General features: G+C 51.9%; 192 protein-coding genes, 1 tRNA gene and 1 pseudogene (1 of these 194 cut by a window edge). 93 read left to right on the top strand and 101 right to left on the bottom strand.

Annotated elements, in window-relative coordinates; all coding sequences use genetic code 11:
• On the bottom strand, nucleotides 1-1,190 hold the 5' portion of the coding sequence (locus tag ACQ0MK_RS00970; protein ID WP_430476061.1) for an ATP-dependent helicase. 1,165 nt of this gene lie to the left of the window's left edge; only the first 1,190 of its 2,355 coding nucleotides appear in the window; it begins with the start codon at nucleotides 1,188-1,190; the stop codon falls past the left edge of the window.
• Between the two features lie 193 nt (nucleotides 1,191-1,383).
• Here ACQ0MK_RS00970 and ACQ0MK_RS00965 point away from each other — a divergent pair, with 193 nt between their 5' ends.
• Nucleotides 1,384-2,181 (top strand): hypothetical protein, encoded by a 798-nt coding sequence (locus ACQ0MK_RS00965; protein ID WP_430474435.1) that lies wholly within the window; start codon nucleotides 1,384-1,386, stop codon nucleotides 2,179-2,181.
• On the opposite strand, the gene wecB is transcribed toward ACQ0MK_RS00965, so the two are convergent.
• Nucleotides 2,171-3,289 (bottom strand): non-hydrolyzing UDP-N-acetylglucosamine 2-epimerase, encoded by a 1,119-nt coding sequence (gene wecB / locus ACQ0MK_RS00960; protein WP_430474434.1) that lies wholly within the window; start codon nucleotides 3,287-3,289, stop codon nucleotides 2,171-2,173. The two genes, ACQ0MK_RS00965 and wecB, sit on opposite strands and share 11 nt — an antisense overlap.
• A 23-nt stretch (nucleotides 3,290-3,312) precedes the next feature.
• Nucleotides 3,313-5,106 carry a chloride channel protein gene (locus tag ACQ0MK_RS00955; RefSeq protein WP_350047269.1) on the bottom strand — a complete coding sequence of 598 codons (1,794 nt, stop codon included), beginning with the start codon at nucleotides 5,104-5,106 and terminating at the stop codon, nucleotides 3,313-3,315.
• Between the two features lie 270 nt (nucleotides 5,107-5,376).
• Here ACQ0MK_RS00955 and ACQ0MK_RS00950 point away from each other — a divergent pair, with 270 nt between their 5' ends.
• A complete protein-coding gene (locus tag ACQ0MK_RS00950) occupies nucleotides 5,377-6,621 on the top strand; it encodes a multidrug effflux MFS transporter (RefSeq protein ID WP_430474433.1) in 1,245 nt (414 codons plus the stop codon).
• An 89-nt stretch (nucleotides 6,622-6,710) separates the two neighbouring features.
• On the opposite strand, the gene metH is transcribed toward ACQ0MK_RS00950, so the two are convergent.
• From metH to ACQ0MK_RS00930, 4 genes are read right to left on the bottom strand one after another with little or no spacing between them, the layout of a single operon-like run.
• On the bottom strand, nucleotides 6,711-9,359 hold the full coding sequence (metH, locus tag ACQ0MK_RS00945; RefSeq protein WP_430474432.1) for a methionine synthase: 2,649 nt from the start codon (nucleotides 9,357-9,359) through the stop codon (nucleotides 6,711-6,713).
• Between the two features lie 37 nt (nucleotides 9,360-9,396).
• A complete protein-coding gene (locus ACQ0MK_RS00940) occupies nucleotides 9,397-10,461 on the bottom strand; it encodes a homocysteine S-methyltransferase family protein (protein ID WP_350047266.1) in 1,065 nt (354 codons plus the stop codon).
• 53 nt (nucleotides 10,462-10,514) lie between these two features.
• Entirely contained in the window at nucleotides 10,515-11,405 is an 891-nt protein-coding gene (gene metF / locus ACQ0MK_RS00935) for a methylenetetrahydrofolate reductase (RefSeq protein WP_430474431.1), read from the bottom strand.
• A gap of 60 nt (nucleotides 11,406-11,465) precedes the next feature.
• Nucleotides 11,466-12,443, bottom strand: coding sequence for an ArsR/SmtB family transcription factor (locus ACQ0MK_RS00930; RefSeq protein ID WP_430474430.1), 978 nt, complete (start codon nucleotides 12,441-12,443; stop codon nucleotides 11,466-11,468).
• 307 nt (nucleotides 12,444-12,750) lie between these two features.
• On the opposite strand from ACQ0MK_RS00930, the gene ACQ0MK_RS00925 reads away from it, so the two are divergent.
• Complete coding sequence (locus ACQ0MK_RS00925) at nucleotides 12,751-13,536, top strand: MlaA family lipoprotein (protein ID WP_350042965.1); 786 nt, start codon at nucleotides 12,751-12,753, stop codon at nucleotides 13,534-13,536.
• 9 nt (nucleotides 13,537-13,545) lie between these two features.
• Nucleotides 13,546-14,187, top strand: a complete 642-nt coding sequence (locus ACQ0MK_RS00920; RefSeq protein ID WP_350047263.1) for an MlaC/ttg2D family ABC transporter substrate-binding protein — start codon at nucleotides 13,546-13,548, stop codon at nucleotides 14,185-14,187.
• A 142-nt stretch (nucleotides 14,188-14,329) separates the two neighbouring features.
• Here ACQ0MK_RS00920 and ettA read toward each other — a convergent pair whose 3' ends face one another.
• Complete coding sequence (ettA, locus tag ACQ0MK_RS00915; RefSeq protein WP_350042967.1) at nucleotides 14,330-16,009, bottom strand: energy-dependent translational throttle protein EttA; 1,680 nt, start codon at nucleotides 16,007-16,009, stop codon at nucleotides 14,330-14,332.
• Nucleotides 16,010-16,628: 619 nt separating this feature from the next.
• Here ettA and ACQ0MK_RS00910 point away from each other — a divergent pair.
• From ACQ0MK_RS00910 to modC, 8 genes are all read left to right on the top strand, one after another.
• Nucleotides 16,629-16,889, top strand: coding sequence for a DUF4212 domain-containing protein (locus ACQ0MK_RS00910; RefSeq protein ID WP_350047262.1), 261 nt, complete (start codon nucleotides 16,629-16,631; stop codon nucleotides 16,887-16,889).
• Between the two features lie 25 nt (nucleotides 16,890-16,914).
• A complete protein-coding gene (locus ACQ0MK_RS00905) occupies nucleotides 16,915-18,681 on the top strand; it encodes a sodium:solute symporter family protein (protein WP_350047261.1) in 1,767 nt (588 codons plus the stop codon).
• A gap of 147 nt (nucleotides 18,682-18,828) precedes the next feature.
• Nucleotides 18,829-20,697 carry a DUF294 nucleotidyltransferase-like domain-containing protein gene (locus ACQ0MK_RS00900; protein ID WP_430474429.1) on the top strand — a complete coding sequence of 623 codons (1,869 nt, stop codon included), beginning with the start codon at nucleotides 18,829-18,831 and terminating at the stop codon, nucleotides 20,695-20,697.
• A 5-nt stretch (nucleotides 20,698-20,702) separates the two neighbouring features.
• Nucleotides 20,703-21,392 (top strand): exonuclease domain-containing protein, encoded by a 690-nt coding sequence (locus ACQ0MK_RS00895; protein WP_430474428.1) that lies wholly within the window; start codon nucleotides 20,703-20,705, stop codon nucleotides 21,390-21,392.
• A 61-nt stretch (nucleotides 21,393-21,453) separates the two neighbouring features.
• Nucleotides 21,454-21,972, top strand: a complete 519-nt coding sequence (locus tag ACQ0MK_RS00890) for a hypothetical protein (RefSeq protein ID WP_430474427.1) — start codon at nucleotides 21,454-21,456, stop codon at nucleotides 21,970-21,972.
• Nucleotides 21,973-22,123: 151 nt separating this feature from the next.
• Nucleotides 22,124-22,936: a molybdate ABC transporter substrate-binding protein gene (gene modA / locus ACQ0MK_RS00885; RefSeq protein WP_430474426.1), complete on the top strand. Its 813-nt coding sequence runs from the start codon at nucleotides 22,124-22,126 to the stop codon at nucleotides 22,934-22,936.
• A complete protein-coding gene (modB, locus tag ACQ0MK_RS00880) occupies nucleotides 22,933-23,625 on the top strand; it encodes a molybdate ABC transporter permease subunit (protein ID WP_430474425.1) in 693 nt (230 codons plus the stop codon). Before modA ends, modB begins: the two co-directional genes overlap by 4 nt.
• Entirely contained in the window at nucleotides 23,622-24,752 is a 1,131-nt protein-coding gene (gene modC / locus ACQ0MK_RS00875) for a molybdenum ABC transporter ATP-binding protein (protein WP_430474424.1), read from the top strand. Before modB ends, modC begins: the two co-directional genes overlap by 4 nt.
• Nucleotides 24,753-24,772: 20 nt before the next feature.
• Here modC and ACQ0MK_RS00870 read toward each other — a convergent pair whose 3' ends face one another.
• The 3 genes from ACQ0MK_RS00870 to ACQ0MK_RS00860 form a co-directional block, all read right to left on the bottom strand.
• A complete protein-coding gene (locus ACQ0MK_RS00870) occupies nucleotides 24,773-25,711 on the bottom strand; it encodes a 2-hydroxyacid dehydrogenase (RefSeq protein ID WP_430474423.1) in 939 nt (312 codons plus the stop codon).
• Nucleotides 25,712-25,886: 175 nt separating this feature from the next.
• Entirely contained in the window at nucleotides 25,887-27,035 is a 1,149-nt protein-coding gene (locus ACQ0MK_RS00865; RefSeq protein ID WP_430474422.1) for a methyl-accepting chemotaxis protein, read from the bottom strand.
• Between the two features lie 4 nt (nucleotides 27,036-27,039).
• Nucleotides 27,040-27,576 carry a PAS domain-containing protein gene (locus ACQ0MK_RS00860; RefSeq protein ID WP_430474421.1) on the bottom strand — a complete coding sequence of 179 codons (537 nt, stop codon included), beginning with the start codon at nucleotides 27,574-27,576 and terminating at the stop codon, nucleotides 27,040-27,042.
• A gap of 423 nt (nucleotides 27,577-27,999) precedes the next feature.
• Here ACQ0MK_RS00860 and ACQ0MK_RS00855 point away from each other — a divergent pair, with 423 nt between their 5' ends.
• A complete protein-coding gene (locus ACQ0MK_RS00855; RefSeq protein ID WP_430474420.1) occupies nucleotides 28,000-31,062 on the top strand; it encodes an ATP-binding protein in 3,063 nt (1,020 codons plus the stop codon).
• Between the two features lie 123 nt (nucleotides 31,063-31,185).
• Here ACQ0MK_RS00855 and ACQ0MK_RS00850 read toward each other — a convergent pair whose 3' ends face one another.
• Nucleotides 31,186-32,349 (bottom strand): mandelate racemase/muconate lactonizing enzyme family protein, encoded by a 1,164-nt coding sequence (locus tag ACQ0MK_RS00850; RefSeq protein WP_430474419.1) that lies wholly within the window; start codon nucleotides 32,347-32,349, stop codon nucleotides 31,186-31,188.
• Nucleotides 32,350-32,468: 119 nt separating this feature from the next.
• On the opposite strand from ACQ0MK_RS00850, the gene ACQ0MK_RS00845 reads away from it, so the two are divergent.
• Together ACQ0MK_RS00845 and ACQ0MK_RS00840 are read left to right on the top strand one after the other, a co-directional pair.
• Nucleotides 32,469-33,347 carry a LysR family transcriptional regulator gene (locus ACQ0MK_RS00845; RefSeq protein ID WP_430474418.1) on the top strand — a complete coding sequence of 293 codons (879 nt, stop codon included), beginning with the start codon at nucleotides 32,469-32,471 and terminating at the stop codon, nucleotides 33,345-33,347.
• 464 nt (nucleotides 33,348-33,811) lie between these two features.
• The gene (locus ACQ0MK_RS00840; protein ID WP_430474417.1) at nucleotides 33,812-34,546 is read left to right on the top strand and encodes a FadR/GntR family transcriptional regulator; all 735 of its coding nucleotides are present in this window, start codon (nucleotides 33,812-33,814) and stop codon (nucleotides 34,544-34,546) included.
• Between the two features lie 52 nt (nucleotides 34,547-34,598).
• Here the strand turns inward: ACQ0MK_RS00840 and ACQ0MK_RS00835 are convergent, their stop codons facing one another.
• From ACQ0MK_RS00835 to ACQ0MK_RS00805, 7 genes are all read right to left on the bottom strand, one after another.
• The gene (locus ACQ0MK_RS00835; protein ID WP_430474416.1) at nucleotides 34,599-35,006 is read right to left on the bottom strand and encodes a cupin domain-containing protein; all 408 of its coding nucleotides are present in this window, start codon (nucleotides 35,004-35,006) and stop codon (nucleotides 34,599-34,601) included.
• 120 nt (nucleotides 35,007-35,126) lie between these two features.
• The gene (locus ACQ0MK_RS00830) at nucleotides 35,127-36,032 is read right to left on the bottom strand and encodes a sugar kinase (protein WP_430474415.1); all 906 of its coding nucleotides are present in this window, start codon (nucleotides 36,030-36,032) and stop codon (nucleotides 35,127-35,129) included.
• A gap of 99 nt (nucleotides 36,033-36,131) precedes the next feature.
• Nucleotides 36,132-36,893 (bottom strand): SDR family NAD(P)-dependent oxidoreductase, encoded by a 762-nt coding sequence (locus tag ACQ0MK_RS00825; RefSeq protein ID WP_430474414.1) that lies wholly within the window; start codon nucleotides 36,891-36,893, stop codon nucleotides 36,132-36,134.
• A gap of 44 nt (nucleotides 36,894-36,937) precedes the next feature.
• Nucleotides 36,938-37,648: a ribonuclease activity regulator RraA gene (locus tag ACQ0MK_RS00820; protein WP_430474413.1), complete on the bottom strand. Its 711-nt coding sequence runs from the start codon at nucleotides 37,646-37,648 to the stop codon at nucleotides 36,938-36,940.
• An 83-nt stretch (nucleotides 37,649-37,731) separates the two neighbouring features.
• Entirely contained in the window at nucleotides 37,732-39,012 is a 1,281-nt protein-coding gene (locus ACQ0MK_RS00815) for a TRAP transporter large permease (RefSeq protein WP_430474412.1), read from the bottom strand.
• 1 nt (nucleotide 39,013) lies between these two features.
• Entirely contained in the window at nucleotides 39,014-39,451 is a 438-nt protein-coding gene (locus ACQ0MK_RS00810) for a TRAP transporter small permease (protein WP_430474411.1), read from the bottom strand.
• Between the two features lie 170 nt (nucleotides 39,452-39,621).
• Complete coding sequence (locus ACQ0MK_RS00805; protein WP_430474410.1) at nucleotides 39,622-40,581, bottom strand: TRAP transporter substrate-binding protein; 960 nt, start codon at nucleotides 40,579-40,581, stop codon at nucleotides 39,622-39,624.
• A gap of 360 nt (nucleotides 40,582-40,941) precedes the next feature.
• On the opposite strand from ACQ0MK_RS00805, the gene ACQ0MK_RS00800 reads away from it, so the two are divergent.
• The gene (locus ACQ0MK_RS00800) at nucleotides 40,942-41,688 is read left to right on the top strand and encodes a FadR/GntR family transcriptional regulator (RefSeq protein ID WP_430474409.1); all 747 of its coding nucleotides are present in this window, start codon (nucleotides 40,942-40,944) and stop codon (nucleotides 41,686-41,688) included.
• A gap of 498 nt (nucleotides 41,689-42,186) precedes the next feature.
• Nucleotides 42,187-42,879 carry a GntR family transcriptional regulator gene (locus ACQ0MK_RS00795; protein ID WP_430474408.1) on the top strand — a complete coding sequence of 231 codons (693 nt, stop codon included), beginning with the start codon at nucleotides 42,187-42,189 and terminating at the stop codon, nucleotides 42,877-42,879.
• A 12-nt stretch (nucleotides 42,880-42,891) separates the two neighbouring features.
• Here the strand turns inward: ACQ0MK_RS00795 and ACQ0MK_RS00790 are convergent, their stop codons facing one another.
• The 6 genes from ACQ0MK_RS00790 to ACQ0MK_RS00765 form a co-directional block, all read right to left on the bottom strand.
• On the bottom strand, nucleotides 42,892-43,758 hold the full coding sequence (locus ACQ0MK_RS00790; protein WP_430474407.1) for a dioxygenase: 867 nt from the start codon (nucleotides 43,756-43,758) through the stop codon (nucleotides 42,892-42,894).
• Between the two features lie 8 nt (nucleotides 43,759-43,766).
• Entirely contained in the window at nucleotides 43,767-45,074 is a 1,308-nt protein-coding gene (locus tag ACQ0MK_RS00785; RefSeq protein ID WP_430474406.1) for a TRAP transporter large permease, read from the bottom strand.
• Nucleotides 45,071-45,631: a TRAP transporter small permease gene (locus tag ACQ0MK_RS00780; RefSeq protein ID WP_430474405.1), complete on the bottom strand. Its 561-nt coding sequence runs from the start codon at nucleotides 45,629-45,631 to the stop codon at nucleotides 45,071-45,073. The genes ACQ0MK_RS00785 and ACQ0MK_RS00780 overlap by 4 nt, the downstream gene beginning before the upstream one ends.
• A 14-nt stretch (nucleotides 45,632-45,645) precedes the next feature.
• Nucleotides 45,646-46,728 (bottom strand): C4-dicarboxylate TRAP transporter substrate-binding protein, encoded by a 1,083-nt coding sequence (locus ACQ0MK_RS00775; protein ID WP_430474404.1) that lies wholly within the window; start codon nucleotides 46,726-46,728, stop codon nucleotides 45,646-45,648.
• Between the two features lie 114 nt (nucleotides 46,729-46,842).
• On the bottom strand, nucleotides 46,843-47,493 hold the full coding sequence (locus ACQ0MK_RS00770; protein ID WP_430474403.1) for a malonic semialdehyde reductase: 651 nt from the start codon (nucleotides 47,491-47,493) through the stop codon (nucleotides 46,843-46,845).
• Nucleotides 47,493-48,371, bottom strand: coding sequence for a fumarylacetoacetate hydrolase family protein (locus tag ACQ0MK_RS00765; protein ID WP_430474402.1), 879 nt, complete (start codon nucleotides 48,369-48,371; stop codon nucleotides 47,493-47,495). Before ACQ0MK_RS00765 ends, ACQ0MK_RS00770 begins: the two co-directional genes overlap by 1 nt.
• Nucleotides 48,372-48,457: 86 nt before the next feature.
• Between ACQ0MK_RS00765 and ACQ0MK_RS00760 the strand changes: the two genes are divergently transcribed.
• The 5 genes from ACQ0MK_RS00760 to ACQ0MK_RS00740 all read left to right on the top strand — a co-directional run bounded on the left by ACQ0MK_RS00760 (nucleotide 48,458) and on the right by ACQ0MK_RS00740 (nucleotide 52,661).
• On the top strand, nucleotides 48,458-48,844 hold the full coding sequence (locus ACQ0MK_RS00760) for a YciI family protein (protein ID WP_430474401.1): 387 nt from the start codon (nucleotides 48,458-48,460) through the stop codon (nucleotides 48,842-48,844).
• 230 nt (nucleotides 48,845-49,074) lie between these two features.
• Nucleotides 49,075-50,106: a TRAP transporter substrate-binding protein DctP gene (gene dctP / locus ACQ0MK_RS00755; protein ID WP_430474400.1), complete on the top strand. Its 1,032-nt coding sequence runs from the start codon at nucleotides 49,075-49,077 to the stop codon at nucleotides 50,104-50,106.
• Between the two features lie 90 nt (nucleotides 50,107-50,196).
• Nucleotides 50,197-50,829 carry a TRAP transporter small permease gene (locus ACQ0MK_RS00750; protein ID WP_430474399.1) on the top strand — a complete coding sequence of 211 codons (633 nt, stop codon included), beginning with the start codon at nucleotides 50,197-50,199 and terminating at the stop codon, nucleotides 50,827-50,829.
• Between the two features lie 4 nt (nucleotides 50,830-50,833).
• The gene (locus tag ACQ0MK_RS00745) at nucleotides 50,834-52,156 is read left to right on the top strand and encodes a TRAP transporter large permease (RefSeq protein WP_430474398.1); all 1,323 of its coding nucleotides are present in this window, start codon (nucleotides 50,834-50,836) and stop codon (nucleotides 52,154-52,156) included.
• Nucleotides 52,157-52,175: 19 nt separating this feature from the next.
• Nucleotides 52,176-52,661, top strand: coding sequence for a GlcG/HbpS family heme-binding protein (locus tag ACQ0MK_RS00740; protein WP_430474397.1), 486 nt, complete (start codon nucleotides 52,176-52,178; stop codon nucleotides 52,659-52,661).
• Between the two features lie 236 nt (nucleotides 52,662-52,897).
• On the opposite strand, the gene ACQ0MK_RS00735 is transcribed toward ACQ0MK_RS00740, so the two are convergent.
• The 3 genes from ACQ0MK_RS00735 to ACQ0MK_RS00725 all read right to left on the bottom strand — a co-directional run bounded on the left by ACQ0MK_RS00735 (nucleotide 52,898) and on the right by ACQ0MK_RS00725 (nucleotide 56,944).
• The gene (locus ACQ0MK_RS00735) at nucleotides 52,898-54,412 is read right to left on the bottom strand and encodes an aldehyde dehydrogenase (NADP(+)) (protein WP_430474396.1); all 1,515 of its coding nucleotides are present in this window, start codon (nucleotides 54,410-54,412) and stop codon (nucleotides 52,898-52,900) included.
• A 69-nt stretch (nucleotides 54,413-54,481) separates the two neighbouring features.
• Complete coding sequence (locus ACQ0MK_RS00730; protein WP_430474395.1) at nucleotides 54,482-56,146, bottom strand: thiamine pyrophosphate-binding protein; 1,665 nt, start codon at nucleotides 56,144-56,146, stop codon at nucleotides 54,482-54,484.
• 63 nt (nucleotides 56,147-56,209) lie between these two features.
• Entirely contained in the window at nucleotides 56,210-56,944 is a 735-nt protein-coding gene (locus ACQ0MK_RS00725; RefSeq protein WP_430474394.1) for a FadR/GntR family transcriptional regulator, read from the bottom strand.
• A 140-nt stretch (nucleotides 56,945-57,084) separates the two neighbouring features.
• On the opposite strand from ACQ0MK_RS00725, the gene ACQ0MK_RS00720 reads away from it, so the two are divergent.
• The 5 genes from ACQ0MK_RS00720 to ACQ0MK_RS00700 all read left to right on the top strand — a co-directional run bounded on the left by ACQ0MK_RS00720 (nucleotide 57,085) and on the right by ACQ0MK_RS00700 (nucleotide 61,378).
• Complete coding sequence (locus ACQ0MK_RS00720) at nucleotides 57,085-58,053, top strand: NAD(P)-dependent oxidoreductase (RefSeq protein WP_430474393.1); 969 nt, start codon at nucleotides 57,085-57,087, stop codon at nucleotides 58,051-58,053.
• Nucleotides 58,050-59,132: a TRAP transporter substrate-binding protein gene (locus ACQ0MK_RS00715; RefSeq protein WP_430474392.1), complete on the top strand. Its 1,083-nt coding sequence runs from the start codon at nucleotides 58,050-58,052 to the stop codon at nucleotides 59,130-59,132. Before ACQ0MK_RS00720 ends, ACQ0MK_RS00715 begins: the two co-directional genes overlap by 4 nt.
• 97 nt (nucleotides 59,133-59,229) lie before the next feature.
• Nucleotides 59,230-60,522, top strand: coding sequence for a TRAP transporter large permease (locus ACQ0MK_RS00710; protein WP_430474391.1), 1,293 nt, complete (start codon nucleotides 59,230-59,232; stop codon nucleotides 60,520-60,522).
• Nucleotides 60,519-61,022 carry a TRAP transporter small permease gene (locus ACQ0MK_RS00705; RefSeq protein WP_430474390.1) on the top strand — a complete coding sequence of 168 codons (504 nt, stop codon included), beginning with the start codon at nucleotides 60,519-60,521 and terminating at the stop codon, nucleotides 61,020-61,022. The genes ACQ0MK_RS00710 and ACQ0MK_RS00705 overlap by 4 nt, the downstream gene beginning before the upstream one ends.
• A 26-nt stretch (nucleotides 61,023-61,048) precedes the next feature.
• A complete protein-coding gene (locus ACQ0MK_RS00700; protein WP_430474389.1) occupies nucleotides 61,049-61,378 on the top strand; it encodes an NIPSNAP family protein in 330 nt (109 codons plus the stop codon).
• Between the two features lie 521 nt (nucleotides 61,379-61,899).
• Here the strand turns inward: ACQ0MK_RS00700 and ACQ0MK_RS00695 are convergent.
• From ACQ0MK_RS00695 to ACQ0MK_RS00665, 7 genes are all read right to left on the bottom strand, one after another.
• Nucleotides 61,900-62,289: a response regulator gene (locus ACQ0MK_RS00695; protein ID WP_430474388.1), complete on the bottom strand. Its 390-nt coding sequence runs from the start codon at nucleotides 62,287-62,289 to the stop codon at nucleotides 61,900-61,902.
• Nucleotides 62,282-64,645: an ATP-binding protein gene (locus ACQ0MK_RS00690; RefSeq protein ID WP_430474387.1), complete on the bottom strand. Its 2,364-nt coding sequence runs from the start codon at nucleotides 64,643-64,645 to the stop codon at nucleotides 62,282-62,284. The genes ACQ0MK_RS00695 and ACQ0MK_RS00690 overlap by 8 nt, the downstream gene beginning before the upstream one ends.
• A gap of 85 nt (nucleotides 64,646-64,730) precedes the next feature.
• Nucleotides 64,731-65,951 (bottom strand): ABC transporter substrate-binding protein, encoded by a 1,221-nt coding sequence (locus ACQ0MK_RS00685; RefSeq protein ID WP_430474386.1) that lies wholly within the window; start codon nucleotides 65,949-65,951, stop codon nucleotides 64,731-64,733.
• 7 nt (nucleotides 65,952-65,958) lie between these two features.
• Nucleotides 65,959-67,311: an HlyD family type I secretion periplasmic adaptor subunit gene (locus ACQ0MK_RS00680; RefSeq protein ID WP_430474385.1), complete on the bottom strand. Its 1,353-nt coding sequence runs from the start codon at nucleotides 67,309-67,311 to the stop codon at nucleotides 65,959-65,961.
• 2 nt (nucleotides 67,312-67,313) lie between these two features.
• Nucleotides 67,314-69,473 (bottom strand): ATP-binding cassette domain-containing protein, encoded by a 2,160-nt coding sequence (locus ACQ0MK_RS00675; RefSeq protein ID WP_430474384.1) that lies wholly within the window; start codon nucleotides 69,471-69,473, stop codon nucleotides 67,314-67,316.
• A complete protein-coding gene (locus ACQ0MK_RS00670; protein WP_430474383.1) occupies nucleotides 69,442-71,130 on the bottom strand; it encodes an ATP-binding cassette domain-containing protein in 1,689 nt (562 codons plus the stop codon). Before ACQ0MK_RS00670 ends, ACQ0MK_RS00675 begins: the two co-directional genes overlap by 32 nt.
• Nucleotides 71,131-71,256: 126 nt before the next feature.
• A complete protein-coding gene (locus tag ACQ0MK_RS00665) occupies nucleotides 71,257-72,048 on the bottom strand; it encodes a response regulator (protein ID WP_430474382.1) in 792 nt (263 codons plus the stop codon).
• A gap of 154 nt (nucleotides 72,049-72,202) precedes the next feature.
• On the opposite strand from ACQ0MK_RS00665, the gene ACQ0MK_RS00660 reads away from it, so the two are divergent.
• The 3 genes from ACQ0MK_RS00660 to ACQ0MK_RS00650 are packed head-to-tail and all read left to right on the top strand — an operon-like array spanning nucleotide 72,203 to nucleotide 90,368.
• Entirely contained in the window at nucleotides 72,203-88,930 is a 16,728-nt protein-coding gene (locus ACQ0MK_RS00660; protein ID WP_430474381.1) for a hypothetical protein, read from the top strand.
• A 53-nt stretch (nucleotides 88,931-88,983) separates the two neighbouring features.
• Complete coding sequence (locus tag ACQ0MK_RS00655) at nucleotides 88,984-90,039, top strand: response regulator (protein WP_430474380.1); 1,056 nt, start codon at nucleotides 88,984-88,986, stop codon at nucleotides 90,037-90,039.
• Nucleotides 90,036-90,368: an Hpt domain-containing protein gene (locus ACQ0MK_RS00650; protein WP_430474379.1), complete on the top strand. Its 333-nt coding sequence runs from the start codon at nucleotides 90,036-90,038 to the stop codon at nucleotides 90,366-90,368. The genes ACQ0MK_RS00655 and ACQ0MK_RS00650 overlap by 4 nt, the downstream gene beginning before the upstream one ends.
• Nucleotides 90,369-90,789: 421 nt before the next feature.
• Here ACQ0MK_RS00650 and ACQ0MK_RS00645 read toward each other — a convergent pair whose 3' ends face one another.
• From ACQ0MK_RS00645 to ACQ0MK_RS00615, 7 genes are all read right to left on the bottom strand, one after another.
• Entirely contained in the window at nucleotides 90,790-93,138 is a 2,349-nt protein-coding gene (locus ACQ0MK_RS00645; RefSeq protein ID WP_430474378.1) for a methyl-accepting chemotaxis protein, read from the bottom strand.
• A gap of 39 nt (nucleotides 93,139-93,177) precedes the next feature.
• A complete protein-coding gene (locus tag ACQ0MK_RS00640; protein WP_430474377.1) occupies nucleotides 93,178-93,465 on the bottom strand; it encodes a putative quinol monooxygenase in 288 nt (95 codons plus the stop codon).
• Entirely contained in the window at nucleotides 93,465-94,103 is a 639-nt protein-coding gene (otnC, locus tag ACQ0MK_RS00635) for a 3-oxo-tetronate 4-phosphate decarboxylase (RefSeq protein ID WP_430474376.1), read from the bottom strand. Before otnC ends, ACQ0MK_RS00640 begins: the two co-directional genes overlap by 1 nt.
• Nucleotides 94,100-95,377 (bottom strand): 3-oxo-tetronate kinase, encoded by a 1,278-nt coding sequence (gene otnK / locus ACQ0MK_RS00630; RefSeq protein ID WP_430474375.1) that lies wholly within the window; start codon nucleotides 95,375-95,377, stop codon nucleotides 94,100-94,102. The genes otnC and otnK overlap by 4 nt, the downstream gene beginning before the upstream one ends.
• Nucleotides 95,374-96,927: a tripartite tricarboxylate transporter permease gene (locus tag ACQ0MK_RS00625; RefSeq protein WP_430474374.1), complete on the bottom strand. Its 1,554-nt coding sequence runs from the start codon at nucleotides 96,925-96,927 to the stop codon at nucleotides 95,374-95,376. Before ACQ0MK_RS00625 ends, otnK begins: the two co-directional genes overlap by 4 nt.
• Before the next feature lie 9 nt (nucleotides 96,928-96,936).
• The gene (locus ACQ0MK_RS00620; protein WP_430474373.1) at nucleotides 96,937-97,683 is read right to left on the bottom strand and encodes a tripartite tricarboxylate transporter TctB family protein; all 747 of its coding nucleotides are present in this window, start codon (nucleotides 97,681-97,683) and stop codon (nucleotides 96,937-96,939) included.
• Nucleotides 97,684-97,821: 138 nt separating this feature from the next.
• Complete coding sequence (locus ACQ0MK_RS00615; RefSeq protein WP_430474372.1) at nucleotides 97,822-98,826, bottom strand: Bug family tripartite tricarboxylate transporter substrate binding protein; 1,005 nt, start codon at nucleotides 98,824-98,826, stop codon at nucleotides 97,822-97,824.
• A 171-nt stretch (nucleotides 98,827-98,997) separates the two neighbouring features.
• Here ACQ0MK_RS00615 and ACQ0MK_RS00610 point away from each other — a divergent pair, with 171 nt between their 5' ends.
• Genes ACQ0MK_RS00610 through ACQ0MK_RS00595 form a run of 4 tightly spaced genes read left to right on the top strand, consistent with a single transcriptional unit; the run spans nucleotide 98,998 to nucleotide 102,926 of the window.
• Nucleotides 98,998-100,005 carry an SMP-30/gluconolactonase/LRE family protein gene (locus ACQ0MK_RS00610; RefSeq protein WP_430474371.1) on the top strand — a complete coding sequence of 336 codons (1,008 nt, stop codon included), beginning with the start codon at nucleotides 98,998-99,000 and terminating at the stop codon, nucleotides 100,003-100,005.
• Nucleotides 100,006-100,029: 24 nt separating this feature from the next.
• The gene (locus ACQ0MK_RS00605) at nucleotides 100,030-101,151 is read left to right on the top strand and encodes an isocitrate/isopropylmalate dehydrogenase family protein (RefSeq protein ID WP_430474370.1); all 1,122 of its coding nucleotides are present in this window, start codon (nucleotides 100,030-100,032) and stop codon (nucleotides 101,149-101,151) included.
• Nucleotides 101,152-101,167: 16 nt separating this feature from the next.
• Nucleotides 101,168-102,211 (top strand): Gfo/Idh/MocA family protein, encoded by a 1,044-nt coding sequence (locus ACQ0MK_RS00600; protein ID WP_430474369.1) that lies wholly within the window; start codon nucleotides 101,168-101,170, stop codon nucleotides 102,209-102,211.
• 10 nt (nucleotides 102,212-102,221) lie between these two features.
• Entirely contained in the window at nucleotides 102,222-102,926 is a 705-nt protein-coding gene (locus tag ACQ0MK_RS00595) for a GntR family transcriptional regulator (protein WP_430474368.1), read from the top strand.
• Nucleotides 102,927-103,104: 178 nt separating this feature from the next.
• Here the strand turns inward: ACQ0MK_RS00595 and ACQ0MK_RS00590 are convergent, their stop codons facing one another.
• The 3 genes from ACQ0MK_RS00590 to ACQ0MK_RS00580 form a co-directional block, all read right to left on the bottom strand.
• Nucleotides 103,105-104,382: a TRAP transporter large permease gene (locus tag ACQ0MK_RS00590; RefSeq protein WP_430474367.1), complete on the bottom strand. Its 1,278-nt coding sequence runs from the start codon at nucleotides 104,380-104,382 to the stop codon at nucleotides 103,105-103,107.
• A gap of 1 nt (nucleotide 104,383) precedes the next feature.
• Complete coding sequence (locus ACQ0MK_RS00585; protein ID WP_430474366.1) at nucleotides 104,384-104,968, bottom strand: TRAP transporter small permease; 585 nt, start codon at nucleotides 104,966-104,968, stop codon at nucleotides 104,384-104,386.
• A gap of 78 nt (nucleotides 104,969-105,046) precedes the next feature.
• A complete protein-coding gene (locus ACQ0MK_RS00580; protein ID WP_430474365.1) occupies nucleotides 105,047-106,036 on the bottom strand; it encodes a sialic acid TRAP transporter substrate-binding protein SiaP in 990 nt (329 codons plus the stop codon).
• Nucleotides 106,037-106,394: 358 nt separating this feature from the next.
• Here ACQ0MK_RS00580 and ACQ0MK_RS00575 point away from each other — a divergent pair, with 358 nt between their 5' ends.
• Nucleotides 106,395-107,168 (top strand): FCD domain-containing protein, encoded by a 774-nt coding sequence (locus tag ACQ0MK_RS00575; RefSeq protein WP_430474364.1) that lies wholly within the window; start codon nucleotides 106,395-106,397, stop codon nucleotides 107,166-107,168.
• A gap of 49 nt (nucleotides 107,169-107,217) precedes the next feature.
• Here ACQ0MK_RS00575 and ACQ0MK_RS00570 read toward each other — a convergent pair whose 3' ends face one another.
• Nucleotides 107,218-108,840 (bottom strand): GMC family oxidoreductase, encoded by a 1,623-nt coding sequence (locus ACQ0MK_RS00570; protein WP_430474363.1) that lies wholly within the window; start codon nucleotides 108,838-108,840, stop codon nucleotides 107,218-107,220.
• Nucleotides 108,841-109,164: 324 nt separating this feature from the next.
• Here ACQ0MK_RS00570 and ACQ0MK_RS00565 point away from each other — a divergent pair, with 324 nt between their 5' ends.
• The 13 genes from ACQ0MK_RS00565 (at nucleotide 109,165) to larB (ending at nucleotide 123,495) form a co-directional block, all read left to right on the top strand.
• Entirely contained in the window at nucleotides 109,165-110,634 is a 1,470-nt protein-coding gene (locus ACQ0MK_RS00565; protein WP_430474362.1) for an aldehyde dehydrogenase family protein, read from the top strand.
• 58 nt (nucleotides 110,635-110,692) lie between these two features.
• Nucleotides 110,693-111,679 (top strand): ABC transporter substrate-binding protein, encoded by a 987-nt coding sequence (locus ACQ0MK_RS00560; protein WP_430474361.1) that lies wholly within the window; start codon nucleotides 110,693-110,695, stop codon nucleotides 111,677-111,679.
• 107 nt (nucleotides 111,680-111,786) lie between these two features.
• The gene (locus ACQ0MK_RS00555) at nucleotides 111,787-113,343 is read left to right on the top strand and encodes a sugar ABC transporter ATP-binding protein (protein ID WP_430474360.1); all 1,557 of its coding nucleotides are present in this window, start codon (nucleotides 111,787-111,789) and stop codon (nucleotides 113,341-113,343) included.
• Nucleotides 113,336-114,337: an ABC transporter permease gene (locus tag ACQ0MK_RS00550; protein WP_430474359.1), complete on the top strand. Its 1,002-nt coding sequence runs from the start codon at nucleotides 113,336-113,338 to the stop codon at nucleotides 114,335-114,337. Before ACQ0MK_RS00555 ends, ACQ0MK_RS00550 begins: the two co-directional genes overlap by 8 nt.
• Before the next feature lie 4 nt (nucleotides 114,338-114,341).
• Nucleotides 114,342-115,352, top strand: a complete 1,011-nt coding sequence (locus ACQ0MK_RS00545; protein WP_430474358.1) for an ABC transporter permease — start codon at nucleotides 114,342-114,344, stop codon at nucleotides 115,350-115,352.
• A 93-nt stretch (nucleotides 115,353-115,445) separates the two neighbouring features.
• Complete coding sequence (locus ACQ0MK_RS00540; RefSeq protein ID WP_430474357.1) at nucleotides 115,446-116,519, top strand: mandelate racemase/muconate lactonizing enzyme family protein; 1,074 nt, start codon at nucleotides 115,446-115,448, stop codon at nucleotides 116,517-116,519.
• Nucleotides 116,520-116,608: 89 nt separating this feature from the next.
• Entirely contained in the window at nucleotides 116,609-117,361 is a 753-nt protein-coding gene (locus tag ACQ0MK_RS00535) for an SDR family oxidoreductase (RefSeq protein ID WP_430474356.1), read from the top strand.
• Between the two features lie 35 nt (nucleotides 117,362-117,396).
• On the top strand, nucleotides 117,397-118,239 hold the full coding sequence (locus ACQ0MK_RS00530; protein WP_430474355.1) for a fumarylacetoacetate hydrolase family protein: 843 nt from the start codon (nucleotides 117,397-117,399) through the stop codon (nucleotides 118,237-118,239).
• A 16-nt stretch (nucleotides 118,240-118,255) separates the two neighbouring features.
• A complete protein-coding gene (locus tag ACQ0MK_RS00525) occupies nucleotides 118,256-119,494 on the top strand; it encodes a glycerate kinase type-2 family protein (protein ID WP_430474354.1) in 1,239 nt (412 codons plus the stop codon).
• 17 nt (nucleotides 119,495-119,511) lie between these two features.
• The gene (gene larA, locus ACQ0MK_RS00520) at nucleotides 119,512-120,804 is read left to right on the top strand and encodes a nickel-dependent lactate racemase (protein WP_430476036.1); all 1,293 of its coding nucleotides are present in this window, start codon (nucleotides 119,512-119,514) and stop codon (nucleotides 120,802-120,804) included.
• Nucleotides 120,801-122,054, top strand: coding sequence for a LarC family nickel insertion protein (locus tag ACQ0MK_RS00515; RefSeq protein ID WP_430473306.1), 1,254 nt, complete (start codon nucleotides 120,801-120,803; stop codon nucleotides 122,052-122,054). Before larA ends, ACQ0MK_RS00515 begins: the two co-directional genes overlap by 4 nt.
• Before the next feature lie 2 nt (nucleotides 122,055-122,056).
• A complete protein-coding gene (locus ACQ0MK_RS00510; RefSeq protein ID WP_430473305.1) occupies nucleotides 122,057-122,842 on the top strand; it encodes a hypothetical protein in 786 nt (261 codons plus the stop codon).
• Complete coding sequence (gene larB, locus ACQ0MK_RS00505) at nucleotides 122,839-123,495, top strand: nickel pincer cofactor biosynthesis protein LarB (RefSeq protein ID WP_430474353.1); 657 nt, start codon at nucleotides 122,839-122,841, stop codon at nucleotides 123,493-123,495. The genes ACQ0MK_RS00510 and larB overlap by 4 nt, the downstream gene beginning before the upstream one ends.
• A gap of 304 nt (nucleotides 123,496-123,799) precedes the next feature.
• Here larB and ACQ0MK_RS00500 read toward each other — a convergent pair whose 3' ends face one another.
• The 7 genes from ACQ0MK_RS00500 to ACQ0MK_RS00470 form a co-directional block, all read right to left on the bottom strand.
• Nucleotides 123,800-125,314, bottom strand: a complete 1,515-nt coding sequence (locus ACQ0MK_RS00500; RefSeq protein ID WP_430474352.1) for an aldehyde dehydrogenase (NADP(+)) — start codon at nucleotides 125,312-125,314, stop codon at nucleotides 123,800-123,802.
• Between the two features lie 20 nt (nucleotides 125,315-125,334).
• A complete protein-coding gene (araD1, locus tag ACQ0MK_RS00495) occupies nucleotides 125,335-126,321 on the bottom strand; it encodes an AraD1 family protein (RefSeq protein WP_430474351.1) in 987 nt (328 codons plus the stop codon).
• Nucleotides 126,322-126,332: 11 nt separating this feature from the next.
• Entirely contained in the window at nucleotides 126,333-127,505 is a 1,173-nt protein-coding gene (locus ACQ0MK_RS00490; protein ID WP_350047251.1) for an L-rhamnonate dehydratase, read from the bottom strand.
• 170 nt (nucleotides 127,506-127,675) lie between these two features.
• Nucleotides 127,676-128,698, bottom strand: a complete 1,023-nt coding sequence (locus tag ACQ0MK_RS00485; RefSeq protein WP_430474350.1) for a 4-hydroxythreonine-4-phosphate dehydrogenase PdxA — start codon at nucleotides 128,696-128,698, stop codon at nucleotides 127,676-127,678.
• Nucleotides 128,695-129,981 carry a TRAP transporter large permease gene (locus ACQ0MK_RS00480; protein ID WP_430474349.1) on the bottom strand — a complete coding sequence of 429 codons (1,287 nt, stop codon included), beginning with the start codon at nucleotides 129,979-129,981 and terminating at the stop codon, nucleotides 128,695-128,697. Before ACQ0MK_RS00480 ends, ACQ0MK_RS00485 begins: the two co-directional genes overlap by 4 nt.
• Complete coding sequence (locus ACQ0MK_RS00475; RefSeq protein ID WP_430474348.1) at nucleotides 129,978-130,532, bottom strand: TRAP transporter small permease; 555 nt, start codon at nucleotides 130,530-130,532, stop codon at nucleotides 129,978-129,980. Before ACQ0MK_RS00475 ends, ACQ0MK_RS00480 begins: the two co-directional genes overlap by 4 nt.
• Before the next feature lie 71 nt (nucleotides 130,533-130,603).
• Complete coding sequence (locus ACQ0MK_RS00470; RefSeq protein WP_430474347.1) at nucleotides 130,604-131,602, bottom strand: TRAP transporter substrate-binding protein; 999 nt, start codon at nucleotides 131,600-131,602, stop codon at nucleotides 130,604-130,606.
• A gap of 311 nt (nucleotides 131,603-131,913) precedes the next feature.
• Between ACQ0MK_RS00470 and ACQ0MK_RS00465 the strand changes: the two genes are divergently transcribed.
• Nucleotides 131,914-132,675 carry a GntR family transcriptional regulator gene (locus tag ACQ0MK_RS00465; protein ID WP_430474346.1) on the top strand — a complete coding sequence of 254 codons (762 nt, stop codon included), beginning with the start codon at nucleotides 131,914-131,916 and terminating at the stop codon, nucleotides 132,673-132,675.
• Between the two features lie 490 nt (nucleotides 132,676-133,165).
• Here the strand turns inward: ACQ0MK_RS00465 and ACQ0MK_RS00460 are convergent, their stop codons facing one another.
• The 8 genes from ACQ0MK_RS00460 to ACQ0MK_RS00425 all read right to left on the bottom strand — a co-directional run bounded on the left by ACQ0MK_RS00460 (nucleotide 133,166) and on the right by ACQ0MK_RS00425 (nucleotide 142,147).
• Nucleotides 133,166-133,894: a transcriptional regulator NanR gene (locus ACQ0MK_RS00460; RefSeq protein ID WP_430474345.1), complete on the bottom strand. Its 729-nt coding sequence runs from the start codon at nucleotides 133,892-133,894 to the stop codon at nucleotides 133,166-133,168.
• A gap of 65 nt (nucleotides 133,895-133,959) precedes the next feature.
• The gene (gene apnL / locus ACQ0MK_RS00455; protein WP_430474344.1) at nucleotides 133,960-135,801 is read right to left on the bottom strand and encodes a D-apionate lactonase; all 1,842 of its coding nucleotides are present in this window, start codon (nucleotides 135,799-135,801) and stop codon (nucleotides 133,960-133,962) included.
• 36 nt (nucleotides 135,802-135,837) lie between these two features.
• Nucleotides 135,838-136,863 (bottom strand): Gfo/Idh/MocA family protein, encoded by a 1,026-nt coding sequence (locus ACQ0MK_RS00450; protein ID WP_430474343.1) that lies wholly within the window; start codon nucleotides 136,861-136,863, stop codon nucleotides 135,838-135,840.
• 6 nt (nucleotides 136,864-136,869) lie between these two features.
• Complete coding sequence (locus tag ACQ0MK_RS00445) at nucleotides 136,870-137,946, bottom strand: ABC transporter permease (RefSeq protein ID WP_430474342.1); 1,077 nt, start codon at nucleotides 137,944-137,946, stop codon at nucleotides 136,870-136,872.
• On the bottom strand, nucleotides 137,943-139,517 hold the full coding sequence (locus tag ACQ0MK_RS00440) for a sugar ABC transporter ATP-binding protein (protein WP_430474341.1): 1,575 nt from the start codon (nucleotides 139,515-139,517) through the stop codon (nucleotides 137,943-137,945). The genes ACQ0MK_RS00445 and ACQ0MK_RS00440 overlap by 4 nt, the downstream gene beginning before the upstream one ends.
• Entirely contained in the window at nucleotides 139,510-140,154 is a 645-nt protein-coding gene (locus ACQ0MK_RS00435; RefSeq protein WP_430474340.1) for a DUF2291 family protein, read from the bottom strand. Before ACQ0MK_RS00435 ends, ACQ0MK_RS00440 begins: the two co-directional genes overlap by 8 nt.
• Nucleotides 140,155-140,299: 145 nt before the next feature.
• Nucleotides 140,300-141,244 carry a D-ribose ABC transporter substrate-binding protein gene (locus ACQ0MK_RS00430; RefSeq protein WP_430474339.1) on the bottom strand — a complete coding sequence of 315 codons (945 nt, stop codon included), beginning with the start codon at nucleotides 141,242-141,244 and terminating at the stop codon, nucleotides 140,300-140,302.
• Between the two features lie 78 nt (nucleotides 141,245-141,322).
• Nucleotides 141,323-142,147 carry a phosphogluconate dehydrogenase C-terminal domain-containing protein gene (locus tag ACQ0MK_RS00425; protein WP_430474338.1) on the bottom strand — a complete coding sequence of 275 codons (825 nt, stop codon included), beginning with the start codon at nucleotides 142,145-142,147 and terminating at the stop codon, nucleotides 141,323-141,325.
• Between the two features lie 131 nt (nucleotides 142,148-142,278).
• Here ACQ0MK_RS00425 and ACQ0MK_RS00420 point away from each other — a divergent pair, with 131 nt between their 5' ends.
• Together ACQ0MK_RS00420 and ACQ0MK_RS00415 are read left to right on the top strand one after the other, a co-directional pair.
• A complete protein-coding gene (locus ACQ0MK_RS00420; RefSeq protein WP_430474337.1) occupies nucleotides 142,279-143,526 on the top strand; it encodes a RuBisCO large subunit C-terminal-like domain-containing protein in 1,248 nt (415 codons plus the stop codon).
• 2 nt (nucleotides 143,527-143,528) lie between these two features.
• Nucleotides 143,529-144,878: a four-carbon acid sugar kinase family protein gene (locus tag ACQ0MK_RS00415; protein ID WP_430474336.1), complete on the top strand. Its 1,350-nt coding sequence runs from the start codon at nucleotides 143,529-143,531 to the stop codon at nucleotides 144,876-144,878.
• 425 nt (nucleotides 144,879-145,303) lie between these two features.
• Here the strand turns inward: ACQ0MK_RS00415 and ACQ0MK_RS00410 are convergent, their stop codons facing one another.
• The 4 genes and pseudogenes from ACQ0MK_RS00410 to ACQ0MK_RS00395 all read right to left on the bottom strand — a co-directional run bounded on the left by ACQ0MK_RS00410 (nucleotide 145,304) and on the right by ACQ0MK_RS00395 (nucleotide 148,438).
• Nucleotides 145,304-145,972, bottom strand: coding sequence for a substrate binding domain-containing protein (locus ACQ0MK_RS00410; protein ID WP_430476060.1), 669 nt, complete (start codon nucleotides 145,970-145,972; stop codon nucleotides 145,304-145,306).
• Nucleotides 145,973-146,047: 75 nt separating this feature from the next.
• A pseudogene (locus ACQ0MK_RS00405) lies at nucleotides 146,048-146,296 on the bottom strand (helix-turn-helix domain-containing protein); the annotation flags it as partial.
• 114 nt (nucleotides 146,297-146,410) lie between these two features.
• Nucleotides 146,411-147,346 carry a pirin family protein gene (locus tag ACQ0MK_RS00400; protein WP_430474335.1) on the bottom strand — a complete coding sequence of 312 codons (936 nt, stop codon included), beginning with the start codon at nucleotides 147,344-147,346 and terminating at the stop codon, nucleotides 146,411-146,413.
• A gap of 198 nt (nucleotides 147,347-147,544) precedes the next feature.
• Nucleotides 147,545-148,438, bottom strand: a complete 894-nt coding sequence (locus tag ACQ0MK_RS00395; RefSeq protein ID WP_430474334.1) for a LysR family transcriptional regulator — start codon at nucleotides 148,436-148,438, stop codon at nucleotides 147,545-147,547.
• Between the two features lie 173 nt (nucleotides 148,439-148,611).
• Here ACQ0MK_RS00395 and ACQ0MK_RS00390 point away from each other — a divergent pair, with 173 nt between their 5' ends.
• From ACQ0MK_RS00390 to ACQ0MK_RS00360, 7 genes are all read left to right on the top strand, one after another.
• On the top strand, nucleotides 148,612-149,247 hold the full coding sequence (locus ACQ0MK_RS00390) for a LysE family translocator (protein WP_430474333.1): 636 nt from the start codon (nucleotides 148,612-148,614) through the stop codon (nucleotides 149,245-149,247).
• Between the two features lie 67 nt (nucleotides 149,248-149,314).
• Nucleotides 149,315-149,992, top strand: a complete 678-nt coding sequence (locus ACQ0MK_RS00385; RefSeq protein WP_350042551.1) for a hydrolase — start codon at nucleotides 149,315-149,317, stop codon at nucleotides 149,990-149,992.
• A gap of 229 nt (nucleotides 149,993-150,221) precedes the next feature.
• Nucleotides 150,222-152,084: an amidohydrolase gene (locus tag ACQ0MK_RS00380; protein ID WP_430474332.1), complete on the top strand. Its 1,863-nt coding sequence runs from the start codon at nucleotides 150,222-150,224 to the stop codon at nucleotides 152,082-152,084.
• Nucleotides 152,085-152,098: 14 nt separating this feature from the next.
• Nucleotides 152,099-152,377, top strand: coding sequence for a DUF1427 family protein (locus ACQ0MK_RS00375; protein WP_430474331.1), 279 nt, complete (start codon nucleotides 152,099-152,101; stop codon nucleotides 152,375-152,377).
• A 104-nt stretch (nucleotides 152,378-152,481) separates the two neighbouring features.
• Nucleotides 152,482-152,895, top strand: coding sequence for a DoxX family protein (locus ACQ0MK_RS00370; RefSeq protein ID WP_430474330.1), 414 nt, complete (start codon nucleotides 152,482-152,484; stop codon nucleotides 152,893-152,895).
• Between the two features lie 61 nt (nucleotides 152,896-152,956).
• Nucleotides 152,957-154,546: an MFS transporter gene (locus ACQ0MK_RS00365; RefSeq protein ID WP_430474329.1), complete on the top strand. Its 1,590-nt coding sequence runs from the start codon at nucleotides 152,957-152,959 to the stop codon at nucleotides 154,544-154,546.
• A 94-nt stretch (nucleotides 154,547-154,640) separates the two neighbouring features.
• Nucleotides 154,641-155,408, top strand: a complete 768-nt coding sequence (locus ACQ0MK_RS00360) for a substrate-binding periplasmic protein (RefSeq protein WP_430474328.1) — start codon at nucleotides 154,641-154,643, stop codon at nucleotides 155,406-155,408.
• Between the two features lie 217 nt (nucleotides 155,409-155,625).
• On the opposite strand, the gene ACQ0MK_RS00355 is transcribed toward ACQ0MK_RS00360, so the two are convergent.
• Together ACQ0MK_RS00355 and ACQ0MK_RS00350 are read right to left on the bottom strand one after the other, a co-directional pair.
• On the bottom strand, nucleotides 155,626-157,137 hold the full coding sequence (locus ACQ0MK_RS00355; RefSeq protein WP_430474327.1) for an aldehyde dehydrogenase family protein: 1,512 nt from the start codon (nucleotides 157,135-157,137) through the stop codon (nucleotides 155,626-155,628).
• Nucleotides 157,138-157,151: 14 nt separating this feature from the next.
• Entirely contained in the window at nucleotides 157,152-157,466 is a 315-nt protein-coding gene (locus ACQ0MK_RS00350; RefSeq protein ID WP_430474326.1) for a hypothetical protein, read from the bottom strand.
• Between the two features lie 201 nt (nucleotides 157,467-157,667).
• Here ACQ0MK_RS00350 and ACQ0MK_RS00345 point away from each other — a divergent pair, with 201 nt between their 5' ends.
• From ACQ0MK_RS00345 to ACQ0MK_RS00335, 3 genes are all read left to right on the top strand, one after another.
• Nucleotides 157,668-158,549, top strand: a complete 882-nt coding sequence (locus tag ACQ0MK_RS00345; protein WP_430474325.1) for a LysR family transcriptional regulator — start codon at nucleotides 157,668-157,670, stop codon at nucleotides 158,547-158,549.
• Between the two features lie 105 nt (nucleotides 158,550-158,654).
• Nucleotides 158,655-160,487 carry a GMC family oxidoreductase gene (locus ACQ0MK_RS00340; RefSeq protein WP_430474324.1) on the top strand — a complete coding sequence of 611 codons (1,833 nt, stop codon included), beginning with the start codon at nucleotides 158,655-158,657 and terminating at the stop codon, nucleotides 160,485-160,487.
• 589 nt (nucleotides 160,488-161,076) lie between these two features.
• Nucleotides 161,077-161,913: an alpha/beta fold hydrolase gene (locus tag ACQ0MK_RS00335; protein ID WP_430474323.1), complete on the top strand. Its 837-nt coding sequence runs from the start codon at nucleotides 161,077-161,079 to the stop codon at nucleotides 161,911-161,913.
• 67 nt (nucleotides 161,914-161,980) lie between these two features.
• Here the strand turns inward: ACQ0MK_RS00335 and ACQ0MK_RS00330 are convergent, their stop codons facing one another.
• From ACQ0MK_RS00330 to ACQ0MK_RS00300, 7 genes are all read right to left on the bottom strand, one after another.
• The gene (locus ACQ0MK_RS00330; protein ID WP_430474322.1) at nucleotides 161,981-162,337 is read right to left on the bottom strand and encodes an antibiotic biosynthesis monooxygenase family protein; all 357 of its coding nucleotides are present in this window, start codon (nucleotides 162,335-162,337) and stop codon (nucleotides 161,981-161,983) included.
• Between the two features lie 28 nt (nucleotides 162,338-162,365).
• Nucleotides 162,366-163,355 (bottom strand): zinc-dependent alcohol dehydrogenase family protein, encoded by a 990-nt coding sequence (locus tag ACQ0MK_RS00325; RefSeq protein WP_430474321.1) that lies wholly within the window; start codon nucleotides 163,353-163,355, stop codon nucleotides 162,366-162,368.
• 61 nt (nucleotides 163,356-163,416) lie between these two features.
• On the bottom strand, nucleotides 163,417-163,719 hold the full coding sequence (locus ACQ0MK_RS00320) for an ArsR/SmtB family transcription factor (protein ID WP_350043786.1): 303 nt from the start codon (nucleotides 163,717-163,719) through the stop codon (nucleotides 163,417-163,419).
• Between the two features lie 228 nt (nucleotides 163,720-163,947).
• Nucleotides 163,948-164,021 (bottom strand) — tRNA-Ile (locus ACQ0MK_RS00315).
• A gap of 97 nt (nucleotides 164,022-164,118) precedes the next feature.
• Nucleotides 164,119-166,209 carry an RNA polymerase sigma factor RpoD gene (rpoD, locus tag ACQ0MK_RS00310; protein ID WP_430474320.1) on the bottom strand — a complete coding sequence of 697 codons (2,091 nt, stop codon included), beginning with the start codon at nucleotides 166,207-166,209 and terminating at the stop codon, nucleotides 164,119-164,121.
• Between the two features lie 117 nt (nucleotides 166,210-166,326).
• Nucleotides 166,327-168,216, bottom strand: a complete 1,890-nt coding sequence (dnaG, locus tag ACQ0MK_RS00305; protein WP_430474319.1) for a DNA primase — start codon at nucleotides 168,214-168,216, stop codon at nucleotides 166,327-166,329.
• A gap of 174 nt (nucleotides 168,217-168,390) precedes the next feature.
• Complete coding sequence (locus tag ACQ0MK_RS00300) at nucleotides 168,391-168,846, bottom strand: GatB/YqeY domain-containing protein (protein WP_430474318.1); 456 nt, start codon at nucleotides 168,844-168,846, stop codon at nucleotides 168,391-168,393.
• 368 nt (nucleotides 168,847-169,214) lie between these two features.
• Here ACQ0MK_RS00300 and carA point away from each other — a divergent pair, with 368 nt between their 5' ends.
• The 3 genes from carA to greA all read left to right on the top strand — a co-directional run bounded on the left by carA (nucleotide 169,215) and on the right by greA (nucleotide 174,300).
• Nucleotides 169,215-170,381, top strand: a complete 1,167-nt coding sequence (gene carA, locus ACQ0MK_RS00295; protein WP_430474317.1) for a glutamine-hydrolyzing carbamoyl-phosphate synthase small subunit — start codon at nucleotides 169,215-169,217, stop codon at nucleotides 170,379-170,381.
• A gap of 98 nt (nucleotides 170,382-170,479) precedes the next feature.
• Nucleotides 170,480-173,722, top strand: a complete 3,243-nt coding sequence (carB, locus tag ACQ0MK_RS00290; RefSeq protein ID WP_350047025.1) for a carbamoyl-phosphate synthase large subunit — start codon at nucleotides 170,480-170,482, stop codon at nucleotides 173,720-173,722.
• A gap of 104 nt (nucleotides 173,723-173,826) precedes the next feature.
• Nucleotides 173,827-174,300 carry a transcription elongation factor GreA gene (gene greA, locus ACQ0MK_RS00285; RefSeq protein ID WP_350047024.1) on the top strand — a complete coding sequence of 158 codons (474 nt, stop codon included), beginning with the start codon at nucleotides 173,827-173,829 and terminating at the stop codon, nucleotides 174,298-174,300.
• Between the two features lie 138 nt (nucleotides 174,301-174,438).
• Here greA and ACQ0MK_RS00280 read toward each other — a convergent pair whose 3' ends face one another.
• From ACQ0MK_RS00280 to ACQ0MK_RS00270, 3 genes are all read right to left on the bottom strand, one after another.
• Nucleotides 174,439-175,902, bottom strand: coding sequence for a methyl-accepting chemotaxis protein (locus ACQ0MK_RS00280; RefSeq protein ID WP_430474316.1), 1,464 nt, complete (start codon nucleotides 175,900-175,902; stop codon nucleotides 174,439-174,441).
• Nucleotides 175,903-175,919: 17 nt separating this feature from the next.
• The gene (locus ACQ0MK_RS00275; protein ID WP_430474315.1) at nucleotides 175,920-176,288 is read right to left on the bottom strand and encodes a hypothetical protein; all 369 of its coding nucleotides are present in this window, start codon (nucleotides 176,286-176,288) and stop codon (nucleotides 175,920-175,922) included.
• A gap of 312 nt (nucleotides 176,289-176,600) precedes the next feature.
• Nucleotides 176,601-177,086 (bottom strand): Lrp/AsnC family transcriptional regulator, encoded by a 486-nt coding sequence (locus ACQ0MK_RS00270; RefSeq protein WP_350042532.1) that lies wholly within the window; start codon nucleotides 177,084-177,086, stop codon nucleotides 176,601-176,603.
• A gap of 346 nt (nucleotides 177,087-177,432) precedes the next feature.
• On the opposite strand from ACQ0MK_RS00270, the gene trxB reads away from it, so the two are divergent.
• From trxB to ACQ0MK_RS00240, 6 genes are all read left to right on the top strand, one after another.
• The gene (trxB, locus tag ACQ0MK_RS00265) at nucleotides 177,433-178,383 is read left to right on the top strand and encodes a thioredoxin-disulfide reductase (RefSeq protein ID WP_350042531.1); all 951 of its coding nucleotides are present in this window, start codon (nucleotides 177,433-177,435) and stop codon (nucleotides 178,381-178,383) included.
• An 80-nt stretch (nucleotides 178,384-178,463) separates the two neighbouring features.
• Nucleotides 178,464-178,718 (top strand): hypothetical protein, encoded by a 255-nt coding sequence (locus ACQ0MK_RS00260; protein ID WP_430474314.1) that lies wholly within the window; start codon nucleotides 178,464-178,466, stop codon nucleotides 178,716-178,718.
• Between the two features lie 17 nt (nucleotides 178,719-178,735).
• Nucleotides 178,736-179,659: a LysR family transcriptional regulator gene (locus ACQ0MK_RS00255; RefSeq protein ID WP_350047017.1), complete on the top strand. Its 924-nt coding sequence runs from the start codon at nucleotides 178,736-178,738 to the stop codon at nucleotides 179,657-179,659.
• A 1,141-nt stretch (nucleotides 179,660-180,800) separates the two neighbouring features.
• Nucleotides 180,801-182,192 (top strand): adenylate/guanylate cyclase domain-containing protein, encoded by a 1,392-nt coding sequence (locus tag ACQ0MK_RS00250; protein WP_430474313.1) that lies wholly within the window; start codon nucleotides 180,801-180,803, stop codon nucleotides 182,190-182,192.
• A gap of 903 nt (nucleotides 182,193-183,095) precedes the next feature.
• The gene (locus ACQ0MK_RS00245) at nucleotides 183,096-185,171 is read left to right on the top strand and encodes an elongation factor G (RefSeq protein WP_430474312.1); all 2,076 of its coding nucleotides are present in this window, start codon (nucleotides 183,096-183,098) and stop codon (nucleotides 185,169-185,171) included.
• Nucleotides 185,172-185,342: 171 nt separating this feature from the next.
• Nucleotides 185,343-185,813 carry a Dps family protein gene (locus ACQ0MK_RS00240; protein ID WP_430474311.1) on the top strand — a complete coding sequence of 157 codons (471 nt, stop codon included), beginning with the start codon at nucleotides 185,343-185,345 and terminating at the stop codon, nucleotides 185,811-185,813.
• An 82-nt stretch (nucleotides 185,814-185,895) separates the two neighbouring features.
• Here the strand turns inward: ACQ0MK_RS00240 and ACQ0MK_RS00235 are convergent, their stop codons facing one another.
• From ACQ0MK_RS00235 to ACQ0MK_RS00205, 7 genes are all read right to left on the bottom strand, one after another.
• The gene (locus ACQ0MK_RS00235) at nucleotides 185,896-187,170 is read right to left on the bottom strand and encodes an amidase (protein WP_430474310.1); all 1,275 of its coding nucleotides are present in this window, start codon (nucleotides 187,168-187,170) and stop codon (nucleotides 185,896-185,898) included.
• Between the two features lie 56 nt (nucleotides 187,171-187,226).
• On the bottom strand, nucleotides 187,227-187,910 hold the full coding sequence (locus ACQ0MK_RS00230; RefSeq protein WP_430474309.1) for a DUF2848 domain-containing protein: 684 nt from the start codon (nucleotides 187,908-187,910) through the stop codon (nucleotides 187,227-187,229).
• A gap of 129 nt (nucleotides 187,911-188,039) precedes the next feature.
• Nucleotides 188,040-189,320 carry a TRAP transporter large permease gene (locus ACQ0MK_RS00225; RefSeq protein ID WP_430474308.1) on the bottom strand — a complete coding sequence of 427 codons (1,281 nt, stop codon included), beginning with the start codon at nucleotides 189,318-189,320 and terminating at the stop codon, nucleotides 188,040-188,042.
• Nucleotides 189,317-189,865 (bottom strand): TRAP transporter small permease subunit, encoded by a 549-nt coding sequence (locus ACQ0MK_RS00220; protein WP_430474307.1) that lies wholly within the window; start codon nucleotides 189,863-189,865, stop codon nucleotides 189,317-189,319. Before ACQ0MK_RS00220 ends, ACQ0MK_RS00225 begins: the two co-directional genes overlap by 4 nt.
• Before the next feature lie 30 nt (nucleotides 189,866-189,895).
• Nucleotides 189,896-190,948, bottom strand: coding sequence for a TRAP transporter substrate-binding protein (locus tag ACQ0MK_RS00215; protein WP_430474306.1), 1,053 nt, complete (start codon nucleotides 190,946-190,948; stop codon nucleotides 189,896-189,898).
• A 26-nt stretch (nucleotides 190,949-190,974) separates the two neighbouring features.
• Nucleotides 190,975-191,838: a putative hydro-lyase gene (locus tag ACQ0MK_RS00210; RefSeq protein WP_430474305.1), complete on the bottom strand. Its 864-nt coding sequence runs from the start codon at nucleotides 191,836-191,838 to the stop codon at nucleotides 190,975-190,977.
• A gap of 88 nt (nucleotides 191,839-191,926) precedes the next feature.
• Complete coding sequence (locus tag ACQ0MK_RS00205; protein ID WP_430474304.1) at nucleotides 191,927-192,820, bottom strand: LysR family transcriptional regulator; 894 nt, start codon at nucleotides 192,818-192,820, stop codon at nucleotides 191,927-191,929.
• A 233-nt stretch (nucleotides 192,821-193,053) separates the two neighbouring features.
• On the opposite strand from ACQ0MK_RS00205, the gene msrP reads away from it, so the two are divergent.
• Nucleotides 193,054-194,022 (top strand): protein-methionine-sulfoxide reductase catalytic subunit MsrP, encoded by a 969-nt coding sequence (gene msrP, locus ACQ0MK_RS00200; protein WP_430474303.1) that lies wholly within the window; start codon nucleotides 193,054-193,056, stop codon nucleotides 194,020-194,022.
• A gap of 74 nt (nucleotides 194,023-194,096) precedes the next feature.
• On the opposite strand, the gene uvrB is transcribed toward msrP, so the two are convergent.
• Nucleotides 194,097-196,232 carry an excinuclease ABC subunit UvrB gene (uvrB, locus tag ACQ0MK_RS00195; protein WP_430476059.1) on the bottom strand — a complete coding sequence of 712 codons (2,136 nt, stop codon included), beginning with the start codon at nucleotides 196,230-196,232 and terminating at the stop codon, nucleotides 194,097-194,099.
• A gap of 331 nt (nucleotides 196,233-196,563) precedes the next feature.
• Here uvrB and ACQ0MK_RS00190 point away from each other — a divergent pair, with 331 nt between their 5' ends.
• Together ACQ0MK_RS00190 and ACQ0MK_RS00185 are read left to right on the top strand one after the other, a co-directional pair.
• Nucleotides 196,564-197,766 (top strand): aspartate transaminase, encoded by a 1,203-nt coding sequence (locus ACQ0MK_RS00190; RefSeq protein ID WP_430474302.1) that lies wholly within the window; start codon nucleotides 196,564-196,566, stop codon nucleotides 197,764-197,766.
• 128 nt (nucleotides 197,767-197,894) lie between these two features.
• Nucleotides 197,895-198,701 (top strand): alpha/beta fold hydrolase, encoded by an 807-nt coding sequence (locus tag ACQ0MK_RS00185; protein ID WP_430474301.1) that lies wholly within the window; start codon nucleotides 197,895-197,897, stop codon nucleotides 198,699-198,701.
• Between the two features lie 88 nt (nucleotides 198,702-198,789).
• On the opposite strand, the gene ACQ0MK_RS00180 is transcribed toward ACQ0MK_RS00185, so the two are convergent.
• Both ACQ0MK_RS00180 and ACQ0MK_RS00175 read right to left on the bottom strand, forming a co-directional pair.
• A complete protein-coding gene (locus tag ACQ0MK_RS00180; RefSeq protein ID WP_350042518.1) occupies nucleotides 198,790-199,326 on the bottom strand; it encodes a carboxymuconolactone decarboxylase family protein in 537 nt (178 codons plus the stop codon).
• A gap of 92 nt (nucleotides 199,327-199,418) precedes the next feature.
• Nucleotides 199,419-199,946, bottom strand: a complete 528-nt coding sequence (locus ACQ0MK_RS00175) for a peroxiredoxin (protein ID WP_350042517.1) — start codon at nucleotides 199,944-199,946, stop codon at nucleotides 199,419-199,421.
• 168 nt (nucleotides 199,947-200,114) lie between these two features.
• On the opposite strand from ACQ0MK_RS00175, the gene ACQ0MK_RS00170 reads away from it, so the two are divergent.
• The 11 genes from ACQ0MK_RS00170 to ACQ0MK_RS00120 all read left to right on the top strand — a co-directional run bounded on the left by ACQ0MK_RS00170 (nucleotide 200,115) and on the right by ACQ0MK_RS00120 (nucleotide 209,628).
• On the top strand, nucleotides 200,115-201,038 hold the full coding sequence (locus tag ACQ0MK_RS00170; RefSeq protein WP_350042516.1) for a LysR substrate-binding domain-containing protein: 924 nt from the start codon (nucleotides 200,115-200,117) through the stop codon (nucleotides 201,036-201,038).
• Between the two features lie 65 nt (nucleotides 201,039-201,103).
• Complete coding sequence (locus ACQ0MK_RS00165; protein WP_430474300.1) at nucleotides 201,104-202,078, top strand: rhomboid family intramembrane serine protease; 975 nt, start codon at nucleotides 201,104-201,106, stop codon at nucleotides 202,076-202,078.
• 36 nt (nucleotides 202,079-202,114) lie between these two features.
• Nucleotides 202,115-203,155 carry a zinc-dependent alcohol dehydrogenase family protein gene (locus ACQ0MK_RS00160; RefSeq protein WP_430474299.1) on the top strand — a complete coding sequence of 347 codons (1,041 nt, stop codon included), beginning with the start codon at nucleotides 202,115-202,117 and terminating at the stop codon, nucleotides 203,153-203,155.
• A gap of 238 nt (nucleotides 203,156-203,393) precedes the next feature.
• Nucleotides 203,394-203,567, top strand: coding sequence for a periplasmic nitrate reductase, NapE protein (gene napE, locus ACQ0MK_RS00155; RefSeq protein ID WP_430474298.1), 174 nt, complete (start codon nucleotides 203,394-203,396; stop codon nucleotides 203,565-203,567).
• Nucleotides 203,568-203,585: 18 nt separating this feature from the next.
• Nucleotides 203,586-204,110, top strand: a complete 525-nt coding sequence (gene napF, locus ACQ0MK_RS00150; RefSeq protein ID WP_430474297.1) for a ferredoxin-type protein NapF — start codon at nucleotides 203,586-203,588, stop codon at nucleotides 204,108-204,110.
• Complete coding sequence (locus ACQ0MK_RS00145; RefSeq protein WP_430474296.1) at nucleotides 204,103-204,354, top strand: chaperone NapD; 252 nt, start codon at nucleotides 204,103-204,105, stop codon at nucleotides 204,352-204,354. Before napF ends, ACQ0MK_RS00145 begins: the two co-directional genes overlap by 8 nt.
• 38 nt (nucleotides 204,355-204,392) lie before the next feature.
• A complete protein-coding gene (gene napA, locus ACQ0MK_RS00140) occupies nucleotides 204,393-206,897 on the top strand; it encodes a nitrate reductase catalytic subunit NapA (RefSeq protein WP_430474295.1) in 2,505 nt (834 codons plus the stop codon).
• 11 nt (nucleotides 206,898-206,908) lie between these two features.
• Complete coding sequence (locus tag ACQ0MK_RS00135) at nucleotides 206,909-207,373, top strand: nitrate reductase cytochrome c-type subunit (RefSeq protein ID WP_430474294.1); 465 nt, start codon at nucleotides 206,909-206,911, stop codon at nucleotides 207,371-207,373.
• An 11-nt stretch (nucleotides 207,374-207,384) separates the two neighbouring features.
• The gene (locus ACQ0MK_RS00130) at nucleotides 207,385-207,975 is read left to right on the top strand and encodes a cytochrome c3 family protein (protein WP_417625395.1); all 591 of its coding nucleotides are present in this window, start codon (nucleotides 207,385-207,387) and stop codon (nucleotides 207,973-207,975) included.
• Between the two features lie 21 nt (nucleotides 207,976-207,996).
• Nucleotides 207,997-208,530, top strand: coding sequence for a DUF2478 domain-containing protein (locus ACQ0MK_RS00125; protein ID WP_430474293.1), 534 nt, complete (start codon nucleotides 207,997-207,999; stop codon nucleotides 208,528-208,530).
• A 90-nt stretch (nucleotides 208,531-208,620) separates the two neighbouring features.
• Entirely contained in the window at nucleotides 208,621-209,628 is a 1,008-nt protein-coding gene (locus tag ACQ0MK_RS00120; RefSeq protein WP_430474292.1) for a virginiamycin B lyase family protein, read from the top strand.
• A 15-nt stretch (nucleotides 209,629-209,643) separates the two neighbouring features.
• Here ACQ0MK_RS00120 and ACQ0MK_RS00115 read toward each other — a convergent pair whose 3' ends face one another.
• Nucleotides 209,644-210,375 carry a glutamine amidotransferase-related protein gene (locus ACQ0MK_RS00115; RefSeq protein ID WP_430474291.1) on the bottom strand — a complete coding sequence of 244 codons (732 nt, stop codon included), beginning with the start codon at nucleotides 210,373-210,375 and terminating at the stop codon, nucleotides 209,644-209,646.
• Between the two features lie 302 nt (nucleotides 210,376-210,677).
• On the opposite strand from ACQ0MK_RS00115, the gene ACQ0MK_RS00110 reads away from it, so the two are divergent.
• Entirely contained in the window at nucleotides 210,678-211,529 is an 852-nt protein-coding gene (locus ACQ0MK_RS00110) for a hypothetical protein (protein WP_430474290.1), read from the top strand.
• Between the two features lie 61 nt (nucleotides 211,530-211,590).
• Here ACQ0MK_RS00110 and ychF read toward each other — a convergent pair whose 3' ends face one another.
• The 9 genes from ychF to rfaD all read right to left on the bottom strand — a co-directional run bounded on the left by ychF (nucleotide 211,591) and on the right by rfaD (nucleotide 220,685).
• Nucleotides 211,591-212,694: a redox-regulated ATPase YchF gene (ychF, locus tag ACQ0MK_RS00105; RefSeq protein WP_350046998.1), complete on the bottom strand. Its 1,104-nt coding sequence runs from the start codon at nucleotides 212,692-212,694 to the stop codon at nucleotides 211,591-211,593.
• A 66-nt stretch (nucleotides 212,695-212,760) separates the two neighbouring features.
• The gene (gene pth, locus ACQ0MK_RS00100) at nucleotides 212,761-213,546 is read right to left on the bottom strand and encodes an aminoacyl-tRNA hydrolase (RefSeq protein WP_430474289.1); all 786 of its coding nucleotides are present in this window, start codon (nucleotides 213,544-213,546) and stop codon (nucleotides 212,761-212,763) included.
• A 15-nt stretch (nucleotides 213,547-213,561) separates the two neighbouring features.
• A complete protein-coding gene (locus ACQ0MK_RS00095) occupies nucleotides 213,562-214,185 on the bottom strand; it encodes a 50S ribosomal protein L25/general stress protein Ctc (RefSeq protein WP_430474288.1) in 624 nt (207 codons plus the stop codon).
• A gap of 122 nt (nucleotides 214,186-214,307) precedes the next feature.
• On the bottom strand, nucleotides 214,308-215,240 hold the full coding sequence (locus tag ACQ0MK_RS00090; RefSeq protein ID WP_430474287.1) for a ribose-phosphate pyrophosphokinase: 933 nt from the start codon (nucleotides 215,238-215,240) through the stop codon (nucleotides 214,308-214,310).
• 306 nt (nucleotides 215,241-215,546) lie between these two features.
• Nucleotides 215,547-216,557, bottom strand: a complete 1,011-nt coding sequence (locus ACQ0MK_RS00085) for a hypothetical protein (protein WP_430474286.1) — start codon at nucleotides 216,555-216,557, stop codon at nucleotides 215,547-215,549.
• Nucleotides 216,558-216,690: 133 nt separating this feature from the next.
• Nucleotides 216,691-217,512 (bottom strand): peptidoglycan editing factor PgeF, encoded by an 822-nt coding sequence (gene pgeF / locus ACQ0MK_RS00080; protein ID WP_430474285.1) that lies wholly within the window; start codon nucleotides 217,510-217,512, stop codon nucleotides 216,691-216,693.
• Nucleotides 217,513-217,582: 70 nt separating this feature from the next.
• The gene (locus tag ACQ0MK_RS00075) at nucleotides 217,583-218,716 is read right to left on the bottom strand and encodes a class I SAM-dependent methyltransferase (protein ID WP_430474284.1); all 1,134 of its coding nucleotides are present in this window, start codon (nucleotides 218,714-218,716) and stop codon (nucleotides 217,583-217,585) included.
• Nucleotides 218,713-219,549 (bottom strand): prolipoprotein diacylglyceryl transferase, encoded by an 837-nt coding sequence (gene lgt / locus ACQ0MK_RS00070; RefSeq protein WP_430476058.1) that lies wholly within the window; start codon nucleotides 219,547-219,549, stop codon nucleotides 218,713-218,715. The genes ACQ0MK_RS00075 and lgt overlap by 4 nt, the downstream gene beginning before the upstream one ends.
• 149 nt (nucleotides 219,550-219,698) lie before the next feature.
• Nucleotides 219,699-220,685, bottom strand: coding sequence for an ADP-glyceromanno-heptose 6-epimerase (gene rfaD, locus ACQ0MK_RS00065; protein ID WP_430474283.1), 987 nt, complete (start codon nucleotides 220,683-220,685; stop codon nucleotides 219,699-219,701).
• Between the two features lie 213 nt (nucleotides 220,686-220,898).
• On the opposite strand from rfaD, the gene ACQ0MK_RS00060 reads away from it, so the two are divergent.
• The 6 genes from ACQ0MK_RS00060 (at nucleotide 220,899) to ACQ0MK_RS00035 (ending at nucleotide 225,023) form a co-directional block, all read left to right on the top strand.
• The gene (locus ACQ0MK_RS00060; RefSeq protein ID WP_430474282.1) at nucleotides 220,899-221,213 is read left to right on the top strand and encodes an accessory factor UbiK family protein; all 315 of its coding nucleotides are present in this window, start codon (nucleotides 220,899-220,901) and stop codon (nucleotides 221,211-221,213) included.
• 205 nt (nucleotides 221,214-221,418) lie between these two features.
• Complete coding sequence (locus ACQ0MK_RS00055; RefSeq protein WP_430474281.1) at nucleotides 221,419-221,925, top strand: YbjN domain-containing protein; 507 nt, start codon at nucleotides 221,419-221,421, stop codon at nucleotides 221,923-221,925.
• 370 nt (nucleotides 221,926-222,295) lie between these two features.
• Nucleotides 222,296-223,111 (top strand): pyrroline-5-carboxylate reductase, encoded by an 816-nt coding sequence (gene proC / locus ACQ0MK_RS00050; protein ID WP_430474280.1) that lies wholly within the window; start codon nucleotides 222,296-222,298, stop codon nucleotides 223,109-223,111.
• 34 nt (nucleotides 223,112-223,145) lie between these two features.
• Nucleotides 223,146-223,862: a TetR family transcriptional regulator gene (locus ACQ0MK_RS00045; RefSeq protein ID WP_430474279.1), complete on the top strand. Its 717-nt coding sequence runs from the start codon at nucleotides 223,146-223,148 to the stop codon at nucleotides 223,860-223,862.
• Nucleotides 223,863-224,062: 200 nt separating this feature from the next.
• Nucleotides 224,063-224,515: a phasin family protein gene (locus ACQ0MK_RS00040; protein ID WP_430474278.1), complete on the top strand. Its 453-nt coding sequence runs from the start codon at nucleotides 224,063-224,065 to the stop codon at nucleotides 224,513-224,515.
• A gap of 163 nt (nucleotides 224,516-224,678) precedes the next feature.
• A complete protein-coding gene (locus tag ACQ0MK_RS00035) occupies nucleotides 224,679-225,023 on the top strand; it encodes a tRNA-binding protein (protein WP_430474277.1) in 345 nt (114 codons plus the stop codon).
• Between the two features lie 78 nt (nucleotides 225,024-225,101).
• On the opposite strand, the gene ACQ0MK_RS00030 is transcribed toward ACQ0MK_RS00035, so the two are convergent.
• On the bottom strand, nucleotides 225,102-225,878 hold the full coding sequence (locus tag ACQ0MK_RS00030; RefSeq protein WP_350040831.1) for a ferredoxin--NADP reductase: 777 nt from the start codon (nucleotides 225,876-225,878) through the stop codon (nucleotides 225,102-225,104).
• Between the two features lie 307 nt (nucleotides 225,879-226,185).
• On the opposite strand from ACQ0MK_RS00030, the gene ACQ0MK_RS00025 reads away from it, so the two are divergent.
• Together ACQ0MK_RS00025 and ACQ0MK_RS00020 are read left to right on the top strand one after the other, a co-directional pair.
• Nucleotides 226,186-226,869, top strand: coding sequence for a GntR family transcriptional regulator (locus tag ACQ0MK_RS00025; RefSeq protein ID WP_430474276.1), 684 nt, complete (start codon nucleotides 226,186-226,188; stop codon nucleotides 226,867-226,869).
• A 196-nt stretch (nucleotides 226,870-227,065) separates the two neighbouring features.
• Nucleotides 227,066-227,761, top strand: a complete 696-nt coding sequence (locus tag ACQ0MK_RS00020; protein ID WP_430474275.1) for a nitroreductase family protein — start codon at nucleotides 227,066-227,068, stop codon at nucleotides 227,759-227,761.
• 73 nt (nucleotides 227,762-227,834) lie between these two features.
• On the opposite strand, the gene ACQ0MK_RS00015 is transcribed toward ACQ0MK_RS00020, so the two are convergent.
• From ACQ0MK_RS00015 to ACQ0MK_RS00005, 3 genes are all read right to left on the bottom strand, one after another.
• Nucleotides 227,835-229,169, bottom strand: a complete 1,335-nt coding sequence (locus ACQ0MK_RS00015; RefSeq protein WP_350046983.1) for an ATP-binding protein — start codon at nucleotides 229,167-229,169, stop codon at nucleotides 227,835-227,837.
• A gap of 52 nt (nucleotides 229,170-229,221) precedes the next feature.
• Nucleotides 229,222-229,950 (bottom strand): response regulator, encoded by a 729-nt coding sequence (locus tag ACQ0MK_RS00010; RefSeq protein WP_430474274.1) that lies wholly within the window; start codon nucleotides 229,948-229,950, stop codon nucleotides 229,222-229,224.
• A gap of 194 nt (nucleotides 229,951-230,144) precedes the next feature.
• Nucleotides 230,145-230,660: a MarR family winged helix-turn-helix transcriptional regulator gene (locus ACQ0MK_RS00005; protein ID WP_350040837.1), complete on the bottom strand. Its 516-nt coding sequence runs from the start codon at nucleotides 230,658-230,660 to the stop codon at nucleotides 230,145-230,147.
• Nucleotides 230,661-230,686 lie beyond the last annotated feature (26 nt).

Below are 230,686 nucleotides of genomic sequence, written 5' to 3'. Positions count from 1 at the left end.
GGAATACCAAGTGTGATCAACCGTTCTTCAAATTCACGGGTCTGGAAACCGGCACGGACCAGAATGGCCATTTGTGACGAACCGATACCCTTAGATTGAAGGGCTTCGATATCTTCGCCGACCAATCGGGCCTCCGCCGGGCCATCCCAAACACCTTTAACCAATACCTTTTCACCGGTATCGATTTCTGTCCAAAGCTGTTTGCCCAGACGGCCATCATTGAAGGTAATCAGCTTGGATGCAGCAGCCAGAATATGCGGTGTGGAACGATAATTCTGTTCGAGCTTTACGACCTTGGCACCGGGGAAATCGGACTCAAACCGCAAGATGTTGCCGACTTCGGCCCCACGCCAGCTATAGATCGCCTGATCATCATCGCCAACACAGCAAATGTTACGGTGCGCCATCGCCATGGCACGCAGCCAAAGATACTGCGCAACGTTGGTATCCTGATATTCGTCCACCAGAATATAGCGGAAGGTATTCTGATACTGTTTCAGGATCTCAGGATGCTTTTGGAACAGGGTCAGGCAATGCAGCAACAGATCCCCAAAATCACACGCATTTAGAACCTTGAGCCGTTCCTGATAAATCTTATAAAGGTGCTTGGCCCCGCCATTGGCGAATTCAACGCTTTCATTGACCCGATCGGGCGTAAGCCCCTTGTCTTTCCAGCGTTGGATGATCCCCATCAACTGCTTGGCAGGCCATTTCTTGGGATCGATCTGTTCGGCATCCATGATTTGCTTCAGCAACCGGACCTGATCATCGCTATCAAGAATGGTGAAGTTTGACTGCAGCCCGATCAAATCGGCATGACGGCGCAGCAATCGGGCAGAGAGTGAGTGGAATGTTCCCAGCCACCATCCTTCAACCGGCCGGCCAAGGGCGTGTGCGACACGTTCCTGCATTTCCTTTGCCGCACGGTTGGTAAAGGTCACTGCAAGGATTTGCTGCGGGTGCAGACGTTCTGTTTGCGCTTTGGTTTCAAGCAAATGGGCCAGACGCGTGGTCAAAACGCGGGTTTTCCCGGTTCCGGCACCTGCCAGAACCAGTAATGGCCCATCCAGCGTATCCACAGCGTCGCGCTGCTCGGCATTCAGGTTGTCGAGATATGCCGGGGCCGGTGCATCTGTAAGGCGCATTTCCGGGCTGGCAGCGAATTCATCAATTTCGAAGGGATCATCCATCATGAGGGCATATATATCACGCTGTGTTTCAAGGGCCAGCCTTGCATCAAATCCTGCCGGGTAATTTTTACATTCTGCAACAAAACAGGAACACCAACCATGCCTTTTACAAGAAATAAAAATTTATGCGCCAGTTTCCACCTCCTCGCCCGTGTACCCTGATAACAACGCAATTCTCAACGAAGGCAGGAAAATGAGCGGCATAAACGGTATGAGCGGCAGCATCGCGCAAATACTTGGTCAGAACGGCCAAAGTGCCAATGCATCCCAAGGAAGCGATAGCACTTCCGGGGTTGAAGCATTTGGCGGGTTTCCGCCGTTTAACCTGCAAAACAGTGATGTCAGCAGCACCGGCGCCATGTCTGAGCTTACTTCGCAAAGCGAAGCAGTCACAGGTCAGCTATCAAATTCGATTATGTCCATGTTGCTGGAGCTCCAGGAAACCAGCACTACAACAGATGGCAATAGCAGCTTTGACGCCCAGCTCCTATTTTCAGACATGGATACCGATGATGACGGCACCCTGACCAAAGATGAATTCATGGCCGCAGCACCCGAAGATGTTACAGAAGAAATGCCAGAAAATCTTTGGGACGTGATGGCTGGATCAGATGCCGAAAGCATATCCGAGGATGACTTCGTGGCCTCAATGAAACCACCAACAGGTGCCATGCCCGCAACGCAGTCCGGTGAAACTGATAGCGTGATGGCCGGGGTTGCTACCGCAGTTGGCGAAGACGGCACCTATGACCCACTTGATACCAACGAAGACGGTGTTGTCAGCCTGTCAGAAATCATGGCCGCAGCACCACAGGAAGCATCCCCGTCTGACAGCACCAGCCAGACCGGACAGAACGCAGATACAGCAGATCAGACAACAACTTCTGCAACACTGGCAGAAAACTTTTCGGACAATAAACCAATCGCAAGCGGGCTGGACCCACACACCGAAACGTTTGGTAATAAACTGATGGCACAGGTTATCGGCTGATCATCCCGCCGACCATAAACTGGTCAAGTTCGGCAATGACCCGTGAGGCCGTTGAACCATCCCAAAACGGGATGGTTGGCATGCCACCATGGTCATCCCTGTCCCACTGATCATGTGCGAATGTCAGGGCGGTTTTGCCCACCATATCAATGCCGACCAAACTATTGGTACCATGCGTTATCGTGATTGGTCGTTCGGTTGCCTTGCGAAGCGTCAGGCACCTAACTCCAAGATAAGATGTTTCTTCCTGAACCCCACCGGAATCGGTAATGACCAATGCTGCGTCCCGCATCAATCTGGCAAATCCAGCGTAACCAAGTGGCGGCAACAAACGAACATTACCAGCCCGCAGGATTTCAAGGCACCCGGTCTTTTCCATCCGTTTCTTGGTCCGTGGATGAACCGGGAAACAAACCGGCCATCTGTTGGAAATATTGACCAGTTCGCGACAAATCCGGCGCAAAGGTTCAAGAACATCAACATTGTCCGGGCGATGCAGCGTGACCAGGCAATAGTTCTCCTTTGTCAGTCCATACTTCTCGTGAACCTGCGCCTGTTCTATCCGATCAGCCATCCTAACCAACGTGTCGATCATGATATTCCCGACCTGCTTAATGCGGCTGGGTAAAATGCCTTCCTTTAACAGGTTGCCATCGGCATCCGAGGACGGTGTTAATAACAGATCCGCCATATGATCAATCGCAACCCGGTTGGATTCTTCACGCATCGTTTGATCAAAACACCGTAATCCGGCCTCAAGATGGATAAGGGGAATATGCATCTCGTGGGCGATGGTTGCCGCTGCCAATGATGAATTAACATCGCCAACTACACATACGGCATCTGGACGGTTGTAATTACAAAGCCCTTCATAAGCAGCCATCATTGCCGTTACTGGATTTTGACCCGATGGATTTTTCCACGACAAAACATGGTCAGGGTCAGGTAAACCCAATTCACGCCAAATCGCGGACGACATTTCGTCATCACGATGCTGGGCCGTATGCACAAACGATGACTTGATTTTGTGATGCCCGCGCAGGCCATGCCAAAGCGGTGCGATCTTCATGAAATTGGGTCGGGCACCGGCAATGAGATGAAGTTTCATTGTTTTGCACCCAGACCAGAAAATCAAAACAGCTTGGGTGGGGCGTCGCCGCGTTCTTCGCTATGCAGCTCAAGAAGCGCGTTATTATAGGCCATCATCGCGTCTTTTTCATGCACGAAGCCGATCATCTGGCGTTCTTCTTCACTGTTCAGCACAGGTAGATGTTCTTCGCCGGTTTGTTCCATCAGGCGAATGGCCTGCTCGATACTATCGGTGCGATACAGAACGGGTGGTTTGGACCGCGCGACTTCACCCGCTGTGACTTCTTCACCCAAGGTCGGGTCAAATGCAGCATGGCGCAAATCGGTCAGGGTAATTGTGCCATGAAGTTTGCCATTTTCATCTATCACGAACAGTTCCGAATACGGGGCATTGATCAGTTTTTCACGGACTGTAGGAAGGCCTTCGGTCAGCGGGACCGTTTCATATTCGCGCTTCATGATGTCGGCGACCTTCATCATGCGCAGCAAATTCATCTCCCTTCCCCAACGGGTTGAAAGGCCACGGCATTTCAACTGCCATTGGAAGAACGACCCGCCATTGAACTGATCCATCACCACAGATGCCAAAACTGATGCCACCATCACCCCCGCCGTCAGCGCATAGTCACCGGTCAGTTCGAATATAATCAGGGTGGTTGAGATCGGCGCACCTAAAACCGCTGCGGCCACCGCCCCCATGCCAACCAGCGTATAGGCCGCATAACCCGACGACAGATCAGGAAACACATTGGTTGCCAATATGCCAAATGCGCCACCCAACATGGCGCCAAGGAACAAGGCCGGGCTGAACATCCCGCCAGCAAAACCAAGCCCCATACAGATCGAAACAACGAATGCCTTGGCAAACAACAAACCGATCAGGAAGGTCAGGCTATAGGCTTCGTAAAGCGCGTCATTCATGGCCCCATAGCCAACGCCAACGATCTGGGGAAAACCAAGACCGATCACGCCAACAATTAATCCGGCAATCGCCGGGCGTATCCACAACGGGGCCTTAACCCTGTCGGCACTTTTTTGAACAATCGGAATGGCCCGCACGACAAGCATCGCGGTCACACCGGCAAGAATCCCCAAAAGCGCAAAGGCCGGGAATTCCCAGAATGACTGAATTTCATGCCCCGGGATCAAAAAGGCGACTTCATCCCCATAATAAAGCCGCGTGATCACGGTCCCGGTGACCGATGCCAGCACAATCGGGGCAAATGCGGTCAGGGCATAATGGCCAAGGGCAACTTCATGGGCGAATAAGGCCCCTGCCAGCGGCGCATTAAAAGAGGCAGCAACAGCCGATGCCACACCACAACCCAAAAGCGTTCTCGCAGCGGAGCGACGAAGATGGAGTATCCGCGCAAGCCAGGCGCCAAAGGATGCGCCCATATGCACAACCGGTCCTTCGCGACCAAGTGACGCACCACTGCCCAGTGACACCATACTGGCCAAGGCACTTTTGATCCCGCAACGCGTCGACATCCGTGCATCGTGAAACGATGCCGCATCAATCACATCGGCAACACCATGGGGGCGTTTTTCCGGCAGAAACTTATAGATGAAAACACCAACAATCAGTCCGCCGACCGTCGGCCCCAGAACAAGATGCCAAGCCGGTAATGCCGCCAGATAATGATGAAGGGCTTCGTCGACGGTGCCGTAGGTCAGGCCTTGCACCAATAACAACCCGTCGCGAAACAGGATTGTCCCACCCCCGGCCAACGCACCGACAACCAAGGCCAAAATCGACAGAACCAGTTGCTCGCTTTTTACCATGCGGCGCATTCGGTTCAGGACAATATTCGATTTGAGGAGCTTCTCGGCCATATTTGAAATACCGGGGTTTAATCAATGAATGTGCATAAAACACAGGATCGCGGTTTCCTGCGAATAAAGGGTAAAGAATGGAAAGACCATGGACAATTTATCAATCCTGCCCCTCGCGAACTATTATTTCTGATACGCGGGTCTGAATGACTGGTCGATTACCGGCTATGAAAAAACGATCATTGCCATTTAAAGGTGAAATACAGCATTCTGCGCCTGTCGCATCAGATGACGACGCCACCCAAACCGTTTTGCTACGGAACCCAAAAAATGAATGACCCCCGACCAACGGGTACCAAAGCGGTGCGACCGCTTCCCGGATTTGTTGAATTTGTCTGTCTTATGGCCATCACCATCGGACTTGTCGCCCTGTCTATTGACAACCTTCTGCCGGCCTTTGGCCCGATTGCCGATGATTTCGGCATCGAAGACGGCAACCGTATGCAGTTGCTGATTTATGTCTTCATGATTGCCTTTGGCCTGATGCAGATCGTTTATGGCCCGCTTGCGGACAGCTATGGCCGTCGCCCGACCCTTATTGCCGGACTGGGCCTGTATGCGATTGGCACGATCATGGCGATCTTTGCCGATAGTTATGACCAGCTCCTTGTAGCCCGTTTCGTACAGGGACTTGGTGCAGCCGCCCCGCGCGTCCTGACCATGGCAATCACACGTGATTGTTTTGAAGGTCGCGAAATGGCGCGCGTCATGTCGTTTGTCATGATGGTCTTCATCATCCTTCCGGTATTCGCCCCGGCATCGGGAAGTTTGATCTTGGCCCTTGCCAACTGGCACATGATTTTTGTCAGCACGCTGGTTCTCGCGATTGCGATTGCCTGCTGGTACATGCTGCGCATGCCTGAAACCCTGCATCCGGAACACCGGCATAAACTGTCACTTCGTCGGATCGGGCGGGACATCAAGACCACGGTGACCAATCGCCAGACCCTTGGCTATTCAACAGCTATGGGCGTGATGTTTGCCTGCTTGATGGCCTATATCGGATCTGCCCAGCAAATCTTTGAAACCGAGGTTTACGGTCTTGGCGTCTGGTTCCCGCTTGCCTTTGGTATGATTGCGGCCTGCATGAGTTTCTCATCCTTTGTCAATGCACGGCTGGTGCGCAAACTGGGGATGCGCAAAATCTCCCACGTTGCGCTGTTTTTCATGACAATCAGTAGCCTAATCAACGTTTTGATTGCGCTGGCCTTTGATGGTCACCCACCGCTTCCGGTGTTTGGCATTGGCCTGACAGCTACACTTTTCTGTTTTTCTTTGACCATGCCGAATTTCAATTCACTTGCCATGGAACCGGTCGGTGCGATTGCTGGCACGGCATCATCGATGATTGGTGTCTACAGCACCCTTATCGGCGTGGTTGCCGGTGGCATTATCGGCCAGTTGTTCAATGGAACGGTGGTGCCGCTTTTGGGTGGGTATTTCGCCCTTGGTTTGATCGGCATTCTGATTGTCGGCATGACCGAGCGCGGTCGTTTCATGGAAGCAACCAGATAAGCCGACCGGCAAAGGTTTTCCAAACGACCCAAAACGTAAAAAACCCCGCAGAGTGCAGTCTGCGGGGTTTTTCATTGCGACCGGTCAGATCATTTGAACTGACGCGGATCGTAATTAAGGTTTGGCGCCAACCACCGTTCGGCTTCTGTCATGGTCATGCTTTTACGTTCGGCATAGCTTTCGACCTGATCGCGTTCGATCTTGCCAAGGCCGAAATATTTGGCCTCAGGATGAGCGAAATAGAACCCGCTGACCGACGATGCCGGGGTCATGGCACAGCTTTCGGTTAGCTCTACACCAACAGTGTTGTCCGCATCAAGCAACTGCCACAACGTGCGCTTTTCGGTATGTTCCGGGCAGGCTGGATATCCCGGTGCCGGACGAATACCGCGATAGTTTTCGGCAATCAGTTCTGCGTTCGGCAGGCTTTCATCATGGGCATATCCCCAAAGTTCTTTACGAACTTTTTCGTGCATGCGCTCAGCAAAAGCTTCAGCAAAACGATCACCCAATGCCTTAACCAGAATGGCATTGTAATCATCGTGTTCAGCTTCAAGCTTCGATGCGATGATTTCAACCTGCGGACCAGCTGTTACAACAAAGCCACCGATATAGTCGGTTTTGCCACTGTCTTTCGGGGCAATGTAATCGGCCAAAGCACGGTTCGGGCGTTTGTTATTTTCGCGGAACATCTGTTGGCGCAAGGTGCGCAACATGACCGGTTCGTTCTGATCCGGGGCCGGGGTGACTTCAATGTCATCCCCGACTGAATTGGCGGGCCAAAGGCCAACAACCGCACGCGGCTTGAACCATTTTTCATCAACAATGCGTTTAAGCATCGTCTGCGCATCGTCATAAAGTCCCCGTGCGGTCTCACCGACCTTTTCATCTTTGAGGATATCAGGGAAACGACCGTGCAATTCCCAGGTTTCAAAGAACGGTTTCCAGTCAAAACGTTCCACCAGTTCGGCCAGATCGAAATCTTCGAAAACGGTGATGCCCGGTTTGGCCGGTGCCGGAATGTCATATGCATTCCAATCAAGTTGAACCTTGTTGGCACGGGCATCCGCAATGGCAAACCGCTTTTTCTGGAGCTGCTGGGCGGCGTGTTTTTCCGCCATGGCGACATATTCAGCATGGATTTCCGCCGCAAAGGTTTCGCGGTGGGTTTCAGAAACCAGCTTGCTGGCAACACCGACCGCACGCGACGCATCAATGACGTAAACAACCGACTTGTTATAGTTCGGGGCAATCTTGACAGCCGTGTGAACCTTGGACGTCGTCGCACCGCCAATCAGAAGCGGGATATTAAGACCTTCGCGTTCCATTTCGGCAGCAACATAGGTCATTTCTTCAAGCGACGGCGTAATCAGGCCCGACAGACCGATCATATCAACGTTTTCGGCCTTGGCCGTTTCGATGATTTTCTGGGTGGGGACCATCACGCCAAGGTCAATAACCTCGAAATTGTTACATTGCAGAACCACCCCGACGATGTTTTTGCCAATGTCATGCACATCGCCCTTAACGGTGGCGAGAAGGATTTTACCGTTGGTTTCACGCACACCGTCTTTTTCTTCTTCGATAAACGGGATCAGATAGGCAACGGCCTTTTTCATCACACGGGCAGATTTAACAACCTGCGGCAGGAACATCTTGCCGGCACCAAACAGATCACCGACGATATTCATACCGTCCATCAACGGCCCTTCAATCACATGAAGCGGGCGTTCGGCCTGTTGGCGGGCTTCTTCGGCATCTTCTTCGGCAAACTCGGCAATACCATTGATTAGCGCATGCGCCAGACGTTCATTGACCGGCTTTTTGCGCCATTCAAGATCGGCTTTTTTCTCTGGTCCGCCGGTACCTCTGTATTTCTCCGCCACTTCAAGCAAACGGTCGGTCGCATCCGAACGGCGGTTCAGGATCACGTCTTCAACACGTTCACGCAGTTCTTCCGGGATTTGTTCATAGACGACCAACTGACCGGCATTAACAATGCCCATATCCATACCTGCCTGAGTGGCATAATACAGAAACACCGAATGCATGGCTTCGCGAACCGGGTTATTCCCCCTGAACGAGAAGGATACGTTCGAAACACCGCCGGAAATCTTGGCGTAGGGCAGTCTTTGCTTGATCAGCTTACAGGCTTCGATGAAGTCGACAGCATAGTTGTCATGTTCTTCGATCCCGGTCGCGACCGCAAAGATGTTCGGATCAAAGATGATGTCTTCAGGCGGGAAGCCGACCTTGTCGACCAGAACCCGATAACTGCGTTCGCAAATCTCGATCTTGCGATCCACGGTATCGGCCTGACCTTTTTCATCAAACGCCATCACAACCACAGCCGCACCGTAACGGCGTAGTATTTTGGCCTGTGCGATGAAGGGTTCTTCGCCTTCTTTCAGGCTGATCGAGTTAACGATGCCTTTGCCCTGCAGGCATTTCAGGCCCGCTTCGATCACGTTCCATTTCGAACTGTCGACCATGATCGGAACGCGCGCTATATCAGGTTCGGCTGCGATCAGATTGATGAATTTAACCATCGCCGTTTCGGCGTCCAACATCGCATCATCCATGTTGATGTCGATGATCTGGGCACCGTTTTCGACCTGCTGACGGGCAACTTCCAGTGCCGCGTCATAATCTTCGTCAACAATCAGCTTCTTGAACTTGATCGAGCCTGCAACGTTTGTCCGCTCGCCAATATTGATGAATCTTGAAATGTCGCTCATGGGTCTGTTCGATCTCTTTTTTCAATCAATATCAGGTTCAGGCAGCGTCAAACGGCTCAAGGCCGGACAACCGCATTCTTGGTTCAATTTTTGGCACTGTGCGCGGTTTGGACGCGGCCACGGCATCGGCAATTGCCTTGATATGCGGCGGGGTCGTGCCACAGCACCCACCCAACAGGTTGATCATGCCGCTATTCGCCCATTCCTTGACCAACTCGGCCATTTCCGCATCCGTCTGGTCGTACTCGCCAAATTCGTTCGGAAGACCGGCATTTGGATAAACCGAAACCCGACATTCCGCAATCCGCGAGAGTTCCAGTACATAAGGACGCAGTTGTGCTGCACCAAGGGCACAGTTCAATCCGATTGAGAACGGCTTGGCATGGCGGACCGAATTATAGAACGCCTCGGTCGTCTGCCCCGACAGGGTTCGACCCGATGCATCCGTAATTGTTCCGGAAATCATGACCGGAACGTCTTCGCCACGTTCTTCAAGAACTTCATCAATCGCAAACAGGGCGGCCTTGGCATTGAGCGTATCGAAAATGGTTTCCACCAGAAGCGTATCCGCCCCGCCATCCAGCAGGCCGTTTACTGCTTCCTTATAAGCTTCGCGCAACTGATCGAAACTGATCGCCCGGAAGCCGGGATTATTGACATCCGGCGACATCGACGCGGTCCGGTTGGTCGGGCCGATTGCACCATTCACAAAGCGCACATCCCCGGGATGGGATGCTTCCCACTCATCACAGGCTGCGCGCGCAATCTTGGCACTTTCGAAATTAATCTCGTAGGCCAGATGTTCCATCGCATAGTCGGCCTGCGCGATTGTGGTTGCACTGAATGTGTTGGTCCCGTTCAGATCCGCACCCGCGGCAATATACTGCAGATGGATGTCCTTGATGATGTCCGGGCGGGTCAGCGACAAAAGATCGTTATTGCCTTTGATGTCCTGTTTCCAATCCGCAAACCGTTCACCGCGATAGTCTTCTTCGGTCAGGGTATGCTTCTGGATCATGGTGCCCATGGCGCCATCAAGGATCAATATCTTGTCTTCGGCCCGTTTGCGCAAAAGGGCAATGCGTTCCTTGCGGTCATTCATCATTTTCATCCAGTCATTTACTCATGCGTCACAGTTACGGGGCAATTCGGAAATCAGGCCGCAGCCTGATCCGCTCCACGAATGCCCAGTGCATGACAGATGGCATAGGTCAGTTCAGCACGGTTCAAGGTATAGAAATGGAAGTCGCTCACGCCTTCCCTCATCAAACCTTCAACTTGTGAAATTGCTTCGTGGAATGCAACCATTCGGCGCGTTTCCGGGTCTTCGTCAAGATCTTCAAAACGCCAATGCAGACGCTTGGGCACAGAAGCACCACACATATCTGCAAATTTCAACAGCGAACCAAAGTTGGTTACCGGCAAAATACCCGGAACGATCGGGGCCGTAATCCCCGCCGCATCACATTTGTCGCGGAAACGAAGATAGGTTTCATTGTCAAAGAAGAACTGGGTAATCGCACGGTTTGCACCCGCATCGATCTTGCGTTTGAGGTAGTCGATCTCAAATTCGGCATTTGGCGAATCCGGATGCATTTCAGGATAGGCCGAAACCGAAATATCAAAATCGGCAATTTCCCTAAGCCCGGCGACAAGATCAACCGCATAAGGATACCCACCCGGTGTCGGGACATAGGTATCACCGGCATCAGGTAAATCACCGCGCAGTGCAACAATGGAACGAATGCCTTCGTTCCAGTATTTGCGCGCAATCTGTTCGATTTCTTCTTTGGTGTGGCCAACACATGTCAGATGGGCGGCCGCTGCAATTCCGGTTTCGCCCTGAATGCGGGTCACACTGCTATGTGTCCGGTCGCGTGTCGTACCACCTGCCCCATAGGTAACAGAGACAAATGACGGGTTCAGCGGCGCAAGCCGATGGATTGAGCGCCACATGGTTTCTTCCATCTTCTCCGTTTTCGGGGGGAAGAATTCGAATGAAACCCGTAGATCGTTGCGTGCTGCCGTATTTTCTTGAACCATCATTTCAATCCTGTCTTATCGTTCCCTTGGATCGGGCCTTTATTATTTCGGGTGAGCCCCAGATTACTCTGCGGCCTTTTCGGAATTTTTCAGTGGTGTGTTTTTTGCCGTTTCTGCGATGGCGCGTGCGCCCCAAATTCTGACTGTCAGCGGCTTGCCGGGCAGGTTTATGACATTGTCAGGGGTAAGTTCACATGCGCGAAACCACGTAGAAATCGCCGAATCATCAAATCCCAAACGCCGGTGCGCATGTTCTTCGCGCAGCTCATCACGGTCATGCGGGGCGAAATCAACAATGACCAACCTGCCACCCGGTGCCAAAACACGGGCGGCCTCGGCAATGGCGGCATCCGGCTTTTCAGCAAAATGCAGCACCTGATGCAAGGTAACGACATCGAACATGCCGCCGGGATAAGGCAATTGATACATATCGGCCTGCCGCACCAGACAGTTTGACAGATCAGCGCGTTGTAATCTTGCACGTGCAACCGCCAACATCTCGCGCGACATATCGACGCCAACACCTTCTTCAGCCGTACGGCCAAGCATTTCAAGAATGCGGCCAGTGCCCGTGCCGACATCAAGGATGCGACCACCGCTCAGATTCCCGACAGCTTCAAGAAGGGCTTGTTCAACCACCGTCTCGTCAACATGCAGGGATCTGATCTGATCCCAGTCTTCGGCATTGGCGCGGAAATATTCGGTCGCAATGCGTTCTCGCTGTGCTTTGACCTGCTCCAACCGTGCATGATCAAGTGACAGGGTTTCATCGTCTTTGGGCAGTAGATCAAGAACCGGCTGCACAAGATCCGCCCCCGGACCAGAATGCGGCGTGCGATAGAACACCCACGTTCCTTCGCGAAAACGCACAAGCAATCCAGCTTCACACAGAAGTTTTAAATGTCGGGATACGCGCGGTTGGCTTTGACCAATGATCTGGGTGATCTCGCTGACTGTTAGCTCACATTCAGCACAAATTGCCAGCAAGCGAAGCCTTGTTGCTTCGGCCGCAGCGCGCAATCTTGCCAGAACCTGTTCCATATCAAAGCCCCCCGCTTACGAAAACAAGATATAAAGATATGTTTATATTTAATCAAGAATTATATTCCTACCCAAAAGGGGTGTAGCAGAAAAGTCACATGGAAAAACTGCTTGATCCCTTTCAACTTTTTGTATGCTGGTGTTTAAATTCCCCCTATGCTACCCACATGGATATTCGAGACGTATACGATACGTGGTCGCGCTTCTTGAGCAGGAAGCTGATCGGTAACGTTTTTTTGGTGTTCCGCACGAAAGAACGTCTTGGGTCTGGGAAGTTTATGTATCGAACATCGGTTGGCTAAAAATAATGAAGTTTCGAGCTCTTCTTTCGCTTTGTGCTGTTGGTTCGCTGTCTTTGTTGACGGCTTGCGCCTCGACTGAACCCGCACAGGACATGAGCGATTACGACCCGATCGAACCAGTGAACCGCGTTGTTCACGGTGTAAATGGCGCAGTTGACTTTATGCTGCTGTATCCAGCAGCAATGTGGTATCGCGACATTGCTCCGGAACCTGTGAAAACCTCGGTTTCCAGCTTCGTGCGCAACCTGAATGAACCGTTGAATTCACTCAACGCGTTCCTGCAAGGTGACCCGGATCAGGGTGCGGCGTCGCTTCAGCGTTTCATTATGAACTCGACGCTTGGCCTCCTTGGACTTAACGATGTGGCTGCTGATTTTGGCATCCCGTATCGTCGCGAAGATTTCGGTCAGACCCTTGCCCATTACGGCATTGGTGCTGGTCCTTATATCGTGCTGCCGCTGCTTGGCCCGTCCAACCTGCGTGACACCACCGGCATTGCCGTGGATTACGTTGCCAACCCGTTGACCTGGGGCTCTGAAAACAGCGACACGGTCAATGCCCTTTACTGGGGCGGACTGGGTGCAACCGCGCTGCATTCCCGTTACAGCACGATTAATCAGCTAAACGAACTGCAGCAATCATCCCTTGATTACTATGCAGCTCTGCGCAGCCTGTATCGTCAGCAGCGCAATACCATGATCCGCAATGGTGCACCGGCACCGTTGGCCAATGTTGAAGATGAAAGCGCCTCATTTGACTTCGACGATGCCGTTGAAGCCGCCAGCGAATAAGAGCGAAACATGATCAAAAGCAAGATCACCCTTTCCGCTGCTGCAGCCATTGTTGCTGTTTCCACAGCGTGGGCAGGTGCGTCAAACGCTTCGACGGTTTCGCCTATTGCGGTGACTGAAGTTGCCGCAAGTCAGACTGCGACCAGTGTGATTGAATCCATGGCCAATCAGGCAATGGCCGAACTCACCGATCAGACACTTGCCGATGACGTGCGTCGCAAAAACTTTGTCGCACTGATGGATCGCTACTTTGCGATGGATGTTGTCTCGCGCTTTGTTCTGGGTCGTTACTGGCGCTCAATCTCCAACGAAGAAATTGAAGAGTTCTCCAAACTTCTGCAGAACTATCTGGCATTGAACTATGCCAATCAGTTCAAGGAATTTAATGGCGAGCAATTCGTCGTTGGCAACGAAACACAGAACAACAAAGACACCTTCGTCAATTCTCAATTCGTGCGCCCTGATGGCCCACCGGTCAATATTGTCTGGCGCATGCGTATGTTTGACGACAGCTTCAAGATCATTGATGTTTCCATCGAAGGTCTGAGCATGGGCATTACCCAGCGCGACGAATTCACATCTGTCATTCAGCAAAATAATGATGATGTCGGCGCACTTACTGCTGCGCTGAAAGCAAAAACCGGCCTTTGATCTTTCTGATTGACCGCCAAAGAAACAAAGCCACCGCCTTCGGGTTGGTGGCTTTTTCTTTGGCCTGATTTCGCCAAGAAGCGCTCAAACAAAAAGGCCACCCGAAGGTGGCCTTTCGTAGATCAATCCAACTCTGCCCCGATTAACGGGTGAGCGGCTTGTATTTAATGCGGTGTGGGCGGCTGGCCTCGTCACCATAGCGGCGTTTATAATCCGCTTCATATTCCTGATAGTTGCCTTCGAACCATTCGACATGCGAATTGCCTTCATAGGCCAGAATATGGGTGGCGATTCGGTCAAGGAAGAAGCGATCGTGCGAGATAACCACAGCACAACCTGCAAATTCCAGAAGACCTTCTTCAAGCGCACGAAGCGTATCAACGTCAAGATCGTTGGTCGGCTCATCGAGCAGCAGGACGTTCGAGCCGGACTTCAACATCTTGGCAAGATGAACACGGTTCCGTTCACCACCTGAAAGCTGGCCGACTTTTTTCTGCTGATCGCTGCCTTTGAACGCAAACTGCGATACATAGGCACGTGAACTCATCGGGCGTTTCGCCAAAAGGATCTCGTCAAGACCATCGGAGACTTCCTGCCAGACCGTCTTGTTCGGATCAAGCGAGTCACGCGACTGATCGACATAGCCCATTTTGACCGTCTCACCGATTTTCAGGGTACCGGCATCGGGCTTGTCATTCCCGGTCAGCATCTGGAACAGGGTGGTTTTACCCGCACCGTTCGGACCAATGACACCAACGATGCCGCCCGGCGGCAAACGGAAATGCAGATCATCAAACAGAAGTTTGTCACCGAATGCCTTGGTCAGGCCTTCTGCGGTGATAACTTCGGTGCCAAGGCGTTCGGCAATCGGAATAACGATCTTGGTCGAATCCGGGACAGCCTTGGCTGCTTCGGCGACGAGATCATCATAGGCACGAACACGGGCCTTGGATTTTGCCTGACGGCCTTTCGGGTTTTGACGAATCCAGTCAAGTTCGGTCGCCAGCTGTTTCTGACGGCTGCCTTCCTGACGGGCTTCCTGAGCAAGACGTTTCTGTTTCTGCTCCAGCCAGGACGAATAGTTGCCTTCGTACGGGATGCCCTGACCACGGTCGAGTTCAAGAATCCAGCCGGTGACATTATCAAGGAAGTAACGATCGTGCGTAACCAAAACGACAGTTCCCTGATAGTCTTCAAGGTGACGTTCAAGCCACGCAACAGATTCCGCATCAAGGTGGTTGGTAGGTTCGTCAAGCAGCAGAATGTCAGGTTTATCCAACAGCAAACGGCAAAGTGCAACACGACGGCGCTCACCACCTGAAAGCTTGGTAACGTCTGCGTCTTTTGGCGGGCAGCGCAATGCGTCCATGGCGATATCAAGCGTACGCTCAAGATCCCAGCCATTGGCCGCATCGATGCGTTCCTGAAGTTCACCCTGCTCGGCAAGGAGATCATTCATCTCGTCATCTGTCATCGGCTCGCCGAATGACATGCTGATTTCGTTGAAGCGTGCCAGATCATCAACAATCTGACCGCACCCTTCCATCACGTTGCCAAGAACATCCTTGTCCTTGTTCAGCTGTGGTTCCTGTTCAAGGTAACCAACACGCACACCTTCGGCCGGCCATGCTTCACCGGCATAATCTTTTTCGATGCCCGCCATGATCTTGAGCAGGGTCGATTTACCTGCACCGTTGTTCCCCAGAACACCGATCTTGACGCCCGGCAGGAAAGACAACGTGATGCCTTTGAACAGTTCGCGACCGCCCGGAAGGATCTTGGTCAGGTCCTTCATGACGTAAATATACTGGTAGGATGCCATTAAATTCCCCATCCAAAATGTCGTTGGGTCCGACCCTGTTGGTTCGGAACACTACGGCATGCTATGCGCACATGCCTGAAATACTGTGCCCGTTTGTAACCGACCGGCTTCTTCTTAACAACTTCAAACCGCACATGGCGCCATGCAAGTCGATCAGATGTCCTCGCCACGTCAAAACAAGCTCTCCCCGCTCTCAAATCAGGGGCACAAACCGATCCAGAATCGCGATCAAGTCGCTGTCATCGCTTTGCCTCAAGGCATCTGTTGGCCGAATGAATTCGCCTTCAAAGAGGTAAAAATGTCGAAATCGCCTTTGAAAATGAACTTTTAGCGTTTTAATGACATTATTAATTCAACTAAAAATACCGCACTGCACACCATCAAAAACTGGCTGAAACCTTCACCTATTTGAAGCCTGTGATCGCCTGCAATGCAGCGTAACGCACTGTTCTATACGACTAATGATTAGCTTCTGAGAAATCGCGAAAACTGGTATCGACCTTAGGAGGCAAGAGGTGCGTCAAGACACCTTTGTTGCCTTCTCGTATATGCGCCGACGGATAACATCACAACAAAACGTCGGCAGGGGAAGTTGTCATTTCTAGGAAGGAGACGCGTAATGGATGAACAAAGCGCAGCCTACTGGAAGAGAAACGTGAAACTGGTCGCAACCCTTATGGTGATCTGGTTCGTCGTTTCCTACGGTTTCGGCATCTTGTTTGTCGACGCCCTTAACAGTATCGAAATCGCGGGCTTCCAGCTTGGTTTCTGGTTTGCTCAACAGGGGTCCATCTACGTCTTTGTCGCATTGATTTTTGTCTATGTGTCGAAGATGAACAAACTGGACCGCGAGTTCAACGTTCACGAAGAAGACGATTGACGCTGGATCTGGGGAGACAGACAAGATGGATCTTACTACCCTTACTTACATTGCTGTCGGCTTGAGTTTTGCGCTGTATATCGGCATCGCGATCTGGGCCAAGGCAAGCACCACCGGCGAATTCTATGTCGCAGGCAAAGGTGTTAACCCGGTCGTCAACGGCATGGCGACTGCTGCAGACTGGATGTCTGCTGCTTCATTCATTTCCATGGCTGGCTTGATTGCTTTCCTTGGCTATGGCGGCTCGGTCTACCTGATGGGGTGGACTGGCGGCTACTGCCTGTTGGCCATGCTTCTTGCACCATATCTTCGTAAGTACGGCAAGTTCACCGTGCCCGAATTTATCGGCGATCGCTATTATTCCAGAACAGCCCGTATCGTTGCTGTTGTCTGCCTAATCTTTATCTCGTTCACCTATGTGGCAGGTCAGATGCGCGGCGTTGGTATCGTGTTCTCGCGCTTCCTTGAAGTCGAAATTCTTACCGGCCTGATCGTCGGTATGGGCATCGTCTTCATCTATGCCGTTCTTGGCGGCATGAAGGGCATTACCTATACCCAGGTTGCACAATATTGCGTGCTTATCGTTGCCTATACCATTCCGGCAATCTTCATTGCCTTCCAGCTTACCGGCAATCCTTTGCCGCAGCTGGCATTCGGCTCTACCGTGAATGGCACTGGCGAGTTTATGCTGGAACGCCTCAACAACGTGGTCACGGAACTCGGCTTCCTTGAATACACCACCACCAACAAGTCAACGATTGACATCTTTGCAATCACACTTGCCCTGATGGTTGGTACAGCCGGTCTTCCGCACGTTATCGTTCGCTTCTTCACCGTGCCAAGAGTGCGTGACGCACGTTCTTCGGCTGGTTGGGCACTGGTCTTCATCGCGCTGCTTTACACCACTGCTCCTGCAGTTGGTGCAATGGCTCGCCTGAACCTGACCGAAACCATCCAGACCGGTGAAGTCGGTGCCGAAGATGGCAACTTGCTCTTTGAAGAACGTCCAGACTGGATGAAGCGCTGGGAAGCAACCGGCCTTCTGAAATTCGAAGACAAAAACGGCGATGGCCGTATCCAGTACTATAACGATGCAAACGCAGAATTCGCGACCAAAGCAGCAGAATATGGCTGGGCTGGTAACGAACTCTCGGTTGACCGTGACATCATGGTTCTGGCCAACCCGGAAATCGCACAGCTTCCGAACTGGGTCATCGCACTGGTTGCAGCAGGTGGTATTGCTGCAGCTCTGTCGACGGCAGCAGGCCTGTTGCTTGTGATTTCATCAAGTGTGTCCCATGACCTTCTCAAAGGGACATTCACACCAGACATGACAGAAGGCCAGGAACTGATGGCCGGCCGTGTCGCAGCTGCTGTTGCGATCCTGATTGCCGGTTATCTGGGATACAACCCGCCAGGATTTGTGGCGCAAGTTGTGGCCTTTGCCTTTGGCCTTGCGGCATCCTCGCTGTTCCCGGTTATCATCATGGGGATCTTCTCCAAGAAGATTAACCGCGAAGGCGCGGTTGCGGGCATGCTTGTCGGCCTGATCTTTACCATGGGCTACATCATGGCATTCAAAGGGATCTTTATCCCGGTTCTGATCGAAAACGTCGAAGCCAACTGGCTGTTCGGCATTTCGCCAGAAGGCATTGGTGTTGTTGGTATGGCTCTGAACTTCATCGTAGCTTTCGCAGTGTCGAGAGTAACCGCTGAACCGCCAGAGCATATCCAGCATATGGTCGAAGAAATCCGCGTACCGAAAGGTGCCAGCGGTGCGATTGACCACTAATCGGTCAATCGGTTTGCCTAAATCTGTTGCAAGCCCCCGGATCATTGATCCGGGGGCTTTTCTTTTTGCCCGTCATCAGGCAACAATGGCGTAAGGGTCAGAACATAGCGCATTAATCGGTCCTGACCTTAAGGAAGGAAAATGGGTATGAGCATAGAACTCGAAGAAATTGCCGAATTTCTAAAACAACACCATCCATTTGCCCTGCTCCCCGATGACGTGATTGATGCCCTGCCCAAACGCTTGACCGCGCGGTATTTCCGGGCCGGCACCAAGGTTCTGTCACCCGAAGAACAATGCCTGCATCTTTACATCATCCGAACAGGCGGCACCGAAACCCGTGACCCGAATGGTCAGTTGCTTGCGCGGTTGTCCGAGGGGGAATGTTTTGGTGTGCGTGCGATGTATCGCAACGGCAAGGCCGCCAACAATATCACCACCCTTGAAGACAGCTTATGTTACCTGCTGCCGGAAAAGGATTTTCATGACTTGGCGGGGAAATACCCGCAATTCAATTACTTCTTCGCGCAAATCGGCGGTGATCGCCTGCGCAGCGGGATGCAATTGATTGAAAGCCGCGATGACGACCAGTTAAAACTGATGAGCATCAAGGTCGTTGATCTGATTGCACGTGATCTGGTCAGCATTGATAAATCCGCAACCATCCTTGAAGCTGGCCAATTAATGAGCAAGGAACGGGTTTCCTGCCTGCTCATTACCGAAGGCAGCGATAATATTGCCGGTATCATGACCGACCGTGATTTACGTAACCGCGTTGTCGCCCAGGCACGCAGCTATGACGAACCGGTCACTGCAATCATGACCGCCAAACCGATTTCCATTCATCCCGATGATTATGCCTTTGATGCACTTTTGACCATGACGCGTCACAATGTGCGCCACCTTCCTGTGATGAAGGACGGCAAGGCTGTTGGTATGATCACGACCAATAATTTACTCACCCGCCAGTCCCTGTCAGCGGTCTATATGGCCGGCCGGATCGGCAAATTGACCGACCCCGACGACATGGCAAAGGTCATTGATCAGGTCCCCGAACTTCTCAGCCATTTGATTGAAGCCGGGGCCACGTCGCAAAATGCCGGGCATATCGTAACGACCCTTTCCGATGCCGCAACGGTCAGGTTGCTTCAGCTTGCCGAAGAAAAACTTGGTCCCCCGCCCGTGCCCTATGTCTGGATGGCCGGTGGGTCGCAAGGACGACAGGAACAAACAGCATTGTCGGATCAGGATAACTGTTTGATCCTTGATGATGGTTATGATCCCGAAACACACGGTGCCTATTTCAAGGAACTGGCAGACTATGTTTGTGATGGGTTGCATCGGGTTGGATATGTCTATTGCCCCGGCGACATGATGGCAAAAACCGATCAATGGCGCCAACCGGCAAAAGTCTGGCAAAACTATTTCAACAAATGGATTGAACAGCCTGAACCCAAATCCCTCATGCTGTGTTCGGTCTGGTTCGATCTGCGCCCGATCCACGGCACCAAAACCCTGTTTGAAGACCTGCACCGCATGATCGTTTCAAAGGCCAAGGATAACCGGATTTTTCAGGCCTATATGGTGGGCAATGCGCTTACCCATCATGTGCCGCTGGGCTTCTTTAAAAACTTTGTCATGATCCGGGGCGGCGAACATGACAGCACCCTTGATCTGAAACATAACGGGGTGGTGCCGATTGTTGATTTGGCCCGTATTCATGCGCTTGCCAATGGGGTTGATGCCGTCAACACGTTTGAACGCCTAAATGCAGTCAAATCTTTCCCATCAATTAGCACTCAGGGTGCGTCTGATCTTTTGGATGCCTTTGAATTTGTCAGCATCACCCGTCTGAAACATCAGGTCCGCCAAATCAGGCGTGGCGATGCGCCTGATAACTTCCTGCATCCCGAAAGCTTGTCCGCGTTTGAACGCAGCCACCTGAAAGATGCATTTTCTGTGATCAAGAACCTGCAAAACGCTCTTGAAAACGCCTTTGGCAAAAGCGGGACCTAAGCACAATGGGACTGCGTCAGAAAATCATCGATAGTTCGCTATATCGTGACTTCATCCAACGTAAAGCCACCGGTGCTTTGCGAACCTATTATGATGTCCCGCCTGCAGATCCATCACGCTCGGTCATGGAAACCGAGTTTATTGCGCTTGATCTCGAAACCACCGGCCTTGACCCAAAACGCGACGAGATTGTCAGTCTGGGCTGGGTCATCATCCGCCAGCTTGGCGTCGATTTTTCCAGTTGCGAGCATATTCTGGTTCGCCCGACACAGGAACTCAGTGAAAGCTCGGTGGTTGTTCACCGCATTTTTGACAGTGACGTTGTCAATGCACCAGATATCGCGACCGCTCTTGAACATTTACTGCCCCAGATGGCCGGTCGGGTTTTGATATCCCATCATGCCCCGATCGAGCTTGGCTTTCTCGGACAGGCTTGCAAGCAGTGCTTTGGCGCACCTTTGCAAATTCCAACAGTCGATACCCTTATTCTTGCTCTGCGCGATATCCGTCGCACGGGACATCCGATGAAGCCCGGAGCCCTTAAACTCGACAATTTGCGGCGCAATCACAATCTTCCGCCGTTTCGCGCCCATAACGCATTGTCTGATGCTATTGCGGCCTCCGGGCTGTTTCTGGCCCAAATCGCCAAACGTGATCCGAAAGGCGCACTTGAGCTTAACCGGATACTGCGCTAATCCGTTTATAGGGTGGAAAAAGCCCAACCAAATATAACAAACAACCGGGGGCCGCGGCCGAATGTATGTCTTTATCTTCACGACAGTTGTTGTCGGGTTTGCATCGGCTGGTGTGGTCTTGTTGTTGTTCCGCCTTTGGGGCCGAAAAGCACCGAAATATGTTGTTCCGTTTGTCGCTGCGATTGCGATGTTTTTCTATATGATCTGGGATGAATATAGCTGGTTTGAACGCTATCAAACCCGCCTTCCCGCAACCATTGATGTCGTCCAGACATTTGCCGACGAAAACCCGTTTGCGCCTTGGACATTGATTTCAGCACCGATAAACCGCTTTACCGCAATTGACCGGGATAAATTGATCATCAACCCGGAAAATGTAGATCAAAAGCGTGTCACCACCCTGCTTTTGAAAAAGGGTGGTGAAACATTGGCCCTGACCCATTTGGTTGATTGTGCGCAAGCTAAGCGCGGCTATATCACCCCAGATACCGAACTGGATGGCAACGGCTTTCCAACCAAGATGGATGAATGGTTTGACATCGGCGCCGATGACCCTTTTCGGGCGGCTGTTTGTTCGTAACGAACATATTTAAAAAGTAATCCCGTAAAGCCTGCCACTGGCAGGCTTTCTTTTTGCCATCAAACTATGAGCATCCTCTTTGACCGGGCATGTTTTCGGGTATAGTACATTCGCCTCATCTAATTGGTTTCACAAAGACTAAGAGAACCGAATGCCCCATCTGCTGCGCAAAATCGCCTTGAACATTGTCGTAGCATTCACAGCATTTGGCTGCCTTACCAACATGGCCAATGCCCGAGACATCACCGTTTTTGCCGCCGCCAGCCTGACCGACGCGATCCAAACCGCAGCAACAGCGTATGAACATGAGACAGGTGACCATGTCCTTTTGTCACTTGCCAGTTCTTCGACACTTGCGCGACAGATCGCTGCTGGCGCCCCCGCTGACATCTATATTTCCGCCAATCAAAAATGGATGAGCTGGCTTGAAGACCAAAATCTGATCGTGTCGGGAAGCCGTAACAACCTGCTTTCGAACAGTCTGGTTCTTATTGCCCCGGCAGACAGCCCGATTACGCCAATCGATATTACGACATCCACAGAACTAACCAGCATAATCCAGCCAAAGGATCGCATTGCCATCGGCGACCCCGATCATGTTCCAGCGGGAATTTACGCCAAACAAGCACTGACATCTTTGGGGCAGTGGGACGTCGTTAATCCGCGTCTGGCCCGTGCCGACAATGTTCGCGCCGCCTTGGCACTTGTTGAACGGGGCGAAGCCCCACTTGGTATCGTCTACCGAACGGACGCCGAAATTTCCAAAGCGGTTAAGATAATCGGGACATTCCCCAAAAACAGCCACCCGGCCATTACCTATCCCATCGCACTCATCGGCAATCAGAAATCGCATGCTGCTGGCAAAATGCTGTTGTGGCTTTTGGGGGAAGAGGCCGGAAAGATTTTTTCCGATTATGGCTTTGATCCGATTGCATATACTCAGGCAGGTACATTCACAAAATGATCAATTTGACGCCCGCAGAAATCGACGCACTTCTTCTTAGCTTGCGCATATCGGGCGTTGCTGTTGGTTGTGCCCTGCCCTTTGCCATCATTGTTGCAACGGCCCTTGCCCTTGGTCGGTTTCCCGGTCGGTTCATCCTTGATGCCATTGTCCATCTGCCTCTTATCCTGCCGCCGGTCGTGATGGGCTATTTGCTTTTAATCGGTTTTGGCACCCGTGCGCCCCTTGGCGCATGGCTTTATGAAACCTTTGATATCCGCTTGGTGTTTAGCTGGACCGGGGCTGCCGTCGCATCGGCAATTGTCAGTTTCCCGTTTCAGGTCCGCGCCATTCGGCTCAGCTTGGAAACCATCAATCCCGGACTGTATCAAGCAGCCGAAACATTGGGTGCAGGCAAGATAGACCGGTTCTTTTCGCTGACCCTTCCATTTGCATTGCCCGGCATTATTGCTGGCGTGATCACGGCCTTTGCCGCAAGCCTTGGGGAATTTGGCGCAATCATAACGTTTGTTTCAAACGTGCCGGGCGAAACGCGGACCCTGCCACTTGCCATTTATACTGCCATTCAAACACCGGGTGGTGAATTGGCGGCAGCACGTCTGGCGGCATTATCCATCGGGCTTGCCTTTGCCGGATTGCTTCTGTCTGAAATAGCCATGCGCCACATCCGCAAGAGGGCCACGTCATGAGTATCGGCGTCAATATCCACCACAAGATCAAGAAATTCACCCTTGATGCGGAATTTCATATTCAAGAGCCGGGTATAACTGCCTTGTTTGGCCCGTCAGGCAGTGGAAAGACCACCCTGATCAACATCATCGCCGGACTGGAAAATCCAACACGTGGACATATACAAATCCGCGATCATGTTATTTTCGAACATAATCGCCAGATCAACCTGCCAATCCGCCAGCGTAGAGTTGGTTACGTGTTTCAGGACGCCCGCCTATTCCCGCACAAAACCGTGCGTGACAACCTGTATTTCGGCGCACGGCGCAATGCCAACAAACTGCCGCACGACGAACAGGAAGCCATCATTGAAATGCTGGGTCTGGACCCATTGATGGCCCGCCGCCCCAACAAACTGTCGGGCGGTGAAAAACAGCGTGTTGCCCTTGGTCGTGCACTTCTGGCCAACCCGGATATCCTGTTACTTGATGAACCGCTGTCTGCGCTTGATTACACCCGCAAGGAAGAAATCCTGCCATACTTTGAATGGCTGCGAGACCACCGAAAATTACCCATCCTTTATGTCACCCATTCGATTGACGAAGTTGCCCGGCTTGCCGATCATATTGTGGTGATGGACAAAGGTAAGACACTTGCCAGCGGGACCGTGTTTGAAATGCTTAGTCGAAGCGACTTGCCACCACTTGCTGGCCAGTTTGATGCCGGGACGGTTTTGGCTGCCCGCATCGTCAGCCGCGATCCCAAAGGTGAAGTCAGTTTTCTTGACTGTGGCGGGCAACGTATCGTTGTGCCCTATCTTGGCCGCCCGGCGAACAATGATGTTCGCCTACATATCCGTGCCCGCGATGTCATGATCGCCCGCACGCCGCCAAATGGCATCAGTGCAAATAACATCATCCCGGTAACCATCACAAAAATAACCGATGGAAAGGGCGATACACTTGATGTCGACATGTGTTTCGGACACGACGCAGACGCAGCATTCCTTGCCAAAACAAACGGACGCCCAACACTCCATGCCCGCATCACCCGTTGGTCGGGATCACGCTTGAAACTTGGTCTTCATCAAAAGGTTTATGCCGTGATTAAATCCGTCACCGTCAGCGGCCCACGGCGAGAACTGTAAAACAAAGGGTCCTGAATTCCCTAGACAATCGGCGTGATCAACTCACCCCGATCATCCCAGGCATTAAGGTTGTCAACAACAAGCTGGCCCATGGCATCACGGGTTTCAACTGTGCCACTGGCCGCATGTGGATACAAAATGACATTGTCCAACCCTGCAAAAGCAGGATCGATTTTGGGTTCATTGTAAAAAACGTCAAGCCCGGCCCCTGCAATCACCTTGCGCTGAAGGGCGGCGATCAATGCCGGTTCATCAACAACAGACCCGCGTGCAACATTGATCAAGAACCCGTTTGATCCCAGCGCGGATAGAACCTGTGCATCAATGATGCCCTTGGTCGCATCTCCGCCCGGACAGGACAGCATCAGGATATCTGCCCAATCGGCAAGTTCTATGAGGCTTTCAAAAAACGCATAATCCACCGCTTTGCGGCTGCGCCCGAAATAACCAATCTCGACCCCGCTTGGCGCGGCACGCAATGCAATCTCCTTACCGATCCGGCCCAATCCGACAATGCCAAGCTTCTTGCCCCGCACAGATCGGGTCATGGCCATCGGACCATTTTCAGCCCATTTACCACTGCGTGCCCAGTCATCCCCGTGGACCAATTGACGCAATGTTGCATGCATCAACATAATCGCCGTATCGGCAACATCATCGGTCAGAACGTCCGGTGTGATGGAAACACGAATACCGCGCGCCTGACAGGCATCAAGATCAATCAGATCATAGCCAACGCCGAAACTTGTAATGACTTCAAGGTTTGGCAAACGATCCATCACCTCAGCAGGCAGACCAAACCGTGCGGATGTCACCACAGCTGTAATCTTGCTGCCCATTTCATCGAAAAACGCCGATTTATCTGCGACCTGATCAAGTCGGTGTAAATCATAACGTTCCGCCATCATTGCTGTATACGCCGGACGAACATCAAGCATCGCAAGAACGGATCGGGTCATGGGGCGTCTCTCTTTGGGGCAAAGGGAGTTCAGATTAACCAAGCCAGACTTGTAAAACAAGTTGATAAAATTAATTACAAGATATCAAAAAGAAACACCCCGGCACTGCTTTCACAGATGTCGGGGTGTTTCATGGAAAGAGCACACTGAGTTACAAAACAGCGAAGATCTGAACCTAAACCACGCGGCGCACTTCGGTCAGGAAGTTTCCGATTTCGTTTTTCAGGGTTTCGGATTGCGCCGATAGTTCGTGGGCGGCTTCTGTCAGATCTGCTGCCGCAGCACCGGTTTCCTGTGCGCCATTGGTCACGGTGACAATGTTGCGCGAAACCTCATCCGTTCCAGTCGATGCTTCTTGTACATTGCGCGAAATTTCACTGGTTGCGGCCGATTGTTCCTCGACCGCGGCGGAGACGGAGGTGTTGGCATCATTCACCTGGGAAATGATTGCCGAAATACGATCAATCCCCTCGACGGTCGACGAGGTCGCACCTTGGATATTATCCACATACTCGCTGATTTCGCTGGTGGCCTTGGCCGTCTGACTGGCAAGGTTTTTGACCTCGCCTGCGACAACGGCAAAACCCTTGCCTGCCTCACCCGCACGAGCGGCCTCAATCGTTGCATTCAATGCCAGCAAATTGGTCTGGGATGCGATATCATTGATCAATGCGACAACGGTTGCGATCTGGTTGGCAGCATCAGTCAAATCGCGAACTTGTGACGTCACACGCGCTGATGTTTCGCCAGCTTCATTGGCCACAATGGCCGCATTTGAAACCTGTTGGCTGATTTCCCGAATTGACGCAGACAACTCTTCAGACGCCGATGAAACCGCCTGCACATTGGCAGATGCCTGTTCGGCAGCAGACGCCACCAACATTGATTTTTCCGACGCATCCGATGCGATGGAAGACAAGTTTTCCGATGAACCTGTTAGCTTCGTGGCAGAAGATGAAACAGAATCCACAATGCTGACAACGGATTCTTCGAACAAATCTGCAATCCGGCGGAATTCATTGGCACGGTTTTGCATCATACCCAGCGCGCCATTCACTGTTTTGCTGGCGGTCAGGAAAGTACCCTGCATGCTGGTTTCAATAATCCGACGGTAATAACGATTGTCGCGAACTTTTTCCATACAGGCGACGGATTCCCGCACATAGGCATCGTTACGGTCAATCAGATCATTGATTGCATGAAGCAATTCACCCATATCACCTTTGCATTGAATATTCGTGATCCGTGCTTCAAAGTCGCCGGATGCGGCCCGTTTCACAACCTTGATCGCATTTTTGATCTCGGCATTGTTTGACCCGAACATGACGTTAACCTCCCAAAGACAAGGTGAATTCGTTGAAAGTCTGCTTTTTGGTGGCAAGCGTCTTTTGCAAATCGGCATAGGCATTCGCCAACCCGTCTTTGGGCGAAGAAGATGCCTTCTCTATTTTTTGCAAATGATCGTAAAGCGGGATGATTGTTTGCTTGATGATCTGTTGATTCGGCGCACGGCGGTTACTGTGATAGCCAACAATTTGGCCCCCACTATCGCGACTGGGCGTCATATGTGCTAGCACCCAGTATGCGTCACCATTCTTTGACCTGTTATTCACATAGGCAAAGATTTCGCGGCCATCCTTGATCGAATCCCACGCAGCTTTGAAAACAGTTCGGGGCATTTCAGGATGACGAACGATGTTGTGCTGTACGCCGACACAATCTTTTTCAGCGTATCGAGCGAACTTAAAGAAGGTTCGGTTTCCATATGTGATTTTTCCACTGAGATCGGTTTTGGTCACGATGATCTCATCTGGCTGCATAAACAGCTCAGTGCCTGATAAGACTGTTCCACGACTTTCTGTCATGATGTGTCCCCTTTCTGCCCTAAACTAACCTTGGCAAATTCGAATTTTTATAATTCGAAACTGGGAATATATAGGAGCATCCGATTGTATAGTTGATGCAGGTCAATAGACAAAAATATACCTAAAGCTAGAAATTCCAGATACCATCTCAATCTATGGTCAATATTTTATATCGATGAAAGCCCACACGATTTTGTTGGAATTTTGCGTATCAATCCATGTCTGGCACAGACTGCTTTGCGCAATATCTTATAAAAAAACACCTTTCCTGATATGTTGGCAGTTAAAGTTCTCGTTGCAATCCCAATTTATAGAACTGTGGCCACAACAGCTGACAATGGATCCTGTTACGGACGGCCGAGAGGGAAATTGCGATTGATGCCAACTTTTTTCGTATCTGGCACAGATAACAGACAGCGTTCCGTGCTTTTCGTAAGCTTGCTTTTGATCGGATTGGCCTGCATTGGGCTGACGACATTTTATGAAAGCACGCTGAATCGTGAGGTCCGCGAAGAGACTGACCGCGCCTTATCCCGCTTGGCCGGTCATGGTCGAACCATCCTTCTGAACGATATTGGTCAATATCGCGATAACCTGTACTTCCTTCACGCGACCCCACCGATTTCCGGCATCACGCGCGCAGCCGCCAATGATGGAATAGACCCATTTGATGGCACCCGTTTCGTGCAGTGGAAGAATCGGTTAGAAACAATTTTTGTTTCGATGCTGCAAAACAATCAGGAGATTGATCAGCTCCGTGTCATCCAAACCAATGACACGGGCACAGAATTGATCCGTGTCGACCGGCTCAGTGGCAAGATCGATGTCATCGAAGATCAGTGGTTACAGGAGAAATCCGCCAGCGACTATTATCAAGCATCCGCCGACTTACACCCCGGCGAGCTTTATCTATCGCGCATCAATCTTAATCGGGAATTTGGGCGTATCGAGTACCCGATCCGCCCGACCATCCGTCTGGCAACGCCTATCTTTTATGATGATGGTAGCCGATTTGGATTTTTGATCATGAATGTTAACGCCTCCGTCCTTCTGGACCGCTTCCGTTCAGAAACCGAAGGACAGTTTGACATGTTTCTGACTGATAATGACGGGTATTATATTGATCACCCTAAGGCAAGCTACCGCTTTAGCCGGGACTTGACGCCTGAACATAACTGGCTTTCGGATTATTCAGTGCCGGAAAGCGAAGATGCAATAGCAACAAATACAGCAACCAAACAGACATTTGTCTTTCATCATGTCACCGCACAATATGCCGCAGACCCATCATCAACGATGCACATATATGCTGCGGCCCCCAGTGACTGGGTTGCCAACCACTTATGGAACCGACGGCTTGCCACATACGGTTTCACAAGCTTTGTTCTGCTGATTTTGTTGAGTACTCTGGCCGTGTTTATGCGCAGCTATCGCAACAGTGTTCGTCTTTCTGCTGCGCGGGCTGAATATGAAGCCATCATCAATGGATCTTCTGACGCAGTCATTGGCCTTGAACTTCAGGGACGAATTACGACGTGCAATGATGCCGCAGTTTCTTTGCTGCATCGGTCACGTAATGACGCAATTGGGCAAAACATCTCTGATATCGGTCAGTTTTCATCCCTTGATTTCATGCAAAAAATTGACAAGGTCCGTGAAACCAAATCTTCCTTGTCCATGGAAACCACGTTGTCAGAATCTGATAACAAAGAAGTCGATCTGGCGGTTACCTTCTCTCCAATCATTCTCGAAAACAAAGAACTGGCTGGCATTGCCGTCATTGTCAGAGACATCACACAGGAAAAATCCGCTGAACGGCAAATTCTTCAGGCAAATGCCAAGCTGGAAGCTGAAGTCGCCAAACGTACAGAAGAACTTGCCAAGGCTCACAAAAAGGCAATGCATGCCAGCGACATGAAAAGCACTTTCATTTCCCATGTCAGCCATGAAATGCGTACACCATTAAATGGCATAAGTGGCAGCCTTAATCTGATCAGACATGACCCTCTAAGCGACAATCAGCAAAAATACCTTGCGATGGCCGAAACGAGCAGCTCAACACTTGCCACTTTGATCAATGACATCCTTGATCTGTCAAAAATAGAGGCTGGCAAACTTGACTTTGAACACCGCGCGTTCAATCCAATTGTGCTTTTTGAAACCGTGGCACAATCATCTTCTATTCGTGCTCAAGAAAAGAAAATTGACCTGATCCTTGATACGACCAAACTGCGACATGACAGACTTTATGGTGATGCAAATCGTCTAAAACAGGTTTTGAATAATCTGATCAGCAATGCGATGAAATTCACATCAAACGGGTATGTCGCCATTTCGGCGGAAAGCCAGATTGAAGGAGATCAGATTCGCCTTGATGTGCGCATCGAAGATAGCGGCATAGGCATTGCCAAGAAAAACAAACACAAGTTGTTCTCGGCATTCTCACAAGAAGACAGTTCGGTTTCAGCGAACTTTGGCGGGACGGGACTTGGATTATCCATCAGCAAACAGCTTTGCAACCTGATGAATGGCGATATCAGCTTTGAGTCCGAAAAAGGTGTCGGTAGCACATTCTTCTTTCATCTCTGTTTTGACATGAAAGATGCCTCTCTTCGCGAACAGTCCCATGCCCTTTCTGACATGAAAGTCTTGATTCTAATGGATCAGGCAAAGGCCCGCGATTTTGCAGCCAACATTGTCCACTCACTGGGCGGAGAGGTTACCGATCAAAGCGTGGATGACATCGGCAAAAACAGCGATATCCCGGCACCGGATATGATCATCACAGATCGCATAAACGGTCGCCTGACAAAGCTTTGCGCCCAAATTGAAAAGAACAATCCGACAGACCAGACCCTCCCGGCACTGTGCGTGATCAAAGCACTTGATCAGACAAAACCCGCCTATAAGGGAAAAGTCTGTGTGGTGACATCGCCCCTGACCCAGACCAGTTTGGCCACACGAACATCAAATTTAACTCAAATGACAGAGACTCAATCCCCGACTCACCCTATCGATATCGCCACCACATCCAAACCATCTGACAAATCCGGCTCATCTCCGAAGCTTGATCAGATCAATATTTTGATTGTCGATGACAACGATATCAATCTTGCGGTCGCACAAGGATTATTGACCGTCACCAAAGCCAACACCCAGACCGCCCATAACGGCATTGAGGCAATCGAAACGCTGCGGCAAACCTCAGATGCTGGAAACCATTATCATTGCATCCTCATGGATTGCCAAATGCCCGGAATGGATGGATATGAAACCACCAACGCCATCCGAAGTGGTAAAGTAGCCCTGGAAATTTCCGACATTCCAATCATTGCCATGACTGCCAGTGCGATGTCTGGTGAACGTGAAAAATGCCTTGCTGCGGGGATGTCGGACTACATCACCAAACCGATACAGGCTGACATTCTGATTGAACGCGTCACGCACTGGGTCCAAATACGTCAGGACCAATTGGCCGACGGGTAACACAGCTATCCTATGATCAAATCAAGCTCAGCCCTAGTAAAACGGTCCATTCCTGATCCTTGGAATGGACCGTTCTTCATTATATTGCACATCTGCCAAAACCCAGGTTGCTGACCACCAACTTTATTCCGCCAATTCGCGCATCACCGAAATCAAATCGGATTTTCCTTCAAAGCCAATGCCGGGCAATTCAGGCATGGTGATATAGCCATCCTCGACCTTTACACTGTCAGGGAAGCCGCCATAGGGTTGGAACAGGTCGGGATAGCTTTCGTTGCCACCCAAACCCAATCCAGCGGCAATATTTAGTGACATTTGATGCCCACCATGTGGAATGCAGCGTTTGGGTGACCAGCCATGGGTTTTCAGCACATCTAACGTGCGCAGATATTCAACGAGCCCATAGGAAAGCGCGCAATCAAACTGCAGCCAATCGCGATCCGGACGCATCCCGCCATATCGTAAAAGGTTCTTGGCATCCTGATGGGAAAACAGGTTTTCGCCTGTCGCCATTGCACCGGGGTAAAAATCCGCAAGAGCTGCCTGCAACTGATAATCTAACGGATCACCCGCCTCTTCATACCAGAACAACGGATACTCGCGCAGCATCTTGGCATAGGCAATTGCGGCTTCAAGATCAAAGCGCCCATTGGCATCAACAGCAAGCTGTGCCTCGCTTCCAATCTCATCAAGCACCGCTTCTATGCGCGCCCGATCATCATCAATCGAGGCCCCGCCGATTTTCATCTTTACCACGGTATAGCCGCGATTAAGGTATCCGCGCATTTCTGCACGCAAGGCCAATAAATCCTTGTCTGGATAGTAATATCCGCCCGCTGCATAAACAAAAACCTTTGGGTTGGCTTGCCCGCCATAGGTACCGGCCAGCAGATGGAACAATGGCTTTTCGGCAATCTTGGCAACCGCATCCCAGACCGCCATATCCACGGTCCCCACCGCAACGGATCGTTCCCCGTGACCACCGGGCTTTTCATTCTGCATCAAGGTGGCCCAAATCCGATGTGGATCAAGGTTATCCCCGGCATCGTTCAAAAGTGATGCTGGGTCTGCTGCAAGAACGCGATCGCGAAACCGCTCGCGGATCAGTCCGCCCTGCCCATACCGCCCGTTGGAATTAAACCCATAACCCACCACCCGACGCCCATCACGAACCACATCGGTTACGACGGCAACCAGACTGGCTGTCATTTTCGAAAAATCGATATAGGCGTTCCGAATGGGCGAGGCAATCGGCTTGGTCACCTCGACGATATCGACAATTTGCATAACCGTATCCTTAGAACAAAATCACATGAATTGCTTATCTTGCCTAAGAATAAAGCTTGCCAACGTTACATATCCAATGTGAACTCCGACTATGTTCATACTGAATTGGCATAACCATTATGGAACTGCGTTGGATTGAAGATTTTGTCGCACTAAGCGAGACGCTTAATTTTTCACGCGCGGCAGAACAGCGAAACATCACACAACCGGCCTTTAGCCGCCGTATCCGCGCGCTTGAAAGCTGGATTGGGGCCAAATTGGTCGAACGCACCACCCATTCGGTTGCCTTGACACCATCCGGGCAGCATTTCCTTGCCCATGCCCGTGCGGTTTGCTTTTCACTGAACCAGGCCAAACGCGAAGCCTGCGAACTTGCAAAATCTACACATGGATCATTGAATATCGCAGCCACCCACGCGCTTTCTTTTACCTTCATCCCCGAATGGCTTAGGCAGCAGAATGAAGTCATGTCTCTGGGCCCGTTAAATCTGGTGTCTGACAGCATGCAGGCCTGTGAAAACCTGATGCAAAAGGGCGAGATCGATTTTTTGATTGCCCATGCCCATCCCGACGCACCGTCGGAACTGCAACCACCACTGTTCCAAAGCCGGGTCATTGGCCATGATCAGCTTATTGCCATGATCAGCCCATTCTTGGCGTCACAGATCAAAACCGCAAAACAGCCCGCACCCTACCTTGCCTACAGCCAAGAATCCGGCCTTGGCAGGATCATTGATGCAACCTGCAAACACGTCAGCACAAATCGCTTGGCCAAGGCGGGCTTCACATCCCATCTTGCCGCGACGTTGCTTTCAATGACAAAAAGTGGTGCAGGTGTCGCATGGCTCCCCGAAAGCCTTGCCGGGCGCGACCGCGATACCGGGCAGTTGGAAATCTTTGATCCAAAATACCCGGCGATCACGCTTGAAATCCGCATCAGTCGACCCCGACGAAGACTAAGCAAAATCGCCGAAGAACTTTGGTCTTCCTTGTTCTGATCTTGTTTGAAACGATGAAAATGTCTCCATGCTACTACTGGCATCAGAGATGACATTGACCAAGAAGACGCGGCACGTTACTCAAGCTTCAAAGAGCTTGGAACCGAAGGCACTAAAAAATGCCCGTACGATCAGACCGCACTTGGATAAGCAAGTTTCCAATAAAGCTACAACACGCAACATTTTAACGATTCTGCTCTGAAAGAGATTGAGCAGCAGCCTGAACCAATCCTACCTGACGAGACAAATGCCTTTCCAGCAAAGGCCCTGCACATAGGCAAAGGAAAAGACCAAGTTGTTTTCTCAATCAATCCAAAATTTTACACGAGAAACACTATTAGATCACAGTAAGTATCTGCTATATTTGGTCGATATTCTGACAGGCAATTTTTACTATAGCCCACACCTGTCTGACATTCGTGCATTGCGCATAGTGAATCACTGCCCGTTAGGATTTTCGCCCCGTGACCCCCTTGCATTCCGATCAACATGTTCAAACCGGCACCCTCTCAAACATTGTTTATGAACGCATCTTGACGATGATCATTAACAAAGAACTATTGGTTGGTTCGAAACTGCCCACCGAACATGTTTTAAGTGAAAAAATGGAAGTGTCACGCCCGGTTCTGCGACAAGCACTTAAACAATTGCGTGAAGATGGCGTTATCGTCTCACGACGTGGATCTGGATCGTACGTCACGCGCAAACCCGAAAGTGCGGCAATGGACTTTGCCCCGGCTGGTTCACTTGCGGATATCCAGAAATCATTTGAATTCCGAGCCGCGATTGAAAGCGAAGCAGCCTTTCTTGCGGCTGAACGCAGAAGCGAGCGCGATATTCAACACATCACGTCCCTGATCAAGGCGCTCGACATTTGCGCCCAAAATGGTGAATTGGGAACTGATCTTGACGAAGAGCTTCACGAGGCCATTTGCCTTGCATCTGGCAACACCTATTTCGTCAAGGCCCGTTCATCCATCAAGACCAATATCCTTACCGGGATGAATTTGACCCGTAGCCTTTCGCTAACCAAACCCAAAGCTCGCCTTGAAACCGTTCAAGCAGAGCATTACGCAATCGTTGATGCCCTGAAACGTCGTGATAAGGAAGGTGCCCGGATCGCCATGAGAACGCATCTGGAAAAAGCCCGTATTCGCGTCTTTGAAAGCGAAAGAAAGAACGACGACCTACTTAGCTAAGGTTAGCTGCCACATAATGCCAACGTTGCAAGTCGCGTTCACATCTTTGGGATTATTCTGCTTCTTTGGGCTTTTTATTCCAGCCATGTGCATCCATAAAATCTTCGCGCCGTGGAGTGAATGCATCAAGCAAGATTCCTGCTTCCAGACAAAGGCATTTATGGAACGCATGTGGCGGGATCAACATGGCATCGCCGGGATTGAGTATTTTGGTTTCATCCCCAACGGTGAACTGAAAAGATCCTGAAGATACATAGGTTGTCTGGGTATGGGGATGGTTATGCCAAAGACCCTGACCGTCTTTTTCAAACCGAAATTCGACCATCATCAGTTCTTCATTCTCACACAGAATGCGCCGCTGAGCACCCGGACCTGAAGTCATCCATTCTGACGGACTATCTGAATTAACAATCATGCCTTCTCTCTTAGCTGTTTGTAAAATAATGGCAGAAGCAAACAATTACATGCTGTTCAAAAAATGGCCCGGCGAACCCGCCGGGCCAGTTAGGGTCTCGGGAGACCCATTTACCGGCCACCAGGTGGGGCCGGTAAATGCAAAAGGCGGCAAACTGGAAACCAATCAGTCAACCAGCGCCCCCAATTTAGAGATGACTTTCGCAGCAAGTGCCCCACCACACGCTACGGCATCCGGGATATTCTCATCTTCAAGGTAGGACGCCAGGAAACCTGCGTTAAACGCATCACCTGCAGCCGTCGTATCAACCGGATTTTCGACTTTGGCTGGTGCCCAGAAAGACAAATCCCCTTGGGAGCTCTGCGTGACGACTTCGTGACCGCCATTTTTTACAACAATCACCTTGCCCGGTTCCGTTGCATAGCGCCGGATGGTTTCCTCAGAGGACTTATCCCCAAAATGGGTGTGCTCATCCTCAAAAGACGGCAGAACAATATCGGCAACCTCACCGGCTTTGCTGATCGTCGAGCGCATCACATCAGAACTTTCCCAAAGATGAGGTCGCACATTCGGATCAAACGCGATCAAACTACCTTTAAGCCGTGCCTGCGCCAGTGCTGCGATGAAACGATCTCGGTTCTCTGGACTAAGGATCGCAAGCGTTATACCTGAAAAGAAGATGACACCTTTGCCTTCAAGAGAGCGCTCGAACTGCTCTTTGTCGTCCATCATCGCACGCGCCGCAGAGTTACTCCGCCAATAGGAAAAACTGCGCTCGCCTTTTTCCAGCCTTACAATGTAAAGGCCCGGTGATCGGCCTGCGACGGTCACAACATCACGGGTATCAACTCCTGCTCCGGCAAAAAACCGGAGCATTTCAGCCGACCAGTGATCATCACCAACCGCTGTAAAGTAACCCACATTCCATGCATCACGCATTTTCCGGCGGAGATACCATGCGGTATTGAATGTATCGCCTGCAAAGCCTGACTTGAATTCGCCACCTTGCAAAGGTGACAGTTCAATCATGCATTCCCCAATCAGGAGAATTGATCTGTCAATCAAAGCCACACGCTGTTCCTGACATGCCGTCCATCGAAACCGAGATGCTGACCGGGATTGGAATGCGCCAAATCCCGGTCAGCAAAAACAACAAAGAAAAACGCCGTATTACGGCATCAACTGTCCGCCATTGACCTCAACAGCCTGACCGGTGATGTATCCGGCAAGATCATCAGATGCGAGGAACAGATATGCGCCCACGCAATCTTCCGGTGTTCCGAGACGCTTCATCGGAATACTTGCCGCAATATTTTTAAGGACTTCCGGGCTGGTATGTTTTTCATGGAACAGAGTGTAAATCGTGCCTGGAGAAACAGAGTTAAAGCGAATGCCCTCCGCCGCATATTCTTTGGCATAAGTCTTGATCAAGTTTTGAGCAGCTGCCTTGGATGCGGCATAAAGGCTTGCACCAGCCCCCCCACCAACTTTTGTCGCAACAGACCCAGTGATGATCACATTGCCTTTGGATTTGGACAGGTGAGGAAGTGCAGCTGAACATGTGGAAACAACAGACCGGACATTCAGGTCCATCACACTGTCATAGAACTCGTCAGACATGGCTTCCAGCCCAACACGGTCAACAAGGCCACCTGCGTTACAAACCAGAACGTCAATTTTGCCAAATTTGGCAATAACATCTTCTACCATTTTTTTAACAGCAGCCGTGTCACGCAGATCGGCAGGGAACAGTTCAGCTTCCCCGGACTGGCCAACGATTTCAGCCAGAACTTCTTTTGCTTCAGCGTGGCTCGACCCGTAGTTAATTGCAACCTTTGCGCCGTTTTTCGCAAAACCCTTGGCAACAGCCGCACCAATACCTGTGCTTGCACCTGTCACGAGAACTACTTTGTCGTCATAACGTATCGTCATTGTCTGGTCCTTAGTCTTTTGATTCTAGTACGTTTGGGTTTCAATCAACCCACTGATTCTTGGTATTTTTTCAAGGTTTCTGCATTTGGCGGATAAAGACCGATGATGCTTTCGCCATTGCTGACACGCTCATAGACATAGGCCTCGAACGCTTCCATTTTTGGAAGCTCTTCGGCAAGTTCCTCGACCAGGTCGAGCGGTACAATGACCACGCCATCACCATCGCCAACCACTAAATCACCCGGGAATACTGGGGCCCCGCCACAACCAATTGGAACATTGATGTCCATTGCTTGATGGAGAGTAAGGTTGGTCGGCGCAGAAGGGTTCGCGCAGAAAGCTGGCATATCAAGGGATGCGATATTGTCCGCATCCCGCAAACCGCCATCCGTCACAATCCCGGCACAGCCACGCACTTCAAGACGCTTGGCCAAAATACTGCCGGCAGATGCAGCATTGGAATCCCGACGGCAATCCATAACAAGAACCTGCCCGGCAGGAATTGTTTCAACCGCATAACGTTGTGGATGCTTCGGATCTTTGAACACTTCAAGTGTGTTCAGATCTTCACGAGCCGGAATGTATCGCAGCGTGAAAGCTTGACCAACCATACGTTCATGATCTTTCCCAAGCGGTGCAACCCCTTGGACAAAATTATTGCGTATACCGCGCTTGTAGAGTTGTGTACACAGGCTTGCAGTTGAAGCCGTGCGAAAGACATTCATGATGTCTTCACTGAGAATTTTGGTTTCCATTAGGAACTCTCCTGAAGGTCAGGTGGCATAGCACCGGCAATCGCGAACAGCACTGGTTCAAGCGCGCTCGCGAACCCGGCCAGCTATCCCAGTAATGACGGTAAGAACAGTGAAACTGAGGGCACGAACGTCACAAGCAGAAGGGCTGCCAGCATCGCCAAATAAAACGGCCAGATGGTGCGCAATGCTTGTTCAATCGGGACCTTTCCAACAGCACAGCCAACGAACAAACACGTCCCTACTGGCGGTGTGCAAAGCCCCAAGCCGAGATTGACCAACAGCATGATCCCGAACTGGATCGGGTCCATCCCAATCGATGTCGCAATCGGTAAGAAAATTGGCGTGCAGATCAAAATCAACGCTGCCATATCCATGATCATACCAAGCGCCAAAAGAATGACGTTCAGCATAAGCAGAATAACAATCGGGTTTTCAGAGATGTCCAGCAGCGTATTGGTCAGCAATTCCGGCACCTGATAAAATGCCAGAAGATAGGCAAACGCGCTTGCACAACCGATCAAGATCATAACAACCGATGTCGTCCGCACAGCACTGACCAAACATTCAATAAACGCGTCCCAACTAAGAGATCGGTAGACAAGCGCGGTCAGGACGAAGGCATAAATTGCACCAAAGGCGCCTGATTCTGTGACCGTGAATACACCAGACAAAACGCCGCCAACAATGATCACAGCGGTGAATAGACCCGGCAATGCCGACGCTGCAGCGGTCAGAACAACCGCCCATCCGGGAAAAGGTTCTGCAGGGTAGTTTGCCTTCACAGCAAGAATATATGCCGCGATCGCAAGGAAAACACACATCAATATGCCCGGAATGACCCCGGCAAGAAACAGCTTGGAAATAGATATCCCGCCGCCTGCAGCAACTGCAAAAATGATCATGTTGTGACTTGGTGGGATAACAACGCCCGCGATTGACGATGTCACGGTAACGTTGACAGCATAGTCGCCTTTGTAACCTTTCTCTTTCATTGCCGGAATAATCAGCGATCCGAGTGCCGAAATATCAGCAACTGCCGAGCCTGAAATACCACCAAACAACATGCTTGAGAAAATATTGACCGTCGCCAACCCACCGCGCACACGTCCAACAAGGGCCGAAGCAAAGCGCACCAGTTTAAGTGCCAGACCGCCATGCAGCATCAGTTCACCGGCAAAGATGAAGAACGGAATTGCAAGCAATGAAAAGACAGAGACGCCCGAGACAACACGCTGGAATGTCAGAAGTGCCGGGAAACCTTCAAATGCGAAAGCCGCCGCTGCAGCCAGCCCCATTGCGAACGCAACCGGGACCCCAACAATAATACTGACCCCAAATACGCTCAGAAGAATAGCCAACCCCATTTTATTCTCCCGTATTTTTTCTTATGAGTTTGTGGGTCGTATTCAACAACTCGCAAAGCGCCTGTGCGCTGGCGAACATGAACATCATGCCCCCACAGATAATAACCGGCAGCGTACGAAAGCTTTCGGGGATGTTCAGCATTGGTAATTTGGTTGACCAACCGAACTCAAACAGCTCGACACTGTTGGTCATCATGATGAAACCAAACGTGGCAACCGCGACATGTGTGACAAAGACTAACGGCCTGCGAATGAAAGAAGGCGTTGCGTCCCTAAGAAATGCCATACCGAGATGCCGGTTCTCATACACGCCAGACGCTGTCGCAAGAAAGGTAATATAGACCACTAAAAGCAACGCAAGTTGCTCAACCCAGGTCGGGGTCGAATTCAAAATGTATCGACCAATCACAAGCCAGCCAAAGGTCAAAATCAAAACCACAAGTGCACCGCAACACAGGAATAGATTGATCCGGTTAATCCAATTAAACAGCACCTCAACCCGTGCCAAAACTTTTTCCAGGAAATGCAAGGTTGTTTACTCCGGCATGTCGGAAACGGTTCGCGCAGATAATTTTGCGCGAACCGTTCCTACGAAGATTACGCGACAGATTAGTCGGAGCTACGCATCAGCTGAACAAGATCGGACAGCTCAGGATTTGCTTCAAGGAACTGGGCATAGACCGGCTCCATTGCAGCTTGGAACTTCGATTTGTCATCGATCGTGTTGATCTGGACGCCTGCATCACGAAGCTTGCTCATGCTGGCTTCTTCACGTTCCGCCCAAAGCTTACGCTGAAGGGTTACGCTATTGGTTGCAGCTTCTTGAACAATCGCCTGATCTTCAGCAGAAAGCTCATCCCAGGTACGTTTGCTCATGCACAGGCATTCTGGAATGATCAGGTGCTCAGACATCGAATAGAAACCAGCAACCTCGAAATGGTTGGTTGATTCATAAGATGGTGGGTTGTTTTCTGCACCATCAACAATGCCCGTCTGCAGCGCGGTGTAAACTTCGCCAAATGCCATTGGCGTTGCGTTACCGCCCATTGAGTCGACCATGCCAACGAAAAGATCGTTGTTCATGACGCGAACTTTAAGGCCTGCAACATCATCTGGCGAGTTGATCGGCTTTTTGGAGTTGTAGAAAGAACGTGCACCGGCATCATAGTAACCAAGCGCAACGATACCCTTTTCCGCAAGCCCTTCACCAATCGCAGCACCTGCTTCGCCGTCCATCAAACGGTGCATCTGATCAACACCTTTGAAAATGAATGGCAGGGAAACAACGTTTGCTTCCGGAACAGCCTGCCCCATCGGTCCGAGGCTGAAAACACCAAAATTGATGATACCAAGACGGGTTTGCTCAATCGCATCAGGCTGCGACCCCAGAACACCACCGTGGAAAACTTTACTGGTCAGACGACCATCCGTCTTCTCACTAACTTCGGCGGCAAATGCTTCCATGCCGTGCGAAACTGGATAATCCACAACGTGGATGTTCCAACCGCTCCAATCTTTTGCGTCTGCGGATGCGCTTACAACAAGAGCCGGCGCAATCAACAACGCCATCAGAGACGCCTGGATTTTCGAAGACCACTTCTTCCCTAAAGACATATTATGTTTCTCCCTGATTTTTTTACATTACCCGGTTTGGCAATGACATAGGTATTATATCAACCGCTGATGCGTCGCAACTCATAATTTACAAATATTTACAACATTTGAGACCCCTTTCACACACAATGAAACTATCTCTTTGATTTAATTGTCTATTCCAAATACCTCAAAACATCTAAATCCGTGAGCACGCCGATTATTAGTCAACTTTTGTTTGCATTATATAGGTCATGAGATAATATCTCTTATTAGATCTCATCACGATTCTGCGCCTGAACTCTGGCGTTGCCCCAACTTTAACAAGAGTCAAAAATGACCAAATCTCCGTTCCACCCCACCAGAAAAGCCTCGCTCACCGAGACCGCAACGGAGCGATTACGGGCTCAAATCAAAACCGAAAACCTGTCCCCTGGCGACCCTCTGCCCAAAGAGAAAGATTTGTGCATCCAACATGATGTTAGCCGCACAGTGATCCGGGAAGCGCTTGCCACACTCAAAGCCGATGGGCTGGTAATAGCAAAACATGGCGTTGGATTTTTCGTCGCCGATCCTTCACGTAAGCCGTTGAGTGACTCTTCAGGCTTCGACTTGGGCAACCTCAAAAATGTCTCATCCGTCCTTAACGTTCTGGAACTACGCATCGGCGTAGAAACCGAGGCCGCCGCACTCGCCGCACAACGTCGCTCCCCTGCACAAGAAGCCCACATACAGGAATGCTATGAACGCCTGAAATTGGCTTTGGAAAGCGAAGAACTCGATTCAGCACAGCCAGACCATGCATTCCACCACGCCGTCGCTGAGGCCACGAACAATCCGATCTATGTCGATTTTTTGGATTACATAATCGATGCAGCTTTAAAGCAGGTCTTTGACACTGGTTACGGCGCAAACGAAGCACGGCGACTTGATAAAATCGACATCCTGCTCAGTGAACATCGGGAAATTGTCGATGCCATTTCAGACAAGGACGCGGACCGCGCCTATGGCGCCATGCGTGAGCATCTGGAAAAAAGCGCAACACGCTTTCGGCAATTATCCTATCACCGCAGCGCCACCTAACCTCTAAGAAATCATATCATCTTCTGATAAGAACCAGTTTATCAAGCCAACCAATCCCACCGGATCAGTTTGCTTTTCCAAGATCTATTCGGTCGCTGGGAAGTTAAATAACTCGCGCATCGTTCTGATTTACGCCGGCCAATTGTCCATTCCACATCAAAAAGAAGATCATGGCCTAATCTTTATTTGATGAGATAGACGGACATTAAATATCGATATAACTTGTAAAAAATACAAAATATCGACTAAAGTAAGATTGAGAATTGGGTGTATGCCGAGGGGCATGAATCTCGTCATATTAACTATGACCAGCCTGCTTGCAAAGATTTGAAAACCTGCCCTGCCAGCCGTCTGGCCAATCTTTGCAGACATCGGACAAACGCCCAAACATCATCAAAGAACACATAATTCTTTCACGCAGTATACAGATAGCTCTGGTTCGGCAAATGGATATAGTATGATCATTGATTTCTTTGCATTACACGCCACAGAAACACTATGAATTCACCCTCGCAAACAGCATCACCGTCACAACAAAGTTCGCAAATTGTTTCCGCGACACAAACCGCCTATGACGCAATTCGAAACATGATTGTGACCGGCGAGTTGCGCCCAGGTACAAAGCTCAAAATCGAAAACCTCAAAGAGATTCTGCAAACAGGAGCTTCTCCTATTCGCGAAGCCCTGAGTCTGTTGACTTCGGAGCAACTTGTCGAGCGCCTTGATCAACGTGGATTTAGAACAGCACCTGTCAGCCAGCAGAACTTCAACGAAATTCTTAATCTCCGCTGTGCGCTGGAAGATATGGCTCTTCGCGAAAGCATCTCGAATGCGGACGATGCCTGGGAAGAAGAATTGGTTCTCTCCCATCACCGCATGTCACGCACAGACGCAAAAGACATCCCGTTATTTGAAGAACGACACAAAAGCTTTCACATGGCGTTGCTGGCAAATTGCCACTCCCCGATCCTACTCCACTATTGCCATCAGCTTTATGATCTTAACGTTCGCTACCGCTATCTTGCTGGTCGGTCGCAGAATTATGGCAAGCGGGATGTAAAACGCGAACATCGGGAAATCATGGAAGCAGCCGTCGCACGCGATATCGAACGCGCCTCCGAACATCTTTTGGACCACTATCAGCAGACCGGCGAATTTCTACGCCAGTCTGCACTTGTGCCTTCAAAATAGAGCTACCCGCTTTTATTTCGCGACAAGTTTGAAGTCAAAATTGACCGCCAAGTAAGCCTCGTTCACTTTTCCCGATATGGCAAAGCCTTCCGGGAAAGTGCCCGAAGGTTTTTGTTCGTAGCACATCACCAGATCTTCGCGGACCCCAAATACCGTGTCCTGATCAAGGTATGGATCATCGTCAGGGAAGACTTCCGTCACAAGGTCACGGTATCCATCTGCCTTGATGATGAAATGTAGATGAGACGGGCGCCATGGATGACGCCCCGCAGCATTCAGGATACTTCCCACCGGCCCGTCTGTTGGCACTGTATAGACAACAGGTCGAACGGTCGTGAAACCGTAATAGCCGTTTTCATCCGCTGTCATCAGACCATGGAAAGACATGATATCCTGTTCAGGGTCCTGACTTGAATACAGGCCATTTGGGGCGGTTTGCCAGATATCAAGTTTGGAAAATGGCACTGGATTCCCGTCCAGATCCTGCACACGCCCCTGAACCAATAATACCTCGCCGGGATAATGGCGCTTCATGTCATCGCCGATCTGCATTGGCGGTGCATCCGACACATGAAACGGGCCAAGCACACTAGAACTTGTCGCACCATCCGGTGAATTGATCATATCAACCAACGAGGACAGACCAAGCACATCGGATAAAAGAACAAATTCATTGCGTTCAGGTGTGGTGATGTTTCCGGCCCATTCCATTGCCTTAAGAGCAGCACGCCATTCATCATGTGTGAGAGATACTTCACGCGTAAACTCATGAAGATGACGGGCTAGTGCAGACATTATCTCCTTAAACCGTGGGTCGGTATCGTCTCCAAAATATCCGGCAAAAACTTCGCTGATATTGTCAGGTGTAACGTTTCTCATAGTCGATCCTAGTTCAGAAGGGATAGGGAGAGCGACGGGAAGGCGATCAGCAAGATCAAAACAATCAACATCACACCCGCAAAAGGCAGTGCCCCAAGGAAGACGTCCTTAAGAGTGACCCGGTCATCATCAAGCGTCGCTTTGATCACGAAACACGATATGCCCAGAGGTGGTGTCAGAAGCCCGATCTCCGCACCAATCACGGTAATAATACCGAACCACACAAGGGATAATCCCATCGGCTCGATCAATGGCAAAAACAGGGGAACAACAATCAGGATAATCGAAGATGTATCGAGAATAGTGCCTAGAAACAGCATCAAGACCACATAGAAGAACATGATCTGAATGAAACCAAAGTCACTCTGACCCAGAAGCCGATCCAGCTCATTGGGCAAGCCAGCCAAACCAAGCATACGGCTATAGATTGACGCCGCTGTAATCAGAAACAGGATAGCTGCCGTAATATGACCGGTTTCAATCAACGTTTCCCAAAGTCCTTTCCAGGAGATAGAGCGTCGTAAAACAGCGATAACGAGCCCCAACAGCGCCCCGGCGGCACCGGCTTCAACCGGGGTCATCCAGCCCAGATAAATTCCACCGATCACCGTTGCGATCAGAAACACCATCGGAAACGTTTTTGAAGCAATTTCCGACCATGGCATGGGTTGATAGTCTTCTGCCGCGCGACCACCGACAAAAGCCGGGGTAAAACGCCCCATTAAAAAAATCGCAACAAGATAAGCCCCCGCCAGCATCAAACCGGGGACAACACCTGCGATGAACATCGCCCCAACTGATTGCTCGGCAACAAAGGAATAGATGATCAACATCGCGGAAGGTGGAATGATCATCCCCAACACGGACGATCCGGCAACAACACCAACGGCAAAACGTGGGTTGTAGTCGTATTTCAGCATCTCCGGGACAGCGACCTTGGAAAACACCGAAGCTGATGCAATGGAACTTCCGGTGACAGCAGCAAACCCGGCATTTGCACCGACGGTTGCCATGCCAATCCCGCCTCGCACCCGGCGGAACGAGGTACTCATCACCGCATAGAGGTCAGACCCAAGGCCGGCCCTTGAGACAACAAGTCCCATGAAACTAAACAAGGGAACTGTCGCGAAGGTGTATTCCATTGCACTTTCGCTGACCGCAATCTTCAACAGATTAAGCGCCAACTCAAAGTTGTCGCGCATCAGCCAGATTGCAACAAAGGACACAGCACTCAGCGCTATTGGAATATAAACACCAAAATATATAAGCAATACGATGGCAACAACCGAAAGGCCGCCAATTTCAATGGGGGTCATTCGCTTTCCACTTCTTCTGCATTGGCCCGTCTAATTGGCGCAATCACCCGCAGAACAAAGATTGCTCCACATAAGCAAGAACTGACCAGAATGGTTAGCTTGATTGGCCACCACGGCGCGGTGAAGACACCCGGTATTCCGAAGTAATCCTGGCTTTCCCACATCTCGATAAAAAGTGGAAAAGAGGCTACCGCGATCAAGGCCATAATCACGAAAGACAAAGTATCGATCAATCGTCGCATCGCCCTCGCCAAGACAGGACTAAACAGCTCAAGAAGGACAAGAAATCCTTCGGAACGCGTTAGTCGGCCTGCGCGAATGACATCAGGCAACTGAAGAAACACAATCAACACCATCGCAAACTGTACAAGCTCGATGGCACCGTGAAGTGGCCGGTGAAAAAGGGTTCTCGCCAGCATGTCGTAATTCACAACAACAACCAGCGCCAGAACCATCAGCGTCCCGGTCACATTGGCTAACACTGAAGTCCGCTCGATGAGCTTTGTCAAACCGGCATGAAGGCACCGGTACCAACGTAGTACCGGTGCTTCAATCAAATCTGCCCTGCCTGTCAATTCGACAGCCCCGCAGACCAGTCGCGCAATGCTTCACTGCCACCTGCTTCAAGCTTAGCAAGATAGGCCTTCAGCATTTCAGAGCCGGGTTGACCATCATCATCAAGATCTTTTGCCCATTCAGCAGCAATATCCGGCATGGAATCCGCCCAAGCCTTACGTTCTGTATCGCTCATGCTAATGATCGTTCCGCCAGCCGTCATAAAGGCGATATGACTTTCTGCTGCTTTTGACATCGCAAGTTCGGCAAGATGATCGCGATAGGAAATCGCGACTTCCTGAATAACCGTTTTGACCTCATCCGGCAGGCCATTCCAGTAATCCTTGTTCGCGGTCACGGTTTTCGTATTCACCGCACCGAGATTGGCATTCAACATATAAGGTGCAACTTCGGCGATCTTGAATGTCGCTGCGGCTTCTGGCCAAAGCATGGCATGTTCGACCAAATCAGTCTGCAACATATTATAGAAGTCCGTTAGTCCACCGCGCACGCCAACGGCACCCTCGATACCTTCGACATAGCGCAGATTCATGCCCGCCCCGGCGATTTTTGCACCGTTAAGGCCCGCAAGTGTCCCGACCTCAGACTTCGAGAAAAGCTGATAGGTATCAAGAACAACACCTGTGGTCAGGTAGACTTGGTTTTGCTTCTCGAATTCCGCCTGCATTGTTGGGAATTCTCGTGCAATTTCGTCAACTGCTCGTGCAACCACACGGGCATCGGCCGAAACAAATGGTGTTACCGCTGAAATGGCCTGACTTGGTAGTTTCGACGAATGGAAAATCGTCGTAACAATACCGATGTCCCCCAGGCCAAGCTGGATACCTTCAAGCACACCACGCGGTTTAACGACGGTACCGCCGTAACTCTCACGCCAATCCATCTTGTAATTGCCCGTCTCGGCCAGGCGTTTATCAACTTCCGGAATAAAGAAATTACTGAATTCCTTCACCCACATTGCACGTGCGGGGTATCCGTCAATCACATTGGCGACAATCACTTCTTGTGCCGTGGCGGGTGCAGCAGCAAGAACGGTTAAAATCGCACCTGCTGCCATTCTCATAAGTTTAGTCTTCATCTGATCCTCCCTGATTTGCGCTTTGCGCGTTTTTCGAAGCCAACCCAACAAGAGGATCAACAACGATGTTTTTTAGCTTGATCTGATCCGGACTGCGGTTTCTTCTCCGCATGGTTAGGAAATGCTGCACACCTCATCAAACGCGAAACGTGGCAACTTCTGGAACAGCGCCTTTTCATCTGCATAACCAATGTTGCAGAGGAAATTCGACTTCCATCCGTTCTGTGAAAAGAACTCTTTATCGACAATCTCGTTCGAAAATCCTGACATTGCCCCAACATCAAGGCCAAGGGCGCGTGCCGCAATCATGAAATAGGCCCCCTGAAGCGTTGAGTTTCGAAGTGCCGTAATCTCGCAATGTTCCGGTTTTCCTTCAAAATGCGGGCGTCGGTCTTCGTGTGGAAACAGAAAAGGCAATTGCGTCCAGAATTCAGGATCATGTGCGATAATAGCCGTTACCGGTGCGGCCATCATCTTGTCGATATTTTTCGCTTTTAACGCCTTTGCCAACCGTTCCTTGTTTTCGGCATCACGCACAAACACAAAGCGGGCAGGACAGGTATTCATGCTCGTCGGGCCGGCAATCGTGATGTCATACAACTCTCGCAGAACTGCATCAGTTACGGGCTTGTCCGTCCAAGCGTAATGTGAACGTGCTTTTCTCAGGATAACGTCAATAGACGCCTCATCAAGATGGCGCTTGGCAGCACGCACGGCCATCACTTCTTCCTGAGCTGCCTGCGGTGATGATGTTGCGTCACTCATCAAGCAGCCCCAGCAACAAGATCAGCTTCGTCGACAATTGGATTTGAACAAATACCAATTTGTTCAATTTCAATCTCCACGACCTCGCCGGGGCACAGCCAACGCGGATGCGGTTTTTTGGCATGACCCACGCCAGGAGGCGTGCCCATCGCAATCAAATCTCCCGCTTCAAGTGTCGTGAACTCTGACATGATCGCAATCGCCTGTGCAACGGACCAAATCATATTGCCTGTATTGGAACTTTGCAGAACTTCGTCCCCGACACGGCTTTCAATCTTAAGACCTTTTGCCCCCTCAGGAAGATCATCTGCCGTAACAACGAATGGCCCAATCGCACCGGTCTTGTCGAAATTCTTACCCGGCGTCCATTGATGTGTTTTGCGTTGATAGTCCCGGACAGAACCATCATTGAACACCGTATAACCAAAGACGTGATCAAGTGCATTTTCTTCAGAGATATGCCGACCACCCTTACCGATCACAACCATAAGTTCTGCCTCATAGTCGAGTTTCTCAGAACAACTCGGCCGAACAAGAGGCTCCCCCGCAGCCATAATTGACTGACGCGTACGCATGAAAATGGCGGGGTAATCAGGAATGTCGTAACCACCTTCCTTGATATGCTCGATATAGTTCAACCCAAGACACAGGATCTTACCCGGGTTGTTTATCGACAAGGCCGGTGTGATATCCGAAACGTCAACAGCACTTTGACCAACCGTTAGTTCCTGCGCCTGTTTCAACAGGTCGGGATTGCCGATCAGTCCCGCCAAGTCACAGCCAACACCTGAAAGCGCTTGCGTCAGATTGACCGCTTTTCCTTGGTCCACCTTGTATACGGACGTTGCACCGTCATAAGTGCCCACCAGAAGTTTCATATCAATTCCTCTATTTGGTTTTTTCTTCTTTTGCCGATAAAAATGTCGTATGTCAATTAATATCGATATTTTTAGAAAGGTGTCACATGCCCGAATGGAACGATTACAAAGCAGAGGCATCCGCACGCGGTGCGCTGGCGCTTGAGCTGTATGTCGTGTTCTCAACACCAACAGGTGACGTGGAAAAACTGGCTGCAACGCTGCCAGACCATCTTGCCTATCAACGCAAGCTTGAACAAAACGGCCACCTTGTAATGGCCGGACCAATGTCCAACGAAGCCGGCACACATATCGAAGGTGCAGGATTGATGGTTTACAGGGCTTCATCCCTTGATGCGGCACGCGCCTTGGCAGAAGACGATCCAATGCATCGACAAAGTGCCCGGCGGTTTGAATTGCGCCGATGGCTGGTCAATGAAGGGGCGTTGTCCCTGTCAGTCGGTCTATCGACAAAATCGGTGGAACTCAGGTGATGCCGTTCGAACGTCTCTCAACAAAGCAAGCGGCTCCAAAGCACCGGTCCAAACATCAAGACCATCCTGATCACAGAACAATAGATACATGTTGTTGAAGCACAACTGACCGAGTCGGTTCACCCAACAGCATCCCGAGACCAAGAAACCGCAAGATGCCATCAACGGCACAAACATACTGGCACAGCCAGTCCTCAAATTTTGAGTAAGACACCACAGGGAGAAGACCAATGAGAAAAGCACTGATAACGACATCGGCAATGGCAGCACTGCTTCTAGGGCAGTCCGCGATCGCAGCCAATATTGATGGCCCGTCCGTATTCTGGAAAATTTCCATGTATGGCAACCCACGTGCCCTGACATCGGGCATGGAAGCACTTGCTGAGAAGGTCAAAGAAGAAACCGGCGGCAAATTCCAGATCAAAATCTTTTATGCAGAGCAACTTGGCCCAGCACGCGAAGCGCTAGACGGTCTGAAATTGAATGCGTTTGAAGGGGCCGGGATTTGTAATTTCTATCACCCGGGCAAAAACCCCGCATGGATGGTCTTCTCTCTCCCCTTCTTGCCGATCGGCGAACCAGAAGTTGACATCTATGTGCGCAAAAAGATGTTCGAACATCCGGCAATTGTCGCAGACATGGAAAAATGGAATGCGATCCCCTATGCCTCTGGCCTGCTCCCGCAGTTCGAATTCATGGGCAAGGGAACTCCCCCAGAAAAACTTGAAGACTGGAAAGGCCTTCAGATCCGTGCCGGTGGTGGATTGGGCGATGCGATGGAACAGCTTGGCGCAACCAAGCAGACCCTGTCGGCGACTGAAACTCTCACCGCATTCCAGAACGGCACAATTGATGCGGCTGCATTTCCATTCACCTATGCCCATGCGGCATTCAAGATCGATGAAGAGGCCGACTGGTATACCGCCAATATGGCACCTGGAACGTCGGAATGCGGCTGGGTCCTGAACAAAACATCATTTGAGGCGCTGCCAGATTCTTATCAATCACTCTTGATGGACAATCGCGATCTGGTTCTGGAGACGGTCCAACGCGCCTATGCCAAACAAGATGCCGTCAATCTGGTGAAGTTCGAAAGCACGCTGCACAAAATCGAATATAGCGAAGAAAAACTCGATCAATTCCGTGAGGTGGCCGGTCAACCAATTTGGAATGAATGGGTCAAGGAAAACCAATCATCGTTCGATGCACAAGGTGTTCTTGATGCGTTGCTGAGTTACGCAGCAGAAGCCCGAAAACAATAAGAACCACTAACAACGCAACGAAAAGTGCAGGACGGATTAGCAACCCGCCCTGCACCCAACCTAATCCAAACTATTTTACGGAACCACATGATGACCGATAGCCCCAAACCTCCAAACAGAGACCCCCAAGGCATTGTCGGCAGATTGGATCGCTGGCTGTCACCGATTGAAAACGCCACAAACTTTGTTGCCGCGACCTTTATCTTTCTTCTCATGCTTTTGGGGATCGCGCAGATCACTCTGCGCAGCGTCTTCGGGATACCGATTTCGGGATACATCGATTTAGTTGAGCTTTCGATGGCGGGCATGGCGTTTCTGGGCGCTGCCTATACCCAACGCCTTGGCGGACATGTCCGCATGGAACTGGTTGTTGGCAATCTCAAAGGACGCGCCTTTTGGCTGGCCGAGATCATTGGCCTGATTGTTGGCATGGCAATCATCGCCATTCTGACCAGGTACAGTGCCGAGCATTTCCTGCGGTCCTATCAACTCGGTGATACGACCATTGATGCAGAGTTTCCGGTTTGGCCCTCAAAGTTGCTGGTGCCGATTGCTTTCACGTTCTGGTTTCTCCGCCTGACAATCCAGCTTGCCGGCTCCTTAAGACTTGTCCTTGATCCGACGAAATCACCAGAAGGTGTTGTTCTGATCAAGGATGCCGCTGAAACCGCCAGGGAAGAAGCGCACGATGCGCTCAGCGACCCTTTAACGAAGAAAGCCTGAGCCAATGCTGATAGGACTAGGATTTGAACACCCGCTGTTGGTTGGTGCGATTGGCATTGGCCTGCTGGTTTTACTGGTATTTCTTGGGGTACGTGTTGTTTTTGCAGCAGCCATCGTTGGCCTCCTTGGTCTGGTTGAACTAATCGGATGGGGCCCTGCTGCAGGCGTCATCGGCATTGTTCCGCACGCAAAATCAACCATCTACGCCCTAAGCGTCCTTCCGATGTTTATCTTTATCGGGTTCGTCGCTTTTCATGCCGGCATGACCGCACAGCTGTTTAACGCGGCTCAGAAATGGCTTGGCTGGCTTCCGGGTGGCATGGCCGTCGCGACAGTTCTTGCCACTGCCGGGTTCGCGGCTGTTTCGGGCGCCTCAACAGCAACATCGGCTGTTTTTTCGCGGGTCGCTATCCCCGAAATGCTAAAATATGGCTATGACCGCCGTCTGGCAGCAGGCGTCGTGGCCGCTGGTGGCACCTTGGCAACTTTGATCCCCCCATCAGCAATTCTGGTCATATATGCGATTATCGTCGAAGAATCTGTCGGGCGATTACTGCTAGCAGGGTTCCTGCCAGGACTGGTCTCAGCCCTGATATATGCATTGATCATTGTCTTATGGGCCATGATCCGCCCAGAGGCCGCACCTTCTGTCCCCGGCGCGACATGGGGCGAGCGGGCAACCTCATTACCACCTCTTATACCGATCATGCTGGTGGTAACTGTCATTATCTCGGCAATCTATCAGGGATGGGCAACCCCGACAGAAGCTGGCGCCCTTGGTGCCGGTATTGTTTTTGCCGTCGCAATATTCCGCGGTGTCGGCGTAAAGTCGATCACGGCATCATTGATGGAATCTGCAAAACTGACCGTAATGATCTTTTCGCTCATATGGGGTGTAACGATCTTTGTTCGTTTTCTCGGGTTTTCTGGCGTCGCCGAGGCCTTTACAGCCTGGATCGTCTCAATTGATGCGCCTCCGATGGTGATCATGATCTGCATTTTGTTGGCCTATGCCATTCTCGGCATGTTTATGGATGCCATTGGAATGCTTCTTTTGACGCTGCCAGTTGTCTATCCGGCAGTGATGGCATTGGGGTTTGATTCCATCTGGTTTGGTATCATTGTTGTCAAAATGGCAGAGATTTGCCTTGTCACCCCCCCAATCGGACTGAACTGCTTTGTCGTTAACGCAGTCAGACCAGACATTCCCTTGCCCGATGTTTTCCGGGGCATCATGCTATTTTTCATTGCAGACGTCGTCACAATCATCGTCCTGCTGGCATTTCCGGAAATCGTTACCTGGCTCCCAGACCTGATGCGCAATTAATCCCAAGGAAGAATAGACTATGAAACTCGTATCAAGCCTTTCACTTGCCACAGCCGAAAAGCTCATGGACGCAGTGATCAAGACCGGTCGCAAGGAACAAATGAAACCTCTTACCGTTGCCATACTTGATTCCGGCGGGCGACTTGTTGCGATGAAATCAGAGGATGGCAGCGGTCTTTTGCGCTTTGACATTGCCTATGGCAAAGCATGGGGGGCACTTGGCATGGGCCTTTCAAGCAGAACCATCCGCGACTATCTGGCAGCCCGACCGTCGTTCCAGACCTCGTTGGCTGTTGCCTCAGACGGGCGTTTTATTCCTGTTCCCGGTGGAGTTCTCATTGAGAATTCCGACGGCATGGTCATCGGGGCCGTCGGGGTCAGCGGCGATACGTCTGAAAAAGACGAATACTGCGCTGTTCTCGCCATTCAGGTAACTGGCTACACATCAAAACCAGCGGATATTGATCCGAACTGGCAGGCATCCTCCCTATCAGATCAACATTGATCAATGCAAAGTCGCATTGATTTCCCCCTCTCTATCTTAGGGGGGGATCTGTAGGTGAAGCCTCGGGGTTTCAGGTCATACTGGAACCCCGTTTTTTTTTGCACCGAAGCACAAACATCAAACAAAAAACAGGCTGCCCAAACATTCGAGGCAGCCTGTTTTGGATCGGTCATATTGCGCACCAAAGATCAAGCTTAATGATCATTCGAACATCATCCTGATATGCGTACCGCGTATCAGGCAATATCAGCCGGCAGGACATCCGCCGGAATGTTCTGATAGCAAACCGGACGCAAGAAACGCCGGATCGACATCGTCCCAACCGATGTTGCGCCAAAGTTGGTCGATGCCGGATACGGCCCGCCATGAACCATGGTGTCGGAAACTTCCACCCCGGTCGGGAAACCGTTGGCCAGAACACGCCCTGCTTTGCGTTCCAAAATCGGAAGCAATGAACGGGCATCGGCCGCATCATCGGCGTCCAGATGCAGCGTGCAGGTCAACTGACCTTCAAGCGATTTGGCAATAGTGCGCATTTCCACGACATCTTTAACCCGCACGACCAGACCAAGCGGTCCAAAGACCTCTTCACCCAGTTCATGGTTTGAAAGCCAGTTCTCACCGGTGGTTTCAAACAGATAAGGCGTTGCATTGCGAAGATCACATGACGTGGTCAGAACGTCTTTCACACCAGACGTTCCGGCAATCCGTTTGGCACCGGCGCGATAGGTTTCTGCCATGCCATCGGTCAGCATGGTCTGGGCGGCAACGCCCGACAAACCTTCTTTGGCCGATGCGATAAAGGCATCTGCATCCGGCCCGTCAATCACAACCGCAATCCCCGGATTGGTGCAGAACTGCCCCGCACCCATGGTCAGTGACCCGGCCCACCCCGTACCAAGCGCAGCACCGCGTGCCTTAACGGCAGCAGGCATCATAAACATCGGATTGACCGAACCCAGTTCGCCAAAGAACGGGATCGGTTCCGGGCGTGCCGCACACAGATCAAACAGCGCACGACCACCGCCAAGCGATCCGGTAAAGCCGACCGCCTTGATCAATGGATGCTGCACCAGGCTTTGGCCAACATCGCGCTTGCCACCTTGAATAAGGCTGAAGACGCCGGGATGAACACCGCATTTCTTAATTGCCACATCAATTGCCTGTGCAACGATTTCACCGGTTCCCGGATGGGCGGAATGGCCCTTTACCACAACCGGGCAGCCTGCGGCCAGGGCCGCTGCGGTATCGCCACCGGCAACCGAAAAGGCCAGCGGGAAGTTCGAGGCACCGAATACGGCAACCGGGCCAATCGGGCGCTGCATCAAACGCAGATCCGGACGCGGCAATGGCGCACGATCAGGCAATGCTTCGTCATAGCGACGATCAAGATAGGCCCCATCAAGGATGTGGCTTGCGAACAAACGCAACTGGCCAACTGTGCGGCCACGCTCGCCCTGAAGACGGGCTTCGGGCAGACCGGTTTCCTGCGTGCCGATTTCGGTGATTTCGTCACCGCGTGCATCGATTTCATCGGCAATGGTGTTTAGAAGCTTTGCGCGTTCTTCGCGGGTGGCATAGCCAAACGTCCAGAATGCGTCTTCGGCAGCTTTGGCTGCCTGATCCACAAGGGCCGGGGTTCCGACCGGGAATGTATTGGCCGGGCCATGTGCCGGTTCGGACTGAAACGTCGTCTCACCTGCGACCCAGTCGCCTGCGATCAGATGTTTGCCGGTTAGTGTATAGGACATTGAGTTTCCCTGTTTGTGTGAAGCGGTCAGATCAATTTCACTTTGTGACGGGCAGGCGAAAAAATCTTGTTATTTCGCACTCGCACGAAGCTCGGACAAGGAGAAGCGCGGCGTTAAGTCTTCAGGGTCCGTGATCACTTCGATGATACCTGATTTACCAGATGCGACAACCGCGTCAAACGCTGCTGAGAATTGATCGGTTTTTTCCACTTTTGATGTGAAAATCCCATAAGCCTCAGCCAGCTTTCCGAAATCGGGATTAACGATATCCGTTCCACTGACACGCCCCGGGTAAGTTTTCTCCTGATGCATACGGATCGTGCCATACATCCCATTATTCACCAAGATCACAATAACCCGCGCACCGAACTGCTGTGCCGTTGCAAGTTCTTGCAATGTCATTTGGAAACAGCCGTCGCCCGCAAAACATATGCTTAAGCGATCAGGATGGCGCAGGCTTGCTGCAATCGCAGCAGGCAACCCATATCCCATCGTACCTGAGGTCGGTGCAACCTGTGTTCTATAACGACGGTGTTTATAAAAACGATGTACCCAGACGGTATAGTTCCCCGCCCCATTCGTCAGAATGGCGTCATCTGGCAGATTTTCATTCAGATATTCCATCACCGCAGCCAGATTAACGGGCCCGTGTGATGTCTTATTAGGGGTCGACCATTTCAGGTAATCATCACGTGCAACTTGCGCCCACTCAACCCAAGTTTCGGTTACCTGAGGAGCATCAAGTTCGACTAAGGCCTGCAAGGCCTGCTTCATGCCGCTACAAATACCAAGCTCCGGCGCATAGACGCGGCCGATTTCATTGGCATCAGGATGGACATGCAGCACTTTCTGTTGCGCAACCGGCACATCAAGCAGTGTATAGCCAGATGTCGTACAATCACCCAACCGCGCCCCAAGAACCAACAAGACATCCGCGTCACGAATGCGCTTTGCCAAAGCAGGGTTAATTCCAAGACCCGCATCGCCAACATAGGATGCGTGCAAAGCAGAAAGCCGATCCTGACTGCGGAAACTGCACGCAACCGGAAGATGCCACATAGACGCAAATTTGGCCAGATCATCACAGGATTGCTCATCCCATGTTTCCCCACCGACAATCACCAATGGCGTTTTGGCCTTCGACAGGACGGTTGCGATTTCTGAAACTTGTGATGCAGCAGGCGATGCCTGAACCGGGCGAACACGCGCCGGCAGTGTTTTTGCTTCTACCACGTCACGCAGCATATCTTCTGGCAACCCGATAACGACCGGCCCCGGTCGTCCGGATACGGCTACCTGAAACGCGCGGGTCAAAAGTTCTGGAATACGAGACGCATCATTGATCACGGCCGTCCATTTGGTTTGTGTGCCAAAAATCGCCTTGAGATCAAATTCCTGAAAGGCTTCGCGTTCTTCGTCTGCGCGCCCGATTAGCCCGACCATCATAATCAGCGGTGTCGAATCCTGATAGGCAACATGCACACCAGCATAGGCATTTGATGCCCCCGGACCACGCGTAACCAAAACAATACCGGGCCGTCCGGTCAACTTACCGTCGGCATCCGCCATGAATGATGCGGCACCTTCATGTTTGGTCGCGATGAATTCAATCTGCGCGGTATCGACTAGCGCATCAAGAACAGCCAGAAAACTTTCTCCTGGTACTCCGAAAATTCTATCTACACCTTGCTGAACCAAGACATCAGTGATCAGTTGACCGCCCGTGCGATGCATCGGTGCCTCCAAATAATTTGTTATGATTTGAGATTTCGCGCAGGAGCAAAAGCTCCTTACGCCCTATGTATCGGCCAAGTCTGCACGGTCCGCCAACCGTTTAGCCGCAAGCGAATAGTGATATCGTACGGCCTGTGACGCAGCATTTTCATCCTGTGCACGAATGGCATCAAGAACCGCTTTGTGCTCAGCCAGAACTTCTGCGCTCCATTCCGTTACACGCGCATTTTTGACCGCAACTGAACGCAACTCCATATCGATGCGTGTATCGAGCATCGATAGAAACTCTGAGATATACTGATTGCCGGATGCTTCCGCGATGCGCTGATAAAAGCTGCGTTCCGCAAGAACATGTGTTTCAGCACCTTCATCGGCCACGAACAAGGAGCTTTCCATCTCACGATATGCACCATCCATGAATTGCAAATCCATATCCGTGCGATGATTGGCGGCCAAGCCTGCTGCTTCGGACGATATACCGGTCCGCAACTGCAGGATTTCCAGCAGTTTTTGGCGTTTTTCAAAACAAGCCGGACTGATCCGAAACGCACTCCGAGCACTTGCCTCGGCAACAAAGGCACCAACACCCTGCCGGGAATCAACCAGACCATCGTGCTTCAGACGGGAAACGGCCTCTCGAACGACGGTACGCGCCACCCCGAAACTTTCCGCAAGACTTTGTTCCGTCGGAAGCTGTTCGCCAGCGGCAAGCTGTCCTTCCAGAATCATCCGGGAAAGTTTCTGCGAGACATCGTCAGTCAAACTAGGACGTCGGCTTAGTCGCGTGAAAGAGTCCACCTAAAAATGCCCTTTATTCGTGAAGTTTCAATCAGCATACCCTGATCGTTATCATGCGGTCCTTATGCATGGGCAACTATTATTTTGTCAACATAAAAACAGGTTGTCAGACAACAAGAAGACATGCTATGCCGATTTCAATGAAAGCTATCTATGCACTGTCGAACGGTGGTGCAGATCGCAAAATGGAGGAAAACGTGGCGTTTAATAAAGTAGTCGGCTTTGTCGGATTGGGTGGAATGGGCAGCGGGCTTGTCAAGAACATGCTCCTAAAAGGGATCACGGTACACGTGCTTGATCTGGACCCGGAAAAAGTAAAACTCGCCGAAAGCCGTGGGGCTATTGTCGCCTCATCTGTACGTGACATGGCACGCAGCTGTGATGTTCTCGCCTTCTGTATCGGCAAGGCCGAAGATGTTCAGAAACTGACAATCGACAGTGAAACCGGTTGCCTGCAAGACATGAAACCCGGTCAGATTCTGCTTGATCACACCACAACCAGTCCTGATCACGTCGACCTGATGAGCAAAGCCTGTGAAAAGGCCGGTATCCGCTATTGCGAAGCCCCGATGACACGCACCCCCATCCATGCTGAACAGGGCTGTGTAAATGTGCTGTATGGGGGGGACACCGTTCTTCTCGAAGACTTGCGTCCGTTATTTGATACCTATGCAGAGAACATTTTCCATGTCGGGCCAAGCGGTCATGCAATCCGCTTGAAACTCATCCATAACTTCATTGCCTTCGCCAATGTCGCCACCTTCTGCGAGGGGTTTGCTCTGGCCGCCAAAGAAGGTCTGGACATGACCAAAGTCATCGACATCATCTCGGCGGCAGGCGGCAAAAGCGGCATGATGGACCTTTATGGTCGCAAAACGCTCGAACGTGACTTTACCCCGCATATGGCACTTGAGTGGGCTGAAAAGGATGTCGGTTATTACGTTCGCTGGCTTGAAAAAGCGGGCCTTCCCGGCTTCCTCGCCTCATCGGTTCATCAAACCTATTCACTCGCATCGATCATGGGCTTTGGTCAGGAAGGCTGCACCGCAGTCATTAAGGCCTATGAACAACTTTCAGGGGTCGAGGCTTCTTTCCCGAAAGAGAAATGACGCAACGGTTTCTCATGGGGGCTAACCATCCCCCCCAAAAACAAAAAGCGCAGAAAACGCATTCATATCCCAACGGAGGAAACATCTTGAAAAACTTGAAACTCAAAACAGCCGCCTTGTCGGTTGCCGCAACGCTTCTTTCTGTCTCTGCCATGTCGTCTGCACAGGCAGAAATCGTATTACGTTTATCCCATTTCGCCGCTGAAACACATCCTGGTCATATTGCTGCAAAGCAATTCAAGGAGAATGTTGAAACACGCAGCAACGGTGAAATCATCGTTGAACTTTATCCAGCGAACGAATTGGGCGCACCGCCTGAGCAGCTTGAACAAACTGTTCTTGGGATCATTGATATGAACCTGCCGACCCAAGGCGGCCTGGACAAATACGAAAAAGCCTTCGGTACGGTAATGACACCGTTCGCGTTCCGTAGCTACGACCACGCCCATGAAGTCCTTGACGGTCCCTTCATGGAATGGGCAGCCCCCAAGCTTGAAGAAAAAGGCTTGGTCATGCTGTCAAACTGGGAATATGGCTTCCGGAACGTGACCAACTCGGTACGCCCGATCAACACGCCGGAAGATCTGGCAGGCTTGAAATTGCGTACGCCGCCAGAACTGCAAATCGTGGCTGCTCTTGAAGCTGCTGGTGCCCAGACGACCCAGATTGCCTTCCCAGAACTCCCGGGTGCGCTGACTGCCGGTGTTGTTGACGGTCAGGAAAATCCGATCGGTGTTATCTATCATTATAAAATGTACGAATTGCAGGAGAACCTCGCCCTGACACGTCACGTTTATAATTCGATGGTTCACGTGATCAACAAGGCGAAGTGGGACTCTTTCTCTGCAGACCAGCAAGCCATTCTCCGCGAGGAAAGTGTCTCTGCCGGCAATTTGATGCGTGAGCTTGTTCAAAAACAAGAAGCCGAAGAACTTGCTAAAATCAAGGAAAGCGGCGTTCAGATCACCGAGCCTGACCTTGAAAAGTTCAAAGAAAAAATGGGTCCGGCATATGATCGCGTCAGCGAATATTCCGGCGAAGAAAACATGAAAACATTTCTCGGCTTTATTAGGAAATAACTGGTCGTCCTGATCCATCAGGTACGGACCAGATACTGTCGGAGAGGGTGCTTTGCATCCTCTCCATCATCGCCGAATTTTCTGAAAGTCTGAGACCATGCTTGCACTTATTGTGCTACTCGCACTCGTGGGGCTGATTATACTTGGTGTGCCTATTGCTATCGCACTGGGTGTTACTGCCGTCGGCACCTATCTGGCGCTGGGCGAGCCCGCAATTCTGACCATGTTGCCGCAACGCATGTATTCGGCAACCACATCTTTTACCCTTCTGGCCATACCATTCTTCATTTTGGCCGGAAATCTGATGAATACCGGCGGTGTCACCGAACGTATCTTCCGGTTTGCTGCGGCACTTGTCGGACATATTCGTGGTGGACTGGGTCAGGTAAACGTTCTGGCCAGCTTGATTTTCTCAGGGATGTCCGGTGCTGCTGTTGCTGACGCGGCCGGCCTTGGCCAAGTTGAATTCAAGGCCATGAAAGACCGTGGGTATGACGAACGGTTTGCTGCTGCCATTACCGCAGCATCCTCGACCATTGGACCTGTTTTCCCACCCAGCATTCCATTTGTTATCTTTGCCAGCCTGACCGGCGTGTCAGTTGTTAAACTGTTTCTTGCCGGGGTTGTTCCGGGGCTTCTGATGGCTGCCGCCCTCATGGTTGCTGTTTATGTTGTTGCGGTCATCCGTAAATTTCCACGCGAAATGCGCGCAAGTTATCGCGAAGTGTGGGACTCCTTCAAAGGTGCCCTTCTGCCACTTGGAACACCGTTTATTATCATTGCCGGGATTCTGAGCGGCGTTTTCACTCCGACAGAAGCCGGCGTTACGGCCAGTTTCTATGCCGCATTCCTTGGATTGGTTGTCTACCGGGAAATCGATCTGAAAGCATTGCCTGCGATCCTGTGGGATACGCTGCTTCACACCATTCGTGTCCTGTTTGTCATCGCCGCGGCGGGCTTCTTTGGTTGGCTTCTAATCCACCAGCGCGTCCCAAACAGTGTCATTAACGCACTTCTCTCGATCTCGGAGAACCCGATCGTCATCATGTCACTGATTGTTACCATTCTGCTGGTGCTTGGCATGTTCCTTGAAGGCATTGCCGTCATTGTGATTACGGTTCCGATCTTTATGCCGATCATGTCGACATTGGGCGTCGACCCGATTCAGTTTGGCGTCATCATGATCATGTGTTCCATGATTGGATTGCTCACCCCGCCTGTCGGTATGGTTCTGTTTGCGATTTCCAGCGTGACGAAAGTTCCCGTCGCAGCGCTTGTCCGTGAACTTTGGCCCTACCTTCTGGGGATCATTGCCGTTCTTCTACTGGTCATCTTCATCCCGCAGATTTCGACCTGGTTGCCTGAATTGGTGATGGGAGGATCCAGATGATCAAAACGTTCTCCCGCATTGATATGACAATTGGCTTGGTCTTACGTACTGTTTCGATCGCATGCCTGCTCGTCCTTATGTTCATTTTGGGCGGCAATGTGGTTGCTCGCGTCACTGGCTGGTTTTCATTGGGCTGGTACGATGAAATCATCGAACTGTGTTTTGCCTGGATGGTTTTCTTTGGCGCGGCCGAACTATGGCGTGAAAATCAGCATTTCCGGATCGACTGGCTCTATTACACGTTGCCTTGGGCCAAACGCCGGCTGCATACGATCGTCATCTCATTGATCGACATTTTCTTTCTGGGTTTTTTGCTGTTCGAAGGCATCAACCTTACGCAGAAAAGCTCCGCCCTCACACCAATCATCGGCATGCCGGTTGCCATTCTGTATGTCTCCATACCGATCAGTGCCGCCATCATGCTGATCTACGCCATCTCCGATCTTTTCAGACATTCACCCCGGCATGCTGCCGAGGTTGACGTCATCGACGATATTTGATCTCCACGAAAACAAGGAATTCCGTCATGATTTACGACCATCGCACCTATACCTGCCGCCCGGGCACAATTGGCAAACACCTCAAGCTTTACGAAGCAGAAGGTTGGCAAATTCAGAAAAAGCACCTTGGCGATCCTGCCGTTTATGGCGCGACCGAAACCGGTGATGTGAATTCATATGTTCATATCTGGCAGTATGAAAGTGCCGCAGACCGCGCAGCTAAACGCGCCAATCTGAAAGATGATCCAGCCTGGCAGGAATACCTGAAGAAATCGGCAGAAGCTGGCTATCTGGTCAGCCAGGTCAATAAAATCCTAGTCCCAACTCCGTTCTTCTCAGCCTTGAACAAAGACTAATCAGCTTCCGGGCATTGATAAGCCCCCTGCTTTTTCCAGCAGGGGGCTTTCGCGTGTTCAATGCACAATTTTTTTCTACTTTATTCCAGTTTTAAATCTGAAACATCTCGTAAACCTTAGGCGGCTTATAAAGCCCTAACTGTGTTAAAAGTCTGGATACCAATGTTTTCAAATGATCGCGGTCTCTGTCCTGGGGTGCTGATCTTCCAGACAATCCGCCCCCAGATTATGACAGTCAGGGTTTTGGAAAATCAAAAAGTAATGATGTCGGAATAGATATCCTAGGAAGAATAGTCATATAATATGATTATATACTGTCGGCCGCCACAAAAGGTGACAAAACCTGCGCGATTGTCATAAAGGATGACATTTCTATTTTTTCGCATTCTGATACCCAACAAAATCGCTAATTCGTATTCAGGTACTGACGCATTTTTCCGTCTGCCAATGACTGGACCGAGAGAATAAGAAATTGTCTTTCTCATCTGCTGGCATAAATTCCGATATCACGCAGTTACCAATCACGACTGATGGAACATATCCCGAATTTGGTCGCACAATTCTTCGATCTCATATGGTTTTGATAGTACGCCAATCGCTCCCAAATCCATGTAAGATTGCACATCCTTACCACGGACTCTCGCGGTTGCAAAAATAACCGGTATGTCCGCGTAGGCAGGATCCTTCTTTAATTTCGTAATAATTGTCGGCCCATCATCATCGGGAAGCATCACATCCAGAAGAATTAAATCAGGCTGGCTGTTTTCCAATTTATTGAACAAGGTATTGCCATCCGGGCAGATAACGACTTCAAAGCCGCCAAATTCCACCAACGCCATTTCAATAATGAACTGAATATCAACGTCATCTTCAACGACGAAAATCCGATTAAGTTCTTTTTCTTCAGTCATTTTTCGTACTCAACCAATGAAGATCATATTTCAATGATCCGTTATTTTTCTCTGTTAACAGATCCTGTATCCGATCAGTGGGGCTGTCTTGTTCTCCGTCCGACGGCAGAACATGTACTTTTTTGGAAAATGCGCCACTTTCAAGATAAAGGACAGCCTGTGCCGGACGCGATATCGCAAACAGTTCCGTATTTTCAAGGGTATTGGTTTTTTGCTTCATTTCCAGCAATGTCTGTCCATCACATGGCCCTACGGCAATCACACTTTTTTCTGGTACATGTTGCAGGTCCCCAACCTGTTTTATTGGTAAATCAATATAGAATATTGACCCCACATCGGCACGTGAACGATAGCCAATAGTACCACCATTGCCTTCCATCAAGGATTTGGTAATGGCCAAGCCCAATCCTGTGCCGCTTGCTTTTTTGGTGTTTGATCCGTCCGCCTGCCAAAACCGGCTAAACATATGTTCACGTAGGGACGATGGAATACCTGGTCCCTGATCAATGACCGAGACTCTTACAGTGCTGCCAATGGCGGCCACGACAACATCAATTCTTGAGTTTTCACCACTATATTTCGCCGCATTCGAGAGCAGGTTATTCATCACCTGCATCAAACGCCCGGCGTCCCCGAGGACTTCGAAGGATTGCGTCGGCGGGACGGCCCTGACTTCCTTACCGTGCTTTCGCACATAAGGCGCAAAGGCATCAATTGATTTTTGAACCAACACGCCAAGATCAAGGTCTTCAAGAGTGAAACTGATTTTCCCGTTCTCAAGCTTCTCAAGGTCGAGAATATCATTCACCAGATCGCCTAACCGTCGTGAGTTATCCAACGCCACATCAAGAAGTTTTTGCAAACGTTCGGACTGCGGCACAACCGCATCGCGTTTAGCAAGAGACAAAGCCCCGGTGATTGAAGTCAACGGAGTTCTCAATTCATGACTAACCGATGAAATGAACTCTTCTTTGAGTTTTTCAACCTCTTTGCGTTTGGTGATATCGCGAATGAGCAAAGTCATAAGGCGCTTGCCTTCGATTTCCATCCGTTCACCAACCGCATATTCAATCGGTACTGCATCACCGTGAACCGGATAAAGAACCGCTTCTTTCATAATGCGTTGTTGATCACGATTGAACTGGTCGGATGTCGGAACCAGAAACACCTCAAGATCGCGAACATCAATGAAATCGATGATATTCTTGCCAAGGACCTGGTCTACAGAGCATTTAAAAAGCTCCTGACCCGTATTATTGCATGATTGAATGCGCCCATAGGTATCGACGGTCACAATCGTATCAACAACGTTATCAAGAATGGATTGGAGCTGATTGGCGCTGTCTCGCAAACGCAATTGTGCTTCATCAAGTTCTCTTGTCCGCGACGTTACACGGGCTTCAAGGACGCTATAAGAAACGTTGATATGGCCCAGCATTTCACGGAAACTACTTGCAAGGCGTCCGACTTCGTCATTGCCCAGATGGGGCAATTCGACATCGAAGTATCCATCTTTCGCGATCCGCGATGCCGTTCTTTCCAACAACCGCAATGGATTGCTAAGCTGTCGACCAACGAAAACGGCCACCAACGTCGTAATCACAACAAACAGAACCGCAAATACGACAATATTCGACACAAGTCGTCGAACAGGTGACAGCGCCTCATTCGTAACCCGCGCAACATGGAACTTTAGTCCCAACTGGTTCAACGGCGCCTTCAAGTCGACATCATAACTGTGCTCAAGCACCTTCTGGTGGTCCGGCCACACCCAATTTCCAACTTTCTCACCATCAATATCAGTCAATTTGAAGAAGAAGGGTGCGCCATCTCTTCTAGAAAGCTCACCCGGCAACTCAACAAGATGAATGCGTCCAAGCAAAACACCTTCGACACTTTGCGATGCCGGATAGAAGACAGGATAACTGATTGTGATATATGATTTTCTGCTGTTCGCAGGATGAACATACTCAACACGAATGTCGCCTGAAAGAGCGGCAGAGAAACCTTCCGTCTGGGAAATATCGGCAGGTACGTCCTGACTGGATCGCCCAATAACCTTACCGTTATAATCAAACAAACCAACGTCAGTGGGCAAACTATCGGAAATGCGAAACCCTTGAAGGAAGGGAACCAAATAATTATCGCGCCCATATGTATCCACAATGCCATTCACGATCAAACTCGACGTCGCGAGGCTATCAAGATTGTGATGAATACTATCAAGATATAGTGCGATACGGTGTGCACCTGTATCGGCTTCGCGATTTAGTTCCTGTTCAACTTCGCGTAAAATCTGATTTTGAACAAAGAACGTCACACTGACACCAGCAATCACTGTGACACATATTGTCATCACAACGCTCCCCAGTGCGAACTTCCGGGAAAGAGCCAGATCTGACCAATATTTCTGGAACAATTTTAGTCCCCTGCTCAAAGACTTATGGATCAATTGCCACAATCATACCATTTTCCAAAAAGCGTCCCATAAAGACATCCGACGATCGGAGTGCTTCATGCAAGGATGCCGAAAATGGACGATCAAAATACCGGACCAGGCCGCTATAATTTTCAACATGTTCTAACGCTGTACGGATTGCACTGCGGCTGGTACTGCCTGAGGTCTCAATAGACAAAGCCAAGATATGGGTCAAATCATAGGCATGCGCAAAACCAACCTGAGACGGAATGTCAGCCGGTCCGGTTAATTCAAACAACTGCCCCGCACGATTAAGTACATCAACCGCACGATCATCTGATCGGTTCGCAAATGTGAATGTTTGCACAACACTCAGATCGACCTGATGTAAACTTTCACCGGTTAATGCCGCAAAATCACCGCCGGAAATCCCCCAATGACTTATCAGAGGCACGCGAACATCTTCAGGATGTGATGCCGCAGCTTGTACAAACTGAGCACCCTCTCCTTCATTGGCAACCATCAAAACAGCGTCCACACCACTTGCAATCATGGCACCATAAAGGTTGAATAAGCTGGCATCTCCCCAGTTATACCAGCTTTCAGAAACGATAGAGATGGTTGCCTGCCCGTCAACTGCGCGCGCGGCTGCTGCCTTGCTGCTGCGTCCCCAGGCATTATTTGGTACAAGAAGCCCAAGCTGGGACCACCCCTGCTGACTGGCATATTCCACCATAGAATCCAGAGCCCAACTGTCTTTCAGCGACAGGCGAAAGACATAGCTACCATTTGCCGGTACAGAGATAATGTTATCGGCTGCCGCCCACGGATCAAGAAGCGGAATATCAAGCTTTTCCGCTTCGTTCTTCATCTCCAGCATCACCGGACTGAACTTCCCGCCAAAAACAGCCACAACATTTTCGTTATCAGCCAGCATACGCAAACCGGAAACCGCACGGGCCGGAACAGATCGGTTATCATGTATAATCAGACCGATTTTGCGTCCGCCAAGTACACCGCCACGCGCATTTATCTCGTCAATGGCTGTCAATATGCCCATTTCAATAGCTTGTGCGGACGTACTTGTCGTATGACCAAATTCTGCAGTTAACCCGATCAGAATATCATCGTTCCCTTGCGCCATGCCTTTACACGGTAAGAACACCAGAAAACACAAAATGATCAATCCAACGGCACGCTTGCTATTCTCCAAACGCTCGGACGCAATCTGTGCCAATGTCATAGGGCGATCACCTTTCACGGAAAGCACTATCAAAGCTTTTAATCACCGGCGCCATAATGGCTTCAAGCAGCATTTTCTCACCGGTCATGATATCTGCAATAACGGTCATCCCTGGTGCCACGGTAAGATCAACATTCTCGCCGACATAGGAATTTTCAAGATCAATATCAGCCCGATAAAAAGGAACACCTTCTTCGTCCATAAAAGTCGTCGGCGAAATTTGCGAAATTTCACCCGCGATTGTCCCAAACCGCGAATAATCATAGGTCAAAACCTTGACAATCGCAGTCTGTCCGACGTGAACATGGCCGATATTCTGCGTTGAAATTCGCGCTTCAACTTTCAGCTTGGTATCATCTGGAACAATTTCCATCATGGTTGCGCCAGGATCTATCACACCGCCAACTGTCTTGATCTCCAGCCCTTTGACTCGCCCGGAAACCGGTGCACGAACCAACAACCGGTCCACCCGGTCCTGCGCACGAACAATGGCCACTCTTGCCTCGGCTGCTTCGGACGCCAGTTGACTTAACTCAGTTGCGATTTCAGATTGATAACGCGCACGGGTTTCAATGATCCTTTGGCGGACTTCACCAATACCTTCCCCGACCCTTGAAGCTTCGAGTACAAGAGCAGAGCGGCTATCGACCAGACCAGCCAGTTCTCTTTCATCTTCGATCAATTCCATACGGGGGAATAAACCCTTGTCCACCAGTTCCCTACGGCCCTTTACCTGTTGGTTTTTCAATCTGATCTGTTCGCCAACACCGGCTGCCTGGCTTTTTAACGTCGCAAGTTCTGCTTCACGTTCTTTTTCCTGCTGGCGTAGAACTTCAATTTGCGATGCAATTGTCTCACGTTTGGTCGAAAGTTCGTACTGGGCTGCGCGCGCAATATCAGCATATTCTTCAGCGAAATCTTCAATCTCTGGCACTTTGTCACCGCGCGCTGCCGTCAAATAGCGAATGCGGAACTGTAACCCGACCAAACGGGTTTGCAGCTGGTCAAGTTCGGATTGTGCGATATGTGGTGAAAGTTCAACCAAAATATCGTCTTGATTAACATACTGTCCTTCGCGCACCTCGATCGCGGAAACAATACCACCTTCAAGATGTTGAATATTTTGCAAGGACCCTGATGGAACCACTTCACCCGAACTTGCCGAGATCTCTGTTACTGGCATGAACGCAGACCACGCGATCATGCCAGCCATCACCGCAAAAAGAGAAAACGTCGTCAGCACCGATAACTTACTTGATGTTTTACGATCAAACAATTGGCTGGCTGTGATGGCATTATTGCTCCAAGCGCCTTTGTCCTTAACACTTACAGTTTTTTTATATCCGACCTGATCTGCCATGCTCAAACAGCCTCTCTCTGACGAACGATATCCTTTGGCGTACAATCACGCACAATCGTTCCTTGGTTCATCACCAATATTCGATCAGCAACCGAGATATAGTCTGGTTCATGCGTCACAATAATAATGGTTGTATCGTCCCGTATCTGGCGAATTGATGACAGAAACGCGGTTCGGGCTTCGGCGGAAGACGCATCAGGTTCATCAATCAAAATCAAACTGGATTGCGTTGTCAAAACCCGAGCAAGCCCAATACGACGCAGCAGTGAACTATCCTGCGCGATGTCACACATACGGGTTCCATACCCTGCCGGCAGTCGGAGAATGTCATCATCAATCGCCTGCTTTTTACAGGCTGTAACAACTTGGGCATCCGAGAGTTCTTCTCGCCCCATTGCCAAAAACTCCCGAATAGACACAGGCATAAGATTGATGTCGCGCGACAAATAAGCAACCGATTGAAGCAACACAGACTGTGGCACCTGTGCGGGAAAGACACCATCAATGGATACCGTACCCAGCTGAGGTGAATGCAATCCCGCAATCAAGTCAAGGACCGTTGACTTGCCCGATCCATTTGCACCCGTAATTGCAACCAACTCACGCGGTTTGACTTCGAAGCTAATGTTCCGCAAGGCTGGCGCCTGCCCACTTCGATAATTAAACAGAACCGATGAGAAACTGACACGACCATCAATACCGGCCCCCTGCCCACCCAACGCGTGGCTTCGCGCCTCTTCCGGGCTGTCGGTTGCACTATATGTCGCATTCTCGATCAAATTCGTGATTTCTTCGCGACGCAAAACGGCCTCAAGCACCGATGGAACGGGTGACATCATACGCCAGACAATTGCAATGACCGCGATAAGCTCGCCCGGTCCAATCACACCGTTCATTGCCATAACGGCACCAAATGCCAACGAGATCGTCACTGTCAACGACGTCAGCGCATTGGTTGCAATTCTGGCATAAGAAAATGTTTTCTGACGTTGCATTTCGGCTTCGGCCAAGCGCGCTGATGCGTTGGTAAAGCGTCGATGCCAACCGGCACCACTTCCTTCGCGTTTCATCGAAAACAGTCGGCGGGACATCTCGTCACAAATTACGCCATATTCCTCGGCCCGACGAAGAGCTGACTTTGTCCGCTCATTGGCATAAGATAGAAGTCGCAAAATCAGAATGCTGCCAAAACCAAGAAGCAGCACCGGGATCAACGCAAGCCACCCACCCAGAAGTCCCAACACGGTCAGGTATGCCGCGAAAATCGGTAATTCAAGAATTGCCGTTCCAATCGGCCCCGTCACCATATTGCTTAGACGTTCGTGATCTTTGATAATGGCCGAAGCATCCCGACTGTTAAATCGCCGAGCCAATGCAACGGACATCCGCATCAATCTGGAATTTCTGGCCACACTGACTTTCAAGTCAAGAAGCGCCGCCGCATTCGCCAGAATACGACTACGCAATAAGCGCAATCCGAACTCCGCGAAGGTCGCCACCACAAGACCAGTGCTCAGATACAACAATGCATCAACGCTTTGGGTGGGCAAAACCTGAGAATAGACCGCCAGTGTAAACAATGGCATGGCAAGTGCGAGTGCACTGGCGACAAATGTAATGACCGCAAGCTGAAAAACAGAGTTTTTCGAACCTGATAGCGCCGTTTTCAGCCAATTGAATTTGGTTTGAGAAACCTGTCGATCGGCCCGTCCAGGATCATTACTTTCCTGTAGAATAATCGCATTCCCACGCGATGCCAGATTTGGCATTGCTTGCTCAAGCCCAGTTTCCGGTGAAAGACATTGAATTTCACCATCTGGACCGGGAATAAAAATATATAGATCACCATTCGATGCTTCAAAGGCAAACAGGTTCTCATGTAAAAGCAGGTTTTCAAGTCGGTCTTTTTGAACCTTGGGTGTGATCGATAAAGTCAGTGCAATTTCCGAAATTTCATCAAATCTGAACTCTCCGCCCGTTTCACGAAGGTTGACCATATCAACAGGTGTAATGCTTGCCCCGGCAAGATAGAACAATTTGCGCACACCGTCATAACGGACATTGTTCAACAGGTTGCCCAAACTGTCGACACTTGGCGTCAGGCCTGGCGGCATCATCTGCGTTGACATATCAGGCCTCCTTCTGCACGTGCGCGGCGACAAGTTGGTAATCTTTTAGAACTTCGTGACGATCACAAATGGATGTCAGGGACGGTCGATCGCTCAGAACAATGATTGTCGCTGTTTTTCTCAACATCTTGAGAATTTGGGCAAATTTCAGCTCTGTGCCCGCATCAAGTGACAGAGTTGCATCATCCACAATGATCACTTTGTTATTTGCAGCCAATCCGCGAACAATCGCCACTTGCTGCAACAATCCACTTGGCAATTTGGTCGGATCATCGCCAAGGACAGTATTGTAACCGTCGGGCAAACGTTTTACCGGCACATCAAGCCCAATAAGATGGCAAAGATACCTTACATCCGCATAACGTTCTTCTTGTCCCCAACTCAGAACATCCATCATTGTCCCACGCGGCAATTGCGGGACACGTCCCAAAACAGTGATTTCGTTGCGGATGGCTTCTGCATTATTTGCATCAAGTATTGTGTTGTTGAACTTTACCGATCCTTTATAGTCAACAAGTCCCAGCAAACTATAGGCTAGCACAGACTTCCCAGCACTTTCCGTACTGGTGATAGCAACAGCCTCCCCCGACTGAACAACGAGATCAAGCTTAAGGATCACGCTAGCTGTTTCGCTTTGAACAGTACATTTGGCCGTGATTTCTGGTGGTTTTTTGAAGAGGCGTTTGTCAGCCGCCCCTGAAAGAACATCAAATTGGTTTTCCCGTAAAAGCGGATTGTATTTTGTTTTGTCACCAGTTGGTCTAGCGCCCACCACAAGCTCATAGACGCTACGCATCGGTTCCAATGCGCGCCCAGCCAAAAGTGTAAAGGCTGCCAAGCCACCATGGGATAAATTGCCTTCCAAAACGGCAAAGCTGCCCGCAACAACAACGCCACCAATCATCAATTGTGAAAATAGGCTGTAAACATTACCGATTGTCATCGAGTACTGTTTTTGTTTGCGAAAACGGAATGCCTGCCGTTCATATAACCGGGACAACCGATGCAAGATCGGTACTTCCGCGCCCAAGGTTTTGATCTGCGCCAGGCTATCAAAAGTTCTGTCGACAAAATCCGGTTTATCGACACTTTCCGATCGCAATCGGTCTGACGAACGACGGTGCATAACAGCAAGAATATAAGCCCAGACACCAAAGACCAGACAAACACTGATCGGCAACAACACCAAGTCACCGGTAATCAAGCCAATGACGCACAGGAAGGCAAAGGCAAACGGGATGTCGGCAATGCATTTGATCCGCAGAAGCTTTCGCTCACGGCCGGGCAGACTTTGCGCAAGCTTTCCCAGCAAATCATTCAGGGACATGTTGGTTCGCATCGGGTGGCGCTGCGCCAAAAGCGCTTCTACATGTCTTGTTCGGGCCAAATGATCCAGTCGCGCTGTAACGCGTGCCTCAAGTGACAACCGAACCAACCGCAAGATCAGATCGATGCCGACAATCACTGAAATGCCAAATATCAATACCGCCAATGTTGGAAAAGATTGATTCGGGATAATCCGATCATAAATCATCAACACGCCCAACGGCACAGCAAGCGATAACAGATTGATCATCACCGTTGACGTGATAATCGCACTGGCTTCGGCAAACCGTACTCTTATCTTTGATCCATTAATGCGTTGCGCACGAGCAGGCGCTGCAGCAACGTCGGACAAAGAGTTGGGCATGTTAAGCTCCCGTTTGGCGTACCGATCGGCACAAAACTATATGAATGGATATGTATACTGCTCTAAACAGCGAAGACACGCAGTAAGCCCTGTGTTGAAATATTGTTATTTCTTTGTAAGAGCGTCTTATTTTTCAAAACCTTCGCCATCTTTTTCTGCACCGGACGTTCCATTTGTGTAAGTGTTTTTCGGTGCCTGAAAAACGTAACCCACTCCCCGAACAGTCTGGATCAGGCTTGGGCTTGACGGATCAGTCTCTACAATCTTACGTAGTCTGACGATCATGATATCAATGGTTCGATCCATATATTCCCATTCACGACCCGATATTGCCAGCATGAGATCATTCCGCGTCAGAACCCGCCCTTCATTGCGCACAAGATGACCAAGCAACGCTGCTTCATTGGCAGACAAGACGTGCTGCTTGCCATCTGTATGTAAGAGCCGGTACGTGGTTGTATCAAGTTCCCACTCTGCTATTTTTACAATTTCTTGTTCAAAAGAAGCTGATTGCACTGCATTTTCAGCCGCGACACTGGTATCGACCATTTTATAGCGCCGCAGGACACTTTTAATTCGCGCCAGAAGTGCCCGCGGCTCCAACGGCTTGGTCACATAGTCATCGGCACCAAGCTCAAGCCCGACAATCTGGTCAATATCGGTATTTTTCCGCGAAATCAGTATGATAGCAGTGTCAGATGTTTCCCGAAGTTGGCGTGTAATATCAAATCCATCTCCATCGGGGAGCATGATATCAAGCAAAATCAGGTCAAAACTACTGCTTGCCAGACTCATTCTCATTTCTTGCTCGGTAAAGGCGACCTCAACATCGTACCCCTCATTGGCAAGATAAACTTCCAAGAGTTTGGTGATATCTGGGTCGTCATCTACAATTAGAATTCGACGGGCCTGCTGCAACCATGCCTCCGACAAAAAATATGTTCCAACAAAACGATAACATTTCACAACCATCCGGGCATATGTTTTATCGACCCACTACGCAATGATCACTGTGCTTCCTATATCTAGGAACGGAACGGCAGATTTTCGATCATGACAAGGACACGTAAAAATGGCTTATGCTCCAGAACAGGTTCAGTTTTTGGTTCCCAAACTCTCAACCGGAAATAGCCCTTTTTCGCTTGCCCTGATAAGACAGCAATCGGCATTGGCTAGTGTCCATACTGGTGACCGCGATCCATATGACCCATTTTCTCCAAGTGTCGAGCAAACCGGTTCAAACCGGCCTTTCACTGATATTGAGCTGGGGTCAAATGATTTCCAGATCCCGTCGTCTCCTGGAAGTGCCCAGTTTGGTAACTATTCTGGCGACAATGCCTCCAGTTCCTTCCTCTCTCCCTCAGAAGCCGAAGGCGGCTCGACTTATGAGCCAACGGTAGCACCCGAAAGCAGCGCCGGTCCAACGACCGAGCAGCGCTTTGCACCCGAAGCACCTTCCTCACCAGAAAACAACAGTTTCAATCCTTCGGGTTCTTCAGCTTCCAATCGCTCGGCTGGCGGCGGAGGATCGTCAGCCGGTGCTGAAGCATCTTCTATCTCAGCAAGCGAAGCCGACACCCCCACATTGTCATTGGAAACGACTGCCTCTGGCACCGAAGATGGCCCGATTTCTATTGATATCGATGCAGCCCTCACCGATCCGAGTGAAGTGCTAACGGTTACCATTTCCAACATCCCGGAAGGCTCGACCCTGTCGGCCGGCACGGTCAATCCAGATGGCACGGTGACCCTGACCGCAGACGAGCTCGATGGCCTGACCATCACACCTCCGGAAAATTATAGCGGTTCCTTTGATCTTGAGGTTACCGCGACCTCCACCGATGGTCCGACTTCCGCATCTGTTACCGACACCATTTCTGTCACGGTTGAAGCAGAGGCAGATGCGCCAACACTTGACGTTGCCGATGCCGCAGGTACTGAAGATACTGCCATCGCACTTGATATCGATGCTGGCCTGACGGACGCAGGTGAAGTCCTCTCCGTCACTGTCTCCAACATTCCAGAGGGCGCAAGCCTCTCGGCAGGCACCGTCAATCCAGATGGCACGGTTACCCTGACCGCAGACGAGCTTGATGGTCTAACCATCACACCGCCGGCGGATTACAGCGGATCGTTTGATCTTGGTATTACCGCAACTTCGACCGATGGCACGGATACGGCTTCTGTCTCTGACACGATCTCGGTATCCGTTGAAGGCGAAGCTGACGCGCCGACCTTGAACACCTCCGATGCCACCGGCACCGAAGACAATCCGATTGCACTCGACATTGATGCTGGTTTGACCGATAGCGGCGAAGTCCTCTCCGTCACCGTCTCCAACATTCCGGAAGGCGCCACCCTCTCGGCCGGCACGGTAAACCCGGATGGCACGGTCACCCTGACCGCAGACGAACTTGATGGTCTGACCATCACACCGCCGGCGGATTACAGTGGATCGTTTGATCTTGGCGTCACCGCAACTTCGACCGATGGCACCGATACGGCTTCTGTCTCGGATACCCTCACCGTAGATGTCACCGGCGAAGCTGACGCCCCGACCCTCGATGTTGCGGACGCAATCGGCACCGAAGACAGCCCGATTGCACTCGACATTGATGCTGGTTTGACCGATAGCGGCGAAGTCCTGTCCGTCACCGTTTCCAACATCCCGGAAGGCGCAACCCTGTCGGCCGGCACCGTCAATCCGGATGGCACGGTGACCCTGACCGCAGACGAGCTTGATGGTCTAACCATCACCCCGCCGGCGGATTACAGTGGATCGTTTGATCTTGGCGTCACTGCAACTTCGACTGACGGCACCGATACGGCTTCTGTTTCTGACAGCATCTCGGTATCCGTCGAAGGCGAAGCCGACGCGCCGGCCCTCGATGTTACCGATGCCTCCGGTACAGAAGACACTGCCATTGCGCTTGACATTGATGCGGGCCTCACCGATAGCGGTGAAGTTCTGTCCGTCACCGTCTCCAACATCCCGGAAGGCGCGACCCTCTCGGCCGGCACCGTCAATCCGGATGGCACGGTGACCCTGACCGCAGACGAGCTTGATGGTCTAACCATCACCCCGCCGGCGGATTACAGTGGATCGTTTGATCTTGGCGTCACTGCAACTTCGACTGACGGCACCGATACGGCTTCTGTTTCTGACAGCATCTCGGTATCCGTCGAAGGCGAAGCCGACGCGCCGGCCCTCGATGTTACCGATGCCTCCGGTACAGAAGACACTGCCATTGCGCTTGACATAGATGCGGGCCTCACCGATAGCGGTGAAGTTCTCTCGATCACCGTCTCCAACATCCCGGAAGGCGCGACCCTCTCGGCCGGCACCGTCAATCCGGATGGCACGGTGACCCTGACCGCAGACGAGCTTGATGGTCTAACCATCACCCCGCCGGCGGATTACAGTGGATCGTTTGATCTTGGCGTCACTGCAACTTCGACTGACGGCACCGATACGGCTTCTGTTTCTGACAGCATCTCGGTATCCGTCGAAGGCGAAGCTGACGCGCCGACCCTGGGTGTCACCGATGCCACCGGCACCGAAGATACCGCCATCGCACTCGAAATCGATGCGGGCCTCACCGATAGCGGTGAAGTTCTGTCCGTCACCGTCTCCAACATCCCGGAAGGCGCGACCCTCTCGGCCGGCACCGTCAATCCGGACGGCACGGTTACCCTGACCGCAGACGAGCTTGATGGTCTGACCATCACCCCGCCAACTGATTACAGCGGATCGTTTGATCTCGGTGTCACCGCAACTTCGGCCGATGGCACCGATACAGCTTCTGTCTCGGATACCCTCACCGTAGATGTCACCGGCGAAGCTGACGCCCCGACCCTCGACGTTGCGGACGCAACCGGCACCGAAGACACCCCGATTGCACTCGACATTGATGCTGGCCTCACCGATAGCGGTGAAGTTCTGTCCGTCACCGTCTCCAACATCCCGGAAGGCGCGACCCTCTCGGCCGGCACCGTCAATCCGGACGGCACCGTTACCCTGACCGCAGACGAGCTTGATGGTCTGACCATCACCCCGCCAACTGATTACAGCGGATCGTTTGATCTCGGTGTCACCGCAACTTCGGCCGATGGCACCGATACAGCTTCTGTCTCGGATACCCTCACCGTAGATGTCACCGGCGAAGCTGACACCCCGACCCTCGATGTTGCGGACGCAATCGGCACCGAAGACAGCCCGATTGCACTCGACATTGATGCTGGTTTGACCGATAGCGGCGAAGTCCTGTCCGTCACCGTCTCCAACATCCCGGAAGGCGCAACCCTCTCGGCGGGTACCGTCAATCCGGATGGCACCGTTACCCTGACCGCTGACGAGCTTAATGGTCTGACCATCACACCGCCGGCGGATTACAGTGGATCGTTTGATCTTGGCGTCACCGCAACTTCGGCCGATGGCACCGATACAGCTTCTGTCTCGGATACCCTCACCGTAGATGTCACCGGCGAAGCTGACGCCCCGACCCTCGATGTTGCGGACGCAATCGGCACCGAAGACAGCCCGATTGCACTCGACATTGATGCTGGTTTGACCGATAGCGGCGAAGTCCTGTCCGTCACCGTTTCCAACATCCCGGAAGGCGCAACCCTGTCGGCCGGCACCGTCAATCCGGATGGCACGGTGACCCTGACCGCAGACGAGCTTGATGGTCTGACCATCACCCCGCCGGCGGATTACAGTGGATCGTTTGATCTTGGCGTCACTGCAACTTCGACTGACGGCACCGATACGGCTTCTGTTTCTGACAGCATCTCGGTATCCGTCGAAGGCGAAGCCGACGCGCCGGCCCTCGATGTTACCGATGCCTCCGGTACAGAAGACACTGCCATTGCGCTTGACATAGATGCGGGCCTCACCGATAGCGGTGAAGTTCTCTCGATCACCGTCTCCAACATCCCGGAAGGCGCGACCCTCTCGGCCGGCACCGTCAATCCGGATGGCACGGTGACCCTGACCGCAGACGAGCTTGATGGTCTAACCATCACCCCGCCGGCGGATTACAGTGGATCGTTTGATCTTGGCGTCACTGCAACTTCGACTGACGGCACCGATACGGCTTCTGTTTCTGACAGCATCTCGGTATCCGTCGAAGGCGAAGCCGACGCGCCGGCCCTCGATGTTACCGATGCCTCCGGTACAGAAGACACTGCCATTGCGCTTGACATAGATGCGGGCCTCACCGATAGCGGTGAAGTTCTCTCGATCACCGTCTCCAACATCCCGGAAGGCGCGACCCTCTCGGCCGGCACCGTCAATCCGGATGGCACGGTGACCCTGACCGCAGACGAGCTTGATGGTCTAACCATCACCCCGCCGGCGGATTACAGTGGATCGTTTGATCTTGGCGTCACTGCAACTTCGACTGACGGCACCGATACGGCTTCTGTTTCTGACAGCATCTCGGTATCCGTCGAAGGCGAAGCTGACGCGCCGACCCTGGGTGTCACCGATGCCACCGGCACCGAAGATACCGCCATCGCACTCGAAATCGATGCGGGCCTCACCGATAGCGGTGAAGTTCTGTCCGTCACCGTCTCCAACATCCCGGAAGGCGCGACCCTCTCGGCCGGCACCGTCAATCCGGACGGCACGGTTACCCTGACCGCAGACGAGCTTGATGGTCTGACCATCACCCCGCCAACTGATTACAGCGGATCGTTCGATCTCGGTATCACCGCAACTTCGGCCGATGGCACCGATACAGCTTCTGTCTCTGACACGATTTCTGTCTCTGTTGAAGGGGAAGCTGACGCCCCGACACTCGACGTTGTGGACGCAACCGGCACCGAAGACAGCCCGATTGCACTCGACATCGATGCAGGCCTCACCGATAGCGGTGAAGTTCTGTCCGTCACCGTCTCCAACATCCCGGAAGGCGCAACCCTCTCGGCTGGCACGGTAAACCCGGACGGCACGGTTACCCTGACCGCAGACGAGCTTGATGGTCTGACCATCACCCCGCCAACTGATTACAGCGGATCGTTCGATCTCGGTATCACCGCAACTTCGGCCGATGGCACCGATACAGCTTCTGTCTCGGATACCCTCACCGTAGATGTCACCGGCGAAGCTGACGCCCCGACCCTCGATGTTGCGGACGCAATCGGCACCGAAGACAGCCCGATTGCACTCGACATTGATGCTGGTTTGACCGATAGCGGCGAAGTCCTGTCCGTCACCGTCTCCAACATCCCGGAAGGCGCAACCCTCTCGGCGGGTACCGTCAATCCGGATGGCACGGTGACCCTGACCGCAGACGAGCTTAATGGTCTGACCATCACACCGCCGGCGGATTACAGTGGATCGTTTGATCTTGGCGTCACCGCAACTTCGGCCGATGGCACCGATACAGCTTCTGTCTCGGATACCCTCACCGTAGATGTCACCGGCGAAGCTGACGCCCCGACCCTCGATGTTGCGGACGCAATCGGCACCGAAGACAGCCCGATTGCACTCGACATTGATGCTGGTTTGACCGATAGCGGCGAAGTCCTGTCCGTCACCGTTTCCAACATCCCGGAAGGCGCAACCCTGTCGGCCGGCACCGTCAATCCGGATGGCACGGTGACCCTGACCGCAGACGAGCTTGATGGTCTGACCATCACCCCGCCGGCGGATTACAGTGGATCGTTTGATCTTGGCGTCACTGCAACTTCGACTGACGGCACCGATACGGCTTCTGTTTCTGACAGCATCTCGGTATCCGTCGAAGGCGAAGCCGACGCGCCGGCCCTCGATGTTACCGATGCCTCCGGTACAGAAGACACTGCCATTGCGCTTGACATAGATGCGGGCCTCACCGATAGCGGTGAAGTTCTCTCGATCACCGTCTCCAACATCCCGGAAGGCGCGACCCTCTCGGCCGGCACCGTCAATCCGGATGGCACGGTGACCCTGACCGCAGACGAGCTTGATGGTCTAACCATCACCCCGCCGGCGGATTACAGTGGATCGTTTGATCTTGGCGTCACTGCAACTTCGACTGACGGCACCGATACGGCTTCTGTTTCTGACAGCATCTCGGTATCCGTCGAAGGCGAAGCTGACGCGCCGACCCTGGGTGTCACCGATGCCACCGGCACCGAAGATACCGCCATCGCACTCGAAATCGATGCGGGCCTCACCGATAGCGGTGAAGTTCTGTCCGTCACCGTCTCCAACATCCCGGAAGGCGCGACCCTCTCGGCCGGCACCGTCAATCCGGACGGCACCGTTACCCTGACCGCAGACGAGCTTGATGGTCTGACCATCACCCCGCCAACTGATTACAGCGGATCGTTTGATCTCGGTGTCACCGCAACTTCGGCCGATGGCACCGATACAGCTTCTGTCTCGGATACCCTCACCGTGGATGTCACCGGCGAAGCTGACGCCCCGACCCTCGATGTTACCGATGCAGCGGGCACCGAAGATACCGCCATCGCACTTGATATCGATGCGGGCCTCACCGATAGCGGTGAAGTCCTCTCCGTCACCGTCTCCAACATTCCGGAAGGCGCAACCCTCTCGGTCGGCACCGTCAATCCGGATGGCACGGTTACCCTGACAGCAGACGAGCTTGATGGCCTGACCATCACCCCACCGGCGGATTACAGCGGATCGTTCGATCTCGGTGTCACGGCCACTTCGACTGATGGTACGGATACCGCCACCACCAGCGATACGCTGAATGTATCCGTCGAAGGCGAAGCTGATGCACCTACCTTGGGTGTCACCGATGCCACCGGCACCGAAGATACTGCCATTGCGCTTGACGTTGACGCCGCTCTGACAGACAGCAGCGAAGTTCTGTCCGTCACTGTATCAAACATTCCAGAGGGCGCGACCCTCTCGGCAGGTACCGTCAATCCGGATGGCACGGTTACCCTGACCGCAGACGAGCTTGATGGTCTGACCATCACGCCACCGGCGGATTACAGTGGATCGTTTGATCTTGGCGTCACCGCAACTTCGACCGATGGCACGGATACCGCCACCACCAGCGATACGCTGAATGTATCCGTCGAAGGCGAAGCTGATGCACCTACCTTGGGTGTCACCGATGCCACCGGCACCGAAGATACCGCCATCGCACTTGATATCGATGCTGGCCTGACGGACGCAGGTGAAGTCCTCTCCGTCACCGTCTCCAACATTCCAGAGGGCGCGACCCTCTCGGCCGGCACGGTCAATCCGGACGGCACGGTTACCCTGACCGCAGACGAGCTTGATGGTCTGACCATCACGCCACCGGCGGATTACAGTGGATCGTTTGATCTTGGCGTCACCGCAACTTCGACCGATGGCACGGATACCGCCACCACCAGCGATACGCTGAATGTATCCGTCGAAGGCGAAGCTGATGCACCTACCTTGGGTGTCACCGATGCCACCGGCACCGAAGATACTGCCATCGCACTGGATATCGATGCGGGCCTCACCGATAGCGGAGAAGTTCTGTCCGTCACCGTCTCCAACATTCCAGAAGGCGCAACCCTCTCGGCAGGTACCGTCAATCCGGATAGCACGGTTACCCTGACCGCTGACGAGCTTGATGGCCTGACCATCACCCCACCGGCGGATTACAGTGGATCGTTTGATCTTGGCGTCACCGCAACTTCGACCGATGGCACGGATACGGCTTCTGTCTCTGACACGATTTCTGTCTCTGTTGAAGGCGAAGCTGACGCCCCGACCCTCGATGTTGCGGATGCCTCCGGTACAGAAGACACTGCCATTGCGCTTGACGTTGACGCCGCTCTGACAGACAGCAGCGAAGTTCTCTCCGTCACCGTTTCCAACATTCCAGAGGGCGCGACCCTCTCGGCAGGCACGGTCAATCCGGACGGCACCGTTACCCTGACCGCTGACGAGCTTGATGGTCTGACCATCACCCCACCGGCGGATTACAGTGGATCGTTTGATCTTGGCGTCACCGCAACTTCGGCCGATGGCACCGATACAGCTTCTGTCTCGGATACCCTCACCGTGGATGTCACCGGCGAAGCTGACGCCCCAACACTTGACGTTGCCGATGCCGCAGGTACTGAAGATACTGCCATCGCACTTGATATCGATGCTGGCCTGACGGACGCAGGTGAAGTCCTCTCCGTCACCGTCTCCAACATTCCAGAAGGCGCAACCCTCTCGGCCGGCACCGTCAATCCGGATGGCACGGTTACCCTGACCGCAGACGAGCTTGATGGTCTGACCATCACGCCACCGGCGGATTACAGCGGATCGTTCGATCTCGGTGTCACGGCCACTTCGACTGATGGTACCGATACGGCTTCTGTTTCTGACACAATCTCGGTATCTGTCGAAGGTGAAGCAGACGCCCCGACCCTCGATGTTACCGATGCAGCGGGCACCGAAGACAGCCCGATTGCACTCGACATTGATGCGGGCCTCACCGATAGCGATGAAGTTCTGTCGGTAACTGTGTCCAACATTCCGGAAGGCGCCACCCTCTCGGCCGGCACGGTCAATCCGGATGGCACGGTTACCCTGACCGCTGACGAGCTTGATGGTCTGACCATCACACCGCCGGCGGATTACAGCGGATCGTTCGATCTTGGTGTCACCGCAACTTCGGCCGATGGCACCGATACAGCTTCTGTCTCGGATACCCTCACCGTGGATGTCACCGGCGAAGCTGACGCCCCAACACTTGACGTTGCCGATGCCGCAGGTACTGAAGATACTGCCATCGCACTTGATATCGATGCGGGCCTCACCGATAGCGGTGAAGTCCTCTCCGTCACCGTCTCCAACATTCCAGAGGGCGCGACCCTCTCGGCCGGCACGGTCAATCCGGACGGCACGGTTACCCTGACCGCAGACGAGCTTGATGGTCTGACCATCACGCCACCGGCGGATTACAGCGGATCGTTTGATCTTGGCGTCACCGCAACTTCGACCGATGGCACCGACACGGCTTCTGTCTCTGACACGATTTCTGTCTCTGTTGAAGGCGAAGCTGATGCACCTACCTTGGGTGTCACCGATGCCTCCGGCACCGAAGATACCGCCATCGCACTTGATATCGATGCTGGCCTGACGGACGCAGGTGAAGTCCTCTCCGTCACCGTCTCCAACATTCCAGAGGGCGCGACCCTCTCGGCCGGCACGGTCAATCCGGATGGCACGGTTACCCTGACCGCTGACGAGCTTGATGGTCTGACCATCACCCCACCGGCGGATTACAGTGGATCGTTTGATCTTGGCGTCACCGCAACTTCGACCGATGGCACGGATACCGCCACCACCAGCGATACGCTGAATGTATCCGTCGAAGGCGAAGCTGATGCACCTACCTTGGGTGTCACCGATGCCACCGGCACCGAAGATACTGCCATTGCGCTTGACGTTGACGCCGCTCTGACAGACAGCAGCGAAGTTCTGTCCGTCACTGTATCCAACATTCCAGAGGGCGCGACCCTCTCGGCCGGCACGGTCAATCCGGATGGTACAGTTACCCTGACCGCAGACGAACTTGATGGCCTGACCATCACGCCACCGGCGGATTACAGCGGGTCGTTCGATCTTGGTGTCACCGCAACTTCGGCCGATGGCACCGATACAGCTTCTGTCTCGGATACCCTCACCGTGGATGTCACCGGCGAAGCTGACGCCCCAACACTTGACGTTGCCGATGCCGCAGGTACTGAAGATACTGCCATCGCACTTGATATCGATGCTGGCCTGACGGACGCAGGTGAAGTCCTCTCCGTCACCGTCTCCAACATTCCAGAAGGCGCAACCCTCTCGGCCGGCACCGTCAATCCGGATGGCACGGTTACCCTGACCGCAGACGAGCTTGATGGTCTGACCATCACGCCACCGGCGGATTACAGTGGATCGTTTGATCTTGGCGTCACCGCAACTTCGACCGATGGCACGGATACGGCTTCTGTCTCTGACACGATTTCTGTCTCTGTTGAAGGCGAAGCTGACGCCCCGACCCTCGATGTTGCGGATGCCTCCGGTACAGAAGATACTGCCATTGCGCTTGACGTTGACGCCGCTCTGACAGACAGCAGCGAAGTCCTCTCCGTCACCGTCTCCAACATTCCAGAAGGCGCAACCCTCTCGGCAGGTACCGTCAATCCGGATAGCACGGTTACCCTGACCGCTGACGAGCTTGATGGCCTGACCATCACCCCACCGGCGGATTACAGTGGATCGTTTGATCTTGGCGTCACCGCAACTTCGACCGATGGCACGGATACGGCTTCTGTCTCTGACACGATTTCTGTCTCTGTTGAAGGCGAAGCTGACGCCCCGACCCTCGATGTTGCGGATGCCTCCGGTACAGAAGACACTGCCATTGCGCTTGACGTTGACGCCGCTCTGACAGACAGCAGCGAAGTTCTCTCCGTCACCGTTTCCAACATTCCAGAGGGCGCGACCCTCTCGGCAGGCACGGTCAATCCGGACGGCACCGTTACCCTGACCGCAGACGAACTTGATGGCCTGACCATCACACCGCCGGCGGATTACAGCGGATCGTTCGATCTTGGTGTCACCGCAACTTCGGCCGATGGCACCGATACAGCTTCTGTCTCGGATACCCTCACCGTGGATGTCACCGGCGAAGCTGACGCCCCAACACTTGACGTTGCCGATGCCGCAGGTACTGAAGATACTGCCATCGCACTTGATATCGATGCTGGCCTGACGGACGCAGGTGAAGTCCTCTCCGTCACCGTCTCCAACATTCCAGAAGGCGCAACCCTCTCGGCCGGCACCGTCAATCCGGATGGCACGGTTACCCTGACCGCAGACGAGCTTGATGGTCTGACCATCACGCCACCGGCGGATTACAGCGGATCGTTCGATCTCGGTGTCACGGCCACTTCGACTGATGGTACCGATACGGCTTCTGTTTCTGACACAATCTCGGTATCTGTCGAAGGTGAAGCAGACGCCCCGACCCTCGATGTTACCGATGCAGCGGGCACCGAAGACAGCCCGATTGCACTCGACATTGATGCGGGCCTCACCGATAGCGATGAAGTTCTGTCGGTAACTGTGTCCAACATTCCGGAAGGCGCCACCCTCTCGGCCGGCACGGTCAATCCGGATGGCACGGTTACCCTGACCGCTGACGAGCTTGATGGTCTGACCATCACACCGCCGGCGGATTACAGCGGATCGTTCGATCTTGGTGTCACCGCAACTTCGGCCGATGGCACCGATACAGCTTCTGTCTCGGATACCCTCACCGTGGATGTCACCGGCGAAGCTGACGCCCCAACCCTCGATGTTGCGGACGCAATCGGCACCGAAGACAGCCCGATTGCACTCGACATTGATGCTGGTTTGACCGATAGCGGCGAAGTCCTGTCCGTCACCGTCTCCAACATCCCGGAAGGCGCAACCCTCTCGGCCGGCACCGTCAATCCGGATGGCACGGTTACCCTGACCGCTGACGAGCTTGATGGTCTGACCATCACCCCACCGGCGGATTACAGTGGATCGTTCGATCTGGGGATCACGGCCACTTCGACCGATGGCACCGATACGGCTTCTGTCTCGGATACCCTCACCGTGGATGTCACCGGCGAAGCTGATGCACCTACCTTGGGTGTCACCGATGCCTCCGGCACCGAAGATACCCCGATTGCACTCGACATTGATGCTGGTTTGACCGATAGCGGAGAAGTTCTGTCCGTCACCGTCTCCAACATTCCAGAGGGCGCAACCCTCTCGGCAGGTACCGTCAATCCGGATGGCACGGTTACCCTGACCGCTGACGAGCTTGATGGCCTGACCATCACCCCACCGGCGGATTACAGTGGATCGTTCGATCTTGGCGTAACGGCGACATCTACATATGGTACCGATACGGTTTCGATCAGCGACACTGTTTCGCTTCAGGTCAATCCGGTCGCAGATGCCCCGACCCTGAGCGTCTCAATCGGCGAAGGCATCGCAACCGGAGCAGATGGTGGTTCAGGCCAAAACGACTTTGTCGATGATGGGCGCACAAACCATCAAGGTACGGATGGCGACGAGACCTATGTCATCGACCGTGACATGAACATGAATGAAAATATTGACCTGCGTGGCGGGAATGATGATGTCGTTTTGAACGGCGACACGAATCTGGGCAACAATATCCGTCTGGGTGATGGCAATGACAGTCTGACAATCAATGGTAATATCGGCCAAACTTCTGCACTGGATGGCGGTTCTGGTGACGATGTTTTGTATCTTGGAAAGCCATCTGCGTCCTATTCCTTGCAAAACTTCACAGACAATCAGGGCGTTATTAACACCCAGATCATTGATCTTGATACCGGACAGATGCTGACCGTAAACCAGATCGAAGCGATTTCGTTTGGTGACGGTGTTGTGGTTGGAAATGCAGATTTGGTGCAGTCTTCAGAACCAAGTGTCATTACCTACCCGGTGACCATTGATGCTGCGCTTAATGATGCTGATGGTTCGGAAACACTGAGCATAAACGTCACGGGGTTGCCTGAAGGTGTGACCTTGAATGCAGGCTCACTTAATTCTGACGGCAGTTGGACTCTTGAACCCGCCGAGCTGGATGGTTTGACCCTGACCACGCCTTCTGATTTCCGGGGCAGCATTGATCTTACCGTTACGGCCACTGCAACAGATGGGGCAGACACCAAATCAGTATCGACAACGCAAAGCATCAGCGTTGAAGATCAAGCCGATGCCCCAACCCTTGATGTCACAAGCGCAACCGGGAATGAAGACAGTGCCATCGCACTAGACATTGATGCAGGCCTTACCGATGCCAATGAAGTTCTGTCGGTCACTGTTTCGAACATTCCAGAAGGTGCAACCCTGTCGGCGGGTACTGTCAATCCGGACGGCACTGTTACCCTGACCGCAGATGAGCTCAATGGTCTGACCATCACGCCGCCGGCGGATTACAGCGGTTCGTTCGATCTTGGCGTAACGGCGACATCTACAGATGGCACTGATACGGCTTCTGCATCTGCAACATTGAACATCAATGTTGTTGGTGTGGCAGATACGCCAATCTTGAATGTCACCGACGCCAGCGGTAATGGTAATGACCCGATCAGCATTGATATTGAAGCGGGGTTAAACGACAGCAGTGAAATCCTGTCGGTAACAATCAGCAACATTCCCAATGGCGCGACATTCAATAAAGGCACCCTCAATACCGATGGAACGGTCACCCTGTCTGCTGACGAACTTGATGGCCTGACCATTACCTCACCCGATTGGTCTGTGGACAATTTCGAACTGTCAGTAACCGCAACCTCAACAGATGAGAATGATACGGCTTCGCTAACCGAGATCCTGACGGTCAATATCGAAAATGACAACACTCCCGGTGAAGTTGTCACTGGCAGTAACAAACCAGATATCATCAACACGGGTTCCGGCGACGATATAATCTATGCCGGAAATGCCCCCGATACTGTTAACTCCGGGGCTGGGGACGACACAATCTTTGGTGAGAATGGCACCGACATTCTGGAGGGTGGTACAGGCAATGACACCCTCTTTGGCGGGCACGGAAAAGACACGCTTGATGGGGGAGAAGGCAATGATATCCTTTTCGGGGGACAATCAAATGACCTTCTAACCGGTTCCGCCTCAGATCAATTATATGGCGAGAATAACAACGACGAAATCCGCTATACCGTTGATCTGTCTTCCAACCCGATCGGGGTTGTAGATGGTGGATCAGGCAATGATACACTCAAGCTATATCTGACTTCTGATCAATTGGCAGAAGGCGGTGTCAGAGACGCCCTTCAGGCACTGCAAGATCATATTGATGGCGGCGACAATGACAGCATCACTCTTGATGTATTGGCTCTTAAGGTCGTTGATATCGAAACTTTGGAAATCCATGTTGATGGTGTGCCAGTAAACCTCGACGATTTGATATCCGCTTCTTCCCCCACCTTGAATGTTAGCAATGCTGCAGGGAACGAAGACACGGCCATTGCCCTCGACATTGATGCTGCTTTGGCCGGTTCTGCTGAAGCTTTATCGGTAACCATCGGCAACATTCCAGAAGGCGCGACCCTTTCGGCGGGTACGGCTAATACAAATGGCACAGTGACCCTGACCGCAGATGAACTTAATGGTTTGACCATTACACCTCCGGCGGATTACAGCGGATCGTTCGATCTTGATATCTCTGCCACCTCGACCGAGGGGGGCGATACGGCTTCTGCATCTGAAACACTGAATATCAGTGTTGCGGGCGTCGCTGATACACCGACCCTGAACGTCACGGATGCCAGCGGAAATGGTAGTGATCCGATCAGCATCGATATCGATGCCGGGTTAAGCGATAGCAGTGAAATACTGTCGGTAACAATTGGCAACATCCCCAATGGTGCGACATTTAACAATGGCACCGTCAACGCCGATGGCACCGTAACCCTTACCGCGGATCAGCTTGATGGCCTGACCGTTACCATGCCAAACAACTGTGTCGATAATTGTGAATTAACCATAACGGCAACCGCCACAGATGGCAGCGACAGCACGTCGGTAAATGGCACTTTGAATATCGATATCAGTAACACCCCGGGTTATATCGCACATGGCACCTGGTGGTCCGATCACATCGCGATGGGTGATGGCGGGGACCTTGTTTTTGCCCATAGCGGAAATGATACGGTTCTGGCCGGTGGCGGCGACGACACGGTATATGGCGATAGTGGCCACGATGTTATTCAAGGAGAAACCGGCGATGACACGCTTTACGGTGGATCGGGCGCGGATACACTTGACGGCGGAGAAGGCACCGACATTCTAGCTGGCGGCAGCTGGAATGACACCCTGACAGGATCAGGCCCGGATCGTCTGTACGGCGAAAGTGACAATGACGAACTCAACTACACTGTTGACCTGACATCAGACGAAATCGGTGTGGTTGATGGCGGATGGAATTATGATGTTCTCAAACTGCATCTGACATCAGATCAACTCAACAGTGATGGTGTTCGTGATGCTCTTCAGGCGCTGCAAAGCCATGTTGAATCCGGCTCATCTCATAGCATCACGCTTGATGCCCTTAACTTGAAAATCGATGACATTGAAACCGTTGAGCTTTATCTTGATGGTGAAGTTGTTGCATTTGATGCCTTGCCAGTAGCTGCACCGACCCTGAATGTCGCGCTTCCTGGAGTAGTCCTGGAGGATGCATCAACCCCGCTGACCATTGATGTTGGCGTGCTCGCACCCGGTGAATTACTTGAAGTGACCATTGAAGGTCTGACTTCGGATCAGACGCTGAGTGCCGGGGTTCTTAACCCGGATGGTTCATGGACCTTGACCGGAGATGAACTTGCAGGCTTGACCATTACAGCATTGGAACCGGGAAGTGGTCTCTTGCAGGTCACTGCCACGGTCAATGACCCAATCACCGGCACAAGCAACAGCAGCCTTGCCGAGATTAATCTTGAAGTACTCAACGTTGCTGATGCGCCAATCCTGAACCTTGGCCTGCCGGGCATTGTTCTGGAAAACAATGCAACTCCTCTGACCATTGATGTTGGTGTACTGGCACCCGGTGAATTACTTGAAGTGACCATTGAAGGTCTGACTTCGGATCAGACGCTGAGTGCCGGGGTTCTTAACCCGGATGGTTCATGGACCTTGACCGGAGATGAACTTGCAGGCTTGACCATTACAGCATTGGAACCGGGAAGTGGTGTCTTGCAGGTCACTGCCACGGTCAATGATCCGATCACGGGAACAAGCAACAGCAGCCTTGCAGAAATCAACCTTGAGGTACTGAACGTTGCTGATGCACCGATCCTGAACCTTGGCCTGCCGGGCATTGTTCTGGAAAACAATGCAACCCCGCTGACCATCGATGTTGGTGTGCTGGCACCTGGCGAAGTGCTTGAAGTGACCATTGAAGGTCTGACTTCGGATCAGACGCTGAGTGCCGGGGTTCTTAACCCGGATGGTTCATGGACCTTGACCGGAGATGAACTTGCAGGCTTGACCATTACAGCATTGGAACCGGGAAGTGGTCTCTTGCAGGTCACTGCCACGGTCAATGACCCAATCACCGGCACAAGCAACAGCAGCCTTGCCGAGATCAGTCTTGAGGTGCTCAATGTTGCTGATGCGCCGATCCTGAACCTTGGCCTGCCGGGGATTGTGGTTGAGGACAGTCCGTCACCGCTTACAATTGATGTTGGTGTGCTTGCACCTGACGAATTACTTGAAGTGACTGTCGAAGGCCTGAGCTCCGATCAGACGCTGAGCGCAGGAGAACTCAATCCCGATGGCTCATGGAGCCTGACCGGAGATGAACTAACCGATTTGACCATTACGGCACTGGAACCGGGAAGTAGCGTTCTGCAAATTACCGCAACGATCAGCGATCCTGTCAGCGGCACAAGCAACAGCAGCCTTGCTGAAATCAATCTTGAAGTTCTTAATGTCGTAGATACACCAGTCATCGATATTGATATTCCGTCAATCGCAATCGAAGACAATGCGACACCTCTTACAATCACAGTGAGCGATCTGGCTGTGACAGAAGAACTGTCCGTAACCATTGACGGCGTCGATAACGGTGCCACACTGAATTCAGGTACGTTAAACCCCGATGGAAGTTATAGTCTTGAACTTGCCGACCTTGTTGGTTTGACGATCACACCTGAAACAGCAGATGATCTTCATCTTACGGTGACCGCGTCGGTAAGTGACACGTCATCGGCCACGAATGCAGAAACATCTGCAACAATTGATATTGATGTCGAGTCCAATCCGATTGATCCATTGATCTAGAAGAGCCTGACAGGAGAAAAAGCACTGTGGAACAAACAACAGGCAGCGAGGATATGACAGCATCTCGTCCGATACGGCTTTTGATTTGCGATGATTCAGTCTTTATGCGGATGGCGGTTCGCACTTTGTGCGATGCTCATCCTGATATCGAAATCATCGGTGAAGCAGAAGATGGCGAAGACGCAATCAATGCCGTCAGAGAACTGTCGCCTGATATTGTCACCATGGACATTTCAATGCCCGGACTTGACGGTGTTGCCGCAACCACAGAAATCGCACAGAAGCACGATGTGCCGATCATTATCCTCAGTTCGCTGACAGAACGCCGTAGTGCGCTTGCAGAACGCCTCATGGAAGTTGGTGCGGTTGATGTGATCTGGAAATCAGCCTCACTAATGGACATCGATATAGACGGGATTGCCAATACAATTCTCGAAAAGATTCTGTTTTGGGGGCGGCATCACGCCCCCGCAAGCGACGATGAAATCAACGTTCGGGCCAAACCGTCCGAGGAAGATTGCATTGCCCTCTTAAACCGCTTCGGACTCAACAAAGACGCCAATAATTTTGTTCTAATGAGCATGGGGGCCGGCAGCCTCGACAGTGTCCCACACTTATTCGGGAAACTTGAGAACACTTGCCCTCCCATCATTATCCAGCCCAATGTACCACAATCCTGTCTGGACGGGTTTGTTCGCTATATTGGCAAAAGGGCGTCTATTCCTGTTCTGGTCGCGCAAGACGGACAGAACATCAAACCCGGACATATATACTGCGCCTTCCCATCCGCAGGACTTGCTTTGGAAAGCCTCAGGGAAAACAGCTTTTCATTTCGTGTGTCCCAAGGCGTGAGAAACCCGGAATTACAATTGTCATCGTTTCACCAAGCAATTGCTGCGATTAACGCAAGGCCAGTTACAATTATCTTGTCCGGTGCGTCTTCTGAGACGTGCTTAGGTATTGTCAATGCATCGACCAAGGGCGTCGTGATTGTTGAAACACCTGAAACATGTCCTGATGGCCAAGCCGCATCTAACATTGCCAGCACCTTTCCCCAAAGCCTTGTATGCCCGCCCGGAACAATTCCTGAATTGATGAGGGCGCTATGAGCCTATTGAACGACGCTCAAAAGGCGGACCTAAAATCAAAACTGAAAAAGCTTCAAGATGATTATGCCAATAGTATTCCTGAAAAACTGACGGAAATATCGGACAACTGGGAACAATGTGAATCCCCGCAGGATGAAGCATCAATTGATCGACTGATCCAGTCTATACACAAACTTGCAGGAACAGCCAAAACTTACGGATTTTCCGAACTCGGCATATTAGCTAACAATGCCGAAAATGAGCTTATTGATTTTCAGGAACAAACACTATCAGAGCGCAACCTTTCAGCTCCATCAGAAGCAATCGAAAAATTGCTCAAATATCGATAGATACAAAGAACCTTACAAAAGATTCACATACACAAGCCAGAGCATTAATAATTCCCTCCCCGAATTATGACAAACGGGCACGCGGTTTTGATGTGGTGTTCCGGGGGGCATAGAAGAGCGATGCAGCAACACTCATATGATATGAATATTGTCAGGCACCAGAAAAGATGACATCTGACTTCCTTTTAAACCAATAATTTAGCTTTCTGATTGCCAGAAAAGTTGACCCTGATTGACACAAAAGATGACAAAAAGCTGCGGAATTGACAGAAAAGCTGACATTTCTCGCACTGTCCTCTTTCCAATCAAAAAAAGAAGACCGGCGCACTTAGTACGCCGGTCGAGTTTGCACGTTATGTTCGCAACGTGCTCTCTGGCATGGCTCGCCAGTCAGGAAAGCCGGGACCGCGAGAATTAATGTTCAGGCTTGTTTCAACTCGCCGACAAATTCGGATGATTTCTCGCGCAGCGTTCTGTTGGTCAAGGTCAATGCTCGAACTTCTTCTTGCAGATTTTCACCAATGGCCTTGGCCTGATTTGCAACATGCTCGGCAGAGTGACTGTTTTCAAATGCACTTGCTGTTTCCGTCGCTGCGGATGACGAACTTCTGGCGATCTCGGCCGTTGCCGCATTTTGTTGCTGAATCGCGGCACTGACATTCGAGGTGATGTCTTCAAGGCGTGAAATCGCACTTCCAATGGCATCGCTGCTGATCACGGCGCGGTCAGTTTCGCTTTGAATGATGCGAATTCTGTTTTCTATTTCTTCAGTCACTTTGGCCGATTGCTGCGCAAGGTTTTTGACCTCATTGGCAACCACAACAAACCCCTTTCCGGCTTCACCGGCGCGTGCGGCTTCAATCGTCGCATTGAGCGCAAGGAGGTTGGTTTGTGCGGCAATATCAGCAATTAAAACAACAGCCCCGGCAATACTGTCGCCTGCCGCAACCAATGCATTAATGGCATTGCGAACATCCGCACCGGATTGGCCGACATCGGTTGAAACAAGCACGCAATCTTCAATCTGGGCTGAAATTTCCTTGATAGTGTTTGACATTTCCTCGGTCGCGGACGCAACCGCCTGAACACTTTCTGTCGCCCGCTCTGTTGCTTCGCGTGACCGGACCGAAACGCCAGCGGTTTGATCTGATGCACCAAGCATTTCAGTGACCGCCCCATCAACCCGTTCAAGGGTATTCTGGGTATCGGCAAGTGCAGCAACCACTGTATTTTCAAAATTGGCAACAATCTGATCACGCTGGTGTTTTTTGTCTGACGCCATTTGTTCTTCACGTTTTTTGGCATCCGTCTCAAGTTGTTTCTTGTCCTTCGAAGCATCCCGCAACGACACAACATCCTGACCAATCAGACCAAGTTCATCGCGGCGTGACTGAACAGAAACCGTAGCACTAAAATCACCCGCCACAATCCGCTTAAGATCCTGTCCCAATGCCAAAAGCGGTTTGACAACATCCCGATGCAACAGGAACGCCAGAATAGTTGCAAGAACAAACCCGACCAAAAGTCCACCAAGGATTCCCTTGCCCGCAAGTCCCGCCGTATGCTGAGCAGATGCAACAACCTGATCACGGAAAGACGTCAGCAATTCACCGCTTTTTGTTGCCGCCTGATCAATTGCAGTTTCATCGACCAGAAGCTGTTCCAGACTTTGGTTGAGTTCCTCAAAATCACTGCCAAATTTGGCAAAGTTTGTCTTATCACCATCAAGGTCGCCATAAACCTTTGCAGCATGTCGTTGCGTAGCCGTCGCCTGATCGAAGGCCGTCCGAAGGTGTTCATTGTCAGAGGCCATAACCATGTTTTGCAGCAACGACCGGAGCTTGAGCATCTCGCGCAGAACTTCTTCCGCCGAGCGCATAAAACTCTGACTATCGCCCATGGCAGCTATTGTATCACTGCTGATTTTCGTTGCTGTCGCAAAATCGGTCGAAAGAGTGTCACGCAACGCACTGACCTGACTGCCAATTTTGCGCAAGGCGATCTCGGCATCTGCGGCAGCAATGGCGTCACTGTCATTAAAAAACTTCTCAAATGACGCATCGAAGCTATCAATCAGGGATCCAACATTGGCCAGTTGGCTGTCTTTACCGCTCGTTTCAAGCTGATCCTGCAATTGACTTACATCGGTGCGAAAGGACGCACTTTGTTGCTGTACGCTTTCGGCCAAGTCCGGTTGCCACGTGTAGCTGAACTTCAGATTGGTTGACGCCAGTTTGTTGATCTGCTCCGCCAACACATTCACCTGTGAAAGGGCGTCAAACGCGGTAACTCGATCCATCTCGGCCTGGGCTGCAAGAACCGATTTTTCTTCAAACCGGACTTTGGCCGCATCTGTCTGTCGGGAAATATCGGCAAGGCGTTCTTCGAGAGCCGTTCTGATGGAAGTTTCCAGGGCCCGGTTCTGCTCGAACGTTGTGCGGAATGCGCTAATCATCTGGCTATAGCGATCAAGTTCAGTATTGATCTTATCCCCGGCCTTGACTTGGCCAGCTGACACTAATGCCTGCTTTGCTGCGATCGACGCCTTATTGGCAAGATCAAGGTCACCGGTCAATCGATACTCCGAAAGAGCCAACTGCGCGTTGCGCACATTCAGCACAAGCGATGCCGCGGCGTTCGCACTTTCATAGCGGTCACCCGACAATCGGTTCCCCCAATAACCCAAGCCGCCAACAACGGCAATAACCAGCACCAGCAAAAGGTTGCTTAGAACAAATTTCGTAGACAACGAAACATTGAGATTACGCATTTCCACCCCCGAACATGTTTGTCCGATGTTTTGTTTTGATTAGTTCAGCTTTGATCCCAACCAGACTTCCTTGCGCGCGATCATTGGTTGGGCATCCAGATCAAACTGTTTGAAATGGTCGGATGCCAGATGCAGGTCAAAGGCCCCACGATCCGAATAAAGCTCATAAAGATAGAAAACCGACGGGTCCGCCGCGTCATGAACAACATCAAAGACGCTGCAATCGGCTTCGAGCATCAGGCTGTTTTTCGCCTGTTTAACAACAAGCTCTTCGAACTTTGAAATTGAATGCGACCAGATTTCAAACCGCACCAGAACAGTGAACATCAGTTTCCTCCGAATTTTGATTTAAGGTGAGCAACCTGATCATCTGTCAGTGGACGCGTTTTTTGTCCCTGCAACAGCAAGAACAGCTTTGCCGTTTCTTCAAGTTCCTCGGTCGCATAGATCGCATTTTCAAGGCTGTCACCCGCCACGACCGGTCCATGATTGGCCAGCAATACGGCATGATGATCCCCTGCCAGTTCTTTGACAGCTTTTGCAAGGTTGACGTCACCTGGCGGGTAATAGGGGACAAGCGGCAAACTACCGACCCGCATGACAAAATACGGGGTCAATGGCGGCAGCACATTCTGCGCACAATCACATTCCATGCAGCTTACTGCCGCCGAATAGGAAGAATGCAAATGCACCACTGCGCGTGCGGTCGGTTGACCGTCATACATGCATTGATGCAAAAACGCTTCCTTGGTCGGCTTGTCGCCCGACATCAGGTTGCCGTCCCGATCCAACCGTGAAAGCCGTGCCGGATCAAGATTACCCATTGATGAGCCCGTCGGGGTCATCAGCCAGCCATTATCAAGGCGTACGCTGATATTGCCAGATGCACCGAATGTCAGTCCGCGCTCAAACAAAGATGCAGAAAGTTGACAAATCTGTTCTCGAAGTTTGTTCTCATTTGTCATGCTGACATCCTCCAAGCCTTGGAGAAGAAATCAGCATCACCAAAATTCCCCGACTTCAATGCAAGCGCCACGCCTTCATCACCACCAATTGATCGCGTCCAAGGAACACCTGGCGCAATTTCTGGTCCGATTTCAAGCATCGGCACGCCCAATGCTTCAACAACCGCGCCCGATGTTTCACCACCAGCAACAATGAATCTCCGAACTCCAAGACCGAACAAATGCCGCGCAAGAATCTTTTGCGCCTCTTCAACGATCTCACCGGCGCGATCACGACCATATTCGATCTGAAAATCGCGCACCTGATCCGGGGAAGCGGTCGAATAAACCAACGGTGGCAATGCAGCTTGCCCGACCTGCTCATTTAACCAGCAACAGGCGCGCTCAATTTCGTCGCTCCCTGCTGCCAGTTTGAACGGATCAAGCTGCAACGCCGGAAAGCCATCTTTGATCGCTGTTTCGATTTGCATTCTTGTTGCGGTCGAACAGCTTCCCGCAAGGATCGCGGCCTGCCCATCCGGATAGTCAAACCCGGCAGTCGGATCATAGGGTCGCAATTTCCCCGCCCGCCTGAAATTTTCCGGCAGGCCAATTGCCACCCCGGAACCACCCGAGACCAGCTTATGCCCGGAAATCGCCTGACCAATCGCACGTAGATCATCGTCAACGATTGCATCAACAATCAGAAGAGTTTTGCCCGATGTCGCTGCTGCTTCAACGGCATCGGAAATAGCGGCATGGCCGGTGCGTACGATCTCCCAAGGGACCAGACCAACCTTTCCCTTTGACTGGCGCTGCAAGACCTGAACAAGATCAGGATCACGCATCGGTGTAAGCGGATGATCCCGCAATGATGATTCCGAAAGCAATCGCCCGTTTACGAACAAATGCCCCTGAAACAGACTGCGTCCGGTTTCAGGAAAGGCCGGACAGGCAATCGTGACGGCACTACCAAGTGCGGACTGAAGTGCCTCAAGCACCGGTCCGATATTGCCTTGATCAGTTGAATCAAAGGTCGAGCAATATTTGAAAAATATCTGCTCGGCACCGACCGACTTCAGAAAGCTCAAGGCGTTAAGTGACTGTTCGACTGCACTTTGTACCGGAATGGTCCGTGACTTCAAGGCGATCACAACTGCATCGGCACCGTCAAAATCAACACGTCCTTCGGGCACGCCCGATACCTGAACGGTTTTCATCCCGTTGCGCACAAGATTCAGTGCAAGGTCGGTGGCCCCGGTCAAATCATCAGCAATGCATCCAAGCAGGGTCATTTGCCTTCTCCTGCTTTGATGGTTTCGGATTTGCGACGGGCCAGTTTCGCCCAGACCTTACCTTTTGCACGCTGCCACGCTGGCAACTGCGAAAGAACGGTCAAGACAATGGCAACAATCAGAATGACGGCAACCGGACGTTCAAAGAAACCTGCAACACTTCCCTCAGACACCAACAATGCGCGGCGCAGATTTTCATCCGCCATCGGGCCAAGAATGACACCAATCACCAGCGGCGAAATCGGGTAATCCATTTCGCCCAGCAGATAGGCAACAATTCCGACCGGCACCATCAGATAAAGATTGAAGATGCTCAGCCCCAACGCATAGGAACCAATCACTGACATGACAGCAACAATCGGTAGGAATACAGATGCCGGAACACGCAGAACCTTGACCACATGCTTGGCCAAGAACATGCCGTTCAACCACATCGCCAAGGATGCAAGCACCATGATTGCTGTCAATTGAACCAAAAAGTTCGGGTTGGAAATTGAAATCATCGGCCCGGGTGTCAGACCGTGCAACATCAACGCCCCCAGCAACATCACAGCCGGCGGACTGCCGGGAATTCCAAGCGTCACCAGCGGGATCAGGGCCCCGCCGATGCACGCATTGTTTGCGGTTTCCGAGGCAATAATACCCGCAGGCTCACCCTTGCCGAAATTCTCAGGATGGGCGTGGGAATTTTTGGCGGTCCCGTAAGAAACCCAACCGGCAATATCTTCACCAACTCCAGGAACAGCACCAATCCCGATCCCGATCATCGATGAACGAACAATGTTTTTGAAGTTCCGCACGATGGCACCGAACTCCGGCAACATCCGCTTGATTTCCTGTGGTTTACCAAGAGTCATGCGATCACGCAGAGTCTTGATGATCTGAGGCAATGCAAAGGCACCGATCAGAACCGGAACAACTTCAATCCCGCCATCAAGCTGCGACTGATCGAATGTAAAACGTGGGAAGAACTGTAGACGGTCACGGCCAATGCAGGCCAGCGCCAATCCAAGCAAGCCGGCAATCCAGCCCTTATAGACAAGGTCCTTGCTGGTCAGTGTTCCACTGATGATGATCCCGAAGAACGCCAGCAAGAAGAACTCGTAGGATGTGAATTGCAACGCCGCATCCGAAATCAGCGGTGCAAAAGCAACCAACGCCACCATGCCAATAATCGTACCGATGAAGGATGCCGTTGTTGTCAGACCAAGTGCCCGCCCCCCTTCGCCGCGGCGCGCCATCGGGTATCCATCCATCGCGGTTGCTGCAGACGCAGCCGTGCCGGGAATGTTGATCAAAATGGACGGATAAGATCCACCATACACCGCGCCGACATACATCGAAATCAGCGACACAAGCGCTGTTTCAAGGTTCATTGAATAGGTAAGCGTTGTCAGCAAGGCAACGCCAAGTGTCGCCGTCAACCCCGGCAATGCGCCAAAAACAATCCCAAGGAAACTTGACCCCATCAAAAGCACGACAGTCAAGGGGTCGCTCAGCAAACTGAAAATCGTCTGACCGAAAATGACCAAATCATTTAAAAAATTCATCCTCGCCCCCTATCCCAAATGCCCGATCGCACGAACAAAGTCTGCCATGGCATTAATCACGATACCTTCAACCGGAAGCGGCACCAGAAGTCCGAATTTGAAACACGGGACAAGAACCAGTGGTGTCAGGAACGCTGACATCACAGAAATTCGCCATTTCTTCAAGTAAAGCTGATTTGTACGGGACATGGTCGCGACAATCAGGTTCTGGAAAATCGCACCAATCAGAACGAATGCATCCAGCAAGGTTCCGTTGACATCCGCATCGCGCCCGATTGCAAAAACAATGATCGACACCACAACAAACGGACCAAAGAGCGGTCGTAAAATACGTGGGTCATCAATATAAAACGGTGCGATCAGCACAGTCAGAAATGCAAACGAAGCGATCCAAAAGTCTATATTTGGCACCAATGCATAGACATATGCCGAGATGATGCCAATCAGCACCAGTAAACGGTGTAGATTTTCACTTGCCAGAAAGCGGCCAAAGTTTGGCAGATCTTCAATCGCTTGTGCCATACCGCCATCACGGATCGCACGGGACATCAGGATCAATGCCATCACAATCAACAAACCAGATACAAGCAAGGGAAACAGTGCCGGCGACACGTACCAGACGTTCGATACTCCACCATAACTGTCCGCCATCGGAAATGTCAGCGTTTCAGCCAACATCGCGATAGAGAGCACGAGGAGAAGGATACTGGTAAAGAAGTCTGCCCGCCGTTTCTTCGTCAGTTGCGGATCAGTCATATTCGTTCCTTGGCGCACAGCGCACCCAAATTCAGTCGTCAAAGCCAAGAGAATGGGAGAGGTGACACCCCCCAGAAAGGTCACCTCTCCGTATGATCAGCACAATTTCATCTCTTGTGCCGAACCTTGATACTTAGATCAGGGTTTGCTGATACCAAGCGTCGCCGGATCAATTTTGGCAGCGCCCAGATCATGCAGCGCCCATGAGAAGACCGACTCAAGCTTCAGATACTCTTTCTGCGCTTCTTCGCCTGTCTTGCCCGACAGAACATAAAAGTTCTCGTCAGCCCATTTCTTGACGGCATCGGTTGCCATTGCTTTGCCGAACGCATCTGCAAGGGTAGCTTTCACATCATCTGGCGCATCCGCACGGATGGCGATCCCCAAGGTCTGCTGAATAGGAAGATATTCAGAAAGCCCCGGATAATCACCAAAGCCCGTCGGAATTTCACCAATACCTTCGACAGTGACGCCATCTTCGACGAGCATTGCCAACGGACGAATTTTGCCCGCACGCAACAATTGAAGCTGTTCCGCCAACGAGGTGACAACAGCGGTAACCTCACCCGTCATTGCAGCATTCTGCGCCGGGGCAGATCCCGGGTAAGGGATAAAGTTAAAGCTCGCACCGGTTCCTTTTTGCAAGGCAAGCAGATTGATATGGTGGATCGAACCCGAACCACCTGCCGAAGCCTTGACCGAACCCGGATTGGCTTTTGCTGCTTCAATCAGATCAGTCAGGGTCTTGTACGGCGAGTCCGCTGTTACTGAAATCAGATCCGGTGAACCACCGATCAGGAACGGATACCATTCCTTAAAGGTCTGATCCCAGCCGCCCATGACAGCAGAAGTTGTGTTCGAGTCTGCAACACCAACAAGGGTGTAGCCATCTGCCGGCTGTGAATGCGCATAACTCATACCGATTGAGCCCGCAACACCGCCCGGCTTATTCACGACATTAATGCGTACCGGCAAGAATTTTGCCATTTCCGCAGCCACAACACGGTTCGAAACGTCGGTTCCGCCACCCGCGGACCAGGTCACGACATCTGTGATATCGCGCTCCGGATAGTCCGCTGCCTGTGCTTGAGCAACGACACTACCCATAAGTGCCGCAACGCAAAGAGTTGCAAAAGTCTTCATGTGTTTCCTCCACTGAGTTCTTTGTTATTTAAACATCCCGCATTGAGCCGCCGATCGTATGTCGAATTATCTTGATTCGCTCAATGCATGTGTTAACGTATACATTAATAAATACAACGTCAATGGTTTATGATGAAAGCCGTCAAACGTTGAACTTTCAGAGAGGAAACAATGATTTCACTGGACAACATCGAATTCGTAGGCCAAGGACTCAACCGTCCTGAATGCGTATTGACGCATAAAAGCGGCCTGCTTTTTGCGGCTGACTGGACCAAAAATGGCGGAGTCTCGATCATCGGGACGGATCATTCTGTCCATCATATTCTGTCCAAGGACTCATCCTTTGAAGTGCGCCCGAACGGCATCGCTGTAGAACAGAAAGGTTCCTTTCTTCTTGCGCATCTAGGCCCTGAAACGGGTGGTCTTTTCCGCCTGTATCCTGACGGAACCCTTGAAGATGTCCTGACAGAACTGGATGGCACAGCACTGCCTCCGTCCAACTACGTTCATATCGACACCCAAGGTCGCACGTGGATTACAGTAAGCACACGTCAGGTTCCCCGCGCAGCAGCGTATCGTGGTGATGTGGCAGATGGATACGTCATCCTGATTGACGAGATAGGTGCGCGCATCGTTGCCGATGATATTGGCTATACCAATGAATGTCTGGTCCACCCGGATGGCAAACGTCTGTTCGTCAACGAGACTTTCGCCCGCAAACTTTCTTCCTTTGACATCGATGCCAAAGGCAATCTGTCAAACAAGAAAATTGTCTGCGAATTCGGTGCCGGAACATTTCCTGATGGAATGACCTTCGATACAGAAGGCGGTATCTGGATCACCAGCATTGTCAGCAATCGCGTCATCCGCGTCACAGAAGACGGAACACAAGAAATCCTGATCGAAGACGTTGATCAGGAACATCTTGACAATGTCGAAGACGCCTTCGGGCGCGCTGCTATGGGCCGACCACACCTTGATCGTGCTCACAGTCAGAAACTCAAAAATATTTCCAGCCTCGCCTTTGGCGGTGCTGACTTGAAAACAGCTTATCTTGGTTGCCTGCTTGGCGATCAGATCGCCCGGTTCCAAAGCCCCTTTAGTGGCGTGAAACCGGCTCATTGGGACGCACCACTGTCCAAGCTCCGACCACTACTATCTTCAAATACCCCCCAATAACATAAAAAGACATTCGAGGTTTTTATGACCAACTCAAACAGCTTCAACATCGCTGTTTTCCCAGGCGATGGCATTGGCGAAGAGATCACGACACCTTGTGTCGAAATCCTTCAGGAAGCAATTTCCAAAGTCGGCGGTTTTTCAGCCAGCTTTGATTGGCTCCCGGCTGGCGCAGGCCATTACCGTGACTCTGGCCAGTCGCTTCCGAAAGATTCGATGGCCAAAGCTGCAAAGTCAGATGCCATTCTTCTTGCCGCGATGGGCCTGCCTGACATTCGCTATCCGGACGGCACGGAAATTTCGCCACAAATCGACCTTCGATTTGAATTCGGCCTATATGCCGGGGTCCGCCCCGTACGCACCATTCCCGGTCTTGCCCCGGTTCTGAACAATCCGCAGGCGCATGCTCTCGATTTCGTGATTATACGGGAATCAACCGAAGGTTTGTTTGCCTCACACGGCAAAGGCACGGTGACGGATGATGCTGAAGCACGCGATACGCTTTTGATCACACGTGATGTCAGCGAACGCCTTTTTGACTTTTCGCTCAACCTTGGCCGCAAACGTAAAAACCAGGGGAGCTCAGGCGTCGTCACCTGTGTCGATAAAGCCAACGTTTTCAAATCATTTGCATTCTTCCGCAAGGTCTTTGACGAGCGGGCAGCACTGAATACTGACGTTGCCACCGATCACATGTATGTTGATGCTGCCGCCCTTAACATGGTGCGTCGCCCTTGGGACCTTGATGTACTGGTGACCGAAAACATGTTTGGCGACATCCTCTCGGACCTTGGCGCGGGCTTGATTGGTGGCATGGGCTTTGCCCCGTCGGCTGACATTGGCGATGAACATGCCGTGTTCCAGCCGTGCCACGGATCCGCACCTGACATTGCTGGCAAGAAACTGGCAAACCCGACCGCGATGTTCCTGTCCGGTGCAATGATGCTCGAATGGCTGGGTGATAAACATGGCTGCCCGGAGGCCGAAAAAGCCGGAGCTATGGTTCGCACAGCCGTCGATGCCGCATTTGCCAATGGTGATCTTGTCACCGGCGAACTCGGTGGCAAAGCCGGCACAACTGAAGTATCGCGTGCTGTCATGCATGCGCTGAAGGAACTTGACCCTGCACGTCACAGCGCAGGCTAAAGGAACAGGAAGCACTATGACGACAATCCGCATTGCTGCGGTTGGAACCGGCTATTTCAGCCGGTTCCAGTATGCGGCCTGGAACAGAATTGAAGATGCCAAAGTTGTTGCTGTTTGCAACAGAACGATTGAAGGCGCACAAGAAATCGCCGACGAATTTGCGGTCCCACATGTGTTTGGCGACTATTGCGACATGCTCGACACCGTTAAACCCGACATTGTCGACATCATTACTCCGCCCTCGACACATCTTGCCTACATCCGCGAAGCTGCCAGACGTGGTATCAATGTCATTTGCCAAAAACCATTCTGCGAAAACCTTGCCGATGCGTGTGATGCTGTTGAAATCGCCGAGAAAGCCGGAATCATGTTGGCAATTCATGAAAACTTCCGGTTCCAGCCTTGGTATGCAAAACTGGCTGACGAAATCTGCGATGGAAACCTTGGCGAACTGTATCAGGCGAACTTCCGCCTGCGCCCCGGCGACGGTCAGGGTCCAGATGCCTATCTTGCAAGACAACCCTATTTCCAAAAGATGGCGCGCTTTCTGGTACATGAAACCGGCGTTCACTGGATTGATACATTCCGGTATCTGTTTGGCGAAATCACTGCTGTTAATGCTGTTTTGCGCCGGCTAAACCCTGCTATTGCAGGCGAGGATTCCGGCCTGATCACCATGGAGTTCCAAAGCGGCCTGCTCGCCGTTCTTGACGCTAATCGTCTCGCAGACCATCGCGCACAAAATCGTCGTCTGACCATGGGCGAGATGGTTATTGAAGGATCGGCTGGCACATTATCCCTTGATGGTGATGCTGAAATTACCATGCGTTCGCATGGTGAAAACAACGCTGAAAAGCTTCCATATCTGTGGAACAACATTGATTTTGGCGGCGACTGTGTTTATCGCCTGCAACGCCACGTGATAGATTCTCTTTTGGGCAATGGCCCCTTGATGAATACTGGCCGGGAATATCTGCGTAATCTCGTTGTCGAACAGGCAATCTACCAAGCAGCAGAAGAAAGCCGCACGATCCACGTCGATTATTCGAAGGTCATTTGAAAGTAAGAACATGTCATCGGAAACCGTTCAGGCTGCACGCAACCCGGATGCAAAAGTAAAACTTGCGCTGCCAGACCGTGCATATCGGGAAATCAAAAGACGCATTCTTGAAAACGATATGCCATCAGGCACCATCATGCTGGAAAGTGAGTTGGCCGAGCTTCTTGATATGAGCCGAACACCCATTCGCGAGGCCCTTATCCGGCTGTCGAACGAAGGCATGGTTGAAGTTCGCCCGCGTCATGGCATGCGCGTGTTGCCAGTGTCAAAGGATGACATGATTGAAATTTACGACATCCTAACCGCCCTGGAAGCCCAAGCAGCAGAACTTGTCGCACGGCGCGGCCTTTCTCCCGAACAGCTGGCTGAATTAAACGATGCCGTTGATGAAATGGACCACGCACTTGCCAATGATGATCTGACCGGATGGGCAAATGCTGACGAACGTTTCCATCTTTTGCTGGTGGAATTTTGTGGCAACCGCCGCCTGAGCAATATGGTCAATACATTTTGGGATCAATCGCATCGCGTACGCCTTCTGACACTTCGACTTCGCCCCAAACCAACCGGATCAAATGACGACCACCGTGCAGTTGTTGCAGCCATCGCAAATGGTAATCCCGATGCCGCACGCGACCTGCACCGTCAACATCGCCTGAAAAGCGGAACGATGTTGGTTGAAATACTTGAAAACCATGGCCTTTCGAACGTTTAAAGCATTCATAATTGTAAATGCCCCTACACACAAATAGCAGCCAGATTGCATCGAAAAACCATCATTTATCAGCCCTTTTTGCCACAACGTCCCGGCTTGTCGCACCGCAATCACAGATGTCTGATGGCGAAAGGCGACAGTGTCGCTCACTCGTCGTAAGCGACACCATCCAATAGAATCAGCGGTACAGCATATTGGGCAACCACAAAGCAAAACTTGGGATAAACGTGATGATCATCAAAACAATAACCAGCGGCACAAGGAAAGGCATGGTTGCAGAAACGCAGCGTTCGAACTTTACCCCTGACACCTGCGACAAGACATACAACACCATACCAACTGGCGGAGTCAGCAGCCCAAGCATCAGGTTCATGATCAAGACAATACCAAGGTGAACAGGGTCAATTCCAACGGCCAACGCCACAGGTAAAAGCACCGGAACAAGAATTGTGATGGCTGCGATGGTTTCCATAAAGAGCCCAACCACAAGGACCACGACGGAAATAATCGCAAGGATCAGAAACTTGTTGTCCGTGAATGCCAGCAGATACTCGCTCAGATTGTTTGCCACCTGCGCGGCAGTCAATATCCATGCAAATATCGCAGCCGATGCTACAATCATTAAGATCGAAGCCGATGTCTGAACCGTATCCATCGATACGCGTGCCAAAGAACGCCAAGTTAACGTCCGATACACCACGACACCAAGGAACAACGCGTATGCAACTGCAGCTACAGCGGATTCAGTGGGGGTAAAAGCCCCGGTTACAATTCCGCCAATAATAATTGCTGGTGTGAAGAGTGGCAAAACCGCCGCACGAAGCGTGACCCAGAGACGGGAGAATTCAAACCGGGCGTCACGCGGGTAATTGCGTCGTCGGGCGTACCACGCAACCATCACCATAAGGGCGACGGCCATCAGAAGTCCGGGGACAATACCTGCTGTAAACAGCTCACCGATTGAAACCGACGCCATCACGCCATAAATCACAAGCGGTAAAGAAGGCGGAATGATCGGCCCGATCGTAGAGGACGCTGCCGTTACCCCAACCGAGAAATCCGTGTCATATCCTGCATCACGCATCGCCTTAATTTCAATCGTTCCCAGACCACCTGCATCAGCAACAGCTGCACCTGACATACCGGCAAATAACACGCTGGCCCCGACATTGACATGCCCAAGCCCGCCATGCATCCAGCCAACCAATGCCCGAGCAAAAGCAAATATCTTATTGGTAATACCTGCCGTGTTCATCAAATGACCGGCAAGGATGAAGAACGGAATCGCCAAAAGCGGGAAGCTATCAACGCCGTTAATCATATTATGTGCCAGCACAACACTTGGCACACCTTCAACCAGAATATAAGCCAAAGAAGATGCAGCAAGGGCAAACGCCACAGGAACGCCAACTGTGAGCATCACAGCCAGCATCACAAACATCAAAATCAAACCCATTTTAGATTTCCGCCTCAGTTCCGGCTTCCAGTTTGGTATGCGAGATTTCCTGCCCGCTCTGGTGCAAATACTTCAAAATGTTTCGCATAGACATCAATGCCATAGCAAAGAACGAAACCGCCACTGTCCAATAGATAATGCTTTTCGGAAGGTCGATTGAAACCATTTTCTGAGAATGCGTTCGTTGCGCCAACTCAGTCGTCAGCCAACCTGCATAAACACAAAAAGCAAGAACAACGACCTCAATGGCAATCGCCAATATTTTGACATTCGCTGCCGAAAGACAGCGATAGAAGAACTGCAGAAAAATATGGGACCCACGCCGCATACATGTCACAGACCCGACAAAGCAAAGTAGTATCAGAAGATAACGCGCAATTTCCTCAGTCCACCCCAGTGAATTGTTCAAAAAATATCGCGTGAAAAACTGCAAAAAAACGATCAGAAAAAGCCCCCAGAAGATCGCCAAAACTGGCCAATCAACCGGTTGGACATCTGAAAGATCGACTTTTTCGGCACCTGAAACCATGTCAGCGCTTTCTTCTGGCCGACTGGTTTCTCCATCATGACTGTCTTCAGAATACACCAATTTCTTCTCCCATACGCCGCGTGACGAAACAGTTCCCGGTCGAAACCGGGAACTGAAATAGCGTCAAAATTTGGATTAATTGGCGTCCAGGATTGCCTGCATACGTTTGTAAACGTCAGGTTCCCATGGCATATCGCTGCTTAGCAAAGCAGGCTGAACCGCGTCCATGAAAGGCTGCCGGTCAACTTCATTCACCGTAACTCCTTGCTCACGGAACCATTCAACCAAGGTGTTCTCTGCATGAAGAATTTCACCAGATGCCCATTCGGCCGATTCTTGAAGAACTTCTTTGAGCGTTGAGCGGTCTTCCTCACTCATTGCCGCCATGCGCGAGCCAGACACAACCGTCACCAGTGAATTAACAAGGTGCGCTGTCAGATTGATATGTGACTGAACTTCATAGAACTTCTTGAATTTAATTGTCGGCAATGGGTTTTCTTGTGCGTCAACAACCCCCTGCTGCAATGCCAGATAGACTTCAGAAAACGCAAGTGGAGTCGGGTTCGCTCCTGTTTCCTTGGGGAACAAGACATAAGCTGGCGCATTTGGCACCCGGATTTTCAGCCCCTTCATGTCTTCAGGCTTGAGAATTGGTTTGTTCGACGTTACCTGACGCGCCCCATAATAGGTAAGTGCCAGAATTTCATTTCCAGAAGCGCCCTTATACCCTTCGGACAGCTCAGCAAACAAATCGCTGCTGCGATAAGCTTCCCAGTGCTTGTAACCACGTAGCGTGAATGGGAAATCCGAAATCGCAATTGGTCCATAGTTACGGGATGCAAAACCAACCCCCGTATAAATGATATCGACAGTCCCGAGAGAAAGCCCTTCGTTAATAGCAACTTCCTTACCAAGCGAAGAGGCTGGGAATACTTTTATCTCGTAGCGACCGTCTGTACGTTCTTCCAAGGCCTTGGCAGCACGTAGTGCCGCTTCATGGTATGGCGTAGCAACTTCGTATACATGGGCGAAGTTCAAAACTTCCTGTGCGCTGACCGATACAGCACCTGATGCCAGAAATCCGCCAAAGGCAGCACCCAGGATCTTGTTCAATTTGAAACTCATTATTTCCTCCCTGAGGATTGATCAAAAACCCCACCTGATCTGACCAAAACGACGTTTGGCATAGAAACAGGTTAGGAAACTCCCGGCCTTTTCGGCTCTTTTGTTATGAATTCTCAGGTTTACCTGACATTTCCCAACGTCAGACTTGCCGAAAACTAAGTTTTGTATCATCATTTTGGTATGACCAAACTTTAAGGCAGTTAATAATTTCAACACAAAAAGGTCAACGGTTTTTTCTACCCAACGTAAAAAACCTTCCAGAACCTACCCCATTTGTGTAGGTTCCCGCTGAGTTTATCCAGCCGTTTGATCCGGATAATATTTGGCAGTGATCGCCACCGCATGAAATGGGACCCGTATGACAAGCCGCTTACCCGACAAGCTGATTTCATCCGAACAACTGGCTAATGAAACTGTCACGGACACAATACGAACCGGTCGGGCAGCAGATGAGATCGTGCGCCATCTCGAACAAAAAATTGTTTCCGGAGCACTGCCAGATCGCAGTCCGCTGCCGGCAGAACGCGACCTTATGACCCAATTTGGCACCAGCCGGACGGTGGTACGAGAAGCAATCACAGCACTATCCAACCGCGGACTGGTCGAAAACCGACCGCGTTTTAGACCGATTGTGCTGAAACCCGGATATGAAACCATCATTCGGAATGCCGACAGCATTGTTGGACACCTTCTGTCGGAGAATCACGGCGTAAAGAACCTTTATGATACGCGTGTTTTCATGGAACGCTCTTTGGTTCGCGAAGCAGCACTAAATGCGCAAACGGCAGATATCCGCAGACTCAAAAGCGCACTTCTTGCCAATGAAAAGGCAATTGATGACTCAACGCTTTTCTATGAAACAGACGTCGCGTTTCACGGGGTTCTTTATGAAGTACCAAGAAATCCGATATTTCCAGCCATCCATCAGGCTTATTTGTCTTGGCTTGCCCCGCACTGGCGTAGAATGCCCCGCTCTCAGGAACGCAACCTTGTAAACTTCAGAAGTCATCAAGCCATTGCCGAAGCCATTTTCGAACGTGATGCGCAAGCTGCGGACGAGGCACTTACCCGACATTTGCGCGCGGCATGGGAATATGTCCGGGTTACCTTCGAGCCGGAAGAACAGGGCTAGACAACAAATTCATCCCAATCCGGGATGGGCACTTTGCTGCCCAGCAGCCTTATATACGTCCCATAATAAAATCTGCGCAGCGATCCCCTAGCATCATTGCGACAGAATTCGTATTTCCCGCATTGATGTTCGGAACGGCGGACATATCACAAACGCGTATGTTTTCGGCCCCGCGAAGACGCATCCGGGCATCAAGCACAGCCATGCCATCCCCATCAGCCCCCATGCGACACGTCCCGGCCGGATGATAATTGGTTTTCACAAATCTTTTGCAATGCGCGATCAGTGCCTTATCGCTCAGATCTTTTGGGTCAGGTGCGACAAAGCGATCCACCTTTTCCTTTAACGGGCTCTTTTCAAAGGCTTCAATGAAAAATCTCTGCCCGGCAACCATTGCCTCCATATCCCGCGGGTCCTTTAAAAGGTTTGGCGACACAATTGGCATTTCATCTGGGTCAGCCGACCGCAACCGGACGGTTCCGCGCGAAACCGGTTTGACAACAACGGTTGTCACCGTAAGCCCGTGCGTATCCTTAACATGCTCTGCCAATTCCCGATCCAGATAGACAATCGGAACACAAAATGCCTGAATTGTTGGTTCACCATTCGGATCAAGTGGATTGACAAAGGCTCCTGCCTCCACGCCCGCTGATGTTACCGGTCCTGTTCCGAACAACTTAAACTGCAAACCGTTACGCAACATACGCCAACCATCCCCCTGACCGAAATACCCATACGGACCATTGGCCGTTGCAATAATCGGCACTTCCGGGTGGTCAATAAGGTTTTCCCCAACGCCAGCAAGATCATGAACGCATTCAATTCCATGCTGTGAAAGTTGATCTGCCGGACCAATTCCCGACAGCATCAATATCTTTGGCGTGATCAAGGCACCTGCAGCAACAATCACTTCGTCCGTCGCATGCACTTCATGATACCGGCCACTCTTATCCCGATATACCACCCCTGTCGCACGACCATTCTTGATTACGATGCGTTGCACTTCTGCCTGCAAACGTATTTCCAGATTCGGGTTGTTCTTTTGTGGTTCCAAATAAGCATAAGCCGCACTGGAACGTCGCCCATTGCGGTTCATGAACTGATAGAACCCACACCCACGCTGAGTTGCGCCGTTGAAGTCCGGATTGTACGGCTCCCCAAGAGCTTGAACCGCCTGTACGAACCAGCGCGACATTTCATTGATATGCCCGGGGTCCGAAACCAACATCGGCCCATCTGGCTGGTGCAGTTCATTATTCAGTCGATTATTACCCGCCATGCGCCGAAAATGCGGCAAAACATCTTTCCACGCCCACCCTGCGGACTGGTTGTTGCCGCGCAACATATCATGCCAGTGGTCGTAATCCGACGGTCGCCCTCGGATATAGACTTGCGCATTAACCGATGATCCTCCGCCCAGCACATTACCCTGAGGAATCTCATGCGAACGACCATCAAGATGCTCCTGCGAGGAGGTCATATGGTAGCGCATGTATTTACTGCCCTTGATCATCTTAAAAATACCCGGCGGCATATCAAGCAAAGGATGACGGTGCGAATAACCTGCCTCTAGAATCAGGACCCGGGCGCCACCATCTGCCGCCAGTCGTGCGGCGACCACAGAACCCGCAGAACCACCACCGATAACAATACAATCAAATCTGTCACTCATAGAGCGCCCCTCGTTAGAACCGATTTTGCCTAATAATTTTGACGGATATGCTTCTGCTAAGTGTGCGTATCAGGAAGGTGCTCATATCTTAAAACGTTCTCCGCCCCCCCCCCACCAACCACATCCAGCCAGCCCTCTTCAGATGATCCATTCATGGCTTGACGCCTGATTCCTGTTTCATCCGAGAATTTTTATACGACCAAAAATGCTGTTTAGTAATTCTAAAACAACAAAAATACAGATTTTTGAGAAAAATATTGACTGATTTGTGATTTTTTACATATTTTGGTCATACCAAATAAAACAAATGATCCAGGAGGAAGAATGAGCCAGTTTGTTCGAACCATCGACGGTGTTGATCACTATTCGATGTTCATCAATGGCGCATGGACGTCCGGACACAGCACCGATGTCATTGAGGTGGAAAACCCGGCTACAGAAACGGTATTTGCAACAATACCCAATGGAACAGCACAAGATGCACTTGATGCATTAGAAACAGCAAAAATCGCGCAAGTAGCATGGGCAAAACTACCCAGTATTGAACGGGGGAAACTTGTTTTCAAACTTGCTGATGCGATTGATGAAAACCGTGAACGCATGGCAAACATCATCGTCGCAGAACAGGGAAAACCTCTTGATCAAGCCTACGGCGAAGTGGGCGCATGCAGCTCCTTCTTAAGATATGCTGCAGAAAATGCCCGCCGTATTGAAGGCGACATCATGCCATCCGACTCTCCCAAGGAGGAGATATGGATTAGACGTCTCCCTTATGGCGTCGTAGTCGGCCTAACGGCCTGGAACTATCCGGCTGCCCTTGCCACACGTAAGCTTGGCCCGGCATTGATTGCTGGCAACAGCTTTGTATTGAAGGCACATGAATTCACCCCTGTTTCCGGGCTCGAACTCGCCAGATTGGCCCATAAAGTCGGCATACCAGATGGCGTTTTTAACGTTGTAACCGGCGCCGGACGAACCGTCGGCGAGGCTTTGGTCAACAGTCCGGTTTCAAATCTCGTTACGATGACAGGCAGCAATCGCGCCGGACGGGAAATTTATGCTTCTGGCGCTGATCAGATCAAGGTTTTGCGTCTTGAGCTGGGTGGGAAAGCTCCGTTCATTGTGATGGAGGATGCCGATATCGATGCCGCCGTCAAAAGCGCCATCACGGCACGCTTCACAAATTGCGGACAGATATGCACCTGTAATGAACGAATGTATCTGCAAAAGAACATTGCAGACGAATTCACCGAGAAGTTCATCACCCAAGCAAAGCAACTGACAATCGGACAGCCGCTAGAAAACCCGGATCTAGGACCAAAAGTCAGCGGTGGTGAAATTGAAAAGATAGAACAAATCGTCGCTGACGCCGTTACCCATGGCGCCGAGTTCCTTTTGAAAGGCGGCCCCCTTAATGACGGCAACTATGCCAAAGGCCACTGGTATGCCCCAAGTGTCTTGCGTGTCCCCGATCAAACATCCGCGCTGATCGAACAGGAAATATTTGGTCCCGTCGTTCCGATTGCGGAATTCGACACATTTGATCAGGTCATGACCATGGCCAATGACACGCCCTTTGGCCTTTCCGCTTACGTTTATACCCAGAACTTCCGTCGTGTCATGTCGCTGTCGACGGAACTTAACTTCGGCGAAATTTACGTCAACCGCACCTGCGGTGAACTTGTGCAGGGCTTTCATACCGGCTGGGGCCATTCCGGTCTTGGCGGCGAAGACGGGAAATACGGCTTCGACGGTTATCTTCGTAAAAAGTCCATGTACGTCAACTGGTCCTGATGGGGCCAAACATAACGCGACCGCTCAAAAAATGGTCGCAATAATCGGGAGGACTACCATGAAACGTTTGACGACACTTACATCGACTCTTGTGCTTGCCGCAGGTCTTTCGGTAACAGCCATTGGCATGGCATCCGCGCAAAGCCTGCCAACCCTTGAAAAGAAAGACCAGTACAAGGTCGGCTTCGCCCAGATGGAAAGTAACAACCCCTGGCGTATTGCCGAGACCAAAAGCTTCAAGGACACCGCCGAGACCTGTAACTGGGATCTTATCACGACAGATGCAGCAGGCTCTGCTGCCAAACAGGTCTCCGATGTCGACAGCATGATTGCGCAAGGCATTGACGTTCTGTTCCTGCCGCCACGAGAAGAAAAACCGTTGATTGCTGCGGTTATGCGCGCCCGTTCTGCTGGCATTCCGACATTCCTCGTGGACCGCAGTGTTGACAAGAATGTCGCAAAAGCGGGCGAACATTTCGTTGCCTTTATGGGGTCCGACTTCATTGAACAGGGCCGACGTGCCGCCGAATGGACGCTGGAAAACTTCAAAGGCGACAAAGGCGTTATTGTTGAACTTGAAGGAACCACAGGCTCTTCCCCGGCCAATGATCGCAAAAAGGGCTTTGACGATGTCATGGCCAAACACGACAACATGACCATCGTCGCATCGCAAAGCGGCGATTTTGCCCGCGATTTGGGACGTCAGGTCATGGAAACGCTGCTACAGGCGCATCCGGATGTAAACATCGTCTATGCCCATAACGATGAAATGGCAATCGGCGCAATCCAGGCACTGGAACTTGCCGGACGCAAACCAGGCGAGGACGTTCTGATCGTTTCAATTGACGGAACGCGCGATGCCCTTCAGGCCATTATTGATGGCAAAATGGGTGTGACGGTTGAATCCAGCCCATTCTTTGGCCCACTGGCCTGCGACGTGATGCAGCGTTATGCGGATGGCGACAAAATCGAACCTTGGGTACAGGTTAAAGATCGCATCTTCACCAAGGAAAATGCTGCCCAGTTCATTGACGAAGCCTACTAGGTTTCTCTCCCTGACCGACAGTTCGCCCTTCAATGATCTGAGCATGTCGGGGGTGCATATTTGCACCCCCGGCTTTCCCGACCTTTTTTCTCGGAAAAGGTAGTATAATGCATTCCTCACTTTTAAAGATGCACGACATCAACAAGGCATTCGGAGGCGTATCAGCCTTACGTGGTGCCGAACTTGAAATAGGTCATGGAGAAGTCCATGCACTGATCGGGCAAAATGGTGCCGGAAAGTCGACCCTGATCAAAATTTTGACGGGTGTTTATCGGCGCGGCAGTGGCACGATAAATTTCAATGGCGAAGCATCAAGCATTTCCAACCCGCGTGAAGCCCAAACAAGCGGTATCAGCACAATTTATCAGGAACTTACTTTGGTGCCATTGCGCAGTGTCACCGAGAACATTGTTCTTGGCTACGAACCACGGCGTATTGGCGGGCTTATAAACTGGAAAGAAGCACACCGTCGGTCACAAGAAATTCTGGCACGTTTCAACATTGATATTGATGTAAAAGCACCGCTTGGAAATTACTCAACCGCCATTCAGCAACTTGTGGCCATAGCACGGGCCGTGTCGCTCAATGCCAAACTTGTTATTATGGATGAACCGACATCCTCGCTGGATGATAATGAGGCCGCCGTATTATTTTCGGTCGTAAAATCCTTAAAAGAATCTGGCGTATCGGTCCTTTATGTAAGTCACTTCCTTGATGAGCTGTTCAAAATATGTGACCGCGTCACAATCATGCGGGACGGGCAAACAGTTAAAAACGTTGCCATCAAAGACACCAACAAACTTGATTTGATTGCAAACATGCTTGGGCGGAATGCGGATGACATTGAATCTGCAGGCATGACCGAATTCGCCAAGGGAGAAGCCAAAACGGGCGATATCATTCTCAAGACTGAAAATGTTGCAACCAAACGCTTGCTTCGCAAACTCGACCTCAAAATCCATCGGGGTGAAATTGTCGGCCTGGGCGGACTTCTTGGGTCGGGACGCACCGAAGCCGCACGCGCCATTTTTGGCGTAGACGCATTAACACGTGGCGCCATTCATCTGGCAAAAGGTGTCCCCCAACCCACCACACCCAAACAGGCAATTGCCGCAGGAATCGGCTTCCTGAGCGAAGACCGTAAGTCAGAAGGGATCATCCCCGACATGTCAGTACGTGAGAATCTGACACTCGCACTTTTGCCGCACCTTAGCCGATTTGGTCATATTAACCACGCCCGCGAAAAAGACCTTGTCGCATCCTTCATATCAGCGCTGGGGATCAAAACAGCGCATATGGATCAACCGATCAGGGAACTGTCAGGCGGCAATCAACAAAAGGTTCTTCTGGCCCGCTGGCTTGTCACCAATCCTTCTTTGCTGATTTTGGATGAACCAACCCGTGGCGTCGATGTTGGCGCCAAACTGGAAATTCAGTCCATCATTCGCAGATATGTCGACAAAGGCCTTGCTGTATTGCTGATTTCCTCCGAGTTCGAAGAACTTGTCGAAGGCGCTGACCGGATCGTCGTGCTTCAGGACGGCATAAGTGTTTCCGAACTAAAAAACCCCGGCATCACTGAAGACAGTCTTGTGCGTGCAATTGCACACCATCACACGCCAGAACAACAAGCCGTTACTCGTCAGGAGAATGTTCATGTCTGACACAAATGTCGCGGCAGCAACAAAGCAAACCGTCCGGGGACTGATCATCCCGAAATTCAGCTTCCGTAAACATGGCGGCCTTGTCGCATTGTTGATCATTTTGGCGTTTAACATTGCTGTCACCCCCAACTTCTTGCAAATGCAGACACTGTTTGTGAACATTTCACAGGTCGCAACAATTGCAATTGTTGCGGTTGGGATGAGCCTTGTAATTGCAACAGGTGGCATTGACTTGTCAGTAGGGGCCGTCATGGCTGTTGCAGGCGCACTTGCCCCGATCATCTTCCAGTCTCAGTTTGGGATAGAATATCCGATAATCGGACTGATCCTGTCGATTTTAGTTCCCATCCTGATGGCAACTTTATGCGGCCTGTTTAATGGTGCGCTGGTCTGCGTGCTCAAAGTTCAACCGATCATTGCAACCTTGATCCTGTTCATTTCCGGTCGTGGCATTGCCATGGTCATGACGAATGGACAGCTCCAAACCTTCAACATGCCAAGTTTCAGCCTTCTGGGAACGGGCAAACTTCTCGGTTTCCCATTTCAAGGCTGGCTTGCCCTTGCCATCGCCGCAGTCATCGCATGGGTCGTGGGCAAAACCCTGTTCGGCCGATATCTGCTTGCCATTGGGGGGAACGAGCAATCGGCTCACCTTGCCGGAGCGCCGGTGCGCAAGGTCAAAATCACCGCCTATGTAATCTGTAGCGGCCTTGCCGGCATTGCCGGTCTGATTGTTGTTGCCATCAATTCGGCTTCCGATGCTGCACGTATTGGCAATCTGATGGAACTTGATGCGATCGCAGCAGCCGTTGTTGGCGGCGCAGTTCTTTCCGGTGGCAGAGCCCCGATTTTTGGTGCCGTGCTCGGCGCAATGATCATCCAGTTGGTGAAATACACTTTGTTGGCAAATGGCGTGGCTGATGAAGTCGCCTTGATTGCGAAATCTATGATTATCGTCGCTGCGGTCTATATCCAGCAAAGCCGAAAGGAATAAGCCAATGCAATTTGACCCACAAACATTTGACCTGCGGCGTCTTCTGGGCACATCAAGCTCAACACAGGCCATGGGCATCTGGGCTGCCTTGATTATCCTGATTGCATTTGCCCTGTTACGGTATGACAATTTTGGCAGCGCCTATAACATCGTTTCATTTCTGAACTACAATTCGATGTTCATCATCATCGCTTTGGGCATGTGCTTTGTCATTATGACCGGCGGTATTGATCTCTCTGTCGGTTCTGTCGCAGCTTTTTCCAGCGTTATTGCCGCATTCCTAAGTGAACATGGCCTTGAATACGCGCTTCCCGGCGGGATACTTGCCGGAATGGCGATTGGCACAATCAACGCCTTTATGATTGTCGCAATGCGTATTCCTCCGTTTATCGCAACACTGGCATCAATGCTTGGAGCGAAGGGAGCCGCATTGGTGATTTCTGATGCGCAAACCGTCTCCATTTCATGGGAAAGCAACTTTACCGCACTTGGCATGGGGAAATTATTCGACATCATCCCATGGACCATTCTTATCGTTGCAATCATCGCAATTATCGCATGGATAGTCCTTGAACACACGTCATTGGGCCGGACAGTATTGGCCATTGGCGGCGGTCAGGAAGCCTCCCACTTGATGGGACTGAGCGTTAAACGCACGGAATGTATTGTCTATATTTTCAGTGGTGGTTGTGCTGGCCTTGCCGGCGTATTCCTTGCCTCAGGTTTTGGCGCAGGGCAACCTCTGGAAGGGCTCGGATGGGAACTATCCGCAATTGCGTCCGTGGTTGTCGGTGGAACACTTTTGACCGGCGGCATGGGATCCGTTCCCGCAACCATTGCTGGTGCCCTTTTGCTCGGCCTTCTGTTCAATGTTCTGAATTTCGAAAATGGACGCGGGATCATTAGCCTCAGTGCTCATTGGCAATCCGTCATTCGTGGGGCGTTTCTGTTTGTCGTGATCCTGCTACAGGCCCGAATGACAGCCAAAGTCAATCTTTCCCCGCGCAGAAACTGACATCCAAAACAATAATTCGTTCTCACTGTCCCCGATCACACTGCAACCTGGCAGACATCCACAATGACAAATAAATCTTCAATAATTCGCACCGTGAAAGCGCAATTATTCAAAATTCCGCTGGCTGAGGTGCTGACTGATGCAAAACATGGTGATCACACACATTTCGAACTGGTGACAGTCACGATCGAACTCAACAATGGTGCATCTGGAACAGGCTATACCTATACCGGCGGGCGTGGTGGTCATGCCATCAAGGCAATGATCGAAAATGATCTTGCAGATTTCCTGATCGGTCGGGACGCAACCGATATTGACCACCTGTTCGATGAGATGCAGTGGCACATGCATTACGTGGCCAGAGGAGGCATTGCGTCCTTTGCCATTTCGGCAATTGATATCGCATTGTGGGACTTGCGTGGAATGATCACGCAAACCCCATTGTGGAAAATGGCCGGAGGAATATCGAATAAATCGAAGGCTTATTGCGGTGGCATTGATCTCAACTTCTCAATAGACAAGCTTCTGTTGACGGTTGAAGGATATCTGAAGCGCGGGTTTAATGGGGTCAAAATCAAGGTCGGTCGCGAAGACCTTGCCAAAGACATTGAACGTATAAAAGCAGTTCGAGAACTGATTGGCCCGGAAACATCTTTCATGGTTGATGCCAACTATGCCTATGACATTGATCAGGCAATTGTTGCCGCAAATCAATTCAGCGCTTTTGACCTGCTCTGGTTTGAAGAACCGATTATTCCCGATGATTATGCAGGATATGCTCAGATTGCCCGCGAAACCGACATTCCATTGGCAATGGGTGAGAACCTTCATACCATGCATGAATTTGGATATGCGTTTGATCAGGCTAACCTGTCATTTATTCAACCTGATGCGTCGAACTGTGGCGGGATAACAGGTTTTCTACGCGTCGCCAAGGAAGCACACAAATACAACATTCCGGTGTGTTCACATGGCATGCAAGAGCTCCATGTCAGTCTGGTTGGTGCACAATCAAATGCCGGGCTGATCGAAGTGCACAGTTTCCCGATTGATCAATACACCATGCGGCCACTGGTTGTTGAAAACAATATGGCAATTGCACCGAACACACCGGGCACTGGTGTTTCCTTTGATTGGGCAAAACTCAAAGACGCAAACGACACCTGAAAACCGCCGAAAATCAACGCTCCCTGTTCATCTGAACAGTGTACAGGCTCGCCATATGTTGCCCGGAGCAAAATCAAAAAGGACATAAAATGAAAAGACTTGAAGGGAAAACCTGCGTTGTGACTGCGGCAGGTGCTGGCATTGGCCGGGCAACCGCCCTGCGCATGGCCTATGAAGGCGGCAAAGTCTATGCGACTGACATTAACCCTGACACGCTTGCCTCGTTAAAACATGAAGCAGCAGATAAGGGTTTAACAATCCAGACAGACATCCTTGATGTCACCTCAAATGACGCCATTGAACACTATTCCCGCCAGACCGGCAGCACCGACGTCCTGTTCAACTGTGCGGGTTTTGTTGCCGGTGGCACCATCCTTGAATGCAGCAATAAGGATTATGAATTTTCCTTTGAGTTAAACGTCCGTTCGTTGTTCCACATGATGAAGACTTTCCTTCCCGGAATGCTTGATCAGGGTGCCGGATCAATCGTCAATATTGCTTCGGTAGCCGGTTCTATTTCCGGGGTTCCCAACAGGTTCATCTATGGTGCGACCAAGGCAGCTGTCATTGGCATGACGAAATCTGTCGCTGCGGATTTTGTTGCCAAGGGTATTCGGTGCAATGTCATCTGCCCCGGCACGATTGACAGCCCTTCCCTTCAGGACCGCATGCGTGCCCAAGGCAATTACGAAGAAGCCCGCGCTGCCTTTGTTGCCCGCCAACCAATGGGGCGCCTTGGCCGGGCCGAAGAAGTCGCGGCACTCGCTTGCTATCTTGCCTCTGACGAGGCCGGCTTTACCACGGGACAGACGCATAACATTGATGGCGGCTGGACAACCTGATTTTTATTCAAATAGACGCACACTTGGAGACAAAAATGAAACTGTTACGCTACGGCCCGATTGGGCAGGAAAAACCGGGCATCCTTGACGCACAAAATAATATTCGCGACCTGTCTCAACATGTCCAGGACATCAATGGCGCAGCATTGCAACCAGACATTATTGAAAAACTTCAGGATATTGATCTCGAAAGCCTTCCTGTTGTCACGGGTAATCCGCGTTTGGGCGCTTGTGTCTCTGGCACGGGTAAGTTCATTTGCATTGGCCTGAACTATTCTGACCACGCCGCTGAAACCGGCGCAACCGTCCCGCCCGAACCGATCATTTTTATGAAGGCCACATCGGCAATTTGCGGCCCGAATGACAATGTAGAAATTCCGCGCAATTCCGAAAAAACCGACTGGGAAGTCGAATTGGGTGTCGTGATCGGCAAAACCGCCAAATATGTTACCGAAGAAAACGCCATGGATCATGTGGCTGGTTACTGCCTGATCAATGATGTTTCCGAACGAGCCTTTCAGGCAGAACGTGAAGGCCAGTGGACCAAAGGAAAGTCCGCTGACACCTTTGGTCCGACCGGCCCATGGCTTGTCACCCGTGACGAAATTGCCGATCCGCAAAACCTTGGCATGTGGCTTGATGTGAATGATCGTCGTTTTCAGGACGGGTCGACGAAAACCATGGTCTATGGCGTTCGCCATCTTGTGTCTTACTTGTCACAGTTCATGAGCCTGCAACCAGGTGACATTATCTCGACCGGGACCCCTCCGGGCGTTGGACTTGGTCAAACACCAAACATCTTCCTGAAACCCGGCGATGTTATTTCCCTTGGCATTGACGGGCTGGGCGAACAACGCCAGATCGTTGTCCAGGGATAGGACACAAGGCGCAGCTATGACTGATTTTCACATTCTGAAAGCCCTGTTTGATTCCGCTTTGGATGCGGCCGTACCAGACGGAAATTTCAGCCGGCTGCGCCCACCTGCCCCCAAAGGGAAAACAATTGTTGTCGGCGCCGGAAAGGCAGCGGCCAAAATGGCCGCGGCCTTCGAGGATGACTGGCCCGATACGTGCCACGGTCTTGTTGTCACCCGATACGGGCATGCGACGGCGACCCGACATATTGAAGTGGTCGAAGCTGCCCACCCTGTTCCCGATCAGGCCGGAGTTGATGCTGCGACCCGAATTGCTGATCTCGTATCATCGGCAACGAAGGATGATCTGGTTATATGCTTGATATCTGGAGGAGCATCAGCCTTGCTAAGCTTGCCTGCAACAGGCATTAGCCTGAAAGAAAAGCAGGATATCAATCAGGCATTGCTGCGCTCAGGAGCGCCGATTGATCAAATGAATACAGTTCGGAAATCGCTTTCCGCCATAAAGGGAGGACGACTTGCAGAAATGGCACATCCTGCCCGTTTGGTGACATACCTGATTTCAGATGTACCGGGTGACGCACCCTCTGCAATTGGGTCCGGTCCAACCATTCCAGAAACGGGCAATCCCGAACATACACTTGCAATTCTGCAAAGCCTGGATATTCCCGTTTCGGACCGTGTGAAACAGGCAATATTGAAAAACTTGGCACCTGCATCTTCCATTCCAGCCACCGTACATATGATGGCAACACCGATGATCTCCCTTGAAGCCGCAGCAAACAAAGCACGGAGCCTAGGAATAACGCCCTATATTCTTGGCGACGCGATCGAAGGTGAAGCGCGCGAAGCAGCTCGTGTTTTTGGCGGGATCGTGCGTTCAATCCTTATGCACGATCAACCATTTATGTCTCCTTGTGTGTTGCTGTCGGGCGGGGAAACCACTGTTACGGTGAAGGGTAATGGACGGGGAGGAAGAAATGCGGAATTTCTATTGTCCCTTTTCGAAACGATCGGACACGAACCACGCATTGCCGCAATTGCATGCGACACGGACGGCATTGATGGCATTGAAGACAATGCTGGTGCCTGGTTTGATGGCACGTTTACCGCCTTAGTGCGTAAACGGAACCTTGATGCCGGTTCCTATCTTGCGAACAATGACGCATGGACTTTTTTCCATCAACTTGATCGCTTGGTACATACAGGTCCGACCTTGACCAATGTGAATGATTTTCGTGCAATTCTGATAAAGTAAGGCGCTTCCGATGCCCCATTCCCCCCCCCGAACTTGCCTATGGCCGTGGATTTATTTCGGTAAAACTGCCCGACACTGCGCGCACGACCGTCATTCGGAAGGCCGAGCTTGCCAAGCTTCCTGACAATCAGGTTGCCATTCGCAACGCCCTTGAAAATCCGGTTGATGCCGCCCCGCTTTTGGAGCTGGCGAAAAATCGCAAAAGTGCCTGTATCCTGATTTGCGATATTACCCGCCCCGTTCCCAATAAGCTGTTCCTGCGCCCGATGATCGAGACGATGGTTGCAGCAGGTATCGCGCAAAGCGAGATCAGTGTTCTGGTCGCGACGGGGCTGCACCGTCCCAATCTGGATGAAGAGCTTGAAGAACTTGTCGGTGATCCATGGGTTTTGGAGAATGTCCGGGTTGAAAACCACTATGCGCGCAACGAAGACGATCTGATTGATCTTGGCGTCACGCCAACCCGCGGTGTTCCGGTCAAGCTCAACAAACGTCTGGTCGAGGCCGATCTTCGGATTGCAACAGGGTTGGTTGAGCCGCATTTCATGGCCGGGTGGTCAGGCGGGCGCAAAGTTGTTGCCCCGGGTGTCGCCGGACATGAAACCATCCGCACATTCCATTCCGCCCGTTTCATGGAAGACCCGCTGGCGGTTCAATGCAATCTTGCAGGCAATCCGTTGCATGAAGAGCAGCTTGAAATCGTTCGCAAGCTTGGCGAGACATATGCGCTGAACACCGTTCTGGATGAAGACCGTGACCTTGTTCATGTGACATTTGGCGAAATCATCGCCAGCCACCTTGCCGCTGTGAGCTATATTTCAGAAGCAACCCGTATTGATGTTGGCCGGAAATACAGCACCGTGGTTACGTCGTCTGCTGGTTATCCGCTTGATAAAACCTATTATCAGACGGTCAAGGGCATGGTCACCCCGATGGATATCCTGAAACCCGGCGGGACCTTGATCATTGCATCAGAATGTTCCGAAGGGTTTGGATCCGAGGAATTCCGCGATGCACAGGCAAGGTTGGCCGATCTTGGGTCGGAGCGGTTTTTGGCAACGCTTAAGGCCAAGACACTTGCCGATATCGACGAATGGCAAACCGAAATGCAGCTTAAACCGATGCGGGTTGGCAAGGTGCAGCTTTATACCAAGGGGTTAAGTGAGGAAGAAAAACGTATCACCTGTGTCGATGTCGTGGATGATCTTGATCAGGCAATTGCGCAGAGCATCGTGCAAAGCGGCGATTTTGACGTGGCGATCATCCCCGAAGGCCCCTATGTCATTCCGGTGTCGGGCAATAATGAATGAACCATATTCATCTTGATGCTGTTGGCGGGATTGCCGGCGATATGTTTATTGCCGCAATGCTTGATGTGATCCCGCATCTGCGCCCTAGCATCGATCAGGATATAAAAAGCATTCTTCCAGCCGATGTTGGCCGTGTCGAACTTGTGAAAATCCGCAAAAACGGCATGCATGCCCAAACGTTCAATCTGGTCTTTAACCCGGATTATCAAGCGCATGGCAAATCGGATCATGGGCATGATCACGAACACGATCACCGCATAGGGTCTGGCGCATACACCGATATTGTTGGCTATATCCGGTCTTCTGAACTGGCAGCGGGCACGATTGAGGTTGCCTGTGCCATCTTAACGATTTTGGCGGAAGCCGAAGCAAAAACCCATGCGGTTGATATAAAGGACGTTCATTTTCACGAGATTGCCGATTGGGATTCGGTTTTGGATGTCGTGATTGCAGGCAGCATCATTGCTGCCTTGCCCGATACCAAGTGGAGTGTATCGGACTTGCCGCGCGGCGGCGGGCTTGTCAAAACCCGGCATGGGTTATTGCCTGTGCCTGCCCCGGCCACAGCAGAACTTCTGGCCGGATTTACCTGGTGTGATGATGGAGTTTCGGGTGAACGTGTGACCCCGACCGGTGCCGCAATCCTGAAATATCTGATTGATCCGGAAGATACCGACACGCCGTCAGCAGGTGCAAAAAAGTTGTTGGCAAGTGGTGTCGGGGCGGGAACCCGCACCATCAAGGAATTGCCAAACATTTTGCGCGCATTGCACTTTGATGCAGCATCGGCGGCACGCGATATGACCTACGATCAGGACCATGTCACGGTGATTGAATTTGAAATCGACGATATGACCGGCGAAGAACTTGCTACCGCGTCCGAGATTTTGCGCGATTGTGACGGGGTGATTGATCTGGTGCTATTGATTGGTCAGGGCAAGAAAAACCGCGCAGTGACGTCGTTCCGGTTATTGGCGCAGCCTGCCTTGGCAGACCAAGTAATGGATGCGTGTTTTGCCCAGACATCGACCATCGGGCTTCGTCATCAGGTGAGCGAACGGCGTATCTTGCGCCGGACTGAGGCCCGTGATGAAACGGGTATTCGGACAAAGTCCGTTGCGCGACCAGCGGGGGTTACATCGTGTAAGGTTGAACATGATGATTTGACCGGCGAAGATTTGCATTCCCGCCGTCGTCAAAAATATCAAGCCGAATTACAAGCCAAACTAAAAGCCGAACAAAAGGGGTGAGCATGGTTTTGACTTCTCACCAAGCCCTTGCCGATATTATCCTTGCGCAGCCACGCATCGCAATCGCGGTGAGTGGTGGTGTGGACAGCATGACGCTTGCAACATTTGCCCACATGGTGGCACCTGATCGGATTGAAATGCTGCATGCTGTATCGCCTGCTGTGCAGCCCGCTGCGACGGTTCGGGTGCGCGATGCAGGGCGTTTGCAAAACTGGCACTTAACCGTGACCGGGACGGGTGAATTTGATGATCCGCGCTATCGCGATAATCCGGTTAATCGGTGCTATTTCTGCAAGACCAATTTATATGACCGGATACGCAGTTTGACGGCGGCCCCGATTGCATCAGGGGCAAATCTTGATGATCTGGGGGAATATCGGCCGGGATTGCTTGCGGCATCGGAACGGGATGTTATTCACCCGTTTGTTGATGCCGGTATGGCAAAATCAGACATCCGCGCACTTGCCCGCGAACTTGGGTTGGATGATGTTGCAGAACTTCCAGCGCAGCCTTGCCTTGCCAGCCGCATAGAAACCGGCATTGCGATTGATCCAAACGATCTTGCCTTTGTCGATAGCATCGAAGGGTATCTCAGCAACGAGCTTGGCCTAAGCGGGGATGTCAGATGCCGGATTACAAAATCAGGTGTGATCATCGAACTTCCCGAAAGCGAAATAACCTCCGAAATTCAAGCCCGGATTGCAGAACGTTGCAAGATTAATGATCGCGCGCTTATGGGCCTGCGCCCCTATCAGCGGGGTGCGATGTTTATTCAGGACAGACCATGAAAAACGTTCATCAGCCCGATTGGGACCGGCAAAACCGGACCGGCTTTCCCGAAGCGATTTATTGCGCCCGAAAATCGCCTGAGCAAATCAACATCATCATTGAAGATGCGATCATGCGCGAACGCCCGCTTTTCCTGACAGCCCTTACGCCGGAAACCTGTCAGGGACTTAATGACGACAACCGTGCCAAGCTTGACTATGACCAAGTTTCGGCAACCGGGATTGTTGGCAAGACAGGACCACTTGGTCAATCGGGGATCGGGATCATTGCGGCGGGCACGTCTGACATTCCGGTGGCAACCGAGGCGCAAAGAACATTGGCCTTTTGCGGGTATGACAGCACCATGATCCAGGATGTTGGTGTGGCCGGTCTTTGGCGGTTGCTTGACCGGATCGAGGACATTCAGAAATTCCGCATCATCATCGCACTTGCCGGAATGGAAGGTGCTTTGTTCAGTGTTCTGGCCGGGTTGGTCGGGGCACCCGTGATCGCGGTGCCAACCTCTGTCGGGTATGGCGTAACGGCGGGCGGGAGAACAGCACTAGAATCTGCACTGGGCAGCTGTTCGCCGGGCATTCTGAGCGTAAATATCGACAATGGTTTCGGGGCGGCGGCCGCCGCCATCAAGATTCTGAATGCCGCAACACGATAAATACCGACCAACCTTAACACTTTTAGCCGAAACAAAAATTTCAGCTATGAGGATTTGAAAGGTTCGTACTCAGCCTACCTACACAATCGGCCTATCAATAACCAATTGGTTTAACCAAATCCATATCCCCGAGTTATGACAAGCGGATTGTTTAATTAGCGCGTAAAGACATTCAGCGAGGAGAAATGACCTTCAAGGAAAAAGAATCAAACCGAGCGGCGCAGCTCGGTTTGGTATCTTCAAACTTTCTGGCCAGACGGTTCGGCGTCATCACATGCCAGTTAATCGAAATGCCTGATTAGCTTCAGGCAATATCAGCCGGCAGGACATCCGCCGGAATGTTCTGATAGCAAACCGGACGCAAGAAACGCCGGATCGACATCGTTCCAACCGATGTCGCACCAAAGTTGGTCGATGCCGGATACGGCCCGCCATGAACCATGGTGTCGGAAACTTCCACCCCGGTCGGGAAACCGTTGGCCAGAACACGCCCTGCTTTGCGTTCCAGGATCGGAAGCAATGAACGGGCATCGGCCGCATCATCGGCGTCCAGATGCAGCGTGCAGGTCAACTGACCTTCAAGCGATTTGGCAATGGTGCGCATTTCTGCAACATCCTTAACCCGCACCACCAGACCAAGCGGCCCAAAGACCTCTTCACCCAGTTCATGATTTGAAAGCCAGTTCTCACCGGTGGTTTCAAACAGATAAGGTGTTGCATTACGAAGATCACATGACGTGGTCAGAACGTCTTTCACACCAGACGTTCCGGCAATCCGTTTGGCCCCGGCGCGATAGGTTTCTGCCATGCCATCGGTCAGCATGGTCTGGGCGGCAACGCCCGAAAGACCTTCTTTGGCCGATGCGATAAAGGCATCTGCATCCGGCCCGTCAATCACAACCGCAATCCCCGGATTGGTGCAGAACTGCCCCGCACCCATGGTCAGTGACCCGGCCCACCCCGTACCAAGCGCAGCACCGCGTGCCTTAACGGCAGCAGGCATCATAAACATCGGATTGACCGAACCCAGTTCGCCAAAGAACGGGATCGGTTCCGGGCGTGCTGCACACAGATCAAACAGCGCACGACCACCGCCAAGCGATCCGGTAAAGCCGACCGCCTTGATCAATGGATGCTGCACCAGGCTTTGGCCAACATCGCGCTTGCCACCTTGAATAAGGCTGAAGACGCCGGGATGAACACCGCATTTCTTAATTGCCACATCAATTGCCTGTGCAACGATTTCACCGGTTCCCGGATGGGCGGAATGGCCCTTTACCACAACCGGGCAGCCTGCGGCCAGGGCCGCTGCGGTATCGCCACCGGCAACCGAAAAGGCCAGCGGGAAGTTCGAGGCACCGAATACGGCAACCGGGCCAATCGGGCGCTGCATCAAACGCAGATCCGGACGCGGCAATGGCGCACGATCAGGCAATGCTTCGTCATAGCGACGATCAAGATAGGCCCCATCAAGGATGTGGCTTGCGAACAAACGCAACTGGCCAACTGTGCGGCCACGCTCGCCCTGAAGACGGGCTTCGGGCAGACCGGTTTCCTGCGTGCCGATTTCGGTGATTTCGTCACCGCGTGCATCGATTTCATCGGCAATGGTGTTTAGAAGCTTTGCGCGTTCTTCGCGGGTGGCATAGCCAAACGTCCAGAATGCGTCTTCGGCAGCTTTGGCTGCCTGATCCACAAGGGTCGGGGTTCCGACCGGGAATGTATTGGCCGGGCCATGTGCCGGTTCGGACTGGAACGTGTTATCACCTGCGACCCAGTCGCCTGCGATCAGATGTTTGCCGGTTAGGGTATAGGACATCAAATTCTCCGTTGCCTTGGTCAGATCACGCGAACTTTAATCGGTTCTGCTGATTGAACTGCAAGGCGATTGCGTACAGGTCGCCCGAACGGCTCTACCGTGATTTCGAATTCGTCGCCGTCTTGGGTCTGAACACCATCGGCAAAACTGAGCGTCGCAGTCCCGAAGAAATGCAAATGAATATCCCCCGGGCGCCTGAATAAATCATATTTGAAATGGTGATATTCAAGATTGTCGATGGAATGTGACATGTTCTCCTCACCACTGACAAACGGCTTTTCCCAAAGAACCTCACCATCGCGATAAACCCGCGAGACACCTTCAACATGCCCCGGCAACTCGCCGAGTAATAATTCCGGCCCAATCGCACATGCACGCAATTTGGAATGCGCTAAATACAGATAATTCTGACGTTCCATCACATGATCGGAAAACTCATTCCCAATCACAAACCCGACGCGCACCGGTGTTCCATCCGGATCATTGATATAGACCCCGGCAATTTCCGGTTCTTCGCTACCATCAAGTGCAAAGGACGGGCTTGGAATATCATCACCGGGCGCGGCGATAATTGACCCGTCCCCTTTGTAGAACCATTCAGGCTGAACACCTTTTTCGCCCGACACCGGTTTCCCGCCTTCAAGGCCCAATCGAAACATCTTCATCGAATCAGTTTCGTCCGCAGCCTTACTTGTGGCTTGGTGCATATTCGCACGGGCTGACGCCGATCCCAAATGGGTCAACCCGGTTCCCGTCACCAAAAGATGGGCCGGGTCAGAATGATCAATCGGTGATAACAATCGACCACTAGATACAATGAAGTCATAGCTTTCACGTGCCTCATCGAGACGGCATTCCGCCGCCTCGATCATGGTCATTCCGCCGTCAATCGCAATTGCGGCGAGCTTGCTTACGGTTTCAACACCGGCCAACGGTGCGATATTATCCCCATCCACAACCCCGACACGACGTTTCCCGTTTTCGGTAATAAACTGAACCAAACGCATGTTCATGGTTCCTATTCAATGATCTCGAATTCACCAAGAGCGTCTTCGGCAATTTCCAAACCAAGACCCGGCAGATTATCATCAAGATCGATGAAACCGTTTTTGGGCACAGGATCACCTTTGAAGACATAGTAGAACAACTCATTCCCGACTTCGACGTCAAACACCGGGAAGAACTCGGAAATCGGGCAATTCAGATTAGCCATGGTCAAATGATAGTTGTGCATCTGGCCTGCGTGGGGAACGACCGGCACTTGATATGCTTCGGCCAGCGCATTGATTTTCTGCGCGGCAGTGATACCGCCAACCCGGTTGGTATCGTACTGAATGACACTGAGCGCATTCATGTCAAGCAGTGTCTTGAAACCAAAATTGGTGAATTCATGTTCACCACCAGAAATTGGTACGATGTTCATATTGTTGAGTTCTGCATAGCCTGCCAGATCATCTGCAATGACCGGCTCTTCAAGCCAACGGGGTTCGAATTCGGCCAATTTGGGCAACATGCGCTTGGTGTATTCAAGGTTCCAGCCCATGTAGCATTCCAGCATCAAGTCACGGTCAGGGCCGATAACTTCACGCACAGTTTTGACCAGATCAAGGTTTTTGCGCATGCCTGCCGGACCATCTTTTGGCCCCCAGCCAAAGCGCATCTTGACCATATCAAAGCCCTCATCGACATAGCTTTGAGCTTCTTGGGCCAAAGCATCAATCGATTGCCCGTACAGTTTGGATGCATAGACCGGAATTTGTTCCTTGGTTCGTCCACCAAGCAGTTTAAACACCGGCTTGCCAAGAGCCTTGCCCATGATGTCCCACAACGCAATATCAATCGCCGAAATTGCCACCATGCCAACACCTTTACGGCCCCAAGCATGGGTACGGCGATACATTTTCTGCCAAAGATATTCGTTATCAAACGGGTCTTCACCAATGACCAGTGGCGCAAGATACGTATCAATGATCTGTTTGGTGATTGTCGGGGCCAAAGCAGCATTACCGATGCCAACAATACCGTCATCGGTTTCAACTTCGCAGATCAGCCATTCATGAAAACGGAACGAGCCCATGCTGTCGCCGCGCTCATAAAGCGCATCTGATGCATTGGTGCAGAAATTGGCTTGTGGCGCGACAGTTTTGCCGTTCCAGCGCAGAACCCGCGTGCGGATATTTTTGATTTTCATTACGATCATCCTTTTCGATGCAGTGCCCATATTCCGGGCTTTTGGACAAAGCGGTGGCGTTCACACAAGAACGGTTCTTGCGCGGCCTCCGGGTTGATCCACTATTTTGGAAAGAGCCGGTTACTTGGCCGGCGCGCGTAAAAGCACACCCCGGCCTTTACCAAATGGCTTTATGCGGCCAGTCGGGCCTGTCGGCGGCTGCCACCCATGCGTACAACAATTTCAAATGCCGCAAGGGTAGCACCGACATTGGCCTTACCAAGACCAGAAATGTCATAGGCTGTGCCATGGGCCGGTGTTGCCACGGGGATCGGCAAACCACCCTGAACCGTGACACCGCGATCAAAGCCGAGCAGTTTGATCGCGATCTGACCCTGGTCATGATACATCGTCACAATCGCATCAAGCTCACCTGCCTGTGCTTTCAAAAAGATGGTATCAGCAGGCCATGGACCCTCGACCGGAAGACCAAGGCTTTTGGCCTTTGCTACTGCAGGCGCGATAATGTCAATTTCTTCGCGACCAAAATTGCCACCATCCCCGGCATGCGGATTAAGGGCAGCAACACCAACACGTGGCTGATCAATACCATTGGCAACAAGCGCATCGGCAATCAGGCGAACAGCATCGACGATGCGGTCGACTGAAATGTTTTCCACCACACGTGCCAGCGCAATATGGCTGGTCACGCGGCTGGTCCACATGCCTTCCATGGTATTGAACTCACATATCGGTCCGTCATGACCGATATGTTCTGCCATATAATGCAACTCGTCCTCATGCCCCATACCACCACGGATCATGGCTTCTTTGTTAAACGGCATAAACAGGATGCCATCGACTTTTTCATCGCATGCCAGATCAAGGGCAACATCAAGCGTTCTCAGACTTGCCGCCCCGGATTTGGCATCAACCACACCCGGTTTGATTTGGTCCGGATCGAAGAAAGATGTTTCGATGTAAGGATAGGCGTCGGTCGGCCAGCTTGTCGGAAGGTCATTCACAGCAAGCAGATCAATATCCAGACCAGAATCCTTGCGGCCACGTTCAATCAGGCATTTGTCCCCAATCACAACCACATCTGCCTTTTCACGTATGTCACTGCGTGACAGAAGCCGTAAAAGAAGCTCCGGGCCAATACCATTGGCATCACCGGGGATTACCGCCAAACGCGGTTTTACATTCGTTGTCATCGGTAGAAGATCTCCACAAGCGTCATGGGAATAAACGGCAAGTACGTGACGGCAAGAAGCACCGCAACAAGCACGCCGATGAAAGGCACATTGACCTTGGTCGTTTCCCAGATATCTGTTTTGGCAATCGAGCAGGATGTCACCAGAACACTGGCGACAGGTGGGGTCTGCTGACCGATTGCAAGGTTAAGTGTCAGAATGATCCCAAAATGGACCGGGTCGATCCCGACCTGTTGGATCAGGGGCAGTACAATTGGTACCACCAGAATAATTGCTGCTGCCCCGTGCAGAATGCAGCCAAGCACCAGCAGCAAAACGTTAAGCAACATCAGCACAACGAACGGATCATCGGTAAAGCCCGTGATCGCCGCTGCCAGCATCTGCGGCAGGCCTTCTTCCGTCAGGTAAAGACCAAGGACAGCCGATGTCGCCACCAGCAACATCACCGTTGCCGTTTGGTTGATGCCTTCGCGCAGAGCATCAAGGAACATTGAAAAATCAAGTTCACGATAGATAAAGGCACCAATCACCACGGCGGCCACCACGGCCAGACCGGCGCCTTCGGTTGCTGTCACAAGCCCCCCAAAGATACCGCCAAGAATGATGAACGGCAGCGTCAGTGCCCAAGCTGCATCGACAAAGGTTTTGCGGACCCGTTTCAGATCAAACCGTTCATCGCGCGGAATGTCATATTTGACGGCGAAGTAATAACTTACACACATCAACCCGAAGGCGCCGAGAAGGCCCGGCACAACACCGGCAACAAACAACTGAACGATCGAGGTATCAGAAAGTGCGCCATACAGGATCATTGGGATGGATGGCGGGATAATGATGGCAAGTGATGCCGACGACGACGTAATCGCCGCAGCAAAAGTCCCTTTATATCCCTTGCGCTTCATGCCCGGGATCAGAACTGAACCGGTCGCGGCAACATCAGCCACTGCCGACCCTGATATTTCAGCAAAGAACAGCGAAACCCCGATATTGACCATCGCAAGTCCGCCACGCATGAACCCGATCAGGGCGGAGACAAACTCGATCAGACGGCGCGAAATTGATGATGTATTCATCAAGGCACCGGCCAGAATGAACAGCGGAATTGCAATCAACGGGAAACTGGTCGCACCATCAAACAGGGCAAGAGCGGCATTATAGAATCCCGGAACACCATGCAGGGAATATACGCCCACCAATGCCGCAGCACCGATGGAAACCGCAATCGGCACCCCCATGAAAACCAGAAAAAACATCAAAGGAAGAATGATTGAAACGGCCATCATGCTGCCCTTTCATTGATCGGCGAATCGCCTTGTTTGGCTTTGGCGATTTCATGGTTCATTTCTTCGGTTTCAACATCAAGTGCCGTTACCATGCGGTGCCATGCTTCTGGCAGGCTCAGTAGCTGACCAATCACGAACAAGGCACAGCCAATAGGAATGACAGATTGCGTAAACTGTAATCCGACCCACGGTAGAGATATAAGCGTCTCGCCGCCCATAATCTGAAGCACAAACCAGCCAGCCCAAGCCATCGCGGCAAACATGGCTATCACGATGGCCTCGCCGCTCAGGAAGACGACCTTGCGCAGAGCAAGCGGCAGGGCAAGAAGAACACCCGAAAAACTAAGGTGAGATCGACGTACTGCGGCCAAAGCAGCACCATAATATGTAATCCAGGCCAACATCACCGAAGCAACTTCGTCGTACCAGACCAATGAGTTACCGCTATAGCGGAAGATCACTGCCACAATCACAATCAGCGCCAAAAGCGTGATCAATGTCATGGTGAAGACTTCTAGTGTGCGCCGGAACAGAACTGCAGCAAGCTGCATCGCGTTCTCTCCTATCGAAAACGAAATTCGCAAAAGCGGGGCAACCGATGGGATGGTTGCCCCAACCCGGTTTAATTCGCTGTTGCAAGTGCGGCGTCGACCAAGGCTTGGCCGCCATCAATTTCGGATGCAAACTTGGCATAGATCGGCTTGGATGCTTCTACAAATGCGTCACGATCAGCAGTATTAACTTCCATACCGCCAGTTGTGAGTTCATCAAGAAGATCCTTGTCCGCCTTGGCACCAGCATCACGTGACCAAAGTGCCACTTCACGCGCCGTGTTAACCAGAATATCACGCACTTCCGGGTCAAGATCATTATAGGCCGCGACCGACATGGTCGGGTAAGACGGGGAATAAATGTGACCGGACAGTGTCAGATATTTCTGAACTTCGTTAAGTTTGGCCGCTTCGATATTGGTTAACGGGTTTTCCTGACCATCGATCACACCAGTCTGAAGGCCAACAAAGACCTCAGAAAATGCCATCGGTGTCGGATTTGCACCGTAATTGGAGAACATCGCAACACGCCATTCGGACTGCGGGGTCCGCAGCTTTATGCCATCGAGGTCGGACGGCACATTGATTGGACGGGCATTATTGGTGATCTGACGGAAACCGTTTTCCCAAAGAGCGAGGATTTTGTAGCCGGATTCCTCAGCCTGTGGGGCAACAGTCGGCCAGAAAACGGACTCTTCAATTTTTGCCAGTTGATCACGGTCCTTCACAAGGAACGGAAGATCAAAAAGGGCAAACTTGTCCGCAATGGTCGGCATGGTCGAGGATGGCAGAGTAATCTGGACCGTCCCAAGCTTCAGGCGCTGCATCAGCTCTTTGTCCTTACCCAACTGGGCAGAGTCAAAAAGCTTCACGGTTGCCTTCTCGCCAAGGCGTTCATTGGCAAGACGGGTGAATTCAGCGGCAGTATTCGCCTGAAGAGACCCATGCTCGGCACTGATGGCAAATACGATCTCATCTGCTGCATTTGCAGTAGCGAGTGCGGACATGGACGCGATGCTGCCAAAAGCAACGGCAGTGATTAAATTACGGATACGACCTGTGTGGGTCATGTATTCCTCCCGTTTATAGATTTCATTGTTCACCGGTAGCTGGGAACGCACGATCTTTGCCATGCTTAATTTTGGTATACCATATGAAAGATACCGGGAGTCAATGAAAAATCCACGCCCTCTCAAAAAATCCAGTTTTAATCTCATTTTCCGCCATTTTTCATACATTTAAGCTTTGTAAAAGCACCGATATTTCGCCGCCACCCTCCTGGAGATGGTATACCATTTATTTTGGTATACCATTTTTACCTTGCTCTTACCCCTTTGCCATCGTATTGTTCGGGTAATAACGATACGCAGGGAAGAACGGCTTGAGTAACTTCACACTAGATGCCATGTCAGAATCCGGGCTCGACACCAACGAGCAGATTACTAATGCGCCAATTGCAACCATCTCGGAAAACAGTGACCTGCCGCTTGCGCAGCAGGCCGCCAATGTTCTGCGTGACATGATCGTTCAGGACATCATCCCACCGGGCAAACCAATCCGCGAACGCACCTTGGCCCAACAGCTTAATGTATCACGCACGCCACTACGCGAAGCCTTGCGCATACTTGCTGTTGACGGTTTGGTTGAACTACTGCCATCCCGCGGGGCAATTGCTGCCAATCCCAGCCCGGAAGATGTAAAACACATGCTGGAATTCCTCGGCGGCATCGAAGGCCTCGCCGGGGAACTTGCCTGTAAACGCGCGACCGACGCAGAAATCGATGAAATCCGCGCATTGCATTATGAAATGCTCGCAGCCTTTGCCCGCAAAGACCGTTTGGCTTATTTCAAGCTTAATCAAGGCATTCACCGCGCCCTAGTTCTGGCGTCGGGAAACCCCTTGCTGATTGAAACCCATGAACGCATGAATGCCAGGCTGTACCGCATTCGGTATCGATCGAACATGCGCAACACCAAATGGCCAACGGCTATTACGGAACATGAAGAAATCCTCAAAGCCATTGAAAGCCGTGATGCCGCCAAACTGAATGACCTTATGCGCAATCACCTTGGCAGCACATGGACCAAGGTAAGCGAGGATGGTCAGGTTGGCGCACATGAACATCACGATAACGACGAATAAAAGAACACAAGAGACCGGCACTGCTGGAACTGGCTCCCGCGAAAGCGGGGGCCTTCTTTTTTTGCCTCAGTCAGCAACGCGTTATAATCCCTAATTATGACAACTCAGGTGGCAATCAATCTTTTAAAAGTATGGGGAATTTGAGAGCGATGCAGCAATGCTCATATAATATGAACATTTGTCAGGTGCCACAAAAGATGACATTCGACTTCTTGCAAAATCAATGCCTTAGCATTTCAGATTGCCAGATAAGTTGACATGGATTGACACATAAACTGACAAAAAACTGCGGAATTGACAGAAAAGCTGACATTTTTTCAAATCTTCATTCTCTAGAAGATTGTTTGAGTCGAAGTCGCCACGCTACAGGCCCCCATCACTCTATTCGGGCCGCTCCTTCAAACATGCTGCTGCACCTTGCACGATCGTTGTCCGACATTCAAATCCGGTCACACCGAGACACACGTCTTGCGAACTGATGTGATGCTATTCAGCCTTCCCGATGACGATAAAGGTCATTGGAGCGATTCAAGTGTGATTGCATTTCCCGGGCGGCCTGTTCGGAGTCTTGCTTCTCAATACACTTCACAATTTCGCTGTGCTCTCGGAGGGTTACATCTTCCTGACCTGACCAGATCAACAAGTCGGTGTGGTAATTGAAAACCCAATTCAGCATCGCTTCACTTACGGCTTGAAAAATCGGGTTGCCCGAAATGCTCGATACCTTGATGTGAAAGGCCATATCACTCTTGATAAAGGCCGCCGCATCTCCAAGTTTTTCGCGCTGTGTTTCAATCAAACCTTTTAGGTCTTCGACGTCATCTGCCGTCGCATTCTGCGCCGCAATCCGGACCATCCCCACTTCAAATAGTCGACGTGCTTCCTTGAGATGTTCGAGATTGTCAGGCGATGCTGACAACAACATGCGCGCAACCATATCCATCTGTCGGAACATCAGGTCTGCGGACAGCTCGCTCACACGGGCACGCTCACCGTGGGAAATGTTGATCAGCCCCAAAGTATGCATGGATTGCATCGCCTCGCGAACTGCCGGTCGACCGACACCAAAACGCTCCATCAAGGTGCGCTCTGACGGCATCAGATCACCTGGCCCTAATTCACCACGCACAATCATCTCGCGCAGCCGTTCAAGCACCTGGTCTGAAAGTTTGCGCCGGACGATTTTTTTATCGTCGCCTGTATCTTCCCAACTATTCATCCGAATGTGGTTCCATACCATTCTGAAGTTTTATCTTGTTGTGCAAACTTCTAGCGTATCTCCAGTCAATTGAGAACCTCGGAGCGTGGTAATTCGAGTTGCAGCGTTCCGTAAGCGCCAAGTGCTTTGCGCCCCACCGAACCACCGATCTCCACATTGACTGATTGCCCGGTAAGATTGGCCACCAGCATCGTGATATGGGTTCCATCGTCAACGGCAACAGCTGCAATTCGTTTTTGATCATCAACACGGCAAGGCAAAACAGGTTTCCCTGCCATTGCTGAAAACGTCTCCACGACATCGCCGATCGGCAAAAAACTTGAACTTTCAGCATCAACAATGCCGCGTGCGCCAAACACCCCGGCTGGCACCCAACGACTAATATCAGTTGCAGAAACCTGCATTCCATAACCGATTACCCAAGCCGCCCCGAACTGTTCCCGATGACGGGGATCGTCATGGGTCATGCAGATCCGCTCTCCATTCGGATTGGGAAATGTGCGTGAACCATAAGGGTTCTGGCGCATGGCGATGGTGGTCGGCCCCAAACGATACTCTTTGCCCGGACCAAGAATGGCGCGAGCGGAGCGGAAAATATGCGGCAATGTCTCTAGCGTTTCCATAACACTCTCGTCATCTGCCGCATGTACAATGGGATTGGTCGCATGGGTGACGAAATCAAGCATATCCACTGGAGGCCGCTTTCGGTTAAGCTCCGTAAAGTAGCTCAACATTCCCCCGCCCAACGAAATGTCCGGAAAGGCCTTTCGGGCGGCGTTATAGATATCGGCAAGAGGTGGGCAGTCTGGCCATTCACTTCCTGGCGGCGTTGATTGCCGATCAACCGAGGGACACACCAACAAACTATCAGGCTTGAAACCAGCATGCGCCAGATCGTCTTTTAGCGCCCTGAATTCCTGATCAAGATTGCCATCACAGACGACCACATATTCAAGTTCATATTGCGCATCAAATTGCTTTTGAAGAGCCGCAAACGCCGATAAATCCGTCCCTACATGTCCGACAGTCTGATCGAAATGACACAGCAGGACCTGTGGGGCGAGCTTTCTCAAAACATCCAGACACGCAAGAGATTGATTTGCCTCTTCGGGCGTTATCACCAAGCCTGTTTTCGGGAAAACGTGCCCCGAACCAATTTCTGGGATCACATGGATCGGCGTATCCTCTGCCTGGCCTTTCTCCTTGGCTAATCCTTCTGCTGATCGGACCGTGCTGCTTTCGATTGAAAGTTCTATGGATTGCGTGTTTGTTTTCGCACCGTCCAAAAGATACGGCCAAGGAAGTTCAATGGGTCGAACGTAAGTTTTAAAAGAAGCATCAGACCAGTTACGCTGATCCTCCATTTCAAATTCGTCACCCAAAAAAAGACAGGTTGCCGTCAGACCCGCGTCGGGATAATGCGTCAATCTACGGATGGATTTGAAGGGTTGCCAAGGCTCGATCAGATCGGGGAACGTGGTTTCTTCGATATCACCATTGCAATGCTCAACCCTGACAGACTGCCCGGCAACCCCGTCAATCGGATGAAGTACATTAAAACCGCACCGATTGGTTTCAAAACGGCCATCGGGCGTGGCATCAACGGCAAAACGAAGCATCCCGTCCGCTGTCCCGATGATTTCGGCTTTCAACGCAAGTTCGACATCGTTGTTCTGACACGTTGAAATATAGGAAATGCAAAACCTGTCGGGGGTTTCGTCAATGACGATATCGGACAAAACAGGCGACAGTGTGCCCCAGTCCCTATCTCGTACAACATAGGAAACTGCACGTAATATCTCTGTCCCGTGATATTGGACATATCTCAGGTTCCCGTGCTCAAAACGCACTTGCAGCGGGCCTGCTTTGAAGGTCCTGACAGGACTTGCTTGGCTGACCTTGCTCATCGACTCATAATCCTTGGGTAGCCGGGGAAAAGAAGGTCACCCGTTTCCGAGCTTGATCACCTGCAGACCATTATCCGCTGACTGATAGGCACCATAAACAAGTGCCAGCGTTTTCAGATTGTCATGCCCTGATGTTTCTGGCTGGCGGTTTTCGCGCAGACAATCAACAAAGTGTTGCTCGATATTGAAAACGCTTTCCTGAATATTGTGCCATGGCCTTTCTGCCCAAGGCAAAAGTGGCGGTGCAACATCGATGTGCCGTGTGCCATCATGATTGTGACACGTAAGCTGATAGCCAGAGCTCAGGCGCAACGTCCCTTTGCTACCATCAACCTCAATCAGGGTTTCAGGAAAACTCTCGACCGGCAGGCTCGTGGCATAGCTGCAATCAACAATACTCGTGATGCCGTTGTCATGATCAAGCATCATGGTTGCGACATCTTCGGCGCGAATATCCGGGTTCACGCGTTTTGTTCTGGCAGAGATCGAACTGACATACCCGAACAGGAACCGGGCAATATCCAAAATATGGATGCCAAGATCCTGAATGATAAATTTTTCATCCGTCGCAAGATATGGCTGCCCGGAATAAACATCATAGGCTGACCGGAAACTGACACGTCCCCAAAAAACGTCTCCGATTGCCCCGTCATCAATCTGCTTTTTGACAGCACGAATTGCTGACTGCCAGCGGAAATTTTCATGCACCATCAAAGTAACATCAGATTTGTCAGCCATTGAAACCATCTTGCCTGCATCATCCATCGAAGACGCAAAAGGCTTCTGGCAAATGATATGAACGCCAGCTTGTGCTGCCATCTCGACCAACGGCAAATGTGTTTCTACTGTCGTTGCGATATCGACAAAATCCAACTGTTCACGGGCAAGCATCTGTTGCGCGTCGGTATAGGTGTTTTCAATACCGAACCGTTTTGCGGTTTCGCTCAGGCGTTGTTCATCGCGATCACACAGAGCGGTGATACGAACACCATCAATATCGCGCCAGGCGCACAGATGATTTTGTGCAAAGAACCCGCATCCAATTAAAGCACCTTTTAACATACGAATTTATCCTTCCTGGGTGCTCAATGCGGCCTGTTGCTGCAAAGCGACTTTTGCTTGCAGGCGTTGCTGCGCCTGATCGACGACCACGGCTGCAATAATCACCAGACCCTTGATCACGGTTTGCCAAAACGAACTAACCCCCATCATAACCAAGCCATCAGAAAGTATGCCGATAACAAAGGCGCCGATAATGGTTCCGGCAATACGCCCCCGTCCGCCGGACATTGAAGTACCACCAAGAACTGCAGCAGCAATTGCGTTTAATTCGAATGTCTCGCCTGTTGCCGGATGGGCTGCAACAAGCTGGGACGAAATCACCAGCCCGACAATTGCCGCACAGAACCCGGAAAACATATAGACGAACATTTTGACACGATTGACCTTCACACCCGACAGTGCGGCCGCGTGCTCATTCCCCCCAACCGCATAGATGTGACGACCAAGCGGCGTACGACCTGCGATATAGGCAGCGCCACATCCAACCGCGATCAAAATCCAGATTGATACCGGGATCCCCATAAAGGCACCCGAACCCAACACACTCAATCCGTTAGACCCATATTCCGGGTTGCCGACCAAGTTTGGGAACGTCGCCCCGTCAGAGGATAGCAAAGCAAGCCCCCTTGCGACGTATAGCGTTCCAAGGGTCGCGATGAACGGCGCAACATTAAGCTTGGTGATCAAGGCACCGTTTATCGCCCCAAAAAGAACACCGACAAGAAGCGTTATCGCAAAGATTTCAAAGATATTGAAATAGAGCGTATAGCCAATCCCGATATCAACACCGTTCAGGATCAGCCACCCCGCAACCATGCCGCACAATCCAACAATTGAGCCAACCGAAAGGTCAATGCCCCCGGTAATGATGACAAAGGTCATGCCAATCGCAAGGAACGCGTTCAAGGCCACATGTTTTGACATGATCACAAAATTGGCCGCGCTTAGAAAATTTGGGGCTGCAAATGCAAAGAATGCAAACACAACAATCAGTGCAATAAATGTGCGCAGCTTCAACAAAAGCAAAAGCCATGTCTGATTGCTGTTTCCTGATGCCGTTCCGGCTGATGCGATGGATGTCATATCTGCAACTCCGTGTTCTCAGCCGTTTTCTGGCTTGTTGTTGTGTGACCGACTGCAGATGCGGCAATGATCTTTTCTTCGGTCGCTTCTTGCTGGGTAAATTCCCTGATCACCCGTCCCTTTGACATCACCAGAATTCTGTCAGAAAGAGACATCACCTCTTCAAGGTCAGAGGTCACAAACAATATCCCCAGACCATCCGCTGCAAGCTTGCGCATTTCTTGAAAGACTTCGGCCTTTGCCCCGATATCAATGCCGCGACTTGGTTCATCCATCAGCAGCAATTTGGGGTTGGTCATCAGGGCTTTGCCGATGACGACCTTTTGCTGGTTCCCACCTGATAATGAGCTGACCGGATTTTCAACACTTGCAACCTTGATAAACAGGTCACGCACCATATCTGCGACCGCCTCACCCTCTTTCTTGAGACTCAAATGCCCGCGTCTGGTAAATTTCATCAGGCTGGACAGCGACATGTTTTCACGGATCGGTAAGATTTGAACCAGTCCTGCACCTTTTCGATCCTCCGGGATTAAGGCAATTCCGCGCTCTATTCGCCCCGCCACGCTGGTTTCATCAAGGGGCTTGCCATCCACGTAAAACTTTCCGGTACACACCGGATGCTGGGCCATGATGCATTCGAAAAATTCAGACCGCCCTGCCCCCATCAAACCGTAAATGCCGACGATCTCGCCGGACCTCAGGGACATGGAAACGCGATCAACGACAAGTCCGCCATTTTTGCTTGGCAGACATATATCTTCGGCCCGGAATACTTCTGCACCAAGTTGGTGCGTCAGTGATTTCGAGAAGTCCTTGGAAGCCGCGCCAATCATGTTGCGTACAATCCAGCTGACCTCCACCCCCTTCATTGAACGCGACCCGGTAATGCACCCGTCACGCAAGACGGTGATATAGTCACCAATCCGAATAAGCTCTTCGAGCCGATGGGAAATGTAAATAATTCCCACGCCGGACTTTTTAAGATCCTTGATCACGCGGAAAAGAATTTCCACTTCAGCCGCGCTGAGGGCCGATGTTGGTTCATCCATAATCAGAATGCGCGCATCCTGTGCCAGGGCCTTGGCAATTTCGACAATCTGCTGCTCGCCGATGCTCAACTCGCCCACAAGCGCATCGGGCGAAATGTCATGTTCCAGGCGTTTCATTAAGCTTGCGGCTTCTGCGCGCTGGCTGCGACTGTTTATGTCGACACCTCCGCGTGTTTTCTCGCGTGCAATGAAAATGTTGTCGGCAACAGTCATGTTCGGGAACAGATTAAGTTCCTGAAAAACGATGCCGATGCCATGCGCAGCAGCAGCACGTGTATGGGCGAACCGAACGCGTTTACCATCCACCGCAATCTCACCGGACGTTAATTGTTCAACCCCGGCGATGACCTTCATAAGGGTAGACTTTCCGGCACCGTTTTCACCAACAAGAACGTTCACAGCCCCCAGCCTGACATCAAAATCGGCTTCATTCAGCGCCAACGTTCCAGGATAAACTTTCGTTGCCCCCCGCACCGTCAATCCGATTTTGTGTTCTTCGCTATAAGAAAGGTCATTCATTTCCAGTCACCTCGATTTCAATCGGGGTAATCAGAACGGTGTCATCGGGATTTCGCATTGTAAACGCGCCAGTGGCGGCAACAGATTTTCCGACAAGGCCCTCACGCGACAGGTCTGCCAAAACAGTATCAAAGGCCTTGGTATTTAGAGCCCGCGATAATTGCGCAAACTCAATCTGGTCGGTGAAAGACGTAAAATCGAAGAATGGCAAAACATCACGCAACGTCGTGCCACGGATGACCGGGCCAAGCTGTATGACGGCGTCTGCACGACCATCCCCGTCGATATCAACATCTGCAGTCGCGGCCCGCGTATCTGTTTTGGCCGCGACGATTTTCCCCTCAATCCGGGTCGCAAAGTTCCACGGACTGCCCTCGCTGGATGGACGATATCCAAAAGAGTCACCAGTAGCATCAAGATCGGTCTCAAGTGCAGCCCGAATGTCGGCGAAATCAGCACCCGAACTTTTAAGATGCGGAACAACCCGATCCGCCCAAATTTCCTCTACCAGAGCAGGCATATCTCGATAAGACGAACCTGAAACAGTTGCCTTATTGTCATTCTCTGCATCGTTCTTTACCAGTTGGCATGCCTCGACCAAGAACACCAAAGGCAAAAGCAGAAGCAATTTTATCATTGGCCCAACGCGCTTCAAGCTGGCCTCCTTGAGAAGATTGCAAAACTCAATCTCTGCGGAGAGCGGGGAACGCAGCCCACGCTACGCCCCGCCCATCCGGCACAAAAGATAGTAACCGACGAAATATACTATCGTCGTTGTTCACTTACTTCAGTGCAAAGGTTTCCAACTGCTTGGCGTTATCAGCAGTGATCAGAACACAATCCATCAACTGCTTTTCATCCTGACCTGTCGATCCCGTCTTCAGATACTGATCGGCTTGCTCTACTGCGATCTGGGCCTGACGGTAAGCAGGCTGCAGAACAGTTGCCTTGATACCACCTTCAAGAATGGAATCACGAACGTCATTGCTGCCGTCGAACCCGACAACAATCACATCATTGCGACCAGCGGCCTGAAGGGCTGCAATCGCCCCCATCGCCATGGTGTCATTTCCAGAAATCACACCTTTGATATCCGGGTTGGCCTGAAGGATGGTTTCCATCTTTTCGTAGGCTTCGGTTTGACTCCAGTTGGCAGACTGCTGGGCCACCATTTCCATATCGGGATATTGATCAATGATATCGTGATAGCCCGAAGAACGAATGCCGGCATTGGTGTCGGCTTCTCGTCCAAGAAGCTCTGCGTATTTGCCTTCTTCACCCATCTGGCGAACGAATTCCTCCGCGCCAAGCTGAGCGCCCTGATAGTTGTTCGAGACAATCTGCGAAACAGCAATCCCTGATTCCTTGATCTCGCGATCGATAAGGAAAGACGGGATGCCGGCTTCTTTCGCACGACGAACAGGGGCGACTGTCGCTTCTGCACCGGCATTATCAAGAATGATCGCCTTTGCACCGCGGGCTATTGCCGTATCGTAAAGCTGGTTCTGCTTGTTTGGATCATCATCATGCACCAGAACAAGGGTCTCATAACCAAGTTCCTCGGCCCGCTGTTTTGCACCTTCAGCTTCTGCTTTAAAGAAGGGATTGTCGTGAGACGGGGTAATGATCGCAATCAAGTCTGCTGCGGATGCTGGTCCCGGCATGGTTGTAGCCAAACCCATCACCATTGCCACGCCCGCAAAAAGTGCTCTACGCTTAAACGTCATTTGTACCTCCCTAGATACATAAAATTTATAGTCACCATGCGACATGCTTCTGTTTCGAAGTTCTAATGCCGCGCCTTATCAGGTGATCCGACGGATGCTTTCTTTGATTTCGTCCGGTTCGAATACCCCGATCCAGTCGTCACGCATCAAACGTGGCTTTCCGTTATTAATTGCCTTGTTACACGCGTCAGAGAATTCACCCTGTATTTCGCCCATAACAACGGCACCAAGAATATTAAGATGTCCCAAAAGGAAGTCACGTGCTGCCTGCTCATTCACGCCACGACGCACGACCTCGTCCAGCGCATCTTTCATTACAACCAGCAAGGTAGCACAAACTGTCTCGGACAACCCGGGCTCCAGCAAGGCCATTTCATCAACGGACACACGATGAGACCGCAAAATCGGCTGGAAAATTGTTTTTGCAATCTCTTCTCCAAGCCCGAAATCCTCGTCAGGTCCCTGCATCAAGGCGCTGACAATAGCCTGTTTTGCCGCAACGCCACCGAAATAGTCGCGCTTGGCGGCCATGTCTGTTTCTTCATTGAAAATTGGCGGATGACAAGGATGAGTGACGAAATAGGTCACATCATTGCGCTCTGGAAAATGGCCCGCAAAAGGTGCGGCCGCATCAAGTGCAATGATCATGGTGCCTGGTGCAACCTTGTCAATCAGACCATGTGAAACGGCCCTAATCGCTGTATCTGGAACAGCAAGAATAACGGCACGTGCACCGGCCAAAGCATCATCAAGCGCGACACAGTTGACACCAACTACATCCTTCAGACGAGCCTGCCCTGCTTCGGTAATTTCGACATGCGCAACATCAAAGCGCGAACCCTTGAGATTGGCCGAAAGCCGAACCCCCATTTTGCCACCGGCACCGATCAAAGCGATCTTCATGCTTCCTCCTGTTGGTGTTTTTGTTTGTTGAAACAACAATTACCAACATTCATCATATTGTCAACTGGTATGATGAGATGATAATCGTAATATTAACTTAAAGAAGCTTTACCGCCGAGAGGACTACATCAATGGAAAGACTGCTCGCCCATTACGAGGTTGAAAGCCCCAAGAGCCTAGAACACGCCGCCAAAGTCATTGCAGGCGAACAATCTTCGGGAACTTTTTTGAAACTTGCCGGGGAAACAGACGCACTGCGCCAAAGATACGGTGCACGGGTTGAGATGGTCGAAGAACGATCTCGATCGGCAACACCGTCACTCCCCACCCGAACACAGGGAACGTGTTATTCACGCGGGGTTATCACGCTATCCTGGCCTTTGGACAATATGGGCACATCGCTTACCAACGCTCTTGCGACAGTTGCTGGCAATCTGTTTGAACTGGCCGATATATCGGCATTGCGCTTGCTTGATGTCGAATTCCCGGATGCATTTTCGCAGACCTGTCCCGGCCCTGCATTCGGGCGTAAAGGCACTCTCGAACTTGCCGGTGTTTCCAACCGACCAATGATCGGCACCATCATCAAACCCAGTGTGGGCCTGTCACCGCAGGAAACCGCGCAACTTGTCCTTCAACTGATCGAAGGCGGTATCGATTTCATCAAGGATGATGAACTGCAGGGAAATGGCCCGCACTGCCCATTCCCCGAACGCGCCCAAGAGGTCATGCATGTCATCAATGACTATGCCGACCGCACCGGAAAAATGCCGATGTATGCCTTTAACATTACCGGCGAGATCGACGAGATGAAACGCAATGCGGATCTGGTACGTGAGCTGGGTGGCACATGCATCATGGTCAGTCTGTTTTCGATCGGTTTGACGGGGCTAAGTGCTATTCGTGCGCATTCTTCTCTTCCCCTGCACTGTCATCGCAACGGCTGGGGTATTTTCTCACGATCTCCGGACATCGGTATTTCGTTTCGCGCCTGGCAAAAATTCTGGCGGTTGGCGGGCGCTGACCATCTTCATGTCAACGGGATCGACAACAAATTCACCGAATGCGACGACACTGTCATGGAGTCTGCCCGCGCACTTGGCGAAAATGTCACCACCAATCAAACGGCTCACGCAATGCCGGTTTTCTCATCTGGTCAGACAGCTGTGCAAATGGAACAGACCATCGCGGCACTTGATCATACTGATTTCATCTATTGCGCAGGTGGCGGAATCATCGGTCATCCCGGCGGCGTTGCAGGCGGCGTCGCAAGTATTCAGCAGGCTGCCTCGGCCGCAGTGCAGGGCATTCCAGCTGATGAATTTGCCAAAGACCATGAAGAACTCCGCCTTGCTCTTTCGACCTTCCGGAAAAAATGATCATGTCTAGAAATTCATTCGCCCAAGACCTGTTTCTCTCTTTTTACGGGGATGACTTTACCGGTTCCACCGACGTCATGGAGGCATTGTCTTCAAACGGTATTGAAACCGTTTTGTTTACGCGCATCCCGGAAGCTCATCACATTGAACAGTTTAAAAACTGCAGGGCTGTTGGTCTGGCAGGGATTAGCCGAAGCCAATCCCCTCAATGGATGGACGACAATCTGCCTGATATTTTCCAATGGTTGCAGCGACTGAACGCAAAGCATTCTCATTATAAAACATGTTCAACTTTCGACAGTGCACCGCAACAGGGTTCGATCGGACGCGCCATAGAAATCGGCAGAACCGTGTTTGACCAAAAACAGGTTCCGTTGATTGTCGGCGCCCCCCAGCTTCGCCGATATACCTTCTTTGGGCATCTGTTTGCCGCATACCGCGACCGGACCTGTCGCATAGACCGACACCCGATCATGAGCCAACACCCCGCAACACCGATGACCGAAGCTGACCTTCTTTTGCATCTGGGCAGGCAGAGTTCGCTTTCTTCAGCCTGCGTTACCTCTGATCAAGTAAAGACCCTCCTTGAAGGAGCGTATGACGGACATGGAACGCGAACCACACTTCCAGATCAACAATGCCTTCTTCTTGATGTTTACGACGATCCAAGTCAGGCGGCCGCTGGCGCGTTTCTGCATACTTTCCGTAAATTACTCGGCCCGTTCGCAGTTGGATCATCGGGTGTTGAGTATGCATTGCTTCGGGCATGGCGGCAGGCCGACCTCATTGGACCCGCACCGCAAATTTCCAGCCCAAAAAAACTCGATCGCATTGCTGTTGTTTCAGGAAGTTGTTCTTCAACCACGGCAAACCAGATTGAAACGGCCCTTTCTGAGAATTTTGCGGGCGTTCCGGTTGACTATCATGCACTGATTTCCGGGCAAGGAACGGAGCTTGCTCTCGAACAAACCGCCAAGGCTGCTTCAAAACACCTACAGAGTGGTAAAAGCCCGATCATTTACACAGCGCGCGGCCCAGAAACGGTCACCAGTGCTCAAACCGCTTCTGCAGACATCGCCGGGCGCCATCTGGGAGCACTGCTCGACAGGTTGATCCGCGAGCATAAGTTGGAACGCGCCATTATTGCCGGCGGTGATACATCTAGTCTGGCACTAAGCGAAATGAACATTTACGCCTTAACACTGCGCCACCCCATACCGCAAACACCGGGGTCCCCTTTGTGCAATGCCTTTCACAATGATGGAACCCAACTGGAAATCGCTCTCAAAGGCGGCCAGATAGGTAAGGACGACTACTTTATTTCATTACGGGACGGAAAGCTGGTGCAATAACCCCGAATTATGATCACGGGAAAGGAGCTTTATTTATTCAAAGCTCTTTTGCCAACGAGGGCATTGTCGAGTGCCAGTTTCATCATTTCTGGCGAGAATGTCATCTTCTCTGGCGAAAATGTCATCTTTTGTGGCACTCGACAACATTTGTCAGATGCCACAAAAGGTGACATTTGATATGAAACAAAATCAATAACTTGGCAGTTCCGATTGCCAGATAAGTTGACATGGATTGACACATAAGCTGACAAAAATCTGCGGAATTGACAGAAAAGCTGACAATTCTCTTTTATCGTCTCTTTGGATGAAAAAAGACAAAGCTGCGATCGTCGCGCACGGCATTTAGAATGGGCAACTCGCTTTCCCAAACAGGCTCAATCCCGCACAGATATATTGTTATCACTTCTGAGATTTGCCTCTGCGAGTTAACCAGAGCTTTGCGGTAAACCTCCAGCTCTCCCCCCAAGGCATCGGTTTTGTTCGAAATACTCAATCAGCATTTCGGTAAGTAGTTGAACTTTTCGCACCGGATGCTGGCCAGGTGGTCTGACAACATATGCAGCCGCAGGCGGTGGGGGATAGCTTGTCATAACCGGAATGAGTGCGCCGGATCTTAAATATTCACAGATCAAGCTGTCGGGCAGGTACGCAAGGCCCAGCCCGGCTGTTGCCGCAGCGGTAAGTGCGATACCGTTGTCGGATTTGAAGTGTCCCTGTGGCTGAACCGTGATGATCTTGTCGCAATCCATAAATTTCCAGGACTCTGTTCCCTGCATCAGTGCCTTATGCGTTATGAGCTCCTCGGGGGTTTCCGGTGCTCCATGTGCTTCGATGTAAGATGGGCTTGCGACAAGTTTCAGATAGACGGTGCCGATGCGTTTGGCGAGCAGGTTGGAGTTTTGAAGGTAGCCCACCCGGATCGCGCAATCAAAACCCTCGCTAATAAGATCAACAAAGCGGTCGCTATAGGAAGCATGGAGCTGAAGCTGGGGATAGCGCAGCGCCATGTTTGCAAGCACGGTGGAAAAGTGTGTCGGCCCCAAGGAGAGCGGCATGGCAATTCGAAGGCGACCGCGAAGATCACCCGTTGGCATAATCGTTTCCCTTGCCTGTTCGATTTCGGCAGTGACCCTTATGGCGTGTTCTCGAAATGTAACGCCAGCTTCGGTAAGGGCAGCGCCGCGTGTTGTTCGGGCAAGAAGCTGAACACCAAGCGCTGACTCCAGACGCAAAAGCCGTCGACTGACGATTGATTTGGATAGACCCAGTCGGCGCGCAGCAGGGGAAATCCCCCCGGAATCAGCAACCCCGACGAATGTCTCTAAGTCTTCTATATTCAATTTGGCGTTCTCAATTTCACAACACAGCAGCACGCCAAGGGGTGTTGGTTTGCCGCGTGCAGAACTGCACGTGTCCATCTCATTGATGTAGCGCGGGTGATGGCTGTGATCTCAGAAAAAGATGTTTTGAAACGAGCGCGAAAGCATCGCTGGACCGGCTTGGCTGTCGGGGGCGTATTCCGTCGCTGCGTTTCAATCCGGCAGTGGGATGTGTTCATCACGGTCATTGATCGGAAGATCGAAACGCCCCTTGCCCCAGTTTGCTGCGCGCCATTCGGCTTTGGCTTCTTCGATACGCTCTTTTGATGAGGCAACAAAGTTCCACCAGATGTAACGTGGTCCTTCAAGGGTCGCACCACCGAGGATCATGATCCGTGCGCCTCTGTCACCAGCCGAGACTGTAATTTTGTCGCCTGGACGGAAGACCATCATCTGTGATGCCTCATATTCTTGTCCAGCGATCGATATCGTCCCTTCGACGATGTAGATGCCTCTGTCCTCATGATTATCGGGCAATGGCAATCGACCTCCGGCATCGAGCACCACATCAGCGTAAAAGGTTTCTGAGAGCATTGTCGCGGGGGCAGATTTGCCATAGGCGTTGCCGAGAATAAGTCGAAGCTTGACGCCGGAATCCTCGATTATTGGCAGCGTTTCCTTATTATGGTGCTCGAATGTCGGTGCCATGTCCTCGTACTGATCGGGTAGTGCGAGCCAAGTCTGTATCCCGAACAAACTGTTGGGCCCGGAACGGGCTTGCGCTGAAGTCCGCTCTGAGTGGGATACACCGCGCCCGGCAACCATCCAGTTCAACTCGCCGGGACGGATGATCTGGTCTGCCCCTGTACTATCCCGATGATGGAAATCACCGCGGAAAAGATACGTGACTGTGCCAAGGCCGATATGCGGGTGTGGTCTTACATCGACACCTTGGCCGGTCAGGAATTCCGCCGGCCCCGCTTGATCAAAGAAGATGAAAGGCCCCACCATCTGCCGCTTTGGTGCAGGCAGGGCGCGACGAACTTCGAAATCACCAAGATCTCTTGCACGCGGGACAATGAGTGTCTCAATCGCGTCAGTATCTACATCATCGGGGCAGCCCGGTTGCAATGCGGGGTTCCAACTCATACGCACCTTCCTCACTTGTCCTTACTGCCCTTCCGGGCCGAGCAGGCAATATGCACAGCCGATCCGAAAGGACACCCCAGACTGGCGTATGTTTTTTCGCTCCGCTAGTCACGCGATGCGCTTAACTGTGTCGCGCGAAGTGGAATGACTTCTGGAAATACGCTTGGTCGGGCCTCTGGTTTGGCTCTTGTCAGGTTGTCAGGGGTTTCGTTCCCAGAGGTGGGGATTGGACTGGACATGTTCAATGATCATTTCGGTCAATATGCGCACTTTCCGATCCGGGTAACTTCCAGGTGGACGAACCACATAGGCAGCCCCGGATTTGGGTGGATATTGAGGCATAACCGGAACGAGGGCACCAGAGGCCAGATATCCGTGAGCAAGGCAGTTGGGAACACATCCAATGCCAAGACCTTCTGCGGCTGCAGCGGCCAGTGCTATGCCATTATCGGACTTGAAACGCCCTTGCGGCTGCACCGTAACGGTTTTGTCGCCGTCCATCAGATACCAGGACTCGGTACCCTGTAGAACGGCTTGATGGAATACAATGTCTTCGGGCGTTTCCGGCGCGCCATGCGTCTCGATGTAAGAGGGACTTGCAACGAGCTTGCCATGGATCGGCGCAACGTGCTTTGCAAGCAGGTTGGAATCTGGAAGAAGGCCCACCCGGATCGCACAATCAAACCCCTCGGCAATAAGGTCGACGAAGCGATCACTATAGCAGGCATTGATCTGAAGCTGGGGATAGCGTTGCGCCATTTTTGCAAGCACGGGGGCAAAGTGCGTCGGACCAAACGAAAGCGGCATGGCGATACGAATTCGGCCACAAAGCTCACCTGTTGGCAGCAGTGTGTCCTTTGCCAACTCTAACTCATCCCGAATCCGCGCAGCATGTTCACGAAATGTGGTTCCGGCCTCGGTGAGTGCCGCACCGCGGGTTGTGCGCGCCAGAAGCTGGACACCAAGCGCTGATTCCAGACGCGAAAGCCGTCGACTGACGATTGACTTGGATAGACCCAGTCGACGTGCAGCAGGGGAAATCCCCCCGGAATCAGCAACTTCTACAAATGTTTCTAATTCATCTATGTCCAATGTCGTGTTCCCCGTGTTGCGACACAGCATATCATATACGGGTACTAGTGTCTTATCCAGAGAACTGCGACTGTCGCTTCGAACGGTACCTTGCTTTGTAAAAAGGCAAGGAAACTATTGGGCTACTTTAACCCCTTCTGTTTCGTTGAACAAATTATTGTCTTGGGTGCGCAATGGAATTATCATCATATCTTGCTTTTGTCTTGATCAGCGCAGCTCAAAGCGCGACGCCCGGTCCGTCGACATTGTTTCTCGTCAACAATGCTCTTGTCTTTGGATGGCGTCGTGCGTTGGGTGCGCTAAGTGGTGATCTTGTCGCAATTGCACTTCTGGCGACACTTTCAGTGGTGGGCTTGGGTGCTTTGCTCGAAGCGTATCCGTTGATTTTTCTTAGCCTGCGCTTGTTTGGTGCGTTCTATGTTCTGTGGTTGGGATGGACCTATCTCAGACCCATAGACCAACCGCAAGAGGCCAAGGGAACTGCTGAGATAGCACGTGGTCGCGACGGATTGTCCCTCTGGTTTTACTCGTTCGGCGTCGGGATCAGCAACCCAAAGGCCGTTCTGTTTTTTGCAGCATTGTTCCCACAGTTTATTCCCGCCGAGAGCGGCCCACCTGTTCTGGCACTTCTGGTTTTAACGTTTGTCGTTGCAAAGCTTGTTGTTCTGGGTGGTTACGCGATCGGCGCGCGGCGCGTCGTAAAGATGTTTCAAAAGCCAAAACATGCAAGGCGTAGGCGTGCGTTGACCGGTATCATCTTTGTCGTTTTTGGTGTGCTGATGATCGTATCTGCGATCCCGGCTTCCTAGGCCCAGGCCCTTCCCCGGCGTTTATTGCATTCAGGCAATGGCGTTTTATCAAACAGGAGACCTAAAAATGGAAAAGCTTGAACTTCTTACCCCGAAAAATTCGCAGATCATCTTCATCGATCACCAGCCTCAGATGGCATTCGGTGTTCAGTCCATCGACCGTCAGGTTCTGAAAAACAACACTGTTGGCCTTGCAAAGGCTGCCAAGATTTTCAACATCCCGACCACGATCACGACCGTCGAAACCGAAAGCTTTTCAGGCCATACCTATCCGGAACTTCTGGCGGTCTTCCCGGAAACCCCGCTGCTTGAACGCACCTCGATGAACTCTTGGGATGATCAGAAAGTTCGCGATGCTCTGGCTGCAAATGGTCGCAAAAAAGTGATCGTTTCCGGTTTATGGACCGAAGTCTGCAACAACTCCTTTGCGTTCTGCGCAATGCTTGAAGGCGGCTATGAAATCTACATGGTAGCCGATGCATCGGGCGGCACATCCGTTGATGCCCACAATTACGCGATGGACCGTATGGTTCAGGCCGGTGTGGTGCCGGTAACCTGGCAGCAGGTTCTGCTGGAATGGCAGCGCGACTGGGCACATCGCGAAACCTATGACGATGTCATGGCATTGGTGAAAGAACATTCCGGTGCCTACGGCATGGGTGTCGATTACGCCTATACCATGGTTCACAAGGCGCCGGAACGTGTCGAACATGGTCCGCGTATCGCCCCGAAGGCAGCCTCCTAAAACCAAAAAGAAGCACGACAGAGACCGAACTCTGTCGTGCTTTTCTTCTTTGATACCGACTGCAGTGTCCTCATGCCAATGCATTGCAGATAACACGCTGTTGGTTTGATGCCGGTGAAAAGCTTCAATTCGAAGGTGGTTAAAAATGAAACGGCGCGCATTTGTTCAGGGTCTCGCAGCCAGCACCACACTTGGTGCAATTCCATTCAATTTGGCAAGGAGCAACGAAATGAGCCAGACGGCACAAACCATTATCTATAATGCGAAAATCACAACCCTCGATCCTAAAATCCCCGAAGCCGAAGCCATCGCGATTGCCGACGGCAAGGTTCTTGCGGTCGGTGACGAGGCCGCGATACGCAAACTGGCAGACCGCAAAACCCGCATGATCAATGGCGCCGGACGCCGGGTCATTCCGGGGCTGAATGACAGCCACACCCACCTTATTCGGGGTGGTCTTAATTTCAATATGGAATTGCGCTGGGAAAATGTGCCGTCGGTTGCCGATGCCCTGCGCATGCTCAAAACACAGGCTGCTGTTACGCCAGCCCCGCAATGGGTGCGTGTTGTTGGTGGCTGGTCGGAATTCCAGTTTGCCGAACGCCGGATGCCAACCCTTGATGAAATCAATGTTGCCGCGCCCGATACTCCGGTTTTCATCCTGCATCTTTATGGGCGTGCTCTTTTGAACCAGGCCGCGATCAAGGTTCTTGGGTTTGATAAGAACACGCCAAACCCACCCGGCGGTGTGATTGAAAAGGATGCCAAGGGCAACCCGACCGGCCTTTTAGTGGCGAAACCTTCTGCTTTGATCCTGTACTCGACACTGGCCAAGGGGCCGAAGCTTCCGATTGAGGATCAGATAAATTCCACGCGCCACTATATGCGTGAAATGAACCGTCTTGGCATTACCAGCGTCATTGATGCCGGTGGTGGCGGACAGAATTATCCCGAAGATTACGATGTCATTCGCCGTCTGCATGATGACGGGAAAATGACTGTGCGCATTGCCTACAATCTGTTTGCACAAAATGCCGGAAACGAACTGAGCGATTATGAACGCTGGGTCGGGATAACCGAACCGGGGGCTGGCGATGACATGTTGCGCATGAACGGTGCGGGCGAAAATCTTGCATGGTCGGCCGCGGATTTTGAAAACTTCCTTGAACCGCGCCCCGATCTGGCACCGGTTATGGAAAGCGAACTCGAACCCATCGTCGAATTGCTGGCTGAACGCGAATGGCCGTTCCGCATTCATGCAACTTATGACGAAACAATTGATCGTTTCCTTGGTGTGTTCGAGCGGGTAAATGGCAAACAACCGTTCAAGACACGCTTTATCATTGATCATGCCGAAACCGTTTCCGAACGCAATATCGAACGCATCAAGGCACTGGGTGGTGGTATTGCGATACAGCATCGCATGGCATTCCAGGGCGAATATTTCGTCGACCGTTACGGCAAGGAAGCCGCCATGGCGACCCCACCGGTAAGCAAGATGCTGGAATATGACCTTCCAGTTGGGGCAGGCACGGATGCGACCCGTGTTGCTTCCTATGATCCATGGGTTGGTCTTTATTGGCTGACCACGGGCAAGACAGTTGGCGGCATGTCGCTTTACGACAATGACAATGTCGTTGATCGCGAAACCGCCCTTCTGTTGTGGACAAAGGGTTCTGCATGGTTCTCGGGCGAGGCAGATGTCAAAGGGACCCTTGCACCCGGACAATATGCCGATCTGGCCATCCTTTCTGCCGACTATCTGAGCGTCCCGCCCGAAGAAATTCGTCGGATCAATTCGGTCCTGACCATGGTGGGCGGTGAGGTGGTCTATGGCGAAGACGGCTATCAATCCCTGTCTCCAGAAATACCACCAGCATCTCCTTCCTGGAGCCCGGTTTTGCATCAGAAAAGCCCGGGTCAGCGCACGGAATTCAACGCACGTCATGCGGAGCGCTCATGCCATGACGCTTGCAATCATGGTTGCGGTGTCCACGGACATGATCACGGGATCGCCTGGAATAACCCTGTGCCGATCGCCGATGCGAAATCGTTTTGGGGCGCGCTTGGCTGCTCTTGTTTTGCTGTCTAACTCGGGAGGAGAGAATGACCGTGTCCCCTTACATCGTTTCTGTTGGCATCGGAATTGGCGTTGGCGTTGCCTATGCCTTGCTGGGAACCCGATCACCTGCCCCTCCTGTGATTGCCCTGCTGGGACTGCTCGGCATGCTCGCCGGTGAAACCGCAGTTACATGGGTCAAAGACAGAATGTCGCTTGAGGAAGCGACAGCCCATTGCCTGCATGGCAAATCCTTTCACATGGCACGTGATGATGATGGCGCTCAAACCGAGTGTGACCCAGCATCGACTGAGAAAAAATCTTAACCCCCTGGTGCGCCGGTCAATTCCAATTGGAAACCGGTGCACCGAACCCACTTTATTACTAAGCAACTGCCACATTCCATTTCCCTTACCATGAGAATAAAACCATGACACCAGCCCCCATTTCCAGACTGTTAAACAGCTTTGCACTCGAACTTGTTGTCCGGGTTGCTCTGACCTGTCCATTCTGGCTGTCTGGTTTGACAAAACTGTTCAACTGGTCAGCGGCGATAGGTGAGATGAACCATTTTGGACTTTCGCCCGCAGCACCCCTGGCAGCAGGCGTTATTCTTCTGCAACTGAGCGGTTCTATTGCAATCATTCTGGGGCGTCAGGTATGGCTGGCGGCTGGCGCATTGGGACTATTTACCGCTGTAGCGACCCTTATGGCACATGCATACTGGACGTTTCCGGAGGCCGAACGCGCTGCACAAGGCAACATATTCTTTGAACATGTTGCGATCATTGCCGGGCTCGCACTTGTCGCCATTCTGTCCGAAAAAACACACCCACGCGTTTAAAGCGTTTTGCGGCCTTGGTTGCCGAGAGTGCGGTGCCATCTTCAGATCAGGAAACAGGAAAATGAACGAGACCAAACCAGTTGATACAGGTCCATGGGCACCGTTCCGGCATCGGGCATTTGCTTTTTTGTGGGTGGCAACCGTCATATCAAATGTCGGCACCTGGATGCACGATGTCGGCGCAGGCTGGCTCATGACAGAGCTGTCCCCCTCTCCGCTGGTTGTCTCGCTGGTTCAGGCTGCCACCACATTGCCTGTATTCCTGTTTGCAATCTTTGCCGGGGCGCTTGCGGATTTGATGGATCGCAGAAAATTGCTGATTTCCGTCAATCTTGTCATGGCCGGGTTGGCAGCAGGACTGTCGGCGATGGTTTATCTGCAATTGGTTACGCCTACTATCCTGATCCTGTTTACATTTTTGATGGGAAGCTGTGCAGCGTTGATGGCACCTGCATGGCAGGCGATTGTTCCGGGGCTGGTTGATAAACCCCGTCTTGGAGCTGCGATTGCCCTGAATTCCATGGGTATTAATGTCAGTCGTGCAATTGGCCCGGCATTGGCCGGATTTTTGATTGTCAGTGTTGGTCTGGTTTCTCCCTTTGCGCTCAATACTTTGAGTTTCCTTGGTATTCTTGTCGTTCTTGTCTGCTGGAAACCCGCCGAGACGCGACAGATCATGCCGCGGGAGCGCATGCTGGGTGCCATGCGTGCCGGTTTACGCTATGTCTTTAACAGCCCGCCGGTGATTGCCACCCTGATCCGGGCGGTTGCATTCTTTTTGTTTGCCAGTGCCTATTGGGCAATGCTGCCGTTGGTTGCGCGAACTGTGCTTGACGGCGGGGCGCAGCTTTATGGCATTCTGCTGGCCAGTGTCGGGAGTGGGGCTGTTGCCGGTGCATTTGTTCTGCCACGAATCAAGGCACGACTTGGTGCGGACAAAACGGTTATGGCCGGCACGATCGGAACTGCCCTTGTGATGGTAAGCTTCGCTTTGATGCAAAACCCGATCGTGGCGGTTGTCGCCTCATTCATCGCCGGAACGTCATGGATTGCGGTTTTATCTTCATTGAATGTGTCCGTCCAAACAGCCCTGCCGGATTGGGTCCGGGCACGGGGTTTGTCTGTCTTTCTAACACTGTTCTTCGGATCGATGTCCGCTGGCAGTGTGTTTTGGGGCTGGCTTGCCGAAAAGTTCTCGATCGAAACAACCTTGCTGGCCGCCGGGGCAGGTGCAATCATTCTGATGATTGCAACAATGCGCATCCGCCTTAACCAGGGGGCTGATCTTGATCTCAGCCCCTCAATGCACTGGCCCGAACCGATCCTGTCGGAAAGTATTGAAGAGGATCGCGGTCCTGTCATGATCAGAATTTCCTATCGGATCACTCCGGAAAATCTCGAGACTTTCCGGAACCTCATGACTGAAATGCGCAAGGCCCGTCAGCGCCATGGCGCCTACCATTGGGGGCTTCATCAGGACAGCATTGATCACGACCTGTTTGTCGAAACATGGTCAGAAGGCTCATGGATCGAACATTTGCGTCATCATAAACGGGTATCTGGCGCAGATCGCGAGATTCAGGAAAAGGTCAACCGCCTGCATTCAGGCGACACAAAGCCAAAGGTCGATCATTTAATTGCCGTTAATTGATATGATTCCATTTTTTCAGAAGAAAAAAGATCATTTCTGTCCGAGTTGGACAGGAAAAAGTACAGCAATCTTTTCCGCATTAATGATTGCGGTTATGACCACATTAGTCGGTGTGGCAATGGCAGAAAATTCATTAGGCTCATCAGCCAGTGAACGCAAGACAGTTACACTGGCCTGCAATCCATTCCCGGCCGCGATGATTGCTGACAACAACATCATGCCCGGATTTGACGTTGAAATCTTGCGGGCCGCATTTGCCACACGCAACATCACACTTCTAACGCCGTTCTATCCTTGGAAACGGGCCTATTTCCTTGCCCGTGCGGGGCATGTTGATGGCCTTTGTTCTTGCAGCTACCTGCAAGAACGCGACACAGATTTCCTGTTTTCTGATGTACTTGGAAATGTCCAGATCGCCTTTTACAGCACACGTGAACACGTTTTCGACTTGATCGACAAAGAAGATGCATCCCAAATGACCATCGGTGTTGTGAATGGGTATAGTCTGGAAGCATTTGCACGGAATGATAAATTTGACGTTGTGATCGCCAATAGTGAAAAGATGCTGGTCAATCTTTTGATATCAAACCGCATTGATGCGGCCTTATCCTTCAGTGTCCCAATGGATTATTACCTGCTCAATGGTGATGAGGACGGGGTCCCTGATGCCGACAAGATCAAGACCAAAGTGATCGATAGAAATCCCTATTTTTCCTGCATTTCGCGCAAAACGGAAAAGCCGGATATCCTTCTCGAACAATTGAATACAGGCCTGAAAACGATCCGCCAAAGTGGGCTGTATGACCGCATTTTGGCGAAGTACCGGATGAGACTGGATGCTTCTGACACTTTGCAGGAATAAACCTGAAAATTCTGACGTTATTGCAATGATATGGGGGCGTGCCCCCATATCATACATGATGCTCTGCCTGCAGTAACCTGACACTGACGCAGGTGTATCCCGCCAGTTATCACAAGGGCGAGACGCAGTTGGCGGGGATCACCATTTCGATATGACCATAACTTGAATAAGAGAGAACAAGGGTTTTGGTCATTTCATTATCCGAATTGAGAGGTAATCAACCCGGATAAAGCCCGGGTTTCAAGGCGATATGCTTGTATTCGATAAAGTCTTCGAGGGCGGCCAGGCCGTTTAGCCGTCCGAGCCCAGACTGCTTGAAGCCGCCTTCCTCGGTATTGTCATAGACCTTTGCCCAGTCATTAATCCATATAGTGCCAGCCTCAAGCGCCTGCGCCACCTTCAACGGACGGTCGACGTCACGCGTCCAGACGCTTGCGGCAAGACCAAACTCGCTGTCATTTGCAAGCTGAATGGCTTCTGCCTCGTCATGAAAACGCTGAATAGTCAGGACAGGACCAAATGTCTCTTCCTGAAGAATCGACAGGCTATTGTCGTTAACTTCCAACAATGCAGGCCGGAAAAAAGCACCTTTTGCAAGCGGTCCGGCGCAAATAGGCCCCCCACGTACAACAACGTTTTCTCCTTCTGAAATGGCGTTCTTGACCACCTCGTCTACCCGCAAGACATTCTCTCTATCAATCAGTGGCCCCATATCACTTGAGGGGTCACTTGCCGGACCAACTTTCACATCAGTTAGTTGCTGGGCAAGCGCATCGCGCACATGTTCAAAAATGCCGTCTTGAACAAGCAGACGTGAACCGGTCATACAAAATTGACCGGAAAATACTGTCAGCGCCTTCTCAATCACGGGCAGGGCCGCATCAAGATCAGCATCGTCGAACAGAATCATTGGCGTCTTACCGCCAAGCTCCATACCGAAACGCTTCATCCGTTTGGCACCGACTGCGCCGATGGCCCGGCCTGTACCGGTGCTGCCTGTAAAGCTAATCGCGGGAACATCCGGGCTTTCAACCAAATACGCAGATCCTTCCGGACCGTTTTCAAAGAAGAGGTTGATTACACCATTGGGGAGGTCCTCGGCCTCGGCCATGATTTCTGCCATAACACTTGCCGTCTGCGCGATTTGTGCTGGAAGTTTGATCACTGCGGTGCATCCGGCTGCGAGTGCTGGCGCCAGAGAGCGAATGGTCAGAACCGCAGGAGAGTTCCAGGGTGCTATGATACCAGCGACACCCATTGGCTGTTTTAGAATCACAGACAGGCTTCCTGGTTTCGGCGTGACCGCCCGGCCACTTTCCATCAGCGCAGTTGCCGCCGAATAACGCAATTTTCTGGGGATCATATCGACTTCGAAGGCAGCTTCACCTTTCACCTTGCCGTTTTCAAGCGACAGGATTTCTATAAGGCGATCACGGTTGCACTCGAATGCCGCAGCAAGCTGATTTAAAACATGTGCCCGCAATTCGTGATCATACGCCCAGGTTGTTTGTTTAAAAGCTTTTGAGGCAGCTGCAACTCCGGCTTTCGCGGCTTCTATACCGTTTTCCGGGTAGTATCCGATGATATCGTAAGTGGCCGGATCAATGGACGGTTTCAATTCCCCGTCATTTGTCTGGACACCGTTGATCCAGTTGAATGCTGTTGCCTGAACAGCTATTCCAGACTTGCCTGGGGCATTGATGGCGACCTTGTTATCGTGATTCGTCATTGTCGTTATCCCTTTCAATTGTCTGATGGAACAGAACGTTCAACTGGCGCGGTGTTGTTGATCATAGGAGCGGCTTTGGCGTGAGGGCCGGGTTTGTGAAACATGCGCCCCAAATTGCAAAAGACCTTTCCGACAAGGGGGTCGGTGACATTCGATACGATGATGACGACGACAAGTGTCGAGACGAGAACTCCCAGAGGAAACGGAAATTCTTTAAGCGCATCACCAAATATCGTTAAGAAAACAAGCACCGTTGGACAGACGGCGAGCCATATCCGCGTGGTCTTTTTCAACCGCACCATAAGGGAATTGTTAAACTGTCTATACATTGAAGAAACTCCAATATGGATGCCTGTGACGGTGCAAATCTATTGAGACCGGAAGGGGCATCTAATGAGGTTCTCATCATTCTCCTCCTACGCGGCATAGATCGTGCGTCATCGACTATCTAAGAAGAACCACCTTGACGGAAGAGGGCTCCGTGTCTCATCATTGCGGACAATATGTCAGCAATAACTTCTTTGGAATCTTTGAGCGGTCTTGTCGCCTTTTCCGTCACGCTGGAGCTGGGAAGCTTTGCGGCGGCAGGGCGCAAGCTTGGTCTATCCGCATCTGCGGTCGGTAAAGCGGTCGACCGGCTCGAGCAGCGGCTTGGCGTCAAATTGCTAACGCGAACGACACGTTCGCTCACCCTCACGAGCGAAGGTGAAATCCTTTACCGATATGCTTCCCGTATTCTCAGCGATCTGCAGGAAGTGGAACTAGAGCTGTCCAACGCACAAAATACGCCACAGGGGCGGCTTAAGATCAGCGTACCAACTGTCATGGGGCGAAGCATAGTTTTGCCCGCTCTTGGCACATTCTCAGCCGACTATCCTGATGTGGCGCTGGAAATCAGTCTGGATGACCTGAAAGTCGACCTGATCGAAGGCGGATATGATCTGGTGGTTCGTCTAGGAGAGCTTGAAGATTCCAATCTTCATGCCCGTCGGATCGGATCGCACGCCTTCACGACCTGCGCTTCACCCAGCTATTTTGCGAAACATGGCACGCCGCAGACACCCGCAGACCTTGATCGTCATTGCTGTGTCTTATATCGCTTCCCGACAACGGGCCTCCCCGAGAAATGGGTATTTAAAGGCGAATATCGCAGGATGATCGTCAAGCCAGGGATTGTGCTCAATGATGGAGGCGCCCTCGCCTCAGCCGCGCTGGCCGGGCTTGGAATTGTACAGGCACCGCGTTACCTCGTTGCCGAGGATATCGAGGCCGGACGCTTGATATCCATACTCGACGCTTTTACTGACGACCGGGGCACTGTCTCTGTTGTTTGGCCATCATCGCGAACTAAGGTCGCGCGTGTACGCGCTTTCGTCAATTTCATCTCTCAATGTTTGGCAGACAAGATTTAGATCATTTGCCCGACCTAAACGTGTCTGCATTTCTTTGACTATTCGCGATCCCGGTTAGGGTGCGCATAGTCAACAATGGTCGGTCAATGCCGTGGTGACCGCACCATGATCCCCGTGACGAATTGTTGTCCTAAGAGGAACGCAGTAATTCAAGACATATTGTCTGGAATGAAGCGACAGACAGCCTTCTACAATACCAGCGCCACTTACAATATTTTTGCGATGTCGGAAATCTATAAGAACCGTCATTCGATAGGGACATGCCTTCTGCGATGTCCCGCGGATTCCACATCAAGAGAGGCGAGGGTCAATATCATGAGTGATATACAAAACAAAACAGGTATTAATCGACGGGACTTCATCATCGGGGCATCCGGTGCCGGTCTGGCCGCTGTTGCCTATAGCGGTGCTTTTGCGAAAACGACTGATGGATCGTCTTCTTTTGATGTAATCATCGTCGGAGGAGGATCGGCTGGTGCTGTTTTAGCCAGTCGTTTAAGCGAAGATTCATCCAGACGGGTACTACTTCTCGAAGCTGGCAAATCGTATGCGCCGGAAAGTTATCCGGACGCTGTTCGTCTGCAAAGTATCATTGGTGGCGATCCCGAACATGATTGGGGTTTCACCTCTGAACCCGGCTGGGCTGATACGTCTTTCCCCGTGCCCCGGGGAAAGGTTCTGGGTGGATCATCTGCGGTGAATGCCGGTGTTGCAATGCGGGCGACAGCCTCAGACTTCGAGCGATGGACGAAGAACGGGCTTCCCAATTGGTCGGCTGCCGACGTCTTACCATTCTACAAGAAGAGTGAACGCACGGTGAATGGCGCCGATGAATTTCACGGTCGATCTGGTCCGTGGCCGATCCATCAGCTGCAGGACGATGAGATTTCAGATATGCAGCGTGCCTTTATAAAATCTGCCCAGATGGCCGGTTTCCCCAAAGTCGATGATTTTAACGGAGATCAGCCTTTAGGTGTCGGGCCCTATCCTATGAACAATCGCATGGGAGAGCGGCTTAACACCGGTATGACATACTTGTCCAAAGGTGTTCGGGCGCGCGCCAATTTGACCATCAGAAGCGAAGCGCTTGTTGACCGGGTAGATATTATCAAAGGGCGCGCCGAAGCCATCATTCTCGAAAATGGAGAACGCATTACCGGTGGTGAAATTGTGCTTTCTGCAGGTGCCTATGGAACACCGGCTATTCTGCTGCGATCAGGCGTTGGTCCTGCCGACAACCTGCGTCCAATGGATATTCCTGTTATGGCCGATCTGCCGGTAGGCCAACGACTGCAGGAGCATCCGTTTTTCTACACGGTCTGGGCGGCGAAACCGGAACGTATTGGGCTTCCGATTCCGCCTGTTGGCGCCATTCTTTGGGCGCAATCTTCAAAGGCAGCCCCCGGAGAAGGCGATTTTCATGTAAGTGCTGTACATTATGGTGATCCAGCCTCTTCGCCAAGCGGTGCGATCTTCATGCTTGCATTGGCGCTAACACGCCCAAAATCCATCGGTACTGTGACGTTGCGTGATCGCAAGGCGACGACATCGCCTCGTATCGCCCTCAACATTCTCGGTGAAGCCGAGGATCGGCAGAAAATGGTTGAAGGAATCGAGATGATCCGTCGGATCGCACTTAAGGGGCCCCTTTCCGATATTATTGTTCAGGAACTCGTTCCAGGGGCATCCCTAACAAGCTCCTCCGATCTCATCGCCGCGTTGCCAAAGGCACTTGATATCTATCACCATCCAACGTCGACGGCCCCGATGGGTGGACACAACTCCCCCCATGCGGTGACAGACTATCAAGGACGTGTGAATGGTGTTGGAAATCTGAGGGTTGCGGATGCATCCAGCTTCCCCGATGTACCTTCGGTTGCCACCAATCCGACCGTTATCATGCTGGCAGAACGCATCAGTGCGTGGATGCGTGCGTAAAATGATGCAGCCACCCCTGCGGTTTCGCAAATAGGCCATATTGATTAACAAACGTCGCTCGCGATTGTCTCGGATGCGAAGCCCGAGCCCCCTACTCGGGCTTCTCGCTCCTGACAATTGAACCTGTTCACACCGGTTAAGTTGCGAGACTTGCTGTTGCGTTTTCTGCGACACAGCTTTCCATCAAACCCGACTATTGCCCCTTAGGATCAAGTGATATCAAAGTTTTATAGAGCTTCCGGAAAATAACGCATGATCACGCGCCTGCTTTTCGCACGTGAAACGAAACTTGATTTTGAACCATTGTGGTTCGCGTTCTGGATCTCTGAAGCAGTCATCACAAACGGCTATTAGACGGTCAGGTATACTTATACCAGCTTACAAAAGCCAAGCCCCCTAGCCGTCTGCTTTTCAGCTTTTGAATTACTCCGGGAGTTACTTCATGCCAGCTAACGACCCCAAGTTCACGATAAATCGACGAGATGCGCTCTTCTCTGCAACAGCTTTCGCCGCAAGTTTAGCCATTCCGTTGGGTACTTCGCATGCTGCGCCCCCCACCGTTCAACATCTTCCAACAGGAGAAGACACCATGGGCTACATCACGACTGAGGATGGCGTACAGATTTTCTACAAGGACTGGGGCCCAAAAGACGCCCAGCCCATCGTGTTTCACCATGGTTGGCCTCTCAGTTCAGATGACTGGGATGCCCAGATGCTCTTCTTCCTGTCAAAGGGATATCGTGTTGTGGCGCACGACCGCCGTGGACACGGCCGATCCGAACAGGTTTCCGAAGGCCACGATATTGACCATTACGCAGCAGATGCATTCGCTGTCGTCAAAGCACTTGATTTGCGAAACGCGGTTCATATCGGCCACTCCACAGGTGGGGGCGAAGTTGCCCGGTATGTTGCACGACATGGAGAACCGGCCGGTCGGGTTGCCAAAGCTGTTCTTGTTGCTGCCATCACACCGCTGATGTTGAAGACTGCAGACAATCCCGAAGGCACGCCAATGGAAGTTTTCGACGGCTTCCGGGCTGCCTTGGCCAGCAACCGCGCACAGTTCTTCCGCGATATTCCGTCCGGTCCGTTCTTTGGATTCAATCGCGAAGGAACGGTTACGAGCGAAGGCGTGATCCAAAACTGGTGGCGCCAAGGCATGATGGGCAGTGCCAAAGCACATTATGATGGTATTAAGGCATTTTCGGAAACAGACCTGACTGACGACCTCAAAGCCATTAATGTGCCAACTTTGGTCCTACATGGTGAGGACGATCAGGTTGTCCCGATTACTGCCTCGGCTTTGAAAGCCGTTAAGTTTCTACCGAACGGATCCTTGAAAACTTACCCAGGATTTTCGCACGGAATGTTGACCGTAAATGCGGATGTACTTAACGCCGACCTTTTGAAGTTCATTGCCAACTGATGTGACAATGGAATTTGCGTTCAGGAATCGGGTGGCTGTCAGAAGATCCAACAGCCACCCGATTGTTTTATGACCACAAATCCGTCGGAATGCCGGCGTTGTTTTTGATCGGGTCATCATGTTCGCTTGTGGCAAAAGCTGCGCCTTCGATATGATAAACCTGCGGTTCTTCCGAGAAATAGTGCTCTAAGCCCGTCATGAACGTCTGATGGTCGTCACTTTCTTCAAAGCCCGGTGTGTGGTCTTCGAGTGAGCGCCATCGTACAATCAGATGGAACAGATCGGGTGTCTCGATCCCTTGCGCCAGAAGGTGACCTTGGTAACCCTCTGCACGGCGAAGCAACGGAACAACTTGATCGAACGCTTGCCGGAACGTTTCACCCTGCTCTTTGTAAACGGGCAACTGAGCGATTTCATAAATCATGATTGCACCTTTAAAGTAAGTTCACCGGTTAAGAACCGACACTTTCGGGATAAGTTGACGGGTCAACTGCAATCGCGATTTTTCCACGGACACCGTTGTTGCGGGTTTCAAGCCGCGCATGAGCGAGTGAAAGGTCTTCGAGCGAATAGACAGCACCAACATGTGGCCGTAGCTGACCACGCTCAACCAATGTGCTCAGTTCATCAAGCTTGCCACGGTTTTGACGTGTGAAAACGAAGTGGAAACTTGCGTTCTTTCCCCATGCTTCGATGAGGTTCTGTGGCTGTGCGATATCTACGATAGAGACAACGCGGCCAAGTTGTGCGAGCACGTCCGCGCTGCGTGACAATGTGTCGCCACCAAGGGTATCAAATACGACGTCGACACCTTTGCCATCGGTTTCGCGCAGAATGGCGCTGGTATAGTCTTCTTTCGTGTAGTCGATGACCACATCCGCGCCAATGCTTCGCGCGAATTCGAAGTTCTCTTCGCGTACGGTCGTGAAGACCTTGGCACCTATGGCTTTCGCGATCTGGATCGCCACATGACCGACGCCGCCAGCACCGCCATGGATCAGGATGCTTTCGCCCACTCGTAGAGCCACACGCCCAATCAGGGCTTCCCATGCAGTCCCGCCAACCAGGCTCAGGCTTGCTGCTTCGAGATGGCTAAGGGAGCTTGGTTTCTTGCCGATAATGTCTTCCGATGCGACGTGGTATTGGGCATAGCTTCCGTCCCCGTCAAATATTTGCGGGGTGTACCAGACTTCGTCACCGGGAACGAAGCCGGTCACACCAGGGCCGACGCTTTCGACAACGCCGGAAACATCATGTCCGGTAATGGCCGGCAAGGGCACCAGGTCGCTATAGTCGCCACGTCGGACCTGATAATCCAGCGGATTGATGGAGGTGGCATGGACCCGGACAAGAACTTGTCCGGCCTGTGGTGTTGGCGTTGGTACGTCGGAAAGTTCGAACGATTCCGGGCCGCCGAATGATTTTAGGATCTGGGCTTTCATTTTGGTACCTCATTTCGATAAAAAGGGATATCGAGAATTCTCGATATAATGAAAGAAAAAACTACAGTTCTTTCCTTATGATCTCAGCAAGTGCGCTGATGGTTGCTTCATTCCGTTTGTAATAAGTCCACTGTCCGATGCGTCTGACTTCGATCAAGCCTACGCGTTGCAGCGTTGCAAGATAATCAGACACCGTTGACTGCGACAGTCCAACGCCTTCCTGGATGCTGCTGACGCAGACGCCCACCGTATGAACGTCGCCTTCGTCCTGCGGGGGAAAGCTGTTCTCAGGGTCCTTCAAACCTTTTAAGATTTCAAGGCGCGTACGGTTTGAGAGGGCTTTGAATATATCGATCATTTCCATGCCACGAACATATCGGAATTTACCGATATGTCAATATGCGATGTGATCAGGGCAGAGATGCGTTCATCCCGGCTTCTGACGAGGGCATTGGCACACCGCTCAGCGAAGAGGAAACAGTGCTACAGAACCCCGAGTTATGACAACTCAGGTGGCAATCAATCTTTTAAAAGTATGGGGAATTTGAGAGCGGTGCAGCAATGCTCATATAATATGAACATTGCTGCACGGTAGGCCCGGAGGGACTTGAACCCCCAACCAGACCGTTATGAGCGGTCGGCTCTAACCAATTGAGCTACGGGCCCCCAAAGGGGAATTGAAAAGACCGCACCAGATGACTGGTGCGGTCCCGAAAACTAGCGATTTTCGGGCCAAGGTCAAGCCCGAACGTCGTCCGAATTCTTAATAATCGAGGAACGAACGCAATTTGCGCGAGCGTGACGGATGTTTAAGCTTCCGCAGCGCCTTGGCTTCGATCTGACGAATACGTTCACGGGTCACAGAGAACTGCTGACCAACCTCTTCGAGGGTATGATCGGTATTCATGCCAATCCCGAAACGCATACGCAGAACACGTTCTTCACGCGGGGTGAGCGATGCCAGAACGCGCGTGGTGGTTTCACGCAGATTGGCCTGAATCGCAGCATCAAGCGGCTGAACGGCGTTTTTGTCTTCGATGAAATCGCCAAGGTGGCTGTCTTCCTCGTCCCCGATCGGGGTTTCGAGCGAAATCGGCTCTTTGGCAATTTTCAGAACCTTGCGAACCTTTTCAAGCGGCATCTGAAGTTTTTCAGCCAGCTCTTCCGGGGTCGGTTCACGACCGATTTCATGCAACATCTGACGCGATGTCCGCACCAGTTTGTTGATGGTTTCGATCATGTGGACCGGAATACGGATGGTCCGGGCCTGATCGGCGATAGAACGCGTGATCGCCTGACGGATCCACCAGGTCGCATAGGTCGAGAATTTATACCCGCGGCGATATTCAAACTTGTCCACCGCCTTCATCAGGCCGATATTGCCTTCCTGAATAAGGTCAAGGAACTGAAGACCACGGTTGGTGTATTTTTTCGCAATCGAGATCACAAGACGCAAGTTCGCCTCGATCATCTCTTTCTTCGCACGACCTGCTTCGCGTTCGCCTTTGTTGACAACGCCGTAAACGCGGCGGAATTCACCAATTGGCAAACCGACCTCGGCGGAAACACCGCCAATGCCTTCGCGCAGATTGGCAATTTCATCAGGATAACGTTCGATAAAGGCTTTCCAGCCCTTGCCCGGCAGGCCCGAAACACGTTCCATCCAGTTCGGGTCAAGCTCGTTGCCCTGATACTGTTTGACGAAGTCCGGACGTTTGATTTTGCACCGATCGGCAAAGCGCAGAAGTTTACCTTCAAGGCCAAGCAAACGGTTGTTCAAACCGGTCAGGTGATCAAGAAGCTCTTCAATGCGGAAGTTGTTCAGGTGAACATCTTCCATCAAATCAACCATCTCGTTCTTAAGCTTGGTATAGCGTTTTTCGGTCGCGGTCGGAACGGCTTCACCTTTGTTCAACGCAACAAGACGCTGTTCTTGGGCCTTATGAAGCTTCTCATAGGTTTTAGCGATGAGTTCGAATTTCTCAAGAACCTGCTCGGTCAGTTCTTCTTCCATTTTGGAAAGCGAAACATTGACCTGCTCGTTCTCGTCATCGTCGTCATCGTCGCTTTCACGACTTTCGCTGCCTTCTTCGCCTTCTTCACCTTCGGCGGTCTCGGACTCTTCTTCGTCCTCTTCCTCTTCCTCATCCCCGGCAAGGCCTTGCGGGGTTTCGGTTTCGGCGTCTTCATCGTCATCGTCGCTCGGCGTGTCGAAACTTTCGACATCTGCTTCGGCGTCAACTTCGGTCTCGGCGTCGGTTTCTTCCTCGTCCCCTTCTGCGGCCGCGATTTCCGCTTCCGGACCGCCGCCATAGGTGGTTTCAAGGTCGATAACATCACGCAGCAAAAGTTCGCCAGCCTGAAGCTGATCATGCCAGTTAACAATCGCACGAATGGTCAGCGGGGATTCGCAAATCCCGCCAATCATCATGTCACGACCGGCCTCGATACGTTTGGCAATGGCAATTTCGCCTTCGCGTGACAGCAGTTCAACACTGCCCATCTCACGCAGATACATGCGCACCGGATCATCGGTACGACCAACATCATCAGCAGAAATGTTGCCACTCGGATCGGCTTCAGCTTCTTCGCTGTCGTCATTATCATCTGATTCATCAGCGTCGGTGACATTGATGCCCATCTCGTTGAGATTGCTCATCACGTCTTCGATCTGCTCTGACGAAAAATGTTCCGACGGCAGTGCCGCGTTCAACTCATCGACCGAGATGTGGCCTTTCTCTTTGCCTTTGGCAATGAGCTTTTTTATGGCCGCCTTATATGTATCGAGAAGAGGTCCGTCTGCGTTTTCAGAAGAGTTCTTTTTCTCTTCAGCGTTCGAAGTCTTAGACGACATCTATTCCCCGTTTCCCGCTGGGTACGTTCGTACCGTTGTTGTCCCACGCACTGTCTTTACTCAGCGCAAATCACAAATAGCCCGATCACCGATCCTTAAGCGCACAAGACACAAGGATCAGTCGTCGAGCTTAAACACTTTTTCCCGGCGTCGAGCGAGATCCTCACGCCTGTGAGAAAATCTCTCCCATTCTTCCTCGCTGGTATCTGCTGCCAACTGTCGGACGGCGTATTTTGCCTCTTCGTCCTCCAGGGAGCTTACAGCCATGGAAAAAACCTGTTTCCAACCCGCCATGGCCCGTTCGAGCGGCGTTTCGGGCTTAGCGAAAGCAGCGTGCGCAATTATATTCGCACTAACCACCCGCAAAACTGTCTCTGACAGCCCGTCGCGCTTCAAATGGGTCTTGATCGTTTCGCAATCAAGTCCAGGATCGTCATCAAGCAGCTTTAAGACGGCCCGACGAAGATTGTCAAGCGCGGAGTCTGCACAACTATAGATTCCAAGCTGTTCGCCGATCTCATCATGAAGGCTCGGATGGTTGATCAGCGTCAGTAAAAGTATGGAGTCCTGCAGATCCCGCTTCTGTTGCATTGGCGATCGCGACATGCCCGGCACCGCTTTCCCGGCCGGACCCCAGAAATGGTCATTTTTTCCGCGCTTGCCACCCCAACCGGATTTTTTATTTTGCGCACCCCCGCCATATCCGGCCTTTGATCCCTGTTTTGCCCCCCGGTCGCCCTTAAACAGCTTCCAGATACGGTCATTAAACATCGATTTGTATTGCGAACGCACAGCTTCATCGGCAATCACCGACACCCGCTGATTGATATCGGCTTCAAGAGCAGCACGGCGTTCGGGCGTATCAATCTTGTGCGCGCCGACATCCATCCGCCAGACCAGCTCGGCCAGCGGCACGGCCTGATCAATGATTTTCTGGAAACTGTCAAACCCACCTGCCCCGGCCATCAAACTATCGGGATCTTCGCCTTCTGGCAGGATGGAAAACAGCAGTGATTTCCCCGGTCGCAATATAGGCAAGGCGCGCTCTGCAGCCCGTACTGCCGCCCGTTTCCCCGCCGCATCACCATCAAGGCACAGGATCGGCTCGTTGGCCATTTTCCAAAGTTCGCCAATCTGTTCTTCCGTCACCGCCGTTCCAAGCGGTGCGACGGCCCCGCGGAAGCCCGCGCGGTGCAGGGCGATCACATCCATGTAACCTTCGGTCACAATGATCGGCGCATCCTGACGCGATGCTTCGCGGGCCTGCGGCAACCCATACAGAAGCCGCCCTTTGTGAAATAGCGGCGTATCGGGACTGTTCAGGTATTTTGGTTTGCCATCGCCCATGACACGTCCGCCAAACGCCACCACACGTCCGCGACGATCAAGGATCGGAAACATCACCCGTCCGCGGAACCGGTCATAGCTTTGCCGGCCGCTATCTTCCGGCTCGATCAGAAGCCCGGCCTCAATCATCAGTTTTTCATCAATGCCTTCGCGCTTGAGTGCTGCCTTAAGCGCGCCCCGGCTGTCGGTGGCAAAGCCAAGACGAAATTCTGAAATGGTTTTGTCATCCAGCCCGCGACGGTGGAAATATTCCAGACCCTCCTTGCCTTCGGGCATGCGCAACATGCGTTCAAAGAACGCACAGGCAGCGTCCATCACCTCGTAAAGGGTCTTGGCTTTTTGTTCGCGTTCCTGGGCTTCGCGTGATGGCTTGGGCACATCCATGCCAACCTGATTGGCAAGAACTTCGACCGCTTCGACAAAGGTCAAGCCACGGGTGTTCATAACAAAGCTGATGACATCGCCATGCGCGCCACAGCCAAAGCAGTGATAGAAACCCTTTTGGTCATTCACCGTGAAAGACGGGGATTTTTCAGAATGGAACGGACACAGCCCGGAATATTCCCGGCCGCGTTTGATCAGCTTCACCGACGATCCGACGACATCCGCCAAATCAACCCGTGCCCGCAGGTCGTCTAAAAACGACTGGGGAAAGCTCATATCTGTCCCTATCCCGTGATGTTAGTGCGCTGATGCGCAAACCCTGTTGATGGTCCTTTTCCCTGCCCTGCGTGTCATATTACATCAGATATATTTGACATTTAACAGGCCCAGGGACGACGAAAGCCGGACGATTTTACACGCCCGGCTTCCAATTAAATAGGTCTGTTCGGATTAACCCAAAAGTTTTTTGGCAACACCACCGGCTTTGCCGAAATCCATGGTCCCGCTATATTTGTCACGCAAGACAGCCATCGTGCGGCCCATGTCCTTAAGACAGGTCGCGCCAAGGTCCGATACAGCACCGCGTACAGCTTCTTCGATTTCTTCATCGGAAAGCTGAGCTGGCAGGAAGTTTTCAATCACACCGATTTCCGATGCTTCCTGTTCTGCCAGTTCAGGGCGATTGCCCTTCGTGTACATTTCGATGCTTTCGCGGCGCTGTTTTACCATTGCCTGAAGCAGAGTGACGATTTCGTCATCAGAAATACCGTCGGTATTTCCCTCGCCCCGTGCTGCGATATCGCGTTCCTTAAGTGCCGCCAAAATGAGGCGCACGGTGGTTACGGAGCAGGCATCCTTCGCAAGGACGGCCTTTTTCAAAGCGTCATTAAGCTGCGATCGCAGCATGGCTAATCTCTGATTCTGTGGAAGAAAGGAGCGAACATACCGCAAAATCGCATCTGTGGCAAAGAAAACATGCCCTCGCAAAACGTTGATTTTCCTAGGAAAATAAAAGTTTGGATGCGTCCTTGACATGCCCGCGCGACTCCCGTAGACATCCGCCAATTTGCCTACCGGGACTTACACCTGCCCCGCTTTCAGTACGCTTGATTGGTGCAACCTATGCGCACAGTCCCCCATACTGGAAACCTGTTGGCACGTCTGCATGTCCGGTATGCAGGTTAATTGCAGCCGTTTGAGTCGGCTTATGCAGAATTATTATATATAAAAAGACTCCGTGTCTCACCGTGGAAAGATCGAAAGGACATTTGCCAATGTCAGCGCCCACGCACACCCCGCCTCCTGGTGCTTCTGCCGTTCTGGTTCTCGCAGATGGTTCAGTATTTTGGGGACGCGGCGTCGGTGCCCGAGGAGAGGTCGTCGGCGAAGTCTGCTTCAACACCTCTATCACGGGCTATCAGGAAATCATGACCGACCCGTCCTATGCCGGTCAAATGATCACCTTTACCTTCCCGCATATCGGTAATGTCGGCACCAACGACGAAGACATCGAAAATGCCACCCCGGTTGCCCTTGGCTGCATCCTGCGCCAGGACATTACCGAACCTTCCAACTACCGCGCTCAGAAACATTTCAACGACTGGCTGGTCGAACATGGCCGCATCGGGATTGCCGGTGTTGACACCCGCCGCCTGACCAAACGCATTCGAAACGAAGGTGCGCCCAACGGTGTGATTTCGCACAACCCTGACGGCACATTCGACATCCCCGCCCTGATAGCCAAGGCCAATGCATGGCCGGGCCTGGAAGGCATGGACCTTGCCAAGGACAATAGCTGCACCACCGGCTATGACTGGGACGAAGCGCTTTGGACCCGCGAAGGCGGATACGGCAAACTTGGCAATGCCAAACATCATGTTGTTGCCATTGATTACGGTGTCAAACGCAACATCCTGCGCAACCTTGCCAGCCTTGATTGCAAAGTATCGGTTGTTCCGCCAACCACCTCGGCCGAAGACATTCTGGCAATGAGCCCGGATGGCATCTTCCTGTCAAACGGCCCTGGCGATCCTGCGGCAACCGGCGAATACGCAGTGCCGATCATTCGAAAACTGCTCGATAGCGGCAAACCGGTCTTTGGCATCTGCCTTGGTCATCAGATGATGGCACTGGCCCTTGGCGCAAAAACCAAGAAAATGGATGTCGGCCATCGCGGTGCGAACCATCCGGTCAAGGACACCACCACCGGTGTTGTCGAAATCACCTCGCAGAACCATGGCTTTGTTGTTGATAAAGACAGCCTGCCCGACAATGTCGAAGCCACGCATTTCTCGCTGTTTGATGGATCGCTTGCGGGGCTTCGCGCCAAAGACAAACCGGCCTTTGCGGTTCAATACCACCCGGAAGCATCGCCGGGACCGCATGACAGCCACTACCTGTTCAAACGTTTCGTTGGTCTGATCGAGGATGCAAAGTCCTGATCCCTTGATCAGGACACGCCCGAAGATACGCGATTAACGGACTTTAACGAGGCGTTGCAGCATATGCGCAACTGCCCTTGCGAAAAGCGGAAAACGACATGCCGAAACGTACAGATATCAAATCAATCCTCATTATCGGCGCTGGCCCGATTGTCATTGGTCAGGCGTGCGAGTTTGACTATTCCGGTGCCCAGGCCTGTAAGGCCCTGAAGGAAGAAGGCTACCGCGTCATTCTGGTCAACTCGAACCCTGCGACCATCATGACCGACCCGAACCTAGCCGATGCAACCTATATCGAACCGATCACCCCCGAAATGGTCGCCAAGATCATTGCCAAAGAACGCCCGGATGTTCTTTTGCCAACCATGGGTGGCCAGACGGCCCTTAACACGGCCCTTGCCCTGTATGATGATGGCACGCTGGAAAAATACGGCGTTGAAATGATCGGTGCGAAAAAGCACGTGATCGAAAAGGCCGAAGACCGCCAGCTGTTCCGCGAAGCCATGGACAAGATCGGCCTTGAAAGCGCACGCTCGGCAATGGTTCGTACCTTTGAAGAAGCGGTCGTTGCCCTTGAAACAACCGGTCTTCCGGCCATCATCCGCCCAAGCTTTACCCTTGGCGGCGAAGGTGGCGGCATTGCCTATAACCGTGAAGAATTCGAACAGATCGTGCGCAATGGTCTGGCGATTTCGCCAACCCACACGGTCCTGGTCGAAGAATCCATTCTCGGCTGGAAAGAATATGAGATGGAAGTTGTTCGCGACCATGCGGATAACTGCATCATCATCTGTTCGATTGAAAACGTAGATCCGATGGGCATCCATACCGGGGATTCGATCACCGTTGCCCCGGCACTGACCCTGACGGACAAAGAATATCAGATCATGCGCGATGCCTCTTTGGCAGTCCTGCGCGAGATCGGTGTTGATACCGGCGGTTCGAACGTTCAGTTCGCGGTAAACCCGGATGATGGCCGTCTGATCGTCATTGAAATGAACCCGCGCGTATCGCGGTCATCCGCACTGGCATCCAAGGCAACCGGCTTCCCGATTGCCAAAATCGCTGCCAAGCTTGCAGTGGGTTACACCCTTGATGAGCTTGATAACGATATTACCGGTGTGACACCGGCATCGTTCGAGCCAACCATTGATTATGTCGTCACCAAAATCCCGCGCTTCACCTTCGAAAAATTCCCGGGTGCGCAGGCGCTTCTTGGAACGGCGATGAAGTCGGTTGGCGAAGCCATGTCGATTGGCGGCTCCTTTGCCGAAAGCCTGCAAAAAGGCCTTCGTTCGATGGAAACCGGCCTGACCGGCCTTAACGAAGTTAAAATCGAAGGCGCACCTGATAAAGCCGCCATTCGCGCCAAACTGACCCAGCCGATCCCGTTCCGCATTCTCTATGCTGCACAGGCCTTCCGTCATGGTTTGACCCTGGCTGAAATTCAGTCGGCGACCAAGTTTGATCCTTGGTATCTCAAACAGATCGAAATGCTGGTTGGCGAAGAAGAAAAAGTCCGTGCCAATGGCATTCCCGCCGACAAGCAGGAATTGCTGCGTCTCAAGAAACTCGGTTTCTCCGATGCGCGTCTTGCCGAACTGGTCGGCCGCGAAGAAGACGACGTTCGTGCAGATCGTCACGCCCTTGGCCTGCGCCCGGTTTACAAGCGTATCGATACCTGTGCGGCCGAATTCCCGTCGCGCACCTCGTATATGTATTCCATGTATGAAGGCGATGGCTTTGTCGAACCGGAAAACGAAGCCGAAGTCACCGATCGCAAGAAAGTCATCATTCTTGGCGGGGGCCCGAACCGTATCGGTCAGGGCATTGAATTTGATTACTGCTGTGTGCATGCGGCCTATGCGCTGCGCGAAGCAGGCATCGAAGCCATCATGGTTAACTGCAACCCTGAAACGGTTTCAACCGACTATGACACCTCTGATCGTCTGTATTTCGAACCGCTGACCGGCGAAGACGTGATCGAGCTTTGCCAGCTTGAACAAACCAATGGCGAATTGCTTGGTGTGATTGTTCAGTATGGTGGGCAGACCCCGCTTAAACTGTCTGCTGCCCTTGAAAAGGCCGGTATTCCGATCTTGGGCACCAGCCCGGACAGCATCGACCTTGCCGAAGACCGTGACCGTTTCCAGGCGCTGATCAACAAGCTTGGCCTTAAACAGCCGGCAAACGGCATTGCCCGTTCGGTTGATGAAGCCGTGACGATTGCCGAAAGTGTCGGGTATCCGATCGTGATCCGCCCGTCATATGTTTTGGGTGGCCGGGCGATGGAAATCGTTCACACCACCGAAGACCTTCTGCGCTACATGACCGAAGCGGTTCAGGTATCGGGCAAAAGCCCGGTTCTGATCGACAGCTTCCTTCAGGATGCGATTGAAATTGATGCCGATGCGGTATCGGATGGCGAGAACGTCTTTGTCGCAGGCATCATGCAGCATATCGAAGAAGCCGGGATCCATTCCGGTGACTCGGCCTGCTCGCTGCCGCCTTATTCGCTTGATGAGGCCATGATTGACCGCCTGAAAGCACAGACCGTTCAACTGGCCAAGGCGCTTAATGTTGTTGGTCTGATGAATGTTCAGTTCGCGATCAAGGGTGACGAAATCTATCTGATCGAAGTCAACCCGCGTGCATCGCGTACGGTACCATTCGTTGCCAAGGCAACCGGTAACCCGATTGCAAAAATCGGCGCACGGATCATGGCAGGCGAGAAACTGAACGACTTTGAAATCGATCACGGCCCGTTCAAACATATCGCCGTCAAAGAAGCGGTCCTTCCGTTTAACCGCTTCCCCGGTGTTGACACCTTGCTTGGCCCGGAAATGCGTTCAACCGGCGAAGTCATGGGCCTTGATACCGATTTCGGTCGGGCTTTCGCCAAGGCACAGATGGCCGCAGGCCATACCTTGCCGCTGGGTGGCAAAGTTTTCATCTCGGTCAAAAACCATGACAAACCGGCTGCGGTTCAACTTGCACGCGACGCGATTGCCCTTGGCTTTGGCGTGGTGGCAACGCACGGCACAGCCGAAGCTCTTGAAAAAGAAGGGCTGGACGTTACCCCGGTCAATAAGGTACAGGAAGGACGTCCCCACATTGTGGACATGATGAAGAACGGCGATATCAACCTGGTATTCAATACCACCGAGAGCAAACAAGCCGTGGTCGACAGTTTCTCGATCCGCCGCACTGCCCTTACAGACGATATTCCGTACTACACCACTGTCGCCGGTGCCCGCGCAACATTGCGTGCCATCGACAACCTGAAACGCGGAGCACTTGATGTTCGCGCAGTTCAGGAATATCTTGGGGACAAGTACTAAGGTTCCTCTTTGAACCTTACCGAAGAATTCAGACCGCCCGGCGGTATATGCCGGGCGGTTGATTTTGTAGTATCGACTGCTAATAAGAATAGGCTGTGAGCGCGATGGAAAAAGTACCTATGACCCCGCAAGGGCATCAGCGCCTTGAAGGTGAACTGAAGCATCGTAAATCCGTTGAACGTCTTGAAATCATCAAGGCAATCGCGGAAGCACGCGAGCATGGCGATTTGTCAGAAAATGCCGAATACCATGCCGCACGCGAACGCCAAAGTTTCTGCGAAGGTCGTATTGCCGAGCTTGAGGCTGTCCTGAGCCGTTCCGAAATTATCGATGTCCCGTCACTGGCGGGCGACATTGTAAAATTCGGCGCAACGGTTCGACTGGTCGACGAAGATACCGACGAAGAAACCACCTATCAGATTGTCGGCCCGATCGAGGCCGACATCAATGCCGGTCGTATTTCAACAACGTCCCCGATCGGGCGTTCGCTGATCGGTAAATCTGTTGGCGATTCCGTCGAAGTCATCGTTCCCGGCGGCACCAAAAGCTATGAGATTTTAAAGGTCGATTTCTCCTAAGCGAGAACGATACTGATCAATAAAAACGGTCCGATGCCATATCGGGCCGTTTTTTTATGCCTGCTTTACACCCCTGTCCCAAAACAAAAGCCGGGCAATTGCCCGGCTTTTGTGAATGGTAAAGTGAACGCTACTGGCTTATTCAGCCTTGGCCAAACGTTCCAGAACAGCCTCGACATTGCGGTTAAGATCAGATGCCTCTGTCCCCAAGTGGTCCGCACTGCCCAGAAGTTCCGTTGCCGTTTGACCGGTTTCTTCGGAAATTTCTGAAAGCTGATGAATAAGTTCCGACAAATCACGGGTTGCATCCACGGTCACGTTCAGACTTTGCGCAATCTCGCGCGTTGCGCCTTGTTGCTGTTCCATGGTCGTTGAAATCGTTGCGGCAACTTCAACCATGTCACCAATGGTTTCTGACACACCCTTAACTGCCGAGACGGAATCACCCGTTGCAGCCTGAATTTCGGAAATCTGCTGCGCGATTTCATCGGTGGCACGGGCGGTCTGATTGGCAAGGTTTTTGACCTCGTTGGCAACAACGGCAAAGCCTTTGCCTGCTTCACCTGCACGGGCAGCCTCAATGGTTGCATTCAAAGCCAAAAGGTTGGTCTGCGATGCAATGTCGGTAATCAAATTAACGACTTCACCAATTTTCTCCGCCGCATTTGACAACCATTCAATGCGTTCACTCGCGGTTGATGAGCGGGCAACCGCATTGTTGGTAATGTCGCGCGCACGATCAATCTGGCGCGAAATTTCATCCGCAGATGCATTGATTTCTTCAACCGCAGATGCCGCAGACTGAACATTCTGTGACGTTTCCTCAGATGCGTGAACCGCCCCTTTGGATGCTTCACGTCCGACAAGTGCACGGTCATTCATATGCTGGGCACGGCGCTGCAGCTGAACGGATTCCTGATCGACAGCACCGGCAGATTTGCCAATCAATGTCGTAATCTGATCGGCAAGTTCACGCTTGAATTGGTCGCGCTCAATACCGCGCTGCTGACGCAACTGTTCGTTCTGCTCGAGTAATTTTTCCGCGGCATTCGCCGCTTTGACCGCTTCGCTACGTGCCGTTTCGGCATTGGCAAGCGTCGCATAGAGGCTTTTGCATGACCAGATCAGAACACCGGCTTCGACAATGACGATTACCGCATGCAAAACAACCCGCCAGAACTGCCCGCCTTCAGGGAATACCCAATACGGCACAGCAAAATTAAGAACAAGGTGATGAAGGGCGATAACCCCGGCAACCACAACAATCGTTCGCCAGCAGACCAATGCCCCCAAAACTGCAAGGGCAGCAAAGAAATACATATGAATGTCGATCTGCCAAGGATGGCCACGGAACGCATAGACCAACACACCAACCTGCAAAATCATCGCCGAGGAAACGACAAAGCGCGATACCTGCGCCTGCGGGCCAGCTACCCGGTAAATCAGATACGCCACCGCTGCAAACAAGGCACTGGCGATCAATGGCGACATGGCATCACCATTCGCAATGTAGCCGGCAATACCGCTGAGCGGGATGTGGAGCGTTAAAATAACAAACAGTGCTTTAAGCGCGTTGGCCCGAATTTCGAGTAACTTTTCCATTGGTATATACCCAGCTATCAAAAGGCGTTGTTGGTTTCGTCGGTATCAAAACACGCTGATAAAATCAGCGGTGAAAGGGCAAACATTGCGCCGAAATCGGAAGCCTTGGCCATCTCACCATCATCGCGAACAACGACAGCCATATGGCCAAACCCGCCGAACCGCGCAACGCGGCCACCCGCAGCGCCAACCTGCATAAGGATTTCATCTTCAGACATGGAAAACGGGAAAACCATGCCGACCCCGGTCAAATCTTCTGTCGGCCTGTAAGACAGCACCAAAAGCAGAAAAACCCCCAAAAGCGCAAACGCCATTGTTGGTAAAATTCCCTGCCATCCATGGCCATCCATGATCAGGTCATGCTCTGTAATTTGAAGTTTTTTCAACGCTTCTAATTACCATCCTTGAATATGAGACCAACCCATTAGTATAGGTATAAAGGTATGTATGATTATCGGGCAATCTTTACAAGGATATTCATCCATACGTTTAGTATCGACGAATATTCGCACGCCAAGAACGTGAAACACCCGGATCAGGATTTTCACTTCAAGCAATACGGACTGGATCTCTGAACGGACCAATGATGTCGGGAAAAGAGTATCAGATGCACAAAACCGGCGCTTACATGCGCCGGTTCTAACTGCATTTCATCTTTATAAGGCTTAGGATAGCCGAGGTAAGACTGTGCGCAATGCTCAATCTTCAACCTCGATATCAATCGGAACGCCGGGCATGTTTTTCGCGGTGCGAATCGACAGTGCCGATTTGACGTGATTGACGTTTTCCGCAACGGTCAGTTCAGTGGTCAGGAATTTCTGGTATTCGTCCCAGCTATGGGAGACGATTTTCAACAGAAAATCCATCTCGCCTGCGACCATGTGGCATTCGCGAACTTCCGGCCAGGCCGCAGCACGGGCTTCAAACGCGCGCAAATCATGTTCTGCCTGACTGGCCAGACCAACCATCGCAAACACCGTGACGTGATAGCCAAGTGCCTGCGCATCGACATCCGCGTGATAGCCCTGAATAAATCCGGTTTCTTCAAGTGCGCGCACACGACGCAAACAGGGCGGGGCCGAAATACCTGCACGTCGTGCAAGTTCCACATTGGTCATGCGGCCATCTTCCTGTAGATCGCGCAGGATTCTGCGGTCGATCTTGTCGAGTTTGACCCGTTGCATTTATTCCTCGATTCTGTGCGCGAAAGTTACCCCGTTTGAAACAATATTACAGCGAGGCATGTTGCTGGCAATAATATAATCCAATCAAGAATGCAATCTTGTGCTTGGATGCCGTAACTGAAAATGCAGTAAAATCCGCTTTTTGTACGGTTTTCGCCCCTTCTGTTCAGGGGCTTAAACCCGGTTTGCAAAACCACGGCGAAACTACCTGTTAAAACCGTAAAAATGCGCCATACCAAAAACGGCAAAAAGGCCGACGAACTTTGCGTGAAGCGGTTGCGTCTTGCCCGATCAGCCCATATGTTCGAGCCCAGTTTTTCATTTATCTCGGACGAACTCAAAGAACATGGCTCAGGAACATCAGACCAAAGTCCTTATCATCGGCTCCGGCCCTGCTGGATACACGGCTGCTATTTATGCGGCACGCGCCAACCTTGAACCCATGATGGTGATGGGGCTTCAGCCGGGCGGTCAGTTGACCATCACAACGGATGTCGAAAACTATCCGGGCTTTGCCGATGTTATTCAGGGTCCATGGCTTATGGATCAGATGAAAGCACAGGCCGAGCATGTCGGCACCAAAATGGTTCATGACCTGATCACCGAAGTCGATTTCTCCAAACGTCCATTCGTCTGCAAAGGCGATTCTGGCGATACCTATATTGCCCAGACGGTCATCATCTCGACCGGTGCACAGGCACGTTGGCTTGGCCTGCCGGGCGAAGAAAAATTCAATGGCCGCGGTGTGTCGGCATGCGCCACCTGTGACGGGTTCTTCTACCGCAACAAACCGGTAACGGTTGTTGGCGGTGGCAACACCGCCGTTGAAGAAGCCCTTTATCTTGCGGGTATTTGCTCCAAAGTAACCCTGATCCACCGCCGCGATGAACTGCGTGCCGAAAAAATGCTGCAGGACCGTTTGCTCAAACACGAAAAGATCGATGTTGTCTGGGACAGCGTTGTGGATGACATTCTCGGCGGTGATGGCCCGATGGATGGTGTTGAAGGTGTCCGCGTTCGCAACATCAAAACCGATATTGTCACCGATATTCCGGCAGACGGCTTCTTTGTTGCCATTGGTCACGATCCGGCAACCGCCATCTTCAAAGGTCAGGTCGATATGGATGACGAGAACTATGTTCTGGTCAATCCCGGCAGCACCGTTACCAATGTCAAAGGCGTGTTTGCCGCAGGTGACGTGACCGATAAAGTCTATCGTCAGGCCGTTACGGCCGCAGGCATGGGCTGCATGGCCGCCCTTGAAGCTGAAAAGTTCATTGCTGAACAGGATGACTGATCAGCGTTGAGGATAGCCAGCAGGTAGAAACCCTGCAGATATCAGCATATTGATCGCGAAAATGCCAAGGAGGGTGCAAAATGCATTCTCCTTTTTTTAATGGTTTTAATCTGTTCCGATCCCGCCGGTTACCTGACTTTTTGCAAGAAATACAATATTGGGAACGCTCCGTTTGGGAAAATGCCTGCTTGCAGAAAATGCTACAGGCCTCATATTGGGTATTAATCATGCGTTTGTGCAGTTTATGTGAAGCACTTAACAGTGTTGAAACCAAATTGCCCATAAAAGAAGATAAGTATTATCAGGGGACTGACGCAGCGACCGTGCGGCAGTGAGATCTAGGAGCAGGTCTATGGACTGGGACAAACTGCGTGTGTTTCACGCTGTTGCAGAAGCTGGAAGCTTCACACATGCAGGGGAAAACCTTAATCTGAGTCAGTCGGCTGTCAGCCGACAGATCAGCGCACTTGAAGAAAGTGTCAAAGTTCCGCTGTTCCATCGTCACGCCCGTGGCCTTATCCTGACCGAACAGGGCGAGCTGTTATATCGTACAGCCCATGATGTTTTCGCCAAATTGTCGATGGCCGAAGCCCGCATTCGCGAATCCAAGGAACGCCCAAGTGGCCCGCTAAAGGTCACCACCACGGTTGCCTTTGGCTCAACATGGTTAACCCCGCGCATCAACGATTTCCTTGAACGCTACCCGGAAATCGAATTGTCGCTGGTTCTCAATGACGAAGAACTCGACCTTGCCATGCGCGAGGCCGACGTTGCCATCCGTATGCAACCCCCGCGTCAGGCCGATCTGGTTCAGCGCCAATTGATGACCTTGCGCTATCACGTGTTTGCATCGCCGGAATATATCAAGCAATACGGCATCCCCAAATCACCCGAAGATCTCAAAGATCACCGGCTGATCATTTATGGTGCGGATGCCCGCCCGCCGGTATCAAATGTCAACTGGATGATGGCAACCGCCCAGCAGTTCAAACCGGACATGCGCCCGATCCTGAAGCTGAACAATATCTATGGTATTTTCCGTGCGACAGAATCCGGTTTGGGGATTTCAGCACTGCCCGATTATCTGGTGCCAGAAGACAGCAATCTTGTGCGCATCCTGCCGGAACTCGAAGGGCCAAGCTTTGATGCCTACTTCGTTTATCCCGAAGAACTGCGCCATTCCAAACGCATTGCCGTCTTCCGTGACTTCCTGATCGAAGAAATCACCAAGGTCAAGGTAAAGGCCGCCGCCGCCAAGGCCGCCAGCGAGAAATAAGCATATCGATCACATCGATCTATAAGCGGTCCGGCCATTTGCCGGGCCGTTTTGCGTTACACGCCCTTTCCCTTGAAGATGAGTCGCGCCAGAGAACAGCTTGTATCAAGCATCGGGCAAGCAGCCTTGATCAATCAAGATGCACAGTGGCGACCTGATTATCGCCGCCCTCGCCGCGACATTGCGGCATGAACAATGCTTTTGCATGGCCCATTGCGCGGTTTCACCCAAGGCTTCATGCAAAAACGCTTACCTAAAACCGCCAAACATCGATCTTACAATCGGCATCTGGGTGCGCCAGACGCGGGGCTGGTCATAAATCCTTAAAATTACTGCCTTTTTTCTGCCATGCATCTTATGCATGGTTGATCTGACATTTTTCTATTTTTAATGCCATATAAGTCCACCTATATTTGCATCATAGGTTGTGAGCAGACGCGAAAGCGATATCGCTCCACCTTCACTGATCACCGCATGATCCGTCCGTCGGAACGTTATCCGGCATTGGAATCTCCCCCAAGATTCCTTACGTCTCCCAGACGTAAACCTCCCTGTTGATCTTTGCCGGTAGCACCCCCCTGCTACCGGCATTTTTTTTGTGCTCCTGCACAACAAACCTGCTGCTGCTTTACACACCGCGCCGAAACCCCGTGCATTAGAATCTTATAAATTTATTTGTTTTCAATGATTTATATCGATAATTCACCCCGCCCAACATTTATGCATATTTTGCATGGCTGAAAGAGCAATTTGGCAGTGGTCTTTCCCGTCAAAAACGCTATCTTCCTTCTCGAACCACAGCGGTACACACCGCACCGTGGTACAGAGTTTTCTCCCTGACCGAATCTCGGTCTTTGTCGGGCTCCCAGCCCGGCATACCCAGGGCCCTGCGAAGGGTCCTACGTCTCCCAGACGTGAAGCCTCCCTGATAAACTTGCCGGGCACATTTGTTGCCCGGCTTTTTTTTGCCTTTTTATCCCGGCACCATGCATTCTCCACAGAAATCGCTTTGTGATCAGCACGTAACCGTGATCAATCGCCATGACGCCTTTGCTTGGCAAGGGCCTTGTAACCTTTCACAATCGCGTCAATGATATTGCCCGGGCGCTGCCCGACCATCGCAACCAGGAGCCCGTTGGCAATGAGAAGCACCCTTGGCGCATTCCTGTTTGGCAAAGAAACCGACGCCCATCTTCCCGAACGGGTTCAGGCCGCCATCGAAAAGCAACAGGCCGAAAGCGAAAAGCTGATCGGCTGGGTTCAGCTTTTACTGGTGACGATCTTTGCCAGCCTCTATGCGATCTCGCCAACAACCGCGATGAATGACGACATCCGCCCGGTACCCTGGGCGCTTGGTCTGTATTATCTGTTCACACTGAAACGACTGGCTTTGGCCTATCGCAATGCCTTGACCAACTGGTTTCTGACCTTGTCGGTCATTGCCGATATCGGGCTTTTGATGGTGCTGATCTGGAGCTTCCATATCCAGTATATGCAACCCGCCAGCTTCTATCTCAAAGCACCGACGGTGATGTATGTCTTCATCTTCATTTCATTGCGCAGCCTGCGCTTTGACCCGCGCTACATTCTGATTGCTGGCGGTACGGCCGCAATCGGCTGGATTACCCTTACGGGGTATGTGTTGTGGAGCGAAGGCGGAACCAGCATGATCACGCGTGACTATGTCACCTATCTGACGTCAAACTCCCTCCTGATCGGGGCCGAGATTGACAAGATCATTGCGATTATTCTGGTGTCCGTTGTCCTTGCCATTGCGGTTATGCGCGCCAAGCGATCCTTCATCCGCGCGGTCGGCGACGAAATTCTCGCCCGTGACCTGTCGCGGTTTGTCTCCCCGGAAATTGCCGATCGCATCACCCATGCGAAACAGCAAATCAAACCCGGCGATGGTGAAGCCGTTACGGCAACGGTGATGTTTACCGACATCGAAGGCTTTTCAGGCATTTCTGAAAAACTCAGCCCGAAAGAACTGGCAACAATGCTGAACGAGTATTTCACTGAAACCAACGCAGTGATTACCCGGTTTGGCGGTGTCATCACCCAGTTCGAAGGCGACGCCATGCTAATCACGTATAATGCCGTCAAACCCGATTCCGACCATGCCTTGAACGCCATCCGCACAGCTTTGGCCATTCAGGAAATTTCCAATACGCGGATCTACAGTTTTGGTGAAAAGCTTAAAACCCGTTGCGGCATCAATAGCGGTGAAATCGTCATTGGCGCGATAGGGTCCGAAGACCGCCTGACCTTCACGGTCCATGGCGACAACGTCAATATTGCCGCACGGCTTGAAGCCCTGAACAAGCAATATGACACCTATGTTCTGGCGACCGAGGACACCGTGCAAACCTGCGGCGATCACGCCGACATTCCCGAATGGACCCCACGCGGTGAGGTCACTGTGCGGGGTCGTGAAGCACCAACACGGGTGTTTAGCATTTCCCCCGCACTGCTTTCAGATCAGAACGCCGCCCAAGCTGCCAGCCACGTCACAGACAAAGTTACCAGCTAATCCCGCGTACAAGCGCGCAGCACCAATCTCGATCATGCAACACAGATTACCCCGGGGTTTCTCGAATAGAGAAAATAAAAGCCCGGGGAGCTGGAAGCTCGCCCGGGCTTGGGGACAGATGGTCTTGGGGAGACCGGTCGAATGCGGTGCCTTGCCCGTGGGGTAAAAGGATACTTCGGGGAGAGAGTATCCTTAAGCGGGCCTCGATGCTCGTGAGGGAGGGCACTGCATCGATGTTTGCGCATCCGACAGTTAGGAATATGCCGACGAATTGGGGCTCAAAAATCGGTGTTTGATGACCATTTGGGGGCAAAATGGGGCAATTGGGGCGTCCCGCAAGATGTCAAACGCACAAAAAAAAGGGGCGGGATAAAACCCGCCCCACTATTCGGGGTCATCTTGGTCTTGGGGAGACCGAGCCAGCCGTGGCATTTCAGGTGGGGGAACAACCTGATAAAACCGATCCAGCATCGTGAGGGGGGACAAATTTTGCTGACCGCATCCTCGGCTGACAGTTATGAATTTGCCCTATAATCAAGGCAGGAAAACAGGCCTCATGGGACCATTTCAGGGCGAATTATGGTTTAATAAAGGCACTTCCACACCAACCCCTTGATACTATTGATCTCAGCCATGATCTATTTATGGGGCGTGTGAGGGAATGTAAAACTTGTGCTATTTTTCCCCGGAATGATCGCATGCCAGCGCGCCCAAAACAAAACGCGCCGCACGTGCCTTTGCCAAAGCAATATCCCCAGAAAAACAACCCGGACAAAACCGGGCACCTGAAACGTCCATGAAACGTCCAGACCGGCTGCTGTTCGTGACAGCAAGACATGAAGCCACCAACAGGCTTACCGCAGGCTTCGTGGGATATCGGTCTTCCTGATCAAGGAGATGCCAATGCCCAGCAATGCCAGTTCGACATCAACCACACCACCTTCCGCAACGACGGCGCATCCGCCGCGCGTTGCCGCCCTGATCGGCCCCTATTCAAGCGGCAAGACATCCTTGCTTGAAAGCCTGCTTGCCGCCACGGGGCGCATCCACCGCAAGGGGTCCATTCGCGACCATAATACCGTTGGCGATAACAGCCCCGAATCCCGATCGCGCGAAATGAGCACCGAACTTACCTGTGCCCAAACCACCTATCTTGGCGAAGAATGGCACTTTATCGATTGCCCGGGATCCGTCGACTTTGCCCAGGACACACGCGAAGCGGCACTGATCTGCGATGTTGCCATTGTCGTCGTCGATCCCGATCCAAGCCGGGTGATGACTGTCGCACCAACCTTGAAGTTTCTTGATCGCAACCGTATTCCGCATCTGATTTTCATCAACAAAACCGACAATACCGCTATTCGATTACGCGACAGCTTTGCCGCCCTTCAAACCATATCGGAACGCCCCTTGGTGATGCGTGAAATTCCGATCCGCGATAGCAGTTCTCCTGACGAGCCCATCACCGGCTTTGTCGATATTGTATCGGAACGGGCCTATCAGTATCTTGAAGGGCAACCGTCCAAATTGATCACGATGCCATCAACCATTGAGACTCGCGAAAGCGAAGCCCGTGACGGATTGCTTGAAGCATTGGCAGATTTTGACGACGGGTTGCTTGAACAAATTCTCGAAGATCAGACCCCGGCGACCGAAACCATCTATGACAATCTTGAACGCGATCTGGCCAATGACCTGATCGTGCCGGTGTTTTTCGGATCGGGCGAACGCGATCATGGCATCATTCGTTTGTTAAAGGCGCTCCGTCACGAGGCTCCCGCATCCGATGTCTGCGCCCATCGTCTGGGCATTGATCCGGACCCGAACCAGACCGTGCTGCAGATTTTCAAAACCGCCCATCTGTCCCATGCCGGGCGGTTTTGTTTTGCCCGCGTCCTGTCGGGGCAGATCAAAAATGGCGATCCACTGGGGGCGGACAAGGTATCTGGCCTTTGCACCCTCTTTGCCGACAAGCATGAAAAACTGGATCACGGCGTCACCGGTGCCATCATTGGCTTGCCACGGATGGAAAAACTCCGCACCGGATCATTGGTCAATCATGATGGGGAAATGGAAACCCTGTGGCCTGACCCACTTACCCCGCTCTATCAAACCGGGTTGGAGGTCACAAAACCCGGCGATGACGTCAAACTAAGCGAAGCATTACGCCATCTTTGCGAACAGGACCGCTCCATCAGCTTTGGCCATCACGAAAGTACGGGGCAACTTGTTCTGTCTGGTCAGGGCGATATTCACCTGCAATGCGCCATGGCCCATCTGGCCGATCATTATCATCTTGAAATCACCCCCAAACCGGTTTTAACCGGCTATCAGGAAACCATTCGCAAACCTGCATCCGCACGCGGCCGTTATAAAAAACAAACCGGCGGCCATGGACAGTTTGGCGATGCTGCCATTGAACTGCGCCCGCAAGAACACGGTGCCGGTTTTGAATTTAGCGAACAGATCGTCGGCGGTGCGATCCCGCGGCAATATATCTCGGCCGTTGAAAAAGGTGTCCGTGATGGATTGCGGTCCGGGTCGCTTGGCTTCCCCGTCGTGGATGTTGCGGTCAAGCTGGTCGATGGATCTTTTCATGCTGTCGACAGTTCCGATCAGGCCTTCCAGATGGCCGGGCGCATTGCCATTGGCGAGGCGCTCAAGGATGCCGGGGCTGTTTTGCTAGAACCGGTTGATAAATGCACGATATCAATCCCGTCTGATTTCACCTCCAAGGCCCAGCGCCTTGTCAGCACCAGACGTGGTCAAATTCTTGGCTTTAACGCCAAAGATGGCTGGCAGGGATGGGATGAAATAGACGTCCAGATGCCAACATCGGAAACAACCGATATGGTCACTGAATTACGATCCCTGACCCAGGGCACGGGCTTTTTCACCCGGTCATATTCCCATATGCAGGAACTTACCGGAAAACAGGCCGATATCGTGGTGTCGCAACATAAGAAGGCCGGTAAATAGATCGCGTAAAAGGCCCACCGAAATAACCACACTCTTTGTAATAGAATTGATCTATTGCAAATAAATAAACGATTGATTGGCGTAAGGTTTTCTTATGTTCGATACTCTTTTTAACGAGATTGAGAGAGTAAACGTTCGGGGGCTCCCCACCCCGACGAAAGGAGATCACAAATGCAGATTGATATCGGAATTAACGAAACAAACCGCACCGAAATCGCCGACGGGCTTGGCCGCGTTCTGGCAGATTCCTATGCGCTGTATCTCAAGACCCATAACTTCCACTGGAACGTCACGGGTCCGATGTTCCAGACCCTGCACACCATGTTCGAAGAACAATATACCGAACTTGCCATGGCAATTGATGAAATCGCCGAACGTATCCGTTCATTGGGTACCTTTGCCCCGGCAAGCTTTTCTGCCTATGGCAAGTTGACCTCGATCGAGGAAGAAACCGGCGTGCCCGCGGCCAAGGACATGATCAAACAGCTGGTTACCGGTCACGAAACGCTGATTAAAACCGCGCGCTCACTCTATCCGATTTGCGATCATTCGGACGATGACGCAACAGCCGATCTTTTGACCACCCGCATTCAGGTTCATGAAAAAACCGCCTGGATGTTGCGCTCCCTCCTCGAAGGCTAAGCCAACCGAGACGCAACTCCTTGAACAAAAAAACGGCCAGGGATTTCCGGGCCGTTTTTTTTCGCATGGTGATCAGAAAACATCAGCCAAACAGCGGATTAATCATCCGTGCTGCGCTCAGAACCGCTTTATCCTGTCCATGCGGACCGGCAATCATCAATGCTGCCGGTACTGCTTGCCCAACCACATGCACCGGGATTGAAATTGCACAGGCATCCACAAGGTTGAGATAGCCCGTATTGCGCAACATCATCGCATTAAGATTATCAAAGTCGGCTTCAACCTCGACAATCTTGGGGGCCATGATCGGCAAGGTCGGCGCAATCATCACATCAACATCCGCCATGGCAGAACCGAACCAGGACACCAGATCCGTACGCTTGGTATAGGCCGCAATCACTTCATCCTTGGATAGAGTATCGGCAAATTTCATCCGCGATAAAACGCGCGGATCGCCACAGGTTTCAAGTTTGTCGAAATCACCGGAATAGATTTTATGGGCTTCGAACGAAACCAGTATTTTACTGAGGATTGCGTTGTCTGAAATAAAGCCGAGATCAATCTCGACCAATTCATGTCCGGCAGCCTGCAACTGCGCACATACCATTGCAAAATCATCTTTTACCCGCGCATCAAGCCCTTCGACAAACCCACTGACCGGCACCCCGATACGCAGCACATGGTCATCGCCTGTTTCTGCGCGAACCGATTGACCTGACATCACCTCAAACACAGAAATGGCTGTTTCAAGATCACCGGCAAGCGGTCCGGGCGTATCAAAACTGTTGGCCAACGGATGGATGCCCGTTCCCGGAACCGACAGGCGTGATGGCTTAAACCCATACAGACCATTGATCGCAGACGGGATGCGGATCGACCCACCGGTATCCGTACCCAATGCGAAATCAACCAGACCAAGTGCGACCGTCAAACCACCGCCCGATGTCGACCCGCCCGGAATGCCTTCCGGGTCAAAGATGTTCCCCGGCGTGCCGTAATGCGGGTTCAACCCGACACCGGAATAGGCAAATTCGCTCAGCGTGGTGCGCCCGAATGGAATGGCTCCGGCGTCCTTGACCAGACGCACGACATCGCAATCATCGTTTGCTGGTGCACGGTCCTTCAAAAGCTTTGAGGCCGCCGTTGTCGCAACGCCCTCTTCGTCATACAAGTCCTTGATCGACACCAACATCCCGGCAAGCGGCAGGTCCGGATGGGACGCAGCATGTTCTTCCGCCTGCCCGGCAGCGTTCAAAATCCGTTCCGGATTAAACTCGGTAAAGATTTTATCTTTCAGATCGCCAAGATCATTGACCTTGTCGATTGCTGCCTGTGCCTTATCGATCATCGCACCCATCGGGCGGCCTCCGTCCTGTTATGTTTTTTGTCTGCACACCAAGGCACGCCTAATATCTAGGCGATTTCGGGCAGTTGATTAATGTCATAGGCGGACTCAATGGTGCGATCAAGTACAGGGTCATGTAATGCCATTTTGAAACGACGCGCCGGGCGCACACCGCCCTTTGCCCCAAGGGTACCACACAGCATCACCGATGCCTTGCCTTTGCCCGCTGTGTTCATAAGGCCAGCACCCTCAATCAGATCCGTCAAAGGCCGGATTGATGCAATTTTACCTTCTTGATAAAGCACCCAGTCATCACCGTCCTTTTCCTGAATCCACGACCGCATTTCGATCTGTTCGATATGATCTTTTACTTCTTTAAACAACCAGATTTCCGCAGCAACAGGCTTCTCGCAAATCTGTTTGGAAAGTGCGACCGAATGGGCTTCAAGTTCGCGGTCGGTATGGTCTGATGCCAGACCAAGATAAAGCGTGCCATCCTTTGCAATCAGAAATGGCTCAATCTCGCCCGATGTGCCGGTACCGACCACTTCAATCATATCTTGCTGGGTCACCATGCCCGATGCGGTGCGGTAATAAAGCGGCACAGTTGATGGCGGCTTCACGCCAATCGCGGCCAGTTCATCAATATGGTGCTGAATGGCACTGGCATCACGACCGGTCCAACCGGCAACCGTACAATGGACAATATCAAAATCAATTTCCGCACCCGCAAGGGAGAATGTCATCTGCATTTTTCGATCTCACTTTTTTTGATTTCTGTGCTGCGGTGCTAATGCCCGGCACAATTCAAAGGGGGGGGCGGACCGGGAAATATCCCGGTCCGTCAGCCAATTGCTGTCTTTAACGAAAACACTTAGGCCCTAAAGATAGTCCGGCAGGAAAAGTGCCAGTTCAGGCAGGAAAATCAGACCAACAATCATTGCCAACATCACCAAGACGAACGGGATCGTGCCCAGCATCACCTCGGAAAGGTGTCCTGATTTTCGGGCCCCCTGCACAACATAAAGGTTCAAACCCACAGGCGGAGTGATCAGCGCCATCTCAATCAGAACGATCAAAAGAATGCCAAACCAGACCTTGTCGAACCCCATACCGGTCATAATCGGCACAATGATCGGAATGGTCGCCACCATCAGGGACAAGGTTTCGATAAAGAAACCCAGCACGATATAAAGCGCAATCACGACCATAAGGGTGCCCATCGGGCTGAAATTAAGTCCCGTCAAGAGGTCTTTAAGTTCACGCCCCATGCCCGCTGCGGTCAGGGTAAAGTTCAGGAAATAGGCCCCGATAATCACCAGCATGATCATCGCGGTAATCCGAACCGTTCCAAGCAGGCACATTTTGATCATGTCGTTGGAAACACCCCGGTTAAAGGCCGCGATAAGCATCGCAATCGCAACCCCGATAGCCGCAGATTCCGTCGGCGTGGCCCAACCGGCATAGATCGAACCAATCACAGCGATAAACAGGATCAGGATCGGGATCAGATGGCGAAGACTGCCGATACGATCGGCCCAGCTAAAGGACCGGCTTTGCCCACCAAGGGATGGTTTGATCTTACACAGAACAACCGTCACCAGCATAAAGACAACCGCCATCACAAGACCCGGCACCAAACCCGCCAAAAACAGGCGCGGTATCGATGTTTCTGTCAGGAACCCATAAACAATCAGATTGATCGACGGCGGGATCATAATGCCAAGCGTTCCACCTGCGGCAATCGCACCGGAAAACAGTTTTGGATCATAGCCAAGCTTTTCGGCTTGCGGCATCGCCACCGTTGCAACAGTCGCTGCCGTGGCAACAGATGACCCCGATGTTGCCGAAAACATTGTTGCCGTTCCGATATTGGCATGGATCAAGCCCCCCGGAAGCCACGAAAACCATTTATCCAATGCTTCGTAGGTTTTCTCGGCAATCCCACCGCGCACAAGGATTTCACCCAACAGGATGAAAAACGGAATGGCAATCAGGGTCGATGAGTTTGATGAAGACCAAACCACCTGACCAAGCCCGCGCAAAAGCGGAAACGGAGTAAAGAACTGGTCAACCCCGATCCCAAGCAGGAACAAAACAATCCCGACCGGGATCGACAAGGCCAGGAACCCAAGAAGTGAAGCCGTTACAGCAAAAATCATTGTTCAAGCTCCAGTTCGGAGCGCGCACCGACAAGGGCTTCGGCCTGATCAAAGTCGCGACGCATCAACAAAACCAATGTCAAAATCACAAGAATGCACGATGACATCGCAAACCAGATCCATCCCGAAAGCCAGATCGTCTGCGGAATCCAAAGCGGGGTTTCAAGCACCGTATTGGCCCGCGACCCTCGTTCGATGGTTTTCTCAAGCACCGGCCAACTTTGAAACGCAACAAGGGATGCCACACCGGCAAGGGCGACAATCGCAATCAGATCAAGCAACGCCCGCCCGCGTTTTTGCAAACGCAACCGGATCATATCAATACGCACATGGGCAAGTTCGGTCAGGGCATATGACATCCCCCAACTGGCAACTCCCGCCATAACGTATCCAGAAATTTCTTCGGCACCACCAAGCGATATGCCGACTTCTCGCAGCAAAATTTCTGCAATAATCAGGATCACGGTGCCCGTCAGAACAAGTCCGACGAGCAGCGCGATGAAGCGGTTTGTGCGGCGGATGGCCGCAAGCATTGTATGGGTCACTTTTCCGGCCTCTCCGCCAATTGCTGAAACTTAGTTCAGCGGTACGGTAACACCGACCGTTTTGCCAACGCTATCGTTCCAGCGTGTAACCCATTCGTCACCGGCACGTTCCGCCCATTCCGGAAGCACGGTTTCGGTCAGAATGGCTTTTGCCTGTGCAACGTCGGCATCGGAAACTTCAACCAACGTCATACTGGCAGGATCACCTGCCGGGCAGGTGCCGTTGCCCGTCAGGCAAGCAACATCGTTTTTCAATGCATCGGCAGCCGATGCCCAAGCAGGGGCTTCGAATTTGGCTGTGATTTCATCGGTAATGAATTTCTGGGTGTCAGCCGACAAACCATTCCATTTATCAAGGTTCATCGCCGTTACAACCGGATCCCAGCCGCCCAGCGGAATTGTCATCAAGTGATCGGAAACTTCCCACCAACCAGCACTATATCCAGAACCGGCACCGGTAACGGCACAATCAATCACGCCACGTTCAAGCGCGCCGGGAACTTCGGAAAACGCCACATTCACACCCGTCGCACCCAGTGCTTCAAGGAATTTGGTCGTCATACGGCCAGAACCACGGACTTTCTTGCCCTTCAGATCGGCAATAGATCCAACTTCACCAGCACAGAAAACCACCTGCGGCGGATATGGGGCAATGGCAAGAACCTTGGAATTGAAGCGTGCTTCAAAGATGTCATCGACCATCGGGCGTGCTGCTTCGACCATGGCTTGTGCTTCGGCTGCGGTATTTGCCACCAGCGGCACATCAAGGCCTTCAAGTTCCGGTGCATCGCCAACTGCGTAATCACCAACTGTCATGGCAACATCAAATACGCCGTCGCTGAGCAAACGGAACACGTCGCCGCCGCCAACGCCCATCTGATCATGGGTGGTCATCTGAACGGTGATGTCGCCGTTGGAATCCGCTGGCAGTGTTTCGGTCCAGAACGGGCTTTCGTATTGTTTATAAAGCGGCAGGCTGCTCCAGCTACCGACAACCGAAAGTTCTTCGGCAAATGCCGGGCTGGCGACAAAACCAGCACCAAGTGCGGATACCGCCAAAAGGGAAGAAACCATCTTTTTCATTCGATTAGTCCTCTCTGATAAGTCGTTTATATTTGAATTGCTTCAGGTGTTGTCTGAAGGGAAAATTCCGCAGCCTCCGCAAGGACATCGGTCACAAGCATAAGGCCCGGTTCGTGGGTAATGGCAAAATCCGGCAACACATTGCGGATTGCCATCTGTGGCGTGACTCCGCACGCCCAGAAAACCGGAATGTCCCCTTCATTCATGACGGGTTCATCTCCAAAGTCCGGTTTCATGATATCCGCGATACCGATCTGCGACGGGTCACCGATATGCACCGGTGCACCATGGGCCAGACGATATCTGTCGGAATACAAGATCGCCCGGATCGCATCGCCGGGCGCAAAAGATCGCATCGACACCACCAGCGGACCATGGAAACGCCCGGCCGGGGTGGTTTTAATATTTGTCACATACATCGGTACATTGCGGTTTGCATCCATGTGGCGCAACCGAACACCACTGCGCGTAATCGCCGCTTCAAACGAAAACGAGCATCCCAAAACGAACGTCACCAGATCATCCCGCCAGACGTCGGTAAGGTCAGTGACACTTGTGTAATCGGTGCTGCCCCGGAAAATGCGATACCCCGGAAGGTCGGTGCGAATATCAAGATCAGCACCCAGTTCCGGAATATTAGGCACCCCCGGTTTGGACATGCCGATCAACGGACATGATTTGGGGTTCTTTGCACAAAACTGCAAAAACTCGTCCGCATAGTCAGCCTGCAGGATCGCAAGGTTACCCTGTAGATATCCCGATGCATAACCAGTTGTCGTTCCTGTGTGTTGACCACTCCGGATTAATTTTCGCAACGCCTGCGGCGCGATCAGCGAAATGTCATTCGAAATATTATCAACGGAACGGGCGACACTTTTTGATGCGTTCATTGTTGGTCCCATTCTCAGCCTCTTTTTAAAGATTGAGAAACAGAACCGATCTTGTCAAGTAATCATTATAAATCATTTATGATCGCATTTAACGATCAATTTGATCTGACAATCTTGCAGCATCCTGGATCGCAGCCCCGATTTCACGGTTCCGCTCGGGGTAATAGGCAATCACAAAATGCAATGCCGTAAGCGATGCCTCCGGCAATACCGGGATCGGCTTTATATGCTCGTCCCACTCGGAATTCTTGACCATAAGTGTTGGTAAAACCCCAATTCCAAAGCCCCCGGCCACCAAATGCTTTACGGTTGAAAGCGACGCCGACCCATGTAGTGCCGGTTGCGAAATATCAGGTGCGGCAAAGATACTTTCGATCTCCCGAAATGGCGGTGTTCCCTTTGGGAATGTAACGATTGCATGCTGTGCCAGATCACTTAACGACAATGGCCTATCTTCCAAATCCGTTGCTTCAGCGCAGTACCAGCCCAGCTCAACTGGCTTCAAAGGTGCTGCGACCGCGCCTTGCGGAACGGATTCGCGCAACATAATCGCCACATCCATATCGTCTTCGCTCAGCGCCTTACTAAGCTGCCCGGACGTATCAACTGACAATTCAAATCTGACCTTGGGAAAGTCGTCCTTCAACGTGTTGAGCATGTCGGTTAGCAAGGTATGAACGATGGTTTCCGCGACCCCTATTCTGACTGTTCCGCTAAGCTCACCCGGATGGGTTAATTCTTGCCAGATGCGATCACGTGCACGCGAAAGCCGCTGTGCCTCTTCGATAAAGCGCAACCCGGCAGCGGTCAAACGCACCTGCCTGTTACTGCGATCAAACAGCATCATGCCAAGTTTCTTTTCCAGTGATGATACACGCGCAGAAATCGCTGATTGCGACAGGTTGTATTTCTGTGCCGCTGCACGAAACCCGCCCGCCTTAACGATGTCCTGCAAAATCTCGATGTCTTTGAATTCAAACACGCAAACCATCCTATTTTATTCTGCTGTATTCTATTGTCGATCACTTTACCTTCGATCTGATCACTTCGCATGATCATTTGATCACAAGATTGATCATTTTGCGCACACAGACCGTATGACTTTCCAACCAGAACGGTGAAACGAATAGCTTTTCACCAACCGATCACTGATGCGTGACTTGCCCGAAGCCCCTTTTCCAAGGACATTAGGGTCTAGCGCAATTGGAGGACGACATGCTGATACGCCGTAAAAAGGGCTGGGAAATCCCTGAACGTGATGCAACACCACAGGCGATTTACCAAAACCGCCGGCAATTCCTAAAAGGAATCGCCGCAGGCTCCATCGGTGCAACGGCCGCAAGCCTGCCGCTTGGCAACGCATTGGCACAAGGGACCGGCACCACCGCCGACCTTTATCCGGTTTCACGCAATCCCGCCTATACGGTTGATCGCGAAATGACCGAAAAAGCCAAGGCACTGACCTATAACAACTTCTATGAATTCGGATCGCACAAATCAATTTCTCAGGCAGCCCAGGCGATGAACGTTCGCCCATGGACCGTCAAGATTGACGGTCTGGTTGAAAACCCGATTGAAATCGATTTCGAAGACCTCGTGCGCAAGATGCCGCTTGAAGAACGCGTCTATCGTTTCCGTTGTGTCGAAGCATGGGCAATGACGGTTCCATGGTCCGGTTTCCCGATGAAGGCCTTGGTCGATTTTGCCAAGCCGCTTTCAGGTGCGAAATATGTCGAAATGGAAACCGCCAGCCAAAAGGAAACCATGCCGGGCCTGCGTCAATTCTGGTATCCGTGGCCCTATGTTGAAGGCCTGTCAATGGCAGAAGCCACCAACGAACTGACCATGATCGCCACAGGCATTTACGGTGAAGAACTCCCCAAACAGAACGGCGCCCCGCTGCGTCTGGTGACACCATGGAAATATGGTTTCAAAAACATCAAATCGATTGTGCGCATTACCTTTACCGACAAACGGCCGGTCAGTTTCTGGGAAGAACTGAATAAGGATGAATACGGCTTCTGGGCCAATGTGAACCCCAAAGTCCCGCATCCGCGCTGGAGTCAGGCACAAGAACGCCTGCTCAATAACGGCGAGTCCGTCCCGACCCAGATTTACAACGGATATGGCGATTATGTCGCTGATATCTACAAGGGTATGGAAAACGAAAAGCTGTTTATGTAACCGCGTAAAGTTACACCCCGCCAAACGACACAAAGGCCGGATATTTATCCGGCCTTTGTTGTATCTATCGCGGATTATGGCCCCTTGCGACGCCGCCCTTTATATTTTGATTTATTGGCCGATTTTGATCCCGGCCCGATCGTCCCTATGCTGCGCGCCATGGGGCCGGCTTCGGCCAGACCAAGTTCCTGATCTTCAAGACGCTTGATCTCGTCACGCAGACGGGCGGCTTCTTCAAATTCAAGATTACCTGCCGCTTCGCGCATCCGTTTTTCAAGATCTTCGATATGCACACGCAGATTATGGCCCACCATAATGTCACCAGACACGCCGGTATCAACCGTGACGTAATCCTGTTCGGCCACACTTTCGAGAACATCATTAATTCTGCTGCGCACGGTTTCTGGCGTGATGCCATGTGCTTCGTTATAGGCCTGCTGTTTTTCGCGGCGGCGGTTGGTTTCGCTGATCGCATAGTCAAGGCTGTCGGTCATTTTATCGGCATAAAGCAACACCCGGCCATCAACGTTACGGGCCGCACGTCCGATGGTCTGAACCAAGGATGTTTTCGACCGTAAGAAACCTTCCTTATCCGCATCCAGAATCGCGACCAAGGCACATTCGGGGATATCAAGACCTTCACGCAAAAGGTTAATCCCGACCAGAACATCAAACACGCCAAGACGCAGATCGCGGATAATTTCAATCCGCTCCAGCGTATCAATATCGGAATGCAGATATCGCACCCGGATGCCATGTTCGTGCAGATATTCGGTCAAATCCTCGGCCATGCGCTTGGTAAGTGTTGTGACCAACACACGCTGCCCTTTGGCCGCACATTGCTTGGCCTCCCCCAAAAGATCATCGACCTGGGTTTCAACCGGGCGAATGATACAGACCGGATCAATAAGCCCAGTCGGTCGGATCACCTGTTCGGCAAACACACCACCCGTGCGTTCCATTTCCCATTTTCCGGGGGTCGCTGAAACAAACACGCTTTGCGGGCGCATGGCTTCCCATTCTTCGAATTTCAGCGGCCGGTTATCAACACAACTTGGCAACCGGAACCCGTGTTCGGCCAGGGTGAATTTGCGATTGTAATCGCCCTTGAACATGCCGCCGATCTGCGGCACGGCAACGTGGCTTTCATCGACAAACAACAAGGCATTTTCGGGCAGATATTCAAACAATGTCGGTGGCGGATCGCCGGGATTACGACCCGACAACCACCGCGAATAGTTTTCGATCCCTTTGCAATGGCCAACCGTTTCCATCATCTCAAGATCAAAGGTCGTGCGTTGATCAATCCGCTCGGCCGCCAAAAGTTTTCCTTCTTCGCGGAACTGGGCAAGGCGGTCTTTTAATTCCTGTTTGATGCCCGCTATTGCCTGCACCAATGTCGGGCGCGGCGTCACATGGTGCGAATTTGCATAGACCGTGACCGAATCCATATTGGCAAATTTGTGCCCGGTCAGCGGATCAAATTCGGCCAGCTCTTCGATCTCGTCGCCAAACATCGAAACCCGCCAGGCCCGGTCTTCGGAGTGGGCCGGGAAGATTTCCAATACATCACCGCGCACCCGGAATGTCCCGCGCGAAAAGGCGGCATCATTGCGGGTATATTGCAACTCGACCAACCGTTTCATGATGTCGTTGCGATCAACTTCATCGCCGACCGAAATGCGCTGGGTCATTTCAAGATATGTTTCAACCGCCCCGATACCGTAAATGCACGAAACAGATGCCACGATGATACAGTCATTGCGTTCCAGAATCGCACGCGTTGCCGCATGGCGCATCCGGTCGATCTGCTCGTTGATCGAACTGTCTTTTTCGATATAGGTATCGGTCCGCGCGACATAGGCTTCTGGCTGATAATAGTCGTAATAGGATACGAAATATTCGACCGCATTATCGGGAAAGAAGTGCTTCATTTCAGCATAAAGCTGGGCAGCCAAAGTTTTGTTTGGCGCCAGAACCAATGCCGGGCGCTGCGTCTTGGCGATGATATTGGCCATGGTAAAGGTCTTGCCCGACCCGGTCACACCAAGCAGAACCTGATCACGCTCGTCATCATTGATGCCGCTCATAAGTTCGGCAATGGCTGCTGGCTGATCGCCAGCGGGCTCATATTCCGTCACCAGTTTAAACGCGCGGGAGCCTTCGACAGGCGGGCGGCGTTTGGTCAGAAATTCCGGCAGCACATTCATCGGGGCATTCATCGGGCAGATCCCTGTTTCGTTCTTGCTAGTAGTTATAGGCGAGATACGCGCAACCGCAAGCCCCACCCCTGACAACTCCTGTCAGGAATGTCAGGAGACGTCAGGACCAATGAACATGGAACAAACCCGAAATTGCCACGTTAAATACCCAGTTCTTTTCGATCAGACACTCCAAGGCCGCTAAAATTGGATAAAATCATCCCAAAGAACCCGCAAAACGCGACAAACTGCCTTGAATTGAATTTAAGGCAGGCGTAGGGTCCGATCCGAAAGAACGCGATTCTTTTCACTTCTTTTTTCATTCCAGGGAAACAGACCAATGGCGTTTATTGCCGACCGTTTGAGCCGTATCAAACCTTCTCCCACCATTGCCGTAACCACCAAAGCAGCCGAGCTCAAAGCAGCTGGCGTTGACGTGATCGGGCTTGGCGCAGGTGAGCCGGACTTTGATACCCCCGACAACATCAAAGCAGCCGCCAAAGCAGCGCTCGATGCTGGCAAGACCAAATACACTCCGGTTGCCGGTACGCCCGAGCTGCGCAAGGCGATTGTTGAAAAGTTCAAGCGCGAGAATGACCTGGAATACACTATCGACGAAATCACAGTCGGGTGTGGTGGCAAACAGACGCTGTTCAATGCGTTCTTTGCAACCTTGAACCCGGGCGATGAAGTCGTCATTCCGGCACCATACTGGGTTTCTTACCCGGACATGGCGCTGATGGCCGAAGGCACCCCTGTCATTGTCGAATGTCAGGAAGAAAACGACTTCAAAATCACAGCTAGTGAACTTGAAGCCGCGATTACGCCAAACACCAAATGGGTGGTTCTGAACTCGCCGTCAAACCCGACCGGTTCTGCCTATTCACGTGCAGAATTGCGGGCAATTGCGGACGTTCTTCTGAAACATGAAAACGTCTACATCATGTCTGATGACATGTATGAACACCTTGTCTATGACGGTTTCGAATTCACCACCATCGCGCAGGTTGAGCCAAAGCTCAAAGCACGCACGCTGACCTGTAACGGCGTTTCGAAATCCTATGCCATGACCGGCTGGCGCCTTGGTTATGCTGCTGGCCCGGTTGAGCTGATCAAAGCAATCAACAAGGTTCAGTCGCAGTCAAGCACGCATACCTCCTCGATCAGTCAGGCGGCTTCGGTCGAAGCCCTGAACGGTCCGCAGGACTTCCTGGCGGAACGTGCTGAAGTCTTCAAAAAACGCCGTGACCTTGTGGTTGCAGCGCTCAATGAATGCGAAGGCCTGTCGTGCAAAACCCCGGAAGGTGCGTTTTACGTCTATCCGTCCTGTGCGGGTGCGATTGGCAAAACCACCCCGGATGGCAAAAAAATCGAAACCGATACCGATTTTGTCACCTACCTGCTTGAAGCAGAAGGCGTTGCCGCTGTTCAGGGTTCGGCATTTGGTCTGGCACCGTATTTCCGCATTTCCTATGCGACCTCCGATGCCGCCCTTACCGAAGCCTGCGCACGTATCAAACGCGCCTGCGCAGCACTGAAATAAGGTTTCTGCTCCCAATCACTTGGGATCAAAATCGACCAAACAGGGTCTGGCACTTGCCGGGCCCTGTTTTTTTGTCCATGATTGAATTAAATAATTGCGCACCAAATTACCGATAAATCGGATGCACCATGTTGAACGAAAATTTCTATGCCACCGTTGACGGGGTCAGTTTGTCCTGCCAACGGATCATCCCAACGGATGCAAGACCAGACGCCCCGACCATCATTTTCCTGCATGAGGCACTTGGCACCATTCGCATGTGGCGCGACTTCCCGGCAAAGCTTGCCACCGCCACGCGCCATCCGGTGATTGTCTATGAACGCCGTGGCCATGGCCGGTCTGATCCCCATGCCGATGGCGATATCCCGCGCCAGATCGACTTTCACAACACCGAAAGCGATGTCTATCTGCATGGTCTGATCACGGAACTCGGGCTGGATCGCCCGATCCTGTTTGGTCATAGCGACGGTGCGACCATTACGCTTAAATATGCCGCGCGCTTTCCAGATAATGTCCGCGCTGTCATTTCCGAAGCAGCCCACGTCTTTGTCGAAGACGTCACCATTGCCGGCATTAATGACGCCGCATCGATCTATGCCAACACAGATTGGAAAACCAGGTTACAGCGCCATCACTTTGCCCAGACAGATGAAGTATTCCGCGCATGGGTCGATACATGGCGTCAGCCGGCATTTCGCGACTGGAACATGGTCGATGAACTGACCAACATCACCTGCCCGCTTCTGGTCATTCAGGGTGATGATGACCAGTTTGGCAGCGATGATCAGGTCCATACCATCTGCGCGAATGTCAGTGGCCCGGTGACAAAAATGCTGATCAAGGCGTGCGGCCATATCCCGCATTTTGATCAACCTGATCAGATCATTGCCGCAACCTTAAAACATCTGGGACTTGATGAACTGACAACGGCATAATTCATCCCCCGCCTCCCATCAAAAAGCCCCGACCGCATGATGCAGCCGGGGCTTTTCACTGTGGGCATCTGCCCTAAATTCTGGTGGCTTATTCTGCCAATGCGTCTTCGGCGTCAATGACGACTGCAACCGCGTGAATGATCGATGCGATACGGATCGCGTTCTGGATCGTTTCTTTTTTCACACCCGCACCTTTGAGAACCTTGTCATGGCTGTCAATGCACATGCCACAGCCATTGATTGCCGAAACGGCAATCGAAAACAGCTCGAAATCGGCTTTATCAATGCCCGGCTTGCCGATGATGTTCATCCGAAGGCGCGCTGGCATCGAACCATATTCAGGGTCCGAGACCAGATGCACGAACCGGTAATAAATGTTGTTCATGCCCATGATCGCCGCCGCACCTTTGGCGGCTTCAATTGCTTCTTCGGAAAGCTTGGCCTTGGCTTCGGCGGCAACCGCCTTGATCAATTTGGCGTTGCGCGATGCGAAGGCACAGGCAAGGGCGGTGCCATAAACCTGCTGATCGGTCATGCCCGGATTGTTCGCCATGCTTGACAGGTTCAGTTTCAAATCCTTGGCATAGGCTGGCATTGCGTCTTTGATTTCGACGATCGACGTCATTGGTTTATCCCCTGAATTTTCCGATGGGCGGAAATCGGGACCGGGCACAGGCCCGATCCCGAAGTCATCTGGCTTAAATCGCAAACAGCGACTTAAAGGGTTTCGTCACCCTGGGTCCAGTTGCACGGGCAGAGCTCGTCGGTCTGCAGCGCATCAAGGATACGCAGTGCTTCCTGCGGGTTACGACCAACGTTAAGGTCGTTTACCTGTACGTGACGGATGATGTTATCCGGATCCACGATGAAGGTCGCACGCAGCGCAACACCGGCGTCTTTCGCCAGAACACCAAGGGCGGTCGAGAGTTCTTTTTTCTCATCCGCCAGCCATACGAACGGGCTGTCGCCCAGATCTTCATGGTGGGTGCGCCATGCAGCATGCACGAAATCGGTGTCGGTCGAGCAGCCCAGAAGAACCGCATCACGGTCTTCGAAATCACCATTCAACTCGCCATAGCCAACAATCTCGGTCGGGCAGACAAAGGTAAAATCTTTCGGCCAGAAGAACAGGATCTTCCATTTACCTTCATAGGATTTGTCGGTCACCGGTGCAAAGCTGTCCGGGGATTTACCCGAAACACCAGTCAGATTAAATTCAGGAAGCGTATCACCAACGGTAAGCATTGTTTTGGTTACTCCATAACCCAGTTTAAAATCCCGATCCACGGCCCCCGACAGGCCGCTTGCTCTTTGTGTGCAAGTGCAAAAAATTCACTCACTGCTGGCGATTTGTAGTGAAATGGACTAACTAAGACAAATAGATAAAACCTCACTTTGTGATAGGAAAAATTTATGGTCGCACAACCAAGCATCAAGCAGCTCAAATACTTGGTTGCCTTGGCTGAATGTGGCCATTTTGGCCGTGCTGCTGAATCCTGCTTTATCACACAGCCCAGCCTTTCGGCTGCCATCAACGAACTTGAAAACCTGCTTGGTGCGCAGCTTGTCGAACGAAACAAGCGACAAGTCCTGATCACGCCATTGGGTGAAGATGTCGTTTCGCGGGCGCGAAGTATCCTTCAGGAAGTCGATGAACTGACCACCATGGCACAGGCTGCCACCGAACCCTTGTCCGGTCCGATCCACATTGGTGTGATCCCGACAATCGGTCCGTATCTTTTGCCAGATGTCATGATGCAGGTTAAATCGGGTTTCCCGAAACTCCAGCCCTTCCTGCGCGAAGACCAGACCAGCAAACTGATCGAACTTCTGGCGGCTGGGAAACTTGATCTGGCCCTGATTGCCCTGCCAATCGAAGAAAACTGGCTCGAAGAATTTGATCTGTTTGAAGACAAATTCGTCTTTGCGTGTAGCCCGGACAATCCGCTGACGAAAAAGCGCCACCTTGAAATAGCTGATATCAAGGATGAAAAACTTTTGCTGCTGGAAGACGGGCATTGCCTGCGCGATCAGGCCCTTGAAGTCTGTCAAAAAGCCGGCTGGAGCAAGTCCGCAGATTTTCAGGCCAACAGCCTTTCAACCCTTGTTCAGATGGTGGCCGCTGGCGTTGGTTCGACCCTGCTTCCTGAAATGTCGCTGGAAGTCGAAGCCCGTCGCCCGGATCTTTTGAAAATCATACCCTTTGAAAACCCGGTTCCAATTCGCCGCATCGGCATGGTCTGGCGCCGCAGTTCCGCCCGAAAGCGTGAATATCGTCAATTGGCAAGCCATTTACGGGATCGTCTTTCGCCAAACCAGCAGGCTGAAGTCGCCTGATCGCTGGTAAGGTAAAATAAGACAAGCACCCTATTCCCGCACATTAAGGACCGGGCACAGCGCCGATGTTACCGATCAAGGATAACAACCCGACCACCATCACCCCATGGGTGACCTATGCCATCATTGCGATCAATGTTGTGGTTTTCCTTGGAACCGTAACCCTTGATCCGCAATCTGCGCGCTTGATGAATATACAATATGGCGCCATCCCGGCCGTGCTGTTTGGTCATGCAAATCTTCCGCCTGAATTATCGCCCTTCCCTGCCGGATTTGGCTTCCTGTCGATTTTCTCGGCGATGTTCATGCATGGCGGCTGGATGCATCTTGGCGGCAACATGCTGTATCTTTGGGTGTTTGGAAATAATGTCGAAGACGCGATGGGGCATTTCCGGTTTTTGATGTTCTATCTGATTTGCGGCGTTGCGGCGGCCCTTGGCCATGGCCTGCTCGATACCCAGTCACAACTCCCCATGATCGGCGCATCCGGCGCCCTTGCCGGGGTATTGGGTGCGTATTTCCTGCTTTATCCCAAGGCCCGCATTCTTGTCTGGTTCTTCTGGGTCTTCATTTTCTATGTGCCTGCGGTTTTTGTGCTGGGCTTTTGGTTTGTCACACAAATCATCAATTTTGGCAGTGGCGCTCAGGATGGCATTGCCTGGGTCGCCCATATTGCCGGTTTCATCGCCGGCATGGCTCTGATCCCGCTGTTCAAGCATCGCACCATTCCGCTTTGGCATGATGGGGCGCCTCAACGCGCCTTTGGTATTTATCGCCCCGGTCGCAAGTCACGCGACACAGGTACTGCATCAAACGTCCCGCCATGGGCTGCAGCCTATGAGGCCGAACGTATTGCCAAACATGCAAGGATGCGCCGCAATCAACGCGGGCCGTGGGGCAAGGAAGGTGCGAACGCCGATAAATCCCCATGGGGCCGTTATCAAACCCCGGATACCGCCGCCAAACCGTCGAAGAAACCATCGGTAGGTGTGCCAAAAGTTGTTCGCTTGCATCCAGACCAAAACAACGACGATAATTGATAAAGAAAAATCAAAACCCGTCCCGGAGGAACCCCAATGCGCGCTGCTTATTTCACCGAATATCAGGGGCCGATTGACGTTCAAAATGTTGCTGACCCGACCCCGGAAAATGGCGGTGTTGTGATCAAGGTCGGCGCGACCGGACTGTGCCGAAGCGACTGGCACGGCTGGATGGGCCATGATTCCGACGTGCAATTACCCCATGTGCCGGGCCATGAATTTGCCGGAACCGTTGTTGGCGTGGGCAAGGATATCAAACGCTGGAAAGAGGGTGATCGGGTCACGGTGCCGTTTGTATCGGGATGCGGTCATTGCCCGGAATGCCATTCCGGCAACCATCAGGTCTGCGACCATCAATTCCAGCCGGGCTTTACCCATTGGGGCAGTTTTGCCGAGTATGTCGCGATTGACTATGCCGACACCAATCTTGTCCGCCTGCCCGATGACATGGAATTCGCAACGGCTGCAAGCCTTGGCTGCCGGTTCGCCACCAGTTTCCGGGCTGTGATTGATCAGGGCAAAGTTACCGCTGGTCAAATCGTTGCCGTGCATGGCGCGGGCGGGGTTGGTCTTTCGGCCATCATGATTGCTGCGGCTGCCGGGGCCTATGTCATTGCGGTTGATATCGATGATGCCAAGCTGGAATTTGCCAAGGACCTTGGCGCCAATGCGGTTTTAAACGCACAAAACATCGATGATATCCCGACCGCGATCAAGGACATCACCCGGGGTGGTGTGCATGTCTCGGTTGATGCCCTTGGCAGTGCCCAGACCTGCTTTAACTCGGTCGCCTGTTTGCGCAAACGCGGCAAGCATATCCAGATTGGCCTTATGACCGGCGATCATGCCCATGCGGCTGTTCCGATGGACCGCGTGGTGGCCCACGAACTTGAAATTTTGGGCAGTCACGGCATGCAGGCCTTTCGCTATGACGCCATGATCGACATGATCATGACCGGCAAGCTTCGCCCGCAAAAACTGATCAATGATCGAGTCTCCCTTGCAGAAGGTGCCACCGCACTCATGAGCATGGGCCATTTCACTGGAACCGGCGTGACGGTGATTGATCGTTTCTAGGACCCGAATTCTGCGAACGCGCCAACAGGCTGCCTGACAGCCATTTGTTAGAATACTTATAATTTTAATGAGAACTATTTAAACACATTCATGGTTGAAATCAGCGAAATAATGTCCTTATGTACGTTAGGGGTATTTACCGGCAACGCCCGGCCCCGACAATAAGAGACACCGACTTTCGCTGTGGGACATGATGCGAAAAGAACGGTTTCCTCCTTTCGGAGAGAGAGACGGAACCATGACACAAAACCAAACCATGGATGACCCAACCCGGCGTAAAACGGAACTCAAAAGCTTCCTGTTTCTTGCCGTCGTCCTTGCCCCCGCCCTTGCTGTTGCAATCGTTGGCGGGCTTGGGTTTTCAATCTGGATTTATCAAATGTTTGCAGGCCCACCCGGACCACCGGTCTAACGGACGGGGGGCATCCAAATGCCTGTAACTGCCAAACAAGCAACCCGACGGGAATTTTTGAACCGGCTGCGATCCGCGCCGGTCCCACAGTCAGGCGTACCCGACCGCGCGATCAGACCACCGTGGGCGCATCACATTGATACCCAATGCACCGCATGTGGCGACTGTGCCCCAGCCTGCCCGGAAGGGATCATTGGTCTTGATCACAATCAATACCCGGTTGTTGATTTCAGCAAGGGCGAATGCACCTTTTGTGCTGCCTGTGTCGATGCCTGCCCCGAAGATGTTTTTGACACCACACAGGAACCGGCCTGGCAGCTTGACATCGCGGTTGGCAATACCTGCTTTGCCGAAAAGGGCATCTATTGCCGGTCCTGTGGGGATAGCTGCCCGGAATCTGCCATTCGGATCCCACCACAACTGGGCGGTCGCGCCCGCGTCATCATTGATGAAGAAGCCTGCACAAAATGTGGTGCATGCCTGTCGGCCTGCCCGGCCGATGCCATCTCCATCACCCCGCAAAAGGAATACAGCCATGAATGAAACCGTCGGGGTGATCTCCAGCATGATTGTTCAGGCCCGTCCCGAACAGATTGAACTGATCAAAACCGAAATTGAAAATTTCGCCGGGGCTGAAATCACGGCACAGGACCCATCGGGAAAAATCATTGTCGTGCTTGAGGCCGATACAGACCGCCAACTTGCCGACACCATGCAAAAGATCGGTGAAATCCAAGGTGTCCTAGGCGTCAATCTTGTGTTTCACCACAGCGAAAAAGCCAATTAAAGCCCAAAATTCCGACATCTGGATCAAGGAAGAAAACGATGTTCAAGGCAAAGATATCCCGCCGAGATGCCCTTAAGGCAAATGCAGCTGCGGTTGCAGCTGCAGCCGCTGGCATCAGCTTGCCCGCATCAGCCCAAAATCTGGTGACCGCATCCGAACATACCAACCTCAAATGGTCCAAGGCCCCTTGCCGGTTCTGTGGCACAGGATGTTCGGTCATGGTTGCCACCAAGGACAATCATGTTGTCGCGACCCATGGCGATGTTTTATCGCCGGTTAATCGCGGGCTTAACTGCGTCAAAGGATATTTCCTGTCCAAGATCATGTACGGCACGGATCGCCTGACCCAGCCGCTTTTGCGTAAGAAGGACGGCGTCTATGACAAGAACGGCGATTTCGAACCTGTGTCATGGGACGAAGCCTTCGACATCATGGCTGAAAAATGGAAAGCCGCCCTTAAGGCCAAAGGCCCGACCTCCGTCGGCATGTTCGGGTCTGGCCAATGGACCGTGTTTGAAGGCTATGCCGCATCCAAATTGATGAAGGCCGGTTTCCGGTCAAACAATCTTGATCCCAATGCCCGCCATTGCATGGCGTCCGCCGTTGTCGGTTTTATGCGGACATTTGGCATGGATGAACCGATGGGCTGCTATGACGACATGGAAGTCGCAGACGCGTTCGTTCTGTGGGGGTCGAACATGGCCGAAATGCACCCGATTCTGTGGACCCGCGTCACAGACCGCCGGTTATCTGCCCCGCATGTAAAAGTTGCTGTGCTTTCGACATATGAACATCGCTGCTTTGATCTGGCCGATATCCCGATGGTGTTCAAACCCCAGACAGATCTTGCGATCCTGAATTATATCGCCAATCACATCATTTCGACCGATCGGGTCAATACCGAGTTTGTCAACAAACACACCATTTTCCGGCGCGGCAACACCGATATCGGTTATGGGTTGCGCCCAGAAGACCCACGCGAACAATCGGCACAAAACGCATCAGATGCCGGTGGTTCTACCGATATGACATTCGAAGAATTTGCTGAATTCGTCTCGGAATATACCCTTGATAAGGTCCATGAAATGACCGGCGTTCCCAAAGAACGTCTTGAAGCATTGGCCGAACTTTATGCCGATCCAAAAATAAAGGTCACATCGTTCTGGACCATGGGTTTTAATCAGCATACCCGCGGAGTTTGGGCCAATAACCTTTGCTATAACATTCACCTTTTGACCGGAAAAATTGCCGAACCGGGCAATTCGCCCTTCTCGCTTACCGGGCAACCATCTGCCTGCGGAACAGCACGTGAAGTCGGGACATTTTCCCACCGCCTGCCTGCTGATATGGTCGTCACCAACCCTGAACATCGCAAACATGCCGAAGAAATCTGGAAACTGCCAGAAGGCACCATTCCCGATAAAGTCGGTTATCATGCCGTTGAACAGAACCGTATGCTCAAAGACGGCAAGCTCAATGCCTATTGGGTGCAGTGTAATAACAACATGCAGGCCGCTGCCAATATTAACGAAGAAGCATGGCCGGGATATCGCAACCCGGAAAACTTTATTACCGTTTCCGATGCGTATCCGACTGTCACCTGCGAGGCCGCCGATCTGATTTTGCCCACGGCAATGTGGGTTGAAAAAGAAGGCTGTTACGGCAATGCCGAACGCCGCACCCATATGTGGCATCAGCTTGTTCAGGCCCCCGGCGATGCAAAATCCGACCTTTGGCAATTGATGGAATTTTCCAAACGCTTTGCCATCGAAGAAGTCTGGCCCGAAGAACTTCTGGCCAAGGCACCTGAGATGCGCGGTAAAACCATGTTTGATGTGCTGTATCGCAACGGCAATGTCGACAAGTTCCCGCTCGAAGAAACCGCAACTGACTACGACAACAACGAGTCAGAAGAGTTCGGTTTCTACGTCCAGAAAGGCCTGTTCGAAGAATACGCAACCTTCGGGCGCGGGCATGGCCATGACCTTGCACCGTTTGATCGTTATCACGAAGTGCGTGGCCTGCGTTGGCCGGTTGTTGATGGCAAAGAAACGCTTTGGCGCTACCGCGAAGGGTATGATCCCTATGTCACGCCGGGTGCCGGGGTTGAATTCTATGGTCATAAAGACGGCAAGGCACGAATTTTTGCCCTGCCATATGAACCGGCCCCCGAAAGCCCGGATGAAGAATATCCAATGTGGCTATGTACCGGCCGTGTGATTGAACACTGGCATTCCGGATCAATGACCCAGCGTGTCCCGGAACTCTATCGTGCGTTCCCTGATGCGGTGTGCTTCATGCATCCTGATGATGCCGCCGAACAGGGTCTGCGGCGCGGGGACGAAATCCGTGTCATTTCACGGCGCGGGGACATGCGGACCCGTGTTGAAACGCGGGGACGTAACAAACCGCCACGGGGTCTGGTTTTTGTTCCATGGTTTGATGCCAGTCAGCTGATCAACAAGGTCACGCTTGATGCCACCGATCCAATGTCAAAACAGACCGATTACAAAAAATGCGCCATTCGCATTGAAAAAGTGTGAGGGAGGAAACCATGAAAATAAGTCCAAAATGGCTGCTTTCCCTTGCCATCATCGGCATAGCCGGAATGGCCTTTGCAGCGGAACCGATTACCACCCTGCGCAACACCGCCCCGGATCAGGAATCACCGGCGCCGCGCATTTCGAATTTTGAAGATAACAGCGAAAAACGTCCGCGCAATTATCCTGAACAACCGCCGACCATCCCCCATGATATCGAAGGATATCAGATTGATCGGAACGCCAATAAATGCCTGTCCTGTCATGCCCGTTCTCGTACCGGGGACAGTGGTGCGCCAATGGTCTCGATCACGCATTTCATGGATCGCGACAATCAATTCCTGGCTGCCGTCAGTCCGCGTCGTTACTTCTGCACGCAATGTCATGTCCCACAAAAAGAAGTCGAACCCCTTATCGACAACAATTTTGTCGATATTGATCAACTTCTGCCGGGCAACAGCACCCGGATTGCGGAATAGGGAGATGACCCATGATTGATCTTCTAAAACGCTACTGGAAGGTTCTGACAACGCCCAGCGTGCATTACAGTCTGGCGTTTCTCACCATTGGCGGCTTCATTGCCGGGGTGATCTTCTGGGGTGGATTCAACACAGCCCTTGAAGCCACCAATACCGAACAATTCTGCATTAGCTGCCACGAGATGGAAAACAACGTCTATGAAGAACTGAAATCCACCATTCACTATTCGAACCGTTCTGGTGTGCGCGCCACATGCCCCGATTGTCACGTTCCCCATGAATGGACAGACAAAATCGCCCGGAAAATGCAGGCCTCCAAAGAAGTCTGGGGCAAGATTTTTGGCACCATCAACACACGTGAAAAATTTCTCGATCACCGTCTCGAACTCGCACAACATGAATGGGCACGTTTTTCCGCCAATAATTCGCTGGAATGCCGTAACTGTCATTCGGCAGAATCCATGGATATCACCCGTCAAAGCCCGCGCGCATCCGAGGCCCATGAGAAATTTTTATTCACTGGCGAGAAGACATGTATCGACTGTCACAAAGGGATCGCGCATCATCTTCCCGATATGTCGGGCGTTCCCGAATGGCAATAACGTGATGATGGATCGAAAAGCGTGACACACGGCAACAATACAGGGGCCCTTTTGGCTGGTATTCCCTTCCAGCCAAAAGACCCGATTGACGAAATACTAAGCAACATTGCCGCGCACTATAAATCTGACCGCATTGCCGGTTACGTTCAAAAACGCCGCAAGGACCGCGAATGCGGAACACTGGTCTATGTCCGTAATTTACGCTCCGGCGATGAAATGCCCATCACTAAAAACCGTGGTGCATTGGCAAAGGGCTGCAAACTTGATGGTGATGCCTTGTCATCGCTCTCCGAACAGCTTGCCCAGGATATCGAAGCGGGAAGTGATCTTTTAATCGTTGCCCGCTTCGGCCGATCCGAGGCCGAAGGACGCGGTTTGCGCGATGTCATTTCGCGCGCGATGGATCTCGACATTTCGGTTCTGGTCGGGGTGCGGGGTGAATATGCCGATGCATGGAATACGTTCCACGGGGGCATCGCAGATACCTTGCCACTGGATGCCGATCTGATTGAAAACTGGCTACGGGCAACGACAAACGTTCTGGCACGCACGTAATCGTGATCGTCTAGAACTTGGGCTATCTCGGTAGCTTGGGCATACTTGCATGACGTCGATATCTGCAAACGTCGTTGCGGAGATGTCACCATGGGAATGCGATTTTTCTTTGCCGGTCTGTTTTTCTTAACCCTGCTTTTTGCGGTGGGTGTCCCTGCGGCACAAGCCGCCGATCCGTTTGGCGAAATCGAAATTCGCGAATGGACGGTCGAATATGGCGGTTTGCCGCGTGATCCAGATGCCGTTTCAAACAGCGAAGTCTGGTTTGTGGGGCAGGTCGGCGACTATATCGGGCGGCTTGATCCACAAAGTGGTGCGTTTTTCAAACGTGATCTTGATGATGAACCCGGCCCTCATAATCTGATTGTCGGGGATGACGGCATTGTCTGGTATGCGGGAAATCTGTCGGGATATATCGGGCGCTATGACCCTAAGACCGATCATATCGACAAGATCGCCATGCCCGATCCTGCCGCACGCGATCCCCACACCCTGATCTTTGATGCCGATAACCGCTTCATCTGGTTTACGGTTCAAAACGGCAATTTCATCGGGCGCCTCAACCCGCAAAACAATGAGATTGATCTGATCAAGGTGCCAACACCCCGCGCCCGTCCCTACGGGATCAAACAGGCCCCCGATGGCACCTTGTGGATTGCCCTTTTGGGCACCAACAAGCTGGCGTCGGTTCACCCTGAAACGCTGGAACTTCGTGAACACACCCTGCCTGATGGCGCACGCCCGCGCAGAATTGGCATCACTGATCAGGGGCATGTTTTTTATACCGGTTATGCGCGCGGGGTTCTGGGGCGACTTGACCCGACATCCGGGACCATTGATGAATGGCCGATGCCCGGCGGATCGAATGCCCGTCCCTATGGCATGGCAATTGATGGTGCAAACCGTGTCTGGACGGTTGAAGGTGGACGATCCGCAATGTTTGTCGGCTTTGACCCAACCACGGAAAAATTCATCTCAAACACACCAGTCCCGTCGGGCGGGGTCACCGTCCGGCACATGGATTATAACCGTGATACGAAGTCCGTCTGGTTTGGCAGCGATGCCGGAACAATTGGTCAGGCGATGGTTGGAAACTAAAAACTGTCGCCTGCGTTAATGCCCGATTTCCGAACAAATCCGATCCCCAATCAGAACCTTTTCGGCAAACCGTTCAAACCATGCGCCAAAATCTGCATCATATTTGGCCCGGCCTGCCCGCTGAAGGTCCGGGCCCTGCCCGTTCGGTCGGTCGGTTTTATCCGCAGAATTAGATAACCAGCGTTCATGCGCCTCGTCATCGACTTCCGGGTGGAACTGAATGCCCCAGATGCGCTGATCAATGTGATAGGCCTGATGGGGGAATGTCGGGCCAGTGGCAAGTAATTCTGCCCCGTCTGGCACATCGAACCCTTCGCTATGCCAATGATAGACCATCATTTCGCCGGGGAATAAATCACGCCCCGCCTCGGTCGCCTGAACCGGGTAGTAACCGATCTCGGTCATGCCATCGGGATGGGGGGTTACAGACGCCCCCAAATACCGCGCCATCATTTGCGCGCCAAGGCAAATGCCAAGATACATCGCATCACTGGCAACCACCTTGGACAACCAATCCATGATCGCCCGAACATTGTCCAGATGGTCGTCATTGGCACTCATAGGGCCACCAAACACGACAACAAGGTGATAGCCGCCAAGATCATCGGGCAAGGCATCCCCTTCACCGGGACGGCGAATATCGAACTCATAGCCATACCGGCGCATCACGGTTCCCACCCGACCGGGCTGACCGGTGGCAGAATTGAAAACCAGTAAAATACGATTGGCAGAGCTTAGTTCGTTCATCGGGACCTCATTGCTGCAAGAGCGAAGGGTGACTCCTCTCGCTTATTTTGGCAACCCTCTTCAAACACTAACGTCGCTCGAACACACAGAGAAGGCCCACAAGACTTAATTTAATCAAATCAACAGGCAATAATTCGCACTTGAAATTACGAAATATTCTTACCCCTGATTGCAATGTTTATGTCTTGATTTGATAGTCTCCTCGGAGAATTATTAAACTCATCGTTATTATAAAAAATCATACCGAGCTTAATTTAGGCTCCACCAATCTCGGCCTAAATATTCACTTCAGTGAGATCGAAATGTACAACTTAATAATCACCGGAGATGCTCCCCGTGCCAGTCTTAATGGATTTGAATTAATTGATTCGACAAGGTTCGGTGAATACACAGCAGATAGCTTCTTTAATCATCGAAATGAAAAACTGACAGAAGAGATACTAAAAAGGGCTGTCGAATTCCCCGCAATTCTGGCAACTGAAGAGATAGATGGCGAAGCATACTTAGCTCAATTACGCGAAGCACGGATTCTACCCGGACGCATAGTCTTTGACCTGAATTGGCGAACGCCAATATCGTATGGCCTTATTCGAACCCATCAAAAGAAATTAGGTATCGCTGATTTCGAATTTTCTAGAAACCATTGGGCAGTAAAAGACATTGAGCTGAATAGCATTGATGACTTTCGCCTTGCACTCGCTGCTGGTTCACTCGGGCCTGCATATTCTCCGGCAAAGAACAAGAAATCGGTGCAAGTTGTCTCTATTTGTCACCTTGCGTTGACAGCTTGTCGAGAGAGATATGCCTTGATGGCCTACCAAACCCCGAATGAGCAAGATAAACTTGAAGCCCATCAAATTGAAACTCAGTGCCTTGATTCATTGATTTATTCGCTAGAGTCTTTTTTGGCATTAGATCACATTTCAGATGATGAACTAGCTGAACACGGTCATAAATTCGCCGAGCAAATTCTCAGTTGCTTAAGTGCCTTATCAAAAACAAAGAACGGTGAGCGAATTGCAAGCACAGCAATTGGTACAATATTGCTAGGCATTAGCACTGCATTTTCAGATCATATTTCCACGGATCTTTCGACCCCCTTATTGTTTGCGAGCACATTCGGCCCTCAAGTTCTGTCTTCAATAAAAAAATGACACAAAAAAAGCCGCCGCACAATGTGCGACGGCCTTGAATTTGTTACGTTTAAGGTCGGGCTTAAACGTTGAATTTGAAGTGGAAGATATCGCCGTCTTTAACGATATAGGTCTTGCCTTCCTGACGCAGCTTACCGTTATCACGCGCACCGGTTTCACCGTTAAAGGTGATGAAATCATCATAGGCAATGGTTTCAGCCTTGATGAAGCCGCGTTCGAAGTCGGTATGGATAACACCCGCGGCATTCGGTGCGGTTGCGCCCTTAAACACTGTCCAGGCACGCGCTTCTTTCGGACCAACGGTAAAGAAGGTCAGAAGATCAAGCAGCTTGTAGCCTTCGCGGATACAACGCGTCAGACCGGTTTCCGTAAGACCAAGACCTTCAAGGAATTCCTGTTTGTCTTCGGCATTGTCCAAAAGCGCCACTTCGGATTCGATGGCGGCTGAAATCACGACCGAACGCGCACCCTGTGCCGCTGCCATTTCGGCAACCTTGGCTGAAAGCTCATTCCCTTCTGCCGCACTGTCTTCATCAACGTTGCAAGCATAAAGGATCGGCTTGCTGGTCAGAAGCTGCAGCATACGGAACGCTTTTTCTTCGTCTTCGCCGTCAATTTTAACGGTTCGGGCTGGCTTGCCTTCACGAAGGGCTTCAAGCGACCGTTCAATCAGTTCCATCGTCAGAACGGCGTCTTTATCGTTCTGGCGGGCTTTTTTCTGCAAACCCGGAATACGTTTTTCCAGGCTTTCCATATCGGCCAGCATCAGCTCGGTCTCGATGGTTTCCGCATCACGTACCGGGTCAACCGATCCGTCTACATGGGTGATGTCGCCATCTTCAAAGCAACGCAGAACATGCACAATGGCATCGGTTTCGCGGATGTTGGCAAGGAACTGGTTGCCAAGGCCTTCGCCCTTCGATGCACCACGGACCAGACCGGCAATGTCAACGAATTCAAGCTGGGTCGGGATGATGGTCGCCGATTTGCCAATTGCGGCAATCTTGTCAAGACGATCATCAGGAACGCTGACACGGCCGGTATTCGGCTCAATCGTGCAGAACGGGAAGTTTGCCGCTTCTGCAGCAGCCGTCTGGGTCAGGGCGTTGAAAAGGGTCGATTTGCCAACATTTGGCATGCCGACGATACCGCATTTGAATCCCATCTTTCCGGGCTCCGTAACTTGAATTTGTTTTCTTCAGGATCGGCTTGTGACGTCACAAACCGAAGACTATTTCTTTTTGCCAAATGCCTTGGCAAGTGCTTGGGCCATTGCCGAAGCCGCATTGCTCACCGGTGTATCGGCACGTTCGAGGCGAACCTTTGCCGCACCCGATAAATCTTCCATCGTTTCGCCAACGGCATCCGGCGCGTTCGCATCACCGTTTTTATCGCCCTTGGCCTTATCCGTTGCCGCTTTGTCTTTTTTCGGCGCCTTTGGCTTGGGCGGGGAAACGATGGCGGAAACTTTGCTCATAAAGCCGCCGTCATCCCCTTTGGTCAGTCGCGCAAATTCTGCGGCGACCGCATCCAGCAGGGTCATTAACCAACCCGTCTGTTCGGCCTTGGAAAAATCACCAAGCACATGGCCATGCACACGGGATTTATCCCCCGGATGGCCAATCCCCAAACGGACCCGACGGTATTCTTTGCCACAATGGGCATCAATGGATCGCAACCCGTTATGCCCACCATGTCCGCCGCCACGCTTCACCCGGACTTTTCCGGGCGGCAGGTCCAGCTCATCATGGAGCACAATAACGTCTTCGATCGGAATTTTATAGAAGCGCAGGACTTCGCCAACGCTTTGCCCCGACAGGTTCATGAAGGTTTCCGGTTTAAGAACCAGAATTTTCTGCCCGTTCAATTCGCCTTCGGAAATCTGGCCCTGAAACTTTTTACGCCAGGGCCCAAAAGAATAGCGGCGGACGAATTCGTCCGCCGCCATGAAGCCAATGTTGTGGCGATTGGCGGCATATCCCGAACCCGGGTTTCCCAATCCAACCACCAAAAACATCTTAAGACCTCGATCTTATTCTTCGGTTGCTTCTTCTTCGTCTTCGCCGTCAGCGGAATTTTCTTCCGATTTCAGAGCGGACGGAGCAGCAACGGTCGCAACGGTAAAGTCACGGTCGGTAATCGCGAGTTCGACACCTTTCGGCAATTTGATTGCCGAGATGTGGATCGAGTCACCAACTTCAACACCCGTAAGGTCGAAGACCAGCTCTTCCGGAATTGCGGAAGGAGCACAGATAACTTCAACATCGTGACGGACAACGTTAAGAACGCCACCTTTTTTAAGGCCCGGCGATTTCTCTTCGTTGATGAAGCTTACCGGCACTTCGACGTTCATGGTCTGGCCTTTTGCAAAGCGCAGGAAGTCGACGTGGATCGGAACATCAGTGACTTTGTCGAACTGAACATCGCGCGGCAGAACTTCGTATTTCTCTTTACCGACTTCAACAGTCAGAATGTGAGAAAAGAAGCCTTGCTTGTGCAGAAGTTTCACGAGCGGACGCGGGTCAATCTGGAACAAAACAGGTTCTTGTTTTGCACCATAAATGACACCAGGGACCATACCGGCACGACGCACGGCACGGGCGGCCCCCTTTCCGGCCCGTTCACGGATTTCCGCAGAGATAACAGTGTTTGCCATCGGAAATTTTCCTTGAACTAAAAAAAATCATTCTCGCAGGTTGGTGAAAACCACCGCTGAAAGCCCACGAAAACAAGCGCGGTGGCCTCCAGGGGTGCCACCGCGACGAGGGCCTTATACCCTCAATCGAAAAGAACGGAAACAGATTTTTCTTCCGAAATACGGCGGATGGCTTCAGCCATCAGCGGCGCAATCGGAAGCTGTCGAATTTTAGAGCAGCCACGTACCGCATCCGATGCCTTGATCGAATCAGTGGTGACAACTTCAGACATCGGCGAATTGGCAATACGTTCAACCGCCGGGCCCGACAGGACACCGTGGGAAACATATGCCGCAACCGATGCCGCACCACGTTCTTTTAGCGCACCAGCAGCATTGCAAAGAGTTCCAGCCGAATCAACGATGTCATCAACCAGAATGCAGGCTGCATCCTTAACATCACCGATCACATGCATAACTTCGGAAACACCGGCCTGCGGGCGACGTTTATCAATAATCGCCAGTTCGGCATCAAGACGTTTGGCAACCGAACGCGCACGGGCAACACCACCGACATCCGGGCTAACGATGACCAGTTTCTGGCCTTCAAACTTATTGCGAATGTCACTGGTCAGAACCGGGGACGCAAACAGGTTATCAAGCGGAATGTCGAAGAAACCCTGAATCTGACCGGCATGGAGATCCATGGTCAGAACGCGGTCTGCACCGGCAACCGTAATCAGGTTGGCAACCAGTTTGGCTGAAATCGGGGTCCGGGGACCGGATTTACGGTCCTGACGGGCATATCCGAAATACGGCATAACAGCCGTAATACGGCGTGCTGACCCACGACGCAGCGCGTCGAGCATCACCAGAAGTTCCATCAGATTGTCGTTTGCGGGGAAAGAGGTGCTCTGAATCACAAAAACGTCCTCACCGCGGACGTTTTCTTGAATTTCACACCAGATTTCCTCATCGGAGAATCGCTTAACATCTGCGCGGGTAAGCGGCAGGTTCAGATGATCAGCAATAGCATCTGCCAAAGGACGGTTGCTGTTACAAGCAAGGATCTTCATGGCGGGGCCTCGGTTAATGGGTGCCGGGAAAGCGAAAAACTAAAATCTTTTTGCGACTCCAGCCAGCACAGATCAACCGGGATTGGTCCCACGCGATCTATCGTTTAAAAGCCCGGTTTTCGGGGGGTTCCCCGCCAAGCTTCACGACATGTTCACGACACTCAAAGACCCCTCATCGGCAAATCCACATCTTGGCAGATCGCGGCGGCTTTATAACCAGCCGTTAACAGTCTGTAAATGGTGCCAATGGCGAATAACGACAAGGCTGTCATGCATCACGCGACCAGACCCGGAAATGACCGGCTGTTATCGCGCAGACGCGGTCTTTTTATCCGCCCGCAATTGCAGCTGTTTGCGTGTCGCGATTTGCCCCAAAACACCTTCAAGTGTTTCAACAGCTGCTTGCGCTGCAATCGATGCAATCGCACCCCAATGTTTATCAAGACTTCCGCGCAGCACGACGTTGTTTTGCTGCATCTGGCCAAGCTCGGTACCGTCCACTTCCATGATGACCCAGTCAATTGACACGCGATCAAGGGGCTCGCGCGTGCTTTTTTCAACCGGCCTGACATCGACACTGGCCGACAGAATAATACTGTGCTCCCCGATCTCCTTGTCAACAAGGATGCCTTTGGATTGCAACAATGCCCCGGCTGAGCGCGCAAGCGCAGTATTGCCATCGCCCGGCGCACCGGCAAAATCAATCAGGGCAATCTTCATAAACGGTGCGGCCTTGAATGCCGACCGATCACCGGTAATCATAAAGGCAATCTGATCCGCTGGCAGGGCAACCAGACCGTCATAAGTCAATGCCAACGGGTCGGCTTTAACACCGTCAAGTTCACGGACCTTATCAACAAGGTCCGGCGGCACGGCAAGATCGCTTTCTTCCGGGCCGGTCGGTTCATCGGCAAACCACTGGTTTGATGAAAGCTCCCCGACCGATCGGGCGGTATCAATTGCCAATCCATCCGGGCGCATCAAAACCCATGTAACATCAAGTTTGGCCCCCGTTTCGACCAAACTGGTCTGCACATTGGGGCGCAAAATGTAATCGCCACCATTCTGACTGTCGCTATAGGCTGCGATATCGCGTTTGCGCAAAGCACGCGCCATTGCACGGGCAAGATGGGCCGATGCGCCTTGTGGCAAATCATCGCCGCCCTCAACCCGGACGGTTCCGGTATCGCGCAATTCCAACAATGACGGATCGCCTTCGCGTCCGGCCCCCTCAAACGGGCGCGGCAAATCACCACACGCACCCAGCGGGACGGCCATAAGAACCAACACGGCAAAAGAACGGAGGAATGGTGGCATTTGACTACTTACTAACTCACATCAAGACGCAACCAACCATGGTTACGATGATCATAAAGAAAAACAGCATAATCATATGCGGCATGATGTATCCCCCGATACGAACAGATGGTCATTCGATCCCATCAATCCCTTACATTCCTGTCAGCATAATAGCGGAAAGCTGCCGACCATAATCGGGCTCCTTGCGAAGCGTGGTGCGGCGGTAACTGTAAAACATATCTTCTTCGGCCAACGTATCACGCGCGACAAGCTCAACCGATGCAATCCCGGTCGCAATCGTCCGTCGACGGACATATTCCGGAAGATCAAACATGAAATGCCCGGAACGATGCGACGCATCAAACAAATCGTCCGATCCTTCCGGCCCATCCAGAATGGTGTCGCGAAACGCGCCGTCCACTTCATAGGATTTCCGTGCGATGCACGGCCCGACGGCTGCGGTAATGTTTTCGCGTTTGGCGCCAAGCTTTTCCATCGCATCCACCGTGGCGGCAGACACACCGCCATAGGATCCGCGCCACCCTGAATGGCACGCCCCGATCACCCCGGCCACCGGATCATGAAACAGAACCGGCGTACAATCGGCGGTGAGAATTCCCAACATGATCCCCGGACGATCCGTCACCATGGCATCGGCCTTGGGCGCTTCATCGCGCGACAAGGGCCGATCCAGAACGGCAACATCCGTCCCATGGACCTGATAGACCGTGCTGAGCTTATCGGGTGTGGTGGTAAAGGCAGCCGCCGCACGCGCACGGTTTTCGGCAACGCGGGTTTTGTCATCGTCTGATCCGAAACCAACATTTAACCCGCCATGGATGCCGTCACTGACCCCGCCCTTGCGGCTTAAAAAGCCATGGCGCAATCCGGTTTGATCGGACAGTTTTTCGGCCTCGAACCATGTCAGTCCGTTGGACGAACGGGCAATACCGTCAGTGATCGGATGTGTCATGGGTGGGCGGCTCCGTCCTATTGGCGATCAGGTTAGGCAATCAGGCGAGGTGATCAGATAATCTGACAATTTATCCCGACACGCCGCTTACACAAGGCGGCGGTGTTGTCGTGCGACCATAGCCGATCAGAACTTTAAAAAGTGTTCCCATCTGATCGGCATCAATCAACCGCGCAAGGGCCTGATCAATCGCGGTCGCCTGTTGTTCTTCGGCATCGAGTTTTAACAACTCGGCCCGCTGTTCAATGCCCAACATTCTTAAGAACGTGCCCTGGGTCAAAACCGCCCCGGTGCGCGCCCCGGCCTCAGTCATGGTCCGCGCAATCGCGGCAAAATCGACATGGGCGGTTAAATCCGCATCGCCCGGTTCAGACAAAACCGGATGATATTCATGCCCCTTAAGCGCCTGTAAAGTATCGCCGTACGCACTGCTGGGATGGCCGTAATCGATAAACAATGCCGCCCCGCCGGTTTCATTCATCCGCCGGGCAATCTGATCGGCAATGGCAATGGCGGGCGCACAGGATTCGAAAATATCGCCCTTTTTGGCCGCACCCCGCAACGTCGCCGGGATCAGCGCATCGGTCACCGGCGTTTCGCGCCCACGGACAAATCCAAGCGCACCACTGTCGGCATCCATGCCGACAAGGCGTTCAGCCCATCCGGTGTCCCCGCGTTCAAACTGGCGGATCGGCAAGGCATCGAAAAACTCGTTGCCAATCACGATTGCCGGAACGTTTTTGCGTGTCGGGATGTCATCAAACGCTTCGTGCCAGGTGGCCGGAATGCCATAGGCCATGATCGCCGTTTGCTGATGGCTGCGCAAAACCGGGCTGGTTTCCACAAATCGCACCGTCAGACAATCACTAAACCCTGGCACATTGCGCACAGCCCGCAAGGCATCAGACATCAACGTCCCGCGCCCCGGCCCCATTTCGATCACATCAATTTTTGGCGGGCAGCCCATTTGCTGCCAACTGACGGCGGCCCAAAGACCGATCAGTTCGCCAAACATCTGACTGACTTCAGGGGCGGTGATAAAATCGCCCGCCCGACCAAACGGGTCCTGTTTGCGGTAATAGCCATATTCCGGATGGGCCAATGCTTCAGTCATGAAATCGGCAATGCTGATCGGCCCGGAAACGGCAATCCGGCGTTTGATATGGCTTAGAAGCGGGCTATCGGTATCAGGCGTCTTACTCACGCGGCTTCGGCCTCTTTGGGATGTATACGGGTCTCAATCGGTTTGGTTTTTAGCGCATAGACAATGCATGCCGCCCCGACCAGAACCATCGGGATCGACAAAATCTGCCCCATTGTGACACCGCCGGCAAGGTAGCCCAACTGGGCATCTGGCTGACGGAAGAACTCGACAATGATCCGCGAGATGCCATAACCCGCAACGAACGTGCCACCCAGAATACCAGGACGATGACGCACAAACGCACTGCGCGACAGGACAAACAAAATGACAAACAGGATTAGACCTTCAAGGGCAGCTTCATAAAGCTGGCTTGGATGGCGCGGCAAAGGCCCGCCATGCGGAAACACCATGCCCCACGGCGCATCGGTCGTCCGGCCAAACAATTCACCATTAATGAAATTGGCAATCCGGCCAAAGAACAACCCGATCGGTGTTGCCACCGCTGCGGCATCCAGAACGGCCAAGATCGAAATCCCGCGTTTGCGCGCAAACAAAATGATCGCAACAATTACCCCCATGAACCCGCCATGGAATGCCATGCCGCCCTGCCAGACCTTGAGAATATTGGCCGGGTTATCAAGGTAATAGTCCAGATTGTAAAACGCGATATATCCAAAACGCCCGCCCAATATCACGCCAAGGGTCGCCCAAAACAGCAAATCATCAACGTCGCGTTTGCTCATGATATTTGGGGTTTTGGTGCAGTAATACACCACATATTTCCACCCCAACAGCAAGCCCGCGATATAGGCCAACGCATACCAGCGAATGGCAATCGGGCCGATGGAAATCGCAATCGGGTCTATCGCCGGAAAGGCAAGGCTCAGCATCAGGGGAAACTCCGGTTCGCAGCAGCGATTAAGGTGAATGGGCTGTGTCGAGTTCGCAAAGGATCAAGTCGCAAAGGATATGGGCAGCATCATGGCAGCTTGGCCGAAATGGATCTTTTTGCCGTTTAGCGCCCGATATTTACTATGCTTGCTTAGCGGAAAGGATCCTCGGTCGCGAGGTAATCCTGAATATAAAGCCGCACCCCTTCTTCAAGCGACGTCATCTCATCGCCATATCCAGCAGAACGAAGCTTGGCCATATTGGCCTCGGTGAAATACTGGTATTTATCGCGAATGGATTCCGGGGTCGGAATGTAATTGATTTTCGCGTCTTTCCCCATGGCGGCAAAAACGGCAAGGGCAAGATCCTTGAAGCTACGCGCATTACCCGTTCCGACATTGAAAAGATCGCTGACCTGCGGATTGTCATAAAGCCACATGATGATCTTGACCACATCACCAACCCAGACAAAGTCCCGCAACTGCCCGCCATCTTCATAATCAGGATGATGGGATTTAAACAGGGTCGCGGTTTCACCCGCGCTAAGCTTGTCAAACATCTGGGAAACCACAGAACGCATACCGCCTTTGTGGTATTCGTTCGGGCCATAGACGTTAAAGAACTTCAATCCGGCCCACTGTTTTGGACGAAAATCATTCTGATCAAGAGTACGGCGGAACCGACGATCGGTTGCATGCTTTGACCAGCCATAGGCATTTAACGGTGCAAGCTTGACCAGATCGGCCTCGACAAAGCTGTCATCAAACCCCTGTTTACCATCGCCATAGGTGGCTGCTGATGATGCATAGATCAGGCGCGCTGAATGGTGCGAACACCAATCCCAAAGCCAGGTTGTCAGTTTCAGGTTATTGGCAACGATCTTGTCCGCATCGGTTTCCGTGGTCGCGGAAATCGCGCCCATATGGAAAATCGCGTCGATATTGTCGGCATGTTTATCAAGGAACGCCGGAAGTTCATCAGGATGAATGATGTCGCGCAGATTGCGTTTGGCGATGTTTTTCCATTTGATGCCATCGCGCAGGCGGTCAACCACAACAATGTCGGTTTCGCCGCGATCTTCAAGGGCGGCAACAATATTGGAACCGATAAATCCGGCACCCCCGGTGACGATAAGCATTGCATTCTCCTGGCGGGCAAGACCCGTAAATCTGAAATTCTGACCACTTTATAAGACCGCCCCTGATCAGGAGCAAGAAAAGCGATCTAAAATAACGATATCACCATGCTAACCCCATCCCCAAACGATCAGCTTGCCCTATCACCATGAACACCCATATTATGCTCAGGGTCCTGACCCTAAACACATTGATCCAGAAAGCCGGAGACTATTATGCAGATCAACAACCGCATTCTCGACGACATCACCCGTGTTACCAATTCTGCACTGGGCACCATGACTGGCGTCAAAGGCGAAGTTGATGCCATGGTCCGCCAGCAATTTGAAAAAATCCTGATCGGGATGGATCTGGTCACGCGCGAAGAATTCGATGTGGTTCACGACGTTGCCATTCGCGCAGCTGAACGCATTGACGCACTCGAAGCCAAAATCACCGATCTGGAAAAGCGCCTTGCAGCTGCCGACGCACCGAAAAAACCGGCTGCAAAACAGAGCCGTGCAAAGCCGGCGGCAAAAAAAGACGCCTAACCCCAGTTTAATCCCCACATATGGTTTATCGGTCCTAATCCCAAATTAACCGTCACGATTGGATGGCTGAAAAGTCGATCAGGACGGGGAAGATGGCGGTTATCCGAAATTCATTGCTGTCCTGCGTTGCGCGACAGTTGAAACGTGCGGCGCACCGGCATATAGTGCGCGCCCTTTCGCATATGCTTATACAGGCTGAATATATATGAACGACCAAATGGAGGATATCGACGACCTGGGCGACGAAAACCCGTTGCTTCTTGTCGAAGATATCGCCCGCACCAACCAATGGCAACTGGAACGACGCAGCACCGACGAGGTGGTGGTCGAGATCCCAGCACATTGGTGCACGTATCTGGTCTATTTCACCTGGCGCGAAGACGCAGAGGCGCTCCATATCGCGTGCTGCTTTGATATGTTCGTCCCCGAACCGTTGCGCTCACGCGTTTACGAACTGGTTGCCAAATGTAATGAACAGCTTTGGATTGGGCATTTTGGCCTGTGGCTTGAAGAAAACATGCCGCTGTTCCGTCATACCCTTTTGTTTGGCGGTGATGTCCCGCCAATGGTCGAGCAGTTCGAAGAAATGATTGATATCGCCATTTCGGAATGCGAACGCTTTTTCCCGGCCTTTAACTTTGTTCTGGAACAGGGGAAATCACCCGATGATGCCCTGACCCATTCGATGCTCGAACCGGTTGGTCAGGCATAAGGCGGCAAACCCCGATCAACGCAAATGCGCAACTCGTTCGGGTCACGTGATCAGGACAGCATCATCGCCGTCCTTTTTCGTATCTGGCTGGATTTTTTTTCGTCCATTGTCCGGTTTTGGCAAAACAAGATAATTGGCAAGGCCGAGGCATTTGACAGACATTGCGCAAAATAAAATCCCGTGATCCTGATCCATCTTAGCCAAACAAACCTTGATCTGCCGCCACCGGAAAATTGCACGGCGATCTGTTCCTGCCCCTTGCTCTATGACCTGACTTGACCCACGTTGAGAAGATCGGTACGGCATTGCATCAAGACTGTTGATGGCATCATCATTGACGAAACCCGATGAATAAAGCGGAGCACATTTTATGAATACGCGTCTTTTGCTGGTCGGTTGTGGCAAAATGGGAAGTGCCATGCTTGAAGGTTGGCTTGCCCAAGGTCTTGAAGCCGCCAATGTCTATATTGTTGAGCAGACCGAAACGACTGCCAAACTTCAATCACGCTATGGCATCAATGGTGTGACCGACATCAAAGATGTGCCGCAGGAATTCATTCCACAGGTGGTCCTGTTCGCTGTCAAACCCCAAGTTCTGCCTGATGTGATTGCAGACTATAAATCGCTTGTTCGGGCGGAAACCGTATTCCTGTCCGTGGCTGCGGGCAAAACCATCAACTTCTTTGCCAGCAACCTTGGCGAGATGGCCCGAATTGTCCGCGCCATGCCCAACACACCTGCTGCCGTATCGCGCGGCATGACCGTCATGTGCCCGACCGATAATGTCAGCATCGCCCAGCGCGATATGTGCGAAACCCTGCTTAAGACCGTTGGTCTGGTATCCTGGGTCGAAGATGAAAACCTGATGGATGCGGTAACGGCCCTATCAGGCAGCGGACCTGCTTATATCTTCCATCTTGTCGAAGCCATGGCGCAAGCTGGTGAAACCGCAGGCCTTCCCGCCGATCAGGCGATGCTGCTTGCACGCCAGACGGTTGTGGGTGCAGGCTTCCTTCTTGATGCCAGCGAAGACACAGCTGCAACCTTGCGCCAGAATGTCACAAGCCCCGGCGGCACCACCGCAGCCGCGCTTGATGTTTTGATGGATCAGAAATCAGGCCTACCTGAATTAATGACGCGCGCGGTTGAAGCAGCCCGCAAAAGATCAGTCGAGTTGGCCGGTTAAAACACCAGCCTTCAAACATTTGATGGAGATAGTCATGCCTGCGAAAAAGGATATTCCAAATACCCTGATCACTGCTGCCATGAAACTCGCAGCAGAAAAAAGCTGGCATGACGTCACCATGATTGATATCGCCCAAGCATCAGGACTGTCGGTTGCCGACTGCTATGACCATTGCAAAAGCAAGGCCGATATCCTTCGTCAGCTTGTGAAAAAGATCGACCGCGAAGTTTTGGCCGACCTTGAGACCGAAGATTTCAACGAACCCGGACATGACCGCCTTATTGCCGTGATGATGGCCCGGTTCGACGCCCTTGCCGATTACCGCCCGGCCCTGCGATCCATCATATCTAACCGGGGGGATCTTGGCCCTGCTGACGGCGCGCGCGCACTTAAAACCCACCTTGGTTCCATGCGATGGATGTTAGAGGCCGCTGGTTTTCACACATCCGGCATACAGGGTAACTTACGCATTGCTGGCCTAACAGCCATATATGCTCGTACAGTCCGCCAATGGCTTCTTGATGACACCACCGACTTTTCAACAACCATGGCTTATCTGGATCGGGAACTTTCCCGGGCGGCTTCGTGGGATGGTCAAGTTGAAAAAGGCTTGGGAAAAGCCAACCGGATTTGTGGAAAATTCTCGAGCGCCTATCATCGATTCTCGAGAAAAAATACCGCAACGGACAACGCAACCACCGCAAGCGGTACCGACAGCACAGAAGGCCGTTCGGCATCCACTGCCGACTAACGCTCTGATCTGAAAACGGGGAATCAAGACCCTACCCAAGGTTATATTACGGACATAAAACATTAACCTTAAAGTTTTTGTGCAGTGCAAAATAATCCTTGACGGTTTCCATTCATTCCGGCATATTGCAGTTGAATTTGTGCGGCGCACAATAGCGCCTCATTCCATACCTGTTGCAAATTGTAAATGGAGTGCAAACCATGACCGCCGCTAAAAAGGCTTCCAACCCGTTCTTTGATGTCGACTTCACCAAATTCACCACGGATTTCAAAATTCCGGGTGTTGACGTGAACGAGATGATGGCTTTCCAGCGTAAAAACGTGGAAGCCCTGACCAAAGCCAACAAGGTGGCCTTCGATGGTTTCCAGGCTGTTGCTCAGCGCCAGAGTGAGATCTTCAAGTCGCTGTTGGACAAAGTCCAGACACAGGGCAAAGATTTTGCTGCTACTTCCGCTGACGACCCGATGGCGTCTGCTGCAAAGCAGGCTGAAGTTGCGAAAACTGCTTACGAAGAAGCACTTTCGAACGCCAAGGAACTTTCAGGTCTGGTAACCAAGTCTCAGGAAGAAGCACTTTCGCTTCTCCAGGGCCGCTTTACCGAATCTCTCGACGAGTTCAAAACTGCAATCGAAAAGAGCGCAGCTGCGAAGTAACAGCCTAGGCTGATACCTTCCCGTAATCTACTTGATGGCAGGATCTTATGGTCCTGCCATTTTTCTTGTGCTGAAAATCCAATATTTGCCTGCCCCTTCGCTTTGAACTTCTCAAGACCAAAAGATCGCACTAGGTTTTCCTCCATAACAAGGAGAACAGATCATGAGCGAAATCAGTTTTGATGATTTTTTAAAGGTCGACATCCGGGTTGGCACCGTCATAGACGCACAGGAATTCCCCGAAGCACGCCGCCCCGCACTTAAACTGTGGGTCGATTTCGGTCCTGAAATCGGCACCCGCAAAACATCCGCCCAGATCACCAAATACTACACGCCGGAAAAACTGATCGGGCGTCAGGTCGCAGGCGTGATCAATTTCCCCAAAAAACAGGTCGGCCCGTTTATGTCCGAATTCCTGTGTCTGGGCTTCCCCGACGGGCAAGACGACAAAGGCATCGTTCTGATCCGCCCGGATCACGATGTCCCCAATGGCGCGCGCCTGTTCTAGGTGCTGATCCTGCCAAACAAGAAGGGCGCAGCCATCTGACTGCGCCCTTATCTTTATCGCATTCGGTGTTTCGTCGTATTATTTTTCGACGAAGGCCTTCTCGATGACGAAGTGGCCCGGCTCGTTCATATTGCCTTCCTGACCACCCCATTCGACCAGCATCTCGCGGGTTTCGGCAATCATTTCCGGGTTACCACACAACATGAAGCGGTCATTTTCCAAGGTCGGTTTGGCCAGCCCAAGGTCTTCATAAATCTTGCCCGACTTCATCAACTCGGTGATGCGGCCCTGATTTTTGAACTCTTCACGGGTGACGGTCGGGTAATACAGAAGCTTGCTTTGAACATCTTCGCCAAAGAATTCATTGTTTGGCAGTTCGCTGTGAATGAATTCCTGATAGGCCAGCTCGCGGACTTCGCGGCAGCCATGCACCAGAATGACCTTTTCATAGCGCTCATAGGTTTCGTAATCACGAATAACGCTCATGAACGGCGCAAGGCCTGTACCGGTCGACAACAGCCACAGGTTTTTGCCCGGCAACAGATTGTCATGGATCAGCGTTCCGGTCGGCTTGCGCCCGACAAGGATCTTGTCGCCCACTTTGACATGCTGCAAACGCGAGGTCAGCGGACCGTTTGGCACTTTGATCGAGAAGAATTCAAGTTCTTCATCATAATTGGCACTGACCATCGAATAGGCGCGCAAAAGCGGCTTGCCTTCGACCTCAAGGCCGATCATCGCGAACTGACCATTGATGAATCGGAAGCCCGGATCACGGGTGGTTTTGAACGTGAAGAGAGTGTCAGTCCAGTGATGGACATAAGTGACGGTTTCTTCGTTAAAATTGCTGGCCATAACGCTACATCAATCCGTTTTGTCTGTCTGTGTGTGGGACCGTGGCGGGAAACACGGATATATATCCCGGCACATCGTCCATGCCAAGTTGGCGCGATTTAACATCACTTACGCGTATATCGCAAGAAAACAATCCATATTTCTTGTCATTTTGTGTAAATTACATGAATTCATACAAAATAAATGTAGAATATTGTCAGACAATCAAGCAAACTAGGGACACCAGCCCCGTTTGGCAAGACAATCTCATGCTGTGATAGACCCATGCTTTACAGTCGTGCAATGACACATCTCAATCGAGTGATATATGTCGCAGAACACTGAACACTCCGCCGATACGCTTGCAGTCTCCCAGATTGCCGATGCCATCACCAACGCCATCCGCGAAGGCCGATTGGCCCCAGGGCAACGATTGACCGAAATCGATTTCGCGCAAAAGCTTAATGTTAGCCGGCCTTCCGTGCGCGAAGCCTTTCGTCAGTTAAGCTCGGACGGATTGTTGCAATCACAACCTTATCGCGGCGTTAGCGTCCGGCACATGACCCGCCGCGAAGTCGATGATTTGTTTACCGTGCGCGCAGCCCTTGAAGGACTGGCTGTCCGGCTTTCAACCCCCATGATCACTGCCAACATCAAACCACTGGAAGACATTCAGGCGGCCCTTGATAAGGCCGAAGAAACCCGCGATCTGAACGCCATGTCACGCCACAATCTTGCCTTCCACATGCTGTTTGCCGATGTCAGCGAAAACGGGCTTCTGCGCGAACAACTCCGCCGTATTTCAAACAATGTCTATTGGCTGCAATTTCGCGTTCTGGTCGCCGATGACAAGGTTCTGGGCACCAATGCTGCGCATCGCGCCCTTGTCGATGCGGTGCGCACAGGCGATGCCATGCTGGCCGAAACCATCATGGTTGATCATGTTGATCAGTCCCGCCAGTTGGTGCAGGCCCTGTCCGATGATCATTTTGCTGCCCCGGTCGCCCGTTAAGGTGCCAGCCTAGCGCAATCTAAGGATGCCTCTCTCTGCGCGGGGGAGAAGCCCTACCTCTATCCATTCGGGGCCTTGAACCTGTTTCAGATACGCCCGGTCCTTCTGATGACACCCCAATTTTACACTTGCTGCAATTTCGCTCCGGCCATAGGATTGTCTGACAATATAACAATACAAACTTTCAGGAAGCGTCATGTCATCCTCCAAAACCCTCACCACCGATTTCCTGCCCATTCCACTTCCCGATTATCAGGAATATGACCTGGCCGAAATGCGGGCCCGTGCCCAAGGTTTCTATGACGAGATCAAAACACGTCACACCGTGCGCGACTTTTCTGATCGCCCTGTGCCGCGTGACATTATTGAAACCTGTATTCGTGCGGCCGGAACCGCGCCGAATGGGGCAAATCATCAACCGTGGCATTTCTCGGTCATTGGCGATCCGGTTATGAAAAAGAAAATCCGTGATGCAGCAGAAGAAGAAGAACGTGCCTTTTACCAAGGTCGGGGTGGCGAAGAATGGATTGAGGCGCTCAAGCCGCTGGGCACTGATGACAGCAAACCGTTTCTGGAAACAGCACCCTGGCTGATTTGCATTTTCGGCGAACGCAAAAGCACCTCTGCCGATGGCAAGATGCGCAAGAACTATTACGTGCCAGAATCCGTTTCCATCGCAACCGGATTTCTGATCGCCGCCCTGCATCGTGCGGGCCTTGCGACCCTGACCCACACCCCAAACCCGATGAGCTTCCTGACCGACATTTGCCGACGCCCGGATCACAACAAACCCTATATCCTGCTTGTGACCGGCTACCCTGCCCCGGATGCCACCATCCCGACCCACGCGACCGAGAAGAAAGACCTTTCGGAAATCGCGACATTCTTCTAATTGCGCGGCAAAATCCCGCCCAACAAAAAGCCCCGCATCAAGCGGGGCTTTTGCATGTCATATGACATCAAGATCAATGCCCGATCGGCAGAACCAGGCGAACGCGCAATCCGCCACCCGGGGCATCTTCAAGGAAAACCTCGCCGCCATGACCACGGGCGGAATCACGGGCAATCGTCATGCCAAGGCCAACGCCGCCGGTCGCCTGATTGCGCGATTCCTCAAGCCGGAAGAATGGCTTGAAGACGTCTTCGCGTTTGTCCGCCGGGATGCCCGGACCATCATCATCAAAGACAATCTCGTAATCCTGTCCCCGACGTCCGGCCCGAACCGAAAGGTTATTGGCGTAACGACCGGCATTGGACATGATGTTTGAAATGCAGCGGCGCACCGATTGAGTGCGGAGTTCCATCTCAAGATTATCTTCGATGTGAAGATCAATCTGTTGCCCGTCACGAAGCGCCTCACCAACCTGATCGGTCAGGAGTTTGCCGATATCGGCAAGAACCGCCTTCTCACCCTCTTCGCCGCGGGCAAATGCCAGATAGGCATCAACCATGCGTTCCATATCGACGACATCTTGCTTAAGGGCATCGACGCCTGGCGATGATTGCTGCATCGCCAGTTCAAGCTTCATCCGCGTCAAAGGCGTGCGCAAATCATGCGACACGCCGGCCAAAAGCGCTGTTCGCTGGGATAAATGTCGCCCGATACGATCACGCATCGCCATAAAGGATGATGCGGCCATGCGGACTTCTGCCGCCCCTTCGGGTTTGAAATCTTCGACATCGACACCGCGACCAAACTGATCGGCCGCCTTTGCCAGACGGCGGATCGGACGCACCTGATTGCGCATAAAGATGACGGCAACCCCATAGAGGATCAGCGCAGAACCGGCGATCCACATAAAGAAGATATAGGTGGTCGAATTATAAAGCCGTTTGCGCGGCGCAACGATTGACAGAACGCCTTCTTTCAACTGAACGCGGATTTCAAGCCGGTTGTCATCCAGATCAAGGTTGAAATAAAACGGACGCGCCAATCGTTCATCAAGGGCGACAAACAGTTCTTCCGACACCAAACCAAATGGCGGTGTATCGGTCTGTTCTTGCAAGATTTCATCTGGTTCGAACACAAGATCAAGCTGCAACCGCGCCCGTGCGGAATGCTGGAGCCATTTAAGGTGCTCTTCGTCGGGGAACTGACCAATATAATCGATAACATATGCCACATCACCGGCAAGGCCACGGCTGAGCTGGCGTGCGACCGTATCCCAGTGACGTTCAAAGAAGATCAGGACTGTGACGATCTGCAAAAGCAGCATCGGTGTCATCAAGATCAAAAGCGACCGGCCTAAAAGCCCCGTCGGCATGAATGACTTGATCGGCCCGTTCTGTTCGTTACCCACGGTGCACTTCCTTGTTCATTTCGTCACACCTGATCATAATCATCGTTCCAGTTCAATCTGCATACAGCACATAGCCCCGACCGCGTACGGTCTGCAAGTATCTTGGCTGCTTTGGGTCATCTTCAAATTTCCGACGTAAACGGGTTACCTGTACATCAATACTGCGCGACCCAGCAGGATCAACGGCATTTCCGCTCATCATGGCGTGAAGCTGTTCACGTGACATAGTTTGTCCGCGCTGCTTGACCAGTGCAGACAACAAGGCCTGTTCGGCAGATGTCAGGTAAATATGGTCATCCCCGCGCTGCAAAATCATTTTCGAAACATCAAAGCTGAACTGTCCAAACCGGACCATGTCGGACACCGGAACAGCTTCTTGTTCGGCGTCTTCTTCTGGCAATTGGGCGTAACGGCGCAGAATGGCTTCGATCCGCAAGACAAGTTCGCGCGGCTCAAACGGCTTGGCCAGATAATCATCTACCCCGGCCTCAAGCCCGGCGATGCGGTCTTCTGTTTCTGAAAGGGCCGTCAGCAAAAGAATGGGAACTTTCGCCCCGGATTCGCGCAGGCTGCGCGCAAGATCGACACCCTTTTCACCGGGCATTAAAACATCCAGAACAATCAGGTCAAACTGAAGCCCCTCAAGGCTTGCCCGGGCCTCGGCGGCATCGCGCGCGGCAGAGACACTAAACCCGTTCTCGCCAAGATAACGGGTCAGCAAATCCCGCAGACGATCATCATCGTCGACCACAAGAATATGTGGCTGATCCGCACCAGTCATCGAATTCCCCCGAACGCCTAAATCAATTTGGCCTTATGCCCAATAATCTGGGGCCAAAATCTTTCAAAAGCGTAAGCATATCCATGGCAATTTTGCGGCCACCGCGTTCAGGCACAAGAATTTTCAGAACCGGGGAATGCGATATGCTCAAGGCTGTTGCCGTGTTAAGGACAAAACCCGCCCCGCAAACCGGCCTAACTTGCCCGACTGCGCAATCCGGTGGGGCCGTCATCTTCAAACCGTTTGCGGTCTTCAAGATCAAGCATACCCAGCATCACCTTGCGGAAACCTTCAACCGATTCTGCACCGGCTTCGCGGTAGGCAGCAGCGATAAGGGCGCGCTGTTTTTCGGTCAGTTCACGTTCAAGCGCCTCGCCCTTTTCGGTCAAGGTCAGCAAACGCTGGCGGCGGTCCTGCAGGCCGGTTTTTTGTTCGATAAAGCCTTCGCGTACCAATTGGCTGAGCACACGCGACAAGGACTGCTTGGTAATTTTGAGAATCGATAACAGCTCACTGACCGTAATACCGGCATTGCGGCTTACGAAATAAATGACCCGATGATGGGCGCGACCGAAATTATATTGCTCAAGCATCTGGTCTGCGACCGCGGTGAAATCGCGATAGGCATAAAACAGCAATTCGATGCCTTGCCTAAGCTCTTCTTCCCGCAGGAAAAGCGGGTTAACCTTACGTGTTGAGATATCTGCCATGCTTATCCGTTATGTCAGTTTTGTTG

The sequence above is a fragment of the Thalassospira lucentensis genome, from assembly GCF_050516545.1.
GTDB classification, from domain to species: Bacteria; Pseudomonadota; Alphaproteobacteria; order Rhodospirillales; family Thalassospiraceae; genus Thalassospira; species Thalassospira lucentensis_C.
Note: the sequence above shows the minus strand (reverse complement) of the source record. Positions and strands in the feature narration are given on the sequence as shown.

Bases quoted from the DNA above. Each gene is read 5' to 3' on its own strand.
- ACQ0MK_RS00965 (WP_430474435.1), top strand. From the start codon at position 1,384: ATGAGCGGCATAAACGGTATGAGCGGCAGCATCGCGCAAATACTTGGT.
- wecB (WP_430474434.1), bottom strand. From the start codon at position 3,289: ATGAAACTTCATCTCATTGCCGGTGCCCGACCCAATTTCATGAAGATC.
- ACQ0MK_RS00955 (WP_350047269.1), bottom strand. From the start codon at position 5,106: ATGGCCGAGAAGCTCCTCAAATCGAATATTGTCCTGAACCGAATGCGC.
- ACQ0MK_RS00950 (WP_430474433.1), top strand. From the start codon at position 5,377: ATGAATGACCCCCGACCAACGGGTACCAAAGCGGTGCGACCGCTTCCC.
- metH (WP_430474432.1), bottom strand. From the start codon at position 9,359: ATGAGCGACATTTCAAGATTCATCAATATTGGCGAGCGGACAAACGTT.
- ACQ0MK_RS00940 (WP_350047266.1), bottom strand. From the start codon at position 10,461: ATGAATGACCGCAAGGAACGCATTGCCCTTTTGCGCAAACGGGCCGAA.
- metF (WP_430474431.1), bottom strand. From the start codon at position 11,405: ATGATGGTTCAAGAAAATACGGCAGCACGCAACGATCTACGGGTTTCA.
- ACQ0MK_RS00930 (WP_430474430.1), bottom strand. From the start codon at position 12,443: ATGGAACAGGTTCTGGCAAGATTGCGCGCTGCGGCCGAAGCAACAAGG.
- ACQ0MK_RS00925 (WP_350042965.1), top strand. From the start codon at position 12,751: ATGAAGTTTCGAGCTCTTCTTTCGCTTTGTGCTGTTGGTTCGCTGTCT.
- ACQ0MK_RS00920 (WP_350047263.1), top strand. From the start codon at position 13,546: ATGATCAAAAGCAAGATCACCCTTTCCGCTGCTGCAGCCATTGTTGCT.
- ettA (WP_350042967.1), bottom strand. From the start codon at position 16,009: ATGGCATCCTACCAGTATATTTACGTCATGAAGGACCTGACCAAGATC.
- ACQ0MK_RS00910 (WP_350047262.1), top strand. From the start codon at position 16,629: ATGGATGAACAAAGCGCAGCCTACTGGAAGAGAAACGTGAAACTGGTC.
- ACQ0MK_RS00905 (WP_350047261.1), top strand. From the start codon at position 16,915: ATGGATCTTACTACCCTTACTTACATTGCTGTCGGCTTGAGTTTTGCG.
- ACQ0MK_RS00900 (WP_430474429.1), top strand. From the start codon at position 18,829: ATGAGCATAGAACTCGAAGAAATTGCCGAATTTCTAAAACAACACCAT.
- ACQ0MK_RS00895 (WP_430474428.1), top strand. From the start codon at position 20,703: ATGGGACTGCGTCAGAAAATCATCGATAGTTCGCTATATCGTGACTTC.
- ACQ0MK_RS00890 (WP_430474427.1), top strand. From the start codon at position 21,454: ATGTATGTCTTTATCTTCACGACAGTTGTTGTCGGGTTTGCATCGGCT.
- modA (WP_430474426.1), top strand. From the start codon at position 22,124: ATGCCCCATCTGCTGCGCAAAATCGCCTTGAACATTGTCGTAGCATTC.
- modB (WP_430474425.1), top strand. From the start codon at position 22,933: ATGATCAATTTGACGCCCGCAGAAATCGACGCACTTCTTCTTAGCTTG.
- modC (WP_430474424.1), top strand. From the start codon at position 23,622: ATGAGTATCGGCGTCAATATCCACCACAAGATCAAGAAATTCACCCTT.
- ACQ0MK_RS00870 (WP_430474423.1), bottom strand. From the start codon at position 25,711: ATGACCCGATCCGTTCTTGCGATGCTTGATGTTCGTCCGGCGTATACA.
- ACQ0MK_RS00865 (WP_430474422.1), bottom strand. From the start codon at position 27,035: ATGTTCGGGTCAAACAATGCCGAGATCAAAAATGCGATCAAGGTTGTG.
- ACQ0MK_RS00860 (WP_430474421.1), bottom strand. From the start codon at position 27,576: ATGACAGAAAGTCGTGGAACAGTCTTATCAGGCACTGAGCTGTTTATG.
- ACQ0MK_RS00850 (WP_430474419.1), bottom strand. From the start codon at position 32,349: ATGCAAATTGTCGATATCGTCGAGGTGACCAAGCCGATTGCCTCGCCC.
- ACQ0MK_RS00845 (WP_430474418.1), top strand. From the start codon at position 32,469: ATGGAACTGCGTTGGATTGAAGATTTTGTCGCACTAAGCGAGACGCTT.
- ACQ0MK_RS00825 (WP_430474414.1), bottom strand. From the start codon at position 36,893: ATGACGATACGTTATGACGACAAAGTAGTTCTCGTGACAGGTGCAAGC.
- ACQ0MK_RS00820 (WP_430474413.1), bottom strand. From the start codon at position 37,648: ATGGAAACCAAAATTCTCAGTGAAGACATCATGAATGTCTTTCGCACG.
- ACQ0MK_RS00815 (WP_430474412.1), bottom strand. From the start codon at position 39,012: ATGGGGTTGGCTATTCTTCTGAGCGTATTTGGGGTCAGTATTATTGTT.
- ACQ0MK_RS00805 (WP_430474410.1), bottom strand. From the start codon at position 40,581: ATGGCGTTGTTGATTGCGCCGGCTCTTGTTGTAAGCGCATCCGCAGAC.
- ACQ0MK_RS00800 (WP_430474409.1), top strand. From the start codon at position 40,942: ATGACCAAATCTCCGTTCCACCCCACCAGAAAAGCCTCGCTCACCGAG.
- ACQ0MK_RS00795 (WP_430474408.1), top strand. From the start codon at position 42,187: ATGAATTCACCCTCGCAAACAGCATCACCGTCACAACAAAGTTCGCAA.
- ACQ0MK_RS00790 (WP_430474407.1), bottom strand. From the start codon at position 43,758: ATGAGAAACGTTACACCTGACAATATCAGCGAAGTTTTTGCCGGATAT.
- ACQ0MK_RS00785 (WP_430474406.1), bottom strand. From the start codon at position 45,074: ATGACCCCCATTGAAATTGGCGGCCTTTCGGTTGTTGCCATCGTATTG.
- ACQ0MK_RS00775 (WP_430474404.1), bottom strand. From the start codon at position 46,728: ATGAAGACTAAACTTATGAGAATGGCAGCAGGTGCGATTTTAACCGTT.
- ACQ0MK_RS00770 (WP_430474403.1), bottom strand. From the start codon at position 47,493: ATGAGTGACGCAACATCATCACCGCAGGCAGCTCAGGAAGAAGTGATG.
- ACQ0MK_RS00765 (WP_430474402.1), bottom strand. From the start codon at position 48,371: ATGAAACTTCTGGTGGGCACTTATGACGGTGCAACGTCCGTATACAAG.
- ACQ0MK_RS00760 (WP_430474401.1), top strand. From the start codon at position 48,458: ATGCCCGAATGGAACGATTACAAAGCAGAGGCATCCGCACGCGGTGCG.
- dctP (WP_430474400.1), top strand. From the start codon at position 49,075: ATGAGAAAAGCACTGATAACGACATCGGCAATGGCAGCACTGCTTCTA.
- ACQ0MK_RS00750 (WP_430474399.1), top strand. From the start codon at position 50,197: ATGACCGATAGCCCCAAACCTCCAAACAGAGACCCCCAAGGCATTGTC.
- ACQ0MK_RS00745 (WP_430474398.1), top strand. From the start codon at position 50,834: ATGCTGATAGGACTAGGATTTGAACACCCGCTGTTGGTTGGTGCGATT.
- ACQ0MK_RS00740 (WP_430474397.1), top strand. From the start codon at position 52,176: ATGAAACTCGTATCAAGCCTTTCACTTGCCACAGCCGAAAAGCTCATG.
- ACQ0MK_RS00735 (WP_430474396.1), bottom strand. From the start codon at position 54,412: ATGTCCTATACACTAACCGGCAAACATCTGATCGCAGGCGACTGGGTC.
- ACQ0MK_RS00730 (WP_430474395.1), bottom strand. From the start codon at position 56,146: ATGCATCGCACGGGCGGTCAACTGATCACTGATGTCTTGGTTCAGCAA.
- ACQ0MK_RS00720 (WP_430474393.1), top strand. From the start codon at position 57,085: ATGAAAGCTATCTATGCACTGTCGAACGGTGGTGCAGATCGCAAAATG.
- ACQ0MK_RS00715 (WP_430474392.1), top strand. From the start codon at position 58,050: ATGACGCAACGGTTTCTCATGGGGGCTAACCATCCCCCCCAAAAACAA.
- ACQ0MK_RS00710 (WP_430474391.1), top strand. From the start codon at position 59,230: ATGCTTGCACTTATTGTGCTACTCGCACTCGTGGGGCTGATTATACTT.
- ACQ0MK_RS00705 (WP_430474390.1), top strand. From the start codon at position 60,519: ATGATCAAAACGTTCTCCCGCATTGATATGACAATTGGCTTGGTCTTA.
- ACQ0MK_RS00700 (WP_430474389.1), top strand. From the start codon at position 61,049: ATGATTTACGACCATCGCACCTATACCTGCCGCCCGGGCACAATTGGC.
- ACQ0MK_RS00695 (WP_430474388.1), bottom strand. From the start codon at position 62,289: ATGACTGAAGAAAAAGAACTTAATCGGATTTTCGTCGTTGAAGATGAC.
- ACQ0MK_RS00690 (WP_430474387.1), bottom strand. From the start codon at position 64,645: ATGACAATATGTGTCACAGTGATTGCTGGTGTCAGTGTGACGTTCTTT.
- ACQ0MK_RS00685 (WP_430474386.1), bottom strand. From the start codon at position 65,951: ATGACATTGGCACAGATTGCGTCCGAGCGTTTGGAGAATAGCAAGCGT.
- ACQ0MK_RS00680 (WP_430474385.1), bottom strand. From the start codon at position 67,311: ATGGCAGATCAGGTCGGATATAAAAAAACTGTAAGTGTTAAGGACAAA.
- ACQ0MK_RS00670 (WP_430474383.1), bottom strand. From the start codon at position 71,130: ATGCCCAACTCTTTGTCCGACGTTGCTGCAGCGCCTGCTCGTGCGCAA.
- ACQ0MK_RS00660 (WP_430474381.1), top strand. From the start codon at position 72,203: ATGGCTTATGCTCCAGAACAGGTTCAGTTTTTGGTTCCCAAACTCTCA.
- ACQ0MK_RS00655 (WP_430474380.1), top strand. From the start codon at position 88,984: ATGACAGCATCTCGTCCGATACGGCTTTTGATTTGCGATGATTCAGTC.
- ACQ0MK_RS00650 (WP_430474379.1), top strand. From the start codon at position 90,036: ATGAGCCTATTGAACGACGCTCAAAAGGCGGACCTAAAATCAAAACTG.
- ACQ0MK_RS00645 (WP_430474378.1), bottom strand. From the start codon at position 93,138: ATGCGTAATCTCAATGTTTCGTTGTCTACGAAATTTGTTCTAAGCAAC.
- ACQ0MK_RS00640 (WP_430474377.1), bottom strand. From the start codon at position 93,465: ATGTTCACTGTTCTGGTGCGGTTTGAAATCTGGTCGCATTCAATTTCA.
- otnC (WP_430474376.1), bottom strand. From the start codon at position 94,103: ATGACAAATGAGAACAAACTTCGAGAACAGATTTGTCAACTTTCTGCA.
- otnK (WP_430474375.1), bottom strand. From the start codon at position 95,377: ATGACCCTGCTTGGATGCATTGCTGATGATTTGACCGGGGCCACCGAC.
- ACQ0MK_RS00625 (WP_430474374.1), bottom strand. From the start codon at position 96,927: ATGAATTTTTTAAATGATTTGGTCATTTTCGGTCAGACGATTTTCAGT.
- ACQ0MK_RS00620 (WP_430474373.1), bottom strand. From the start codon at position 97,683: ATGACTGATCCGCAACTGACGAAGAAACGGCGGGCAGACTTCTTTACC.
- ACQ0MK_RS00615 (WP_430474372.1), bottom strand. From the start codon at position 98,826: ATGAAGACTTTTGCAACTCTTTGCGTTGCGGCACTTATGGGTAGTGTC.
- ACQ0MK_RS00610 (WP_430474371.1), top strand. From the start codon at position 98,998: ATGATTTCACTGGACAACATCGAATTCGTAGGCCAAGGACTCAACCGT.
- ACQ0MK_RS00605 (WP_430474370.1), top strand. From the start codon at position 100,030: ATGACCAACTCAAACAGCTTCAACATCGCTGTTTTCCCAGGCGATGGC.
- ACQ0MK_RS00600 (WP_430474369.1), top strand. From the start codon at position 101,168: ATGACGACAATCCGCATTGCTGCGGTTGGAACCGGCTATTTCAGCCGG.
- ACQ0MK_RS00595 (WP_430474368.1), top strand. From the start codon at position 102,222: ATGTCATCGGAAACCGTTCAGGCTGCACGCAACCCGGATGCAAAAGTA.
- ACQ0MK_RS00590 (WP_430474367.1), bottom strand. From the start codon at position 104,382: ATGGGTTTGATTTTGATGTTTGTGATGCTGGCTGTGATGCTCACAGTT.
- ACQ0MK_RS00580 (WP_430474365.1), bottom strand. From the start codon at position 106,036: ATGAGTTTCAAATTGAACAAGATCCTGGGTGCTGCCTTTGGCGGATTT.
- ACQ0MK_RS00575 (WP_430474364.1), top strand. From the start codon at position 106,395: ATGACAAGCCGCTTACCCGACAAGCTGATTTCATCCGAACAACTGGCT.
- ACQ0MK_RS00570 (WP_430474363.1), bottom strand. From the start codon at position 108,840: ATGAGTGACAGATTTGATTGTATTGTTATCGGTGGTGGTTCTGCGGGT.
- ACQ0MK_RS00565 (WP_430474362.1), top strand. From the start codon at position 109,165: ATGAGCCAGTTTGTTCGAACCATCGACGGTGTTGATCACTATTCGATG.
- ACQ0MK_RS00560 (WP_430474361.1), top strand. From the start codon at position 110,693: ATGAAACGTTTGACGACACTTACATCGACTCTTGTGCTTGCCGCAGGT.
- ACQ0MK_RS00555 (WP_430474360.1), top strand. From the start codon at position 111,787: ATGCATTCCTCACTTTTAAAGATGCACGACATCAACAAGGCATTCGGA.
- ACQ0MK_RS00550 (WP_430474359.1), top strand. From the start codon at position 113,336: ATGTCTGACACAAATGTCGCGGCAGCAACAAAGCAAACCGTCCGGGGA.
- ACQ0MK_RS00545 (WP_430474358.1), top strand. From the start codon at position 114,342: ATGCAATTTGACCCACAAACATTTGACCTGCGGCGTCTTCTGGGCACA.
- ACQ0MK_RS00535 (WP_430474356.1), top strand. From the start codon at position 116,609: ATGAAAAGACTTGAAGGGAAAACCTGCGTTGTGACTGCGGCAGGTGCT.
- ACQ0MK_RS00530 (WP_430474355.1), top strand. From the start codon at position 117,397: ATGAAACTGTTACGCTACGGCCCGATTGGGCAGGAAAAACCGGGCATC.
- ACQ0MK_RS00525 (WP_430474354.1), top strand. From the start codon at position 118,256: ATGACTGATTTTCACATTCTGAAAGCCCTGTTTGATTCCGCTTTGGAT.
- ACQ0MK_RS00515 (WP_430473306.1), top strand. From the start codon at position 120,801: ATGAACCATATTCATCTTGATGCTGTTGGCGGGATTGCCGGCGATATG.
- ACQ0MK_RS00510 (WP_430473305.1), top strand. From the start codon at position 122,057: ATGGTTTTGACTTCTCACCAAGCCCTTGCCGATATTATCCTTGCGCAG.
- larB (WP_430474353.1), top strand. From the start codon at position 122,839: ATGAAAAACGTTCATCAGCCCGATTGGGACCGGCAAAACCGGACCGGC.
- ACQ0MK_RS00500 (WP_430474352.1), bottom strand. From the start codon at position 125,314: ATGTCCTATACCCTAACCGGCAAACATCTGATCGCAGGCGACTGGGTC.
- araD1 (WP_430474351.1), bottom strand. From the start codon at position 126,321: ATGCGTTTGGTTCAGTTTATTACCGAAAACGGGAAACGTCGTGTCGGG.
- ACQ0MK_RS00490 (WP_350047251.1), bottom strand. From the start codon at position 127,505: ATGAAAATCAAAAATATCCGCACGCGGGTTCTGCGCTGGAACGGCAAA.
- ACQ0MK_RS00485 (WP_430474350.1), bottom strand. From the start codon at position 128,698: ATGACAACGAATGTAAAACCGCGTTTGGCGGTAATCCCCGGTGATGCC.
- ACQ0MK_RS00480 (WP_430474349.1), bottom strand. From the start codon at position 129,981: ATGATGGCCGTTTCAATCATTCTTCCTTTGATGTTTTTTCTGGTTTTC.
- ACQ0MK_RS00475 (WP_430474348.1), bottom strand. From the start codon at position 130,532: ATGCAGCTTGCTGCAGTTCTGTTCCGGCGCACACTAGAAGTCTTCACC.
- ACQ0MK_RS00470 (WP_430474347.1), bottom strand. From the start codon at position 131,602: ATGACCCACACAGGTCGTATCCGTAATTTAATCACTGCCGTTGCTTTT.
- ACQ0MK_RS00460 (WP_430474345.1), bottom strand. From the start codon at position 133,894: ATGAATAGTTGGGAAGATACAGGCGACGATAAAAAAATCGTCCGGCGC.
- apnL (WP_430474344.1), bottom strand. From the start codon at position 135,801: ATGAGCAAGGTCAGCCAAGCAAGTCCTGTCAGGACCTTCAAAGCAGGC.
- ACQ0MK_RS00450 (WP_430474343.1), bottom strand. From the start codon at position 136,863: ATGTTAAAAGGTGCTTTAATTGGATGCGGGTTCTTTGCACAAAATCAT.
- ACQ0MK_RS00445 (WP_430474342.1), bottom strand. From the start codon at position 137,946: ATGACATCCATCGCATCAGCCGGAACGGCATCAGGAAACAGCAATCAG.
- ACQ0MK_RS00440 (WP_430474341.1), bottom strand. From the start codon at position 139,517: ATGAATGACCTTTCTTATAGCGAAGAACACAAAATCGGATTGACGGTG.
- ACQ0MK_RS00435 (WP_430474340.1), bottom strand. From the start codon at position 140,154: ATGATAAAATTGCTTCTGCTTTTGCCTTTGGTGTTCTTGGTCGAGGCA.
- ACQ0MK_RS00430 (WP_430474339.1), bottom strand. From the start codon at position 141,244: ATGACGTTTAAGCGTAGAGCACTTTTTGCGGGCGTGGCAATGGTGATG.
- ACQ0MK_RS00425 (WP_430474338.1), bottom strand. From the start codon at position 142,147: ATGAAGATCGCTTTGATCGGTGCCGGTGGCAAAATGGGGGTTCGGCTT.
- ACQ0MK_RS00420 (WP_430474337.1), top strand. From the start codon at position 142,279: ATGGAAAGACTGCTCGCCCATTACGAGGTTGAAAGCCCCAAGAGCCTA.
- ACQ0MK_RS00415 (WP_430474336.1), top strand. From the start codon at position 143,529: ATGTCTAGAAATTCATTCGCCCAAGACCTGTTTCTCTCTTTTTACGGG.
- ACQ0MK_RS00410 (WP_430476060.1), bottom strand. From the start codon at position 145,972: ATGCCAACGGGTGATCTTCGCGGTCGCCTTCGAATTGCCATGCCGCTC.
- ACQ0MK_RS00400 (WP_430474335.1), bottom strand. From the start codon at position 147,346: ATGAGTTGGAACCCCGCATTGCAACCGGGCTGCCCCGATGATGTAGAT.
- ACQ0MK_RS00390 (WP_430474333.1), top strand. From the start codon at position 148,612: ATGGAATTATCATCATATCTTGCTTTTGTCTTGATCAGCGCAGCTCAA.
- ACQ0MK_RS00385 (WP_350042551.1), top strand. From the start codon at position 149,315: ATGGAAAAGCTTGAACTTCTTACCCCGAAAAATTCGCAGATCATCTTC.
- ACQ0MK_RS00380 (WP_430474332.1), top strand. From the start codon at position 150,222: ATGAGCCAGACGGCACAAACCATTATCTATAATGCGAAAATCACAACC.
- ACQ0MK_RS00375 (WP_430474331.1), top strand. From the start codon at position 152,099: ATGACCGTGTCCCCTTACATCGTTTCTGTTGGCATCGGAATTGGCGTT.
- ACQ0MK_RS00370 (WP_430474330.1), top strand. From the start codon at position 152,482: ATGACACCAGCCCCCATTTCCAGACTGTTAAACAGCTTTGCACTCGAA.
- ACQ0MK_RS00365 (WP_430474329.1), top strand. From the start codon at position 152,957: ATGAACGAGACCAAACCAGTTGATACAGGTCCATGGGCACCGTTCCGG.
- ACQ0MK_RS00360 (WP_430474328.1), top strand. From the start codon at position 154,641: ATGACCACATTAGTCGGTGTGGCAATGGCAGAAAATTCATTAGGCTCA.
- ACQ0MK_RS00355 (WP_430474327.1), bottom strand. From the start codon at position 157,137: ATGACGAATCACGATAACAAGGTCGCCATCAATGCCCCAGGCAAGTCT.
- ACQ0MK_RS00350 (WP_430474326.1), bottom strand. From the start codon at position 157,466: ATGTATAGACAGTTTAACAATTCCCTTATGGTGCGGTTGAAAAAGACC.
- ACQ0MK_RS00340 (WP_430474324.1), top strand. From the start codon at position 158,655: ATGATCCCCGTGACGAATTGTTGTCCTAAGAGGAACGCAGTAATTCAA.
- ACQ0MK_RS00335 (WP_430474323.1), top strand. From the start codon at position 161,077: ATGGGCTACATCACGACTGAGGATGGCGTACAGATTTTCTACAAGGAC.
- ACQ0MK_RS00330 (WP_430474322.1), bottom strand. From the start codon at position 162,337: ATGATTTATGAAATCGCTCAGTTGCCCGTTTACAAAGAGCAGGGTGAA.
- ACQ0MK_RS00325 (WP_430474321.1), bottom strand. From the start codon at position 163,355: ATGAAAGCCCAGATCCTAAAATCATTCGGCGGCCCGGAATCGTTCGAA.
- ACQ0MK_RS00320 (WP_350043786.1), bottom strand. From the start codon at position 163,719: ATGGAAATGATCGATATATTCAAAGCCCTCTCAAACCGTACGCGCCTT.
- rpoD (WP_430474320.1), bottom strand. From the start codon at position 166,209: ATGTCGTCTAAGACTTCGAACGCTGAAGAGAAAAAGAACTCTTCTGAA.
- dnaG (WP_430474319.1), bottom strand. From the start codon at position 168,216: ATGAGCTTTCCCCAGTCGTTTTTAGACGACCTGCGGGCACGGGTTGAT.
- ACQ0MK_RS00300 (WP_430474318.1), bottom strand. From the start codon at position 168,846: ATGCTGCGATCGCAGCTTAATGACGCTTTGAAAAAGGCCGTCCTTGCG.
- carA (WP_430474317.1), top strand. From the start codon at position 169,215: ATGTCAGCGCCCACGCACACCCCGCCTCCTGGTGCTTCTGCCGTTCTG.
- carB (WP_350047025.1), top strand. From the start codon at position 170,480: ATGCCGAAACGTACAGATATCAAATCAATCCTCATTATCGGCGCTGGC.
- greA (WP_350047024.1), top strand. From the start codon at position 173,827: ATGGAAAAAGTACCTATGACCCCGCAAGGGCATCAGCGCCTTGAAGGT.
- ACQ0MK_RS00280 (WP_430474316.1), bottom strand. From the start codon at position 175,902: ATGGAAAAGTTACTCGAAATTCGGGCCAACGCGCTTAAAGCACTGTTT.
- ACQ0MK_RS00270 (WP_350042532.1), bottom strand. From the start codon at position 177,086: ATGCAACGGGTCAAACTCGACAAGATCGACCGCAGAATCCTGCGCGAT.
- trxB (WP_350042531.1), top strand. From the start codon at position 177,433: ATGGCTCAGGAACATCAGACCAAAGTCCTTATCATCGGCTCCGGCCCT.
- ACQ0MK_RS00260 (WP_430474314.1), top strand. From the start codon at position 178,464: ATGCATTCTCCTTTTTTTAATGGTTTTAATCTGTTCCGATCCCGCCGG.
- ACQ0MK_RS00255 (WP_350047017.1), top strand. From the start codon at position 178,736: ATGGACTGGGACAAACTGCGTGTGTTTCACGCTGTTGCAGAAGCTGGA.
- ACQ0MK_RS00250 (WP_430474313.1), top strand. From the start codon at position 180,801: ATGAGAAGCACCCTTGGCGCATTCCTGTTTGGCAAAGAAACCGACGCC.
- ACQ0MK_RS00245 (WP_430474312.1), top strand. From the start codon at position 183,096: ATGCCCAGCAATGCCAGTTCGACATCAACCACACCACCTTCCGCAACG.
- ACQ0MK_RS00240 (WP_430474311.1), top strand. From the start codon at position 185,343: ATGCAGATTGATATCGGAATTAACGAAACAAACCGCACCGAAATCGCC.
- ACQ0MK_RS00235 (WP_430474310.1), bottom strand. From the start codon at position 187,170: ATGGGTGCGATGATCGATAAGGCACAGGCAGCAATCGACAAGGTCAAT.
- ACQ0MK_RS00230 (WP_430474309.1), bottom strand. From the start codon at position 187,910: ATGCAGATGACATTCTCCCTTGCGGGTGCGGAAATTGATTTTGATATT.
- ACQ0MK_RS00225 (WP_430474308.1), bottom strand. From the start codon at position 189,320: ATGATTTTTGCTGTAACGGCTTCACTTCTTGGGTTCCTGGCCTTGTCG.
- ACQ0MK_RS00215 (WP_430474306.1), bottom strand. From the start codon at position 190,948: ATGAAAAAGATGGTTTCTTCCCTTTTGGCGGTATCCGCACTTGGTGCT.
- ACQ0MK_RS00210 (WP_430474305.1), bottom strand. From the start codon at position 191,838: ATGAACGCATCAAAAAGTGTCGCCCGTTCCGTTGATAATATTTCGAAT.
- msrP (WP_430474303.1), top strand. From the start codon at position 193,054: ATGCTGATACGCCGTAAAAAGGGCTGGGAAATCCCTGAACGTGATGCA.
- uvrB (WP_430476059.1), bottom strand. From the start codon at position 196,232: ATGAATGTGCTGCCGGAATTTCTGACCAAACGCCGCCCGCCTGTCGAA.
- ACQ0MK_RS00190 (WP_430474302.1), top strand. From the start codon at position 196,564: ATGGCGTTTATTGCCGACCGTTTGAGCCGTATCAAACCTTCTCCCACC.
- ACQ0MK_RS00185 (WP_430474301.1), top strand. From the start codon at position 197,895: ATGTTGAACGAAAATTTCTATGCCACCGTTGACGGGGTCAGTTTGTCC.
- ACQ0MK_RS00180 (WP_350042518.1), bottom strand. From the start codon at position 199,326: ATGACGTCGATCGTCGAAATCAAAGACGCAATGCCAGCCTATGCCAAG.
- ACQ0MK_RS00175 (WP_350042517.1), bottom strand. From the start codon at position 199,946: ATGCTTACCGTTGGTGATACGCTTCCTGAATTTAATCTGACTGGTGTT.
- ACQ0MK_RS00170 (WP_350042516.1), top strand. From the start codon at position 200,115: ATGGTCGCACAACCAAGCATCAAGCAGCTCAAATACTTGGTTGCCTTG.
- ACQ0MK_RS00165 (WP_430474300.1), top strand. From the start codon at position 201,104: ATGTTACCGATCAAGGATAACAACCCGACCACCATCACCCCATGGGTG.
- ACQ0MK_RS00160 (WP_430474299.1), top strand. From the start codon at position 202,115: ATGCGCGCTGCTTATTTCACCGAATATCAGGGGCCGATTGACGTTCAA.
- napE (WP_430474298.1), top strand. From the start codon at position 203,394: ATGACACAAAACCAAACCATGGATGACCCAACCCGGCGTAAAACGGAA.
- napF (WP_430474297.1), top strand. From the start codon at position 203,586: ATGCCTGTAACTGCCAAACAAGCAACCCGACGGGAATTTTTGAACCGG.
- ACQ0MK_RS00145 (WP_430474296.1), top strand. From the start codon at position 204,103: ATGAATGAAACCGTCGGGGTGATCTCCAGCATGATTGTTCAGGCCCGT.
- napA (WP_430474295.1), top strand. From the start codon at position 204,393: ATGTTCAAGGCAAAGATATCCCGCCGAGATGCCCTTAAGGCAAATGCA.
- ACQ0MK_RS00135 (WP_430474294.1), top strand. From the start codon at position 206,909: ATGAAAATAAGTCCAAAATGGCTGCTTTCCCTTGCCATCATCGGCATA.
- ACQ0MK_RS00130 (WP_417625395.1), top strand. From the start codon at position 207,385: ATGATTGATCTTCTAAAACGCTACTGGAAGGTTCTGACAACGCCCAGC.
- ACQ0MK_RS00120 (WP_430474292.1), top strand. From the start codon at position 208,621: ATGGGAATGCGATTTTTCTTTGCCGGTCTGTTTTTCTTAACCCTGCTT.
- ACQ0MK_RS00115 (WP_430474291.1), bottom strand. From the start codon at position 210,375: ATGAACGAACTAAGCTCTGCCAATCGTATTTTACTGGTTTTCAATTCT.
- ACQ0MK_RS00110 (WP_430474290.1), top strand. From the start codon at position 210,678: ATGTACAACTTAATAATCACCGGAGATGCTCCCCGTGCCAGTCTTAAT.
- ychF (WP_350046998.1), bottom strand. From the start codon at position 212,694: ATGGGATTCAAATGCGGTATCGTCGGCATGCCAAATGTTGGCAAATCG.
- pth (WP_430474289.1), bottom strand. From the start codon at position 213,546: ATGTTTTTGGTGGTTGGATTGGGAAACCCGGGTTCGGGATATGCCGCC.
- ACQ0MK_RS00095 (WP_430474288.1), bottom strand. From the start codon at position 214,185: ATGGCAAACACTGTTATCTCTGCGGAAATCCGTGAACGGGCCGGAAAG.
- ACQ0MK_RS00090 (WP_430474287.1), bottom strand. From the start codon at position 215,240: ATGAAGATCCTTGCTTGTAACAGCAACCGTCCTTTGGCAGATGCTATT.
- ACQ0MK_RS00085 (WP_430474286.1), bottom strand. From the start codon at position 216,557: ATGCCACCATTCCTCCGTTCTTTTGCCGTGTTGGTTCTTATGGCCGTC.
- pgeF (WP_430474285.1), bottom strand. From the start codon at position 217,512: ATGACACATCCGATCACTGACGGTATTGCCCGTTCGTCCAACGGACTG.
- rfaD (WP_430474283.1), bottom strand. From the start codon at position 220,685: ATGCTTATCGTCACCGGGGGTGCCGGATTTATCGGTTCCAATATTGTT.
- ACQ0MK_RS00060 (WP_430474282.1), top strand. From the start codon at position 220,899: ATGCAGATCAACAACCGCATTCTCGACGACATCACCCGTGTTACCAAT.
- ACQ0MK_RS00055 (WP_430474281.1), top strand. From the start codon at position 221,419: ATGAACGACCAAATGGAGGATATCGACGACCTGGGCGACGAAAACCCG.
- proC (WP_430474280.1), top strand. From the start codon at position 222,296: ATGAATACGCGTCTTTTGCTGGTCGGTTGTGGCAAAATGGGAAGTGCC.
- ACQ0MK_RS00045 (WP_430474279.1), top strand. From the start codon at position 223,146: ATGCCTGCGAAAAAGGATATTCCAAATACCCTGATCACTGCTGCCATG.
- ACQ0MK_RS00040 (WP_430474278.1), top strand. From the start codon at position 224,063: ATGACCGCCGCTAAAAAGGCTTCCAACCCGTTCTTTGATGTCGACTTC.
- ACQ0MK_RS00035 (WP_430474277.1), top strand. From the start codon at position 224,679: ATGAGCGAAATCAGTTTTGATGATTTTTTAAAGGTCGACATCCGGGTT.
- ACQ0MK_RS00030 (WP_350040831.1), bottom strand. From the start codon at position 225,878: ATGGCCAGCAATTTTAACGAAGAAACCGTCACTTATGTCCATCACTGG.
- ACQ0MK_RS00025 (WP_430474276.1), top strand. From the start codon at position 226,186: ATGTCGCAGAACACTGAACACTCCGCCGATACGCTTGCAGTCTCCCAG.
- ACQ0MK_RS00020 (WP_430474275.1), top strand. From the start codon at position 227,066: ATGTCATCCTCCAAAACCCTCACCACCGATTTCCTGCCCATTCCACTT.
- ACQ0MK_RS00010 (WP_430474274.1), bottom strand. From the start codon at position 229,950: ATGACTGGTGCGGATCAGCCACATATTCTTGTGGTCGACGATGATGAT.
- ACQ0MK_RS00005 (WP_350040837.1), bottom strand. From the start codon at position 230,660: ATGGCAGATATCTCAACACGTAAGGTTAACCCGCTTTTCCTGCGGGAA.